The following is a 228,111-nucleotide window of genomic DNA, read 5'->3' on the forward strand; positions in this document are numbered from 1 at the left end:
GAAGGTGGCCGGCGAGTTCGTGACCGGGCTGCGCGCGCCGGCCGGCGACCCGGGCGGCCGTACCGACGAGCGGATCCTCGCCTCGCTGGTCTCGCTGGCGCACGCCCTGGACCTCACGGTCACCGCCGAGGGGGTGGAGACGGCCGGCCAGGCGGACCGGTTGCGCGCCATCGGCTGCGACGCCGGTCAGGGCTGGCACTTCGGCCGCCCCGGCTCGGCGCGGCAACACCTCACCCGCGCGCCCGCGGCGTAAGGAGGGGCCCCTTCCTAACGCTTCAGGTATAGGAGGGGGCCCCGCCCAACAACGTGGCCGAACCTTTTCCCGACCCCGGAGGCACCCATGACCGGTCAGCGCGTTCTTGCCCTCGTGCTCTTCGTCGTCGCGTTCCTGGCGCTGGCAGCCTCCCGCGCCTTCCCCTTCCTGGACGACGTCCCCGGTGCGGCAAAGGTTGGCATCGCGGTGGCTGGAGCCGCCTGCGTACTGGTGGGTGTCTGGCTGTGGCGGCGAGCCAGCCCCGAATCCGAGGGCATCGATGGATGAGCTGGGTGAACGCACCCCGGTCGCCGCACGCGGTCAACCTGCCTGGCGGCGGGTGTCCGCCCCGTCCAGATAGGCCAGCACGGCCAGCACCCGCCGGTTGTCGTCACCGGACGGCGGCATCCGCAGCTTGCTGAAGATGCTGTTGATGTGCTTGTCGACGGCCTTCTCGGTGACGAACAGCCGGGCCGCCACCGCGGCGTTCGACCGGCCCTCGGCCATCAGGCCGAGCACCTCGCGTTCCCGCGCGGTCAGCTCGGCGAGCGGCCCGGCGCCGTCGCGGCGGGCCAGCAACTGGGCCACCACCTCCGGGTCCATCACGGTGCCGCCGGCGGCGACCCGGCGCACCGCGTCGACGAACTGGTCCACGTGCGACACCCGGTCCTTGAGCAGGTAGCCGACGCCGCCGCGCCGGTCGGCGAGCAGCTCACGAGCGTAGAGCTGCTCGACGTGCTGGGACAGCACGAGCACCGGCAGCCCGGGCAGCTCGGCGCGGGCCCGGACGGCCGCCTGCAACCCCTCGTCGCTGAACGTCGGCGGCAGCCGTACGTCGATCACCGCGACGTCCGGCCGGTGCGCGGCCAGCGCGGGCAGCACTGACGGTCCGTTGTCGACGGCGGCCACCACCTGGCAGCCGAACGCCTCCAGGATCCTGGTCAGCCCGTCCCGGAGGAGGGCGAGGTCCTCGGCGATGACAACGCGCACGGCAGCTCCATGCTGATGACGGTGGGTCCACCGACCGGACTGGTCACTGCCATCGTCCCATCGAACGCGGCCAGCCGGCGTCCGGTCCCGGCCAGACCGCCGCCGGCCGCCGGCGCCGCCCCGCCCCGGCCGTCGTCACCGACCACGGCGGTCAGCCGCCCGTCGGCGTGCCGCAGCTCCACCCAGGCCCGGGTCGCCCCGCTGTGCTTGCCCACGTTGGCCAGCGCCTCGGCGACCGCGAAGTAGACAGCCGACTCGACCGGGGCGGCGGCCCGGCCGGGCAGGTCGACGGTGACCTCCACCGGCAGCGGCACGGCCAGCGCCAGCGCCCGTACCGCGCCGGGCAGGCCGCGCTCGGCGAGCACCGGCGGGTGGATGCCGCGAACCAGCCCGCGCAGCTCGGCCAGGGCCTGGCCGCTGGTCTCCCGGGCCTCGGCGAGCAGCCGGCGGACCGCCTCCGGGTCGTCACGGACCAGTTGCTCGGCCAGCCCGATGCTCATGCTCAGCGCGACCAGCCGGGCCTGCGCCCCGTCGTGCAGGTCCCGTTCGATCCGGCGCAGCTCGGCGGCCTGCGCGTCCACCGCCTCGGCCCGGGTGACGGTGAGCTGACGCACCCGCAGCGCCAACGCGGCGCCGCGGGTCGGGGTCAGGAAGAACCCGGCGAACGTCACGTGCAGCCAGACCAGCCAGCGCCCGGCGGCCACCCCGGCGGCCAGCAGCAGCGCGCCCAACGGGACGCAGAGCACCGCCTCGACGAGGTTGTCGAGCGGCCAGAACGGGCCGTAGCCGTACCAGACGCCGGCGGCACGCAGCACCAGCGGCACGCCGATCAACCCCTCCAGCCCGTACAGCGGGAGGACGAACGCGGCCAGGCACACCGCGCCGGTGACCGCGCCGGGCAGCAGCCAGGCCAGATCCCGCCAGGTCGCCGGGTCGCCCACCACCCACCGGAACCGCCGCCAGGTGCCGAACTGGGCACCGGCCGGCGCGGGCAGGTAGGGCGTGGGCATCTCGACGCCGCTCCACCGGGCCAGCCGGCGGTGCAGCCCGGCGCAGATCCGGACCGCGCCGGTGACCACCGGGAAGAGGGCGAAGCCGACGCCGAACGCCGGGATCAGCAGCAGCGCGACCAGCGACAGCACGAACAGGGCCACGTGCGTGGTCAACGACAGCAGCGCGGTCAGCAGCCCCTGGGCGGCGGTCACCGCGGCGGGCCGCAGCCGGGTCCGGAGCAGTACCCGTACCGATGCGTCCACGAGTTCCATTCTCCGGTATCACCGCCGGTCCGCCGGTGGTGCTGGCACCACCCGTGGAGTCGGGGCGGCACCCCTGACCGGCGGGCCGCCGGCCCGAAGGATCGAGTCAGGGCCCGCGGTCCACGCCGGGCGACGAGTGAGAGGAACCCTGATGTCCCCGCACCGAACGGCCCGGCTGCCCGCCGGCCGCCGCGGCAAGTACGCCGTCCTCGTCCTCTGGCTGGCGCTGCTCGCGGTCGCCGGGCCGCTCGCGTTGAAGCTGGGCGAGACGCAGGACAACTCGACGCTCGGCGCGTTGCCGCCCGGCGTCGAGAGCAGCCGCGCCGCACAGCGGGCCGAAGCCGCCTTCCCCGAGTCCCGCCGGCAGTTGGCCGTCGCCGTGTACGTCCGCGACACCGGCCTCACCGCCGCCGACCGGGCCCGGGTCGACGCCGACCGGGCGGCCTTCACCGGGTACGCCGACGGCGGCGCGGTCTCCGCGCCGGCGCCGAGCGCGGACGGCCGGGCGCTGCTGTTCTCGCTCCCGGTCACCCTCGACGAGGAGCGACGCGCCGACGCGGTGCGCGCCATGAAGGACCGGCTCGTCGACGCGGCGCCCGGCCTGCGGACCGCGCTGACCGGCGACGCGGTCGCCGAGAGCGACGTCTGGGACGCGTTCGACGGGATGGACGGCGCGTTACTGCTGGCCACCGCCGTCACCGTCGCCCTGCTCCTGCTCGTCACCTACCGCAGCCCGGTGCTGTGGCTGGTGCCGCTGCTCGCGGTCGGCGTCGCCAACCAGCTCGCCGGCGCCACCGTCTACCTGCTGGCCCGGCACGCCGGCCTGGCGGTGGACTTCCAGAGCCAGACCATCCTCACCGTGCTGGTCTTCGGCGTCGGCGTGGACTACGCCCTGCTGCTCATCGCCCGCTACCGCGAGGAGCTGCGCCGGCACGCCGACCGGCACGCCGCGATGGCGGTGGCGCTGCGCCGGTCGTACGGCGCGGTCTGCGCCTCCGCGGCGACTGTCGCGCTCGGGCTGCTCTGCCTCGTCGCGGCGGACCTGCCCGCCACCCGCGGCCTGGGACCGGTCGGCGCGGTCGGCATCGTGGCCGCGTTGCTGGCGATGACCACGCTGCTGCCGGCGGTGCTCGTGGTGTGCGGGCGGTGGCTGTTCTGGCCGTTCGTGCCGCGCCACACGCCCGGCGCGGACGAGCGCGACCTCGGCGCCGACCACGGGGTGTGGCGGCGGATCGCCGGCCTGGTCGGTCGCCGGCCGCGCCCGGTCTGGGTGGGCACCGCCGTCGCCCTGGTCGCGTTGACCCTCGGGATCGGCAATCTCACCCTGGGCCTGCCCGACGACGAGTCGTTCACCACCGAGGTCGGCTCGGTCGCCGGTCAGCGGCTGGTCGCCGCCCACTACCCGGGCGGGTCGGTCGCGCCGGTCGAGGTGCTGGCCGCCGCCGGCACGGCCGACCTGGTCACGGGCGCGGTCCGCGCGGTGCCGGGCGTCGCGGAGGTGGGCGGTCCGCAGCGGTCCGCCGACGGTCGTTGGGTACGCGTCACCGCGGTGCTCGCCGCCGCCCCGGACAGCGCCGCGGCCCGGGACACGGTGGGCCGGCTGCGCACCGCCGTGCACGCGGTGCCCGGGTCGCAGGCGCTCGTCGGCGGGCGCACCGCGACGCTGCTCGACGAGCGACGCACCGTGGACCGGGACAACCGGGTGGTCATCCCGCTGGTGCTCGCCGTGGTCCTGGTGATCCTGATGCTCCTGCTGCGCGCGCTCGTCGCGCCGCTGCTGCTGATGGCGAGCGTGGTGCTGTCGTACGCGGCGGCGATGGGCGGCGCCGGGCTGCTGCTCGACGCGTTGGGCCACCCGCGGCTGTTCGTCGGCGTGCCGTTGCAGGCGTTCCTGTTCCTGGTCGCCCTCGGCGTGGACTACACGATCTTCCTGATGACCCGGGCCCGGGAGGAGACCGCGTCGATCGGGCACCGGCCCGGGACGCTGCGGGCGCTCACTGTCACCGGCGGCGTGATCACCAGCGCCGGGGTGGTGCTGGCGGCCACCTTCGGCGCCCTGCTGGTGCTGCCGCTGGTGCCGTCGGTGCAGATGGGGGTGATCGTGGCGGTCGGGATCCTGCTCGACACGTTCCTGGTTCGCAGCCTGCTGATCCCGGCGCTGACCCTGGACCTGGGCGTGCGTGTCTGGTGGCCGGGACGGCTGTCGCGTCGCACGGCCGAGCGTCAGGAGGAGGCCCCGCCCACCGCGTCGAGGAGAGAAGCGGCCCCCGCCTGACACGTCGCCGCCGACGAGCCCGCGCCGTCCGCCCGGAGTGCCACGACCTCGCCCTCGGGGCGGGACGCGGTTCGGGGGCGGGCGGGCGGCGCGCTCGACGTGTCCGGGCGGGAAGCGGCGCACGGGTGAGGCGGAGACGGGACGGCGGTGGCCGGTGAACCGCTCGGGCGCCGGTCAGCCGGCGAGCAGCGTGGCCATCCGCTCGGCCTGGGTCTCCCAGCGCCACTCCCGCTCGACCCAGGCCCGGCCGGCCGCGCCGAGCTGACGGGCGAGGTCGCGGTCGGCGAGCAGGGTCGCCACCCGGTCGGCGAGCTGGGCGACGTCCCGTCCCCGGACCACGTAGCCGGTCTCCCCCTCGCGGACCGCGTCCGGCGCGCCACCGGAGTCGCCCGCCACCACCGGCAGCCCGGTCGCGCTCGCCTCCAGGTAGACGATGCCCAGGCCCTCCACGTCCAGGCCACGGTTGCGGGTGCGGCAGGGCATCGCGTAGACGTCGCCGGCGGCGTAGTGCGCGGGCAGTTCGGCGCTGGGCACCGAGCCGGTGAAGACCACGTCCCGCTCCACCCCGGCCTGCCGGGCCAGCTTCTCCAGGGTGGCCCGGTAGGGCCCGCCGCCGACCACCAGCAGCGCGGCGTCCGGCACCCGGCGGCGGATCTCCGGCAGCGCCCGGATCAGCGCGTCCTGCCCCTTGCGCGGCACCAGTCGCGACACGCACACCACCACCGGCCGGTCGGCGAGGCCGAGTCGCGCCCGGACCGGCTCGCCGTCGACGCCGGGATGGTAGGTCTCCACGTCGACGCCGGGCGCGAGGCGGCGCAGCTCGGTCAGCCCGTCCAACGCCCGGGCCAGCCGCACCCGGGTGTACTCGCCGAGGTAGGTGGTCACGTCCACGCCCCGGCCGATGCGTCGCAGCGCGGACCGGGCGCCGGGCAACGCGGCCCACCCGACCTCGTGCCCGTGCGTCAGCGCCACCGCCCGGCGGATCCCGGCCCGGCGGCGCAGCCCCGACGCGAGCAACCCCAGCGGCGCCGCCGCGCCGAACCACACCGTGTCGCAGTCGTACGCCCGGGCCAGCCGGGCCGCCCGACGGGCGATCAGCGGCGTGGGCAGCAGCACCCGGGTGCGTTCCCGGACCACCTCGAACGGCTGGTCGGCGTCGAACTTCTCCGCGTCCCGCCAGCTCGACGCGTAGACCACCACCGAGCCGGGCGGCTGGCGCACCGCGAGGTTGTGCACGAAGGACTGGATGCCGCCGGGGCGGGGCGGGAAGTCGTTGGTGATCAGCAAGGTGCGGCTCATCGGCCGTGCTCCCTGGCGTAGGCGCGGGCGGCGGCCATCCGCTCCACGGTGGACGGATGGGACGCCGACCACAGGTACTCCCAGCGCGGCGGGTCGGGGTCGGCCAGGTTCACCCCGGCCAGCCGGCGCTGCATCGCCTCGAACGTCGCCGGGTCGCCGGTGAGCGCCAGCGCGTGCGCGTCGGCCCGGGCCTCCACCCGTCGGGAGACCAGCGCCTGCACCGGGGTGGCCACCAGCCCGACCACCGTGACCAGCGCGACGAGCAGCGGGAACGCCCGCGGCTGGGCGATGGAGTCGACGCCGGCCAGCCGCAGCAGCGGGGCCCAGGAGCCGACCAGGTACAGCGCCACCACCGCGGCGGCGGCGCCGAACGCGCCGATCAGCGTGCCGGTCCAGACGTCGCGGTCCTTGGCGTGCCCCAGCTCGTGGGCGACCACGCTTGTCACCTCCGCCGGTTCCGCCTCGCGCAGCAGCGTGTCGTAGACCACCACCCGCCGGGTCGGCCCGAGCCCGGAGACGTAGGCGTTCACCGCCCGGGTCCGCCGGGACGCGTCGGCGACCAGCACGTCGCGGACCGGGACGCCGTCCCGGGCGGCCATGGTGGTCAGCTCCGTGCGCAGCGGGCCAGGCTCCATCGGGGTGAACCTGTTGAACACCGGTTCGACGAGCACCGGCAGCACGAACGACAGGATCACCACCAGGGCGGCGGCGCCGGCCGCGCCGTACGCCCACCACCACCGGGGGGCGAGCCGGACCACCGAGTAGAAGGCGAGCAGGACGAGCGCGCCGATGACCGCGCTGACCGCGTACGACTTGAGCAGGTCGACCGTCCAGCCGCCCCAGCCCTGGGTGCTCAGCCCGTAGCGGACCAGCACGGTGCGCCGCCAGGCCGCGAACGGCAGGGTGAGCAGGTCGGCGAGGAACATGACGCCCAACCCGCCGAGCACGGCCTGGGCCACCCAGTGCCCGCCGAAGGGCCGGCCGGCCAGCTCGACCAGACGCCCGCCCAGCGGGGTGAGCCCGAGCAGCAGCGCCACCACCAGACCGACCACGAGCGCCGACCAGCCGGCCGGGCGCAACGCGCCGCTGAACGCCCGGCCTCGGGCCACCTGCTCGACCGGGAGCGCCCGCAACGCGGCGAGCTGGTCGGCGCGGGGCGCCGGCGGCCGGCTCCACGGCACCAGCAGCGCCACGGTGACGACGAGCGCCACCGCCAGCCCGGCCAGGGTCAGCAGCGCCCAGCCGCGCGGGCTCACCGCCCCACCCCGCCGTCGCCACCCGTCCGCGTCATGCCGCTCCCTCCCGCTGTGACCGCCCATCCTATGGCCCGGGCGCGGCGGGACGGCCCGGTGCCCGGGCGCCGCCGCCTGGGTGGGGCTGTGGACGACGGCCGGCGGGGTCAGGCCACCCGGCGGCGGGTGGCGCGGTGGGGTGCGGGTGCGGATGCGGGGGTGGCCGCCGGTGGCAGCACCTCCACGTCGAAGCCGGCCCGGGCGAACACCTCGATCGCCCGGTGCTCGGCCGGGCCCAGGTCGGCCGCCGGGGAGTCGGCGTCGAGCAGCGCGGTCACCAGGCACCCGGCGCAGCCGGCGCCGCGGATGCCGCAGCCGTCGCAGTCGATGAGCATGAACGCCTCCTGACGCGGTCGCCGGTGGCGGTCGGGGAAGGGTCCACCACCGTCGGTCACCGGAAGGCTATGCGTCGGGTACGACAGAACCGGACAACGAGGCAGCACCCACCCCGAAAACGATCATCCAGTCACCAGTCCGCCGAAGCGGCGCGAGCGGGTCAGGAGCGGGCGAGCCGGCGCAGCAGCGAGTCGGCGCCCAGCGGGTACGCGCCGTGCCGGCGTACCCCGTCGGCGACCTCGCGGTCCGACGAGACGACCACCACCGGCCGGCCGGCCGGCTCGGCGCGGACCAGCCGCCGGATCAGCTCGTCCGCCGTCTCGCCCTTGCGGGAGAAGAGCACCCGCACGCCGCGCGGCGCCGGCGGCAGCCCGTGGATCCGCTCGGCGCCGTCGAAGACCACCGTGACCTCGTCCCCGGTCTGCGCCGCGATCCCGCCCAACCCGGTGATCAGCCGCTTGCGCTGCTGCTCCAGCGACATCTCCCCGAAGCCGCGCTTGGTGACGTTGTAGCCGTCCACCACCAGGTGCGCCCGGGGCAGCGCGAGGAGCTGGTCGAGCCGGGCCGGGTCGTCGGTGTCGCGGGCCCGGGTCGCCGGTCCGACCTGGGCGGCGCCCGGCTGGTCGGCGAACGCGTCGGCGACGAAGTCCGCCGGCAGCGTGTCCACCGGGTCGAGTGCCAGCTCCCGGCGTAACCCGACCGCGGCCTGCCCGATCGTCTCCAGCAGCAGCCACAGCCGGGCGTCGTCGACGGAGCGGGCCTCCTTGGCGCTGGCCCGGGCCACCCCGGCGGCGGCCTCCGCCTCGGCCAGCCGGGCCCGGGCGCGGCGCAGCTCGGCGTCCGCGTCGGCCGCCGCGCGGGCCGCCCGGCCCCGTTCGGTGGCCAGCAGCTCGGTGGCCCGGCGCTCCCGGGCCTGGGTCTCCCGCAGGGTACGGGCCAACTGCCGGGCCTCCTCGCGGAGCTGGCCCAGCTCCTCGCGGACCCGGGCCAGCTCGTCGCGGAGCTTCTCGGCCTCGACCCGGGCCACCGCCCGGTCGTGCTCGGCGCGGGTGGCCCGCTGCTCGGCCTCCCGGACCAGCTCGGCCACGACCGCGCTGTCCGCCTCGGCGCGCACCGCCTCGCCGCTGGCCTCGATCAGCTCGCGCCAGCCCCGGGGCCGGGCCAGGTAGGCCAGCGCGGCCACCTCGACCGGGTCGGCGGCGGCCGGCGCGGTGCCCTCCACCACCGCCGCGCCGAGGTCACCGGCGTCGGCCAGCACCCGGGCGGTGACCCGCTGCCGGAACAGCGGGTCGGCGGTGAGCTGGGCGGCGATCACCGGAGCGCCGAGCCGGGCACGGCGGTTGGGGGCGAACTTGGCGACCCGGCGCAGCGGCACCGGCACCTCGTCGGCGGGCAGGCCGGGCAGGACCGCGGCGGTCAGCGTGACGATCCGCTGGCGGACCGGCTCGGGGAGCGTGGGCTCGGGCTCGGGCGGCGACGGGTCCTCACCGGGCTCGGGCGCGCCGACCACCGGCTCCTCCGCGGAGGAGCGGTCGTCGTGCGGCTCGGTGAGGGGCATGTGGCAAGTCTCCCACCCCGAACGGGCCCACCGCCCGGTGAGTGAGCCGATCTCTCATCGTACCCCCGTGGTATCAGCGGGGCCGGAGTGACGCGAGTGTCGGACCGTGCCGTTACCGTCCCGCTGGTGACGGGAACGGAGTACGTCCAGGAGTCGCTGGCCGGTCTGGACCGGGCGGCGGGCGGCGGCGTCGACCCCGCGCTGCCGCTCTACGCGACCACCTTCGTGGTGGTCGACCTGGAGACCACCGGCGGCGCGCCGGACGGCGGCGGGATCACCGAGATCGGCGCGGTGAAGGTCCGCGGCGGCGAGGAGCTGGGCGTGCTCGCCACGCTCGTCAACCCGGGCGTGCCGATCCCGCCGTTCATCACCGTGCTGACCGGGATCACCCAGGCGATGCTGGTGCCCGCCCCGCCGATCGAGCAGGTGCTGCCGAGCTTCCTGGAGTTCCTCACCGACGCCGTGCTGGTCGCCCACAACGCCCCGTACGACGTGGGCTTCCTCAAGGCCGCCTGCGCGAAGCACGGCTACCGCTGGCCCAACCCGCGGGTGCTGGACACCGCCGCGCTGGCCCGGCGGGTGCTCACCCGCGACGAGGTGCCCAACCGCAAGCTGGGCACGCTGGCCGGCTACTTCCGCACCGCCACCCAGCCCACCCACCGGGCGCTCGACGACGCCAAGGCCACCGTCGACGTGCTGCACGGGCTGATCGGCCGCCTGGGCGGGCACCGGGTCGACACGATCGGCGAGGCGATCGAGTTCGCGCGGGCGGTCACCCCGACCCAGCGCCGCAAGCGGCACCTCGCCGAAGGGCTGCCGAAGGTGCCCGGCGTCTACATCTTCCGGGCCGCCGACGACCGACCGCTCTACGTCGGCACGTCCGTCGACATCGCCACCCGGGTGCGCAGCTACTTCACCGCCGGCGAGAAACGGGCCCGGATCTCCGAGATGCTGGCCGCCGCCGAGCGGGTGGAGGCGGTCGAGTGCGCCCACTCGCTGGAGGCCGAGGTCCGCGAGCTGCGGCTGATCGCCGCGCACGCCCCGCCGTACAATCGCCGGTCGAAATACCCGGAGCGCCAGGTCTGGCTGAAGCTCACCGACGAGGCGTACCCCCGGTTGTCGGTCGTCCGCGACCTCGGCCCCACCGACACCGCCTACCTCGGCCCGTTCCGGTCCAAACAGGCCGCGGAGCTGGCCGCCGCCGGCTTCCACGACGCGGTGCCGCTGCGTCAGTGCACCCACCGGCTCTCCCGACGCACCACCATGCCGGCCTGCGCGCTGGCCGAGCTGGGTCGCTGCCCGGCGCCCTGCGAGCACCGGATCACCCCGGAGGAGTACGAACACGCCGCCGCCACCCCGTTCCGCACCGCCACCCGCGACGATCCCGCCGTGGTGGTCGACGCCCTGCTCGCCCGGATCGAGGTGCTGTCCGCCGCCCAGCGCTACGAGGAGGCGGCGGTGGCACGGGGCCGGCTGGTCGCGGTGCTGCGCGCGGCGGTCCGGATGCAGCGCCTGGCGGCGTTGACCGGCATCACCGAGCTGGCCGCCGCCCGGCCCGCCGCCCGGGGCGGCTGGGAGCTGGCGCTGGTCCGACACGGGCGGCTCGCCGGGGCCGGCGTGTCGCCACCCGGTGTCCACCCACGACCGACCATCGCGGCGATCCGGGCCACCGCCGAGACGGTGCTGCCCGGGCACGGTCCGGTGCCGGCGGCCACCGCCGAGGAGACCGAGCGGATCCTGTCCTGGTTGGAGCGGCCGGAGACGCGACTGGTCGAGAGCACCGCCGGATGGGCCTCGCCGGTGGCCGGCGCGGGGCGCTTCCGCGACCTTCTGGCGAAGGCCGAGAACGGCGGATCCCACCAACTCTCGACCGAACGCTCATGACCAAGTGTCCGATCGGACGACGCCGACTCCCTTAGGCTGTTGAAGAAGTGCAGCACTGCCCGATTCGCGGGTCTGCTCCCGGTCACCGGCCCCGGTGACCGCGGGCCGGGTGAGGAGGTGTCCCAGGTGGACGTCGACGCCGGACACGGCGCCGCCCTGGGCGGCGCCCTTCCGAACCAGGGCGAGCTACCGCTCACCCGCCGGCTGCGTTCACTGCTCACCTGGCCCACCGCCGACGGCGACCCGGTCACCGCGCTGGTCCGCGCCCATCGCGGCATCCACGCCAGCGCCGACGTCTCGGTGCTGCGCCGGGCGTACACGATCGCCGAGAACATGCACCGCGGCCAGTTCCGCAAGAGCGGCGAGCCCTACATCACCCATCCGTTCGCGGTGGCGCAGATCTGCGCCGACCTCGGCATGGACACCACCACGCTGGTCGCCGCGCTGCTGCACGACACGGTGGAGGACACCCGCTACACGCTCCAGGCGCTCCAGGAGGACTTCGGCCGCGAGGTGGCCCACCTGGTCGACGGCGTGACCAAGTTCGACAAGGCGTTCTACGGCAAGGCCGCCGAGGCGGAGACCGTCCGCAAGATGATCGTGGCGGCCGGCAAGGACGTCCGGGTGCTGGTCATCAAGCTGGCCGACCGGCTGCACAACATGCGGACGCTCGGCGTCCGCTCCGCCGCCTCGCGGGAGCGGATCGCCCGCAAGACCCTCGACGTGCTGGTCCCGCTCTGCGACCGGCTGGGCATCCAGACGCTCAAACGCGAGCTGGACGACGTGGTGCTGTTGCACCTGCGGCCCGAGGAGCACGCGCGGATCGCCCGGTTCGTGCACGACCGGCCCGGCTGGGACGCCTACCTCGCCGACGTGGTGGCCCGCACCCGGGCGGCGCTGCGCCGCAGCCGGGTGGACGCCGACGTCTCCCCCCGCCCGCGGCACCTCTACTCGATCTGGAAGGACACCGTCGCCGGCGGCCACGCCGCCCCGTACGACCTGCCCCGCATCGCCATCGTGGTGGACGGCCCGGCGACCGACTGCTATGCCGCGCTGGGCGCCGTGCACGGGCTCTGGCGACCGGTTCCGGGCCGCTTCAAGGACTTCATCGCCTCACCGAAGAACAACCTCTACCGGTCGCTGCACACCAGCGTCTGCGGCCCGCAGGACCGCACGGTCGAGGTGCTGATCCGCACCACCGAGATGCACCGCTCCGCGGAGTACGGCGTGGCCGCCCACTACCGTTTCCCGCGCGCCGCCGGCCGGGCCGCCGACCGGGCGGACGAGCTGGCCTGGCTGCGCCGGGTGCTCGACTGGGAGCAGGACACGGTCGACCCGACCCAGTTCATGGCGTCACTGCGCTGTGACCTGGCGGAGGCGCAGATCCAGGTGGTCGCCGACGGTCGCCAGCTGGTGCTGCCGGCCGGGGCCACCCCGGTCGACCTCGCGTACGAGCTGGGCACCGAACGCGGCGACCACTGCCTCGCCGCCCGGATCAACGGCCGGCTGGCCCCGCTCTCCTCCGAGCTGGAGGAGGGCGACGTGGTGGAGATCTTCACCGAGAGCGACGCGGAGAGCGGCTTCGAGGCCGACGTCGCGCCCCGCGGTCCGCGCCGGGAGTGGCTGGGCTTCGTCAAGTCCCCGCACGCCCAGATGCAGATCAACAGGTGGTTCGCCGAGCACACCGAGCCGGGCATCTCGATCGCCGACAAGGTCCGGCTCGGCCGCGCCTCGATCGGCCTGGCGCTGCGCAAGCACAACCGGGGCCTGGCCAGCGACCTGCCCCTGCTGCGGCTCTCCGAGGAACTGGGCTATCCCGACCTGGAGACGCTGCTGGTCGCGGTCTTCGACCGCTCGGTCGAGCCGGACGCGGTGGTCCAGCAGCTCATCGACCTGGTCGACCACCGGCAGTAAGGTGAAGGGCCTTCGCCCCCGCCGACCCGCCGGCCACTAGCCTGAACGCATGATCCCCCGCGCACGTGCCACCGGACGGGCCTTCGGCTACCGCCTCTTCTACCGGTTGCCGGTCCCGCTGCGGCGGCGGCTGGTCCGGCTGGCCGTGCCGAAGTACATCGTCGGCGCGGTCACGCTGGTCAGGGACGCGGAGGCCGCCGGCGCGGGACGGATCCTGCTGCTGCGCCAACCCCCCGGCCACAGTTGGAGCCTCCCCGCCGGCCTGCTGCAACGCGGTGAGCCCCCGGTGGTCGGCGCCGCCCGGGAGCTGCACGAGGAGTCCGGCGTCCGGCTCTCCCCCGACCGGCTCCGGCCCGCGGTGCCGAACGCGGTGGTGCACGCCAAGGGCTGGGTGGACGTGGTCTTCGAGGTGACGGTGCCGGCGTCGAGCACCACGCTGAAGGTGGACGGGGCCGAGGTGTTGGAGGCCGCCTGGCACCCGCTCGACGATCTGCCCCGGCTCAGCCGCGCCACCGCCAACCTGCTGGCCTACTACGGCATCGGCCCGCGCGCCGGCGAGGTCCCGCCGGCGACGCCACCGAGCGCGTGAACGCACCGGTCCCCGACTCGTCCGGTCCGGCACGCGGGGTCGAGGTGTGCGCGGTGGTGCTGGCGGCCGGCGCCGGCACCCGGTTGCGCCCGCTCACCGAGCGGGTGCCCAAGGCGCTCTGCCCGGTCGGCAACGTGCCGCTGCTCGACCGGGCCCTGGCCCGGCTCGCCGGCCTCGGCCTGACCGGCCCCGAACTGGTCGCGGTGAACGCCTGTTACCTGGGCGACCAGGTGACCGCGTGGGTCGGCGACCGGGCCCACCTCTCCGTCGAACCGGGCGAACCGCTTGGCACCGCCGGCGGCGTCGGCCGGCTGCGCGACTGGATCGCCGGGCGGGGCGTGCTGGTCGCCAACGCCGACGCGTACCTGGCCGACCCGGCGGCGCCACCCGGCCCCGACGTGGCCGCGCTGTGCGACGGCTGGGACGGGCGGAGCGTACGCCTGCTCGGTCGGCCGGCGGACGATCCGGCCGCCCCCGGCACCTTCGCCGGCCACCGCTTCGCCGGTCTGTCGCTGCTGCCCTGGCGGCTGGTCCGGGACCTGCCGGCCACGTTCGACGAGCTGGTCCGGGCGGTGTGGCGGCCGGCCGAGGCGGCCGGGGCGCTGACCGTGGTCCGCTACCGGGGGACGTTCTACGACACCGGCACACCGGCCGACTACCTGGCCGCCAACCTGCACGCCGCCGGTCCGGCCGGGCTGGTCGACCCGTCCGCGACGGTGGACGGGCCGGTCACCCGCTCGGTGGTCGGCGCCGGCGCGCGGGTCCACGGCGCGGTCGACCGGTCGGTGATCTGGCCGGGCGCGACGGTCGCCGCCGGGGAACGCCTCGACGGCGTGATCCGGGCCGGCGCCGACCTGACCGTCCCGGCCGCGCGGTGACCAGCGTGGGCTCTAGCATGGGGCTCGTCGCCGACGAACGGAGAAACGTCCCGTGATCACCGCGATCGTGCTGATCGACTGCGCCACCGACTCCATCCCCGAGGTGGCCGAGAACCTGGCCGCCCTGCCCGGCGTCAGCGAGGTCTACTCGGTGGCCGGGCACGTCGACCTGATCGCCATGGTCCGGGTCCGCGAGTTCGAGCAGATCGCCCAGGTCATCGCCGGGAGCATCTCCAAGGTGCCCGGTGTGCTCAACACCGAGTCGCACATCGCGTTCCGGGCCTACTCGCAGCACGACCTGGAGGAGGCGTTCGCGATCGGGCTGGCCAGCGCCGACTGACACGCCGGTGGCCGGCCCACCCCGGCGAGGGGCGGACCGGCCACCGTCGGTCGTGCGGTCGGGTCAGCTCTGCGCGGGCGCCGGGGTCTCCGTGGTGCCCGGAGCGGGCTCCTCGGTTCCGGTGCCGCCCGGCGCGGACGACTCGGTGCCGCCCGGTGCCGGCGACGTGGTGCCGCCCGGGCTGGCCGTACCGCTGGCACTGGTCTGCGGCACCGGGACGCCCAGCGTCTGGGCCAGCGCCACCAACGCGTCGTAGTGCGCCTGCAGGACCGGCAGCGCGTCCTGGGCGAGCTGCACCACCGACTGCTCGGAGCCCTGCGAGATCTCCGTCTGGGTGGCCTGGATGGCCTGGACGTGGCCGGCGAGCTGGGCGGTCACCCACGCCTTGTCGAACTGGGCGCCGTTGAGCCCGTTCAGCTTGTCGAGGACCTTCTGCTGGTCGGCGGTCGGGTCGGCCGGCAACTGCACGTTGAGCTGCTGCGCGGTCGACTTGACCGTCTGGTCCAGTTGGGTGTGGTCCGTGACGAACATCTTGCCCAGGTCCTTGACCTGCTGGTTCTGGCCCTTCTGCTGGGCCAGGTTACCGGCGGTGATCTCGAACAGGTTGACCTGGTGCACCGCCTGCAGATACTGGGTGTCCTGCGTCGACGGCTGCGCCGCGGCCTGAGCCGCGGTGGCGGGCGCCAGCCCCACGACCACCAGCGCAGCCAGCAGACCCAGGCGTTTGATTCCCCACATGCGTTCCTCCCCCATGAGACGTCGGACCGCACGGATACCCGGCTGACCGGGGTTATTCCTGCGATTCCACCCGTCCGGGGCGCACCGATCCGCCGATCGGGCGGAGAAACGGACGTGGCGCCCGCCGGAGGAATCCGGCGGGCGCCACGGTCAGTCGTACCCGGAAGGGTCAGCGTCGGCTCTCGCCGCTGCCGACCTCCTTCCGCTCTCCTCGGGGCTCGACCGGCGGGTGGCCCGGGGAGACCGGCGCCTCGGCCGGCTTCTCGATCGGGTAGAAGAAGCCCCGGATGGCGGGCCCGAGGGCACCGAGCCGGTTCATCTTCTTCGGCACCACCCAGCCGACGTAGTCCAGCGCCGGCACGTGGCCGTCGTGCCCGTCCGCCGACGTGAGCGGCTGGTGGACCTCGACGAACCGACCGTCGGGCAGCCGCTTGATGATGCCGGTCTCCACGCCGTGGGCCAGCACCTCCCGGTCGTGCTGCTGGAGACCCAGGCAGATCCGGTAGGTGACGTAGTAGGCCAGCGGCGGGATGACCAGCAGACCGACCCGGCCGGCCCACGTCATCGCGTTCAAACTGATGTGGAACTTGTCGGCGATCACGTCGTTGCCGCCGGAGAGCGTCAGCACGACGTAGAAGGCGACCGCCATCGCGCCCACCGCGGTCCGGGCCGGCACGTCCCGGGGCCGCTGGAGCAGGTTGTGGTGCTTGTAGTCCTTGAGGCGGCGGGCCTCCAGGAACGGGTACATCGTCGACAGGCCCACCAGGATGCCGGGGAGCACGACCGTCGGCCAGAACAGCGGCGGGATGACGTACCCGTTGCCGATCGGGATGTGGATCTCCCAGCCCGGCATGAGTCGGGTCGAGCCGTCGAGGAACATGACGTACCAGTCGGGCTGGCTGGCCGCCGAGACCACCCACGCCTCGTACGGGCCGAAATACCAGATCGGGTTGATCTGGAAGAGGCCACCCATCAGCGCGATCACGCCGAAGACGACCATGAAGAAGCCGCCCTGCTTGAGCGCGTAGCGCGGGAACATCCGCTCGCCGACCACGTTCTCGTTGGTCCGGCCGGGGCCGGGCCACTGGGTGTGCTTCTGCTTGAACACCAGGCCCAGGTGCACGCTGATCAGCGCCACCAGCAGGCCCGGGATGAGCAGCACGTGGGCGATGAAGAAGCGGCTGATGATGATCATGCCGGGGAACTCGCCGCCGAAGATCGACGAGCTGACCCAGGAACCGACCACCGGGATCGACAGGATGATGCCGGAGGCGATCCGCAGGCCGGTGCCGGAGAGGCCGTCGTCGGGCAGCGAGTAGCCGGTGAAGCCGGCCAGGAAGCCGACCCAGAACAGCAGCGAGCCGATGATCCAGTTGGTCTCACGCGGCTTGCGGAACGCGCCGGTGAAGAAGACCCGGAGCATGTGCACCACGATCGCGGCCATGAACAGCAGGGCCGCCCAGTGGTGCATCTGCCGCATGATCAGACCGCCCCGGACGTCGAACGAGATGTCCAGGCTGGAGGCGTACGCGGCCGACATCGGGGTGCCCCGCAGCGGCGCGTAGCTGCCGTCGTAGGTCACCTCGGTCATCGCCGGCTCGTAGAAGAAGGTCAGGAACACACCGGTCAGCAACAGCACCACGAACGAGAACAACGCGATCTCGCCGAGCAGGAAGGACCAGTGGTCGGGGAAGACCTTGTTCAGCAGCTTGCGCAGCGGCGTGGCGACCTGGAAACGGTCGTCCACCGCCCCGGCGGTCTTGGCCGGCAGCGCGGCCGCATCGAACTTTCGGCGCTTCATGGCCGCTCCCAGAAGTCGGGACCGATGGTCTCGGTGTAGTCGGACCTCGCCACGAAGAAGCCTTCCTCGTCCACCTCGATCGGCAGCTGCGGCAGCGGCCGGTTCGCCGGGCCGAAGATCGGCTTGGCGTTGTCGGTGATGAGGAACTGGGACTGGTGGCAGGGGCAGAGCAGCCGGTTGGTCTGCTGCTCGTAGAGGCTGGCCGGGCAACCGGCGTGCGTGCAGATCTTGGAGAACGCGACGTAGTTGCCCCACATGTAGTCGCCGCGGCCCTTGCGCTCGTTGGCCGCGCGCGACTTCTGCGCGTCGTCCTCGCGCAGGTGGATCAGCAGGGTCGGGGAGTCGGCGTGCCGGTTGCTGACGCCGCCCTCGATGCCCGGGAACACGGTGAGCTGGCCGCCGACGCTGACGTCCGCCGGGCGGATGGGCCGGCCGTCCTCGCGGATCAGCCGGATCTTCTCACCACCCTCGGCCGGCGCGAAGCCGGTGGTGAACATCTGGTTGTTCTTGTGCGGCTGCTCGATCAGACCACCGATCAGCGGCGCCGCGGCGACCGCGCCGACCGGCGCCAGGCCGGCCAGCAGCGAGATGCCGAGCAGCGGACGCCGCTTCACACCCAGCTCGTCGGCCAGGTAGAGCATGGTCTCGCCGGTGATCTTGCGATCCTCCGGGTTGCCGCCCTGGTCGTGCCGGTCCTGGATCGAGACCTCCTTGGGCAGCAGCTTCTTGCCCCAGGTCAGGATGCCGAAGCCGATGCCGAGCAGGGCCACGCCCAGGGTCAGGCCGAGCAGCGGCGTGTAGAGCTTGTCGCCGCCGCGACCGGCCTCCCACTGCCACGGCCACCAGATGTAGATCACCAGGAAGGCGGTGGCGGCGACGCCGGTCAGCAGGAACATCAGCGCGACCGTGCGGGTCAGCCGGCGCTCCGCCTTGCTGCCCGGGACGACCTGCTCCTCGTAGTGGACGATCTCGATGTCGTCCCGCCGGGCGCCCTCCTGGACGATGTCGAACCGGGAGAGCCGGGGGTCGTACACGTCGACCGGCTCCGGACCCTGCGGGGCCTGGTGCTCGGTGTGGGTGCTCATGCCGTCACCTCGCTACGCGTGGCGCCGGTGGCCGGCACCAGGGCAATGATACAGATGTTCGCCTCGGTCACGACTTGCCCGCGATCCACAGGCTCGCGAAGACCAGCGCGACGATGCCGACCAGGAAGATCGCCAGACCCTCGGTCGACGGGCCGTACCGGCCCAGGTTGAAACCACCCTGGTCCTGGTCGCTCTTCAGCGTCTCCTGGATGTAGGCGATGATGTCCGCCTTCTCCTGCGGAGTGATCTGGTTGTCGCCGAACACCGGCATGTTCTGCGGGCCGCTCAGCATGGCGGCGTAGATCTGCCGGTCGCTGGCCGGCTTGAGGCTCGGGGCGTACTTGCCGGAGGAGAGCGCCCCACCGCCGCCGCCGAACGCGTGGCACTGCGAGCAGTTGATCCGGAACAGCTCGCCACCGGTGGCCATGTTGGCGCCGTCGCGCAGGTTGCCCGACGGCACCTGCGGGCCGCCGCCGAGCTCCTGGATGTACTGCCCGAGCTGGCGCACCTGCTCGTCGGTGAACTGCGGAGGCTTGCGCATGGCCTGCGCCTCCTGCCGGGCCATCGGCATGCGGCCGCTGCCGACCTGGAACTCGACCGAGGCCGACCCGACGCCGATCAGGCTCGGGCCCCGACCCTCGACGCCCTGGGCGTTGCGACCGTGACAGGTCACGCAGCTCACATCGAACAGCGCCTTGCCCTCGTTACCGGCGGCGGTCAGCGGCGGGTTGTCCTGCGCCTGCACCCCCGGGGCGAAGACGGTGTAGGCGCCGCCGGCCAGCATCAGCGCGGCGGCCAGCCGGACCGCGGCACCCAGCCGGCGGCGGCCCCTGCTGCGCGCCACGGGCCGCCCGCGCAGCCGCGCGAGCAGACCGCGTCGGCGGTCGTTGTCAGAAGTCATGACCTGTGTCCTTAACCGGTTGGACCTTGTCTCAGGGGACGGAGCAGCGGCGCGGTTCGGAACGCGCCAAGATCACTGAAGCCAGTAGATCATGGCGTACAGCCCGATCCACACGACGTCGACGAAGTGCCAGTAGTAGGACACCACGATCGCCGAGGTCGCCTGGGCCGGCGTGAACCGACCCATGGTGGTGCGGACCATGAAGATGATGAAGGCGATCAGCCCGCCGGTCACGTGCAGACCGTGGAAGCCGGTGGTCAGGTAGAACATCGACCCGAAACCGTCTTCGTTGATCTTGACGCCCTCGTGCACCAGGGTCCGGTACTCGTTCGCCTGACCGAGCACGAAGATCAGACCCATCACGAAGGTGATCGTGAACCACCGACGCAGGGCGTGGACGTCACCCTTCTCGGCCGCGAAGACACCGAGCTGGCAGGTCACCGAGGAGAGCACGAGGATCACCGTGAAGGTGGTCGCGTACGGGATGTTGAGGACCTCGGTGTGCTTCTCCCACTGCTCCGGCGCCGCCGCGCGGATCGAGAAGTACATCGCGAACAGCGCCGCGAAGAACATGAGTTCGCTGGAGAGCCACACGATCGTCCCGACGCTGACCATGTTCGGCCGCGTCAGGGAGTGGATCCGGCTCTTGTCAATGGCTGGGGCCGCAGTCACGCGGTCATTATTGCCCTTGACCGGGACCGACGATCAGCGGGGTGGCAAACCGGTGCCCGCAGTGGCCCGATCGTGGTCGTCCGCTTCGCCTGACCTACCCTGAAAAGCGTGCTGCACGTCGATCAGATCCTCGCCGTCACCTCGGCCGCCGCCCCGGCGACCCTGGCGGCGGGAGGCGAGGCCGCCCCACCGCCGTTCACCGTGGCCCGGGTGCTCACCGAGACCCGGCTGGAGAGCTGGCTCACGCTGGGCCTGGTGCTCGCCGCCGGGCTCTACCTCTACGGGGTGCACCGGTTGCGGCTGCGCGGCGACCGGTGGCCGGTGCTGCGTACCGTCGCGTTCCTCGGCCCCGGGCTCGGCGGCATCGCCGCGGTCACGGTCAGCGGGCTCGGCGCGTACGACACCGCGCTGCTCTCGGTGCACATGGTGCAGCACATGGTGCTGTCGATGATCGCGCCGATCTTCCTGGCGCTGGGCGCCCCGGTGACGCTGGCGCTGCGCACGCTGCCGGTGCGGCCCCGCAAGCGGCTGCTCGCGGTCGTGCACAGCCGGGTGGCCCGGGTCTACACCTTCCCGCTGGTGGCGTTCGCCATCTTCGTGGCGAACCCGTTCGTGCTCTACTTCACCAACCTCTACGAGTTCACGCTGCGCCACGAGTGGGCGCACGAGCTGGTGCACGCGCACTTCATCATGACCGGCTGCGTCTTCTTCTGGCCGCTGCTCGGCCTGGACCCACTGCCCGGGCGCTGGCCGTACCCGGCCCGTGCGCTGCTCATGCTGCTCTCGGTGCCGTTCCACACCGTGCTCGGGCTCACCATCATGCAGAGCACCACGCTGCTCGGCGGCGACTGGTACCCGTCGCTGAACCTGGCCTGGTCCGATCCGCGCAACGACCAGGTGGTCGCCGGCGGCGTCCTCTGGGCCGGCGGCGAGTTCGTCAGCGTCACCATGCTGGCCGTGCTGGTGGTGCAGTGGATCAAACAGTCGGAGCGTGAGGCCCGCCGGCTGGACCGCGAGCTGGACCGCCAGGAGGCCCGCCAGCGCGCGGCCGAGGCGAACGCCGGGGCCGGGACCGGGCCCACCGGCGGAATGTGACGACCGCTACGATCAGCGGGCAGCTACGAGGTGGGAGCCACGTCACGATGAGCGATCGTCTTTGCACCGTCCTGCTCTACAGCGACGACCCGAAGGTCCGGGACCGGATGCGGCTCGCCGTCGGCACCCGGCCGGCGCCCGGCATCGAGATCGAGTTCGTCGAGGCGTCCGACTACGCCGGCTGCGTCCGGCTGGTCGACGACTACGAGATCGACCTGCTCCTGCTCGACGGCGAGGCGAGCCCGGGCGGCGGCATCGGCATCGCCCGGCAGATCAAGGACGACCGGGACGACGCGCCGCCGACCTGCGTGGTGCTGGCCCGCGCCGCGGACCGCTGGCTCGCCGCGTACGCCGAGGTCGACGCCACGCTGACCCACCCGCTGGACCCGGTGCTCGCCGGCAGCACCGTGGCGGAGCTGCTGCGCCGCACCCACGCCGCCGCCTGATCCACCCTGCGGCGCCACGGCGACGCGGCCGTGGCGCGCCCCCAACCGCTTCACTTCACGCCGCTCGGGAGGCCCGCCATGGGCGAACGGACCTGGCCGCTTCTGCTCAACGCGCTGCTGCGCGGCGAGGAGCTCTCCGCCGCCGACACCGCCTGGGCGATGGGCGAGATCATGGCCGGCTCGGCCACGCCGGCGCAGATCGCCGGCTTCGCCGTGGCGCTGCGCACCAAGGGTGAGACCCCGGCCGAGCTGGGCGGCCTGGTCGAGACGATGCTGACCCGCGCCGTGCCGGTCGAGCTGCCCGAGGAGGTGCGCGCCACCGCGCTCGACGTGGTGGGCACCGGCGGCGACCTCGCGCACACGGTCAACATCTCCACCATGGCGGCGCTTGTGGTCGCCGGCGCGGGTGTCCGGGTGGTCAAGCACGGCAACCGGGCCGCCTCCTCCTCCTGCGGCACCGCGGACGTGCTGGAGCAGCTCGGCGTGCCGCTCGACCTGGCTCCGGAGCAGGTGGCCCGCTGCGTCACCGAGGCCGGGATCGGCTTCTGCTTCGCCGCCCGCTTCCACCCCGGCATGCGGCACACCGGCCCGGTCCGGCGCGAGATCGGCGTGCCCACGGCGTTCAACTTCCTCGGCCCGCTGACCAACCCGGCCCGGCCCCGCGCGGGTGCGGTGGGCTGCTTCGACCGGCGGATGGCGCCGGTGATGGCCGCCGTCTTCGCGGCCCGCGGCGACTCGGCGATCGTGCTGCGCGGCGAGGACGGGCTGGACGAGTTCAGCACCGCCGCGCCGACCCGGGTCTGGGTGGCGCAGCAGGGCACCGTCAGGGAGTCGGTGCTGGACGCGGCGGAGCTCGGGGTGCCCCGGGCCACCCTCGCCGACCTGCGGGGCGGAGACGCCGTCCACAACGCCGAGGTGGTCCGCCGGCTACTGGCCGGCGAGACCGGCCCGGTGCGCGACAGCGTGCTGGTGAACGCCGCCGTCGCCCTGGCCACCCAGGGCCCGCTCGACGGCGACCTGCACGAGGCGCTGCGGGTCAACCTGGAGCGGGCCGCCGAGGCGGTCGACTCGGGCGCCGCCGCAGCGGTGCTGGACCGCTGGCTGGAGGTCGCGCGCTCCGCCTGAACGGTGGCTGTCGGACTCCCATGCCAAACTACAGGGGAGTAATTTTCCGTTTTCGGTTGATAGCTCTGTCGGTCGGTGGCGTCCGCCCCGGCCGGCACCGGAGCGAGAGGAGACGCCCGTGTCGGACCGCGAGCTCTACTGCGACCTCTGTGAGGGCGTCGTGCTGTTCGAGACGCCGCACTGCGGCGACGGGCACGGCGCCGACTGCCCGGAGCTGGCCTGCACCGGCTGCGGCGCGGCGGTGCTGATCGCCGCCGGCACGCTCCGCCCCGCGACGCGGTCCCGCCGGCGCGTGCCGCGCCCCGCCCACCGCCACGCCGCCTGACCTCACCCCCGCGCCGCCCCGCAGCCGGCCCGCAGTTGGTGATCATGAGGTTGGCGGCGACAGTTCGGACAGTCGACGCCGCCATCTTGATGATCGACGAGTTGGGGGGCCGGAGCGTGGGAAGCAGCAGGCCCGCACCCCCGGAGGGGGCGCGGGCCTGCGGCGGAGCTGGTGCGGGTCAGTGCTCGGCGGTGCGGCGGGTGCCCGAGTAGTACTCGAAGAGCAGCCCGCAGGCGGCGAAGACCACCGCCACCAGGCCCAGGCCCAGCAGCCAGAACTGCCAGAACACGAGCCCCAGGCCGGCGATCGCGGCGGCCAGCGCCAGGCCGAACGGCCAGTAGCTGCCCGGGCTGAAGAAGCCGATCTCACCGGCGCCGTCGGCGATCTCGCCGTCCGCCCGGTCCTCCGGGCGCAGGTCGATCCGCCGGGAGACGAACCAGAAGAAGCCACCGCACATCGCGCAGAGCAGGAAGGAGAGCAGCAGCGCCACGGTGCCGACCCACTCGACGTGACCGCCGCTGTCGCCGTACGTCCAGGCGCCGTAGAGCACGGTCGCGCCGAGAAGGAACGTGGCGATGGTGAGGAAGATCTTCCACTCGGTCTTCATGCCGAACCCCTCAGCTTCCCGCGCCGGCCGACGCGTCGGACGGGTTGAAGTTCGCGGTGTTGCGCCGCGTGTCGAACGGCTTGGTCTCGGTGGCGTACTCGGGCTCACCGATCGCCTTGAGCGCGTCCTGGGTCGAGTTGCCGGACTTCTTGGCGGCCAGGAACTGGTCGAACTTCTCCGGCGAGACGACCCGCAGCTCGAAGTTCATGAACGCGTGGTAGCTGCCGCACAGCTCGGCGCAGCGGCCGACGAACGCGCCCTCCTGGTCGATGCTGGAGACCTCGAACGTGTTGCGGACGTTGCCCGGCATGACGTCACGCTTGAACAGCAGCTCCGGCACCCAGAACGAGTGGATGACGTCGCGGCTCTGCTCCTCGAACCGGATGGACCGGCCGCTCGGCAGCACCAGCACCGGGATGACCTCGCTGGTGCCCAGCGTCGAGGCGACCGTGTTCGCGTCCCGGCCCTGGCCGTCGCGGTAGTTGAACTGCCAGTTCCACTTGAACGCGACGACCTCGACGGTGACGTCGGGGTTCTTCGTCTCCTTGTTCACGTCGGTCTGCACGACCGCGGTGTAGTAGAAGAGCACGGAGACCACGAGGATCGGCGCGATGGTGTAGAGGAACTCCATCGGCAGGTTGTAGCGGGTCTGCACCGGCAGCTCGCTGCCGCGCTTGCGGTAGCGGACCACGCACCAGAAGATCAGGCCCCAGACGAACACGCCGACCGCCAGCGCCGCGATGCAGGACGCGATCCACAGGTCGTACATCCGGTGCGACTCGGGCGTGATGCCACCCTGCGGCCAGCCGAAGCCGCCGAACGTCTTGCCGACGTCACAGCCGGTGAGCGCGACCAGCAGCGCCGCTCCACCGAGACCGAGCCCGGCGAGTCGACCAGCACCACGCCGCCGGCGCCCACCGGCCCCCGGGGAGGCGCTGTGCCGTACGGCCGACGGCCGTACCTCCGAACTCCTTGCGACCACCTGGTCCTGCCTCCCTAGCGCGCCGCGGCGGTTGTTTTCCTGACACCGACGGCAAAGGCGTCACCGACGGTCGCAGATTACTCGACCATGGCGGGCCAGGCGGTCTTGGGGTCACTGTCCGCCCCCTTCGGGGAGATCGTGGGCGGACCCGGGCGATAGCGTTGAGGACCATGAGCGCCTCCCCCGTCTACCTGGACGCCGCCTCCGCCGTCCCGCTCCATCCGGTCGCGCGGCAGGCGCTGCTGGCCGCCCTGGACGACGGCTGGGCCGACCCGGCCCGGCTCTACGCGCCGGCCCGCCGGGCCCGCCAACTCCTCGACGCCGCCCGGGAGGCCGCCGCGCAGACACTCGGCGTCCGCGCCGACGAACTCTCCTTCACCCCCAGCGGTACGGCCGCCGCGCACGCCGCCGTGCTGGGCGGACTGACCGGGCGACGCCGGGCCGGTACGACGCTGGCGCACTCGGCGATCGAACACTCGGCGGTGCTGCACGCGGCCCAACGGCACACCGCCGGCGGGGGCGACGCGGTCTCCGTACCCGTGGACCGGCTCGGCCGGCTGGACCTGGACGCCTGGGCGACGGCGGTGACCGCCCCCGGTGTGGCGCTGGCCGCGCTGATCGGGGCCAGTCACGAGGTCGGCACCGTGCAGCCGGTGCCGGCCGCGGCCGAGGTGTGCGCCGAGGCGGGCGTCCCGCTGTACGTGGACGCGGCCCAACTGGTCGGCCGGGCGCCGCTGCCGGCGGGCTGGTCCGTGCTGACCGCCAGCGCGCACAAGTGGGGCGGCCCACCCGGCGTCGGCCTGCTGGTGGTGCGCAAGGGCACCCGGTGGGAGTCGCCGTACCCGGCCGACGAGCGGGAGTCGGGGCGTACCCCGGGGGTGGTGAACCTGCCGGCGGTGGTGGCCGCGGCGGCGAGCCTGCGCGCGGCGGTGGCCGACGCGGCGGCCGAGGCGGCCCGACTGGCGCCGCTGGTGGACCGGGTCCGGGCCCGGGTGGCGGCGGAGGTGCCGGACGTGGAGGTGGTCGGCGACCCGGTGGACCGACTCCCCCACCTGGTGACGTTCTCCTGCCTGTACGTGGACGGCGAGGCGCTGCTGCACGCGCTGGACCGGCGCGGCTTCGCGGTCTCCTCCGGCTCGTCCTGCACCGCGTCGACGCTGCGCCCGTCGCACGTGCTGGAGGCGATGGGGGTGCTGTCGCACGGCAACGTGCGGGTGTCGCTGCACCGGGAGACCACCGAGGCGGACGTGGAGCGGTTCCTGGCCGAACTGCCCGGCATCGTCGCCGACCTGCGCGCCGAGGCGGGGGTGACCGGCCTGTGAACTCCGCGGACGAGCCCGGTCCGGCGAGCCCCGCAGCCGCGGACGAAGGCGAGCCGGTGAGCGCGGGGAGCGAGCCGGACGAGGTGCTCGACTGTCGGGGCCAGCGCTGCCCCCTGCCGGTGATCAACCTGGCCCGCCGGCTGCCCGACCTGCCGGCGGGGGCGGTGGTCCGGGTGCTGGCCGACGACCCGGCGGCGGCCGTGGACATCCCGGCCTTCTGCCGCATGCGCGGCCACGAGTTCGTCGCCGCCCACCCCGACGCCGGCCCCGCCTACGACGTGCGGGCGCAAGGAGGGGCCCCCGCTTAACGCCTGCGGTAGAGGAGTGCGCCCCGGTTAACCGGGATGGTCAGGTGAGGTAGGCGAGGATGCCGGGGAGGGGGTCGGTCGCCACGGCGGTGTCGACCACCAGGCGGGGGCCGATCAGCGGCTCGTACTCGGCGCGGCGTACCAGCGTCTGCTCCCAGGTCGCGGGCGCCTGCCCGCCGGCTGGCCGGGCCTCGACGCGACGCCGGTGCTCCGCCTCGTCACCGCAGTGCACCTCGATCACCCGCAGCGGGACGCCGGCCCGTTCGGCCAGGTCGTGCCAGAGGCCGCGGGCGGACGCGACCGGGTTCACCGCGTCGATCACCACGCTCAGCCCGAGGCCGAGCTGCACCTCGGCGAGCCCGGCGACCGCGCCGTACGCGGCCATCCCGGGCACGTCGCCGACCAGTCCGTAGTGGCCCAGGGCCCGCTCGACCGGGTCGACCGGCAGGACCGGGACGCGCAGCGCGGCGCCGACCCGCACGGCGAGCGTGCTCTTGCCCACGCCGGGCAGCCCGGCGAAGGCGACAAGCAGCGGCCCTCCGCCCGAGCCGGGGCGGGCCGCCGCCGGGCCCACCCCGCCGGTCGGGCCGGCCGGGACGCTCACAGCAGGTGCGGCCGGACGTCCTCGGCGGCCGCGTCCCCGTACGACTCGGCGAGCCGCTTCACGAACAGGTCCCGCCGGACCTCGTACTCCTGGCCGCCGAAGTTCTCCAGCACCAGGGTGGCCAGCAGGCAGCCGACCTGGGCGGCGCGCTCCAGCCCGACGCCCCAGTCGAGCGCGGCGAAGAAGCCGGCCCGGAAGCCGTCGCCGACGCCTGTCGGGTCGACCGCCTGGATCTCCCGCGCGATCGGCACCCGGATGGTGCCGATCTCCCGGCCGGCGATCTCCACCCCGTGCTTGCCCAACGTGGTGACCCGCACCTTGACCCGGTCCAGCAGCTGCTCGTCGGTCAGGCCGGCCTTGCTCTGCAGCAGCGACTTCTCGTACTCGTTGGTCATCAGGTACTCGGCGCCCTCGACCAGGCCGAGCACGTCCGCGCCGTCCATGCGGGCGAGCTGCTGGGACGGGTCGGCGACGAAGGCGTAGCCGCGCTCCCGGCACTCGGCGGAGTGCCGGATCATGGCGGCCGGGTCGTTGGCGCTGACCAGCACCAGGTCGAGGCCGCCGAGGCGCTGCGCCACCGGGGCCAGCTCGATGTTGCGGGCCTCGCTCATCGCGCCGGCGTAGAAGGACGCGATCTGGCACATGTCGGTGTCGGTGGTGCAGACGAAGCGGGCGGTGTGCGCCACGTCGCTGACGTGCACCGAGTCGCAGTCGACGCCGTGCCGCTCCAGCCAGGACCGGTAGTCGGCGAAGTCCGCCCCGACGGCGCCGAGCAGCACCGGACGCAGCCCGAGCTGGGCCATGCCGAACGCGATGTTGGCCGCGGTGCCGCCGCGCCGGAGCACCAGCTCGTCGACGAGGAAGGAGAGCGAGACCTTGTCGAGCTGGTCCGCGATGAGCTGGTCGGCGAAGCGGCCGGGAAAGCTCATCAGGTGGTCGGTCGCGATCGAGCCGGTCACGGCGATCTTCATGTCAACCCTCGTGGTCGGGAGCACGGCGCGGTCAGACTACCGGGCGTCCCGGCACTCCGGCCGATGTCGGTCGTGAACCGGCCGTTCACCGCACGTTCGCGTAGTAACGAAAACGGCGGAACCACCCCGGAAGGGATGGTTCCGCCGTTCGGCAGGCGTTTCGGCCCGGCGACTCAGCTGAACGAGTCGCCGCAGGCGCAGGAGCTGCCGGCGTTCGGGTTGTCGATGGTGAAGCCCTGGGCGTCGATCCGGTCGGCGAAGTCGATCGTGGCGCCGGTCAGGTAGGGGGCGCTCATCCGGTCGACGACGACCTCGACACCACCGAAGTCGGTGACGACGTCACCGTCGAGCGACCGCTCGTCGAAGAAGAGCTGGTACCGCAGGCCGGAGCAGCCACCCGGCTGCACGGCGACGCGGAGCCGCAGGTCGTCGCGGCCTTCCTGCTCGATCAGGGCCTTGACCTTCTGCGCCGCGACGTCGGTGAGGACGACGGTGCTGGGGGCCTCCTTGGCCTCGGTCGACTCGGTCTGCGCTGGCGTGGTCACGTGGAAGTCTCCCTGCGCGGTATGAGGTCCGGACGTACTGGCCAACGCCGCACGTCCGCCAGTATTCCCGGTGGTCCGCCTCCGATCGTACGCCGCTGTCGGCGTGATCACCCGGCGGCGTGACCAGCGGAACGCCTCAGCGGCTCCACTGGCCGGCCAGCCGGGCGCCGAGCGCGCGCAGCCCCTCGGCCGGCCGCTCCATCGCCGCCGCCACTCCCCCACGATCCTCACCGCCGAAGTGCTCGACCAGGCTGTGCGCCTCGGTCACGCCGGCCGCGGCGGCCTCCCGCCGCCCGGTGCTCACCCGTCCCGCCAGCACCACGCACGGCACACCGCGGTCGCGGGCCGCCCCGGCCACGCCGGCGACCACCTTGCCGCGCAGCGACTGGTGGTCGAAGGAACCCTCGCCGGTGATCACCAGGTCGGCGGCGTCCAGCGCGGCGTCCAGCCCGACCGCGCGGGTGACCAGGCCGATGCCCGACTCGCGCCGGCCGCCGAGGGCCAGCACCGCCGCGCCGAGGCCGCCGGCCGCGCCGCCGCCGGGCAGCGCGCCGAGGTCGGGTGGGCACCCGGGCAGCGTCTCGACCAGCACGGCCGCCCAGCGCTCCAGCGCGGCGTCCAGCAGCAGCACGTCCGCCCGGTCGGCGCCCTTCTGCGGCCCGAAGACGCTGCTCGCGCCGTGCAGCCCGAGCAGCGGGTTGTCCACGTCGGTGGCGGCGACCAGCGTCGCGCCCCGCAACCGGGGTACGCCGTCGAGCGCGGCGACCCCGGCCAGCGCCGCCCCGCCGTACGGCAGCGCCCGGCCGTCCGCGTCGAGCGGGGTGACGCCGAGCGGGACGAGCATCCCGGCGCCGCCGTCGTTGGTGGCCGAGCCGCCCAGCCCCAGCACCACGGTCCGCGCGCCCGCCTCGACCGCGGCGGCGACCAGCAGTCCCAGCCCGTACGACGTGGTGGCCTTCGGGTCCCGTTCGGCGGCGGACAGCAGGTGCAGGCCGCACGCCTGCGCGCTCTCCAGGTACGCCACGCCGTCGTCGGTGAGCAGGATCTCACCGGCCGCGGGACGGCCGAGCGGGTCGACCGTGGGCACCGCCAACCGCCGCCCGGGCAGCGCCCCGGCGAGCACCTCGACGAACCCGGGCCCACCGTCGGCGAGGGGCCGGAGCAGCAGGTCGTCGTCGGGGGCGACGGTCCGCCAGCCCTCGGCCACCGCGGCGGCCACCTCCGGGGCCGACAGGGTGCCGGCGAACTTGTCCGGGCAGAGCAGCATCCGCATGCCGAGCAGTGTGGCAGGCCACATCCGTGGCGGCTGCGCGGTGGCCGGGCTGTGGGACCATGGGGACGTGACTTCGACCTGGGTTGAGCCCTCCAACACGGCCACTGCGCTGCTGCTCCTCGGCCGCGGCAGCGATCCTGCCACCGAGCGTGGCGTGGAGTGTCCGGGTGACCTCCCCGCGCCGAGCGATCCCGACCTGGTGGCCCGCGCGACCGCCGCGAAGGCCGCGCTCGGCACCAGAGTCTTCGTGCTGGGCCACCACTACCAGCGCGACGAGGTGATCCAGTTCGCCGACGTGACCGGCGACTCGTTCAAGCTGGCCCGGGAGGCGGCGGCCCGCCCGGACGCGGAGTACGTCGTCTTCTGCGGCGTGCACTTCATGGCCGAGAGCGCGGACATCCTGACCTCGGACGCGCAGAAGGTGATCCTGCCCGACCTCGCCGCCGGTTGCTCGATGGCCGACATGGCCGTGTTGTCGCAGGTCGAGACCGCCTGGGAGACGCTGACCGACCTGGGTGTGGCGGCGGACACCGTCCCGGTGACGTACATGAACTCCTCGGCCGACATCAAGGGTTTCGTCGGCCGGCACGGCGGCGTGGTCTGCACCTCGTCGAACGCCAAGCGGGCGCTGGACTGGGCGTTCGAGCAGGGCCGCAAGGTGCTGTTCCTGCCCGACCAGCACCTGGGCCGCAACACGGCGGTGCTGGAGATGGGCTTCTCGCTCGACGACTGCGTGCTCTACGACCCGCACAAGCCGGGCGGTGGGCTCACCGCGGAGCAGGTACGCGACGCGAAGATGATCCTGTGGCGCGGGCACTGCTCGGTGCACGGCCGGTTCACCCTCGACAGCGTGCACGACGTGCGGGCGCGGGTGCCCGGCGTGAACGTGCTGGTGCACCCGGAGTGCCGCCACGAGGTGGTCACCGCCGCCGACCTGGTGGGCTCCACCGAGTTCATCATCAAGGCCATCGAGGCGGCCCCGGCCGGCTCGGCGTGGGCGGTGGGCACCGAGCTGAACCTGGTCCGGCGGCTCGCGCTGGCCCACCCGGACAAGCAGATCATGTTCCTCGACCGGGCGGTCTGCTACTGCTCGACGATGAACCGGATCGACCTGCCGCACCTGGTGTGGGCGCTGGAGGAGCTGGTCGCCGGCCGCGTGGTCAACCAGATCACGGTGGACCCGGAGACCGCCGGGCACGCCCGCGCGGCGCTGGACCAGATGCTGGCACTGCCCGGCACCTGATCACCCTCGGTGAGATCGCTGGCACGGAAACGTACCGGACACCCCGGTTCGTGCCCCCGCTGGCGATGTGACCGATTCCATTCTCGTCACGGAGGGCTATGCTGCCGGGGCGACGACATACGCGTGCCGGTTTTCCCATGGCCGCGATCCGGGTAGCGATGACCAATCGCGAGCCCTCACCTACACGGCAACACCCAACGCGCTGGAGGTTGCGTTGACCGACGACGTCCTGGTCGTACACGGAGGCACTCCGCTCGAAGGGCGGATCCGCGTGCGCGGCGCGAAGAACCTCGTGTCCAAGGCGATGGTGGCCGCCCTGCTCGGCGACACACCCAGCCGGCTGTTCGACGTGCCGCGGATCCGTGACGTCGAGGTGGTCCGCGGGCTGCTCGGCCTGCACGGGGTGAAGGTGACCGACGGCACCGAGGACGGCGAGCTGGTCTTCGACCCGTCCAACGTCGAGAGCGCCAGCACCGACCAGATCAACGTGCACGCCGGGTCCAGTCGGATCCCGATCCTGTTCTGCGGCCCGCTGCTGCACCGGCTCGGCCACGCGTTCATCCCCGACCTGGGCGGCTGCCACATCGGCCCGCGCCCGATCGACTTCCACCTGCAGGCGCTGCGCGAGTTCGGCGCGACCGTCGACAAGACCCCCGAGGGTCTGCACCTGTCGGCGCCGAACGGGCTGCACGGCACCAAGTTCGCGCTGCCGTACCCGAGCGTCGGCGCCACCGAGCAGGTGCTGCTGACCGCCGTGATGGCCGAGGGCGTCACCGAGCTGCGCAACGCCGCCGTCGAGCCGGAGATCATCGACCTGATCTGCATCCTGCAGAAGATGGGCGCGATCATCAAGGTCCACACCGACCGGGTGATCGAGATCCAGGGCGTCAAGAAGCTGCACGGCTACACGCACCGGCCGATCCCCGACCGCATCGAGGCCGCGAGCTGGGCGGCGGCGGCGCTGGCCACCCGCGGCCACGTCGAGGTGCTCGGCGCGCAGCAGGCCGACATGATGACGTTCCTGAACATCTTCCGCTCCGTCGGCGGCGAGTACGAGGTCACCGACAGCCGGCCGCCGAAGCTCGGCGACCCGGGCCAGGAGGGCGGCATCCGGTTCTGGCACCCGGGCGGCGAGCTGAACGCGGTGGCCCTGGAGACCGACGTGCACCCCGGCTTCATGACCGACTGGCAGCAGCCGCTGGTGGTCGCGCTCACCCAGGCCCGGGGCCTGTCGATCGTCCACGAGACGGTCTACGAGCAGCGGCTCGGCTACACGGAGGCGCTGAACACGATGGGCGCCAACATCCAGGTCTACCGGGACTGCCTCGGCGGCACGCCGTGCCGTTTCGGCCGGCGCAACTTCAAGCACTCGGCGGTGATCGCCGGCCCGAGCAAGCTGCACGCGGCCGACCTGGTCATTCCGGACCTGCGGGCCGGGTTCAGCCACCTCATCGCGGCACTCGCCGCCGAGGGCACCTCCCGGGTGTACGGCGTCGACCTGATCAACCGGGGCTACGAGGACTTCGAGGCCAAGCTGGCTGACCTGGGCGCCCACGTCGAGCGTCCCTGATCCACCCGGTCACCGGCCCGGCGCACCGCGATGTGCGCCGGGCCGCACCGGTTGGCTACCCTTGCCGGCGTGCCGTCGCTGTTTCGCCGCAAGTCCGCCGACCCCGTCGAGGAGTCCGTCACCACGGTGACGACCGACGAGGAGTCCGCCGCCGCCCGCCCCCGGGGCTACACGCCCAGCAAGAAGGAGTTGGGGCGGACCACTCCGAAACGTCCGGCCGCCGGTCGCCGGGCCGCCGCGCCGGTCCGGCCGCTGACCAAGGAGGAGGCCCGGGAGCAGCGCCGCGCCACGCGCGCCGAGGCCACCGCCGAGTTCCGCCGCGAGGGCGGTCCGCGGGACCGGGGGCCGGAGCGCCTGCTGGCCCGCAACGTGGTCGACTCCCGGCGTACGGTCGGCACCTGGTTCTTCGGCGGCGCGCTGATCGTGCTGGTCGGTTCCAACCAGGCCATGCCGCCGATCGTGCGGTTGCTTTCCAACCTGCTCTGGGGCGCGCTGGCCCTGGGCGTCCTGATCGACTCGGTGCTGATCTCCCGGAAGATCAAGAAGCTGGTCCGCCAGCGCTTCCCGAAGAGCACCGAGAAGCTCGGCTCGCTCTACTTCTACGCGATCATGCGGTCGATCACGTTCCGCAAGATGCGCGCGCCCGCCCCCCGGGTCAACATCGGCGACAAGGTCTGAGCGACGCGTCAAGAAGGGCCCCCTGCTATACGCCAGGCGTTAACAGGGGGCCCTTCCTTTCGCTCTGGTAGAGGCGGGCGACGACCTCCTCGATGTCCGGCTCCACGATCGAGATGTCGCGCAGCGTGGCCAGGCCGGCCAGCCCGGCCACCACCTCGGCGACGCTCGCCCGTTCCAGCGCGAACACCAGCCGCCGCCCGTCCGCCTCCACCCGCTGCACCGGCGCGCCCGGCAGCACCGGCGGCTCGGGCAGCGCGGTGCCCAGCTCGGCGACCACCATCCGGCGTGAGCCGTACCTGTGGTGCAGCTCCGCGATCGACCCGTCGTGCACCACCCGGCCGTGGTCGATGACCACGAGCCGCCGGCAGAGCCGTTCGATGTCGGCCAGGTCGTGCGTGGTGAGCACCAGTGTGGTGTCACCGGCCCGGCCCAGCTCGGCCAGGAAGCCGCGGACCGCCTGCTTGCTGACCACGTCCAGCCCGATGGTCGGCTCGTCCAGGAAGAGCACCTCCGGGCCGTGCAGCAGCGCCGCGGTCAGCTCGCCGCGCATCCGCTGTCCCAGGGAGAGCTGCCGGACCGGGGTGTCCAGGAACGCGTCCAGGTCGAGCAGGTCCCGGCAGCGGGTCAGCCGCGCCGCGTGCGCGCCGGCCGGCACCCGGTAGACGTGCCGCAGCAGGTCGAACGAGTCCCGCAGCGGCAGGTCCCACCAGAGCTGCGACCGCTGCCCGAACACCACCCCGATGCGCAGCGCCAGCCGGGTCCGGTCGGCCACCGGCCGCAGCCCGCAGACCCGCGCGCGGCCCGCCGACGGCATGAGCACACCGGTGAGCATCTTCAGCGTGGTCGACTTCCCGGCGCCGTTCGGCCCGATGTAGCCGAGCATCTCGCCGCGCTCCACCCGCAGGTCGACGCCGTCGACCGCGGTCACCGTCCGTTTCTCGCGGCGCAGCGTCCCGGTCCTGACCCGCACCGTGAACTCCTTGCGCAGCCCGTCCATCTCGATGACGTTCATGACCCCGTACTCCGGTAGTGACGGACCCCGACGCGCCAGGCCACGACCGCGACCGTCGCCGCGACCAGCGCGACGGCCGGCGACGCCCAGCCCACCCAGGCCGGCAGGCCCAGCGGGTCGGCGCGGCCGAGCAGCGCCAGCGCCGGGTGGTAACTGACGAACGCGAACCCCATCCCGTACGCGAACAGCGCGCGGAACCACCCGCCGTAGACGGTGACCGGGTACGAGGTGAAGTCGCGCCCGCCGTAGGTGACCGAGTTGGCCAGCTCGCCGGAGTCGACCCAGTAGAACGACACGGTGGCGGTGGTGACGAAGACCGAGGCGAAGAAGACCACCGCGGCCGGCGGGGCGACCACGGCCAGCGCGACCCGGCCCGGGGTCCAGTCGATCCCGGCCGAGGCGAGCGCGAACCCGAGCACCGCCAGGCCGAACACCGCGCGGGACACCTTGCGCAGCGGCAGGTCCATCAGCAGCAGTTGGGGCAGCGCGGCGAGCGGGCGGACCAGCACCGCGTCGAAGAGGCCGGCGCGCACGTACCGGGGCAGCCGTTCGACGTTGCCGACCAGCAGGTCGGCGGCGGCGAACCCGCACGACGACAGCCCGACCACGACAAGCGTCTCGCGCAGCGTGAAGCCGCCCAGCTCACGCGTCACCCCGAAGATCACCAGGACGGTGACCACGTCGAACACGGTCGCGCCGAGGTTGCCGACCAGGTCGACCACGAACGACGTGCGGTAGGCCGCCTGCGAACGCGCCTGCGCCCCGAGCAGCGCCCGGTACGCCCGCAGCGCCCCGCCGCCGACCTCGGCCACCCCGGGCGCACTATCGTGCTCAGCCACCCTGGGCGCACTGCCGTGCTCGGCCACCCTGGGCGCACTATCGTGCTCAGCCACCCTGCACCACCAGGCGGCGCTCGGCCCGGCGCTGCACCAGCCGGCAGAGCGCCAGCAGCAGCACCGCCCAGCCGAGTTGGAGCCCGACCAGGTCGAGACCCGTCGACATCGGCTCCCGCTCGACAAGCACGTCCAGCGGCACCTGCAGGAGGCTCGGGAACGGGGTGGCGTAGCGCAGGGTCGCCTCCAGCCAGCCGGGCAGGAAGCCGAGCGGGAAGTAGAGCCCGGCCAGCACGCCCGAGCCGAGCGTCCAGAGGATCATCGGACCACGGACGTCCTGCAACCAGTAGGCGGTGGCGTTGACCAGGTAGCGGCAGCCGAAACAGACCACCACCGCGAGCAGCGCGGAGAGCAGGAACAGCGGCACGGTGGCCCAGTGCCGGGGCAGGTACACCGCGAAGAAGAACGGGCCGACCACCAGTGGGGGCACCAGCCGGGCGAGCGCGGCGAACCCGGCCCGGCCCACGTCGACGGCGAGATAGTTGGTCACCGGGTGCACCGGTCGCAGCAGGTCGGCGGCCACCTCGCCGGAGCGGATCCGGTCGGCCAGCTCGGTCCAGCCCCAGATCGCGATGACCGCCAGCAGCCCCTGCCCGGCCCAGACGAACGTGGCGAGCTGCGCCCGGTCGTAGCCGGCGACGGTGCCGGCCGCGTCGGTGGCGGCGAGGAAGATGTAGCAGCGCAGGAAGCCGAAAACGGTGTTGGTCACCACGCCGGCCACGGCCGCCTGGCGGTAGGTGGCGTGTCGCCGGAACCCGGCCGCCACTATCGCGCCGAATGTCCGAAACCATGGGGTAACGTGTCCGTCGGTGGGTGACGCCACAGTGGCGGTGACCGAGCCCACGCCGTTACCCTCCTTCCGCAGCCAAGACCTGCTGGCCGGGCGACTCTACCGGCACGTCCGCCGCCCCAGCGCGACAATTTCCGACGAGGTGACACCGCCGTGAGCGAGCGACGCGAGCCGGTTCCGGGGCCGCGCCGCGCGAGCCACGGAAGGGGCTGCCGATGAGTGGCTGGGGCAGCTGGCGTGAGCCGGCCGAACCGGCCTGGGCGCTGGAGCCCACCCACGAGTGGCAGCCGCAGTTCCCCGGGCAGCGCTACCCGGGTGACATCGGCCTCGAACACCTGACGCCGCCGCCGCGTCGCCGGGCCGTGGTCGGACGCGCCGAGGTACGCCCGGTCAGCCCCGGGCCCGAGGACGCGCACCCGACCAGCCCGGCGCCGACCGACGCGTACCCGGCCGGCCCGGCCGACCCGCGCGGGACGTACCCGGTCAGCCCCGCTGGACGGCGTGAGACGTACCCGGTGAGCCCGGCGGGGCCGCGCGGGACGTACCCGGTCAGCCCGGCCGGGCCGCGCGGGACGTACCCGGTCAGCCCGGCCGGGCCGGACGAGCGACGCGGGCAGCGGCCGGTCGGTGCGGCGGGCGAGTGGCGCGGCCGTCCGGACCGCCCCGGCGCGGACGGCCGACCGCCTCGGCCGGCGGACCGGACCCCGCCCGGCCCGCCCCCGACACCCGAACGCTTCGACCAGCGCTGGACCCACCCCGGGGCGCCGTCGCACCGGTCGACCCCACCGGCGCCGGGCTGGATGCCGGAGCCGAGCGAGGCCCCGCAACCCGCCGCGAGCTGGTCCGAACGCCGCCGGCCGGCGGACGACCGCCGCGCCCCGGTGGACGGTCGCGAGGCCGGACCCGACCGTCGCGAGGCCGGACCCGACGGTCGCTGGGCTCCGGCGGCCGACGCGGGACGGAATGCCGTACCGGGCCGGCCCACGGAACGCCACGGCCAGGCCGGCCCCGCGCGCGAGCGTGGCACCGCGGCACGCGGCGAGCCGGGTCGTGACGGTTGGCGCGAACCGGGACCGCCTCCGACGGACCGGCGCGAGCCGACCGGTGGACGGTGGGCCGACGGCACGCCGCGCCGGGACGCCGCCGGCCCCACCGGGACCGACCGGTACGGCGACCCGCGCCCCGCGCTCGACCAGCGGTGGGACGGTCAGCGCCCGCCGCTCGACCGGACCCACGCGCCGCAGGGCGAGTGGCCGGTGATCGAGCGGCGGTCGCGTACCGAGCCGGCCGCGTACCAGCCCGACGAGCGGTCCCGCCCGCACGCGGAGCGGCCGGCGCGGGACGGGTACCCGGGCGGCCCGACCGACGACCGGCGCCGCGACGGCCACCGTCCGGAGCAGGACGGCCCGGCCCGCCCCCACCCCGAGTCCCGGGATGCCCGACCGCCCGCAGCGCGCCCCGACCACCGGCCTCGGCCGGCCCAGTGGCCGGTACGCCCCGACGAGCACCCACCGGTCCGTGCCGGTGAGGCCCCGACGCGGCCGGTACCGCCGAGCCGACCCGACGAGCCACGGCGGTCCGCTCCCCCGGCGCCTGGTCGCTACGACGAGGTCCGCCGGCCGGCTGCCGAACAGGATCGCCGGGTCCCCACCGGACCGGCCGCCACCGCTCCGGTTTCCGGCGTGCCCGGAACCGGCGTGCCCGGAACCGGCGTGCCCGGAACCGGCGTGCCCGGAACCGGCGTGCCCGGAACCGGCCGGTCGGCGGCACCCGCGGCACGGGCGTCCGCGCCCGGGGTGGCGGCCGACGCGCCGGCCCCGACCGCTCCCGCTCGCCCGGCTCCGCCTGCCTATGCCGGCCCCACATCCGGGCAGACATCCGAAAGTGGCACGGCCCGATCCGGCTCCTCCGGTCCGGCCGAGGTTCGAACGCCCCACACCGGGCCGGCCACTTCGGCCGGGAATGAACGCCCGACAACCGGCGCGACAACCGGCGGCACGGCTGCCGACCCGGATCAGGACCGGCGGGAGCCTGTCCGGTACCGCCCGCCGGTACCCGAGGCGGATCCGGCACCGCAGCCGAAGGACTCCGGTTCGGAGGCATGGTTCCGGCCGAGCAAGCCGACGACGACCGGCGGGCGTGACGGCCAGCCCAGCGACACGGACCGTGCCGAAGCACAGGCTGCGCCGTCCGTTTCCGCCGGGGCGACCTTGCCGGCAGAGCCTGTCCCCGCCACTTCCCCGACCGGCCACGCGCCGACGGACCGGCTTCAGACTGCCGTACCGACCGACCAGGCCCGGACTGCCGCACCGGCGGATCAGGACCCGGGTGTCGTGCCGGCGGACGAGAACCCGGCTGCCGCGCAGGCCGGACCGGAGCGGCGGGTCGCTTCGATCGCGCCCGCCGAACCGACGGGTGTGACCGGCGACCGCTATCGACCTGAGAGCGTGAACGACTCGGCGGTCGTGTCCGGAATCGGCACCGCGTCCCGGACCACCGAACGAGCCGAAGACACCGGGCCCACCTCCACCTCCGTCGACCATGTCGACCCGCCGGCCGAACCGGTCGCCGCCGCGGCAACCGAGGTGACGCTTCCCGACGCGCGTCCGTCGGCGTCCCCGGCGTCGATGCCTGCTGAATCCCCGACGCCGACACCGCCCACTCCGTCTGCCAACCCTCGAACCCCCACGCCGGCTGTCCCGACCACCGGCTCCGTACCCTCCGCCGGTCACGACCGGCCGGCACCGGCCGGAGAGCCGACCGCGGACCACACCGTCAGGCCCGGCCAGGTCGACGCGTTGACCGACGACCAGGACGCCCGCACCGCCACCCGTAGCGACGCGTTCACCGACGACCGGGACGCCCGCACGACCAGCCATGCCGCGGCGACCCGCACCGGGGCCGACGCCGCGCCGGTCACGGTGGCCGACGACGCGCCGCTCACGGGCACGGGCACGGGCACCGATGACACGCCGAACGCGGTGGCCGACGATGCGCCGGGCGCGCTGGTCGGCGACACGCCACACACGGGCACCTACGACGCGCCGGTCACGGTGGTCGACGACGCGCTGGTCAGGGTGGCCGACGATGCGCCGCACGCGAGCCCGGGCACCGACCTCGGGTCAGACGCGGTGACCGACGACCCACCGCACGCGATCGTCGCCGACGAACCGCGCACCGAGACCGACGCCACGGCATACGCGGTCGCCCACGTCCAGCCGGGTACCGGGACCGACGCCGTGGCGTACCCGGATGCCACGGCGCAGGTCACGGCGGTCGCCGGCATGACCGTCCCTTCGGGAGCGACAGCGGACCCGGCCACGCCGTCGTCGGGGACCGGGAGCACCGGTGCGGACGGCGACGGGCGCGGGCGGGTGGGGCCGGGCGACCTGCCCGCTGACGCCGCCGCACCCGGCTCCGCGCCGATCATGGACGCCCCGACCGGTGACGAGCGGGCCGCCGACGGCCCGACCCTCGACGAGCGGGCCGCCGACAACGCGACCGACGACACCCTGCCCGACGACGTCCCGACCGACGACAGCTTGACCGGCGACGCCCCGAGCGACGACAGGGCGGTCGAGGACGGCGCGCGCGGCAGTGAGCCGGGAGACGGCTTCCGACCGGTACCGGACCGACGTGTCACGAGGGCCGGCGAGGAGCGACCCGTCGGGGCAACCCGCGCTGAGGAAGAGCCGCGTCGTCCAGCCGCTGCCGCAGAAGATTCGGCTCCTCTGCTGTCGACCGCCGTGGATTCCAGCGGCGCCGCCCCGGCCGGAGAAAATTCGGTTGGGGCGTCCGCGAGTTCGCCCGACGCCGCCCGGAGCGTCGCCGCGACCGACCCGGAGCCCGCTGGCCCGACCCGGATGGACGGCGCTACCACCGGCTCGCGTGCCCCCGGCACGACCCTGGCCGGCAGCCCGACCCCGACCGCCACGAGCCCCACCGGCACGCCCCGGACCGGCGACATCGACATCGGCACCGGCACCGAAGTCTCCGGCACGGCCCAGGCCCACGCCACGCCCGCCGGCTTCCCTCTCCCCCGCACGACCCGAGCCGACGACACGACCAGCACCACCGACACGACCCGAGCCGACGACACGACCAGCACGGCCAGCACCGGCAGCACCGGCACGACCGGCGGAGGGCGGGGCGCACCCGAGCCGACCGGTCCGGCGTCGACACGTGCCGACGCCGGACCGGTACGTGTGGACGAGGCCGACGGGCCGGCTGGCGCGCGTACCCCGGAATCGGGGCCGGCGGGCGACGAACCGGCGCCGGCGCGTCCGGTGGACCCGGAGCGGGCCCTGGCCGCGGTCGGCTGGCGGCTGCACCCGGAGACGCTGCGCGAGGAGGCGCCCGATCCGGCGGAGCTGCGGCGGATCCGGGACGGGCTCACCGGCAAGCTCGACACCGCGCTGGACAACCGCAGCCGGGCCCGGCTGCTCAGCCTGCGTGCGGTGGCGTCCCGGGTCCTCGGTGACGCCGACGACGCGGTCGCCGACGCGCGGCTGGCCCTCACGTACGCGGAGGCCACCGGCGAGTTGCGGCGGACCGCGCTGGCCCGCGCCCGGCTGGCCGAGGTGCTGCGTTGGCGGGGCGAGTACGCGGAGGCCGACCGGCTCTTCGCCGAGGCCAACTCGGCGGAACTGCCGGACCGGTTGCGTGCGCTGCTGCACGAGCACGCCGGTCGCTGCTGTTACGACCAGGGTCGGTTGACCGAGGCGTGCCTGCACTTCGAGCGGGCGCTGGACCTGCGCCGGGGCGAGGACGCGGCGCTGAACGCCCGGACCCTGGTCGCACTGGACGCGGTCGCGGCGCGGGCGGCGCGCGACGGGTTCGGGCCGGCGCCGCGCGGGCGGTCGGAGGTGCTCGGCACGCCGCGGTACCCGGTGGCGACGTTCGACGAGGAGCAGGAGCTCTGGGGGTACGCGGACGCCGACGGTGAGCTGGTGATCCGGCACCGGTACGCCGAGGTGCAGCCGTTCCACGAGGGACTGGCCTGGGTACGACGGCCGGAGGCGTCCCGCTGGGCGTTGATCGACACGTCGGGGGCGGCGCTGATCGAGGCGAACAACGGCTACCGCTCGGTGGGCGCGTTCGCCGAGGGCCTGTCGTGGGTGAGCATGGACGGCAAGGGCCGGTGGATGGCCGTCGACCGGACGAACATCGTGCAGATCCCGCCCGGTTACGAGGAGGTCCGGCCGTTCCGCAACGGTCTGGCCGCGGTGCGGCAGAACGGCGGCTGGGGGGCGGTGGACCACGCCGGCGAGGTGGTGGTGCCGACCCGCTACCACGGTCTCGGCACGCTTCTGGCCGACGGCCGGCACCTGGACGGCTTCACCGAGGAGGGGCTGGCGGTGGTCGAGCTGGCCGGCCGGCGGGGCGTGGTGGACCGGCACGGCCGGGTCCGGGTGGCGCCCGCGTACCCGACGCTGGTGATCCACCCGGTGGCGTTCCTGGTCACCACCGAGGCAGGTCGCTGGGGCGCGCTGGACCGGCACGGCGAGCCGCTGATCGACCCGGTGCACCCGGGCCGGGCCGCGGTGGCCGCCGAGATCGACCGACTGCTCGCCGACGCGAACCCGGTGCTCTGACCCGGGGAGCCACAACGGGTGCCCGCCGCCGGGCGGAGTTAGGGTCGGACCATGGAATTCCGACACCTGGGCCGCTCCGGCCTGATGGTCAGCGAGATCTCGTACGGCAACTGGATCACCCACGGCTCGCAGGTCGAGGAGGACGCGGCGGTCGCCTGCGTGCGGGCCGCCCTCGACAACGGCATCACCACGTTCGACACCGCCGACGTCTACGCCGGCACCCGCGCCGAGTCGGTGCTCGGCCGCGCGCTGGCCGGCGAGCGCCGCGAGGGGCTGGAGATCTTCACCAAGGTTTACTGGCCGACCGGGCCGGGCCGTAACGACCGTGGCCTGTCCCGCAAGCACATCATGGAGTCGATCGACGGCTCGCTGCGCCGCCTGCAGACCGACCACGTCGACCTCTACCAGGCCCACCGCTTCGACGTCAGCACCCCGCTGGAAGAGACGATGGAGGCGTTCGCCGACGTCGTGCACGCCGGCAAGGCGCACTACATCGGCGTCTCGGAGTGGACGGCGGCGCAGTTGCGCGAGGCGCACGCGCTCGCCCGTGAGCTGCGCATCCCGCTGGTCTCCAGCCAACCGCAGTATTCGATGCTGTGGCGGGTCATCGAGGCCGAGGTGATCCCGGCCAGCGAGGAGCTGGGCATCGGCCAGATCGTCTGGTCGCCGATGGCGCAGGGCGTGCTCTCCGGCAAGTACCTGCCCGGCCAGCCGCCGCCGGCCGGCTCCCGCGCCACCGACGAGAAGTCCGGCGCGAACTTCATCGCCCGGTGGATGTCCGACGAGGTGCTGACCCGGGTGCAGCAGCTCAAGCCGCTCGCCGAGCAGGCCGGGCTGACCATGGCGCAGCTCGCGGTCGCCTGGGTGCTGCAGAACCCGAACGTGTCCTCGGCCATCATCGGCGCGTCCCGGCCCGAGCAGGTGCACGACAACGTGAAGGCGGCGGGCGTGAAGCTCGACGCCGGCCTGCTCAAGGCGATCGACGACATCGTCGAGCCGGTCGTCGAGCGGGACCCGGCGAAGACGGACAGCCCGGCGCGGCGTCCGTGACGTCAGTCGTCCCCGGGCCGGCGTCGCCGTCGGCCCGGGGACGACCGGCGCACACCCCGCCGGGCCGGTCGCCCGGACGGCGGGCCCGTCAGCCCTGCCAGAACCGGATCAGGTAGAGGCCCAGCCGGTAGAGGTCCGGTGGGAGGCCGAGCGCGTCACCGACCGCGAAGACCCCGCCGAAGAACGCGCCGCCGATGCGCGGGCTCCACAGCAACGCGAAGAGCAGGATGAACCCGTACGGGGCGAACAGGTCGTACATCCGCCGGTAGGCGGGGCTGAGCCAGGGCTGGATCATGTTGCCGCCGTCCAGGCCCGGCACCGGCAGCAGGTTGAGCACGCTGGCCATGAGCTGGAGGAACGCGAGCAGCCCGACGCCGGCCCAGAACTCCAGCGGCCCGCCCAGCGCCGGCCCCCACGTCACGGCCGCCACCAGCACCAGCGTGAACACCACGTTGGTGGCCGGCCCGGCGAGGCTGACCAGGGTGTGCCGCAGCCGCCCGGGAATGGCGTGCCGGTCCACCCAGACCGCGCCGCCGGGCAGACCGATGCCGCCGAGCAGCACCACGACCACCGGCAACACGATCGACAGCAGCGGGCTGGTGTACTTCAGCGGGTTGAGCGTCAGGTAGCCCCGGTGGGCGATGTCCCGGTCGCCGGCCCGGTACGCGACCACGGCGTGCGCGTACTCGTGCAGGCAGAGCGAGACCAGCCAGCCGGCGACCACGAAGAGGAACACGTCGAACCGGACGTTGCCGTACCGGTTCCAGGTCATCACCCCGCCGGCCGCGAAGAGCGCGACCAGGGCCAGGAAGATGGGGCTGGGCCGGAACGCCGCCCGGGGCACGCCGAGGATCAGCGGGTCGCCCGGGCGGTCGTAGCCCGTCATTCGGCCGGGGGTTGCAGGCTCATCCGGTAGTCCACCCGGTCGTCCTCGACCAGCACGACGGAGGTGACGCCGGATGTCGCGAGCTCCCGCCAGGTCTGGCCGATCCAGGACTCGGCGTCCGCCTGGCTCGGGAACGACTCGCCCGGCCCGTCGACCGGGTCGCCGTTCGCGCCCTCGTACCGCCAGCTCCACGCCATGCCGCGTCTCCCCTCGCCGCCCGTCGCCCCGCAGGACCGGAAACCCCCGCAAGCCTAGTCGGCCCGTCGCGCCACAGCCCTCACCGCTCCCGCGATCTTGCGGTTACTGCCCCGACAGAACGGGGCATTTGCCGCGTCCGGCGGGCAGCAACCGCAAGATCGGCGCTGGGAGGGGGTGGGGCGGGACGGGGGCGGGAGAACTAAGGTACGGGCATGTCCGTTGACGGGTGGCACACCCTCCTGGTGCTCGGCGGTATCCGCTCCGGCAAGTCCGAGTTCGCCGAGTCCCTGGTCGCCGACGCGCCCATGGTCCGCTACGTGGCCACCGCCCCGGCCGGGGATCCTGATGACACCGAGTGGGCGACCCGCCTCGCGGCGCACCGCGCCCGGCGGCCGGGAAGCTGGACCACCGAGGAGACCGCGACGGATCCGGGCCGGCTGGCCGAGGTGATCACCGCCGCCGGCCCGAACGACACACTGCTCGTGGACGACCTGGGCGGCTGGGTCACCGTGCTGCTCGACCCGGCCCACCAGCCGGCCGACGACACCGCCACCGTCGCCGAGCTGGCCGCCGCGGTGCGGGCGAGCGAGGCCCGGCTGGTGCTGGTCAGCCCGGAGGTGGGCCTGTCCCTGGTGCCCACCACGCCGTTGGGCCGGGCGTTCACCGACGCGCTGGGCGCCACCAACCGGGCGGTGGCCGACGCCTGCGACGCGGTCGCGCTCGTGGTGGCCGGGCAGACCGCCTGGCTCAAGCCGCCCGCCGCGTCGCTCCCGACCGTGCCGGCGGCCCACGCCCCGGCTGACGCCACCGCCCCGGCCGGGGCCGCGACCGACGCCGCCACGGGCGGAGCCGGAGCCGTAACCGCCGCCACGGGCGGAATCCACCCGGCCGGCACGGTCGGCGCGCCGCCCGAGCCACGGCACGCGGCCGTCGGTCGGGGCGTCGACGACGTGGCGCTGCCCGAGGTGCTCACCCCGGCCGCGACGCCGCCACCGGCCGGCGTGCCGGCCGGCCCGGCCGGCGCCGGCGACTGGGCGGCACCCACGATGGCGCTGCCGATGATCGCCACCGGCCTGGTCATCCAGCCGGGCATGGAACTGCCGATGCCGGACGACTACACCGGCCCGCAGGCGGTCGACCGGCTCGCCACGCTCGACGTTCCCGGCGCCGGCCTGGGCGTGCTGGAACAGGTGGTCGGCTTCGCCGCCGCCACCCAGGGCAGCGCGAACCCGCGTCCCTGGGCCGCCGTCCGGGTGCTGCTGCTGCACGGCGACCACGAAGGCGGCGCGTCGGCCGGCGCGGTGGCCGGCGAGTCGGCGCGGCGCGCCCGCCAGGCGCGCGCCGGCCGGGGCGCGCTGGCCCGGCTGGCCGCCGAGAACGGCGCCAGCCTCCAGGTCGTCGAGGCACCCGCCTCGGCGCCGTTCGAGGACGGCCCGGCGCTCACCGGCGAGCAGGTGGAGGCCGCGCTGCGCTACGGGTGGCGGTTGGCCGAGCAGGCCGCCGACGCGGGCGTACAGCTGCTGGTGCTGGCGGCGTGCGGGGCCGGCGCCGAGGCGGCCGCCGCGGCGGTGCTGGCGGCCACCGCCGGCGCGGAACCACCGGCGGTGCTCGGTCGGGTGGTGAACGACCAGGGCGAGATCGACGACAACGCCTGGATGGTCCGCTGCGCGGCGGTCCGGGACGCGCTGCACCGCACCCGACGCTCCCCCCGGGAGGCCAAGGACATCCTGGCGGAGCTGGGCGGCGGCGACATCGCGACAGCCACCGGCGTGCTGCTCGGGGCCACCGCCCGGCGCGTCCCGGTGCTGCTCGACGGGCCGGTCGGCACCGCCGCCGGCATGGTCAGCCGCGACCTGGCCGGGCAGGCCCGACACTGGTGCCTGCTGCCCGACCACGGCGGCCGGCCCGGGGTGCGGCTCGCCGCCGACGTGCTCGGCCTGACTCCGCTGCTGGATCTGCGCCTCGACCTGGGCGAGGGGGCGACCGCGCTGGCCGCGCTGCCGCTGCTGCGCTCGGCGCTGACGCTCGCCGCCTCGCTGCCGGTGCACCCGTCGCTGGGCGGCGCCGACTCCGACGCGCCGGCCGGCCCGGCCTTCGCCGAGCCGACGCCCGCCGGACCGGGCCCGACCACGACCGGGTCCGACGAGCCGGACTTCGCCGAGCCGGAGCCGGCCGGACCGGGTCCGACCACGGTCGGGTACGACCAGCCGGTCTCGCCCGGCCGACGTGCCGACTGAGCGCCGGCTCGCCGACGGCGTCCGGCTGGCGCTGACCACGTTCACCACCGCGCCGGTACGCGCCGGCCGGGTCGACCGGGCCACCGCCGGCACCGCGATGGCGCTGGCCCCGGCGGTCGGCGCGCTGCTCGGCGCGGTGCTCGGCGGAGCGCTGCTGCTGGCCGGGGCGCTCGCCCCGCCGCTGGTCGCCGCCGGGGTGACGGTCGGGCTGGGCGCGCTGCTCACCCGGGGTCTGCACCTGGACGGGCTGGCCGACACCGTGGACGCGCTCGGGTCGTACCGGCGCGGGCCGGCCGCGCTGGCGATCATGAAGCAGCCGGACGTCGGCCCGTTCGGGGTGGTCGCGTTGGTGGTCGTCCTCCTGCTCCAGACAACGGTGCTGGCGGAGCTGGTCGGGCGGGACGCGGTCGCGGCACTCGCCGCGGTGGTCGCGGCCACCGCGGCCGGACGGCTGGCAGTCGCCCTGGCCTGCCGCCGTGGCGTGCCGGCGGCCCGGCCGGACGGGCTGGGCGCGCTGGTCGCCGGCACGGTGGGGTGGGGCGTCGTGGCGCTCGGCGCGGTCGCCGTGGCGCTGCTGGCCGTGCCGGCGGCGCCGGGCCGCCCGTGGCAGGGGCCACTCGCCGTGCTCGGCGCGCTCGCCGTCGCGGCCGGGCTGCTCCGGCACCTGGTACGCCGCTTCGGCGGCATCACCGGCGACGTCCTCGGGGCCCTGGTGGAGGTCGTCACCACGCTGTCCTACCTGGGACTGGTGCTGACCGGCTGATCGTCGCCCGGTCGGCCGGGTAGCGTTCGGGTGAGTGCACCGGCGTGGTCGAGGGAGACGGCATGCTCATCACGGACGACTTCCTGCCCGTACCGGTGCCGGAGTCGCTCGACGCGACCTACCTGGTGCCGATCGACGGGCTGCCCCGGGTGAGCCCGAAGACCGCGGTGGAGGGGCTGACCGGCCGGCTGGCCGGGCCGGTGCACGGGCTGGCCAAGCAGATGCTGGACAGCCCGCTGATGAGCGTGGACACGCGATCGATAAGCGAGTTCCCGGAGCTTCCGCCGGACCTGCTGGCCGCGTTCGGCGCCACCGACGAGCAGCTCGCCCGGCTGGCCGCCGCCACCCACCTGGTGGTGGTGCAGGCGGAGTACCGGCCCGGCTGGCCGCCGGCGCACGAGTGGGCGGCCCGGGCGGTGGCCGCGGCCATCGCCGAGACGGTCGGCGGGGACGTGGTCGACGTGTTCGGCCTCCAGTTCCTCGACCCGGCGGCGGCGCTGCGCTCGCTGCCGGACGAGCAGGGCCGGATCCGGCTGGTCGACTGGGTGCTGGTGCCCTACTCGTCCGACGCCGACGGGCTCTGGTTCACCACCAAGGGGCTGCGCCGGTTCGGGCTGCTGGAGTTGCAGGCCCAGGGCGTGCCGGACCACCTCACCCGGGCCTGGGGCGCGGTGATGACCGGCGCGGCCCGGCGGCTGCTGCGGGACTGGACCGACGGGCTGGCCGGCGAGGAGGTGCCGGCGTTCGTGCAGCTCCCGGTGCTGGCCACGGTGACCGGGCACGACATCGCGGTCGCGTACGGCAATCCGGAGCAGCACGGCGCGACCGCGCCGGTGCTGCTCCGGCTGGAACTGGACCCGGCCACCGACCCGGACGCCGACTCGTTCCTCAGCCTGAACCCGCCGCCGGGGCATCCCGGGCCGCCGGGCCGCTACTTCGCCGCCGCCTGCGCGACGCTGTTCAACGGCATCCAGCCCGACGTCCGCTACACCCGCACGGACGACGCGATGAGCCGGGCGGTGGCGACCGCCCGGTCCGCGCTCGGCGACATCCGGGCCCGGTTCCTGGCCGGCGGGCTGCCGGCGGAGAGCCAACTCGTGGTCAAGTACGGCCTGCCCGGCGACGACGGCCCGGAGTACGTCTGGGCCGGGGTGACCTCGTGGGACGCCCCGGAACGGATCGTCGGCGCGAGCGCCACCGACGCCACCACCGACCCGAGCGTGCGGATCGGCTCGCCGGTCGTGGTCGAGGCGTCCGACGTGGTCGACTGGGCCGTGCTGGACGGCACCGGTGTGCTGGAGGGCGGCTGGACCCAGGCCGTCCTCGACGCCGGCGAGCGCGGCGAGGGCTGACCCGGGTCGGTCAGCGCACCGAGGGCTGGACGAACGGCGGCCTGCTCAGGCGCATCCGAGCCCGCCGGCCACGGATGTCCACCGTCAACTCCTCGCCGTCGGGCGACTTCGGGTCGGTGTCGACAAGCGCGAGCGCGATGCCGTGCTTGAGCGTCGGGCTGAACGTGCCGCTGGTGACGGTGCCGACCCGGCGGTCCCCGGCGTAGACGGCCATGCCGGGGCGCGGGATGGCCCGGTCGACCGCGGCGAGCCCGCGCAGCGTACGGGCCGGTCCGGCGGCCTTCTCGGCGCGCAGCACGGCCCGGCCCCAGAAGGCCGGCTTGTCCCAGCCCACCGCCCAGCCGGAGCGGCCCTGCACCGGGGTGATCTCCAGGGACAGGTCCTGCCCGTGCAGCGGGTACCCCATCTCGGTGCGCAGCGTGTCCCGGGCGGCCAGCCCGCACGCCCGCACGTCGTCGCCCGCGGCGAACAGCGCGTCCCAGACGGCGACCGCGTGCTCGGCGGGCACGACCAGCTCGTAGCCCAGTTCACCGGTGTAGCCGGTGCGGCAGACGGTCAGCTCGACGCCGGCCGACGTGGCGGTGGAGAAGCTCATGTAGTCGTGGGCGGTGGGCAGCCCGAGCGCGTCGAGCAGCGCCGCCGAGCCCGGTCCCTGGACCGCGAGCACCGCGTACGCCTCGTGCTCGTCGGTGACTGTCACGTCGGCCGGCGCGGCGGCGTGCAGCCGGCGGGCCACCTCGGCCGTGTTGGCCGCGTTGGGCACCAGGAAGACGTGGTCGTCGGCGTGCAGGTAGGCGATGATGTCGTCCACCACGCCGCCGGTGGCGTCGTCGCAGCAGAGCGTGTACTGCGCCTGGCCGGGCGCGATCCGGCCGAGGTCGTTGCTGAGGCAGGCGTTGACGAAGTCGGCCGCGCCGGGCCCGGTGACCCGGACCTTGCCCAGGTGCGAGACGTCGAAGACGCCCACAGCGGTCCGTACGGCGGTGTGTTCCCTGAGCACGCCGCCGCCGGCGTACTCGAGCGGCATCTGCCAGCCGCCGAAGGGGGCGAACTTCGCGCCGAGCGCGGTGTGTCGCTCGTGCAGCGGGGAACGGCGCAGCCGGGTCTCGGCAGCGTCGGAGGTCACCTCGGTCATGGTGGCAACTTACCGGCCGGGACCCCTGTGGTTAGCATCGGCGGGATCCCGTCGGTACGCATCGGCGGGACAGCCACGCCTCCGGCGGGTAGGTTGCCGCCGGAGAGACCTTCATCGCCGGTACGCGACGACGCGGCCGGCCCGGCCCGCCCGGAGTAGCTTTCGTGACATCGCCCCGCACCACCCTCAGCCTGGTCGACACCGACCCCGCCGAACTTCCCGTCGACGCGATCGTGATCGGCGTGCACAGCCAGCCGAACGGACCGGGCGACGGCGCACCCGCCGGCGCCCTGTTGCTGGCCAGCGGCGCGGAGAGCATCGCCGCCGCGTTCGACGGAAAGCTGACCGAGACGCTGGCCCTGCTCGGCGCGACCGGTGGCCCCGGCGAGGTGATCAAGCTGGCCACGCTCGGCACGGTGACCGCCCCGGTGGTCGCCGCCGTCGGGCTGGGTCCGGAGCCCGCCGGCGCCGCGCCCGCCCCCGAGTCCCTGCGCCGGGCCGCCGGCGCGGCGGTCCGGGCGCTGGCCGGCGCGGCCCGCGTCGCCCTCGCCCTGCCGCTGCCGGACGACGCCGACGCGCCGGCCGCGCTGCGCGCGGTCGCCGAGGGCGCGCTGCTCGGCGGCTACCGGTTCGCCGGCTACAAGACGAAGCCGCAGCCGGCCCGGCGCGAGCCGGTGTCCGAGCTGCTGGTCGCGGTGCCGGACGCGTCCGACGCGACCGCCCTGGCCGAGGTCGAGCGCGCGCAGACGGTGGCCGGCGCGGTGCGGACCAGCCGGGACTGGGTCAACACCGCCCCGAACGAGCTGCGCCCGCCGGCGTTCGCCGACGCCGTGGCGACCGCCGCCCGGGAGGCCGGGCTGGAGGTCGAGGTGCTCGACGAGGCGGCGCTGGCGGCCGGCGGGTACGGCGGCATCCTCGCCGTCGGCCAGGGCTCCGAGGCGCCGCCGCGGCTGGTGAAGCTCACCTGGACGCCGCCCGGCGGCGGCAACGGCAAGCGGGTCGCGCTGGTCGGCAAGGGCATCACGTTCGACACCGGCGGCATCTCGATCAAGCCGGCGCAGGGCATGTGGGAGATGAAGTCGGACATGGCCGGCGCGGCGGCGGTCGGCGCGGCCATGCTGGCGGTGGCGGCGCTCAAGCCGAACGTGACGGTCACCGGCTACCTGCCGATGGCGGAGAACATGCCGTCGGGCGCCAGCTACCGGCCGGGCGACGTGATCAGCATGTTCAACGGCAAGAAGGTGGAGGTGCTCAACACCGACGCCGAGGGCCGGATGATCCTGGCCGACGCGATGGCCCGGGCCTGCTCCGACGGCGCCGACTACCTGTTCGAGACCTCGACGCTGACCGGTGGCCAGGTGATCGCGCTGGGCAAGCGGATCGCCGGCGTGATGGGCAGCCCGGAGCTGTGCGAGCGGGTCCGGGTGGCCGGTGACGCGACCGGCGAGCCGGCCTGGCCGATGCCGCTGCCGGACGACGTGCGCAAGGGCATGGAGTCCGACGTCGCGGACATCTCCCAGGTCAACGCCGGGATGGACCGCGCCGGTCACATGCTCCAGGGCGGCGTGTTCCTGCGGGAGTTCGTCACCGACGACGTGGCCTGGGCGCACATCGACATCGCCGGTCCCAGCTACCACTCCGGCGAGGCCACCGGCTACTGGGCCAAGGGCGGCACCGGCGTGCCGGTCCGCACCCTGCTCCACCTGGTCGACGACGTAGCCGCCAACGGCTGAGGTGCAAGGAGGGGCCCCCTGTTGACGCATTCCGCATAACAGGGGGCCCCTTTTGACACCTGCGGCCCGAGGCGTTCAGAACAGCTCGGGACGGCGCTTGCGGCGCTCGTTGTAGTCGCGCATGCGCTGGGGGTAGCCCATCAGCCGCACGTCGTAGATCGGGATGGCGGTCCGGTGCGCCCAACGCCGGGCGTCCTCCGGGCTGCCGACCCGCCGCCGGGTCCACTCGCCGTCGTCGGCGATCAGCATGACGGTGGTCTCGGTGACCGTCGTCCGTGGCTCCAGGAACGCCTCGACGCCCCGTCGGGTGCGGACGAAGTTCTCGAGATGGTCCAGATCGGCGCGCTCGGCGGCACGGTCACGGCTCACCGCGGCCACCCGCTTGCGTCGTCGGAACAGCGCCACCGGACCCACTCCTCCCCCGGACGTCATCGAAGACGATGCCAAGGGTACGTGCCGCCGACGTGTCGTTGGGCACCTCGGTACGCGCTCGGGCCGGGGTGGTGACAAGATGACCGAGGTGGGGTGTGCCTGTTACTCCGCCGTAACCCCCGATGCAGCGACGCGACCTGGGAGTTGGATGTGAGCGAGCCGAACGACACGACCTTCGACATCGTCATCCTCGGAGGTGGTAGCGGCGGCTACGCGGCGGCGCTGCGTGCCGCCCAGCTGGATCTCTCCGTCGCGCTCATCGAGAAGGGCAAGCTCGGCGGCACCTGCCTGCACAACGGCTGCATCCCGACCAAGGCGCTGCTGCACGCCGCCGAGATCGCCGACCAGACCCGTGAGTCCGAGCAGTTCGGCGTGAAGGCCGAGCTGGTCGGCATCGACATGGCGGCGGTCAACTCGTACAAGGACGGCGTGATCTCCCGCCTCTACAAGGGCCTCCAGGGCCTGGTGGGCAGCGCCAAGAAGATCACCTTCGTGGCCGGCGCCGGCAAGCTGGTCGGCAAGAACGTGGTCGAGGTGGACGGCAAGCGCTACACCGGCCGCAACGTGATCCTGGCCTCCGGCTCGTACGCGAAGAGCCTGCCCGGCCTGGAGGTCGACGGCGAGCGGATCATCACCAGCGACCACGCGCTCACCCTGGACCGCGTCCCGTCGTCGGCGATCGTGCTCGGCGGCGGTGTGATCGGCGTCGAGTTCGCCAGCGTCTGGAAGTCCTTCGGCGTGGACGTGACCATCGTCGAGGCGCTGCCCCGGCTGGTCGCCGCCGAGGACGAGGAGTCGTCGAAGGCGCTGGAGCGCGCGTTCCGCAAGCGGAAGATCAACTTCAAGGTCGGCAAGCCGTTCGAGAAGGTCGAGAAGACCGACAACGGCGTCAAGCTGACCATCCAGGGCGGCGACACGGTCGAGGCCGAGCTGCTGCTGGTCGCCGTGGGCCGCGGCCCGACCACCGCCAACCTCGGCTACGAGGAGCAGGGCGTCAAGATGGACCGCGGCTACGTGCTGACCGACGAGCGGCTGCGCACCAGCGTGCCGAACGTCTACGCGGTCGGCGACATCGTGCCCGGCCTCCAGCTCGCGCACCGCGGTTTCCAGCAGGGCATCTTCGTCGCCGAGGAGATCGCCGGGAAGAACCCCGCCGTGATCGACGAGGCCGGCATCCCGCGCGTCACCTACTGCGACCCGGAGCTGGCGTCGGTCGGCCTGACCGAGGCGAAGGCCAAGGAGCAGTACGGCGCCGACAAGATCAAGACCTACAACTACAACCTGGGCGGCAACGGCAAGAGCCAGATCCTCAAGACCGCCGGCCACGTGAAGCTGGTCCGGGTGGACGACGGCCCGGTGGTCGGCGTGCACATGGTCGGCGCCCGGGTCGGCGAGCTGATCGGCGAGGCGCAGCTCATCTACAACTGGGAGGCCTACCCGGCCGAGGTGGCGCAGTTGGTGCACGCCCACCCGACCCAGAACGAGGCCCTGGGCGAGGCGCACCTGGCCCTGGCCGGCAAGCCGCTGCACGCGCACGCCTGACACGACAACCGCGGCGTCCGGCGACGGGCGATGATCCCACCAGGGGAATGAAGGAGTCTGGAGAACATGCCGGTATCGGTCACCATGCCCCGGCTCGGCGAGAGCGTCACCGAGGGCACCGTCACGCGCTGGCTCAAGCAGGAGGGTGACACCGTCGAGGTCGACGAGCCCCTGCTCGAGGTGTCGACCGACAAGGTCGACACCGAGATCCCGTCCCCCGCGGCGGGCGTGCTGAGCCGGATCGTCGTCGGCGAGGACGAGACCGCCGAGGTCGGCAGCGAGCTGGCGGTCATCGCCGGCGAGGGCGAGGACGCGGGCAGCGCCCCGAAGGAGGAGGTCGAGCCGGACACCGAGCCGACCGCCGCCGCCGAGGGCACCGGCCCCGAGCCGGAGCAGGCCGCACAGGCCGCCGCGGAGCCCGGGGCCGAGGCCGAGCAGCCGGCCGTCGAGGAGCCGGCCCAGCCCGCCGCGTCGTCCGGCGAGGGCACCCCGGTGACCATGCCGGCCCTGGGCGAGAGCGTCACCGAGGGTACGGTGACGCGCTGGCTCAAGCAGGTCGGCGAGACCGTCGAGGTGGACGAGCCTCTGCTGGAGGTCTCCACCGACAAGGTGGACACCGAGATCCCGTCGCCGGTCGCCGGCACCGTGCTGGAGATCAAGGTCGCCGAGGACGAGACCGCCGAGGTCGGCGGCGTGCTCGCGATCGTCGGGGCGGCCGGCGCCGCGCCGGCCGAGCCGAAGGCCGAGCCGAAGGCGGAGGCGAAGGCGGAGGCGAAGCCCGAGCCGAAGCCGGAGCCCAAGGCCGAGCCGAAGCCCGAGCCCAAGGTCGAGGAGCCCACCCCGGGCATGTCCTACAACGAGCCGTCCGCCGAGGCGGAGCAGGCCGCCGAGCCGGCCAAGGCGGAGCGGGCCGCCCAGCCGGCCGCGCCGACCGCCACGCCGCAGCGCCCGACCGCCCCGGCCCAGGGCGGCGGCGAGGAGGCCGCCGGCTACGTGACGCCGCTGGTCCGCAAGCTCGCCGCCGAGCACGGCGTCGACCTGGGCTCGGTCAACGGCACCGGCGTGGGCGGCCGGATCCGCAAGCAGGACGTGCTGGAGGCGGCCGAGAAGGCGAAGGCCGCCAAGGCTCAGCCGGCCGCCGCCGAGCAGCAGCCCGCCGCGAAGGCACCGGCCCAGCCGGCCGCCAAGCCGCAGCCGAGCGCCAAGCGGGGCACCACGGAGAAGCTGCCGCGGATCCGGGCGACCATCGCCAAGCGGATGCAGCAGTCGCTGCACGAGACGGCGCAGCTGACCACGGTCGTCGAGGTCGACGTCACCAAGGTCGCCAAGCTGCGGGCCCGGGCCAAGGAGTCGTTCCAGGCCCGGCACGGCGTGAAGCTGTCCTTCCTGCCGTTCTTCGCGCTCGCCGCCATCGAGGCGCTCCAGACCTACCCGATCATCCAGGCCAGCATGGACCTGGACGGCGGCACCATCACCTACCCCGCCGCCGAGCACCTCGGCATCGCCGTGGACACCGAGCGCGGGCTGCTCGTGCCGGTCATCCACAACGCCGGTGACCTCAACATGGGCGGCATCGCCAAGCGGATCGCCGACCTGGCCGAGCGCACCCGGTCCAACAAGATCACTCCGGACGAGATGGCCGGGGCGACCTTCACGCTGACCAACACCGGCAGCCGGGGCGCGCTCTTCGACACCCCGATCGTGCCGTCGCCGCAGTCGGCGATGCTCGGCACGGGCGCCGTGGTGAAGCGCCCGGTCGTGGTCAACGACCCGGAGCTGGGCGAGGTCATCGCGGTCCGGTCGATGGTCTACCTGGCCATGTCGTACGACCACCGGCTGATCGACGGCGCGGACGCCGCCCGCTTCCTGACCGCGGTCAAGGAGCGGCTGGAGGCCGGCAACTTCGAGGCCGAACTCGGTCTCTGACGCCCGAGGCGACAGGGGGTACGCGGCACCGGCCGCGTACCCCCTTCGTCGTTTCCGCCACGGCGCGGACCGCGCGCTGACAGACTCGGCCGGTGGGCGGGTACGGGTGGCGGGGGCGCCTCGGGCCGGCGGTGCCGGTGGCCCCGGGCGCCCGGGTGGACCGGTTCGAGATCTTCTTCGACCTGGTCTTCGTCTTCTCGTTCTTCATCATCACCCGGGCCACCGCGCTCCAGGTGACCGGCGGCGCGCTGCTGCACGCGCTGCTGGTGCTCGCCGTGCTGTGGTGGTCGTGGGTGGTGCACAGCGTGGTCGCCACCCGGGTCCGGCTCGGCGAGGGCTTCGTCCCGGTGCTCATGACCGTCGGCATGGCGGCGCTGTTCACGTTCGCGTTGTCGCTGCCGAACGCGTTCCGCGACCCGCGCGGCAACGCGGCCGGGCCGATCGTCGCGGCGGTCAGCTACACCGTGCTACGCGTGGTGCACCTGCTGCTCTACCGGCACGTGGTGCGGGACAGCCCGAACGAGCGCCGGCAGTTGATGCGGTTCGCCCCGGAGGCGATCGGCAGCACCGCGCTGCTGCTGGTCGCCGCGCTGGTGCCGCCGAAGATCGACGGGCTCGCCTCGGCGGCGGTGGTCCGGGACGGGCTGTGGGCCACTGTCGTCCTGCTCCAGTACGGCACCGGCATGCTCGTCGGCACCTGGGGCTGGGGCGTCGCCTCGGCCGAGCACTGGACCGAGCGGTACGACCTCATCCTGATCATCGCGCTGGGCGAGTCGGTCATCTCGGTGGGCGTGGGCAGCAACCTGCTCGGGCAGCCGCCCACCTGGCCGGCCGTGGTGGCGGCGGTGCTCGGTATCTTCTTCACCGCGGCGCTCTGGTGGGCGCACTACGACATGATCGGGCCGGCCGCGCGGATCGCCCTGCACGCCGCCCGGGACGGGCCGCGGGTGGCGATGGCCCGGGACGCGTACGCGTACCTGTTCCTGCCGATGATCGCGGGCATCATCCTGTTCGCGCTCGGCGCCGAGATGATCGTGCACGACATCGCCGACCCGCGGGTGCCGCCGACCGCGTCCGCGCACTGGCCGGCCGTGCCGCTGCTCTTCGGCGGGGTGGCCTGCTACCTCTGCGGCAACATGCTGTTCCAGGCGCGGACGTTGCGCACGGTGAGCTGGACCCGGGTCGCGACGGTGCTGCTGCTCGGCGCGGCGATCCCGGTCGCGCAGCGGGTGCCGGGCCTGATCGCGATGGCGCTGTTGACCGCCGTCACGGTGGGCATGGTGGCGGCCGAGGTGATCGTCTTCGGCGAGAGCCGACAGGCGCTGCGGAAGCTCGTCTTCGAGGAGCGGACCAGCCATGAGGCGCACGAGGCGGCCTGGCGGGCCCGCTGGCACGAGCAGCCGGACGAGGGTGGGCGGCCCGGCGGTTGAACCGTTTCCGGACGGCCCGCGTGTCACCGCTCGGGCCCACCATGGGGCCTTGACACGAGGAACGGGGACCCGCATGACCATCGACACCGTCCACGCCGACGCGGCCGGCACCTGGCAGCTCGGCGACCTGACCGTCAACCGGATCGGCCTCGGCGCGATGCGGCTGACCGCGAACGCCGACGGCAGCCCGAGCGACCGGGACCGGGCCGTCGCCGTGCTGCGCCGCGCGGTCGAGTTGGGCGTCAACCACATCGACACGGCCGCGTTCTACTTCTCGCCGTTGCGCTCGGCCAACGAGCTGATCAACCGGGCGCTGTCGCCGTACCCGGAGGATCTGGTCATCGTGACCAAGGTCGGGCCGGGCAAGGACCCGTCCGGCGAGTGGCTGCCGGCGGCCCGGCCGGAGCAGCTTCGCGGGCAGGTCGAGGAGAACCTGCGCCAGCTCGGCCGGGACCACCTGGACGTGGTGAACCTGCGGGTGCACGGGCCGGAACCGCTGGCCGAGCACTTCGGCGCGCTCACCGAGCTGGTCGACGCCGGGCTGATCCGGCACCTCGGCGTCTCGGCGGTGCGCCGGCACCAGGTCGCCGAGGCTCGCACGATCGCCCCGGTGGTCTGCGTGCAGAACTCGTACGGCCTCGGCTACCGCCGGATCCACGACGAGCTGATCCGGGACTGCGCCGCGCACGGCACCGCGTTCGTGCCGTTCTTCTCGCTCGCCACCAGCGGGCGGGAGGCCGGGGTCACCGGCGAGGAGCACCCGGAGGTGCTCGCGGTGGCGCGCGAGCACGGCGTCACCGCCGCCCAGGTCCGGCTGGCCTGGACGCTGGCCCGGGGACCGAACGTGCTCGCCATCCCGGGCACCGGCGACCCGGCGCACCTGGCGCAGAACGTCGCGGCCGGCGCGCTCCGCCTCTCCGCCGCCGACCTGGCGCGGCTCGACGCGGTCTGAGGTTGGTTGTAAGGAGGGGCCCCCTGTTATGCACCAGGCGTTAAGCAGGGGCCCCTCCTTACATCTTCGGCCGTGGGCAGAAGGGTGCGGTGGGAAGCGGGGTGGGGCCGGAGACTGGGCCGATGGCGATCTTCTCCGTGCAGGCCCGGCCCACCGACGCGACAAGCTGGGTGGAGTTGGCCCGCACCGTCGAGGCCGCCGGCTTCGACGCGCTGCTGGCCGCCGACCATCCGGGTTTCGGCCCGGCCCCGTTCGTGGCGCTGGCCGCCGCCGCGGCGGTGACCGGCACGCTGGGCCTCGGCTCGTACGTGTCGAACGCCGGGGTCCGGGAGCCGATGCTGCTCGCGGCCGATGTGGCCACCCTGGACGTGGTCTCCGGCGGCCGGGCGCGGCTCGGCCTGGGCGCCGGGCACACGCCGGGTGAGTGGCGGGCGGTCGGGCGCGAGCGCCCCGACGTCGCCGGGCGGGTCCGCCGCTGCCTGGCGGTGGCCGGGGCGGTCCGGGCGCTGCTGGCCGGCGAGGAGGTCACCGTCGACACGCCGGAGCTGGCCGCGCACGCCGCCCGCCTCGACGATCCGCGGCCGGTCCAGGACCGGATCCCGCTCACCCTCGGCACGGCCAACTCCACGCTGCTGCGGTGGGCCGGCGCGCACGCCGACGTGGTCGGCCTGACCGGCTTCGGACGCACGCTGGCGGACGGGCACGCGCACGAGGTGCGGTGGCGGGCCGACCAGCTCGAGGCGCAGCTCGCCCACGTGGCGGCCGGCGCCGCCGGTCGGCACACGCCGCCGGCCCTGGAGGCGCTGGTCCAGCACGTCGCGATCACCGACGACGCCGAGGCGGTCGCCGCCGAGACGGCCGCCGAGACCGGCCTCACCCCGGCGGAGGTGCTGGCCACCCCGTTCGTGCTGATCGGGACCGCCGACGAGGTCGTGGCGGCGGTGGCCGGGCACCGGCGCCGCTGGGGCGTCACCCGCTTCGTGGTACGCGCCGGCGCCGTCGACGCGCTCGCGCCGCTCCTGCCCCGGCTGGCCGAAAACGGGTCGACTTCGAGCGCACTCGAGACAGGACACTGATTCCACGACGACGACACGACGGTTGGGCCGCAGTGGCATCGAGGTCAGCGCGATCGGCATGGGCTGCTGGGCGATCGGCGGCCCGCTCTGGGCGGGCACCCAGCCCCTGGGCTGGGGCGAGGTGGACGACGACGAGTCGATCCGCACCATCCACCGGGCGCTGGAGCTGGGCGCGACCCTCTTCGACACCTCCAGCAACTACGGGGCCGGGCACAGCGAGCGGGTGCTCGGCCGGGCGCTCGCCGGCCGCCGGGACCTTGCGGTGATCGCCACCAAGTTCGGTTATCCCACGGACGAGGCGACCCGACAGGCGACCGGCGAGGACGGCAGCCCGGGGTACGCGCGGCGCAGCCTGGAGGGCTCGCTGCGCCGGCTCGGCACCGACCACGTCGACCTCTACCAGCTGCACCTGGGCGGCCTGCCGGTGCCGCAGGCGCTGGATCTGGTCGAGACGCTGGAGGAACTGGTCGGCGAGGGGAAGATCCGGGCGTACGGCTGGAGCACCGACGACCCCGCCTCGGCGCGCGCGTTCGCCGAGGCCGGCCCGCACTGCGCGGCGATCCAGCACGACCAGTCGGTGCTGCGGGACAACGCCGCGATGCTCGCGGTCTGCGCGGAGTTCGACCTGGCCAGCCTGAACCGCGGCCCGCTGGCGATGGGCCTGCTCACCGCCAAGTACCAGGACGCGCCGACCGCCCGCGGCGGTGACGACGTGCGCGGGGTGGCGCCCGAGTGGCTGGACTGGTTCAGCGACGGCGTCCCGCGCGCCGAGTGGGCCGACCGGGTGGCCCGGGTCCGGGAGGCGCTCACCGCCGACGGTCGTACGCTCGCCCAGGGCGCGCTGGGCTGGCTGCTCGCCCGCAGCCCGCAGACGCTGCCGATCCCCGGCTGCCGGACCGTCGACCAGGCCGGGGAGAACCTCGGCGCGCTGGCGCACGGGCCGCTGCCGGAGGCCGCGTTCGCCGAGGTGGAGCGCCTCCTCGCCGACCTGCGCAGCACCCCGGCGACCGCGTGAGTGCGGCAGGGTGACGAGTGCGCGCGACCGCTGCGGGGCCGGGCGTGTCGCGGACGGGAGGCATGTCTCGGCGAATGCGGTATGCCTCAGCGTCATAATTATGACGCTGAGGCATACCGCTGCCGAGGCGTCCCGGCTGCGGGCGCGACACGCCCGTGCGACGCCGCGCCGCGCGGCAGGCATGACGCGTGAGTGATTTCGCTCCACGCATCCGGATCGCGTCGCGTACCCGAAGATGTGAGTATGCGGATCCTCATGGCCGGCGTGTCCGGCTTCCTCGGCACCCGACTGGTCGACCGGCTCACCGCCGACGGGCACCAGGTCATCCGCCTGGTCCGCCGCCCACCGCGCACCGCGGACGAGCGGCAGTGGAATCCGTCCGCCGCGCAGCTCGACCCGCAACTGGTCGCGGACGCCGACGCGGTGGTGAACCTGGCCGGCGCGGGGGTGGGTGACAAGCGCTGGAACGACGACTACAAGAAGCTGATCCGGACCAGCCGGGTGGACAGCACCTCCACGCTCGCCATCACGATCGCCGGCCTGCCCGCCGCGGACCGGCCGGCGGCGCTGCTGAACTCCTCCGCGGTCGGCTGGTACGGCAACACCGGGGACCGCACGGTGGAGGAGGACGCGCCGGCCGGCGAGGGGTTCCTCGCCGACGTCTGCCGCGTCTGGGAGGCGGCGACCCGGCCGGCCGAGGACGCCGGCGTACGCGTGGTGCGGTTGCGGACCGGGCTGCCGCTGCACCGCGACGGCGGCCTGCTCAAGCCGCAGCTCCTGCCGTTCCGGCTGGGTCTCGGCGGCAAGCTGGGCAACGGCCGGCAGTGGGTGCCGTGGATCTCGATGCCGGACTGGCTGGACGCGACCGCGTTCCTGCTGGCCCGCGACGACGTGGCCGGCCCGGTGAACGTGGTCGGTCCGGCGCCGGTCACCAACGCCGAGTTCACCCGGGAGCTGGCCCGTCAGTTGCACCGGCCGGCGATCATGCCGATCCCGGCGCTGGCGTTGCAGGTCGTGCTCGGCGGGTTCGCGCACGAGGCGCTCACCAGCACCCGGGTGCTGCCGGGCGTGCTCGGCAAGGCGGGCTTCACCTGGACCCACCCGGATCTGCCGGGCGCGCTGCGCGCCGCCCTCGCCGGGTGAGCCGGCGGGGACGGCGCGGCGCGGGCGGGCGGGTCAGCAGCCGATGACCCAGTAGCCGGGCCCGGTCTGCTTCAGCACCGTGGTGTAGAACGTGTTGTAGAGGCCCATCCGCTGGCCGCTGCCGAGCGCGTAGGCGTACCCGCCGGACTGGTAGGCCCGGCCGGCGGTGACGTGCGCGTAGTTGCTGGCGGTGACGCAGACCGGCGCGGTGGTCGGCGTCGGCGAGGGCGACGCGGTCGGGGTGGGCGAGGCGGTCGCGGTCGCCGTCGGGGTCGGGCTCGGCGTGCCGCCGCCGCCGAGACCGAAGAAGAGCGCGTCACGGTACGTCGAGCAGATGGTGTCCAGGAAGTACGCCCCGGCGGTGCCGCACTGGTCCGCCGCCGAGCCCGGGTCGACCGGGGTGCCGTGGCCCATGCCGGAGACCCGGTAGACGCGGACCTGGTCGCTGCCGTAGACCTCCAGGCTGGTGCCGCCCGGAAGCGACGAGGTGCTGGTCGGGGTCGTCGACACGCCGAGCACGTTGGTCCACTGGTCCCGCGACTCGGTCGCGTTGGCCACGTTGACCGTGTAGTCGCTGGTGCCGTGCCAGACGGCCACCCGGGGCCGCTTGCCGGAATAGCCCGGGTACGCGTTGCGGACCAGGTCGCCCCACTGCGCCGGGCTCTTGTCCACGCCCGGGTTCATGCAGCTGAACGCGCTTGTGGTGCTGGTCGCGCAGCGGTACGGGATGCCGGCGATGATCGAACCGGCGGCGAACACGTCGGGGTAGGTGGCGAGCATGACGGCGCTCATCGCCGCGCCGGCGGAGAGGCCGCTGACGTAGACGCGGCCGGCGTCGGTGCCGTAGTTGGTCCTCGCGTAGTCGACCATCTGCTTGACCGACAGCGCCTCGCCCTGGCCCCGGGCGGTGTCGCCGGTCTCGAACCAGTTGAAGCAGGAGTTGGCGTTGTTGCCGGAGGGCTGCTGCGGCACGATCAGCGTGAACTTCCACTGGTCGGCGTACTTCTGCCAGCCGGAGTTGGTGAAGTAGGTCGAGGCGTTCTGGGTGCAGCCGTGCAGCAGCACCACGGCCGGCGCGTTGCCGGGCAGGCCGTCCGGGCGGTAGGCGTACATGGCCAGGTTGCCGGGGTTGGAGCCGAAGCCGGTGACCTGGGTCAGCGAGGCGGCCTGCGCGGGCAGCGCGGCGGTCAGGACGCCGGCCGCGGCCAGCACGACCCCGGCCGCCGCCCCGGCGAGACGGGTGATGAGGGATGAGGAGCGGGACACGGGGACCTCCCGATCATGGAATGTGAACTGGGTCACTCTCCGAGTTGCCGGAACGTTACGTCCGTGTTTCATCGACGGTAATGGCTGTCGGTCACACATTCACCGTCCGGGCGGTGTGCCCGGGTCCGGTTGGTAACGTCCGCTGCGTGCCGTCCTCCCCGGTCGCCGACCCGCCGCCCGCCACCGCCGCCCGCGACCGGCGCGCCGACCTGCTGGTGACACTCGCCGCGGTCGCGCTGGCGCTCTGGGTGACCAGCGGCATGTGGCGGGACCCGAACACCCGCACGATCACCGTCAACTCCAGCGACCAGGCGCTGTTCGAGTGGCTGCTGGCGTTCGGCGGGCACGCGCTTACCCATGGCGAGAACCCGCTCTTCACCCACCTGATCAACGTGCCGGACGGGGTGAACCTCGCGGTCAACACCTCGATCACCGTGTACGCGGCGGTCTTCGCGCCGCTGACGTACCTGGTCGGGCCACCCGCGACGTTCCTGGTGATCCTCACGCTCAACCTGGCCGCCACGGCGGTGGCCTGGTACTGGCTGCTCAGCCGGCACCTGGTCGGCAGCCGGACGGCCGCCGGGGTGGGAGCGTTGTTCATCGCCTACTGCCCGGCGATGGTGTCGCACGCCAACGCGCACCTGAACTGGACCGCCGGCTGGCTGGTGCCGTTGCTGATCTGGGGCGTGTTCCGGCTGCGCCGGCCCGGCCGCGCGGTCACCGGCGGGATCGTGCTCGGCCTGCTGGTGGCCGTCGCGTTCTCGATCGCCGCCGAGGGGCTGTTCTTCACCGCGCTGGCGCTCGCCGTGTTCCTGCTGGTCTGGGCGCTGCACCCGGCCCGGCGCGCGGAGGCCCGGACCGCGCTGCCCCGGATGGCGGCCGGGCTGGGGGTGACCGCGCTGGTGGCCGGCGTGCTGCTGGCGTACCCGCTCTGGCTGCACTTCGCCGGGCCGCAGCGCTTCCACGGCACCGGCTTCGACCCGCTGATCCACTCCGAGGACATCGCCGCGTACCTGTCGTACCCGCGCCGGTCGCTCGCCGGCTGGGCCGGATTCGGCACGTCGCTGGCGCCCAACCCGACCGAGGAGAACTCGTTCTTCGGCGTGCCGCTGCTGCTGCTCGCGGTCGCCTGCTTCGCCCTGCTCTGGCGACGCGCCGACCGGGCGTTCCGGGCCACGCTGCTCGCGCTCGGCGTGACCGCGGTGGTCTTCGCGGTGCTCTCCTGGGGGCCGACGGCGAAGTGGAACGGCCGGCGCACCGACCAACTGCTGCCGTTCGGTGTGCTGGACAACCTGCCGGTGGTCAACGCGGCGCTGCCGTCACGGCTGGCGCTCGTCGTCGCGCCGGTGATCGGGCTGCTGCTGGCGTACGCGATCGACGCGCTGCGCGCCCGGCCGCCCCGGCGGCGGGTGACCGCCGCGGCCTGGGTCGTCGGGTTCGTCGCCGCGCTGCTGCCGCTGCTGCCCACCCCGCTGCTGACCAGCGTCCGCGAGCCGGTCCCGGCGTTCGTCACCACCGGGGCCTGGCAGCGCTACGTCCCGCCCGACGGGGTGCTCACGCCGCTGCCGCTGACCGTCGACGTCTATCCGGACGGGCAGCGCTGGCAGGCGTACGCGCTGGCCCACCGGCAGGGCGAGTTCCGCATCCCGGCCGGCTTCTTCCTCGGCCCGGGCGGCCCGGACGGCCGGGGCCGGATCGGCCCGGTGCCGCGCACCTTCGACACGCTGATGGACCAGGCCGGGCGGACCGGGCTGGTGCCGATCATCACCGAGGGCAGCATCGAGGAGTCCCGGGCCGACCTGCGGTACTGGGGGGTGCGGGTGGTGGTGCTGGCCGACCGGGTGCACGGCGCCAAGTACGACGTCGACGAGGAGGCGCTGCGCCGCACCGCCACCGCGCTGCTCGGCCCGCCGGAGCGGGTCGAGGACGTCTGGCTGTGGCGGGTGCCCGGCGCGTGACGCGACGAGCGTCACGGGTGGGCGGCCGGGCCGACGGGACTAGGCTGGACGGGTGAGCGTGACGACTTCCGGACTGACCGCCATCCTCGCCGGCCGGCTCGACTACCAGGCCGCCTGGGACGAGCAGCGCCGGCTGCACGAGGCCGTGGTGGCCGGTGAGCGGGGCGACACGGTGCTGCTGCTGGAGCACCCGAGCGTCTACACCGCCGGCAAGCGCACCGAGCCGTGGGACCGCCCGATGGACGGCACCCCGGTGGTGGACGTGGACCGCGGCGGCAAGATCACCTGGCACGGTCCGGGGCAGCTCGTCGGCTATCCGATCGTCCGTCTGCCCGACCCGGTCGACGTGGTGGCGTACGTCCGGCGCACCGAGCAGCTCCTGATCGACGTCTGCGCCGAGGTCGGGCTGACCGCCGGCCGGGTCGAGGGGCGCAGCGGCGTGTGGGTGCCGGCGGACGACCGGGGCCCGGCCCGCAAGGTGGCCGCCATCGGCATCCGGGTGGCCCGGGGCGTGACGCTGCACGGCTTCTCCATCAACTGCGACTGCGACCTGGGTTTCTTCGACCGGATCGTGCCGTGCGGCATCCGCGACGCCGGGGTCACCTCGCTCACCGCCGAGCTGGGACGACCGGTCACGGTCGCCGACGTGCTGCCGGTGGTGGAGCGGCACCTGCCCACGCTGACCCAGGTCTGACCGCTGTCACCTGCGCAGACTCCATCAATGCGGACAAAGATATAGATGACCATTGATATCTAGAGTCATAAATGCGACGCTGGGCATGGAAGCGCTCCCACTCCCATCCTATGCGCCGAAGGAGGACGTAACCGTGCGTTCCCACCACCAATCCGGACGACCACGATCAGCCGTCCGCGCGCTCGTCGTGGCGCTCGCCCTGATCGCCGGCGTCCTGGCCGTGCCCGGTGCCGCCCAGGCCCACGGCACGATCGTCAGCCCGGCCACCCGCGCCTACAAGTGCTGGCAGACCTGGGGCAGCCAGCACACCAACCCGGCCATGCAGCAGCAGGACCCCATGTGTTGGCAGGCGTTCCAGGCCAACGCCGACACCATGTGGAACTGGATGAGCGCGCTGCGCGACGGCCTCGGCGGGCAGTTCCAGGCCCGCACGCCCGACGGGCAGCTGTGCAGCAACGCGCTGTCCCGCAACGACAGCCTGAACCGGCCCGGGGCGTGGAAGACCACGAACATCAGCCGCAACTTCACCGTGCAGCTCTACGACCAGGCGAGCCACGGCGCCGACTACTTCAAGGTCTACGTCAGCAAGCAGGGGTTCAACCCGACCACCCAGACGCTCGGTTGGGGCAACCTCGACTACATCACGCAGACCGGCCGGTACGCGCCGTCGCAGAACATCAGCTTCAACGTCTCGACCTCCGGATACACCGGACACCACATCCTGTTCGTCATCTGGCAGGCATCCCACCTCGACCAGGCGTACATGTGGTGCAGTGACGTCAACTTCACCTGATCGCGTACCGCACGTCGCTCCGGCCCAGGACCCCGTGTTCCTGGGCCGGAGCCGTGCCTCACGGGGTGAGGCGGTGCAGGTCGCGCGGGAAGGCGGTCACCTCCCGGACGTTCGCCGCGCCGGTCAGCCGGGCGACGAACCGCTCCAGACCGATCGCGAACCCGCCGTGCGGCGGCATGCCGTGCCGGAACGCGTCCAGATAACCGGCGTACGGCTCGACCGGCTCGCCGCGGGCCGCCAGCGCGGCCCGGTAGTCGGCGTACCGGTGCAGCCGCTGCCCGCCGGTGACCAGCTCGATTCCCCGGAACAGCAGGTCGAACCCGTTCGAGTACGCCGGCCGGGCCGGGTCCGGGTGGGTGTAGAAGGGGCGCTTCGCCATCGGGTAGCCGGTGACGAACAGGAAGTCGCTGCCGTGCTCGGCCCGGGCCCACTCCCCCAGCGCCCGCTCGTGCGCGGGGGCCAGGTCCGGCTCGTCGGCCGGCGCCCCGGCGATCGCCAGCGCGTCGGTGAAGTGCACCGCGGGGATCTCGGCGGGCACCTGCGGCACCGTCACACCGAGCGTGTCGAGCGCGCCGCCGGCCCGGTCCGCGACGCCCGCCAGCATCCCGGCGAGGGTGTCCCGCAGCACGGCCATCACGTCCCGGTGGTCGGTCACGAAGCCCAGCTCCACGTCGAGCGAGGTGTACTGGGCGAGGTGGCGCACCGTGTCGTGCGGCTCGGCGCGGAACACCGGCCCCACCTCGTACACCCGCTCGAAGACGCCCACCATGAGCTGCTTGTAGAACTGCGGCGACTGGGCCAGGTAGGCGGGCCGGCCGAACCAGTCCAGCGTGAAGACGTTCGCGCCGCTCTCGGTGGCCGAGCCGACCACCTTGGGCGTGTGCACCTCGACGAAACGCCGCCGGTCGAGCGTGGCCCGGAAGCCGGCCACCGCCGCCGCCGAGATCCGCAGCGCGGCGGACCGGGTCGGATGACGCAACGCGGTCGGCGCGTGGTCGAGCTGGGTGGGCAGGCTCGCGGTCAGCACCGGCCGGTACAGGTCGAACGGGGGCGGCACGGCGGGCGGGCCGAGCGGACGTACCGTCGGCTCGACGACCTCGACCCCGGCGGGCGCGGCGGGGTTCGCGACCACCGTGCCGACCACCTCGACGACGGTCTCCTCGCCGAGCGCCTCGACCTGCGCGCGCACGGCGGGCGCGGCGACCACCACCTGGGCGAGCCCGGTGGCGTCGCGGACGATCAGAAAGGCCACCGACTTGAGCAGCCGGCGGCGGTGGACCCAGCCGGCGAGCCGGACGGTCGCGCCGACCTGGGCGGGGAGTTCGGTGGACAGGATGCGTTGCACGGCGGTTACCTCCTCGATCAATCGCAACGCGATCCCCGGGAGGTGTGGGCGAGCGGGAAACCTCGCGGTGCCACCACACCTTCGCCCCCGCCGGAGCGGGGGCCTCGTTCGTCGCCTTTTCACCGGGGCCAGCCGGGCGGGGTCTACTGGGCGCGGACGCCGTTCTTCCCGCAGCTCGGGAGGGTCTTCGCGGGGCCGGCGCCAGACCGCCTCGCAGCAGGTGGCGGCTCTCTGGGCTGGCGGTCGGTCCGCTACTCGGCTCCGTCGCAGCTCTGCCCGGCACGCTAGCACCGCGACCGCCCCGGTGTGACGGGGATTTTTTCGGCATCCGTGTCCGGCGTCACAACGTTTCCGGCGTGACGGCCGTCGCCTGACGTTCATCGACCGTCGCCGACCGGCGTAGGCTCGGTTTTGTGACGATCGAGCATTCTGCGCCGACGACTCAGCAGCCCGCGTCCACCGCGACGGTCGCGCCCGAGGGGCGCCGCATGCTGCGGATCGAGGCGCGCAACGCCGAGACGCCGATCGAGCGCAAACCGCCGTGGATCAAGGTCAAGGCCAAGATGGGCCCGGAGTACACCGAGCTGCGCGGGCTCGTCTCCCGCGAAGGGCTGCACACGGTGTGCCAGGAGGCCGGCTGCCCCAACATCTACGAGTGCTGGGAGGACCGGGAAGCCACCTTCCTCATCGGTGGCGACCAGTGCACCCGGCGCTGCGACTTCTGCCAGATCGACACCGGCAAGCCGGCCGAGTTCGACGCCGACGAGCCGCGCCGGGTCGCCGAGTCGGTCGCCGCGATGGGTCTGCGCTACGCGACCATCACCGGCGTGGCCCGCGACGACCTGCCCGACGGCGGCGCCTGGCTCTACGCCGAGACGGTCCGGCAGATCCACGCCCTGCGGTCCGGCTGCGGCGTCGAGCTGCTGATCCCCGACTTCAACGCGGCGCCCGAGCAGCTCGCCGAGGTCTTCGGCTCGCGCCCCGAGGTGCTCGCGCACAACGTGGAGACCGTGCCGCGCATCTTCAAGCGGATCCGTCCGGCGTTCCGCTACGAGCGGTCGCTCGACGTGATCCGGCAGGCCCGGGCCGATGGCCTGGTCACCAAGAGCAACCTCATCCTCGGCATGGGCGAGGAGCGCGCCGAGGTCTCCCAGGCGCTGCGTGACCTGCACGAGGCCGGCTGCGAGCTGATCACGATCACGCAGTACCTGCGCCCCACCCCCCGGCACCACCCGGTCACCCGCTGGGTCAAGCCGGAGGAGTTCGTCGAGCTGCGCGAGGAGGCCGAGGAGATCGGCTTCGCCGGCGTGATGAGCGGCCCGCTGGTCCGCTCGTCGTACCGGGCCGGCCGCCTCTACCAGCAGGCGCTCGCCGCCCGCGAGGGGATCGCCGTCGCCGGCTGAGGCCGGCCGTCGACCGCGTCACCCACCGCCGGCCACCCGCCGGATGCCATGATCGCAGGCATGACCGCCGGGGTACGCCAGGAGCCACGCGAGGCCGACCCGGCGCGTACGCCCCGGCGGCTCCGACTGCCGACGCTGCTCGCCCTGCTGATCGGCGGGATCGGTGTCGGCTACCGGTTGGCGCTGCTGCTCGCCGACGCGCCGCCCACCAACAGCGACGAGGCGACCATGGGGCTGGCCGCCCTGCACATCGCGCGGGGCGACGCGTTCCCGGTCTGGTTCTACGGCCAGGCGTACATGGGCACGCTGGAGGCGTACCTGGCCGCGCCGCTGGTCGCGGTCGCCGGGCCGTCCGTGCTGGTGCTGCGGCTGCCCACGCTGGCGTTGTACGCGCTGTTCCTGCTGCTGTCCTGGCGGCTGACCCGCCGGCTCGGCGGCGACCGCTGGTACGCCCTGCTGGTCGTCGCCGTGCTCGCGCTCGGCGCGGACCGGGTGGTGAAGAACCAGCTCATCGCCGGTGGCGGCTACCCGGAGCTGAATCCGGCCGGGGCGGCGCTGGCGCTGCTCACGGTCGGGCTGTGCGTCGGCGGGCCGGGCGCGCGACTGCCCCGCTGGGCGGCCTGGGGGCTGGTCGCCGGGGTGCTGCTCTGGGTCGACCCGCTGATCCTGCCGTACGTGGCGACGCTCGGCGCGCTGCTGCTGGCCTGGCGACGGCGGGAACTGGCCGGCCGGGCCGGGGCGGTGCTCGCCGGCGCGCTGCTGCTGGGCGCCGCGCCGATGGTGCTGGACAGCCTGCGCCACGGTCGCAACCCGCTCACCGCGGTGCTGCGGGCCAGCGGCTCGGACGTGGCGGCGGGCTGGGCCGAGCGGCTGCACGGCGGGCTGGTCCTCGGCCCGTCGCTGGCCATGGGCTTCTGCTCCCCCGGTCACTGCGCACCGTGGCAGCTCTGGTGGGCGGCGGTCTTCCCGGTCCTGCTGCTGATCGCCGCGTGCGCCGCCTGGCGCACGCTCCGCCGCGCGTCCGCCGTCCCGGATCACGGGCCCTCCCCCCGTCCCCGCCCCGGCGACCCGCCGGCCCACCGGGTGTCGGCCGGAGTGCGGCTGGCGCTGCTGGCCGGCGCGGCGGCGGTGCTGGCGGCGTACGCGGTGAGCGACGCGGCCGGGCGGACACCTGTCGAGAGCAGCCGTTACCTGTCCTGCCTCGCGGTGGCCGTACCCGCCCTGCTCTGGCCCCTGTGGCGGGCCGCCCGCCCGCTCGTCGGGCCCCGCCACCGCGCCGGACCGGCTGCGGCCGGAGCCGTGGCGGTAGGGACGGCGGCGGTCGTGGTGCTGGTGGGGGTGCTCGGGACCGGCGGGGTCGCCACCGTGGACACCGTCCGGGCGGCGCCCGCCGTGCACGCCGAGGCCGACCGGCACCGGGCGCTCGTCGACATGCTCGGCGCGCTCGGTGTCCGGCACGTGCGGGGCGGCTACTGGACCTGCAACCGGATCGCGTTCGCCACCGGCGAGGACGTGGTCTGCGCCGTGGTCGACGACCGGCTGCGTCCCGGCTTCGATCGGTTGCCGGCGTACCGGCGGGCCGTCGCCGCGGACCCGGACGCGGGCTGGGTGGCCCCGGACGCCTCGCCACTTGCCGCGCTGCTCGACCGGCGGCTCGGCACCGCACCGGGCACGCTCGACGTGGTCACCGTCGACGGCTGGCGGATCTACCTGCCCCGCCGCTGACCGGGCCGCGCGGTCGCGAGGTGACCGGTCCGCACGGAACGGGTGGCCACGGATCAACCGGCCGAGCGCCGACCACTAGACTCTGCGGCATGGCAAAGCCCCAGGAGAAGGTCTCGTTCGGCCAGCGGCTGAAGCAGATCGGGATGGTGTTCAAGTTCACCGCCAAGCAGGACAAGTGGTTCGCGCCGCTGACCGCGGCGGCGGTGCTGATCCCGCTCGCGCTCACCGTGGTCGCGGTGCTCGCCTGGGGCTGGCTCTTCCTGCCCATCGGCATCCTGCTCACCCTGCTCGCCGTGCTGATCGTGCTCAACCTGCGGTCCAACAAGGCGATGATGAACGCCGCCGAGGGGCAGCCCGGCGCGGCGGCGCAGATCATGGAGAGCATGCGCGGCGACTGGCGGGTCACCCCGGCGGTCAGCTCCACCACGCAGATGGACATGGTCCACCTGGTGGTGGGCCGCCCCGGCGTGATCCTGCTGGCCGAGGGGAACGCGCAGCGCGTCCGGGGCCTGCTCGGCCAGGAGAAGCGCCGGCTGGCCAAGGTGATCGGCTCGGCCCCGCTGCACGACTACGTGATCGGTCAGGGCGAGGGCGAGCTGCCGGTCCGCAAGCTGCGGATGACGCTGATGCGGCTGCCCCGGTCCCTCTCGCCGAAGGACGTCAACGCGCTCGACAAGCGGCTCAAGGCGCTGACCGCCCGGCCGCAGATGCCCAAGGGCGCGGTCCCGAAGAACATGCGGCCGGCGCGCGGCGCGTTCCGGCAGACCCGGGGGCGCTGACTCCCGGCGTACGCGGAGGAAGGAGCCGGCCCCGCGCGGGGCCGGCTCCTTTCTCGTGTGCGGTCAGCGGCGCGGCGCGTCGGTGACGACCGCGCCGGTGAGCCGGTCGTGCAGGCCACGACGGTGCTGGTCCATGATCAGGGCCGGCACGACGAGGGACAGCAGCAGGCCCCGCAGCAGCGCGCGGACCAGCCCGATCCGGCCGCCGTCGGCCCAGGCGACGCAGCGCAGCCGGGTCAGGTACATGCCGGGGGTCTGGGCGAAGAGGCCGAGGAAGAAGCCGTACTCCAGGATCAGCACCAGGACCGGCGGCCACCCGTCGCGGACCGGGTCGGCGAAGGACCGGGCGACCATCAGGCAGAGCACCCAGTCGATGATCAGCGCGCCGAACCGGCGGCCGAGGCTCGGGGGCGTGAAGGCGGGATCGGTGGCGGGTGGCACCGGTGCGGCGGCGGTATCGGTCACGCGGCCAGGGTAGCGCCGTCTCGACGCCCATCGAAAAATCCGACAAGGCGCGCAAGGCTGGGCATAATACGCGGGCGATGACGCTCCGCTAGCGACGTAACACGGCGGAAACAGAGGAGACACGGCCGGGCAACCGCCCGGCCATAGCGTCGCCAACAGTCAGCCACCGGAGTGGACCTGCCAGGAGGACGTGTGTTCGCCAATTCCGAGGAACTCCTGCGATACCTCAGCAACGAGGACGTGAAGTTCGTCGACGTACGTTTCTGTGACCTGCCCGGCGTGATGCAGCACTTCAACCTGCCGGTCGAGTCCTTCGACGACAGCGTCTTCACCGACGGCCTCGCGTTCGACGGCTCGTCGATCCGCGGCTTCCAGTCGATCCACGAGTCGGACATGCTCCTGCTCCCCGACGTCGCCACCGCGTTCATCGACCCGTTCCGCGCCCAGAAGACCCTCGCGCTCAACTTCTTCGTCCACGACCCGTTCACCCGCGAGGCATACTCCCGCGACCCCCGCAACGTCGCCAAGAAGGCCGAGGCCTACCTCGCCGCCAGCGGCATCGCCGACACCGCCTACTTCGGCGCCGAAGCCGAGTTCTACATCTTCGACTCCATCCGCCACGAAACCTCCGCCCACCAGTCGTTCTACTACATCGACTCGATCGAGGGCGCCTGGAACACCGGCCGCATCGAAGAAGGCGGCAACCGCGGCTACAAGACCGCCTACAAGGGCGGCTACTTCCCCGTCCCCCCGGTCGACCACTACGCCGACCTGCGCGACTCGATCGTGCGGCGGCTCGTGGACAGCGGCTTCACCGTGGAACGCTCGCACCACGAGGTCGGCACCGCCGGCCAGTCCGAGATCAACTACCGGTTCTCGACGCTGCTGCACGCCGCCGACCAGCTCCAGCTCTTCAAGTACATCGTGAAGAACGAGGCGTGGGCCGGCGGCAAGACCGCCACGTTCATGCCCAAGCCGCTGTTCGGTGACAACGGCTCCGGCATGCACACCCACCAGAGCCTCTGGCTCAACGGGGAGCCGCTGTTCTACGACGAGACCGGCTACGCCGGCCTGTCCGACACCGCCCGCTGGTACATCGGCGGCCTGCTGCACCACGCCCCCTCGCTGCTGGCCTTCACCAACCCGACCGTCAACTCCTACCGACGCCTCGTGCCCGGCTTCGAGGCCCCGGTCAACCTGGTCTACTCCCAGCGCAACCGCTCCGCCTGCACCCGCATCCCGGTCACCGGCAGCAACCCCAAGGCCAAGCGCGTCGAGTTCCGCGTCCCCGACCCCTCGGCCAACGTCTACCTCGCCTTCTCCGCGATGATGATGGCCGGCCTCGACGGCATCAAGAGCAAGATCGAACCCCCGGCCCCCATCGACAAAGACCTCTACGACCTCCCCCCGGAGGAGTGGGGCGACGTCAAGCAGGTCCCCGGCTCGCTGTCGGCCGTGCTCGACTCGCTGGAGGCCGACCACGACTACCTGCTCGACGGCGGCGTGTTCACGCCGGACCTGATCTCCACCTGGGTCGACTGGAAGCGGGCCAACGAGGTCGACCCGGTGCGCCTGCGCCCGACCCCGCACGAGTTCGCGATGTACTTCGACTGCTGAGCACACTCTCGTCAGCACCGGCCGGGCCGGCTCCGCCTTCCGCGGGGCCGGCCCGGCCGTTCCGCTGGCGGGCCGGTGTCAGCGCGGCAGGTGCCGGCGGCGCAGGCCGGCCCGGACGCCGGCCACCACGACAGCCACCACCAGCACCGTCATCAGCACCGCGCCGGGCGCCTTGGTGAACCGGGCCAGGTTCGTGCCGTCGGGCAGCGTGAGCACCGAGGCCACCGCGCAGGGCGCCACGAACCAGACGGTCCGGGCCGGCGACACCACCGCCACCGCGAGCAGGGCCAGCGGCCAGACCGCGTACCAGGGGTGGAAGACCGGGGCGAGCAGCACGGTGGCGGCCAGCGCCAGCCCGGCCCCGAACAACGTCACCCGGAACCGGACCATCCGCTGCCGGTCGTCGCCGGACCGGCGCAGCGCCGTCCACACCCACCACCAGAGCGCCACCAGCAGCCCGGCCAGCAGCACCAGCCCGACCACCCGGGTCACCGGCACGGCGTGCGGGTCACGCCCGGCCGCCTCACCGGCGTAGTCGATCACGAAACCGACAGCGGTCGGCGGCGAGGTCCACTGCTGCGAGTCGCCGCTGCGGCCGAGCCCGTCCACCCAGCCCAACCCGAGGCCGGTGGCGAGCGACAGGACGACGAGCGTGCCGAGCACCGCCGCGGCCAGCCGGCCACCGTCGCGCAGCAGCGCCCGCCAGGTGTGCCGGCCGGACACCGCGGCGAGCGCCGCGAACGGCAACACCACCACGGCGACCGCCTTCACCGCGACCGCCAGGCCCAACAACACGCCGGCCACCAGCAGCGCGCGCGGCGTGCCCGGCCGGCGGACGAGCGCCAGCAGCCCGAGCAGGAGCAGCCCGAGCGCGAGCACGTCGTTGTGCGCGCCGGCCACCAGGTGCACCCCGACCAGCGGGCAGGCCAGCACCAGCCAGGCCGCGCGGCGGGCCGGCACCCCGGTGGCCCGGGCCAGGCCGGGCAGGGCGGCGGCGACCAGCAGCACCCCGGCCACCGCGACCAGCCGCAGCAGCACGATCGTCCCGACCAGGCCACCGCCGGCGAGCACCGCCAGCCCGGCCAACAACACGAAGAACGGCCCGTACGGCGCGGGCGTGTCCCGCCAGATCGGCGACACCGAACCGGTCCACGGGCAGCCGGCCGCCGCCACCCCCACCCGGTACGGGCTGACCCCCTGCGTCCAGGTCCAGCCCTGGCAGGCGTACGAGTAGACGTCGCGGCTGCCCAGCGGCGGCGCGGCCAGCAGCGGCAACGACCAGAGCCCGGCCGTCAGGTACGCCCACCGGCCCGACGGGGCGCCCCAGCGCAGCGACCACCAGGCGCCGACCAGCAGCACGGTCCCCACCAGCCAGCAGCCCAGCGTCACCGGACCGTGCGGGGCCTGCCAGAGACCGGCGAGCGTGGTACGCGGCGGCGCGTCGGGCAGCGCCCCGCCCAGCCAGCCGGCCGCGGTGAGCAGGACCGCGCCGGCGAGTCCGGCGTACCGGGCGAGCGCGGCGGCCACCGGCCGGACCGGCGCGTCGGGCTCGCTCACCGGCACACTCCTCACTCCACCGGAACCGGCTGCCGCCCCTTCCGAGCCGACCGTACCAACCACACGACCAGCACTATCACGAACAGCGTCATCAGCGGCGCACCCGGCATCTTGGTGTACCGGGGTAAACCGGTCCCGTCCGCCAGCACCAGGAACGACGACAGCAGGGTGACGATCGAGAACCAGCGCGTGCGGCGCGCGGTGGCGGCGAGCACGGCCAGCGGCCAGAGCCAGTACCAGGGGTGGAACAGCGGGGCGAGCGCGACGGTGGCGACCAGCGCCAGCGCCGCGTACCAGAACGGCTCGCCCCGGCGCCACGCCCGGAACCAGAGCCACACCAGCAGCGCGACAAGCACCACCATGCCGATCGCCCGGGTCACCGGCAGCGCGTCGACGTGCACGCCGAACGGCGCCAGCAGGTACCCGACGGTCTGCCCGACCGCGGTCGGCGGTGAGGTCCAGGCCACCACCAGCCCGCCCTGCTCCAGGCCGCTGATGAAGCCGAGCCCGAGACCGGCCACGAGCGTCGCGCCGGCCAGCGCGGCCAGCGCGCCGCCGACCACCCACCCGCCGTCGCGGACCAGCGTCCGGATCCGGTACGGCCCGACGACCGCGGCGAGCGCCGCGAACGGCACCACCACCAGCGCGGTGACCTTGATGCCGGCGGCCAGGCCGAGCAGCAACCCGCCGGCGAGCAACGGCCCGGGGCGGCCCGGCCTGCTCGCCACCACGGCCAGCCCGGCGACGAGCAGGCCGACCATCATCGCGTCGTTGTGCGCCCCGGAGGCCAGGTGCACCGGCACCAGCGGGCTGGCCAGCGCCAGCCAGAGCGCCTGCTTCGGCGGCACCCCGCAGCGGCGGGCCAGCGCCGGCAGCGCCCAGGCCGTCAGCGCCACCCCGGCCACGGCGAGCACCCGGAACAGCGCGACGGCGCCCCACAGCGACCCGGTGGCCTTGACCACCGCGCCGGCGATCAGCACGAACAGCGGCCCGTACGGCGCCGGCGTGTCCCGCCAGATGTACGAGATGGTGTCCAGCCACGGGCAGGGCAGCGCCGACACGCCCTGCTCGTACGGGTTGATCCCGGCCGAGAAGCTGGCACCCTGGCAGGCGTACGCGTAGACGTCCCGGCTGCCCAGCGGTGGGGCGACGAGCATCGGCAGCATCCACAGCGCGACGGTCACCAACGCCCAGCTGGCCGAGGGCACCCGGTTCCGCAACGACCACCACGCCCAGGCCAGCAGCGCGGTGCCGGCCAGCCACAGTCCGATGATCAGCGGCCCGTCCGGGCCCTGCCAGATGCTGACCGGGGTGGGGCGCAGCTCGCCGTCGGGCAGGGCGCCGCCGACGTACGCGGCCACGGCGAGCAGCACCGAGCCCGCCAGGCCGGTCCAGCGCGAGAGGTGGTGAGACACCCTCGTCATGCTGCCAGTACGGTGGTTCGCGATCAGGAGGTGGGCATGCGGGGCGGTCGGGTGGTGGCGGTGTCCGCCGCGTCGGCGCTCGTCCTCGCCGTGCTCCTCCTCGTCCTGCCGGCCACCGGCTCGGACCTGTCCGCCCAGGTGGCGCGCGCCGGCTTCTTCGCCGCGCACGGGCCGGCCCTGGTCGATCTGCGCTGGTACGGCGGCGTGCACCCGTGGGGCTACAGCCTCGTCTCGCCGCCGCTGATGGCGCTGCTCGGGGTACGCCCCACCGGCGCGCTGACGCTGCTCGCCTCGGCCACCGCGTTCGCCGCCCTGCTGGTCCGGCTCCGGGTGCCCCGCCCGCTGCTCGGCAGCCTGGTCGGGGTCGTCACGATCGCCGGCAACCTGGTCTCCGGCCGGGTCACCTATGCGCTCGGCGTCACGTTCGGCCTGGCCGCGCTGCTCGCCCTGACGCTGCCCGCCGACGTGACCGGCCGGGCCAACCGGATGCGCGCCGCAACGGTCGCCGTCGCCGCGCTGCTCGCCTCCGCGGCCAGCCCGGTGGCCGGGCTGTTCGTCGGGCTCGCCGGCGTCACGCTGCTGCTCACCCGCCGGTACGCCGACGGCCTGCTGCTCGCCGTGCCGGCGGCCGGGCCGCTCGCGGTGACCGGGCTGCTGTTCGGGGAGGGCGGCTGGATGAACATCAGCCGGGCGGACACGGTCCACGCGGTGGTGACCAGCCTGCTGGTCGCGGCGCTGGTGGCGTACCGGCCGGTGCGGGTGGGCGCGCTGCTCTCCGCGGCCGGGGTGCTGGCGGCCGCGTTGCTGCCCACCCCGGTCGGGCTGAACGCCACCCGCCTGGTGGTGATGTTCGCGCTGCCGGTGCTGGCCGCCGCCGCGTCCCTGCCGCGCGGCCTGACCGGTCGGCTGTCTCCCGCCGCCGACCGCCGGGACGCGTTCGCCGGGCGCGAGGCGGTCGGGCGCGGGCTGCCCCGGGCCGCCGGGGCGGTCGGGTTGGCCGCGCTGCTGGCGGCGGTCTGCTGGTGGCAGCCGCCGGTGGTCACCGCCGACCTGCGCAGCGCCGACGACCCGACGGCCGATCCGGCGTACTTCGCGCCGCTGCGGGCGGAGCTGGCCCGGCGCGGGCTCACCGGGCGGGTGGAGGTGCCGCCGACCCGCAACTACTGGGAGGCCGCCCGCCTCGGCGAGGTGCCGCTGGCCCGGGGCTGGCTGCGACAGGCCGACATCGGCCGCAACCCGCTGTTCTTCACCACCGTGCCGGGCGCTGCCGGCACCGGCGTCCCGCTGACCGCCGACAGCTACCGGGCCTGGCTGGCCGACAACGCGGTGCAGTACGTCGCCGTGCCGGACGCGGAACTGTCCTGGGTGGGGCGGCCGGAGGCGGAACTGGTGGCCGCCGGGCAGCCGTACCTGACCGAGGTCTGGTCGGACCGGCACTGGCGGCTCTACGCGGTCGCCGACCCCACGCCGCTGGTCGGCGCGCCCGGTGAACTGGTCCGGCAGGACGGCGCCTCGGTCACGTTCCGGGCCCCCGTCGCCGGTCCGGTGCCGGTCCGGGTCCGCCACGACCGCTGGCTGTCCGTCACCGACGGCGCCACGCTCTCCCCCGACGGCGACTGGCTCACCGTCACGGTGCCCCGCCCCGGCACCTACACGCTCACCGGCTGACCGTCACCCGGCCCGGCGGCGCAGGCTCCGCGTCAGGGCCGGGATCATCACCGCCGCCGCCACCAGATGCAGCCCGACCAACGCGGCGACGGTGGCGGTGTCCGCCCCCACCAGAAACGGCGGGACCAGCGAGATCGCGGTCAGCGACCCGACCGTCCACCCGAACCGCTCGGCGGGACGGGCGCTCCACCGCAGCAGGGCGGCGGCAATGATCACGCCCACGACGGAGAAGAAGCCGGTTACCACCGCGAACCCGCCCAGCGGGATGGTCTCGCCGCCGTCGGGGACCGCGAAGTCGACGCCGAGGGCGCGGGCGACGGCGGCGGCGAGGGTGGTGACCACCACCGCCGCGAGCGTGGCGACCAGACCGGTGCCGGCGAGCCGGCGGAAGCGGTGGCCGGTCCGGCCCGGCGCCGGGCCGGCGACCACCGAGGCGTCGTTGGCGCTGGTCATGTCGTTCCTCCAGGATTCGCTTCGGGGGACGCGGATGCGCACAGGACTACTCGGCGTCGTCGGCCGGCAGACGCCCGGGCAGCCCGAGCCGTGGGAACTGGTCGGCGTGGAACGTGACGATCTCGGCGATCGCCCCGCCGCTGACGCGCAGGGCGTCGACCGTCAGCGGCAGGTACGCGCCTGCCCCCTCCTGCCAGAGGTAGAAGGCGACGGCGGGCTGCCGGTTCACCGAGGTGGGAACGGCCCGCAGGCGCCCCAGCTCCGGGAAGCCGTCCGACACCCAGTCCGCGACCACTGCGGCGCGACCGACTTGGAGGCCCGGCGTGGGCGGCATCGAGCAACGCACGTCCTCGCGCAGCAGCGCGGCGAGTCGGCCGACGTCCTTGGCCACGCTGGCGTCGGTGAAGCGGCGGACCAACTCGCGGGTGCCGGCGTCTTCCTCGCCGCCGGTCCAGTCCTGCCGCTCGGCGGGCAGGTGCGCGCGCATTCCGGCACGGGCCCGCTGCAATGCGCTGTTCACCGAGTGGACGGAGTCCCCGAGCAGCTCCGCGACGTCCCGCGCCGGCCAGCCGAGCACATCCCGCAGGATCAGCACGGCGCGCGGGCGCGGCGCGAGGTGCTGGACCGCGACCAGGTACGCCAGCTCGATCGTCTCCCGTGCCACGGCGACCGCCTCCGGTTCGTCCGCGTCGCCTCCGGGCACCTCGTCGAGCAGCCGGTCCGGGTAGGGCTGCAACCACGGCACCTCACCGCCGGTCGCCGGCGCCGGGCGGCGCTTGGCGAGCAGGTCCAGCGAGGCGTTGGTGGCGATCCGGTAGAGCCAGGCCCGGAGCGTCGACCGGCCCGCGTAGGTCTCCCGCCGCCGCCACGCTCGCAGGAAGGTCTCCTGCACCACGTCCTCGGCGTCCTCGAACGACCCGAGCATCCGGTAGCAGTGCACGTGCAGCTCCCGCCGGTGCCGCTCGGTCAGCCCGGCGAACACCGGCCCGTCGATCTCGTCCCGCCCCGCCCGCCACGTCTGCGCGCTCATCTCGTCATCCTCGTGTCTCGTCGTGTCCCGTCGAGGGTGTGACGGACGCGGGCGGGAGAACTCATCACCGGTCGTCTTCGCCGCGCTTCGGCGTCGCCGGAACCCGGCCTCGCAGCCGTCCGCCCCCGACTTCGAGGAGGCATACGAACTGGGGCGGGCCGACGAACGGACGGCGCAGCGCGGCGAGGACCGCCCGGTGTCGCGTATCTACCAGTTCCCGCGCCGCGAAAGCTGAAGGCCCCCGGGCATGATCGCCGAGGGCCTCCAGGTGGTCGAGGTCAGCCGAGCGGGCCGATCTCCTTAGCGAGGTTGACGAAGCCCGCCCATGCTGCGGGCGGGAAGGCGAGCGTCCCGCCGTCGCGGTCCTTGGTGTCCCGCACGAAAACGCGGCCGGGAAGATTGTCCGCGACTTCCACGCACGCCCCGCCGTTGGAGCTGCTGCGGGTGCTCTTACGCCACTGAGCGCCGGTCAGATCATCCATGATCGTGCTTCCAATAGCTCGACGGTCTGGTCTCGCGGCAGCGCGACCGACCTCACGGTATCCCAAACCGCCCACAGCGGAGCAACGTCATTAGTGATCCGCCCGGCCGCCTGGTCGTCGAGGTAGCCGACGTCGTCCCCCTCGGGCGTGCTGGCGATGATGAACGGCCCCGCTTGGCCGGGGTGCAGGCCGGCTCGCAGAGGCAGTACGTGGATCATCACGTTTGGCCGCTGAGCGAGCGCGGCGAGGTGGTCAAGCTGCGGGCCGAGGACATCGGGTGCCCCTCGGCGTAGCGCCCCCTCGTCGATGACGAATACGACCAGCGGCGGGCGAGGGCGGTCCAGCACGGCCGACTGCCGACGTAGCCGAGCCTCGACGAAATGCTCAGCGTCCGCCGCGAGGAGTCCACTGGCGAGAACGGCGCGGGCGTAGTCGGAAGTCTGAAGCAGCCCGGGAATGACTGCGCTTTCGAACCAGCGCAGCCCCAGCGCCTCGCGCTCGATGTCAGCCCATGGACGAAACCACTTCGGGTCGCGCCGCCGCGACGCGTCCGGCCAAAGTTCCTCCGCGTCCCGACGAAGGAGCTCAGCCACCGTCGCGCGATGCCGAGTTTGGGGGATGCGGTCCTGGGTGACCCAACGGGCAACCGTCTTCGGGTCTACGCCTACCTGAGCTGCGACGCTTTCGGCGGTGTGCCCCGCCTCTGACATTGCTCGCTGGACAGCCCGGTTCATCCTTCTGTCCCATCCGATCGTCCCTGATGTCTGAGTTACATACTGCTACGCGGTGTTACCGTCCTGCAACTCTCGGCAGGCTGCTCTTTAGACGGCGCGGCCGGTGGGAGAAGGGGCCCGGCGACCGTGTCAGTCACGGGACCGCCTCGTCCGTCTGTCACTCAGCGCGGGGCGGTCCCTCTCCCAGTCCCCATGAGAGGAGCGCGCCGTGCACAGACAGAAGCCGAGGCTCTACCGGATTGCCGTCCTGTCCTCCCGCTTTCACCGCCCCCGCCTGCGCCTGGTCCCGCCCGGCCTGGCCTGCTCCTGCGGTCTGATGACCTGGCGCTACTGCCTGAGGTTGCGTCGCCGGGCCCAGGTAACCCCGCTCTACCCGCCACCGGCCACCCGCCCCCCGACGAACGGCCACGCGTGGGCGTCCTCCCCCGCGACGACGACCGTCTTCCGGCGCAACGGGGAGCGGCGATGACCGCGCCCCGTGGCCGCACGGTCGGCCCGCCCGCCCTTCCAGCGTTTCGCGCGGGCGACGTGCTTCACCTGACCCGTTCGGCGTCCCCCCAGTTCGCGCACCCGATCACGCTCCGCGTGATTCGCGAACTCGACTGGACGACCTTCGACGGGTGGCGCTGGGTGGACGGCTACCAGCTCGGCCCGGACGGCGGCGCGACCGCCCGCCGGTCGCTGTACGTTCGCGCCGACGGCGTCCGCAGACTCGATGCCCCGCCCCGCCGACCCGCGGCCCTACGCTGTTCGCTGGCTGCGGGGGTGATGGCGTGAATCACCTCACCGACGACCACTCCCCGGTCCGCCCGGGGTGGACGTGCCGCGCGACGGGCGGCCTTTGGCCGTGCACGACCGCCCGCACGGCGCTCCTCGTCATGTTCGACGGCGACCGCCGGGGCCTGATTCTTCACCTCGGCGCACAACTCGCCGACGCGATCGACGACTACGCGGCCCAGAACTCGGGGAGCATCCCACCGGGTCTGGCGGAGCGCATCATGGGTTGGGCGCTGGCGCTGCCCGAATGACCCCGCCCACCCGAGACCCGCTCCGTGTGCCCTTTCCGGACAGCCCAGCGCGGGCCACATTCTTCTTGGGACACTCCTCGGCACGCTGGCGCACAGGCGGTGTGCGTACGCGACGGCACGTTGCAGGGCCGGTATCAGGTCAGAGTGGGGCTTCGAGGATGCGCTGGACGACGGTGCGCGAGTGGCGGCCGGTGCGCAGGTACTCGTCGAGGAACTCGCCCGGGTCCTCGTGGCCGAGCAGGCGCACCACGCCGGCCAGCTCCACCCCGTGCCGGGGCAGTTGGTCGCCGGCCCGGCCGCGTACCAGCATCAGCGCGTCGCGGACCTGCGCGGCGAGCGTCCAGCCGGCGGCCAGCTCGGCCGCGTCGTCGGGGTCGAGCAGGCCGGCCTCGCGGGCCGCCGCGAGAGCGTCGAGGGTACGGGTACCGCGCAGCGCGGGCAGCCGGCCGGCGTGCCGGAGCTGGAGCAGTTGCACGGCCCACTCGACGTCGGCGAGCCCGCCCCGGCCCAGCTTGGTGTGGGTGGCCGGGTCGGCGCCGCGGGGCAGCCGCTCAGTCTCCACCCGCGCCTTGATCCGCCGGATCTCCACCACCTGCTCGCGGCTGAGCCCGTCGGCCGGGTAGCGCACCGGCTCGACCATCGCCTCGAACTCGGCGCCCAGGTCGGCGTCGCCGCAGACGAACCGCGCCCGCAGCAGCGCCTGCGCCTCCCACACCTTCGACCAGCGCGCGTAGTACTGCGCGTACGCGGCCAGGCTGCGGACCAGCGGGCCCTGCCGGCCCTCCGGGCGCAGGTCGGCGTCGACGCCGAGCGGCGGGTCGGGCGCCGGCGCGGAGAGCAGCCGGCGCAGCTCCTCGGCGATCGCGTGCGCGGCGGCGCTGGCGGCTCCGGCCGCGCTCTCGTCCGCCCCGGGCGGCGGGTCGTAGACGAACAGCACGTCGGCGTCGGAGAGGTAGTTGGACTCGTACCCGCCGAGCCGGCCCATGCCGATCACGGCGAAGCGCAGGCCCGGTGGCCCGGGTTGGGCGACCCGGGCGGCGCGCAACGCGGCGGCCAGCGTGGCGTCGGTGACGTGGGAGAGCGCGGTGCCGACCGCGCTGACGTCCACCACCGTGGGACGGCGTGCCCCGCCGCCCGGCGGGCGTGGGGTGAGCGGGGCGAGCGACCCGGCCCGGCTGAGCACGTCGGCGGCGGCGATCCGGACCAGCTCGCGGCGGCGCAGCGCGCGGACCGCGCGGGTGGCCTCGACCGGGTCGTCGTGCCGGACCGCCGCCGCCACGAAACCCTCTACGAGGGTCTCCCGGGGCCGCGGGGTCAGTTCGCTGTCCTCGGCCAGCAGCCGCAACGCCTCCGGCTCCCGGGCCAGCAGGTCGGCCGCGTACTTGGAGGAGGAGAGCACCCGGGCCAGCCGGCGCGCGACCGGGCCGGAGTCGCGCAGCAGGCGGAGATACCACGGGGTGCTGCCGAGCTTGTCGGACACCTGCCGGTAGTTGAGCAGGCCGCGGTCCGGCTCCGGGGCGTCGGCGAACTCGTCGAGCAGCACCGGCAGCAGCGTGCGCTGGATCGCGGCGGTGCGGCTGACGCCGCCGGTGAGCGCCTGGAGGTGCCGCAGCGCGCCGGCCGGGTCGGCGAAGCCGAGCACCTCCAGCCGGTGCCGGGCCGCCTCCGGGGTGAGCCGCAGCCCTTCGGCCGGCACCCGGGCCACCGACTCCAGCAGCGGCCGGTAGAGCAGTTTCGCGTGCAGTCGGCGTACCTCGGTGGCGTGGGTGACCCACTCGGCGCGGAACTCCTCGACGGCGCTGCGGCCCGGGGTGGCCGCGTAGCCGAGCGCGGCGGCGAGCCAGCGCAGCGCGGCCGGCTCGGTCGGCACGGTGTGCGTGCGGCGCAGGCCCTGGAGCTGGAGCCGGTGCTCGACGGCGCGCAGGAAACGGTAGCCGCGCAGCAGCGCCTCGCCGTCGGCGCGGCCGACGTAGCCGCCGGCGACCAGGGCGCGCAGCGCCGGCAGGGTGCCCGGCACGCGCAGCGACTCGTCGCCGCGGCCGTGCACGAGCTGGAGCAGTTGGACGGCGAACTCGATGTCGCGCAGCCCGCCCGGACCGCGCTTGATCTCGCGTTCCAGCTCCTTCGGCGGCACGTTGTCGAGGATCTTGCGGCGCATGGACCGGACGTCGGAGACCGCTTCCGGCCGCTCCGCCGCGGTCCAGACCAGCGGGGCGAGCGCCGCGATCCACTCCCGGGCCAGCGCCAGGTCACCGGCCGCCGGGCGGGCCTTGAGCAGCGCCTGGAACTCCCAGGTGCGGGCCCAACGCTTGTAGTAGGCCAGGTGGCTGGCGAGCGTGCGGACCAGCGGACCCCGGTTGCCCTCCGGGCGCAGCGCGGCGTCGACCGGCCACGCGACCAGCCCGCAGATCCCGATCAGCCGGGTGGCGACCTGGGTGGCGGCGATCAGGTCGTCGTCACCGGCGGCGACGAAGATGACGTCGACGTCGGAGACGTAGTTCAGCTCGTCGCCGCCGCACTTGCCCATCGCGACCACCGCGAGCCGGGGCGGGGTGGTGCCCTCGGGCAGCTCGTCGACCGCGATGTCGTAGGCGGTGGCCAGCGTGGCGTCGGCCAGGCCGGACAGCGCGGCCATGGTCTGCTCCAGGCCGCGCCCGCCGGTCAGGTCGGCCGCCGCGATCCGCAGCAGCGCCAACCGGTACGCCTGCCGCAGCAGCGGGACCGCGCCGGTGAGCGTGGTCAGCTTGGCGGCGGCGGTCAGGTCGAGCCGGCCGTCGGCGGTCGGGGCGAGCCCGTCCGGCTCGGTGGCCAGCACCGCCCACTGTCCGGGGTTGGCGACCAGGTGGTCGCCGAGCGCCGAGGAGGCGCCGAGCACCGCGACCAGCCGGCGGCGCAGGCCGGGGTCGGCGGCGAGCGCGTCGCGGACGGCGACCTCGTCGCCGTGCTGCCGTTCCGCCTCGACGAGCCGGTGGAGCTGGCGCAGCGCCAGGTCCGGGTCGGCGGCCCGGGAGAGCGCGGTGAGCAGCTCGACGGCCTGGTCGTCGGTGGGTTCCTGGGTGTCCGGCCGCCACAGGCCGAGCCCGTCCGGGCCGAGCAGGTCGACGGCGCGTGGACCGGTGTCGCTCTCGGCGAAGCCGTAGCGGGCCAGGCGCCCGCGGGCCGGCCGGGTCACCTCACGCCCCGAGCAGCGGCAGGCTGCGGCGCGGGCTGTCGTCGCCGAGTTCGCCGAGCGCGAGCGCGGCGAACCGGACCGCGAACGGCTGCCAGGCCTCCTCGACGTCGGCCATCGCCCGGTCGCACGCGGCCACCACCAGCTCCGGGTCGTAGCCCAGCTCGGCGAGCGTGGCCGAGTCGCGCGACCACTCGGCGATCATCGCGGTGTCGCACTCGATGTGGAACTGCAACCCCCAGGCCCGGTCGCCGAGGCGGAACGCCTGGTGCGGGTAGCGGGTGGACGCGGCGAGCAGCGTCGCGCCGTGCGGCAGCTCGGTGATCTCGTCGGCGTGCCACTGGAGCACGTCGGGCATCAGCGGCACGAAACGGAACAGCGGGTCGGTCTCGGCGGCGTCGCGCCGGCCGACCACGGTGGGGCCGACCTCCGGCCCGGACGGGCTGCGCTCCACCCGTCCGGCGTGCGCGGTGGCGAGCAGTTGCGCGCCCAGGCAGATCGCCAGCGTGGGCAGCCGGTGGCGAACCGCCTTGCGTAGCAGCCCCTCCAGCGCCGGGAACCAGGGCGCGCCCGGGCTGTCGTCGGCCAGCGGATAGGCCTGCTGGTCGCCGCCGAGCACCACCAGGGCGGCGTACCCGTCGAGGTCGGCGGGGAGCGCGTCGCCCGCGTGCGGGCGCAGGACGCGCAACTCCAGACCCCCCTCGGTGAGCCACTCCCCCAGTCGGCGGAGGTCGTCGGTCGGGTCGTTCTCGATCACCAGCGCGGTCGCCACGACGTCGAGGCTAGCCGGTACGCCCGACACCGGACGGTCCGGCTCGGCCGCACTAGGCTCGCGATCGTGTCCACCGACGACTGCCTGCGCCCACCGGTCCTGCGTCCCGGCGACGCGGTGATGCTGGTGTCGCCGTCCGGCCCGACCCGGCCCGAACGGGTGGCCCGCGGCGTCGAGCTGCTCACCGGCTGGGGGCTGCGGCCGGTGCCCGCGCCGAACGCGTACGCCCGGCGGGGTTACCTGGCCGGCGACGACGCGCTGCGGGCCGCGGACCTGAACGCCGCGTTCGCCGACCCGGGGATCCGTGGCGTGCTCTGCACCCGGGGCGGGTACGGCGCGCAGCGGGTGGTGGACCTGATCGACATGGCGGCGGTACGCCGCGACCCGAAGGTGGTGGCCGGCTTCTCCGACATCACCGCGTTGCAGTTCGCGCTCTGGCGGGGCGCCCGGCTGGCCGGGGTGCACGGTCCGGGCGCCGCCTGGCGGGACGAGCGCACCCCGATCCGCTCGGCGGAGTCGCTGCACGCCGCGCTGATGACCACGGAACCGGTGACGGTCGCGGCGGTCGGGACGGAGGAGACGTACCCGGTGCGGGTGCCCGGGCGGGCCGAGGGCCGGCTGCTGGGCGGCAACCTGTGCCTGCTCACCGCGTCGATCGGCACGCCGGACATGCCGGACCTGACCGGTGCGATCCTGCTGGTCGAGGAGGTGCAGGAGCCTCCGTACAAGATCGACCGGATGCTGACCCACCTGCGCCGCTGCGGTGCCCTGGCCGGGCTCGCCGGCGTGGCGGTCGGCCAGTTCACCGAGTGCGCGGACGGCTGGGACACCACCGTCGTCGACGTGCTGACCGACCGGCTGGGCGACCTGGGCGTCCCGGTCCTCGGCGGCCTCCCGATCGGCCACGGCCCCGGCCAGCTCACCGTCCCGGTCGGCACCCCCGCCGTCCTGGACACCGCCACCGACACCCTCACGGTCACCCCCGCCGTCCGCTGACCCTCTTCACCTCGTCAGGCCGGCGGGGTCAGGTGGGCGACCGCGCCGGTTTCCAGGGCGACCCAGACCGAGCCGTCGGGGGTGACCGTGAGGCCGTGCGGCTCGGAGTTCGGGGTGGGCAGGTCGTGGTGGGTGAACGTGCCGTCGGGGGCGAGGTGGCCGAGGCGGTTCGCGGCCCACTCGGTGAACCAGCAGCCGCCGGCGGGGTCGGCGACGATCGCGTGCGGCCGGGCCGCCCGGTCCGGCAGCGGGAACTCGTCGATCCGCCCGTCCGGCGTGATCCGACCGAGCTGCCCGGCGAGGATCTCGACGAACCAGAGCGCGCCGTCGCCACCCCGGGTGATGCCGACCGGCCCGGCCGCGTCGGTGGGCAGCGGATGCACCGTCACCGAGCCGTCGAGGTCGACGCGGGCGATGGCGTTCGCCTGGTTGAGCGTCAGCCAGAGCGCCTCGTCCGGCCCGACGGCCAGCATTGACGGGAAGCCCTTGGCGACCGGCAACGGGAACGTGCTGACCTCCCCGTCGGCGGTGACCCGGCCGACCGTGTCGTCGCCCATGCCGGCGTACCAGAGCGCGCCGTCCGGCCCGGTGACCAGGCCGCACGGGGCGCAGCCCGAGGGCAGCGCAAGCGAGCCGCCCGTGCCGTCGACGGTGAGCCGACCGAGCCGGTGGTCGCCGGAGCGGGTGTACCAGAGCGCGCCGTCCGGGCCGGTGGTGACGATCAGCGGCCGGCTCTCCGGCGGGTCGTTGCGGTAGGTCCGCACCGCGCCGTCCGGGCCGAGCCGGGCGACGCCGCCGGAGCCGGCCAGCGTCAGCCAGAGCGCGCCGTCCGGCCCGACCGTGATCGCGTACGGGCCGGAGCCCGGCCCGGTGAGCGCGACCTCGCGGATGACGGACTGTGTCATGAGGGGTGTCCTTCCGTCGGGATCTCCGCCAAGCGTCGCGGCCGTCCCGACGGCGCGGCAACCACATTTGTCCGGATGCTCGCCCGATTCCCAGCTCGCTGACAGGGTCGCCACGGGTTGCCCCCAGCTCCGACCGTCACTGTCGGTGACGTCATCGCACCACCACCGAGAAGGAGAACCGCATGATCCGCACGACGAGGAAGCGCCTGCTGGTCGGTCTCGCCGCCGCCGGCGTGCTCACCGTCGGGATCGCCGCCCCGACGGTGGCGCTCGCCGACGACAACAAACCGAGCGCCAGCACGAGCAGCGACCAGGGCGGCGACCGCCAGCAGCGGCACGCCGACCGGCAGGCCGAGTTCGCCGAGGCGCTCGCCAAGGAGCTGGGTGTCCCGGCCGACAAGGTCACCGCGGCGCTGGAGAAGCTGCGCGAGCAGCGGCAGGCGGACCGGCCGGAGCGGCCGACGCCACCGTCGGCGCAGGATCGGCAGGCCGCCCTGAAGGAGCGGCTGAACCAGGCCGTCGAGGACGGCAAGCTGACCCAGGAGCAGGCCGACGCGGTGCTCAAGGCCGCCGAGGCGGGCGTCTTCCCCGGTCCGGGCGGCCCCGGCATGGACCACCGCGGCTGGCACGGTCAGGGCGGCAAGTGACCCGGTGGCCCCGCCACCCCTCGCCGGCCGCACCTCCCTCCCGGCCGGCCCGGCGGGGCCACCCAGATGAAAGGCGGGGCCCCCTCCTAACGCATTTCGCATAGGAGGGGGCCCCGCTTAACACCTCCCGCTCAGCGCAGGTACGGCCCGTCCGCGCCGATCTTGCCGGGCGCCGGGTTGCCGGGCAGGTCGAGCACGTAGACGCGCAGGTTGCCCTGGCCGCTGACCGAGGCGGTCAGCGTGCCGTCGGTGACCGTGCGCACGTCGCCGCTGACCGCGTCCACGTACCGGCCGTTCGGCACGCCCCGGAACGTGGCCGAGCCGGAGACGGTGACCAGCGCGAAGCTGTCCACCGCGCCCTGCGTGAACCGCCGCTTGTACGCCATCGCGCCGCTCACGCCCTCGGTCGAGTACTGCCCCTTCTGCAACGCCGGCACGGCCCGCCGGATCAGGTTGAGCCGCTGCACGTGCTTGACCAGCGGCTGGGCGAGCGTGGTGGCCACCGCCCCGCTGGCCGACCCGACCACCCCGAAGTCGGCGGCGGTGACGCTGCCGGCCAGGTGGTCGCCGTAGTAGGCGCGGCCGGTGGTGGCCAGCGGGCAGGTCGGCCCGCAGTCGATCCGGGCGCCCTTCTGGAACTCGATCTCCGAGCCGTAGTAGAGCGTCGGGATGCCGCGGAACGTCCACATCAGGCTCATGTTCTCCGCCCAGGCGTCGGTGCCGCCGGTGTAGCGGGTGGCGGACTTGTTCGGCCCGTAGTCGTGGCTGTCGACGTAGACGACGTTGTAGGTGGCGTCGTTGTAGCTGTCGTCGGAGTCCTTCCCGTTGCCGAACGCGTTGCCGGCGTCGGAGAAGTTCATGTGCATCCGCATGTCGATGACGTTCATGCCGGAGAACTTCGAGTGGTCCGGCGCGTGGTACGCGTTGCCGCGCAGGAACGCGTTGTCGGTGGTGGGCTGCCCGGCCGGGCCGAGGAGCTGCTCGTAGTCGTACTGCTCGATCGCGGCCCGCACGTCGTCCGGGCTGTACTCCTTGCGCTCCTGCCAGGTGAAGAACTGCGCGGAGTGGTTGACCGAGCCACGGTTCCACTTGTCGTTGACGAACGCGGCGACCTCGCCGAAGACGTAGAAGTCCTTGCCCTTCGCGCCGAACTTCGACACCGCGTGCTGCTGGATGGCGGGCAGGAAGCGCCGGTTCCAGGTGACCCGGGGGATGTGCACGGCGGTGTCGATCCGGAAGCCGTCCACGCCCATGTCGATGTACCTGTTGTACGCGTTGATCAGGTATTCCTGCACGGCCGCGTTCTCGGTGTTGAAGTCCGCCAGGTCCTCGTGCAGCCAGCAGCTCCGCGCGTCCTCGCCCTCCCAGTTGCCGATCCAGCACTGGTGGTACCTGTCGGCGGGGAACAGCTTGCTGGTCGGGGTGGGCCACTGGCACTGGTAGAGCGAGTAGCCCTCGGCGCTGCGCCCGCCGGTCGGCGTACCCCAGTTCAGGCACTGGTTGCCGGCCGGCGCGGCGGACGACCACACGTCGCCGTTGTACGGCCGGCCCTTGGCCTTGGCGTTCTGCGCCGGGGTGAGCGCCGGGTCGTTGCCGGTCGCCTCGACCATCGGGTCGTACTCGCGGCCGGCCTGCTGCTGGTCGTAGTACCACTTCCACTGGTCGTCGCGGGTGCCGTAGACGGTGGGCGTGAACAGCCCCTTGGCGCCCCACCGGGAGCTGTGGTTGTAGACCACGTCCTGGAAGATCTTGATGCCCTTGGCGTGCGCCGCGTTGATCAGGTCCTGGTACGACGCCCCGGCGCTCTCCAGCCGCGGGTCGACGCGGTAGAAGTCCCAGCCGTGGTAGCCGTGGAAGTCGTAGTCGGAGCGGTTGAGCACCACCGGCGTGATCCAGATGGCCGAGAAACCGAGCGCCTTGACGTAGTCGAGCTTGTCGACCAGCCCCTTGAAGTCGCCCCGGAACATCGGGTCGTTGTTCGCCGCGTTGCCGGAGGCCACGTGCTGGCTGCCGCCCCGGTTGTTGGCCGGGTCGCCGTCGGCGAACCGGGCGGTCATCACGAAGTAGATGCTGTCCTCGCGCGGGTCGCCGCCGAGCGGGGCGCCGCCGGCCGGCGCGCTGCCGGTGGTCGCGGACGCCGGCGCGCTCGCCGCCGACCGGTTGCCGGCCGCGTCGAGCGCCCGCACCGTCCAGGTGTACGCCGTGCCGGGCCGCAGGTCGTACGCGACGTACCGGGTGGTGGTGCTGGTGACCGTGGTGCTCCCGGCGCCTCCGGTGCGGGTCAGCTCGTACCCGGTGACGGCCCGGTCGTCGGTGGCCGCCGTCCAGGTCAGGGTGACCGCCAGCCCGTCGGCGACGGCGGTCAGGCCGCCCGGCGTGGACGGCGGCGTGGTGTCCGGGACGGCCGGCGCGCAGGGGTCGGCGGCGGAGGCGGTGACCCGGCCGTTGTCGACGACGCTGCGTCCGGTGCCGAGGGTGTAGTCCGCGCCGCCGTTGTTGTCCCAGGTGCCGGTCGTGTTGTTGAACGCGGCGGTCAGCCCGGTGGCCGCGCCGAGGTCCACGATCCGGCGGGCCCAGCCGGCGCAGCGCGTCTCCATGGCGACGCCCGGCGCGGTGGTCCAGGTGCCGCCGGTGGGCCGGTAGTGCAGATTCGCGGCGCTCCATCCGCGCGGGGTGAGGTGGTACCAGACCTCGGCGGTGTTGCCGGCGGTGCCGGACGGCGTCGGTGTGGGCGGGGCGGACGGCGTCGGCGTGGCACCCGCGCACGGGTCACCGGTGCCGATCCGGCCGGCGGCGACGGTCACGGTGCCGGCGCCGAGGCGGTAGTTGGCGCCGTTGTTGTTGTCCCAGACGCCACTGCCGTTGGTGAAGACGACCTGGGCGCCGGTGGCCGCGCCCAGGTCGACGACCTTGCGACGCCAGCCGGCGCAGGCGGCGTCCATCGGCACGCCGGGCACCGGCGTCCAGGCCTGCCCGTCCACGCCGTAGTGGATGTTGACCGCGGCGCCCCAGGCGGCCGGCGGTTGGTAGTAGACGGTGACGGTGTTGGCCGCCGCGGCGGCGGTGAACGGCAGCAGCGCGGCGAGCACGCCGGCGGCGAGCGCGAGCGCTCCCCACCGGCGGCGGGTGGTGGTCCTGCCTCTCATGGCGGCTCTCCTGACACCCCGGCCCAACTCAGCGGACGCAAGGGGATGAAGGCGTTGCAAGAACTTGCGACGCGTGGTGCCAGGAAGTTACCAGCTTCGATCAGATGAAACCAGATGTTCACCGTCGACGATGTGTGCAACCCCTTGCACCGACCGCCCACCTCTTTCATCCGGACCGCGCTCAGCCTCCGGCGGGCGGGGTGAAGACGCCGAGCAGGTTGCCGGACGGGTCGCACAGCCGCGCGTGCACCAGGCCGCTCGGCGCGGTCACCGGCGCCGCCAGCACCGTGCCGCCGGCCGCCTCCGCCCGCCGGCACGCCTCCGCCACATCCGTCACCTGGGCGTAGAAGATCGCGTAGTTGTCGGCGGCGGCGTCGGTGCCCCGGATCGCGCCGCCGATCCCCCGCTCGCCGCCGGCCGCCGTCTGCCGGTACGAGTTACCCGGGCCGCCCTGCTCCTCGAAGCTCCAGCCGAACAGGTCGGCGTAGAACCGCTGCGCCTCGTCCGGCCGGTCGGAGCCGATCTCGAACCAGGTCACCGGCGTGCTGGACATGCTGCCTCCTCACCGCACCGGCCGGTCGGCCGACGCCGTCAGGATCCAGCGTCAGGGGTGCCCCCGACAGCGTCCTGTCGGTGTTTCGGCGACAGATTCTCTGGATCGTCCACCAGCGGAACCAGCCGGTGCGGCAGGTCGGGCCGCCGCCCGCCGTACCGCCGATCGAATTTGTCGAGAAGCGATGCCGCAATCGGCATGGTCATCACGCCGATTTCGTGCAACCGCACCATCACGTCGACCAAGGCCTCTTCGGAGAACAGATCGGGCAGCGGCACGTGCTTTTCCACCACCGCGTCGACGAGTGCGGCGAGTCGCTGGTCCACCTCCCGATCCATGCCGAGGACCCGCTGCACGCAGCGCATCATCGCCGACAGATGAGCCCTGGAGGCCAGCAGGTTCAGCCGCCACACGGCCTCCGACACGTCGGCCACCACCTCGGCGGACGCCTCGTCATCGCCGGCCACGCGATCGAGCAGCAGGCGCAGGAAGGTGACCCGATCCCAGTCGGGTACCCTCTCCGCGCCGCGCTCGGCCAGGACCACACAGCGCAGGTACACCCGCCGACGCTCATGCTGCGAGGCCGGACGCATCGGCAGCAGCCACGCATCGAGCAACGCGTGGGCAGCGGACGACGCGCCGTCCTGGTCCGGCCCGACAACCACGGCGAGCGCCGTGGCGAGCTTGTCGAACACCGGCTCCAGCGCGCCGACCAGCACCGCTCCGTCGACGTCACAGGCGAGGTGGGCGGCGCGGCGGACCCGGATCAGCATCTCGGCCGACAGGCCGATGCTCGCCTCCTGCGGCGCACCGAGCGCCCACAGGGGGTCGGCGTCCGGTGGCACCGCGAGGCGGTCACCCAGTCGCAGCCGGACGTCCCGGTCCGGTCCCGCCCCGAGCCGATCCAGGGCCAGCACGTCGCTGAGGCTCTGCCACTCCTCCGCTGGGAGCTGGGAACGCCACAACCCCACCTGGGCCCGCCACTCGGCCACCGGATCCTCCGGAAACAGCGTCCGTCCGGACGTCTCCCACACCGCCACCAGGATCAGCAGCAGCAGGTTGGCGGTGTAGGCGGCGCATCGAGCGGGCTCCCGCAGGCGACGGGGACGGTAGTCGTCGAAGCGGCGGCCACCGGTCGCGAAGAGCGCGGCCCGGAACAACCGCACCAGGAGGTCGGCCCAGGCGTCCCGGACGGGAATCTGCCGCCCGCGCAGGTTCTCCTCGATGAAGACGAGCACCGTGCTCCGGCTGCTGAGCACCGCGTACGAGAGCAGGGCGTGCAAGAGGTCGTCCTCGACCGGTTCGACGGTCAGCGTGAGGCTGGCCGCCCCACGCCGCGTGACCAGATCGTCGACCACCTGCGCGGTTAGCCGGGCCACCAGGTACTCGCCGAATGTGGCGTGCAGGAACTCGTACGTCTCGCGGCGCTGTGCCTCATCCTCGACGCGGGCGCGATGGATGAAGAAGAACCGGCCCAGCACGACCTCAGCCGCCGCCAGCGGGGCGCGCAGCCCGTCCCGCCGGCCAGCCGCCGACCCGCCGAAGGGCAACGCGGCCAGGTCGGCGTCCAGCTCGACGGCGCTCACCCACTGCACGCCCCGGTTGAACATCGCAAAGGCGACCACCGCCAGCCGGCACAGCTCCTCCTCGACCGCCCGGTCCAGCTCCGGCTCGGGCAGGCCGGCGCGTTGCTTGACCACCTCCCGCCGGGCGAAGCGGCGCAGCAGCCGCTCGTACAGCTCGCCACGGCGCAGCTCGCCGGCCTGGCGCAGGTCGTGCCCCTCGGCGTCGTAGAGGGCCAGCATCAACAGCAACAGCGGCTGCTCGGCGAGTTCCCGGTGTGACAGCACCGTGGCCGGGTCGAGCGGCCGGGCACCCGGCACCCGGAACGCCGTGGCGTTGACCCGGTTCCAGGTGCGCACCCAGGCGTCGATCCGGGGCTCATCGAACGGTTCCAGCCGCACCGCGAACGTGCCGGGCGGCGGCTGGGCGCGGTCGGCCACGCTGGTGCGGCTGGTCACCACGACCGCCACCGGCCGCCCCTGGTCGGCCTCCCGCCGCTGGAACTCGGCCACCCGGCGCAGATAATCGGTCTGGCTGACGCCGGTGGCCTGCAACAGCTCGTCGAAGCCGTCGAGCAGCACCATCGGCAGCGCGTCGCCGGCCGAGCGGGACAGCGCCGGCCACTCGACGCGCTCGCCGGTGTCCTGCCGCACCGCCTGTTCGATCTGCTCCTGAATGTCGCCGGCCGCGTACACGTCGCGGAGCGCCACCCGGACCACCAGGAAGTCGGCGGCGGGCAGGCGGGCGGCGATGATCCGGGTGAGCACTGACTTGCCCGAGCCGGGTTGCCCGAGCACCAGCAGCGGGGCCCGGACGGCCCCGGGCGAGGTGAAGTGGACGACCAGCGCCTGCCAGAGGTCGTCGCGGTCCGGTTGGTCGTGCCACCAGTTCTCGTCGCTGGGCCGCGCAGTCCGGTCCAGCTCGGCGATCCGGCACAGCGGCGGCACGTACGCCTCGCCCAGCGTCGGCACGGTCAGCCCGGCCGGCACGTCGCCGGAGGTGATGATCGGTCGGGTCAGTTCGGCGGCGTACGCGGCGGCGAGGCCGGCCCGCCGCCCGTCCGGAGCCGAACCGGTGGACAGCTCGGCCAGGGCCCGGTGCAGATCCGCCAGGCCCAGCGACAGCCGACGGACCTCGACCCGGGTGGCCTCGTGCTCGTGCAGGTCGATCCAGAAGGACACCTCGGGGAAGTCCACGGCGAGCCGGTGCAGCAGGGCGGCGTACCGGTCGACGGCGGCTTCGGGCAGATCGTTTAGGGCCTGCTCAGCGACCCGCCAACTCAGGTCGGAGAGCGCATCTCCGGCGGCCAGCCCGCCGAGGAACCTGACGAACCCGTGGGCCTGTTGCGCATACCAGGCGGCGAGCGCTGCCCGCAGCGCCGGCTGGGGCAGGTGCGGGCCGGGCACCGGCGCGGCGGTTTCGAACAGTGCGGCGATGAGGTCGTCCGCGGCGTATGGGGCGCCGGCCAGGAGCAGTTGGTCGGACCGGTCAATCGCCAGCTCTCCGACGTCGAACGGCAGGCCCAAGCCGTCGAGCGCCTCGAAGAACGCGGTCACCGCGATCACCGCGTGCGCCGCCTCCAGCCGCTGCGTCCGCCCGTACCGGGACAGCCCGGAGCGCTTCTCGGACACGCCACGCACCAGCTCGTGACCGAGCCGCACGAACTCGGCCTTGGCGTCGAAGATGCCGAGTAACGCCGGCACCGGCACCGACGCGGCCAGCAGAACGCCCCCGGTCAGCTTGTCGAACCAGTCGACGACCTTGCTCTTCTCCCCGCCGAGCAGGCGTACCGCGTCGGCGTAGCTGAGCGTGTCGGGCACCGGCGTTCCTCCCCAGGGACGGCAGACCCGCCAGCGTCCCCCATCCGAACCGGAGACGCTGTCGGTTTTCAGACCAGGGTCAGCGGGCGCAGCCGGTCGACCGGGAGGTCGAGGTCGTCGAGGTGCAGCTCCCGGGTCACCGGCTCGGCCAGCGGGCGCACCGAGCGGATCCGGTCGGTGCGGAAGCAACGCAGCCCGTCGCGAAGCCGGCACCAGGCCACCAGGTACCAGTGCGTGGCGTTGCCCAGGTAGGCCAGCGGCTCCACGTCGCGCGCCGAATCCGCGCCGTCGCGGTCGGCGTACCGCAGGCGCAGCACCCGCCCGGCGGCGACCGCGTCGGCGACGGCGGCCGGGACCGGCGTGCCCGGCCCGTCGCCGACCAGGTGGACCCGGCCGGCGAGCCGGTGCGCTTCGGCCACCGCGGCCGGCGGCATCACCGCGACCAGTTTGCGCAGCGCGGCGCCGGCGGCCGGGGCGAACGGGGAGCCGCCCAGCCGGTGCAGCGCCACGGCCATCGCCACCGCCTCGGCCGGGGTCAGGTTGACCGGCGGCAGCGTGCGGGCGCGGTCGACCACGTAGCCGCCGGTGCGGCCCGGCTCGGCCCAGATCGGCACCCCGGCACCCTGGAGCGCGGAGATGTCGCGCTCGACGGTGCGGGTGCTGATCTCGAAGCGGCGGGCCAGCCAGCCCGCGCTGCGCGGGCGCGGCGACACCGCCCGCAGCTCCTCGACCAGGGCGTAGAGACGGTCGGTGCGGTTCACGTCCCGGACGCTATGCCCCGGGTCCGACAATCGGTCAGGCGATGCAGGCGCAGACGATCAGCGCGGCGCCGAAGTGGGTGGCGGCGCTGACCCGGGCCGCCGGGTGCGGCTCGTCGGCGGCGATGACGTCACCGAGGCGGCCCGGAGTGAGCAGGTCCAGCACCAGGAAGGCCAGCGCCATCACCAGCAGGCCGACCAGCCCGAAGATGACCGTGGAGGCCAGCCCCTTGGCGAACGAGCTGTAGCTGGTCAGCACCGCGGTGAAGACGATGCCGGCGATGCCGAGCTGGTTGGCGGCGAGCAGCAGCGCAGCGTTGCCGTTGCGGCGCGTCCAGATCAGCTCGCGCAGCTTGCCCGGGGTGAGCAGGTCGACAAGCAGGAAGCCGGCGGCCATCAGCGCCACCCCCACCACCCCGAACACGATGCTCTGCCACGCCCCGTTGAGCAGGTCTTCCAGCACCGAACGCCTCCCCGGCTCCACCCGCCCGGGCGCGGGTGCGCGGGCGGTGCCGCAGACGATAGCGGCACCGCGCAAATTCGATCTAGAGGGAGAGGTAGCGCTGCCGCTCGTAGGGGGTGACCTCGCGGCGGTACTGCTCCCACTCGGCCCGCTTGTTGCGCAGGAAGAAGTCGAAGACGTGCTCGCCGAGCACCTCGGCGACCAGCTCGGAGCCGGCCATCACGTCGATCGCCTCGGACAGGTTCTCCGGCAGCGCCTCGTAGCCCATGGCGCGGCGTTCGGCGCTGCTCAGCGACCAGACGTCGTCCTCGGCGCCCGGGGGCAGCTCGTAGCCCTCCTCGATGCCCTTCAGACCGGCGCCGAGCATGACCGCGAAGGCCAGGTAGGGGTTGGTCGCGGAGTCCAGCGAGCGGACCTCGACCCGGGCCGAGTTCGGCTTGCCGTACGCCGGCACGCGGACCAGCGCGGACCGGTTCAGGTGCCCCCAGCAGACGTACGCCGGGCTCTCGGTGATCCGGTCCGGCAGCGCCTGCGGGAACAGCCGCTTGTACGAGTTGACCCACTGGTTGGTGACCGCGGTGTACTCCCGGGCGTGGGTGAGCAGCCCGGCGATGAACGACTTGGCGACCTTGGACAGCTTCATCGGGTCGCCGGCGTCGTGGAACGCGTTGCGCTCGCCCTCGAACAGCGACAGGTGGGTGTGCATGCCGTTGCCCGGCTGGTCGGTGAACGGCTTCGGCATGAAACTGGCCTGCACGCCGGTGGAGAGCGCCACCTCCTTCACCACGTGCCGGAACGTCATGATGTTGTCGGCGGTGGTGAGCGCGTCGGCGTACCGCAGGTCGATCTCCTGCTGGCCGGGGGCGACCTCGTGGTGGCTGAACTCCACCGAGATGCCGATCCGTTCCAGCGCCAGCACCGCCTGGCGGCGGAAGTCGCGCGCCACGGCGTGCGTGGTGTGCTCGAAGTAGCCGCCGGTGTCCACCGGGATCGGCACCGAGCCGTCCTGCGGGCCGTTCTCCAGCAGGAAGAACTCGATCTCGGGGTGGGTGTAGAAGGTGAAGCCCTTGTCGGCCGCCCGGGACAGCATCCGGCGCAGCACGTGCCGCGGGTCGGCCCAGGAGGGGCTGCCGTCGGGCAGCAGGATGTCGCAGAACATCCGGGCGCTCTCGCCGCTGACCCCGCCCTCGAACGGGAACACCTGGAACGTGGTCGGGTCGGGCATGGCGACCATGTCCGACTCGAAGACCCGGGCGAACCCCTCGATGGCGGAGCCGTCGAAGCCGATGCCCTCCTCGAAGGCCGCCTCCAGCTCCGCCGGGGCCACCGAGACGCTCTTGAGCGTGCCGAGCACGTCGGTGAACCACAGCCGGACGAAACGGATGTCCCGCTCCTCCAGCGTACGGAGGACGAACTCCTGCTGACGGTCCACATCCACCCCTCGTGACACGTACGTTCTCCACCGATCGGGTCGGACCGGCTGACCGCTCAGTCTCCACCGACCCCGTTACGCCGACGTTACGCCCTTCCCCGGCGCGCCGCCCTACCGTGTCCCGGCCCGGGAGACGGTTGCCGGGTCCGGAGCATCCGGCCGGATTCGGGCCGGACGACTGGGGCAAGATGGGGAACATGCCCACCCTGCGTCTCGCCCTGTGCCAGGTCAACCCGACGGTCGGCGACCTCACCGGCAACGCCGACCGGGTCCGCGCGTGGACCCGCAAGGCCGCCGACTCCGGCGCCCAGCTCGCGCTCTTCCCCGAGCTGATGCTGACCGGCTACCCGGTCGAGGACCTGGTCTTCCGCCGGTCCTTCGTCGCCGCGTCCCGGGCCGCGCTGCACCGGCTCGCCGCCGACCTGGCCGACGACGGCCTCGGCGAGCTGCCGGTGCTGGTCGGGTACCTGGACGCGGACGGGCCGCCGCAGGTCAGCGCCGACGCCGAGCCGGGCCGGGGGGCCCGCAACGCGGCGGCGCTGCTGCACCGCGGCGAGGTGGTGGCCACCTACTTCAAGCACCACCTGCCCAACTACGGGGTGTTCGACGAGGACCGCTACTTCGTGCCCGGCGACACGCTGACCGTGGTGCGGGTGGGCGGCGTCGACGTGGCGCTGACCATCTGCGAGGACCTGTGGCAGGCCGGTGGGCCGTTCGCGGTGGCCCGGCAGGCCGACGTCGGGCTGGTGCTCAGCATCAACGGCTCGCCGTACGAGCTGAACAAGGACGACGCGCGGCTGCCGCTGGTGCGCCAGCGTGCCGCCGAGGCGGGCGCCGCCATCGCGTACGTGAACATGGTCGGCGCCCAGGACGAGCTGGTCTACGACGGCGACTCGCTGATCGTGGCCGCCGACGGCACGCTGCTGGCCCGGGCGCCGCAGTTCGTCGAGCACCTGCTGGTGCACGACGTGGAGCTGCCGGCGGCGCCGGCGACGAGCGGCGGCGCCACCGACCTGGCCGACGGGATGCGGCTGGTCCGGCACGAGGTGCCGGCGGTGCCGGCCGCGCCGACCGGGCCGGCGGCGACCGGCGGGATCATCGAGCCGGTCGCCGACGAGGCCGAGGTGTGGCAGGCGCTGGTGCTGGGCCTGCGCGACTACGCCGACAAGAACCGGTTCCCCTCGGTGGTGCTCGGGCTCTCCGGCGGCATCGACTCGGCGGTGGCCGCGGCGCTCGCGGTGGACGCGCTCGGCCCGCGCCGGGTGGTCGGCGTCTCGATGCCCAGCCAGCACTCCTCCGAGCACTCCCGCGCCGATGCCGAGGAGCTGGCCAAGCGCACCGGCCTGGACTACCGCATCGAGCCGATCCAGCCGATGGTCGACACGTTCCTGGCCAACATGTCGCTGTCCGGCGTGGCGGTGGAGAACCTCCAGGCCCGGGTCCGCGGCGTGATCCTGATGGCGCTGTCGAACCAGGAGGGCCACCTGGTGCTGACCACCGGCAACAAGAGCGAGCTGGCGGTGGGCTACTCGACGCTCTACGGCGACTCGGTGGGCGGCTACAACCCGATCAAGGACGTGTGGAAGACGCTGGTCTGGCGGCTGGCGAAGTGGCGCAACGCGGACGCGGAACGGCTCGGCGAGACGCCGCCGATCCCGGAGAACTCGATCGGCAAGCCGCCGTCGGCCGAGTTGAGCCCCGGCCAGCTCGACAGCGACACGCTGCCCGACTACGACGTGCTCGACCCGATCCTGATCGGGTACGTCGACGGCGACCTGGGCCGCGACGGCCTGGTCGAGTCCGGTCACGACCCGGCGGTGGTCGACAAGGTGCTGCGGATGGTGGATACCGCCGAGTACAAGCGGCGGCAGTCCGCGCCCGGCACCAAGATTTCCATGAAGGCGTTCGGGCGGGACCGGCGGCTGCCGATCACCAACCGCTGGCGCGAGGACGGCTGAGCGCGCCCGCGCCGGGAGTGAATTCCTCCACTCCGGCCTGCCCCCGACCGGCCGCCCGGTGCGACGATCGCGGGGAACCCGGGGACCGCGTGCGCGGCCTCGAGGAAGGAGATTGTCATGGTGGAGTCCACCCCGACCGAGGTGACCGCCCTGTACGGCGGGCCGGCCACCCGGCGGATCCGCACCCGCGACCTGATCGCCGCCAAGGAGCGCGGCGAGCGGTGGGCCATGCTCACCTCGTACGACCAGTACACCGCCTCGATCTTCGACCGGGCGGGGATTCCGGTGCTGCTGGTCGGCGACTCGGCCGCGAACAACGTGTTCGGCTACGAGACCACCCTGCCGGTGACCGCCGAGGAGCTGTTGCCGCTGGTCCGCGCCGTGGTACGCGCCACGACGCACTCGCTCGTCGTCGGCGACCTGCCGTTCGGCTCGTACGAGGAAGGGCCGGCGCAGGCGCTGCGCACCGCGGTGCGGTTCATGAAGGAGGGCGGCTGTCACGCGGTGAAGCTGGAGGGCGGCCGGCGCTGCGCGGCGCAGATCGAGGCGATCGTCGGCGCCGGCATCCCGGTGATGGCGCACATCGGGTTCACCCCGCAGAGCGAGCACACGCTCGGCGGGTACCGGGTGCAGGGCCGGGGCGACACGGCCGAGGAGGTGCTCGCGGACGCGCGGGCGGTGGCCGAGGCGGGCGCGTTCGCGGTGGTGCTGGAGATGGTGCCGGGCGAGGTGGCCAAGCGGGTGACCGGTGAGCTGTCCATCCCCACGGTCGGCATCGGGGCCGGCCCGGACACCGACGGTCAGGTGCTGGTCTGGCAGGACATGGCCGGGTTGCGCACCGGCCGCGCGCCGCGGTTCGTCAAGCGCTACGCCGACCTGGCCGACGCGCTGACCGAGGCCACCCGCCGGTTCGCCGACGAGGTGCGCAACAGCGAGTTCCCCGCCGCCGAGCACACCTTCTGACGGCGTAAGGAGGGGCCCCTTCTCAACGCCTGGCGTATAGCAGGGGCCCCTTCTCAACCAGCGCGCGCCAGCGCGCTCAGAGGTCCGTCACCCGGATGCCGGCGTGCGCCTTGTAGCGCTTGTTGATCGCGATCAGGTTCGCGGTGAACGCCTCGATCTGGTGGGCGTTGCGCAGGCGGCCGGCGTAGATGCCGCGCATGCCGGGGATCCGGGCGGCCAACGCGGCGACCACGCCGACCAGGTCCCGGTCCTCGGTGCAGATCAGCACGTCGAGATCGATCCGGTCGACCTCCGGGTCGGCCAGCAACGGCGCGCTGACGTGGTTGAACGCGGCGCAGACCCGGGAGGCGGGCAGCAGCGCGGCGGCCTGCTGCACGGCGCTGCCCTCGGCCACGGTGAGCGCGTACGGGCCCTGCTTGTCGAAGCCGAGCGGGTTGACGCAGTCCACCACGATCTTGCCGGCCAGCGGCTCGGCGAGCGCGGTGAGGGTGGCGGCGTGCCCGTCCCACGGCACCGCGACGATCACCACGTCGCTGCGCCGGGCGACCTCGTCGTTGCCGGCGCCGGTGACCGTGGCGTCGGCCGGCACGCCGGGCAGCGCGGCGATCTCGGCCGCGGCCTCGGCGGCCCGGTCGGCCGTGCGGGAACCGATCAGCACGGTCTGCCCGGCCCGCGCGAACCGGTAGGCGAGCCCTCGGCCCTGGTCACCGGTGCCCCCGATGATGCCGACGGTGAGCCCGGAGATGTCGGGCAGCGTGGTCGCGTCGTAAGCCATGCGGCCATCCTCGCAAAGAGCGGCGGCGCGCCGCGCGCCGAGACGCTGTGACAATGCCCGCGCGCGGGGGCGACAACGGTCGGGGCGGGCGCGCGAGCGACCCCGGCCAGGCGCCAGGGCCGGGGCGGACGCGAAGGCGGCCGGTCTGGCCCGGTCGAAGGCGACCCGGGTCGGCGCGAGGACGGTCCCGGTCAGGCGCGCTCGAAGGCGACCTTCCGCTCGGCCGGGTCGGCGACGGTCAGCCGGACCCGGACGCGCTCGCCGAGCGGCAGTTCCCCGGTGCAGCGGGCCCGTACCGGCGGCTCGTCCAGCGCGACCGTGCCGCCCGGCGGGCGGCCGGGCCGGCCGTTGCCCGCCGGTCGCGGCTCGTCCACGTCCAGCACCGCCGCCTCGAACGTCTCCCCCACCCGGGGCGCCAGCAGCACCGCCTCGGCCAGCTCGATCGCGCCGCGGGTGGCCGCGCCGGCCGTCCGGTCGGTCGCCGCCATCACCTCGGGCAGCTTCGGCAGCGCGGCACGGACGTGCGCGGGCACCTCCCGGCCGTCGTGCAGGGCCAGGCAGACCTCGGTGGCGTACCGGTCGGCGAGCCGGCGCAGCGGCGCCGTGACGTGCGCGTACGCGGCGGCCACCCCGCCGTGCTCCGGCTGCTCGGGCACCGCGCCGTCGAAGGCGGTGTACGCGGCCCCGCGCATCAACTCGGCGGCCTGGTCGACGAACGCGGCGGCCCGGGGCTGCGACGCGTCCAGCCCGGCGAGCACCCGACCGACCGACGTGCCGTCCGGCCAGGGCACGCCGAGCGGGCCGGCGGCCAGCCGCAGCCGGTCGACCGCCTCCGACCGGGGGCGGGGCATGGTCCGCAGCAGCCCGATCCGGCCGGCGAGCATGATGTCGGCGGCGGCCATGCCGGTCAGCAGCGAGATCTGGGCGTTGTGCTCCTCCATCGGGCCGGGGCCGCGCAGCACCAGACGCCACCCGTCGCCGTCGGGCTCGACGTCCTGCTCGGGCAGCGGCAGGTTGATCGCGCCACGGCGCAGCCCGCGCTCGGTGAGCAGCGCGCCGATCTCGGGCAGCAGCGCGATGGGCTCGGGCAGCCGGCCGGCGTCGGCGTCGCGCTGCACGCCGCCGTAGTCGAGTTTGGCGCGGCTGCGGACCCGGGCCCGTTCGAGCGTGACCGCGACGGTGCCGCCGTCGGCGTCGAGGTCGATGGTCCAGAGCACGGCGGCCCGGTCGACGTCGGGCAGCAGGCTGGCCGCGCCCTCGCTGAGCGTGTGCGGGTGCAACGGCACGTTGCCGTCCGGCAGGTAGACGGTCTGGCCGCGACGCCAGGTCTCCGCCTCCAGCTCACCGCCGGGGCGGACGTGGGTGAGGACGTCGGCTATCGCGTACCGGACGCGGTAGCCGCCGCCGGTGCGGCGGGCGAGGTGCATCGCCTGGTCGAGGTCGCGCGAGGTCGCCGGGTCGACGGTGACGAACGGGACGTCGGTCCGGTCGGCGACGGCCGGCAGCGGCGCGGCGGCGGCGTCGTCGGCTTCGCGCTGCGCCGCGGGCGGGAAGCTCTCGGGCAGTCCCAGCTCGCGGCGCAGCGCGCCGAAGTCGATGCGGGGCGCCAGTACGCGTCGGATGACCACGCGGTCAATCCTGACAGCGCCCCGCCCGTTCCGCTCACCGAGCCCGGCGGGTCGGCGCGCGGCCCCTCCCCGCCGGCGGCGGCAGCCGTCAGGCGGAGGCCCGGCGGGCCGGCGCCTTCCGGGCCGTGGTCTTGCGCGCGGTGGTGGTCTTGCGGGCCGGCGCCTTCTTGGCCGCCGTGGTCTTCTTCGCGGCGGTGGTGGTCTTGCGCGCGGTGGTGGTCTTGCGCGCGGGCGCCTTCTTGGCCGCCGCCTTCCGGGCCGTCGGCCGGGTGGAGGCGGTGGTCTTCTTCGCCGCCGTCTTCTTCGCGGCCGTGGTCTTGCTGGCGGTGGTCTTCTTGGCCGCCGTGGTGACCTTCCGGGCTCCGGCCGTCTTCTGCGCCGCCGTGGTCTTCTTCGCCGCGGTGGTCTTCCTGGCGGCGGCGGTGGTGGTCTTCCTGGCCGGCGCCTTCTTCGCGGCGGTGGTCTTCTTCGCCGCTGCCGTCGTGGTCTTCTTCGCGGGGGCCTTCTTCGCCGCCGTCTTCTTCGCGGTGGCCTTCCTGGCGGGCGCGCTCTTGGCGGTGGTCCTGGTGGCCGGCGCCTTGCGCGCCGCCGACACGACCTTCTTGGCCGCCGCCTTCTTCGCGACCGCCTTCCTGGCCGGGGTCCGTCCGGCGCCGGCGCCCGAGGCGTTCGGCGACGCCTTGGTGACCGTCGTCGTCCTGCCCGCGGTGGTCCTCTTCGCGGTCGTCCGTTTCGCGGCCGGGCGGGTGGTGGCCTGCTGTGCTACGGCCATCTCGGTTCCCTTTCCTGGGGACGTGCTCTCGCCCTCGCGGAGCACGGATCACCTCGACGCGGTCCGTCCCGCGCCGTCTATCGGCCCTCCCCGGCCCAACGGGCGTCCTCGGCGTCCCACGCGTCGTTCCGCTCCCGCACCTGTTGCAGGGCGTTCTCCGCGTCGGCGGCTGAAGCGTACGGTCCGAGAACGTGCTTCGCGGGGCACACGTCGGCATCGGTCTCGACCCGGTGGTGTCGCGTGCACCAGTAGTAGTGCCCACCACTTCCGTCGTCGCTCATGCGATCACTGTGCACCGGGAACCGCCCGGCCGCCACCGGAACGCCACAAATAGTCGTCGCCTTCTCCACATTAGACCTGATCGGGGCCGTTCCGAGGGGGAACGGCGGAAGACCCCCGCGGGATCCCGCCGGGCGTCAGACGGGTGCCGCGACGGGCTCCGGAGAACATGGGCTCGACCACCACCCGGTCGGTGATGAGGAACCGTTCCCACGCCGTCGGGCGGGGCAGTCCGAACGACGAGTCGGTCCAGCAGGTGAACAGCCAGAGCGGCGCGGACACCCGGTCCACCGCGTCCGGCGGCAGGTCGGCGACGGCGGGTGCGGTCGCCGGAATCGCGGCGACCACCGTGCGGGCCACCGGCGCGTCGGCCGCGACCAGCGCGCCCAGGACTCCGACCAGCCAGGCCGTCCGCGTCCGTCCCCGCCGGGCCAGCGCGACCAGGCCGGCCGGCGGCGCGAGCAGCAACACCCCGGCGGTACGCCACAGGCGCCCGCGCGGCACGGCCCGGTCGACGGGCGACGTGGCCGCCCGGCTGGCGGCGAAGCGGAGCATCGCCCACCGCCGCCCCGACCGGGCCAGCTCGTGCAGCTCGGGGCCCACTCCCGGCCCAGCTCGGCGCGGGGTGGTGGCACCCGCCGCTCGACGGCGCCTAGCAGGTAGGTCCACGATCGACCATCGGCCGCCGAGTCCCATATACGGGACCAGCGGCCGGCCGGGGCGGACCGGACAGGTGGATCACCGGCCGCTCGGGTGCAGGCCGGACCTCCTTGTGGAAGCCTTCGACGAAGCATATTCACGGGAGGCGCCGGCTGTCAGCCCGCACGACACCCCGAGCGGAGACCGGCCCACCCGGCCAACACCCTGGGGAGAACACCGTGGGCAACCTCGACGTCGCGTTGAAGAACGCGATGAGCATCGACGGCGCGATCGGAGCCGCGCTCGTCGACTACACCAGCGGCATGACACTCGGCGTGGCCGGCGGCACCGGTGAGATCGACCTGACGGTTGCCGCCGCCGGCAACACCGACGTGGTCCGCGCCAAGCTGCGCACCATCGAGATGTTGAAGCTCGACGACGAGATCGAGGACATCCTCATCACGCTCGGCAGCCAGTACCACCTCATCCGGCCGCTGAGCAACCGCACCGGCAAGGGCCTGTTCCTGTACCTCATGGTGAGCAAGAGCCGGGCCAACCTGGCGATGGCCCGGCACCAGCTGCGCGCGATCGAGGAGAGCCTGGAACTGTGAGCCGGGTGGACGATCTCCCCCGCCGTACGCCGGCCGCGGCCGGCACGCTGCCACCGGCGCGGAGGTTGCCGCCGTCGCTGGCGGGCAACCCGACGCTGCCGTACCCGGCCATCGGCCAGGAACTGTCCGAACTGCGGCTGCAGATCCCCGGTGTGCACGGCTGCGTCCTCGGCGGCGTCGACGGCCTGCTGATCACGCACAACCTGCAGAACGAGGCCAACCCGGACGACCTGGCGGCGCTCGCGGCGACCATGTTCGGGCTGGGCCGGCAGGTCGGCTTCCGGCTGGGCCAGGGCGACTTCCAGCAGTCCACCGTGCGCAACGAGAACGGCTACCTCAGCGTGTACGCGGTCAGCCGGCAGGCGTTGCTCGCCGTGGTCGGCACGGACAGCATCAACGTGGCGCGCCTGCACCTGCACGCCCCGACCACCGCGGCCCGGCTCGCCGACCTGCTCGACGGCGTCACCCCGGCCACGCCCTGACCCGAGCCGGTCGCGGCGTCCGCGAGGGTCGCCGCGACCGGCTCGTGGTGGTGGTCTCCGGCTTCAGGAGCCGACCTGGCTCAGCGGGCCGGCCAGACTCGGGTAGTTGCGGGTGCTCATGGCCTGCACACCCGCGGTGTGGTCCCCGTTGAACGGGGTGGTCGCGCCCGGGCAGCCGGCCGCCACCGCCTCCTGCGGCGAGTTGAACCAGAGGCCCAGGTGGTACGTGTGGATCGGGCCGAACGCCGGGTTGAGCGTCGCGTCGCGGCCCGGGTGGGTGTTCGGCGCGGGCCCGGCGCCGGGCGCGAGCGCGAACGTCTCGATGTTGAACCGTCCGACCACCGTCACCCGGGCGACGCCGTACTGGCTGGTCCGCATGTCGCTCTGGTACCACGACACCCCGAACGGCGCGTCCGGCAGTTGCAGGACGAACAGATCGAAGTTGGTTCGTGGCGGCAGGCCGGCGGCCCGGATGGTCATGATCTCGTTGAGCCCCTCCGGATGGACCCGCACCTCGGCGCGAGCGTTCGGCAGGCAGCCGGCAGCCTCGGCGCCCTGGGAACGGACCATGGTGAACGAGAAGGTGCGCCCGTCCGCGCTGGCGGAATTCCGCACGACACCCGAAGCGACGAGCGTGCTGGCGGCGGCCACGGCGAGAAACGCCCCGACGGTCCTGATACGGAACCTCATGATGTCCTCCCTTCGCCGGGGCGATGGATGCCCGGCTGTGGAGAGGTTATGACCGTCGATTACCATCAGTGCCGCAAAGACCGAGATCCGGCAATATGAGCGCTTTTCGCCGGACGTCCGTGTCGATCTCGTGGCACCGCCGCTCAGCCGGCGAACCGCCCGGCCCACGACACCACGTCGGCGACGGTGGTGTTGCCGCCGCAGACCACCAGGCCCAACCGGGCGTCCGCACCCACCCGGTCGCGGACCCGACGGGCCGCCGGCAGCAGGCATCCGGCGGCCGGCTCGGCCCAGACCTTCGCGTGCTCCGCCAGCTCCACCGTGCCGCGCACCGCCTCCGCGTCGGAGACCACGAGCACGTCGGTGACCAGCGCCGTCACGTGGTCGTAGGTGAGCTGCGAGACGGTCGGCGCGCTGAGCGTGGTGACGATCGACGACAGCGGCACCTCGACCGGCCCGCCCTTGGCCAGGGCCTGCGACATCGCCTGCGCGCCTTCGGTCTCCACGCCCCAGACCCGTACCCCCGGCCGGCGGGCTCGCAGCGCCGCGGCCACCCCGGAGATCAGCGCCCCGCCGCCGACGCTGACCAGCACGTCGGTCAGCTCACCGGCGTCCTCGGCGAACTCCAGCCCGACGGTGCCCTGCCCGGCGAGCACCACCGGGTCGTCGAACGGGTGCAGCAGCGTGCGACCGTCCTCCCGCAACCGGGACATGAGCGCGAACGCGGCGGCCATGTCGTCGGTCAGGCGGACGTCCGCGCCGGCCGCGCGGGAGACCTCGACGGCCCGCGCGGGCGCGGTCCGCGGCATCACCACGGTCGCCGCCACGCCCAGCGTCCCCGCCATCACCGCCACCGCGATGCCGTGGTTGCCGCCACTGACCGCCACCACGCCGGCGGCCCGCTCGGCGTCGTCCAGCGCGAGCAGCTTCGCCGCCGCGCCCCGGGCCTTGAACGACCCGGTACGTTGCAGCAGCTCCAGCTTGGCGGTGACCGGCACGCCGAGCAGCTCGGACAGGCCGGGGCTGGGCACGGTGGGCGTGTGGACCACGTGACCGGCGATCCGGTCCGCGGCGGCCTCGATGTCCGCGAGCGCGATCATCACCGCAGCGTGCCACAACCCCTCGCGCCAGGACCGGCGAGGGACCGCCGGCCCGACCGAGGTGGCCCCCCGCGCCGGTCGGTCGCGTCGGCGGAGGGGCAGGTGGGCCGGCGCTGACCGGCGGTGCCGTCGCCCCGGCGTACGGAAGATGACGGGGTGATCGCCCGACGGCGATCCGAGCGCCGGAGGCCGGTGGCCGACGGTGCGGTGCGTCCCGGTGGCCCTGGGCGGCGGGACGCCGGTCGGTCGCCTAGGCTGCGCGCATGTCGATGCCGGCGGCCGGTGGTGCCGTGGCGCGGTGCGGGGCGGTCGCGCTCGCCGTCCACCCGACGGAACGGTGAGCACGATGACCGCACCCGGGTCCGCACTGCCGTGGGGGATGCTGCACACGATCGGCGTGGTGAGCACCACGCCCAGCATGACCCGGGCCGCCGAGCTGCTGCGGGTCTCGCAGCCGGCGCTGAGCCGACGGGTGAACGCCGCCGAACAACTCGCCGGCACCGACCTGTTCGACCGCACCGGCAGCGGGGTGCAGGTCACCGCCGCCGGTCGGGCGCTGGCCGACGCCGCGCGACGCATGTCAGGCCCGCTGCGCGCCGCCACCGCTCCCCCGGTCGCCGGCCCGCCGGAGTGCGCCTTCGCCACCTATGTGACCTCGCTCGGCGAGCTGGTGCGGTGGTTCTCGCAACGTTGGCCGGCGAGCCGGTGGCACGGGGCCGAACTCCGGCCGGAACTCGCGATGGTCGACCTGGCGCAGGGCGCCCTCGACATCTTCCTCGGGGTGCACACGCTGCACCACGCGCCGGTCACGGCATCGGTACGGCGGCACGTGGCCGTCCGCGATCCGCTGCGGCTGGCGATGAGCACCCGGCATCCACTCGCCGCGAACCCGGTGCTGACGCTCGCCGAACTCCGGCACGAGCCCTGGCTGACCAGCAACGATCCAGCGGTCGAGCAACTTCTGGTCGAGGCGTGCCGGGGCCACGGCTTCCACCCGCGGATCGCGTACCGGACCGACCGCACCCGCAGCATCCGGGATCTGGTGGCGGGCGGGCACGCGGTGACGCTCTGCGTGCCGGTCGCCCGCACCGACGACGAGGTGGTGGTCCGCCCGGTGATCGGCCTGCCCAGCCTGGACCTGGTGGTGGCCTGGAATCCCGAGCGGCTTTCCGCCGCACTCGCCGACCGGTTCTGCGGCGTCCTCATCGGCTGGTATCTCTCCCGTGCGTGGTCCGTGCCGGCGTTCCGGTCCTGGTTGGACGCGCACCACGCCGAGGTGATCAGCGCCGTGACGATCGGCGTCGACGAGGCCGGCGACCCCGACCCGGCTCGCGACGTCATCGACTGGAACGACCTCCAGGCCGCCTTCGAGGTGCTGCGCACCGGCTCCGCCCCGCAGGCCGCCTCCCGGCTGGGCTGCTCGCCGAGCACCGTGCAGCGACGCCTTCACCGGCTGGAGCGCCAGGTGGGCGACGCGCTGCTGGAGCGGTCCGCCGAGGGCCGGCCGGAGCCGACCGTACGGGGCTTCCTGCTGCTGCACCACCTCTACCGGGCGCAGGCGGCCCGCGATGCGCAACTGACCGCCGAGACACCGTCGATCTCCAACAACACATAGCCGCAGCTTGAATTGTCTTAGCATTGACGGAATGGCTTTTCCGGAGCAGAGAAACCGGATCGTCGCTTCGCGTAATTCACCTCTGGTTGCTAACGTCCGATCTCGTCGAGCGTCCTTCGTCAATGCGACGGGGAGCAATTACTGACGCCCCGAGAGTGGCCCGCGAACTGGAGGTAAGACGTATGCGGAAACGCGTTCCCCGCCGGATGGGAGCAATGCTGCGGCACGGACTCGCCGCCCTGGCCGTGCTCGGCCTGACCGTCGTCGGCACCGTCGCCGGCAGCACCGAACCCGCCCGAGCCGACTCGACTGTCGTCTGCGCCAACGCCGGGGTGCCGGCCGGCTACGTGGTCACCGGCGTCGGGATCAACCAGTGTGCCGGTTACCACCGACTGGCCATCACCAACGACCTCTACGAGGGCATCCCCGTCTGCAGCCTGTGGGGAATCCCCGGGGGCTGGTACGCCACCGGCGGCGCCGCCAACGACGCCACCTGCGGATACAGCAACCGTTTCCAGATCAGGGCCGGCCTCTACGACGGCATCTCCGTCTGCGCGGCGACCGGCATCCCCGGCGGCTGGATCGCCACCGGCGCCCGCTCCAACGACCCGAACTGCGCGAACCTCAACCGCTACCAGATCACCTCCAGCCTCTACGACGGCATCTCCATGTGCGCGGCGTCCGACGTCCCGGGCGGCTGGGTCGTCACGCAGGTGCTGGCCAACGACCCGAACTGCGCATACCTCAACCGGTACGTCATCCGACGACTCTGAGCGCAGTTCAACCCTCGACGTAATCCCATTCCGCACAGCTCGCATCCCGCACCCGAGAAGGGCAGCAGACAATGGACAGAAGACACGTCAGAACGTGGGCGACGACGGCCCGGAACGGCGCGATCGCCCTGGCCGTCACGGTGGCCGGAGTGGGCGCGTCCCTGGCGATCGGCAGCCCGGCCCAGGCCGCGACGACCTCCATCTGCGCGGTCGGCTCGATTCCCGCCGGGTGGGTCGCGACCCTGGGCCGCTCCAACGACCCGAGCTGCGGCTACCTCAACCGGTGGCAGATCACGAACGAGATCTACCCCGGCATGAGCATGTGCGCGGCGAGCAACGTGCCGGACGGCTGGTACGTGTCCCAGGTCCTGGCCAACGACCCCAACTGCGCCTACCTGAACAGGTTCACCATCTACCCGTACTGACCGGTGCGGCGGGGACGGGCGCGGCGGACGGCCGCGCCCGTCCCCGGGTGGGGCAGCTGATGGCTGCTGGCTCCTCCGGCGCCTATGCGCGGTATGGCAGGCGGAGGCTGAAGACCGCTCCCCCCTCCGCCTGATTGGCGGCCTCGATGTCACCGCCCATCAGTCGCGCATTTTCCCGGGCGATCGACAGCCCCAGCCCGCTGCCGTGGGAGCGGGGACGGCGACTGTCCGCCTTGAAGAAGCGATTGAAGACGTAGGACAGCGCCTCCTCGGGGACGCCGCCGCCGCTGTCCCGCACCTCGACGAGGAAGTCCGTCGGGCGTGGCAGGACGTCCACCGTCACGGGGGTCGCTCCGTGCCCGAGCGCGTTGCCGATCAGGTTGCCGAGGATGACGTCCAGACGCCTCGGGTCGAGGCGTGCGCGGAGGGTGCGCGGCGCGTCCAACCTGACGGACGACCTCCATTCGTGGACATCGAGACATGCGGCCACCTGCTCGACGACATCCACCTCTTCCGCGGCGGGTGCTGCGACGCCCGCGTCGATCCGCGACAACTCCAGCAGGGTGTCGACCAGATCGTTCAGCCGTCGCGTCTCGGTGACGACCAGCCGCACCGGCCGCGCGATCCGTGGTTCGAGTCGGTCGATCTCCTCGTCCAGCAGGTCGGCCACGGCGCTGAGTGCGGTCAGCGGCGTACGCATCTCATGGGACAGATCCGCGGTGAACCGCCTCATGACCGACTCCGGCGAGTGCCGGACCGGATCCGCACGTGGCTGGTAGGCCGGATTCGGCACGAACGGCGCCGTGCCCAGGGAATTGCGGTCCCGACACTGCGGCTCCGGTCGCTCGGCCGCGCGCAGCGACGAGCGCATTCCTTCGTAGATCTCGTTCAGGGTGAGCGACCTGTCCGCCCCCGGGACACCCCGATGCAGGATGCCGACGAGTTCTCCGGTGAAGGCCGTGTGGAGCTCGCCGGGCGGGGCCAGGGCGAGCGCGTTCTCCGCGGCCGCCGCGAGCAGATAGGTCCCGTCGATCTCGGCGAGGCCGAGCCCTTCGGACATCGCACCGAGGACCCGCCCGCTGTAGCAGCAGTCCAGGACCACGATGCGTCGCGCCGCCCGGCTCGCCTCGAACGGGCGTCTGATCCACTGGTAGGGCACCGCCGAGTCGTAGACCTCGTGCGCGTGGCTGTCGTACAGAGCGAGGTACAGCTCACCGGTGCCCGGGTCGATCAATCCGTGGCCGGCGTAGTAGAAGACCAGCGTGTCGGTCGCCTCCCGGGCGGCCCGCTTGAGCGCCTGCGAGACCAGGCGGGGCTCCCGCGGGTCGGACACGACGGTGCAGTGGGTCGGGGGCAGGGCCCACACGTCCTCGGACGTGAACTTGTCCCGCAGCGCCGCCACATTCGCGGAGACGGCCGGCAGGTCGGCCAACTGCGCGAAGCGGCTGGCACCCACCAGCACCACTCGGGACCGGTCCGGATCGGGCAGCCCGGTCACGAACGGCCGCGCTCGTCCGACGGTGCGTCAAGAAGGCCGCGGAGCAGCCGCTCGGCCTGGTCCGGCGCCACGTCGGTGATCGTCACACGCCTGCCGTCGGGATGCTCCACGGTCACCGACCGGGTGCCCGCCCCGCGGGTGGCGCGCCACTGCACGATGGACAGCGCCAGTGAGGCGACGCTGAAGCCGGAGCCGACGATGAGCGAGACGACGTCGAGCCCCGAACCCATCCCGCCAACCGGCGGGTGCGCTGCCGCTTCCCATCGCACATCGGCACACCGCCGCGCCTGCGGATCGGCGAGCAGCCAGGCATGGATCGAGCGAAGCTCCGCCTCCGCCGTCGTGGCCGGCTCGACCGAAAGACTCAACCGCACCCGAGTCCCCCTTCGGCATCGATCCTGATGCTGCCGATGCCAATCTACGACCTCCGTGCACGCCCGGTGTGGCCGGCGCATTCCCCTTCCCGGAGGGCCAGCCGGCCTGGTCTGGGCCGGCTGTCGGGAACCGAATGCGGTGGTTCCGGCGAGGCGTGCACCGGTACTGTCCGAGCCCATCATGAGGCGAACAGGAAGCTGGACGTGAGCAGCGACGACGGCACGACGGTGCTCTGGCGCCCGACCGGGCCGGCAGAGCTGGATCTCGTCCGCGAGTCCGGATGGCGGGCGTGGCCGCCGCGCCTGCCGGACCAGCCGATCTTCTACCCGGTCCTGAACGAGGACTACGCGGTCAGGATCGCCCGGGACTGGAACGTGCCCGCCTCCGGCGTCGGCTACGTGACCCGCTTCCACGTGGAGTCGGAGTTCCTGAAGCGCTACCCGGTACGGCAGGCCGGCGGGCAGACCATCCTGGAGCTGTGGGTGCCCGCCGAGGAACTCGCCGAGTTCAACGCGCACATCGTGGGTCCGATCGAGGTCGTGCACGAGTTCCGGTAGCCACACGAGTTCCGGTAGTCGCCGAGGCGCGGCGACCGACAACCAGCCACCGCTACCAGCTGATCCAGGTTCCCGCGCTTGGCGGCGATCCACGCCTCGACGTCCTCGGCGAGTCAGACGTTGCCCATCCGGAGCGTGGCCACAGGTTCGGGGAGCCCGGAATCCGTTTGCATGCAGACCGGTGGGGGTGAGTAGTGTTTGCGCCATGTCGAGCCCTGAGGCATCCAAGGTGGGGGCTTTCGGTCACGCCGTCAGCCCCCTGAACCGCTGAGTTCATAGTCCGCTTCCCCGCAGTCTTCGCTGCACCGGACAATCGCGCGCACGCCTTGGGGCGCTGGCCGCGGTGACGAGACGTCTCCTTCTCCTTCTCGCTCACCTCGGAGTTCTTGATGCCTCTCCCGCTCCACCTGCTTGCCGTGGCGGTCTTCGCCATGGGCACCTCGGAATTCATGCTCGCCGGCCTTGCGCCGGCCATTGCCGTAAGCCTCAACGTGTCGGTCGGAACCGCCGGTCTCCTGACCTCGGCGTTCGCCACTGGGATGATCGTCGGCGCGCCGCTGATGGCGGCGCTTGCGCGCCGATGGCCGGCCCAGGCCAGTCTGTTGAGCTTCGTGCTGGTCTTCGCCGGGGCCCACGTCCTGGGCGCACTCACGACGAGTTTCACGGTTCTGCTCATCACCCGCGTGCTCGCCGCCCTGGCCAACGCGGGCTTCCTGGCTGTGGCACTGAGCACGGCCGCCACGCTCGTCGCACCTGATCAGAGAGGGCGGGCACTGGCGGTGCTGCTTTCGGGTATGACGGTGGCCATCATCGCTGGAGTCCCTGGCGGTGCGCTGCTCGGCACGTTACTCAGCTGGCGTTCAACCTTCTGGGCGATCGCACTGCTCTGCCTTCCCGCCGCCCTGGGCGTCGTGAAAAGCATCCCGGCCTGTGCCGGAGAGACCCCTCAGGGCACTCCGGCCGGCTCGTCCCTCCGGAACGAGCTGGCCCAGCTCGCGATGCCCAGGCTGCTCCTGGTGATGCTGCTCGGTGCCCTGGTCAACGCTGCCACCTTCGCCACGTTCACCTTCCTGGCACCGATCGTGACGGACACCGCCGGCCTAGGCGACCTGTGGGTTTCGATCGTACTGGTGCTCTTCGGGGTCGGGTCCTTCGTCGGCGTCAACCTCGCGGGACGGCTCTCCGACAAGCATCCCGGCATCGTGATCGCAGTCGGTGGCCCGATGCTGATGCTCGGCTGGGTCGCACTGGCGGTCCTGGCTGCCCAACCCGCAGCGCTTCTGCTCCTCGTGTTCGCGCAGGGCGCGCTCTCGTTCGCGTTGGGCAGCACCCTCATCGCCCGGGTGCTTCACGAGACAGCAGGCGCCCCCACCATGGGAGGATCGTATGCAACCGCGGCGCTCAACATCGGTGCTGCTGGCGGGCCCATCGTTGCCGCGGCGACCCTCAGGGCCGATGCGGGTGACCTCGGCCCGGTGTGGGTCAGCGCCCTCTTGGTCGCGGTCGCACTGCTCATCGCCCTGCCGCTCCGGCGATTCATCGCACCCCGCCTCGGCCAGACGATCCGATGACCCACGCGAACGCTCCGCTGAGCAGCGCGGGACGTCCGCGTCCCATCGAGCGCTGCCGAACCCGCCTAAGTGGCCCGCTTGATCACACCCGTCGGGTGGTGATGAACATCAGCGGCACGGTCACCCGCTCCTCGCTGAACGGGTCCTCCCACGGCAGACTGATCGAGAGCGGTTCGTCCCGGGCTATGCAGCGCGGGCCAGAACCGGCCACCCTCGGCTGTCAGTCGTCGAACTCAAACCCGCGCGCTTCGGCGTCAGCGACCAGACGCCGCATGCGTTCGCCGTTGGTCGCGACCGCGTTCATCAGAGCTTCCAGCTCTTGCAGCGCGCCCCGATCAGTGCCGTAGGCGCAGAACATGCCACCTTCCGGGTCGTAGGCGAACCGGCCTTCGAGCGTCGGGGCCTCGGTGCTGACGAGAACTTCCGCGACGCCTTCCCAGAAGTACCCGTTGGGCTCGTGACCGAGTTCCTCGACCAGGGCGTCAACCGGCGTGGTCCCCGCGTCCAGCAGCAGCGAATACTGTCCTGGAGTCGTCTCGATCAGCCTGAGCAAGGTCATCTTCGAAGCCTGGCATCGGTCGGTGATCGGCGCAAGATCCGGAAGAGGCAGCAGCCAGCCCACCGCCCGACGCCACACTTCGCGATGGGCCGTAGCGCATCTACTCGACGGTGACCCGGTCACTCGGCTGGCAGACGGGTTCGCCGTCGACACCGCGACCGCCTGGCGCTACATCCGCGAAGCGATCACTCTGCTCACCGCCCCAGCAGACGACCTCACCACAGGTGAAGCGCTCACTAGACCGGGACGAAGGTGGCGGCCAGCACCCGCCAGTTGCCGTCCTCACGCACCCACAGCCGGGTGTAGCGCAACCGCGCGGACACAACGGCACCGCCCTGAACGGCATCCACCGCAGCGACCATGCGGGTCACCCCCGTCTCGCCGTCTTCCTGGACATCGAGCGACTCCTCCACCAGGTTAGTGATGCGCAGGGCCCCCGAGCGGTAGCTCTTTAGGTCATCTTCCTTCGTAAAGACCGTGCCATCTGGTCCTGCGCCCACGACACGGGAATGCAGAAGCCCGTCGAGGGACTCGACATCGCCGGCGCGCTGCGCGGCTTGGAGCTGCCGTTCCGCAGTATGGAGATCCATCCCGCGATCCTCTACAGCGCCCCGCAACAAGACAAGCGGGTTCGCTCGCGGCAGAATGCCAGCCCAGCACGGCGGTAGCGGCACAACCGGGGTCCTAAGCCTTACTCCGAGACGGGGAGGTGATCACTTCCATTTCTCGGGCCACCCAGCCGCCCACGTCGCTGCAACGATTCACAACAGCATTAGACAACTGAACCCCCCGCAGAGCAGATCGCGGCCACTCTCCGCGCAGAGATCAAGACCGGGAAGTTCGCTCCCGGTGAGAAGCTGCCGTCGCAACACGACCTCGTCGAACGGTTCAGCGTCGCCCGCGAGACCATCAAAGCCGCCCTGCGGAAGCTGCAAGACGAGCGCCTGATCGTGACCCGTCAGGGCAGCGGCACCTTCGTCCGCGCCAACACCGAACGCCCGGTGGGACTACGGCCCCACATCGAGCGAGCGTTCGAGGCCACGAACGTCACAATCGACTTCGCCGGCTTCTCCGGAGAGACGCTGTACAACGCGATCCAAGAGACCTTGGACAAGGTCCGCATCGGTCGCCTTACGCCGGAGTCCATCCGGGTACGCGTGCTGATCTCCGACATGACCGCCCCGATGGCGATCCCCTGCCGCGCCGAGGACCAGGCCGACGACCCCGGCATCCGTGCCCGAGCCCGCCGGATCACCGACCGGTCCATCCACGCCGTCACCGACGCTGTCCAGGAGCTTGCCGACCTCGGGTTGGTCAAGACCGCCACCACCGAGGTACGCGTCCACAACGCCGCACCGCTGTTCAAGCTGTTCATCATCAACGAGCAGGAAGCCTTCTTCGGCTTCTATCCCGTCGTCGAGCACACCGTCTCCGTGGACGGCAAGCCGATGGCGATCTACGACGCGATGGGCAAGGACGCGATCCTCTTCCCGTTCACGCCCAGCGACGAGGACACCAGCAATGACGCCCTCTACGTCGAACAGGCCCGCGCCTGGTTCGACAGCCTGTGGGGCACCATCGCCCGCGAGTACGCCTCGTGACCGCCGCCGACCTGGCCAAGGTGATCGACCGCGCCCGAGTGATCCTGCTCGACTTCGACGGCCCCGTGTGCAGCATCTTCGCCCAGCGTCCCGCGCCGACCGTCGCCCACGAACTGCGCCGGCTGCTCGTCGACCAGGGCGTGACCCTGCCGCCCGAGATCCTGGCCGAACGTGATCCGCTCGCCGTGCTCCGCTTCACCGCCACGCTCGGGCGCCCGGCCGTCGTCCGCCTGATCGACCAGGCGATGACCCGCGAGGAAGTCACCGCGGCCCGCACCGCCACGCCCACGCCGTACGGCCGAGAGGTCATCGTCGCCGCCCAGCAGACCGGCCGCCGCGTCGCCGTCGTCTCAAACAACTCGGCCGAGTCCGTTCACGCCTTCCTGAGCGCCCGCCGGCTGAGCGGCTACGTACACCCGGTCATCGGCCGGCCGTATGCGGCACCGGAGCGCATGAAGCCGGACCCGTTCCCGGTGCGGGAAGCCGTCCGCGAGTTGGGCGCCGAGCCGGCGGAATGCGTCCTCGCCGGGGACTCCGAGACCGACATCGAGGCCGCCCACGCCGCCGGGGTCCCCGCCATCGGGTACGCCAACAAGCCCGGCAAGCGCGAGCGGTTCGCCGCCGCAGACGCCGTCATCGACAGCATGGCCGAGCTGGTATCGGCGTTCGCCGTCGACGAGCTGTAGCACCCTCCGCACACGAGCGCCCCGGGGATCATCACCGGGGCGTTTCTCGTTGCCTCGGATTGGAGTACCAACGCGAGGGACGGCTACGAGCTAGTCCAGGTCCCCGCGCCTGGCAGCGATCCAAGCCTCAACATCCTCAGCAAGCCAGACGTTGCCCATCTGGAGCGTGGCCACAGGCTCAGGGAAGTCGCGCCGGTTGGTGATCTGGTAGACGCGCTGCCGGGAGACGCCGCCGAGCATGGTTCGGATCTCGCCCGAGCCCACCAACCGCAGCTTCTTGCCCATGACACTGACGCTAGGCAAGCGTCGCCTAGGCATGTATCAACTTGATGCAGACCTAGTTCACGCCTGCTCTAGTCGTCTACTCTTTACGCATGACTAGGTTCAAGTGGTTCCAGCGCCCTGATCATCCGGTTGACTACGTAGCCGGCGAGCCGGTCTCCTCCACACGCACCCCGCAGGCAGAGAAGTGGGTCGGCAAAGTAGCCGCTCCCGGCCCAGAGAAGCCGTTAATGACCAAAGCCGGCGCGCTTCGTCCGTCAGTCGTCCTCAAGCGCCTCAACCAGAGGTGAACCGTGCTGCTCCCTGAACAACAGCCAGAACCCCCCTTCCCCATCCTGATGGCGGGCTACGTCGTCGACTTCCACCACCGATCCGTCTGCTCGAAGTGCGCTGACGACGGATGCCCCCGTTTAGCAGCAGCTGGCGCAACCCTACGTGCCTGGCGGGACAGGAAGAGCCGACGTGAAAGCCGGTGACGTGCTGCACCTAACCCGGACAGCCAGTCCACAATTCGTACAACCGATCGTCTTCCGCCTAATAAAGATCCGCACAGACCTACAGACCTACGACGGCTGGACATGGCTGGATGGCTATCAGCTTAATCAAAAAGGCGAGGCCGAAGCTCGCAGAGAATTGTTCGTACTTAAAGCCGGCATACGGCTACTGAATGCCCCAATCAAGGAGAGCCTCCACGGCGTGCCGTACAGCGGACACTCCCAGAGTAAGCAACAGCAATATCGACCGTTAAACCGTTAGACGGAACCCCGCTAGGCCGATATGGTGGTTTTACCAGATTGGTCAGCCCAGGATGCGCGCATCGGCGAGGGCACGAGCCAGACGAGCCCTTGAGGCACCGGCGGCGAAAGGTGCTGGCGCTGACAACTATGGGCTCAATTCTGACTCCGACAGCCTCAAAAGCTGTTATCTACTCAAAAGCCTCGCAGGCATCGAAGTCGTCGAATAAAACGCCGAATTTGGCTCATCCCATGTTCGGGCGCCGACTTCACGGGTACCGCTTTCATTGAATTTCTTCGCAGTTTCGCCTGAATGCTGTCCAGCCGGCGCAGAACCTGGTTGGCTTCCATTTCGAGGCGACTTCCAAAGTGCCTACATCTTAACTGATAGTTCAGCCAGCCCAGTATAGGACTGAGCAGCCCGCTGCATCCCCCCGCAACGAGGAAAGCCATCAAAGAGTAGACAAAGAATGAATTCTTCGGAGTCTCTCTGTCGAGAACATTTAGACTTACGAAAAGCAACGAGAATGCCGGCATTACATAAAGCGTGATGGTGATTGCACGATTACTTGTATCACTCAACCTTCCACGTAGCCACGGCCTGAATTTTACGTTACTCCGATAGCTATGCAGTCGCTTCCCCGTCGCTCGAAGTCGGCGAACTTCGGGTATAAGCAGCACTAATCTTTCATCCGACCTTAAGGGATCCTCCAAGGCGGTCGAGATGCGAGCTAGGCGAATCAGCGCCCTGCGGGCTCGGCCAACCTGACCGTCCGAGGTCGTAATCATTACGAAGCCAAGCCACCATGCTATAGGCAGACTAACAACCATGAGAGTCAGTCCGGCAGCGAATGTCCTACCATCTCCACCGTCACCAGTCGCTAGATTGATCCCAACGCCCGCTAAAATGGCGACAAATACTGAGGCTCCCGGCAGAGTTATCACAGATCTGACGTAGTCAGGGTGATGAGCATGGAGGTCGTAAACCTCTTTTGCCATGTTTCGAAGGACGAAATACTCAGCCGTTTTGTAAATGAGCGTAACGCAGGCATACGCAAGCGCCATAAATCCAATAATCGCGGGAATCGCAAGCAAGGAATTAAGATAGGCCAGCACCGCTTACCCTTGAGGCAGTAGCGCAAAAATTCGCTAGCAGGACCCTAGCATCACTCTTCATACTCTAGAACTTTCTTATCCATTTGCTTCTGAGCGAGCTTAAAAAAGCGGTCGGATACGGTCTCATTCGTAGCAACTATCGCTCCATACTCTTCACGGAGCCCACGGACCACCCTCTCAAGCATCTCACTATCACGATCGGGCGAGAGCGCCATTTCCAAGCGAACCTTGTGGCGCAGCACCGTTAACTTCTTAGCAGATTCCTTTAGTGAGTCTGCCCTCTTACCGGCACCTAAGAATGTCGCAGTTGCTACCACTGCACTCGCTAGCGCGCTCACGGCACTCCACTCACGAGGCTGGTTGAGCGCCACCAACAATGACGCCAAAGCACTGATAACAGCAGGCCAAAAGACAATTGCTTTAGCCGAAAATTCTGCTGACTTAGCAGCGTTGAAGTATGTTAGAGAAGAATAGTTGCAGTCCTCGTAAAGACGTGCATACTCTTTCGCAAGTCGGTCATGTGAGTCGGAGACGGTCATAGGGAAACCTGCCTGCCATAGGAACTGGGATCTTCTTCGGGCCACTCCTGAGGTATTCCGCAGTTAGGCGAAGCGCTGCGGAAGACTTCGAGACAACAGCAAGGGCATCTTGCTCATAATTACCGGATTCATAACACGCCACGAGGAGGGCGCGGCGAATCTTGGAGTCTCGCTCCTCTTTAAACTGGTCTCGCAGTAAAGTCCTGTACTGCCCACCATGCAATCCGAGATAACGAGCCGCGAACTCCCTCACGAACCCAGCCGCATTTCTGTCTACCAGAATCTGCCATGCCGCCTTTGCCGCCGACTCTTCGAAAACCCGATTCCTAATCAAGTACAAAAACACGTTCTGCTGCGCAAAAGGGTAACATGCAAGCTTACTATTTGAAATAAAGTCAGCTACCTGACCACCATATGTTGAACTTTTATGGAATATGCCAAGATAGTTAAGCGCTTCACGACTGGCATGAGGAACAGATCCGATATTCTCTAGGACCCAGGCTACGGCGTAATCATCTTTAATATCACCTAGCTTTGTCAGGCTGAAAGTAAAATCTCGCTTATCAACAGGGCTGCCGGCTACGGCGTCGTCAAAGAACCTTCGAAGTTCATGAGGGGTCCTTGAGTCCCCTGTGGCGATGCCATAATTTATGGCATTCTTTCTTGCATCTGAGAGCAAGTCGAGTACACCGTCGCTCGGGACAATCTCCGTTTTGGAGCCCGCAAGCACTAGTCGACGACTACGGAGAGTCCTAGTAATTTCAAGAAGTACAGCGCGGAGAGACAACCAGTCCTCGCCGAAAATGAACATGTCGTCTGAGTACCGGAAGTGCGTTAGACCCTCGCGCTCAAGTAGTTGATCCACCGGAAGAAGGTAGTAGTTTGCCAAAACCCCCGTGACGTCGAATCCTTGCGGAAGCCCCCACACATTGTTGAACGCGTTGAAGGCCTTCAAGAATATTTCTATCGTCTCGTAGGCCCACTTCGGCGGATCTAACGCTGCCAGCTCGCGCAAAAGTATAGATGGATCCACATTCTCGTAGAATGCCGATATGTCAGCGCGAATCATATGCAAATGGGGGTTCGCTCGATGAAATGCTACAGCTTCATCGAACATCTTTATCCAGCGGCCTACCGGTGCGTAAAGTCTCTTCTGCCAAGCTAGCCACCTGTGACTGAACACCGCTTTCGGAGTTTCACCGTCGATCTTCTCGATCATCGACAGCACCGCAGCCTCATACATCAAACGGCTTTCAAGGCTGACGCGCGCGAGGGGGCGAACTAGAAGCTCATTCTTGGGCAGGTCTATGACCTCAAGGTCTGCTGGCTGGGTGTCACCGGCGAGGATGCGCTTGATTAAAACCTCTCGCTGCATCTGCCACGCATGCCTCATGTCAGCAAACGCGATGGGATCAGGCAAATCGAGATCCCCGGAACAGGCACCGACGTGCGACCAGGCCAGGTCTAAGTACTCAGCAGGGCCTGCAGCGTCCCCCGTTGCCATGACGTGAGACTCTACATTGCCTCCCACAACACCAAGCTCGCCATTCGTGAGCAGCATAGTCGCCTTTATGCGATTCGTTTGGATATGCCCGTACTGAGCCTAGGTGCACCCTGCTTGAAGCCAGTGCCGCAGTCAGTAATCCGACTGCCGAATAGATCTTTTGCTAATCAAGGCACCGCGCTCCGCGCGGTGCGGGGCGGCAAGCCCGGCCGGCGGCAAGCCGCCCCGGCCGCCTACGGCGCCGGGGCGGTGAGCCACCGACAGCCGCCGGGACACCGCCCCACGGTAGGGACCTCAGCTCAGCGCGGGCTCGTCCGGGAAGCGCTTGTGAAGCGCGGCGACCGCATGCTTCAGGCAGTAGTCGAGGCTCTGCCCGTCGACCCTGATCGCCGCACCGTCGAGCCGCTGCCCTGAGATCACCACGGTCCAGGGCTTGCGCTCCCACTCCCCGTCAATCTTGACCAGCCCGACGAGACCCATCTCTCCCAGGTGCTCCAGCAGCTCCGGCACGCACTCATCCCACCGCATCCATGAATGGGGTCACCGAGGCCGCTACGGAAGCCAGCGGGTCGGCCTGGTCGTGCGTCGGGGCTTCCGGCTGCCGCGCCAGTCCAACCCCGGGACTGGCTTGCCACTGGGTCACCGGGTCGCGGCACCAGCTCCACCGCCAGGACGTGCCCGGCCCTCCCCCACAGCCGCCGGCCCCGCTCCGGAACCATCAAGCGCCGACCCCTCAGACGGCCGACAGCGGCACAGCGAGCCTGGCCCGAGATGAGGTCAACTGAGCCACCGCTCAGGGCGTCTCCAGGGCGTCAGGGCGTCGTCAGGGCGTCAAACGCCGCCCAATGTTGACCATGAACGACCATCGACGCCTGAACATAGAACCAGCTCAGAGCCTTGATCAGGTCTCTGAGCTGGTGGGCGACGGACGAGTCGACCTGTACGCCGGATTCTGTGCCCGGCACGCCCGTAGGCGCACCGGCGGCGGCCATCCATCTAGGCCTGCCGTCGCCGGCAGGCTCCAGCGGCCTACCCGCAGACATCGGGCGGGCAGCCCTCAAGCGTCTGCGCGGGTCGTCATCTTGCGGTGACGGCCCTTTCTTGGCCTTGCTCCGGGTGGGGTTTACCGAGCCACCCCGGTCACCCGGGGTGCTGGTGGGCTCTTACCCCACCGTTTCACCCTTACCGTCCCTTGACGGGCCGGCGGTCTGTTTTCTGTGGCACTGTCCCGCGGGTCACCCCGGGTTGCCGTTAGCAACCACCCTGCCCTGTGGAGTCCGGACGTTCCTCGGCGACGGGCCAAGGCCCGCCGACGCGACCGCCCGGTCGACTCGTCCGTCGCGCCCCCATCCTAACGACGCGACCGCCGCGCCCATTTCCGCCCCGACGCCTCCCGGCGCGTCACCCGCCCTCGGCGAGGATGACCTGCTCCAGCAACGCGAGCGGGGTCCGCCACTGCTCGGGGTCGTCGTAGTTGCCGGCGGTGACGGCCACGCTGAGGTCCAGGTCAGGCAGGACGTAGAGGCGCTGACCGCCGTTGCCCATCGCCGCCACCAGCTCGTGGCCCGCGACGGAGTCGAGGTACCAGTGGTAGCCGTACCGCGCGCCCCATTCGGTCTCAAGGCGCGGCTGGAGCATCGTGCGGAGCCAGTCGGCCGGGACGAGCGGGCGGCCGTGCCACACTCCCTCGCGCAGCACCAGCTCGCCCAGCCGGGCCAGGTCGCGGGGCGTGAGCCGCAGCCCGGACGCGGCGGAGGCCACTCCGTCCGGGCCGACAAGCCACTCGTGGCGGTTGATGCCCAGCGGGCCGAACAGCGTCGCCTGCGCGTACTCCGGCAAGGGCTGCCCGGTGCCGTCGGCGATCAGTCGGCCGAGCAGGGCGGTGGCGCCGCCGCAGTAGGCCCACCGGGTGCCGGGCGGCTCGACGACAGGCCGCTCCAGGATGTAGCGGTACCGGTCCGGGGCCAGCTCCATCGCGATCTCGGCGTTGGCCGGGCTGTCGTACGGAAGGTCCTCGCGCCATTCCAGCCCCAGCGACATGGTCAGCGCGTGCTCGACGGTGAGCCGGGCACGCGCGGGATCGGCCGCCAGGTCGGGATAGCGCGGAAGGTGCGGCAGCAGCGGCTCCCCCGGCGCCGGGACCAGCCCGTCGCCCAGCGCGATGCCGTACAGCAGCGCGGTCACGCTCTTGGTGACCGAGCGGATGTCGTGCAGGGTCCCGGGCCCGAACTCCACGACGCCCAGCGAACGCCCCCAGGTGAAGTCCTCGCCGACGCCGTAGTGTTCCAACACGGTCTCGTCGCCGCGAACCGCCACGACGGCGTGCAGGCCGTCGAGTTGGCCGGCGCGCAGCGCGTCATCCAGTCTGTCCCGCATCGATGCCTCCCCCGGGCCCTCGTCACGCCTGGTTATACCGGAACCCGGGCCGCACAGTGGTCCCCCCGACTCGTACCCGGACAGCCGGACCGGGGCGTACTAGCCTCGGGGATCATGGACCTCTCCGACGTCGCGCTGCTGCTGGTCGCCGGTCTGGCCGCGGGCACGGTGAACGCGGTCGCCGGCGGCGGCTCGCTGATCACGTTCCCGGCGCTGATCGCGACCGGGCTGCCGCCGGTGGCGGCCAACGTGTCGAACTCGGTGGCGGTCTTCCCGGGGTACGCGGCGAGCGTGGTGGGCAGCCGGGCGGATCTGCCGCGCGGTCGGGCGTTGTGGGCGCTGCTGCCCACCGCGGCGGTCGGCACGGCGTTGGGCTGCGTGCTGCTGCTGGCCACGCCGGCGCGCGCGTTCGAGGTGGTGGTGCCGTTCCTGGTGCTCGGCGCGACCGCGATCCTCGCGTTCCAGGATCCGCTGCGCCGGCTGGTGGGCCATCCGTCGCGGTTGAGCCCGCGCCGCCGTACCGTCACCGTGCAGACCATGGTCCTGGTCGGCACGGTGTACGGCGGCTACTTCGGTGCGGCGCTCGGGGTGATGCTGGTGGCCGGGCTGGCCCTGGTGCTGGACGCGACGCTGGCCCGGGTGACAGCGGTGAAGAACCTGCTCTCGGCCGTGGTGGGGCTGACCACGCTGGTGGTCTTCGCGTTGTTCGGTCCGGTGCAGTGGGTGGCCGTCGCGGTGGTCGCGCCGGCCACCGTCGTCGGGGGGTACGCGGGCGCCCGGCTGGCCCGCCGGCTCCCGGCGGTGGTGTTGAAGACGGTCATCGTGCTGTTCGGCACCACGATCGGCCTCTACCTGCTGTGGCGCGCGCTGACCTGACGATCGGTCAGTACGCCTCCCCGACCGGCTCCTCCGGGGCGTGTTCGGCGGCGCGGGCGGCCCGGTTCCAGATCACCCGTTCGCCGTAGCCGGCGGCCATCAGGTGACCGAACGCGAGGTAGACCAGCACGCCGACGGCGAGCACCCCGAAGCCGACCCAGAACGGCAGTGCCAGGCCGTGTTCGGCGAGCTTGCCGGAGATGATCGGCGCGGGCGCGGCGGCGCCCCAGCGGACCAGGTTGAACGCGCCGGTGGCGACGCGCCGGTCGGCGGAACCGAGGCCGAGCGCCAGGTCGGTCAGGTTGGCGTTGGCCAGGCCCATGAACAGGCCGGCGACGACCAGCACGACGAGCGACATGGCGGTGCCGGTGGAGGTGGCGAACAGCACCATGCAGACCAGCAGGCCGAGGATGGCCACGCCGACGGTCTGCACCGCGCCGATGCGGTGGGCGAGCCGGTGGCCGATCAGCAGGATGCCGGCGGCCAGGCCGAAGCCCCAGCCGGTGAACGCGAGGCCCAGCGGGATGACGTCGAGGCGCAGGAACAGCGGTGTGTAGCCGAGCACCACGAAGAACACGAAGTTGTACGCGGCGGTGACCACGCAGAGCGTGACGAACGCCGGCCGGCGGTAGGTGGCGAAGATCTGGCCGACGCGTACCGGAGGCTGTTTGTTCGTGGGTTCGCGGAGCTTGCGGGCGGCGACGCCGAGCGCGAGCACCATGAAGATGCCGCAGACGAAGAACGGCAGCCGCCAGCTCACCTCGCCGAGCAGGCCGCCGATGAGCGGGCCGACGGCGAAGCCGAGGCCGAGCGCGGTCTCGAAGAGGCCGACCACCCATTCCCGGTCGTTGGCGAGGTTGACCAGCACCACCATGGCGGTGGCGAAGAACATCGCGTTGCCCAGCCCCCAGACGCCGCGCAGCACCGAGAGCTGGACGATGTCGTTGCTGAACGAGGCTCCGATGGCGGCCAGGCCGACTACCGAGACGCCGGTGATGAGCACCGGTTTGAAGCCGAAGCGCCCGCTGGCCAGCGTGGCCGGGATCATGCCGACGGCCATCACCGCGATGTACGCGGTGAAGAGCAGTTCGACCTGCCAGGCGGTGACGCCGATGGCTTCGCCGATGGCGGGCAGGATGGGGTCCACCACCGCGATGCCGGCGATGGCGAGGAACGCCACGAGCGTGGTGGCGTAGATGGCACTGCGGTTGGGTTCGGATCGCCGATCCACTCCGCAACCTCCCAGATAGCTGTATCGTACAGGTAATTTCCTTGTATCATACAGCTATGAGCGACGACGACCACGCGAAGGAAGTCACACTCGGCCGCATCGAGACCGAGGTCGCCCTGCTGATGCGGCTGGGCGAGGCCACCCGGCGCGGCACCGGCACCATGGAGCACCGGCTGCTCGACCGCGCGGCGTACGTGATCCTGCGGCACCTCGACGACGCCGGCCCGCAGAACGTCTCGGCGCTCGCCGCCCGGCTGAACCTGGACGGCTCCACGGTCACCCGGCAGGTCTCCGCGCTCCAGCGCGACGGCCTGATCGCGCGTACCCCCGACCCGGCCGACGGTCGCGGCACGGTGATCACCGCGACGCCGGCCGGGCTCCAGCGGATGGCGGCCGTGCGGGCCGCGCGGACCCGGCTCTACGGCGAGATGCTGTCGGCCTGGTCCGACGACGACCGGGACACGCTCGCGGAACTGCTGCACCGCCTCAACGAGGCGCTCGACGCACGCAACCGTCGCCGCTGACGGTGGCTGGTTAGGAGGGGCCCCCTGTTATGCAGAATGCGTTAACAGGGGGCCCCTCCTTTCACGCGACGGGTTCGGGTGCGGGGTCGGCGCGGTCGGCGGAGACGCGGGGCGTGTCCTCGTCGGCGAAGTAGTCGTCCGGCGTGGTGCCGTCCGGGCCGTCGGCCACCTTCGCGGCCCGCAGCACCAGCGTGCCCAGCGCGGCCACCACCAGGTTCACCAGCACCGCCACGATCCCCACGTAGATCGTCTTCTTGGTGTCGAAGCCGAACTCGGAGAGCGGGAACGCCGAGCCGGCGAAGTGCTTCTTCCCGGTCGCCGGGTTGCCGATCTGGTAGAGCATCCACATGCCCAGGCCCATGCCGGCCACCCAGCCGGCGATCAGCGCGCCCCGGTGGAACCAGCGGGTGTAGAGGCCCAGCGCCACCGCCGGCAGCGTCTGGAGGATGATCACGCCGCCGATGAGCTGGAGGTCGATGGAGAACTGCGGGTCGAGGAAGACGATGCAGGCCACCGCGCCGACCTTCACCACCAGCGAGGTGATCTTCGAGACGTTGGCCTCCTGCGCCGGCGTCGCGTCCCGCTTCAGGTACTCCTTGTAGATGTTGCGGGTGAACAGGTTCGCCGCCGCGATCGACATGATCGCCGCCGGCACCAGCGCGCCGATGCCGATGGCCGCGTACGCGACGCCGGCGAACCAGTCCGGGAACTGCTGGTCGAACAGCAGCGGCACCACCGTGTTGCCGTCGACGCTGCCCTCCTTCGCGCCGGGCAGCGGCTTCACGTTGGCCGCGATGGCCATGTAGCCGAGCAGCGCGATCAACCCGAGCAGCAGGCTGTACGCCGGCAGCGCGGACATGTTCCGCTTGATCACGTCCCGGTTCCGGCTGGCCAGTACGCCGGTGATGCTGTGCGGGTAGAGGAACAGCGCCAGCGCCGAGCCGAACGCCAGCGTCACGTACTGGAGTTGGTTGTTGGCGTTGAGCAGGATGCCGTCGTTCGGGTTGTTGGCCGTCGCCTGGAACTTCGCGTCGGCGGCGTCGAAGATGCTGCCCCAGCCGCCCAGCTTGTACGGCAGGTAGACCACCGTCACCAGGATCACGACGTAGATCAGCGAGTCCTTCACGAACGCGATGAGCGCCGGCGCGCGCAGCCCGGACTGGTAGGTGTAGGCGGCCAGGATCGCGAACGCGATGATGATCGGCAGGTGCCGGGCCACCGCGCTGTCCCCGGTGACACCCATGGTCTTGAGCACCGCCTCGATGCCGACGAGCTGCAACGCGATGTACGGCATGGTGGCGACGATGCCGGTGATGGCGACCAGCAGCGCCAGGATCGGCGAGCCGAACCGGTTGCGGACGAAGTCGGCCGGGGTGACGAAGCCGTGCCGGTGCGAGACCGACCAGAGCCGGCACAGCACCAGGAACACCATCGGGTAGATGACGATCGTGTACGGCACGGCGAAGAACCCGGCCGCGCCGGCCCCGAAGATCAGCGCCGGCACCGCCACGAACGTGTACGCGGTGTAGAGGTCACCGCCGACCAGGAACCAGGTGATCCAGCCGCCGAAGCTGCGCCCGCCCAGCCCCCACTCGTCGAGGTGGGCCATGTCCTGGGGCCGGCGCCACCGGGCGGCCACGAAGCCCATGGCGCTGACCAGCAGGAACAGCACGGAGAAGACGATGATCTCGGTGAGGTGGTCACGCCACATCAGTGGTCACCCCGCTTCTTCTTGGTCATCTGGTAGACCAGCGTGGTGGTGCCGACGCCCAGCAGGATCCAGGCCAGTTGCAGCCAGTAGAAGCGCGGGAACCCGAACAGCCGGGGCGAGTCGGCGTTGAAGAAGGCCGGGATCAGCGGCACCACGATCGGGATGAAGAGCAGCCAGTTCCAGGGGCTCTTGTCCTTCGCCCGGGAACGCGCCGTGTCCAGCGCCTCCGGTTCCGGTGTGGCCATTGACAACCTCCGGGAAGTCGTAGCGGGCCAGGTGACGGCCGGAGGCTACGACCCCGTGAGCGCGGTCACATTCGACAGGCGGACGTCGATGCGCCGAACGGCCGCCCGGCTGCGCCGAACGGCCGACTCCCGGTCAGAGGTCGCCGAGGTGGGCGGTGTCGTTGACCGAGCGGACCGCGACGCCGCCGTCCGGGTACAGGTCGAGCACCGAGACGCCCGCGGTGTCCAGGTAGAGCCGGTGCAGGAACGCGTCGCCGGCGGCCAGCGCGTCGCGCAGCACCAGCTTGATCGGCGAGACGTGCGAGACCACCACCACGGTCTCCCCCGGGTACGCCGACCGCAGCCGGTCCACCGCCCGGCCGGTACGCTCGGCGACCTCGGCGAACGACTCCCCCTCCGGCGGCGCGACCCGGGTGGAGGCGAGCCAGGCGTCCAACTCGCCCGCCCAGCCGTCCCGCACCTCGGCGAACGTACGCCCCTCCCAGACCCCGAAGTCGCACTCGATCAGGTCGTCGTCGGTGCGTACCGGCGGGTTGCCGACCAGCGCGGCGACCGCCCTGGCGGTGGCCGTACACCGGGACAGCGGTGAGCTGACCACGGCCGCGACGGACGGCGCCAGCGCGGCCACCCGGGCGGCGGTGGCCCGGGCCTGGGCCCGGCCCCGCGCGGTCAGCGGCACGTCGCCGCGACCGGAGTACTGCTTCTGCACGGTGCGGTCGGTCTCCCCGTGCCGCACCAGGATCAACCGGGTGCCCTCCTCGGTCGGGCGCGGTTCCCAGGAGGCCGGCGTGGTGGCCGGGTCGGTGCCGGTGGCCTTCGCGGTGGCGGCGCGGGCGGCCACCTCGCGGGCGGCGGCCCGGGCCGCCGAGTCGGGGCCGGCGACCTCGCGCGGCGGCTGCGCGGCACGCGGCGCCGCCGCCGTCGGGGCGCGGCCGGCGGCGGCGTCCATGGCGGCGTTGGCCAGCGCGTCGGCGTGCTTGTTGCGCTCCCGGGGGATCCAGGTGAACCGGACGGCGGTGAACCGGCCGACCAGCCCGGCGGCCTGGGCGGCCAGCGGGCGCAGCCCGGGGTGCTTGATCTGCCAGCGGCCGCACATCTGCTCGACCACCAGCTTGGAGTCCATCCGCGCCTCGACCTCGGCCGCGCCCAGCTCGGCGGCGGCCTCCAGCCCGGCGATCAGGCCCCGGTACTCGGCCACGTTGTTCGTCGCCGTGCCGATCCCCGCCGAGCGTTCGGCCAGCACCTCACCGGTCTCCGGGTCCCGGACCACCGCGCCGTAGCCGGCCGGGCCCGGGTTGCCCCGGGAGCCGCCGTCGGCCTCGATCACGACCGCGCGTACCGCCACGGCGGCTACAGCCCCGACTCGTTGGTCCGGACCATGATCCGGCGGCACTCCTCGCAGCGGACCACGTCGTCCGGGTCCGACTTGCGGATGCGGGCCAGGTCGGCGCCGGAGAGCTCCAGCCGGCAGCCGCCACAGCGACCACCGGTGAGCAGCGCGGCGCCCATTCCGGTGTCCTCGCGGATCTTGTCGTAGAGCGTGACCAGGTCCGCCGGCAGGTCACCGGCGAGCGGCTGGCGGGAGGTGCGCTTGAACTCCTCCTCCTTGGCGATCTCGGCGAGCGCGTCGTCGCGGCGCTGCTCGGTCGCGGCCCGCCGCTCCCGGGCCTCGGCGATGCGGCTCTCGATGCCGTCGAGCACGCCCTGCGCGGTCTCCCGCTGCTCCATCAGCTCCAGCTCGGCGTCCTCCAGGTCGCTCTGCCGGCGGTTCAGCGAGACCAGCTCGTGCTGGAGCGCCTCCAGCTCCCGGGCCGGGCCGCTGCCCGAGGCCAGCCGGGCCTCGTCCTTGCTCTTGCGCGCCCGCACCTGGTCGACGTCCTTCTCCAACCGGGCGATGTCCCGGTCCAGGTCGTCGACGGCCACCTGGGCACGGACCCGCTCGTCCTCCAGCGCCGACAGCTCGCGCGCGAGCGCCTCCAGCTCGGCCCGTTCCGGCAGGCTCCGGCGGCGGTGCGCCAACTGGGCGAGCGTGGTGTCGATCGCCTGGAGGTCGAGCAGGCGACGCTGCACCTTCGGGTCAGCCTTCACGGTCGGGGCTCCTTGTCGTCCGGTCGGGGCGCGGCGGCGTGCACGGTCCAGGGGTCGGTGTCCAGGTCGGACACCACGGTCTCGACGCCGAGGTCGTCGGCCAGGTGGGCGGCCAGGTCGTCCAGCCAGGGCCGTTCGGTCGCCCAGTGGGCGGCGTCCAGCAGGGCCGGGCCCCCGGCGGCGAGGTGCTCGCCGGCCGGATGGTGGCGCAGGTCCGCGGTGAGGAACGCGTCCACCCCGGCCGCCGTCGCCTCGGCCAGGAAGCCGTCCCCCGAGCCGCCGCTGACGGCGAGGGTACGAACCATACGCCCGGGATCCCCGGCGGCGCGAACGCCCCAGGCGGTGACCGGGAGCACGTCGGCGGCCAGCCGGGTCAGCTCGGCCAGCGTGACCGGCGTGGGCAGCTCGCCGATGCGGCCGATGCCCCGACCGGGCGCGTCGGCCGGTGAGCCGGGGCGGGGCCGGTGCAGCGGACGCAGCCCGGTCAGCCCGAACCGGGCGGCGAGCGCGTCGGACACGCCGGGGTCGGCCACGTCGGCGTTGGTGTGCGCCACGTACAGGGCGACGTCGGCCTTGATCAGCCGGTGCACGATCCGGCCCTTGAACGTGGTGGCGGCCACCGACGAGACGCCGCGCAGCAGCAGCGGATGGTGCGCGACGATCATGTCGGCGCCGGCGGCGAGCGCCTCGTCCACCGTCTCCGGGACCACGTCGACCACGCAGGCGACCCGGCGGACCGGCTGGTCGGGCTCGCCCACCACCAGGCCGACCCGGTCCCACTCCTCCGCCCAGGCGGGCGGGTAGCGGCGGTCCAGGGCGGCCACCACGTCGGCGACCGTGGGCGGCGATCCGGTTGTGCTCACGGCCGGCCAGCTTACCGGCCGTCCGGCGGTTTCCACGCCCACGGCGTTAAGCGGGGCCCCCTGCACCACCGAATGCGTTGACAAGGGGCCCGTGCTTACACCTCAGGCGGCCAACGGCCGGGCCGCGCCGCGCAGGGCGGCCAGGCCGGCCTCCCAGGGGAACGCGTCCAGGTGCTGCTCGCCGGTCCCGGGCGGGTGCAGGCGTACGACGTGGTCGCCGAAGACCACCCGGACACCCCACTCGGCGAGCCGGTTCAGGCTGGCCCGGAACGCCGGGTGCCCGGCCATCGCCACGTTGGTGAACGGGACCGCCGCGATCGGCACACCGAGCCCCTGCGCCTCGATCAGCAGGCCGAGCGCGAGCGTGTCGGTGATGCCGGCCGCCCACTTGTTGACCGTGTTGACCGTCGCCGGGCAGACCAGCATGGCGTCCGCCGCGGGCAGCACGTCCTGGTCACCCGGGTTCTTGTAGTGCGTACGGACCGGGTGGCCGGTCTGCCGGGCCAACGCCGCCCGGTCGACGAACTTCGCGCCGTCCGGCGTGGTGACCACGCAGACCGTCCAGCCGTCGGATCGGGCGAGGTCGACCAGCCGGCCGACGTGACGGGCCAGCGGCGAACCGCAGGCGATGACGTAGAGCACCCGAGGGTGCCCGTCGCTGGTGTGCGGACCGCTCATCGGGCCCGGCCCGCGCTCATACTCCGACTCCCATGTGCTCAGCCAACTCCGCAATCGGCGGCGGCGGCGCACCACGTGTGCGACGGAGCACGTCCGACATCAGTTCGTGGGCGATGGGTCGGCACCGGATCTCGGAGGGCGCGAGCCGGTCGCCCTGCAACAGCATGTCGCCGGCGTTGGCGACGTCGCCGATCTGGGCGTACCCCCGGGCCAGGTCGAGCAGGTGGTGCGCGCGCCGCTCCGGCAGGAGCGCGTTGAACGCCGCGGTGGGCAGCCGCTGGTGGGTCTCCACCGCCCGGCCGCCGTCCCCCAGCTCGACCGCCGCGGCGGCGCGGTGCAGCTCCAGGTTGGTCGGGCCGAACGACGTCCAGTAGTGGTTGTGGTCGCCGCCGAGCAGGACGGCCGCCTCGGCGGCACCGCTGATCAGGTCGTCCACGGTCGCCGAGTCGCCGATCCGGGCGGCGGCCATGGCGCCCTGGAGCAGCAGCGAGCCGTAGACCGAGAGGCGCTCGGGCCGGGCGTCGGTGTCGTTGCCGGGGGCGAGCCGGTCGGCGATCCGCACGTTGAGTTCGAGCGCGGGGCGGGGGCGGCCCATCGCGACGAGCGCGTTGCAGACCCGGGTGGTGGCGATGCCGGCGAGCAGCGGGTCGTCGGCCCGCTGGGCCACCGCCATCGACCGGTCGGCGGCCAGCCAGGCCAGGTTGCACTCGCCCAGCTTGCGCAGCACCGAGGAGGCGATCTGGTAGACCTGCCCGAGCAGGTGGGCGGCCTCCCGGCCCTGGTCGTCGCCGCCGTAGACGGCGTCCGCCGCCTGGGCGTCGCGCAGCAGCTTGGGCAGCGCCCGGGTGAGCATGCCGTAGCGGCCGTACTGGTAGGTGAGCCAGGCGTGGTTGACCGCCTTGCGCATGTCGGCGAGCGGTGGCGGGTACGGCGCCGCGTCGAAGTAGGCGCTCATCGAGTCGTAGCGCTCCAGGGCGGAGCGGATCTCCTCCACCTCGACCTGGTCGATGCAGTTGAGCGCGTCGCTGCGGCGCTCCGGGTCCTTGCCGTGCAGCAGTTGCACGTCGATCTGGAGGATGTCGGCGATCTCGTAGAGCACGGAGAACTTGTCCAACCGGCGGACCCCGCGCTCCACCTTGTCCACCCAGCTCTTGGACTTGCCGAGCCGGTCGGCGAAGACCTGCTGGGACATCTTGCGACGACTCCGCCAGTACGCCACCCGCCGGCCTATGGGTAGTTCGTCCATCCCCACTCCTCCCCCTGTCGGCGCCGGCCGGTCACCGCACGTTCACCAGATTTGCCCTGGTCGCACAGGTTGTACGTCAGCCGACCAGCCAGTTCTCATAGTCTTTTTGCAAGTTGCACCGGCCATTCGTCAGGTCAACGATCCCGGGTTACGGCAGTGACGGTCCTCGACGTGTGGCGGTGGACGATTCGGTGGGGCGAGAGGGGATGGCACACATGTGGGGGAACGTCCGACCGCGCGTCGCTCACCTGTCGCCGCTGGAGCGGGTGCGGCTGCGACGGGTCGCGATCCGGTACGCGCTGCACGGCTGGCCGGTCACGCCCGGCGCCTGCCTCGCCAACAGTCGCTTCGTCTGCGGCCGGGCCGGCTGCCCCACGGTGGGCTGCCACCCCGCGCTGGAGGAGTGGGACCACGCGGCCAGCGCCGACCCGGCCCGGGTGGCCACCTGGTGGCGCAGCCGCCCGCACGGGGTGCTGCTGCCCACCGGGCGCGCGTTCGACGTGCTGGAGGTCGCCGCCCACCTGGGCCGGCAGGTGCTGGAGACGGTCGCCGCCCACCCCGCCGGCTTCGGCGTACGCGGGCCGGTGCTGGTCACCCCGACCGGCCGCTGGATGTTCCTGGTCCGCCCCGGCGACCCGCTGCGACCGGAGCTGGAGCACTGCTTCCACGTGGTGCGGCACGGCCCCGGCTCGTGGATCCCGGCCCCGCCCACCCGACTGCCCGAGGGCGCGGTGCGCTGGGCGGTCGCCCCGGAACAGGCCCGCTGGCAGCTCCCCGACTCCTACCTGGTGCAGAACGCGCTGATCGCGGCGTTGCGGGCAGCCGGCGTCACGCTCACCCCGGAGCTGTTCCCCGGTCACCTCCCGCTGCCCCGCCGGGGTCGCTGACCCGACTGTCGCCGAGAGCGACTCCCCGGCACCGGGCTCGTTGAGCCTGGCGAGGGCGCGGACGCGCCAGAGCGGGGGTTGAGGATGTCCAGGGACGACGCGGCCCGCCACACCGGCGGCACGGAACCAGCACGGCACCGCCGGCACCCGCACCCGTGGGGCTTCACCCGCCCACGCGGCGCCCGCCCCGGGCGACCTCGCCCCACCGGCTCCCGCCCCGCCATCCTGCACCGCCCGCTCCGCTGACCCCGGCCCCTTCAGGGGGCGACCGGGAGGGCGTGGGAGCGGAGGAGGCGGGCGTCGTCCGTCACCACGGCGTGCCGCCAGGGCGCGGGAAGGCGGTCCAGCCAGGCGATGCCGGGCTCGCCCATGGCCACCGCTGCCGTCGCGTACGCGTCCGCCACGCCCAGGTCCGGGCCGACCACGGTGACCGAACGCAGGCCGGCCGCCGGCGTGCCCCGGCGCGGGTCGACCACGTGGTGGCCGCGCTCGTAGACACCGCTGGTGGCGACCGCCAGGTCGGTGCCGGTCAGCACCAGGCAGGTGGCCGCCGGGTCCCACGGATGCCGCACCCCGATCCGCCACGGCTCGCCGGTCGGGCTGTGCCCCCGGACCCGGACGTCGCCGCCCGCGTTCACGCAGTGGTTCGGGGCGCCGGCCGCCGCCAGCCGGTCCGAGGCGACCTGCGCCGCCCACCCCTTCACGTAGCCGGACGGGTCCAGCCGCCCGGTGGCGTACGCGTCGAAGAAGCCGTCCGTGGCCGTCCACAGGTCGGCGCAGCGCGCCAGCACCGCCCGCAGGTCGCCGGAGGCGTCGACCGCCCGCAGCTCACCCCGGTCCAGCCGGCACACCTCGCTGTCGTCCCGGTACGTGCTGAACCGGGCGTCCACCTCGCGCAGCCAGTCGAAGGTGCGCTCGGCCAGCTCGTGCGACGTGGCGGCGGGCAGGTCGTCGGCCAGGTCGAGGCTGATCGCCGTACCCATGATCTGCTCGACCCGACGCAGGCCGGGACGGCCGGCGGCGGCCAACCGCGTCACGCCCTGTCGAGGGCGGACTGCAACGACTGCTTGTACGCGGTGCTGGTGTACGTGGCGCCGGAGACGGTGTTCAGGTTGGCGCTCTGCTTCGCCACCACCTCGCCGGAGCTGCCGCTGTAGCGGGCCTGCACGTCGTCGGCGCGCTGCCCCTCCTGGCCGCCGACCGGCATGTCCAGCCCGGTCGCGTCGACGATGCGGCTGCCGCTCAGCGTGATCTGCACCCGCAGCGACCCGTACCGGTAGGTGACGGTCGGCCCGGTGACCGTCCGCGTGGTGGGCTTCGGCGCCTTCGTGGTGGTCTTCGGCGCGGCCGGGGCGGTCCGGGTCCGGGTGCTGTTCCGGGTCGCCGGGGTCCGGTCGGCGGAGGGCTTCGCGCTCGGCTTCGCCGAGGTGCTGGGCGCCGCCGACGGCGTCACGCCGGCCGCGGCGGGCGGCAGGGCGTCGGGCGCGGGTGAGCCGCCCGGCGCGACCGGAGCCGACGCGGCCGGCACGTCACCGGCGGTGGCCTGCCCGGCGCCGGGACCGCCCTTGAGGACCACAAGCGCGGTGGTGCCGGCGGCCAGTCCGGTGATCGCGATCAGCGCGCGACGCATGGTGGATGCCTTCCTACAGCTCGAACGCGGTGAGGTGGATCTGGCGGCGGGGCACGCCGGCCGCCCGCAGCGCCCGCACGGTCTCGTCGACCAGGCCGCCCGGCCCGCACAGGTAGACGTCGCGGCGGGTCAGGTCCGGCACCAGGTGGCGCAGCCCCTCCGGGTTCATCACCTGGCGCGGCCCGGGGTCGTCGCGGCGGCCGATGACGTACCAGACCGAGGTCTGCCGGGCCTGGGCGAGCCAGTCCAGCTCCTGGTGCAGCAGCACGTCGGCCGGGGTACGCGCGCGGTAGATCAGCGCCGCGCCGGGCGGCAGCTCCTCCAGCATGGCCCGCAGCGGCGCGATGCCACTGCCGCCGGCGATGAGCAGCGCCCGCTCCCGGGTGCGGTGCGCGGCGGTGAACGTGCCGGACGGGCCCTCCGCCCACACCCGGGTGCCCGGGGTGAGGTCGCGCAGGTCGGCGGTGTGCCCGCCGACCACCTTCACGGTGAGCCGCAGCCAGCGGCCGTTGGCCGCCGCCGAGACCGAGAACGGGTGCGACTGCCACCAGCCGCCGGGGTTGAGGAACCGCCAGCGGAAGTACTGGCCGCCGAGCATGTCGATCTGGTTGAGCCGCTGCCCGGTCAGATAGACCGAGACGGTGTCCGGGCTCTCCGCCACCACGTCGGCCACCCGCAGCTTGTGCCGCAGGTTGAACACCAGCGGCGCGATGAGCCGGCCCCACAGCAGCGCGGCCACCACCAGCAGGTACGCGGCGATCCAGCCGGTGCGCACCGGCCCCGGCTCGTAGAGCTGGGCGCCGTTGCTGAACTGGTGCGCGTAGCCGAGCAGCAGGGTGAGATAGCTGGTCAGGTGCAGCGCGTACCAGAGTTCGTAGGGCAGCCGGCGGCGGATGCCGCGGACCGCGGTGAACCCGACCACCACCATGATCCCGGCGGCCACGAACGCGGAGAGCATGTCCTCGTAGTCGGTGAGCAGCGCGCCGACCTCGCCGAACACGGAGTTGCGCTCCTGCCGGGCGTAGCCGACCACCAGCAGCGCCATGTGGGTGAGCACCGCCACCAGCAGCGTCGCGCCGAGGTCCCGGTGCAGGCGGGAGATCCGCTCGCCGCCCAGCGCCCGTTCCAGCACGCCGAGCCGGCTCATCGCCAGCACCTGCACCAGCAGCAGGTAACCGGCGATCAGGCCGGTGATCCGGCCACCGGCGGTGAGCAGGTCGGCGGTGTCGGCCAGCGAGCCGGCCGGGGTGGCCAGCCACCACGGCAGGACCGCGACGACCAGACCGAGCCAGAACGCCGCCGCGAGCGCCCGCCGGCCGCCGGGCCCGCGACGCGGCCGGCCCGGTGGTACGGGAGCAGCCGGACGGCCGCCGTACGGGGCGGAGTGCCCGGTACGACGGCCGGCGGCGTCGGTGTGCTGATACGTCACGCGTACATCTTGATCGGGGTGAACTTCTGCCGGGGGAAGACCTTGTCCACCTGGGCGGCGGTCAGGCCGAAGCGGCCCTGCGCCACCGACCCGTAGACGTTGAACATGTTGTTGTACTCCGGCACGTCGCCGCTGTCCAACTTGTCCAGGCCGTTCCAGGTGCCCAGCAGCGAGCCGGCGAGCTTGCGCCCGGACAGCACGGTGACCACGCCGCCGTGCCCGTGGTCGGTGCCGCCGCTGTTCGAGGCGACCCGCCGGCCGAACTCGCTGGACACCATGACCGTCACGTCCGCGGCCTTGTCACCCAGGTCGGTGAAGAACGCGGCCATGGCGTTGGCCAGCTCGTTGAGCCGCCGCCAGAGCTGGCCGCCCTCGCTGGTGCCCTGGTTCTCGTGGGTGTCGTAGCCGCCCATGCCGACGGTCGCCACCCGCACGTTCGCCCCGCCCTTGATGAGCTGGGCGAGCTGCTGGAACGCGTTCCCGACGCCCTCGTACTTGACGCCGGCCGCGGCGGCGTACGGCTTGGCGGCGAGCTTCTGGGCGGTGGACAGCGCGCCCATGCCCTCGATGACGGCCTCCTCCACCGGGTGGTTGATGCCGGTGAACAGGCCACGGATCGCCTTCTCGGTGGCCGCGCGGTACTTGTCGTCGCCGTTGAGCCGCAGCTCACCGACGTTGTTGAGGGAGATCGCGCCGTTCACGCCGACAAGCGAGCGGGGCAGCGTGCTGCCGATCCCGACGCTGCGGAACGCGGTGCCCTTGCCGAGCGTGTCGACCAGGCTGTCCAGCCAGCCTCGGCCGCCGGTCTCGCCGGGCAGGCCACCCAGGTTGCAGGCGTCGGCGGCCTGGAAGTGGCTGCGGGACAGCCGCGGGTCCGACACGGCCGGCACGAAGCCGAGCTGGCCGGCCTTGAGCCACTTCTCCAGCGGGGCGAACGCGCTGGTCAGCTTGAAGCCGCGGGCCAGGGCCAGCGAGTCGTTGCCGAGCAGCAGGTCGGGGCGGGACTTGCCGAGCACCGGGTCGTTCGCCGGGGCGACCAGGCTCAGGCCGTCCAGCCCGCCGTAGAGGAAGACGTGGATCAGCGTGCCGGTCTTGGTCGCCGCGAACGACGCCGAGGTGGTCACGAACTGCGCGGTCGCCAGCGCGGTCGCGGTGGCCGCAGCGCCGGCCACGAAGGTACGCCGGGTGATGCCCCGGCCGTCCTGCTGGGCCTCCTCGACCTCCTCCAGCCGGCGGTACCGGTCGGCCTCGGCCGCGTTCTCGGCCGCGACGATGTCCGCCTCCGCGCGCAGCAGCGCCTCGGTCGGGTTGTCGGCCAGTCGCCGCACGTCGGGGCATTCGGGGTGCAGGGGGTACGGGTTCACGGTCATCTCCATCGAATGCCTCACCGGAGGTGGTGCTGGGGGGACGCGAGGATCGTCCGCGCGACCGCGGCGATGGCCCCGTTGAAGGTGGCGTCGACCTTGGCGCCCTCGGACACCCCGGCCACGGCGAGCACGAGCTTCTTCTCCTTGGCGCTCAGCTTCTGGTGCACGAGCTTCTGCGCCAACGCGTCCACGTACGCCCCGGCGGTCGTCGGCGGCTTCGCCACCAGCTTCTCCGGCTTCACGTAGGTGAACTGCTTGCGCCAGCCGCCGAGCAGGTCGCCGGCCTCGTTCCAGCCGTCGACCATGGTGCCGGCCGAGGTCCAGGCCAGGTAGACGTCGGCGTAGCCGTCCGGGGTGGGCTTGCCCATCGGGTACTGGCCCAGCTCGCGCATCTTGTCCTGGATCTGCCGCAGGCCCTGCGCGAACGGCGTACGCCGCTGGTCGCCCTCGAACCCGGCGGTCGCGTCCGGGCCCACGCCCAGCGACCGGTACGTGGCGACCAGGTACTCCATCGGGCGGCGGACCTTCTGGCCGACCGCGGCCCAGAACTCCGAGGAGCTGAACAGCGTCGCCAGCACCGGCCGGATGTTGCCCTTGTTGGTGGTGTACGCCTTCGCCAGCCGGTCCACGATCGACTTCGGCGGCGTGTCGGAGACGAACCGGGTGGCCAGGTTCTGGGCCACGTACTTCGCGGTCGACGGGTGCAGCGCGATGTACCTGATGTACGAGTCGATCACCTTGTCGGCGACCTTCGGGTCGTTCGAGTTGTTCGCGTGGCTGAACCCGAGGATCTTCACCTTGCCGACGTAGTGCCGGTCGCCGAAGAACATGTACTTGCCGTCCGCGACGCCCCGGCCGGTCTGGAGCATGGCGGCCTGCCGCACGTCCTTCTCGGTGTAGCCGCCGTCGACGCCGACCGAGTACAGCTCCAGGTTCTCCCGGGCCAGGTTCTCGTTGATCGCGTCCTTGCGCGAGTCGACCTGGTTCAGGTAGAGCAGCAGCGCCGGGTGCTTGTTCGCGGCGACCAGCATGTCCGGGTAGCTGCCCAGCGCGTACTTGCGGATGACGTCCTTGTCGAACGAGTTGCGGTACGTCTCGCCGCCGTCGAAGTCGGCCGCCACGTGCAGGAAGTCGTTCCAGAAGTCGACCATCACCTCGAAGAGCTGGCGGTCGGACCAGATCTGCCGGGCGATGGTGGCGTCCACCGTCTCCCGGGCCGGGTCGACGCCGCGCTCGTTGAGCTGGTCGCGCTGCTCGCGGAGCTGGGTCGGGCTGAGCTTCAACGAGGGCAGCTCGGCCAGCTTCAGCTCACCCTTGGTCGGGGCGATCTTCTCCGGCTCCAACTGCTGGCGCAGCCAGTTGTCGATGCCGAGCTTCTTGATGTCGGCGATCACCTTGGGCGTCGGGCCGAACGTGGTCCGGCTGGCCAGGTGGCGGATCGGGTCCTTGGCGAGCACCGTCTTCACGGTCACCTCGGTCGCCGCCGCGGCCGCCGCCGGGCTGCCGAAGAGCCGGCCGCCGGCCGGGGCGTTGCGCTTGAGCGCCGCGCCCGCCCGCGAGCCCATGTAGCTCTCGTTCTGCTCGGTGTAGGTCCGCACCGTGCTGGGCTGCTGGCCGCTGGGCCGCGCCTGGGTGCCGTCGGTGGTCACCGTGCCGGTGGCGTCACCGGCCGCCACGTCGTCCGAGAACAGGCCGCGAAGCTGCGGGGAGAGCGCGAAGGCCGCGCCGCCGGCGACCACCGCCGCGCCGCCGAGCGTGGCGAGGGCACGACGCCGGCCACGACTCGGGGCGTCGTCGGAGTCGTCGTCCAGGTTGGGCAGTCCCGGGCCGGCCGGCGGCGGGTACCCACCGGCGGGCTGGGCGTAGCCGGGGTGCGGCTGGGGGTGACCCGCGCCGGGCGCGTGGCCGGCCGGGGCGAAGCCGTTCGGTCCGACCCACTGGGGGCCCGGGGCGGGCTGCGGCGCCGGGGCGGGGTGACCGCCGGCGTACGGGGCGGTGGCGCCCAGGTCGCGGTACCCGTCCGGATGGGGGTGCTGGTATCCGTCCCAGCCGCGGTCGTCCCGAGGTCGACGCGGTGGCACGTTCAGGTCGGCCATGTAGCTATCCCGTTTTCTTCGAGCGCCGGCACGCCTGCCACCCGGGGGTTGGGTGGGAGGGGCGGCGACGGTTGCCGGAGAGTTGCTACGGGAAAGTAGCCAGGCCGGACCGGCTGCTCAAGGCGGCCCGGAGCGGCTCCTGGGCACACTTAAGACGGTGCTCAGGCCCGGCGCGGGCCACCCGACGTCGACCCCTTCCCCCGGCACCCCCCGGAGCAGGGCCGACTCACCCGCCAACCGCCCGGACGCGAGGTTTCGCCCGCCATCGGGCCCTCACCCCCCGTTCACCCCCACAGGCAAACTTAAGGCACCGCTAAGCCTCCCCTACCCCTCTCCCCCGCCCGCCCTCCCCGGGCAGATTCACGGGAAGAGTGGCCATTCCGCCTCGGATGGCCACTCTTTCCGGGAAACCGGGCGCTCGTTGTCGAGGGGCGGGGAAACGAGCAGGGGCAGGGGGGCGTGACGGGCGGGGAATCCGGGTAAGCCGCCGAACCGCTGAAGCCGTGAGGGGAAGGCATCGCCATGCTCAGCCAAGAGGATCAGCGCAGGTTCGAACAGATCACCCGCCAGCTGCGGGAAAGCGATCCGCGGTTCTTCGCCCGGTTGGACAACCGGATCAGGGGTCGCCGGGGCCGGTACCTGATGCTGTTGACGATCACGCTGTGGGCCTCGCTGCCGGCGATGACCGTGCTGGCCGGGAGGTTGGCCGGGGCGATCTGCGCCACGGTGCTGGTCGCCAACGCCGCCCTGATGTGGCGCTTCCGCCATCGTCTGCGGTGAGCGCAAGGACGGGCCCCGCTCAACGCCTCCGGTAGAGGTGGGGCACCCGCTCAACCGGCCGGTCCGCGCAACTCCCGGTACGCGCGGCGCAGCCGCTCGACCAGGCCCGGCCCACCGATCTCGGCGCCGGGTGGGCCGAGCTGCCGCAGCAGCAGCTCCGGGCCGGTGTCCAGGGTGGGCGGACGGTCGGGCAGCGCCACCGGTGAGAGCCAGAACCGGTCCAGCTCCGCCGCCGGCTCGATCGGCGTCAACCCGGCCAGCACCCGCCCGGCGCCGGTCACCGACAACGCCGCCGCCCCGGCCGGCGGGTCCACCGAGCCCGCCGACGACGCCGCTGCCGTCCCGCCCGGGTGGTCCACCGACCCGGCCGACGACGCTGCCGTCCCGGCCGGCGGGTCCGCCGATCCGGCCGACGCCGCCGCCGACCCGTCGGGCCGGACCCCGCGTAGCGTCCGCAGCCGGTCCAGCAGGTCGGCCCGGGATCGGCCGCGCCAGTGCAGCAGCCGGAACGGGTCCGCGTCGAACGCCTCGGCGAGCAGGTAGAACGTGGCCGCCAGGTGCTTGCACGGCACCGCGAAGTCGGGGCAGCCGCAGCGCTGCGCCAGCTCGCCCACGTCGGCCGGGAACAGCGGCGCGCCCGCCGCGGCGAACAACTCCTCCAGCTCCGCCGGCAGGTCACCGGCGAGCAGCCGGGCGCTGAAGAACGCCTGCCCGGCCAGCTCCGCCTCGATCCGACGCCAAACCTCCTCCGGGTACGCGGACAGCCCGATCCGCACCGGGTACGGAGTCGGCCGCGACCCCTGCACCTCGGCGGTGACGAGTCCGGGCGCGACGTCCAGCCGGAGCACCTGCCCCCGGCGCGCGTACGCCCGACCCCGGGTGAGCCGGGTGCCGAGCGCGAACGACTCCAACACCTCCAGGAACCGCCGCGACCACCAGGACCGCCCGATCGCGCCCCGGGTGCTGCGCGCCCGCAGCCCACCCTCGACCCGCAGCGGCGGCCCGTACTCGTCGAAGCGGGGACCCGTGCTCACTCGACCACCGCCCCGGCCTCCAGCGTGAACAGCTCCCGCAGCGTCTCGGTGGACAGCTCGGTGACCCACTGCTCGCCGCTGCCCACCACCGACCGGGCCAGGTTCCGCTTGTCGGCGATCATCGCGGCCACCTTCTCCTCCACCGTGCCGGCGCAGACGAACTTGCGCACCTGCACGCGGCGGCGCTGGCCGATGCGGAACGCCCGGTCGGTGGCCTGGTCCTCCACCGCCGGGTTCCACCAGCGGTCCACGTGCACCACGTGGTTGGCGGCGGTCAGCGTGAGCCCGGTGCCGCCGGCCTTGAGCGAGAGCACGAACAGCGGCGGGCCGTCCGGCGACTGGAACCGGGTGACCATGGCGTCCCGCTCGGCCTTGCCGACACCGCCGTGCAGGAACAGCACCTCCCGGCCGGTACGCGCCGACAGGTGCCCGCGCAGCATCCCGCCGAACTCGGCGTACTGGGTGAAGAGCAGCGCCCTCTCCTCCGCCGCGAGCACCTCGTCGACGATCTCGTCGAGCCGTTCCAGCTTGCCGGACCGGCCGGCCAGCGCGGAGCCGTCGTGCAGCAACTGGGCGGGATGGTTGCAGACCTGCTTGAGCCGGGTCATGGTGGCCAGCACCAGCCCCCGGCGCTCGATCCCGTCACTGGACTCGATCTTCGCCATCATGTCGTCGACCACGGCCCGGTAGAGCGCGGCCTGCTCGGCGGTGAGGTTGCAGAGCACCTCCATCTCCAGCTTCTCCGGCAGGTCGGTGATGATCGACGGATCGGTCTTGAGCCGCCGCAGCACGAACGGGCCGGTGACGCGGCGCAGCCGCTCGGCCACCTCGGCGTCGCCGTGCCGCTCGATCGGCTCGGCGAACCGCTTGCGGAACGTCGCGGCCGGGCCGAGCAGCCCCGGATTGGCGAACTGCATGATCGACCAGAGGTCGGCGAGCCGGTTCTCGACAGGCGTACCGGTGACTGCGACCCGGTGCCGCGCGGGCAGCGCGCGGACCGCCTCGGCCTGCCGGGTCGCGGCGTTCTTGATCGCCTGTGCCTCGTCCACCACCACCCGGTGCCAGTCCACGCCGGCGAGGTCGACGGCGTCCCGGGCGGCCACCGAGTAGGTGGTGAGCACCAGGTCCACCTCCTGCACGGCGACGCCGAACTCCTCGCCCCGGGTCCGCTCCGCGCCGTGGTGCACGTGCACGCGCAGGTCGGGCGCGAACGTCGCGGCCTCCCGCTGCCAGTTGCCGACCAGCGACATCGGGCAGACCAGCAGCGTCGGGCCGGCCTGCGGCGGGTCACCGGCGAGCAACGCGAGCAGCTGCACCGTCTTGCCCAGCCCCATGTCGTCGGCGAGGATCCCGCCCAGCCCCAGCGACTGGAGGAAGGTCAGCCAGGCCAGGCCGCGCCGTTGGTACGGCCGCAGCGTCCCGACGAAGCCCGGCGGCGGGTCGGCCGGCGTGAGCCGCCGCTCCGCCTCGCCGGCCAGCAGCTCGCCGAGCGCCCCGTCGGCGACCACGTCCAGCACCGGCAGCTCGCCACCGCCCTCCTCGCCGGACAGCCCCATCCGCAGCAGGTCCGCCACGGTCAGCTCGCCGGAGGACCGCAGCAGGCGCAGCCCGGCCTCCAGCCGCTGCGGGTCCAGCTCGACCCAGCGACCGCGCAGCCGGACCAGCGGCGACTTCAGGTCGGCCAGCGAGGCCAACTCCTCGGCGGTCAGCGGCTGGTCGCCGAGCGCCACCTCCCAGCGGTAGTCGACGAGCGCGTCCATCCCCAGCGTGCCGGCGGCGGTGGCGACCGCGCCCGGCGCGGTGCGGCTGCGCGCCCGCAGCCGGGCGCCGAGACGGGACGAGGAACGCCGCCACCAGGACGGCAGCAGGACCCCGAAACCGGCCGCGTGCAGCACCGGCGCTCCCTCGCGCAGGAACCGGTGCGCGCCCTCGGCGTCCAGCTCCATCCCCTCCGGCGCGGCGGTACGCAGCGCCGCGTCCACCTCCGGCCAGAGCCGGCTGGCCCGGCCCAGCTCCGCCAGCAGCGTCTCCTGCGGGTCGATGCCGCGCGCGGCGAGCGCGGGCGCGGGCCGCTGCCAGATGTGCCCGGCGTCGACCACCAGCCCCGGCTCGTCGGTCGGGTGCAGGCCGAACTCCACCCGCCACGCGCCGCCCTCGACCAGTTCGGCGACCGGGTCGACGGCCGGCTCGACCAGGCGGAACGTGGCCCGTACCGCGCCGCCGGCGGCGTCGCGCTGCCAGGCGTCCAGCTCGCGCCGCAGCGTCGCCAACGCGGCCGGCTCGGTGGTGAAGGCGCGCTCCGGGCCGGTGAGCGCGGCCAGCCAGCGCGGCACCGGACCGCCGGGTCGCATGCCCCGGTGCAGCCGGGTGTCGGCCAGGGCCGCCCGGGCGGCGGCGTCGACGAGCGCGTCCAGCGCATCCGCCACCAGTTCGCCCGGCCCCACGCCCTCGCGGGCGGCGCGGGCCGCCGGGGGCAGGGCCAGCGCCAGGTCGCGGGCCCAGCCCGCGTCCGTGCCGGTGAGCAGTGGCCGCCAGAGCGCCAGAGCGGTCGCCACGTCGGCCTCCGCCACCGACCGGAGCCGGCGCCGGGCTCGCGCCGGGTGGTGAGAGGGGGCCCCTTCTCTACCGGAGGCGTTAAGCGGGGGCCCCTCCTTGAGGGCGAGCACGGTGGGGAGCAGGCGGCCACGGGTGACCAGGTCGGCGGCGAAGTCGGCCAGCTCGGCCAGGTGGCGCAGGCTCGCCCCGACCGGGTCCGGCCGGGGCGCGCGCAGCAGCGCGTACGCGTCGTCCGGGGCGTACGCCAGCGCGGGGACCCGCCAACCGGCGCGGGTGACCGGGCCGCGGACCGGGTCCCCGACGGCGGCCCGGACCAGCTCCGGCGAGTCCACCGGCGAGCCGGCGCGGGTGGGCAGGCCGAGCCGCACGGAGATCGGCTCACCCGGCAGCGGATCGAGCGCGGCGGCCAGCGTGGCGTGGTCGGCGGCGAACGGGTGCGGCCGTTCCCGGGGCGCACGGCCGGGCCGGCGCGGCGCGGCGGCCGGCAGCGCGCCGTCCTCGGCCCACAGGGCGAGCCCCGCGCCGGGCAGCCACAGCCCGTGGATGACCAGCACGCTCTCCCCCTCGCGACGTCCGGGGCCAGGATAGGCGGCTCGGCGCGGATATCGTCGGCGCCATGGCCGACCTCCTCGTGATCGGTGGGCTGGGCGTGGACGTACGCGCCCGGGTGCCCGCGCTGCCGCTGCCCGCCGCCGACTCGCTGACCGTGCCCCCGGTCGAGCTGCGGATCGGCAACACCGGGGCCGGGGTGGCGCTGGCCGCGCACGCGCTCGGCCTGCGGGTGACGCTCGTCGACGTGCTGGGCGCCGATCCGGCCGGCGACGTGGTGCGGGCGGCGCTGGCGCGTACCTCGGTGCGGACCGTGCTGGTGGACGCGCCGGCCGGTACCCGCCGGTCGGTGAACCTGGTCGACCCGGCCGGCCGACGGATGTCGTTGTACGACCCGCGCCCGTGGTCCGGCCCGGCGGCGCCGTTCGCCGAGGCGGAGCTGGCCGCGCTGGTCGCCGGGGCCGCCCACACGCACGTGTCGATCATGGATTGGGCGCGGGACGCGCTGCCGACGCTGCGTGGTGCCGTGTCCCTCTCCACCGATCTGCACGACTGGGACGGCGAGAACGGCTACCACCGGCCGTTCGCCGAGGCCGCCGGGCTGGTGTTCGTCAGCGACGTGAAGCTGGGCGAGCGGGCCGGCAAGGCGGCGGCCGGGCTGGCGCCGCGCACGGTGCTGGTCACCGGCGGGGCGGCCGGCGCGACCCTGCACACCCCGGACGCGCCGCCGGCGCACGTGCCGGCCGCCACCCCACCGGCGCCGGTGGTGGACACCAACGGCGCCGGGGACGCCTTCGCCGCGGGCCTGATCGCGGCCCGGCTGCGGGGTGCCGACCCGCTCGACGCGGCCCGCTACGCCGCCCGGGTCGCCGCCGCCGCGTGCACCCACGACGGGATGGAGTATCCGGACGGGCTGCTGCCCCGCGAGTGACACCCGCGGGCGGTTCGACGGGTGCCGCCGCGCCCGGAGCGTGCCCGCTGGACCGGGACGAGGCCGCTCCGACGCTCAGATCGCGCCGGTCTCGCCGTCGGTCAGCTCGCGCAGGATGTCGGCGTGCCCGGCGTGCCGGGCGGTCTCCTCGATCAGGTGCACCAGCACCCACCGCAGCGACACCTCGCCGAGCTGGGGATGCGGCACCACGTGGTCGAGGTCGAAGCGGGCGGCGACGGCGCGGGACCGGGCGCAGGCCGCCTCGTAGGCAGCGGCGAGCGCCTCGACCGTGTCGTCGGGGCCGAGCGTGAAGCTGGCGTCGGCGTCGGCCTGGGAGGTGAGGTAGACGTCGCCCGGCTCCGGCGCGAACAGCCGGGCGAACCAGTTTCCCTCGACCAGGGCGAGGTGCTTGAGCAGCCCGGCCAGCGTGGTCAGCGAGGGCACCAGCCGTCGACAGGCGTCGGCGTCGGCGAGGCCGCGCGCCTTGCGCAGCACGGTGGCGCGGTGGAAGTCGAGGAACGCGTCGAGGATCGCCCGTTCGTCGCCCGTGCGGGCGAGGACCGGACCGAGTGTCGGGTCGATCGTCGGGGTCGCCATGTCCGGACCCTAGTCGCCGGACCGACCGCACGCTGCCCCGCTATCCGCTGCGCGTGCCCTTCGGCCGGGGCAGGATGGGCGCATGGCTTCCACGGTGCACATTCCCCTGGTCGGCGGCGCGGCCGACGGCGAGACCGTCACGGTCGAGCTGGACAGCAACGGCCGTCCGCCGCTGACCCACCACCACCTCGGGGCGGGTGGGCTGGCGGAGGCGCAGATCTACGAGCTGGAGTCGGACGACCGGCCGGAGCACGACTGGGTCTACACCTGGCGCGGCCCGGCGGTCTGAGCGCGCCGGCTCAGGCCACCGGGGTCAGCGTGCGGGTCCGGATGCTGTCCAGCACGCTGCGGGTCACCTGCGAGGTGCCGCGCGCCTGCTCGCAGACCTCGGCCACCCGGCGGGCGGTCTCGTCGGCGCGGGCCGCCCGCTCGTCCCACAACCGGTCCACCTCGGCCAGCAGCGGGCCCTCCACCTCCCGCTCCATGCCGCGCAGCGCCGGCACGCCGAGCCGCTGGGCCAGGTCGAAGACCTTGCCGGCGTACGGCAGCGGCAGGAACGGCGTGTTCATCATGGCAGCGAAGATCAGGAAGTGCAGCCGCATGCCGACCGCCAGGTCGAAGTGGCGCATCAGGCCGAGGATCTGCGCCGGGCGGTAGTCGCCGTGCAGGATCCGGCCCCGGTCCGCGGCGATCATGTGCGACAGCACGCCGTGCGAGTGCCGGATGTCGTCGCGTTCCATCGGGACGAAGAGCACGTGCGCGTCGATCCGGTGCACCAGGAAGTCACCGATCTGGGCGAGCAGCCGGTGGTAGCCGTCCACGTCGAGGCGTTCCGCGGCCCGGCCCGGCTCGCGCACGCTCAACCCGACCAGTCGCGAACCGGCCGGCACGCCCTCCTCACGCAGCCACTGCGCGGGGAACTCCTCGGGCGTGAGCAGGAACGCCGGGTCGCCGGTGACGGTGATCGGGTTGACCAGGCCGGCCTCCTCCAGCACCATCCGCGACTCCTGGTCCCGGACGGTCACCTCGACGGCCTGTGCCAGCGTCTCGCGGACCATGCCGGTGTCCACCCCGTCGGTGAGCGGGCCGACGCCGACCGCGTACGTGAGCAGCGGCAGGCCCCGCTCCTGGGCGACCCGGACCACCCGTAGGTAGCGCCGGGCCTCCTTGTCGTAGAGGATCCCGCCGCCGCCCAGGACGAGCAGGTCGAGCTGGTTGAGCACCTGGGACGAGTCGACCCGGCTGACGCCCTCCCACGGCACCGCCTCGACGTCGGGGTGGGCCAGCGCGGTGTGCGCCGGGTTGCGGGAGAACACGATGATCCGCGCGTTCGGCTCGTGCTGACGCAGGTCGGTCAGGAGACCCGTGAGGATCGCCTCGTCGCCGAGGTTGCGTCCGCCGTACGAGCCGAGCACGCCGATGGTCAGTCCGGCGCCTCCGGTCATCCGATGCTCCTTTCCGTGGCGTCCGGGCCAGCGTTCCCGCTGCGCACGCCGGGGTAACCCGGTCGGGTGCCGGTCTCAGGGGGCGAGGTCCGCGCCACCGACCAGACGGGAGACCAGGGTGGAGACCACCTGGTCGGGGTCGAACCCGGCGTCGATCGAGGTGGTGAGCAGGTCGAGCAGGAGCCCGTCGACCGCGTAGTGCAGCAGCGCGATCTCGTACGCCCCGCCGGGCAGGCCGGCGGCGACGTGGAAGGCGACGTCGTCGGCGTACCCCCGGCGGAGCACGTCGCCGAGCGCGGCCCGCAGTTCGGGACGGCGGCCGGCCTCCAGCCGCAGCTCCCACAGCGCCCGGGTGAGGTCGGGCTCGCGGGTGGTGCGGGCGACGACGTCGCGCAGGTAGTCGGTGAACAGCGCGAGCGACGGCTCCCGGCGGCCCAGGTCGGCCACCACCGCCGGGTCGGGCGCCATCCGGTCGAAGATCCGTTCGGCCAGGCCGGCGAGCAGCGCCGACCGGGACGGGAAGTAGTTGGAGGTCGTGCCGGTGGGCACGCCCGCCTCGGCGTCGACCGCCCGGTGGGTCAGCCCCCGCGCGCCGGCGGCGGCGAGGATCCGCAGGCCGGCGTCGGCGAGCAGGGTACGGCGTTCCGGGTTCCTGGCCACGCCGGACACCCTAGCAACAACCACGACAGGTGTTGTACATTCGTCGCCGAACCACGACGGCCGTCGTGGTTACCTTGGACATCGGAGTCGGTTTGCGCACGCTCGTCTACTTCGTCGCCAGCACGCTCGACGGCTTCATCGCCGCCCCCGACGGGTCGTTCGACTTCCTCCCGCTGGAGCCGGACGTGGCCCCCTACCTGGTGTCCGACTGGCCGCAGACGCTGCCCACGTTCGCCCACGCCCAGCTCGGCGTCCCGTCGCCACCCACCGGCCGCTTCGACGCCGTGCTGATGGGTCGCGCCACCTACGAGCCGGCCCTGAAGGTCGGCGTCACCAGCCCCTACGCCCACCTGGAGCAGTACGTCTTCAGCCGCTCCCTGGACCCGGCGGACCATCCGGACGTCTCGGTGGTGACCGGCGAGCCGGCGGCGTTCGTCCGCGAGCTGAAGACGCGTCCCGGCGGCGACATCTGGCTCTGCGGCGGCGGCAACCTCGCCGGCCAGCTCCTCGACGAGATCGACGAGCTGGTGGTCAAGCTCAACCCGGTGGTGGCCGGCAGCGGCATCCCGCTGGTCGACCGCGGCTTCGACCCGAGCCGGTTCACCCTCACCGCCACCCGCCCGTTCAACAGCGGCGTCGTGGTGCTGCGCTACGCGCGGTGAAAGGCCGGGCCCCCTGTTAACGCATCCGGTAGAGGCAGGGGCCCCGCTTGACGCCTCGATGTCGAGCGGGGCCCCGGCTAACTCGGTTGCCCGGCGAGGGGACGGCGCGCACGGTGGACCGGGTGAGCAGCCTGACGAAGACCCGACTCCACTGGCACGAGCTGCCGGCCCACGTACGCGCCGCGGTCGAGACCATCCTCGACGACCGGGTGGTGACGGCGGAGTCGCAGCCGGGCGGCTTCTCCCCCGGCACCGCCGACCGGGTCCGCACCGCGCGTGGCGAGCGGGCCTTCGTCAAGGCGGTCAGCCCCGCGCAGAACCAGCACACGCCGGCCATGCACCGCGCGGAGGCCCGGATCGCCGCCGCGCTGCCGCCGACCGCGCCGACGCCCCGGCTGCTCGGCAGCCACGACGACGGCGAGTGGATCGCGTTGGTCTACGCCGACGTCGAGGGCCGGCACCCGGTCACCCCGTGGGACGCCGGCGAGCTGGCCGCCGTGCTGTCCACGCTGGAGACGATGGCCGCGACGCTCACCCCGGCCCCCACGGTCGCGACCACCACCGCGACCGAGGCGCTCGTCCACGACTTCGCCGGCTGGCGACGCCTCGCCGACGATCCGCCCGCCGATCTCGACCCGTGGGCCCGCGACCACCTGCCCGAGCTGCGCGCCGCCGCCGACCGCGGCCTCGCCGCGCTGGCCGGCGACACGCTCTGCCACCTCGACGTCCGCGCCGACAACCTGCTGCTCGGCCCGGACGGACGGATCACCGTGGTCGACTGGCCCTGGGCCTGTCGTGGGCCGGCCTGGCTGGACACCTTGCTCACCGTCATCAACGTGCAGGTGTACGGCGGCCACGACCCGGACGCCCTGCTGGCCTCCCGGCCGCTCACCGCGCACGTCGACCCGGCCGATCTGACCGGGGTGCTGGCCGGCCTCACCGGCTTCTTCCTCGACGGCGCCCGTCAACCGCCGCCGCCCGGCATCCCGACCGTGCGGACGTTCCAGCGACTCCAGGCCGACGCCCTGCTCCCCTGGCTGACCCGCCGCCTGAGCCCCTGACCTCTGCCCCCCACCCTCCCCACCCTCCCCACCTCGTTGATCTTGCAGTTGTGGCCCCTCGAAAGCCCGATACGCCCCTTCCACCCGGGCCACTTCTGCAAGATCGACGCACGGGTGGGGTGGGGTGGGGTGGGTTAGGGACGGAGGGCGAGGGGGTTGGTCAGTAACGGGGTGAAGGCCAGTTCGGCGGCGCCGATCAGGGTGGCGTCGTAGCCCAGCGCGGAGACGCGCAGGTGGGCCTTGTCGCGCGAGACGGGGAGCACGTTGGCGGCGATCCGGTTGCGGACCTGCTGGGCTGCGGTGCCCGGGAACACCTCGCGCAGCGTCCCGCCGAAGATCACCACGCCGGGGTTGAACAGGTTGATCAGGTTCGCCACGCCGATGCCCAGCCAGTCACCGATGCGTCGCAGCGCCTCGCACGCGGCGGCATCCCCCTGCTCGGCGGCGGCGACCACGGCGCGCACCGCCTCCCGCCCCCGGTGGTCGGCCGGGCGGCCGGCCTCGTCGAGCAGCGCCCGCTCACCCACCTCGGCCTCCAGGCACCCGCGCGAGCCGCAGCCACAGGGCCGCCCCTGGTACGGGTTGACCAGCATGTGCCCGACCTCGGAACCGTACCCGCCGTCACCGTCGAGCAGGTCCCCGCCGACGATGATCCCGCCACCCACTCCGACGTCACCGTGCAGGTAGATCAGGTTCTGCGCGCCGACGCCGGCGCCGCGTCGGTGCTCGGCAATCGCGCCCAGGTGGGCCTCGTTGCCGACCAGCACCGGCAGGCCGAGATCCAGCCGGCGGGCCAGTTCGACGCCGAACGCCTGGTCCACCCAACCCAGGTCCGGCCCGAACCGCACCATCCCGTCCCCGGGCCGGATCATCCCGCAGTAGGACGCGCCGATGCCCACGCACACCGACGTCGGCGGCGCGTCGTGGTGCAGCGCCCGCCCGAAGTCGGCGAGCACGGACACCACCGCGTCGAGGTCGGCCCCGGCGCGGGCCCGGGTCGCCTCGAGCCGGGCCGAGACCGTCCCGCCCAGGTCGACCCGGGCGGCCACGAGCCGGTCCACCGCGATGTCGAAGGCGAGGACGTGAACGGCTTCCGATTCCGGGCGGACCACGAAAGACGGACGTCCCGCCCGTCCGCTCGTCGTGGCGGGCACCTCCCGAACCAGGCCGGCAGCCGCGAGGTCCGCCGTGAGCGCCATGACCGTGCTGCGGTTGACGCCCAGCCAGTCGGCCAGCTCGACGCGGGAGACCGCGCCCCCCAGGTGGACCCGGCGGAGTAGCGCACCCAGGTTGCGGCGACGGGTGTCCACCTGCGCATGCCGATCCGCAGCCAGATCCTTCAGCATCGACCACCCCGTCAGCTGACACACGGCCTGTCCTCCGAGGATAGACCTCAACCATCAGCCGGTCGGCCGGCGTTCATTCCAGCGCGGGGTCGTTGCGGATGGCCGATCGCGATGCCGGCCGACGGTTTCGGCAGAAGTGGCGTCCGGCGACGGGCCGGTCCACGCCGCAGTCGACGTGGTGCGCTCAGCCGGGCGCGCGCGCCACGTGCGTGAGGAACGGCAGCACCGCCGCCGGCAGCGCGGGCGACGCCACCACCTCGTCGTGGGTCAGGCCGGGCAGCACGGCCAACCGGGACGTGGGCCGGTCCGATCCGTCGTCGCCCGGGTCCCGGTGGCCGCCGCCGAGCAGGCCGAAGAACTCGGTCACGTGACTCATCGGGATCGCGTCGGCGTCCGCGAAGACCAGCAGCACCGGCATCGGCAGCGCGGCCACCTCGGCCGACCAGTCGTAGTCGCGGCGCAGCAGCTCACCGCTGCGCGCCCAGAGCGCCGGCCAGTCCTGCGGCCGGGGCGCGGCCTCCGCGTACCGCTCGTACGGCGGGGTGCCACGCATCCGCTCGGCGGCGCGTTCGTCGTGCGTGGACATCGCGGCCAGCACCCGCGGGTGCCAGCCGCCGCGCCGGAACGGCGTGGAGACCAGGACCAGGCGGCGGACCAGCGCGGGATGCTGGATCGCGGTACGCAGGGCCACGCCGCCGCCGAGCGAGTAGCCGAGCAGGTCGACCTCGGGCAGGTCGAGGTGCCGCAGCAGCGCGGCCACGTCGTCGGCCATCGACTCGTACCGCAGCGGCCGGTCCACGCCGCCGGTGCGGCCGTGGCCTCGCAGGTCGACCGCGATCAGTCGCCGGCGGGCGGCCAGCGCGGACCGGACCGGGGCGAACGTCCCGGTCGAGCCGTAGGAGCCGTGCAGCAGGACCAGCGGCTTGCCGGCGCCCTGCACCTCGTACCAGATCCGTAGCCCGCGCACGTCCGCATAACTCACCCGCTGATCGTGCCGCCCCGGCCGGCGTTTCGGGGCGGGATCAGTCCCGAGCGCGTGGGCGGGCGCGCAGGTGGGCCCGCTCGCCCTGGCTGCCGAAGAGGCTGAGGAACTCCACGCCGTCGGCGTCGGCGCGGCCGAACCAGTGCGGGACGCGGGTGTCGAACTCGGCCGCCTCACCGGGGACGAGCACCAGGTCGTGCTCGCCGAGCACCAGGCGCAGCCGCCCGTTGAGCACGTAGACCCACTCGTACCCCTCGTGGGTCTTCGGCTCGGGCTCGGCCCGGCCGCCGGCCGGGATGATCAGCTTGTACGCCTGGATGCCGCCGGGCCGCCGGGTGAGCGGCAGCATGGTCATCCCGTGCGCGGCGACCGGCCGCAGGTGGATCCGCGGGTCACCGGTGGGTGGCGCGCCGACCAGTTCGTCCAGGGCGACGCCGTACGCCTTGGCCAGCGGGAGCAGCAGCTCCAACGTGGGCCGCCGGCCGCCGGACTCCAGCCGGGACAGCGTGCTCACCGAGATGCCGGTCGTGGCGGAGAGGTCGGCGAGCGTGGTCTCCCGTTCGCGGCGCAGCGCGCGCAGGCGGGGGCCGACCGCGTCGAGCGCCTGGTCGAGGTCGTCATCCATCCCGCCAGCTTGCCACGTTGGCAACAAGGTTTGCTCCCGAGCGCAGGGTCGTCGCACGCTGGGCGCGGAGGTGGTCACGATGACCGAGGTACGGCAGGACGACTACGAGGTGTTGGTGATCGGCGGCGGTGCGGCCGGTCTGAGCGGCGCGCTGATGCTGGCCCGGGCGCGCCGGTCGGTGCTGGTGGTCGACGGGGGCAGCCCGCGCAACGCGCCGGCCGACGGGGTGCACGCGCTGCTGGGCCTCGACGGCGTGCCGCCGGCCGAGCTGCTGGCACGCGGGCGCGACGAGGTCCGCCGTTACGGCGGTCACCTGCTCACCGGCGAGGTCGAGGCGGTGACCCGCGACGGCGAGGGGTTCGACGTGGCGCTGGCCGACGGTCGTCGGGTGCGGGCCGGCCAGGTGCTGGTGGCCACCGGCCTGGTCGACGAGCTGCCGGCGGTGGCCGGGTTGCGCGAGCGCTGGGGCCGGGACCTGGTGCACTGCCCGTACTGCCACGGGTGGGAGGTGCGCGACCGGCCGATCGGGGTGATCGGCAGCGGCCCGCTGTCGGTGCACCAGGCGCTGCTGTTCCGGCAGTGGAGCGACGACGTGGTCTATCTCCGCCATACCGCGCCGTCGCTCACCGACGAGCAGGCGGAGCAGCTCGCCGCGCGCGGCGTGCCGGTGGTGGAGGGCGAGGTCGCGGCCGTCGAGGTGGTCGGGGACCGGTTGACCGGGGTACGCCTGGGCGACGGCCGCACGGTCAGCCGGGAGGTGCTGACCGTCGCGCCCCGGATGGTGGCGCGGGCCGGGTTCCTGGCGACACTGGGGCTGCGCGTGGCGCCGCACGAGAGCGGTTCGGGCGAGTACGTGCCGGCCGACCCGGCGGGGCGTACCGGGGTCCCCGGGGTGTGGGTGGCGGGGAACGTGACCGACCTGTCCGCGCAGGTCGGAGCCGCGGCGGCGGCCGGCGCCCGGACAGCCGCGATGATCAACGCGGATCTGGTGGCCGCGGAGACGCGCGCGGCGGTCGAGGCGCGTCGGCGGACGACGGACCGCGAAACGGCCCTAACCTGACAATTCTTCCCCTAGGTTGAAAGCGCAGGAGGCAGTCGACACCGGGGGGCGACGTGGAGAGCTATCCGGCGATCGAGGATCACGGGCTCATCGGCGACCTGCAGACCGCCGCGCTGGTGACCTGCGACGGGACGATCGACTGGTTCTGCGCGCCGCGCTTCGACTCGCCGAGCGTCTTCGCCGCGCTGCTGGACCGGGAGAAGGGCGGCTACTTCCGGATCGCCCCGCACGACGTCCGGTACGTCACCAAGCAGCTCTACCTGCCCGGCACACCGATCCTGATCACGCGCTTCATCAGCGCGGACGGCGTCGCCGAGGTGATGGACTTCATGCCGGTCACCGGCGAGCGGGCCACCGACGCCCACCGCCTGGTCCGCATGGTCAACATGGTCCGGGGCAGCATGCGCTTCCGGGTCGAGTGCCGGCCCCGGTTCGACTACGCCCGGCAGAAGCACCGGCTCGAACGCCACCGGAACGGGTACGTCTTCCGCAGCCCGTCGGCGTCGCTCACGTTCAACCCGGTCGACCCGGTGCGCCAGCTGATCTCCCAGAGCGGCGACCTCCACCTGGACGACGGTGACCTGGTCGCGCACGGCACGTTGAACGAGGGCGACACCGGCGGGGTGGTCCTGGAGACGGGCGGCGCGGAACCGCGGATCATCTCCCCGGAAGAGGTCCAGGGGATGTTCGAGTGGACCCGCGACTACTGGCGGCGCTGGGTCGAGCGGTCCCGCTACACCGGCCGCTGGCGGGAGATGGTCGAACGGTCCGCCATCACGCTCAAGCTCATGACGTACGCGCCGACCGGCGCGATGATCGCCGCGCCCACCGCCGCGCTGCCCGAGCTGGTCGGCGGCTCCCGCAACTGGGACTACCGCTACACCTGGGTACGCGACACGTCGTTCTCCGTGCACGCGCTGCTCGGCCTCGGGTTCACCGAGGAGGTCAGCCGCTACATGGACTGGCTGGACGAACGGATCCGCGAGGCCGGCGACCACCAGGACCCACTGAAGATCATGTATCGGGTGGACGGCTCCTCCGACCTGCACGAGGAGGTGCTCAACCACCTGGAGGGCTACCGCGGCTCCAGCCCGGTGCGGATCGGCAACGGCGCCGCCGACCAACTCCAGCTCGACATCCACGGCGAGGCGCTCTACGCCATGCACCTCGCCGACGAGCAGGGCATCCGGGTGTCGCACCAGGTCTGGAAGAGCACCGTCCGGCTCGTCGACTGGCTCTGCCACAACTGGGACCAGCGCGACGCCGGTATCTGGGAGAGCCGCCACCACCCCCGCAACTACACGTTCGGGCGGGTGATGTCCTGGGTGGCGCTGGACCGGGCCATCCGGCTGGCCACCCGTACCGGCCGCCCCGGGGACATGTCCTGCTGGACCGAGCAGCGCAACCGGATCTACAACCAGGTCATGGCCCGCGGTTACCACCGGGAACGCGGCAGCTTCGTGCAGGCGTACGACGAGAACGTGCTGGACGCCGCGCTGCTGGCCATGCCGGCGGTCGGCTTCATCACGCCGAGCGACCCGCTCTGGAAGTCCACGCTGGCGTCGATCGAACGGGACCTGGTCTCCGACAGCCTGGTCCACCGGTACGACCCGGAGCACTCCCCCGACGGCCTCCCCGGCCACGAGGGCACGTTCAACATGTGCACGTTCTGGTACGTCGAGGCGCTGGCCCGCACCGGCCGACTGGACGACGCGAGACTCACGTTCGAGAAGATGTTCACGTTCAGCAACCACCTCGGCCTGTACGCCGAGGAGATCGCCGCGACCGGTGAGCAGATCGGCAACTACCCGCAGGCCTTCAGCCACCTCTCCCTGATCAACTCGGCGTTGGCGCTGAACGACCTGCTCGACGCCGAGGCGGACGCCCGCCGCCGCCAGTAGGACGACTCACGCCGGCACGGTGCCGACCCGGATCCGGTTGCCGTCCGGGTCGGTGACCACGAAGTCCCGCCCCCAGTCCTGGCTGCCGACCTCGACCCCGCCGCACGCCGCCGCCAGCGCGTCCACGTCGTCGACGTAGAGGTAGACCAGCGTCCCGGGCCGGGCGTCGCCGGCGTGCTCGGACAGGTGGATCTCCATGCCGGGTCGGGCGATGCTGACGTAGCGCGGCAGGTCGGGCGCGAACCGGTGCTCCCACTGCCGGACGAACCCGAGGCGGGCGTACCAGGCGACGGCGGCGTCGGTGTCCCGAACCCGCAGGACGGGGGCCAGTCGTTCGGTCATGCCGCGATTGTGACCGCCGCCTACGACACGCGGTTCGAACGCCGCCGATCCGGACAGCAGCGAGGGATGGCTGAGGAACGGGGACCCGGCTCGGAACCCACTGTGTTGCTCGCGTCGCGGTGGTGGCCAGCGGTGCTCGCACCGCTCGGGGTGCTGGCGCTGATCGTCGTCGCCGTCGTCGGGGGACGCGCCGGATTCCTGATCACGCCGGCCGGGCTGGTGGGCGCCACTGTCGTCGCGGCGTGGATCCAGCGCGACGGCGCGCTGCTCGCCGGCGAGACCGGCCTGCTCGTCCGGCACCGGGGTACGGTCACCCGAAGCTACCGCTGGGCCGAGATCAGCCAGGCCAACCTGACCCGCCCCGGCTTCGGCCGGCTCGCGCTCGCCGTGTTCCCGGACGGTGGCCCGTGGGACGTCCCGGGGCCGAACAACGCGGTCCTGGTCGGGCGCGTCTGGCAGTGGTCCCGGCCGGACCGGGGGACCCGGGATCGGGTGGAGGCGGCGCTACGCGCCCACGGCGTCCGCATCACCGAGCCATTCCCCTAAACGTGACTTCCAGATCCTCATAATCCAGGAGTCCGTTTTCTAACACGTGCCGACGGAAGCCGCCCGGCCCGAAAGGCAGAAAGTACTTACTCTCCAGGAGGTTGTCCACCAGTTCCTCAACCATCACCGTCGTGAGCTTCTGAGCACGAATAGCCGCGCACAGCAACGGGACAGTTGCCGTCACACGAACACCTCTCTCCTCGGCGATGCCACGCGGGACGGCGTCGTCTATCACCACCTCACATTTGAAAAGCTGGCCCATCGTGAGGACCCCGCACTCGCCTAGATTCTTACTGTCGGCGACCAGCCGATCAGCGTAATAGGACAAGGTTTCCATAAAATCCGGGTCAGTCGACCGGTAAACAGAAATCCAATCAGCGTCGAGGACCATCCGAGTAGCCGGTACATAATCGGCAGCCTGATTCAGTTCACGTTCGACGGTGTCGGGAATGTAGATCGGGCGATCACCAGCAAGGAAGCGCAGAACCCCCAGCCACCCCTGTTCTGCGAAATGCCGCAGCGGCCCAGTGTCGAAGATCCAGGCGTTATCCGGCACTGTCACGACACGAAGTTCCAGATTTCATCAGCCCGCCGCTCCCGAGCCTGCGGTAGATCCATCTCTTCGAACGTACCCTGAAGGAGATCCAAGGCTCGCTCGCGGCTGATCCGCTCATCGCGAACGAGCCGCAGAACCGCGAGCGCAAACGGTCGGGGAATCGTTTTCCCCTCCAACTCCTGAAGGGGGACGTGCAAGTTTAACTCGATAATGTCAGTTTGCGTAGTACGCCATTTGCGCACCGAGGCCACCGCCTCAGCATCTGCCAGTCTCAATTCCTTCAAGCGAGTCGCGAGAGTAGCCATGTCGACCCGGAACTGGCTTGCCAAAATAATTGCCGCAGTGCGCTCTCCTGACTGGGCAACCATTTCGGGCCATTTCCGTTCGACCGCCACTTTGGGGAGCAACAACGCACGCGCGAAACGATCGAGGCGTGCCTCCATCGGGACGACCTGATCGGAGTGGTCATCCACTCGCCAGTCGATGGTGTAGGCATCGGCAATGAGATAGTGACCGAGCTCGTGCGCCAACGCAAGCCGCCTCCGGCCAACCTTCATGTAACTGTTGACCAAAGTAACGCCCCCCCGAGGCAAGAGGATCGTCCCCGCATCAGCGGTGTCCTTGCCGACATCGCGGGAGAACGCCAAGAGCCCAAGGCTGGCGGCGCAGTCCAGGAGTCGCCGAATGGGCTCATCGGCCGACAGGCCCATCAAATCGCGCGCCTTCGCCGCGAGCGCCTCGGCCTCAGCGTTGGTCGACGGCTTCGCGATGCCGGCCTGAATAACCATGTCGGCAGCGTCGAGACCTAACTCGTCAACACCCAATGAGGCGACGAACTCGACTTCACCGGCAAATTTCGCCAGCAGTGCATCGATCTGCGAGTCTGCCGTATCCAGCCCTTGGCTGGAGCGGTGCGCAACGAGCGCGGGGACAGGTTCGGCAAAGAACGTAGACATACGAACGCCGATCGCCGCGGCGATGTCCGACAGTTCAAGCGCCGTGACCTTACGAACGCCCCCCTCAATCTTGTTCATCGCCGTACGCTCAAGACCAACCGCTTGTCCGAGATCATCTTGGCTAAGGCCAGCTCGCTTGCGCGCATCTCGGATGCGCTCCCCCAGCGTCCGCGCGTCGATGTCAGCCACCGTGCGATTATCGCACACCCATGGGCTGAGAAGAAGCGAAGCTTCTCCTTAGGGTGGTGGGCGCGGCAGGTTTCGAACCTGCGACCCCTCGCTTGTAAGGCGAGTGCTCTCCCACTGAGCTACGCGCCCGGAACGCCCGTACGGCGGGCCGGAGCGGCAAGCTTACCTGCCGCCTCCGGCCCGGTCGAACGACGTGCTCGGGTGGCTCAGGCGGCGACTGCCTCGGCCAGCGCCTTGCGCCAACCCTGCTGGTCGCGCGCCTCGCCGGGCATGTTCATCTCGGCGAAGCGGACCACGCCGGCCTTGTCGATGACGAAGGTGCCCCGGTTGGCGATGCCGGCGACCTCGTTGAAGACGCCGTACGCCTGGGCCACCGCGCCGTGCGGCCAGAAGTCGGCCAGCAGCGGGAACTGGTAGCCCTCCCGGTCGGCCCAGATCTTGTGGGCGTAGACCGAGTCGACGCTGACGGTCAGCACCTGGACGTCGTCGTTGACGTACTCGTTGAGGTTGTCCCGCACCTCGCACAACTCACCCTGGCAGATGCCGGTGAAGGCGAGCGGGTAGAAGACCAGCAGCACGGTCTTGCGACCGCGCAGGTCGGAGAGTCGAACCTCCTGGTTGTTCTGGTCCTTGAGCAGGAAATCCGGCGCCTCGGCGCCAACCGCGATGGGCATGTGTGCTCCTACTTCTTGCTCTTGGACCCGCGCCGGAGCACGAGGCGGGCGCCGCTCCAGTCGCGGCCCGCGTTGATGGTGGAGGTCTGCTGGAGCCCGGCGGTCTGGGCGCTCTCCGCGACCTCGCTCGGCTCGACGTGGCCGTCCCGGCCGGCCTTGGGGGTCAGGAGCCACACCACGCCGTTGTCCGCCAGCGGGCCGAGGGCGTCGACGAGGAGCTCGAAGAGGTCACCGTCGCCGTCCCGGTGCCAGACCAGAACCGCGTCGACCACCTCGTCGGTGTCCTCGTCGACCAGTTCTCCACAGCGGTCGGTCAGGGCGTCCCGGAGATCGGAGTCGACGTCGTCGTCGTAGCCCATCTCCATGACGACCATGCCCGGCTCGATCCCGAACCGGTCCGCCAGGCTGCGTACCCCGTCGGCGGCCTGACCAGCGGTCGCGCTCACTGTCGCGTGCCTCCTCATCTCATCCCTGCCGGCGGCGTCGTGCGACACCGCCGCGCCCAGTCCACACAGTTGCGGCTCGCTGCGCAAGTGGCGCACCGGGTGGAACGGAATTTACCGTGCCAGCAGCGTACGGGCACCCTCGGTAATGGCTTCCTCGGACACCAGAACCTGATGAGCAGCCGGACCTAATGGTACAAACGAGTCAAGAGCGGCCACCCGTCGCGCCGCGCCGACATAACCGGTGTCGACAAGCGTCGCCAACACCCCCTCGCCCACCCCGCCGGAGCGCCGCGTCTCGTCCACCACCAGCACTCGGCCGGTCGCCGACGCCTCCCGGATGATGTCGGCCACCGGCAGCGGGGCGAGCCAGCGCAGGTCCACCACCCGGGTGCCGACGCCCTCCCCGGCCAGCGTGGCCGCGGCCCGCAGCGACATCCGCACCCCGTTACCGAAGGTGATGATGGTGAGATCGTCGGTGGAGCCGATGCCGTACACCCGGGCGCGGCCGATCGGCACGTGCCGGTCCGCCCAGGCGCCCGGCTCGGCGTACTCGGCCAGCCACTCGCCGTCGCCGTCCGCGTGGAGGTCGCGGGTGTGGTAGAGCGCGATCGGCTCCAGGAAGACGCAGACGGCGCCGTCCACCCGGGCCGCCGCCAGGCAGGTACGCAGCATCGGCGCGGCGTCGTCCGGCCGGGCCGGCACGGCGATCACCAGCCCCGGCACGTCCCGCAGCACCGCCACCGAGTTGTCGTTGTGGAAGTGCCCGCCGAAGCCCTCCTGATACGCCAGGCCGGCCACCCGCACCACCATCGGGTTCCGGAACGCACCCCGGGAGAAGAACCGCATGCTGGCCGCCTCGCCGCGGAGCTGGTCCTCGGCGTTGTGCAGGTACGCCAGGTACTGGATCTCCGGCACCGGCAGCATGCCGGCCAGGCCGGCGCCGAGCCCGAGCCCGAGGATCGAGGTCTCGTCGAGCAGCGTGTCGAACACCCGGGCCACCCCGAACCGGTCCCGCAGTCCCTTGGTCACCCCGTACACCCCGCCCTTGGCGGCCACGTCCTCACCGAACACGGCCATCTGCGGGTGGTCGAGCATGCCGTCGGCCAGCGCCGCGTTGATGCTCTGCGCCAACGTCAGCGGCCCGGTCAGCTCCGGCGGCTTCCCGCCGAACGCCTCCGCCCGCGCCCCGGCGCCCGGACCGGCCGCGTGTGCCGCCGCGTCGGCGACCGTCCGGGACACCCGTACCGGCCGGCGCGGCGCCAGCTCCGCCACCACCTCGACCGGGGTGGCCAGTTTCGGCTCGTCCAGCACCTCCTCGGCGATCCGCCGGAGCTGCCAGCCCCGCTCGTCGTACCGGGCGAGCAGTTCCTCGCCACTCGCGTAGCCGCCCGCCACCAGCCGCCGCGCGGTGACCAGCAGCGGGTCCCGTGCCACGTCCGCGGCGATCTCCGCCCGGCTCCGGTACGCGGTCTCCGCGTCCGCGCCGGCATGCCCCATCAACCGGACCGTGCGCAGGTGCAGCACGGCGGGCCGGCGGTGCCGGCGCACCCAGGCGGTCGCCTCCGCCGCCACCCGGTGGCTCGCCACCACGTCAGTGCCGTCGGCGTCGAAGTAGCGGATGCCGGGCCGGGACCGCAGCATGGCGGCCACCCAGCCCTCGGGCGAGCGCACGCTGATGCCCAGCCCGTTGTCCTCGCAGACGAACAGCACCGGGATCCGCAGGCCGGTGTGGTCGTACCAGCCGGCGGTGTTGAACGCGGCGGTGGCCGTGGCGTGGTTGACCGAGGCGTCGCCGAAGGAGCAGACCACCACGGCGTCCAGCGGCCAGGACGCCACCTCCGGTTCGCCGTCGACGTGTCGTCCGCCCCGCCGGAGCCGTTCCAGGGCCAGCCCCAGGCCGACCGCGCGGGGCAGGTGCGAGGCGATGGTCGAGGTGGTCGGCACGACCGCGAGGTCGACCCGGCCGAAGACCTTGTGCCGGCCGCCGGCGATCGGCTCCTCGGCGGAGGCGACCATGCCGCGCAGCATGTCCCGCGCCGCGCCCGCGAACGCGTCGTCGAGCGACGGCGACGGCAGACCGGGTACGCCGACCGTCGCGTCGCCGTCCGCGTCCACGGTCACCCCGGCCCCGTCCGGCAGCAGCACCGCGTCGAGGTCGCCGGAGTCCGCCGGCGCGGCCGGCCCGGCCGCGCCGCCGGCGGGGTCACCCGGAGCGGGATCCTGGTGGGAGACGACCCCGGTGGGGTCGCTGCCGGCCCTCGCTTCGCTCGGTGCGGTCACCCATGCGCTGTCGGGCCAGGATCCGTCCGTGTCCCGTGGATCGGAATCCTGCTCCCGGCCGGCGGGCGCGGGTGGCGCGTCGGGTGGGAACTCGCCGGCCGCCTGGGCGGCGCGCAGGCAGTAGAACGCGCCGGACCGGTAGTGCAGCAGCGCCGGGTCGGTCGGCCGCAGCGCGGCGGCCACCGCCGCGTTGCCCTCGTGGCCGGCCGAACCGATCGTGTAGTACCCCTCACCGAAGCCGCGCAGCCAGCGCCCGGCCAGGTCGACCAGCCGGCTGGTGAGCTGCGCGTCGAACAGGGCCAGCGCCTGCGCCCCGGTGAGCGACCCACCGTCGGGCAACGGTTCACGCAGGTCACGCCGCTGGCCGGGCGCGTCGAGCGCGGCCAGGTCGGCTCGGAGCCGGTCGTCGAGATCGTGCGGGGAGGTCACGTCGGACAGCATTACCGACTCAGGCCCGCCTCGCCCAGTCGGACACGTTCCGCCCGGCGCGGCTCAGACCTCGCCGCGCTCCTCCGGGCAGCCGCCGTCGGACACCTTCCAGACCAGGTCACGCAGCGTGGCCAGCTCCGCCGTGCTCAACCCGTCGAGCAGCCGTGAGTCCGACATCACCTGGCGTACCCGCTCCCGGACCTGCCGGCCCCGCGCGGTGACGACGAGCGCCCGCTGCCGCCGGTCGGTCGGGTCGGCCCGGCGCTCGACCAGCCCGGCCTGCTCCAGCTTGTCGGCCAGCCCGGTCACGTTGGAGCGGTCGCAGCCGAGTCGCACGGCCAGGTCGCGGGCCGGCGACGGGTGGTCCGGGTCCAGCTCGTGCAGCGCCCGGGCCGCGGCCGGGGTCAGGCCCAGCGCGGCGATCTCCTCGTCCTGGTGGTGCCGCAGCGCGGCGGCGACGTGCTGGATCCGGCGCACGGCGTCCCCGGCCAGGCCGAGCCGGTCGTCGGCCGGGGACGACGTGCGGGGGACCGGGCGTTGCGCCATGCCGACCATCATACGTGACAGATCAACAATTGACTTCCTCCACTATTGCGGAGCGCACCAGACCCGTACCGTCCGCGCCTGCTCGGCTGACGTCGCCACCTTTCATCCGCCGACCGTTGTTCGGCGGAAAGCGCCCCTGCCCGTCACCTGACGGCCATCGACGATCGCCAGGCTGCCCGGAGTCGACGAACCGGACTCCGGGGAGGAAACCGTGGCACTGTCCCGACGTACCATCCTGCTCAGCGGCGCGGCGCTCGGCGCCGCCGGCGCGGCAGCCGGCCTGCCGGTCGCGGCGGCCGCGGCGCCCGGCCCGCTGCGCCGCGACCCGTTCACGCTCGGGGTGGCCTCCGGCGACCCCGACCACGACGGTGTCGTGTTGTGGACGCGGCTCGCGCCGGAGCCGCTGGCCGAGGACGGCCTGGGTGGCATGCCGTCCCGGGTGGTGCCGGTGTCCTGGGAGGTGGCCGCCGACGAACGGTTCCGGCACGTGGTGCGCCGAGGGGTACGGCTGGCCCGGCCGGAGTCGGCGCACAGCGTGCACGTCGAACTGGACGGCCTGCTCCCCGGTCGGGAGTACTTCTACCGGTTCCGGGTCGAGCGCTGGCTCTCCCCGGTCGGCCGCACCCGCACCGCGCCGCCGCCCTGGCTGCTGCCGTCCGCGCTGGCCATGGGCTTCGTCTCCTGCTCGCAGTACGAGCACGGCTACTTCACCGCGTACCGGCGGCTGGCCGAGACCGAGCCGGAGCTGATCCTGCATCTCGGCGACTACCAGTACGAGTACGCCAAGGACACGTACACGGTGCCGGGCGGCAACCCGCGCGACCACGAGGGTCCGGAGACCCGGACGCTCGCCAACTACCGGCAGCGGCACGCCCAGTACAAGACCGACACCGACCTCCAGACGGCGCACGCGGTCGCGCCCTGGGTGGTGGTCTTCGACGACCACGAGGTGGAGAACAACTGGGCCGACGAGGTGCCCGAGGCCCCGGACCCGGACTTCCTCGCCCGGCGGGCGGCGGCGTTCCAGGCGTACTACGAGAACATGCCGCTGCGCCGCACCTCGATCCCGCGCGGCATCGACATGCAGCTCTACCGGCGGGTGCGCTGGGGCCGGCTGGCCACGTTCCACATGCTCGACACCCGGCAGTACCGGGACGACCAGGCGTGCGGTGACGGCTACCGGGACTGCGCGGACGCGTCCGACCCGGCCCGGTCGATCACCGGCGCCGCGCAGGAGGCGTGGCTGCTGGACGGCTTCCGCCGCTCGGACGCCCGGTGGGACCTCCTCGGCCAGCAGGTCTTCTTCGCCCAGCGGGACAACAACGCCGGGCCGCTCACGGTCACCAGCATGGACGCCTGGGACGGGTACGTCGCCTCGCGGGACCGGATCACCCGGGGCTGGGTGGCCGCCGGGGTGCGCAACCCGGTCGTGCTCACCGGCGACGTGCACGCGCACTGGGCCAGCGACCTGAAGCTGGACTACGCGGACCCGACGTCGCGCACGGTCGGCAGTGAGCTGGTCTGCTCCTCGATCACCTCGACCGGGGACGGCGCGGACTCGCCGACGGGGTCGCACCCGTGGCTGGCGTTCAACCCGCACCTGCGCTTCCAGAACAATCTGCGCGGCTACGTGCGCACCACGATCACGCCGAAGGAGTTGACCGCGAACTTCGACGTGCTGCCGTACGTGAGCCGGCCGGACGCGCCGGCGTACACCCGGGCCACGTTCGTGGTCGAGGACCGGGTGCCCGGCCTGAACCTGACGTACGACCGGCCGCCGGCCGCCGCGCGGACCGTCGCGCCCGAGGTGGACCAGGGCCGCCAGACCGTAGAGACGGAAACCGCCCGCCCCTGATCCGACCCCTCCCCCCGCCGCTGGACGCTGATACACGGAAAGAGTGGCTGTTCCGCGTCGGATGGCCACTCTTTCCGTGCATCTGGGGCCCCTCTTCGGGGTGGGGTGTAGTCAGGCGGGGAGGAAGGAGAAGCGGATCTGGCGGTCCGGGTTGTCGCCGTTCGGGTCGACCAGGCAGATGGACTGCCAGGTGCCGAGCTGGAGCCGCCCGCCGAGCACCGGCAGCGTCGCGTACGGCGGCACGAACGCCGGCAGCACGTGATCGCGGCCGTGTCCGGGTGACCCGTGCCGGTGCCGCCACCGGTCGTCGGTGGGCAGCAGATCGTCGAGCGCGCGGAGCAGATCGTCGTCCGACCCGGCGCCGGTCTCGATGATCGCCAACCCGGCGGTGGCGTGCGGCACGAAGACGTGCAGCAGCCCGTCGCCGGACCCGGCGACGAACCGTTCGGCCTCGGCCGTGATGTCCCGGACGGTCGGCCGGGCCCCGGTCCGGACGCTGATCACCTCGCTACGCATACGGCGCATTCTGCCGCAGCGGTTCGCTCTCCCGCCCGGCCGGCCGGCACGTCCGTGATCGCACAAAGTTACCGGCGGGTACCTGTGTTCAGCATCGCGTCTGGGGGAGCCGGAGGTGACGACGAGCGCCACGAGGGGGCAGGATGGCGCTAGAGACCTATCCCACACAGAACCGAGGGAACGCCTGTGGCTACGGAACGCAAGCGCCCGGTGATCACCGCTGGTCTGCCGAGCCAGCTTCCGGACATCGACCCTGAAGAGACCAGCGAATGGGTCGAGTCACTCGACGGTGTCATCGACGAGCGCGGAACCAAGCGCGCCCGGTACGTCATGCTGCGCCTGCTGGAGCGGGCCCGCGAGCGCCAGGTCGGGGTGCCGTCGCTGACCACCACCGACTACATCAACACCATCCCGCCGGAGCGGGAACCGTGGTTCCCCGGTGACGAGCACATCGAGCGACGGCTGCGGGCTTACATCAGGTGGAACGCCGCCATGCTGGTGCACCGGGCCCAGCGCCCGGAGATCGGCGTGGGCGGTCACATCTCCACGTTCGCCAGCTCGGCGTCGCTCTACGAGGTGGGCTTCAACCACTTCTTCCGTGGCAAGGAGCACCCGGGCGGCGGCGACCAGATCTACTACCAGGGTCACGCCTCCCCCGGCATGTACGCGCGGGCGTTCCTGGAGGGTCGGCTGAGCGCCGACCAGCTCGACGGCTTCCGGCAGGAGCTGTCGCACCGCGCCGGCTCGCTGCCCTCGTACCCGCACCCGCGGTTGATGCCGGACTTCTGGGAGTTCCCCACCGTCTCCATGGGCCTCGGCCCGCTGAACGCCATCTACCAGGCGCGATTCAACCGCTACCTGCACCACCGCGGCATCAAGGACACCTCCCAGCAGCACGTCTGGGCGTTCCTGGGCGACGGCGAGATGGACGAGGTCGAGTCGCTCGGCGCGATCGGCGTGGCCGCGCGCGAGGAGCTGGACAACCTCACCTTCGTGATCAACTGCAACCTCCAGCGCCTGGACGGTCCGGTCCGCGGCAACGGCAAGGTCATGCAGGAGCTGGAGGCGTTCTTCCGGGGCGCCGGCTGGAACGTGATCAAGGTGGTCTGGGGTCGGGAGTGGGACCCGCTGCTCGCGGCGGACACCGACGGCGCGCTGGTCAACCTGATGAACACCACGCCCGACGGTGACTACCAGACCTACAAGGCGGAGTCCGGGGCGTACGTCCGGGAGCACTTCTTCGGCCGCGACGCGCGGACCCGCAAGATGGTCGAGCACCTGAGCGACGACGAGATCTGGAACCTCAAGCGGGGTGGCCACGACTACCGCAAGCTCTACGCGGCCTACAAGGCGGCGATGGAGCACACCGGCCAGCCGACGGTGATCCTCGCCAAGACCATCAAGGGCTGGACGCTGGGCTCGCACTTCGAGGGCCGCAACGCCACGCACCAGATGAAGAAGCTGACGCTCGACGACCTGAAGCTGTTCCGCGACCGGCTCTACCTCGACATTCCGGACAAGCAGCTGGAGGAGAACCCCTACCTCCCGCCGTACTACACGCCGGACGAGAAGTCGGACGAGATGGAGTACCTGCGGGAGCGGCGTCGCCAGCTCGGCGGCTTCCTCCCGTCACGCACCACCGAGCGCAGGACGCTGGCGATCCCGGGCAGCGAGCGGTTCGCCGACGTCAAGCGCGGGTCGGGCAAGCAGAAGGTGGCCACCACGATGGCCTTCGTCCGCCTGCTCAAGGACGTGATGAAGGACAAGGAGTTCGGCAAGCGCTGGGTGCCGATCATCCCGGACGAGGCCCGCACGTTCGGCATGGACTCACTCTTCCCGACCCAGAAGATCTACTCGCCGCACGGCCAGCGCTACACCTCGGTCGACCGGGAGCTGTTCCTGTCGTACAAGGAGTCGACGACCGGGCAGATCCTGCACGAGGGGATCAACGAGGCCGGTTCGGTCGCCTCGTTCACCGCCGCCGGCACGTCGTACGCCACGCACGGCGAGCCGATGATCCCGATGTACATCTTCTACTCGATGTTCGGCTTCCAGCGCACCGGCGACGGGTTCTGGGCGGCGGCCGACCAGATGGCCCGGGGTTTCGTGCTCGGCGCGACCGCCGGCCGGACCACGCTCAACGGCGAGGGTCTCCAGCACGAGGACGGGCACTCGCTGCTGCTCGCCGCCACCAACCCGGCGGTGGTCGCGTACGACGCGGCGTTCGCGTTCGAGCTGGCGCACATCCTGGAGAACGGCCTGCACCGGATGTACGGCGAGGCGCAGGAGAACGTCTTCTACTACCTCACCGTCTACAACGAGCCGATCTTCCAGCCGGCCGAGCCGGAGGGCGTGGACACCGAGGGCATCGTCAGGGGCATCTACCGCTACTCGCCCGCGCCGCAGGTGGGCGCGGACGCGCCGAAGGCGAACGTGCTGGCCTCCGGCACCGGCATGCAGTGGGCGCTCAAGGCCCAGCAACTGCTCGCCGAGGACTGGGGCGTGGCCGCCGACGTGTGGTCGGTGACGTCCTGGACCGAGCTGCGCCGCGACGCGGTGGAGTGCGAGGAGCACAACCTGCTCAACCCGGGCGAGGAGCAGCGGGTGCCGTACATCCAGCGCAAGCTGGCCGACGCCGAGGGCCCGAAGGTCGCGGTCAGCGACTGGATGCGCGCGGTACCGGACCTGATCGCGCGCTGGGTACCGGGCGACTACACCTCGCTCGGCACCGACGGCTTCGGCATGTCGGACACCCGGCACGCGTTGCGTCGCCACTTCCACGTGGACGCCGAGTCGGTCGCGGTCGCCACGCTGCGGCAGCTCGCGCTGCGGGGCGCGGTCCCGGCCCACGTGCCGGCCGACGCCGCCCGCAAGTACGCCCTGGACGACGTCACCGCCGCCCCGGTCGGCGAGACCGGCGGCGACAGCTAGCAGTTGAAAGGAAGGGCCCCTTCTTAACGCCTCCGGCAGAGAGGGGCCCCTTCTCACCGCCGACGGCGTGCGAGCACGACGATGGTCCGGCGTCCCTGGTTGGGATGCCGGACCATCGTCGTTGCGGGCGACGCCGGGACTGGACCCGGTCAGCCGACGGCGGCCAGGTCGGTCAGCCGGGCCAGCGAGTCCTCCAGGTCGGCGCCCACCCGGCGCAGGCCGAGCCGCAGCAGTGCGGCCTTGACCGGCCCGGCGGGCCACCGGACGACGATCAGCCGGACCACGGTGCCGCCGGCGTCCTCGTCCGCGGTGAGCTGGACGTAGATCTCGGTACGCGCCTCGGCCCGGGCGCCGGCGCCCTTGGCCCGTTCGCGCCAGCCGATCAACGTCGGTTCCTGATAGGCGATCACTTCGGCCTCGTGCGCGGCGCCGCGTCCGGCCTGGACGAGTTGCCGCCGACCGAACCCCTCCCCGGAGAGGACCTCGGCCGCACGGACCCCCGCCAGCCAGGCCGGCAGCTGCTCGGCGCGCTGCACGACGTCCCAGACCACTTCCACCGGCGCCGCCACGTGTGCGCTGCGTTCCACGAGGATCATGAGCGTCTTTCCCCCACTTAAAACTACATCCGCGATATTCGGCACTCTATGTGTAAATCGGACTTAAGCGGACGGGATCGGCGAAGACACGCCGAAACGCCCCGGCGTCACCCACCGTCCCGGCCTATGGCGTGGCGTTCTCCCGAGCCCTAGAGTCGCGAACACGCTTCACGTATTGGGAGGGCGAATTGACGACTGTGCCGATGCCCGACTTCCCCGCCGGCTTCCGCTGGGGGGTGTCCACCTCCGCGTACCAGATCGAGGGCGCGACCACGGTCGACGGCCGGGGACCGTCCATCTGGGACACGTTCGCCCACGAGCCGGGCCGGATCGTCGACGGCAGCACCGGCGACGAGGCGTGCGACCACTACCACCGGCACGCCGAGGACACCGCGCTGCTGGCCGGGCTGGGCGTGTCCGCGTACCGGTTCTCGGTCGCCTGGCCCCGCGTCCAGCCCACCGGCGCCGGCCCGGCGCACGCGGCCGGGCTGGACTTCTACGACCGGCTGGTGGACGGCCTGCTCGCCGCCGGCGTCGACCCGGTCGCCACGCTCTTCCACTGGGACCTGCCGCAGGCGCTGGAGGACGCGGGCGGCTGGCTGAACCGGGACACCGCCGCCCGCTTCGCCGAGTACGCCGACCTGACCGCGGCCCGCCTCGGCGACCGGGTGAAACTCTGGATCACGCTCAACGAGCCGTTCATCCACATGAGCCTCGGGCACGGCATCGGCACCCACGCGCCCGGCCGGATGCTGCTCTTCGACGCCTTCCCGGTGGCCCACCACCAGCTCCTCGGGCACGGCCTGGCGGTCGCCGCGCTGCGCGCCCGCACCGCGAGCCCGGTGGCGATCGCCAACAACTACTCGCCGGTGCGGCAGGTCGGGGACACCGACGCCGACCGGGCCGCCGCGCAGGCGTACGACGCGCTGCACAACCTGCTCTTCACCGACCCGCTGCTCGGCCGCGGCTACCCCGACGCGCCCGGCCTCGACCCGGCCGTGATCCACGACGGCGACCTGGACGTGCTGGCCGCCCCGATCGACGTGCTCGGCGTGAACTACTACAACCCGACCGGCATCCGGGCCCCCGAGGAGGGCTCGCCGCTGCCGTTCGAGATGGTGCCGCTGGACGGGTACCCGCGCACCGCGTTCGACTGGCCGGTGGCCCCGGACGGGCTGCGCGAGCTGTTGCTCCAACTCCACGACCGGTACGGCGACGCGTTGCCGCCGGTCCAGGTCACCGAGAGCGGCTGCGCGTACGACGACGTGCCGGACGCGCAGGGCCGGGTGGACGACCCGGACCGGATCGCCTACCTGGACGGGCACGTGCGCGCGGTGCACGAGGCGATCACCGCGGGGGTGCCGGTGACCGGGTACTTCGTCTGGTCGCTGCTGGACAACTGGGAGTGGGCCGAGGGGTTCACCAAACGGTTCGGCCTGGTGCACGTCGACTACCCCACGCAGCGGCGTACCCCGAAGTCGTCGTACGCCTGGTTCCGGGACCTGGTCCGGCGATGACCACGGTGAACCCGACGCCGGCCTCGCTGCCGGCGGCGCTCGCCGAGCCGACCGTGCCGGTCCGGCGGAGCTGGATCGCGCTGATCTTCGCCGCCAACCTGGGCGTCTGGATGGCGTTCTTCACGCCGATCCAGGTGCTGCTGCCGCAGCAGGTGGAACGCATCGCGCCGGGCGACAAGGAGGCCATGCTGGCGGTGGTCACCGGCCTCGGCGCGCTCGCCGCGGTGCTGGCCAACCCGCTGGCCGGGGCGTTGTCCGACCGGACCTCGCTGCGGCTGGCGAACCGGCACTTCGGCCGCCGGCACGTCTGGACCGCGACCGGCGCGGTGGTCGGCGCGTTCGCGCTGGTGCTGCTGGCGCGGCAGGACAGCATCGCCGGCGTGGCGGTGGCCTGGGTGGCCGCGCAGGTCTGCTTCAACGCCATGCTGGCCAGCCTCACCGCCGCGATCCCGGACCGGGTGCCGGTGGCGCAGCGTGGCGGCGTCTCCGGCTGGGTGGGCATCCCGCAGGCGCTGGGCCTGGTGCTCGGCGCGGTGCTGGTCACCGCCGTGGTCACCGGCAACGCCGCCGGGTACGCCGCGATCGCGCTGGCCGTGCTGCTGCTGTCGCTACCGTTCGCGCTGCTCACCCAGGACGACCCACTGCCCCGGGAGCACCGGACGCCGCTGCGGGCGCGCGCCCTGCTCGCCTCGATGTGGATCAGCCCGCGTCGTCACCCCGACTTCGCCTGGGCCTGGTTCACCCGGTTCCTGGTGCAGTTGGGCAACGCGCTCGGCACGCTCTACCTGCTGTATTTCCTCACCGACGGGGTACGGGTGGCCGACCCCGAGGGCTCGCTGCTGGTGCTGATCCTGCTCTACACGGTCGGCATGATGCTCACCGCCGTGGTGGCCGGGCGGCTCTCCGACCGCTCCGGCCGGCGCAAGGTCTTCGTGATCGTGTCCGGGCTGATCATGGCGGTGGCGGCGACGCTGCTCGCGGTGGCGCCGGTCTGGTCGATGGCGATCGTCGCCGCGCTGCTGCTCGGCGCCGGTTACGGCGTCTACCTGGCGGTGGACGCCGCGTTGATCACCCAGGTGCTGCCGGCCGCCACCGACCGGGCCAAGGACCTCGGCGTGATCAACATCGCCAACTCCGCGCCGCAGGTGCTGGGGCCGGCGGTCTCCGCCCCGATCGTGGTGCACCTGGGCGGCTACCCGACGCTCTACGCGGTGACCGCGGCCGTCACGCTGCTCGGCAGCGCGCTCGTCGTGAAGATCAGGGCGGTGCCCTGACCGGGCCCCCTGCCGGAAAGCGGTCGCGGCCCGCCGTAGGCTGGGGGACGTGACGGTACGTGTACGCTTCGCCCCCTCCCCGACCGGAATGTTCCACGTCGGCGGCGCCCGCTCGGCGTTGCAGAACTGGATCTTCGCCAAGCAGCAGGGCGGGGTGTTCGTGCTCCGCGTCGAGGACACCGACGCGGCCCGCAACCGGCCCGAGTGGACCGAGGGCATCCTCTCCGCGCTCGACTGGATCGGCATCACCCGCGGCAGCTACGAGGGCCCCTACTTCCAGTCCTCGTACGCGGGCGAGCACCGCGCCGCCGCGCAGCGGCTGTACGAGGCCGGCCGGGCGTACTACTGCGACTGCACCCGCGACGACGTGCAGGCGCGTACCGGCTCGCAGCACCGGGGCTACGACGGCTTCTGCCGCGACCGGGGCCTGTCCGCCGGCGAGGGCCGGGCGCTGCGCTTCCGCACCCCGGACGAGGGCGAGACCGTGGTGGTCGACCTGATCCGGGGCGAGCCGACGTTCGAGAACAAGCTGATCGAGGACTTCGTCATCGCCCGGGGCGACGGCTCGCCGGTCTTCCTGCTGGCCAACGTGGTCGACGACATGACCATGGGGATCACCCACGTGATCCGGGCCGAGGAGCACCTGCCGAACACCCCGAAGCAGCAGTTGCTCTGGGACGCGCTCGGCGTCAAGCCGCCGGTCTGGGCGCACGTGCCGGTGGTGGTCAACGAGAAGCGGCAGAAGCTGTCCAAGCGGCGGGACAAGGTCGCCCTGGAGGCGTACCGGGACGAGGGCTACCTCGCCGACGCGATGCGTAACTACCTGATGCTGCTCGGCTGGGCGCCGTCGGGTGACCGGGAGATCGTGCCCTGGTCGGTGATCGAGGACGAGTTCCGGCTCGACGAGGTCAACCCCTCCCCCGCCTTCTTCGACGAGAAGAAGCTGCGCGCCTTCAACGGGGAGTACATTCGCGCCCTGCCGGTGGAGGAGTTCGTCGCCGCGTGCCAGCCGTGGCTCACCGGCACCGACACGATCGCCCCGCCGCCGTGGCAGCCGGCCGAGTTCGACCCGGCCGCGTTCGCGGCGGTGGCCCCGCTGGCGCAGACCCGGATCGCGGTGCTCAGCGAGATCGTGCCGAACGTCGACTTCCTCTTCCTGGCCGACCCGCTGATCGACGAGGCGGCCTGGGCGAAGGCGATGAAGGAGGGCGCCGCCGAGCTGCTGGACGCCGCGATCGCCGCGTTCGACACGCTGGCGACCTGGGACGCCGAGTCGCTGAAGGCCACGCTGGAGGCGGTCGGCGCGGAGCGCGGGTTGAAGCTGGGCAAGGCGCAGGCGCCGGTCCGGGTGGCGGTCACCGGCCGCACCGTCGGGCTGCCGCTGTTCGAGTCGCTCGAGGTGCTCGGCCGCGACCGTACGCTGACCCGGCTGCGCGCCGCCCGGGTACGCCTGGTCTGAGCCCGGGGGTGACGCCCCCGGCGTGTCGTCCGGGCGTGTCGCGCGCCGGAAACGTTGCCCTTTCGGGCGTCATGCCTCCTGGTCATATTTATGACCAGGAGGCATGACGAGATGCGGTAGAGGTCTCTCCCGTCCCGTCACGCACGGTGACCGGGCGAGCGGACGCCCGCCGCGGATCCGGCCTGCCGCCGGGTGCCCGACCCGGTCAGCCGCGGGCAGCGCGGCGACGCAGCAGCAGGCCACCGCCCAACGCGGCCAGCACCACGACCGCGCCGGCCGCCCAGAGCCAACCCGAACCCCCGTCGTCGTCCCCGGCGGCGGCCGCGGGCGTCGGGCTCGCCGGCGACGGCGCGGCGCTCGTGGGCACCGTCGCGGTCGTCGGTGGGGCGCTCGCGGACGTCGCCGGCGTCTCGGCCGGGGTGCCGGTGGTCAGCGTGAACCGGATCTCGCCCTTGATCGGATGCCCGTCGTCGGACGCGAGCCGGTAGGCCACGATGTAGAGCCCGGCCGCGGCGGGCTTGAACGGCACGCTCACCCGCTTCCCGGAGAAGGTCGGCGGTCCGCCCGCGGCGACCACGTTGTCCGGCCCGGTGACGGTGACCGTCGTGCCGGCCTCCTTCGGTGTGGCCAGGAACCGCAACTCGATGCGCTTCGGCGCGGCGGCCACGCGGGCCCCGTTGGCCGGGTCGCTGCCGGTCAACGAGTTGTGCGCGGCGGCCGGCGCGGCCGGCAACAGCAGCGACACCCCCGCCGCCAGCCCGAGCACCGCCAGCCAGGTACGTGTCGTACGGGCAACCCTGCCCCCCATGAGCCCCTCCGTCCGGGTAAGATCCGGCCGCTGATCTTCGACCGTTCATTGGTCGGTCTCAGCTCGCAGATAGTTCCAAATACTCTTCCACCTACTGCAACCACGCGACGTTCTGCGGAGTCTTTTGGGTGGGCGGGTCCAGTGTGACCGGCAGCGGAAGCCAGCCATCGAACGGGGCGAGGAGGCGGCGATGGTCCGGAAGGTGAGGCGGCTGCTGACCGTCGTGGCCGGGGCGGCGGTGCTGGCGTGCACGCTGGCCCTCACCGGCACGACGGCGGCCCAGGCCGCGCCGAAGCCGAAGCTCGCCCCGGCCGGGGTGGACATCACCGGCGACCAGCTCGACCAGCCGTTGCAGTTGCGGGCCGACACCAAACCGGCCGAGGTCACCATGATCGTCGACCAGGTCAAGTGGCTGGGGACGACCGGTCAGCTCCGCGGCCCGGCGGCCAAGGACCTCGGTCCGAAGTACACGGTGGTGGTGCTCGCCGCCGGCAGCCCGCAGCACACCTACGACCTCTTCCCGCTGGCCAAGGGCGGTCCCCGGGTCTACCGGCCGGCCAAGCAGCCCGACCTGAGCCACCCCCGGGCCGGCTGGTTCTTCGGGCGCCTCAACATGTCCGAGACGCTGCGCGCCGTCGGGGTGCCGCTGGCGCCCCGGTTCGACACGCTCTCCGGCGGCATCGGCGGCGGCGAGCGCGTCCTGCCGGAGGAGGCGCTCGACCCGGCGGAGGGCCTCGACACCGCGCTCGGCGAGTTGCAGCGCCTGCTGCTGCTCAACATCGGCGTGGTGTTGGTCATCACCGTCGGGCTGGCCGGCATCGCGCTCCTGGTGCGCCGCCGCACCCGCTGAGCCCGGCTCAAACGGTCAGCACGACCTTGCCCCGGACGTGCCCCGCCTCCACCAACCGCTGCGCCTCGGCGGCCTCGGTGAGCGGGAACGCCCGGGCCACGTGCACGGTGAGCCGGCCGGCGTCGACCAGCCCGGCGAGCACCCCCAGGTCGGCCGACGACGGCTTGACGAAGACGTACGCGCCGCCGAGGCGGGTCACGTGCTCCGGGTCGGCGGTGGAGACCAGCCGCCCCGGCCGGCCGATCAGCTCGGCGGAGGCGTCCAGCGCGTCGCCCCCGAACAGGTCCAGCACCACGTCGACGCCGTCCGGCGCGACCGCGCGGACCCGGTCCGGCAGGCCGTCGCCGTAGCTGACCGGCTCCGCGCCCAGCGACCGGACGAAGTCGTGGTTCGCCTCGCTCGCCGTGCCGATCACCCGGTCGGCGCCGAGCGCGCGGGCCACCTGCACCGCGAGGTGTCCCACCCCGCCGGCCGCACCGTGCACCAGCACGGTGTCACCGGCGCCGGTGCGGGCCAGTTGCAACGCCTGGTAGGCGGTGAGCCCGGCCAGCGGCAGGCCGGCCGCCTCCGGCCAGGACGCCCGCACCGGCTTGTCGGCCAGGCACCGCTCCGGGGCCGGGACCAGTTCCGCGTACGTGCCGTGCTGCACGTCGTCGCGACGGACGTAGCCGATCACCTCGTCACCGACGGCGAACCCGGACACCGCCGGACCGACCGCCTCCACCACGCCTGCGGCGTCCCACCCCGGCACCAGCGGGAAGTGGGTCGGGAACGCGCCGGCCAGGTGCCCCGCCCGGACCTTCCAGTCGACCGGGTTGACCCCGGCGGCCCGCACCCGCACCAGGACCGTGTCCGGACCGACCGGCGGGGTGGGCAGCTCACGAACGGTGAGCAGGTCGGCCGGGCCGTACTCGTCGATCGCCATCGCCTTCACCCACCCACGCTAACCGCCGGACGGGCCCCGCGTGGTCAGCACCAGCGGCGCGGCGGCCGTTCCCGGCGGCTCGTGCGGTTGCCGGGGCGCACCGCGCCGTGCCGGTGGCCACCCGCCCAGCCGGCCTGGTCGCTGCGGCAGCCCTGGGTCGGCACCGGGTCGACCGTGGGACCGGCCGGCTCGACGACCCGCTGACGCGGCGCCGCCGACTCGTCGTCGGCGCGCTCCGGCGACCGCCCGGCGGCCGGCTCACCCGGATGGGTCAGACCCGCCCGGCGCGGCTGGTCGTGGCCCGGCCGGCAGTGCTCGTGCTGGGCGCAGCCGTGTTCGGCCTCCCCGTGCGCCATCCCGGTCCCCCTCACCCTTCGCCCTCGCCCGTCGGACGGAACGCCCCGACGCGCTCTGACACCGTACTGGCCCGGCCCGACGAGATCGTCAGCGCGTACCGGTGCGGACCGCCCGTCCGCGGCGCCGCCGCGGACTCGGAGTGGATCCGCTGGTCAGGCCGTGTCAGGCTGGTGCGGTGAGTGAACCGGGCGGTACCGAGACGTCGGCCACGCTGCGCCGCATCGAGCGGGCCGCGGGGAGCCTGGCCACCGCCAGCGTGGCCCGGATGGACGAGAGTCTGCTGTGGTTCCGCGAGCTGCCGGCCGACCAGCGTTCCTGGGTGATGCTGGTGGCCCAGGCCGGCGTGCGGTCACTGGTGCAGTGGCTGCGCCAGGGCGGCGGCGCGACCGACCGCACCCAGGAGGTGTCGGACGAGGTCTTCGCCGCCGCACCGGTGGCGCTCGCCCGCTCGATCAGCCTCCAGCAGACCGTGGCGCTGATCAAGGTGACCATCGAGGTCGTCGAGGAGCAGGTGTCCGAGCTGGCCGTGCCGGGCGAGGAACAGTCGCTGCGGGAGGCGGTGCTGCGGTTCTCCCGCGAGATCGCGTTCGCCGCCGCCCGGGTGTACGCCCGGGCCGCCGAGACCCGGGGCTCCTGGGACGCCCGGTTGCAGGCGTTGCTGGTGGACGCGCTGCTGCGCGGCGACTCGCCGGACGTGCTGGCCAGCCGCGCCGCCGCGCTGGGCTGGTCGGACGCGCCGCCGGTGGCGGTGGCGGTGGGCCGCTCCCCCGGCGGTGAGGTGTCGGCCGTCCTGCACACCGTCTACCGGCAGGCCCGCCGGATCGGCGTCGAGGTGATCGGTGGCGTGCACGGCGACCGCCTGGTGATCGTGCTGGGCGGGGCGGCCGATCCGCTGGCGGCCACCGGGAAGCTGCGTACCGCGTTCGGCGACGGGCCGGTGGTGGTCGGTCCGGCGGTGCCCAGCCTCGACGAGGCGACCGAGTCCGCGCGGGCGGCGCTCGCCGGGTTCCGGGCCGCGCCGGCCTGGCCGACCGCGCCGTGCCCGGTCGCCGCCGGCGAACTGCTGCCCGAACGGGCGCTGGCCGGCGACGCCGAGGCGCGCCGCCGGCTGCGCCACGACGTGTACGCGGCGCTGGCCCGCGCCGGCGGCGGCGAACTGCTGGAGACGCTCGACGCGTTCTTCGCCGCCGGCGGCACGCTGGAGAGCGCGGCGCGGGCGCTGTTCGTGCACCCGAACACGGTGCGTTACCGGCTGAAGCGGATCGCCGAGGTGACCGGGTTCTCGCCGCTCGCCCCGCGGGACGCCTTCGCGCTCCAGGTCGCGTTGACCGTCGGTCGGCTCGACCCGGTGGTCCCGGCCGTCACGCCGGTCCCGAACCAGACAGCGAGCCCAGCCGGTCGGAAAGTGGCCCAGAGCGGCGACGACCGGCGCCGATCTTTGTAGGTTTCCTCTAAAGCTTCTAGTGCGGTTTGGTGCCGTGCGTTACAGCGCGACCCGCGAGTATCCGTCAGAGTCGTACACGTGCTCGCCGTACTCTCCCCCGGACAGGGTTCACAGAAGCCCGGTTTCCTGAACCCATGGCTCGACCTCGCCGGCGCCGAGGCGCGCCTGCGCTGGTGGTCGGCGCTGGCCGGGGTCGACCTGATCCACCTCGGCACCGAGGCGGACGCGGACGAGATCAAGGACACCGCCCGCACCCAGCCGCTGCTGGTCGCCGCCGCGCTGCTCGCCGCCGAGCACCTGCCGATGCACGACGTCCGGGTCGTCGCCGGGCACAGCGTCGGCGAGCTGGGCGCCGCCGCGCTGGCCGGGGTGCTGCCCGCCGAGGCGGCCGTGACGCTCGCCGGCGTACGCGGCCGGGAGATGGCCGCCGCCTGCGCGCTGGAGCCGACCGGGATGGCCGCCGTGCTCGGCGGCGACCCGGACGAGGTGCTCGCCGCACTGGAGACGCACGGCCTGCACCCGGCCAACCGCAACGGCGCCGGCCAGATCGTCGCCGCCGGCGCGATCGCCGGGCTGGAGAAGCTCGCCGTCGAACCGCCGACCCGGGCACGGGTCATCCGGCTCAAGGTGGCCGGCGCGTTCCACACCCCGTACATGGCCCCGGCCGAGACCGCGCTGGCCGGCGTGGCCGGCGGCGTCACCGTCGCCGACCCGGCCCGCGTCCTGCTGTCCAACCTCGACGGCGCCCCGGTCGGGTACGGCCGGGAGGCGGTGCAGCGGCTGGTCCGGCAGGTGACCGCCCCGGTCCGCTGGGACCTGTGCATGCGCACCCTGGTCGACCTCGGCGTCACCGGCGTGGTCGAACTGCCGCCGGCCGGCACGCTGGCCGGTCTGGTCAAGCGGGAGCTGAAGGGGGACGGGGCACCGGAGATCGTCACCCTGAACACGCCCGACGACCTGCCCGCCGCGCGGAGCCTGATCGCCCGGCACGGCGGTGGCGGCGTCGCCCGCCCGCCGGCGTCCGGTTTCCGGGTGGTGGTCTCCCCCGCCGCCGGCGTCTTCACGCCGGTGGCCGAGCTGACCGAGGGCGCCGGTGTGCACGCCGGCCAGGTCGTCGGCCACGTCGCCGCCCGGCAGGGGCGGGTCGAGGTGACCGCGCACGACAGCGGGCTGCTCACCGAGTGGCTCGCGCACCACGACGACCCGGTCGCCCCGGGCCAGCCCCTCGTCCGCATCGGAGGATCGCACTAAATGGCCGGCAGCCGGATCGCCGCGATGGGGCACTACCAGCCCTCCCGCGTGGTCACCAACGACGAGCTCGCACAGTTCGTCGACACCAACGACGAGTGGATCCGGGACCGGGTCGGCATCGCCACCCGGCGGATCGCCGGCGAGGAGACCGTGGCCGACATGGCCACCGCCGCCGCCGGCAAGGCGCTGGCCAGCTCCGGCCTCACCGCCGCCGACATCGACCTCGTCGTGGTGGCGACCTGCACGTCGGTGGACCGCAGCCCGAACGTGGCCTGCCGGGTCGCCGCGAAGCTGGGCATCAACGCGCCGGCGGCGTACGACCTCAACACCGCCTGCTCCGGTTTCGCGTACGCGCTCGGCACGGTGGACCACGCGATCCGGGCCGGCGCGGCGCGCAACGCGCTGGTGATCGGCGCGGAGAAGCTCTCCGACGTGACCGACTGGACCGACCGGTCGACCTGCATCATCTTCGGCGACGGCGCCGGCGCGGCGGTGGTCACCGCGACCGCCGACGACGAGCCGACCGGGATCGGGCCGGTGGTGTGGGGCTCCGCGCCGGAGAAGGGCGACGCGGTGCGGATCGAGGGCTGGCGTCCGTACATCGCGCAGGAGGGGCAGTCGGTGTTCCGCTGGGCCACCACCGCGCTGGCCCCGCTGGCGCTCCAGGCCTGCGAGCGGGCCGGGGTGGCCCCGTCGGAGCTGGCCGCGTTCGTGCCGCACCAGGCCAACGCGCGGATCATCGACGGCATCGCCAAGCGGCTGAACATCCCGGACGCGATCATCGCCAAGGACATCGTCGAGTCCGGCAACACGTCGGCGGCGAGCATTCCGCTGGCCCTGTCGAAGATGGTCGAGCGACGCGAGGTGCCCGCGGGCGCCCCGGTGCTGCTGTTCGGCTTCGGCGGCGGCCTGACCTACGCCGGTCAGGTCGTGCGCTGCCCCTGATGACCCCCTCGGGCGCGAACGCGCTCCAGGTGCGGTGACCGGCGTCGCCGGCCGCCGAGAAACCCCGATGAGAGGAACCAACCGCAATGACCCGTGACGAGATCACCGCCGGCCTCGCCGAGATCCTCGAAGAGGTTGCCGGGGTGAGCCCGGACGACGTGGCCGAGGGGAAGTCCTTCACCGACGACCTCGACGTCGACTCGCTCTCCATGGTGGAGGTCGTGGTGGCGGCCGAGGAGAAGTTCGGCGTCAAGATCCCGGACAACGAGGTGCAGAACCTGAAGACCGTCGGGGACGCGGTCAGCTACATCGAGGCGCAGTCCTGATCATGAGTCGCCCCGACGTCGTCGTCACCGGGCTCGGCGCGACGACCCCGCTCGGCGGGGACGTCGCGTCGACCTGGGACGCCATGCTGACCGGCCGCTCCGGGGTGAGTGCGCTCACCCAGGAGTGGGCCGGGCAACTGCCCGTCCGGATCGCTGCCCAACTGGCGGTGGACCCGGCCGAGGTGCTGGACCGCGTGAAGCTGCGCCGGCTGGACCGCTCCCAGGCGATCGCCCTCATCGCCGCGCGGGAGGCCTGGGCGGACGCCGGGCTGGCCGACGCCGGGCCGGACCCGGAACGGCTGGCCGTCAGCGTCGGCTCGGGCATCGGCGGCGCCACCACCCTGCTCGCCCAGGACGACATCCTGGAGGCGTCCGGACCGCGACGGGTCTCCCCGCACACGGTGCCGATGCTGATGCCGAACGGCCCGGCCGCCTGGGTCGGGCTGGAACTGGGCGCCAAGGCCGGGGTGCACTCGTTGGCCAGCGCCTGCGCGACCGGCGCGGAGGCGATCTCGCTGGGGCTGGACATCATCCGCGCCGGCCGCGCCGACGTGGTGGTGGTCGGCGGCACCGAGGCGGTCATCCACCCGCTGCCGATCGCCGGCTTCGCCTCGATGCGGGCCATGTCGACCCGCAACGACGAGCCGGAGAAGGCGTCCCGACCGTGGGACAAGGCCCGGGACGGCTTCGTGCTCGGCGAGGGCGCGGGCGTGCTGGTGCTGGAGCGCGCCGACCACGCCGCCGCCCGCGGTGCCCGCGTCTACGCGCGCCTGGCCGGCGCCGGGGTCACCTCCGACGCGTACGACATGGTGCAGCCGCACCCGGAGGGCGAGGGCGCGATCCGGGCCATCACCCGGGCGCTCGCCGACGCGGACATGGCCGGACGGGACATCGTGCACGTCAACGCGCACGCCACCTCCACGCCGGTCGGCGACATGCTGGAGATCGGCGCGCTGCGCGAGGCGATCGGCGACCACCCGCTGCTCACCGCCACCAAGTCGATGACCGGGCACCTGCTCGGCGCGGCCGGCGCGTTGGAGTCGATCGCCACCATCCTGGCCATCCGGGACGGGGTCGTGCCGCCCACGGTCAACCTGGACGACCCGGACGACGGGCTCAGCCTGGAGGTGGCCGCGCACAAGGCCCGGCACCTGGAGATCCCGGCCGCGCTGAACAACGCGTTCGGCTTCGGCGGGCACAACGTGGCGCTGGTCTTCACCCGCCCCTGAACCGCCCTGAAGCAAGGAAGGGCCCCTTCTTAACACGTGAGTGTGAGAGGGGGCCCCTTCTGTACCGGAGGCGTTAACAGGGGGCCCGTCCTTACACCTTGCAGGTGGTGGGGGGCAGGCCGGGGACCGGGACGGGGGCGCGGCCGGTGGGGCGGGCCTTGCCGGCGAGCACCGCGGCCAACGCGGTCATCGAGGCCCGGGTGGACGAGTAGGTCGCCAGCACCGTCGGCGACTTCGCCCCGGACAGCACGTACGGCGTGTCCATCGCCACCGTCACCGCCGCGTCGGCGTTCAGGTCCTTCGTGCCGTCGCCGTACCCGACGAGGTGCACGACGGTGCCGCCGGAGGACACCACCTTGACACCGGCGGCGGTGAGCGCCTCGGTCAGCAGGGCCCGGGTGCGGTCCCGCCCGCCGGAGGAGGTGACCCGGACCGGTCCGGTCACCGCACCGCCGCACGTGCCGCGCAGCACGGTCACCGCGGCGGCGGCCAGGTCGGCGGCGGCCTTGCGGTGCTCGGGGCCGTCAAGCGTCGACAGCGCCGGCTGCGGGTGCCCGGCCAGCCGGAACTTCATGGTGAGCACCCGGGTGACCGCCTCGACCAGGCGGGTGCGGGGCAGCGAGCCGTCCGTCAGCGCGGCGCGCAGCCCGTCGTACGCCTGGCCCACGTTCGGCGTCATCAGGATGAGGTCGTTGCCGGCGTTGAGCGCGCGGACCGCCGCCTCGCCGGGCGACCACTTCTTCGCCGGCGCCATGTTCATCCCGTCGGTGATCACCACCCCCTGGAAGCCGAGCTGACCGCGGAGCACGTCGGTGAGCAGCTTGCGGGAGAACGTGGCCGGGGTGCCCGGGTCGACCGCCGTGACGTTCAGGTGGGCGGACATCACCGCCATGGCGCCGGCGTCGATCCCGGCGCGGAACGGCGGGAACGCGGTGCGCTCCAGCACGGCCCGGGACTGCCCGACCACCGGCAGTTCGGTGTGCGAGTCGGCGGCGCTCAGGCCGTGCCCGGGGAAGTGCTTGACCGCCGCGCCGACGCCCTCGGCCTGGAGGCCGCGGACCGCACCGGCCACCTGGGGTGACGCGGTGGCCGGGGTGGCGCCGAAGGACCGGGAGCCGATCACCGTGCTGCGGGTGGCCAGCACGTCGGCGACCGGGGCGAAGTCCAGGTTGATCCCCATCGCGGCCAACTCGGCGCCGGCGGCCCGCCAGGCGGCCTCGGTCAGCGCCGGGTTGCCGGCCGCGCCGGCGGCGAGTGGGCTGGGCAGTTGGGTCACTCCGTCGGTGATCCGGGTGACCACGCCGTACTCCTGGTCGGTGCCGACCAGGAACGGCGCGGCGCCGGCGGGCAACTTGCCGGCGGCGGCGCGCAGCCCGTCGGTCAGCGCCCGGACCTGCTTCGGGTTGTCGACGTTGGTGGTCTCCTGGTTGCCCGAGGTCGGGTCGTCGGCGCTGAAGCCGACCAGGATCACGCCGCCGAGGCGGTACTTCGCCACCATCTCGGCGGGGGTGTCGACACCGGCCAGCGCCCGGTTGCCGGCGGCCGAGCCGGCGGAGACCTGGGTGGCCGAGCTGCCGTACGCGTACGGCATCAGCACCTGGCCGACCAGGTCCTCGTCGGAGAGCGTGGCGACGAGCGCGGCGGCCCGGGCGGCGGGATCGGCGGCGGCCGGGTCGGTGGACCCCGACGCGCTCGCGCCCGCCGACGGCGTCGCTGTCGACGGCGTCGGCCGGGGCCGGTCCGGCCCGTCCGAGCAGCCGGTGAGGACCAGCGCGGTCAGTGCGGCGAGCGCGACGGCGGAGCGTCGCGAGGGAATCGACACGGGCCCCACCGTATCGGGGCAACTCGCCCGGCGTCACCCCACCCGGGTGAGCAGCGTCACCGGCGCGCCGTCGCCGGCGTACCGGTAGGGCTCCAGCTCGGCGTCCCAGGCGGTGCCGAGCGCCTTGTCGAGGGCGTGCGCGAGCGCCTCCGGGGCGCGGGCGGCGGCCATCAGGGTACGCAGCCGGTCCTCGCCGAGCTGGATGTCGCCGGCCGCGCCGACGGTGGCCCGGAACAGGCCCCGGCCGGGGACGTACATGAAGCGCTCGCCGTCGGCGCCGGGACTGGGCTCCTCGGTCACCTCGAAACGGATCATGGGCCACTGCCGGAGGGCAGCGGCCAGCTCGGCGCCCGTCCCCGGGCTGCCGGTCCAGCCGCACTCGGCGCGCCGCGCGCCGGGGTCGACGGGCTGCCCCGTCCAGTGCAGGTTGACCGGCGCGGCGAGGACGCGCGCGATCGCCCACTCGACGTGCGAGCACACGGCGAGCGGGGTCGAGTGGACGTATACGACGCCACGCGTTGGCACGGTGACCTCCCGGTGAGCCGAGGTGCGTCTTCCCCTACGACCTCGTCACCCGAGTGGCCCCTGGCACACATGATGACCGCTGTGACAGGTGGTGCGCCAGCGAATCGGAAAATTCGCCGCGGTCGGTCGGCCGGAAATACCCGGGTGGGCGACCCGGTTGTGTCCCGGTGACGGCGCGACCACCAGCCAGGCGTCGCGTTCGTGTACAGTTCTCTGGGCGGTTCTGTGCCGCCGCACGTCTTCGCGGGCCGGCGCTCAAACCCGGGCGTCACTCGCACAGCCCCCGGACGGTTCCCGTCCCCACCGTACGTCTGCAAGGAGTACCTCCGTGGCGAGCAACACCTCTAAGACCGCGCGCGCGTCAGTCCGGGCCGGCCAGGCTGGCCAGGGTGGCGCCCTCAGCGTGCTGGGCGAGTTCAAGTACCTGATCCCGCTCAACGGCGGCAAGCACGCCTACGTGCGCAACCTGACCAACGGCAAGACCGCGCACCTGCGCACCGACTCCGACGCCTTCGTCGAGGAGATCCGGACGCTGGCCGCCGCCGGCCACGCCGCCAAGATCCGCGCCGAGATCAACGGCCTGGCCGCGTCCTACCCGGACCACGGCTGGGACGCGACCGAGAAGCGTCTCGTCGAGGCCGGTGTCTTCGAGGGCTGAGCCGCCCTCACCCGCACCACCGCGACCGCCCGTCGGGGATCACCCCGGCGGGCGGTTCCGTGTCTCCTCCGCCGGCAGCAGCGTGACCTCACCGGTGGCCAGGTCGTAGAGCGCGCCCACCACGGCCAGTTCGCCGGTGGCGACCCGGTCGGCGAGCAGGTCGTCGGCGCGCAGCGCGGCCACCGTGCGCCGCACGTGCCGGCGGATCGCCAGCGGGTGGACAGCCGGGTCCGCCACGCCGACCTCCCGCACCGCCGGGGTGATCCGGTCCACCACGTACCCCAGCGCGCCACCGGGCCGCCGCCCGGTGCGCACCGCGTCGACGGTCGAACCCACCGCGCCGCAGCGCTCGTGGCCGAGCACCATCACCAGGCGTACGCCGAGCTGGCCCACCACGTACTCGATCGAGCCGCAGACCGCGCGGTCGAGCACGTGCGCGCCGGTGCGGATCACGCAGATCGAGCCGAACGTCTGGTCGAAGATCGCCTCCAGCGGCACCCGGGAGTCGATGCAGCCCAGCACCACCGCGTAGGGCTGCTGGTCGCCGGAGGCGACCGCCGCGGCGGCGGTCACGTCGTGCCCGTGCAGTGGTTGGCCGCTGACGAAGCGGCGGTTGCCGGTGAGCAGCTCGGCCAGGGCGGCCCGGGGGGTCCGGGCGGCGGGCGGGGACGGCATGCCTCCAGCCTGGTCACCGATCGGACCGCACGGGGGCGGACGGCGAATCTTCTCACCGGCCCGGTTGCCGTGGTGTCATGACGGGTAACGCCGGTGTCACCACCGGGTAACGCCCCGGTGACCGGACACCGGGCGGCCCGGGGAGGTGGACCATGTCGGAGCACCAGGAGCTGCGGCTTTCCGACGACGTACGCCTGCACGTCACGGTGACGGGGCCGGTCGACGCCGACGTCACCGTGGTCATGCTGCACGGCTGGACGCTGGACGGGCGGAGCTGGCACCGGCAGCTCACCGACCTGCGGGACCGCTTCGGCGAGCGGGTCCGGGTGGTCGCCTACGACGCGCGCGGTCACGGCCGGTCGAGCTGCCTGACGCTGCGCGACGCGACGCTGGCCCAGCTCGGGGACGACCTGGCCGCGGTGGTCGACGAGTTCGCCGTGTCCGGCCCGGTGGTGCTGGTCGGGCACTCGATGGGCGGCATGACGGTGATGGAGTACGCGCACCGCCACCCCGACCGGTTCGCCGAGCGCACCGCCGGCCTGGTCTTCGTCTCGACCACCGCCGAGGGGCACACGCACACCGTCTACGGGCTCTCGCCCCGGATCGCCCGGCTGATCCGGCTGGCCGAGACCACCGGCGCCGGGGTGCTGGCCCGCTGCGGCGGCTGGCGTCCGCCGTACGCGTTGCTGCGCGCGCTGCGGCCGAGCATCCGCTGGATGCTGTTCGGCGACCGCTGCGACCCGGCGGACATCCGGCTGGTCACCTCCGCGGTGGCGCGCGCCACGCTGCGCTCGATCGGTGGGTTCCGCGCCTCGATCGGCGCCCAGCACCGGCTGGAGACGTTGGCCGCGTTGGGCGGATTGCCGGCCGCCGCGCTGGTCGGCGACCGGGACCGGCTCACGCCGCCGCCCTGCGCCGAGTCGATCGCGGCGGCGCTGCCCACCGCGGAGCTGACCGTCTGCCCCGGCGCCGGTCACATGCTGATGATGGAACGGCCCGACGTGGTGAACGCCGCCGTGGCCGGGGTGCTGCGCCGGGTGCTGGCCGGCATCGCGGTTCCAGGCCCGGCCGCGGCCTGACGGACGGTCCCGGCACCGGTCCGGGCCGGCGTGGAGGCAGGCCCCGACGTGCGGCTTGCCGGCGGCCCGTACCCTCATTCAGCCCGTCGTGCCGTCCGACCACAGGAGCACCGCGTTGACCGACCAGACCACGCTGGACCGGGAGATCGCCGCCGAGCAGCGGCATCTCGACCGGGTGTACGCCCGGCTGGCCGAACTGCGCCGGTCGGCGGCCGACGCCGAGCGGGAGGGCTACCGGCTGGCCCGGGTCGGCACGTTCGGCGCGCTGGTCGAGCGGGACGCGATGGTCTTCCACGCCGCGCAGCGCCGGCACGTGCTGGACGCCGAGCACGAGGGGCTGGTCTTCGGGCGGCTGGACCTGCGCACCGGGCAGGTGCTGCACGTGGGCCGGCTCGGGGTGCGCGCCGACGACGCGGAGACGCTGGTGGTGGACTGGCGGGCACCCGCCGCCGCCGCGTTCTACCAGGCCACGCCCGCCGAGCCGCGCGGCGTGGTGCGCCGGCGCACGATCCAGTCCGCCGCCGAGCGGGTCACCCGGATCGAGGACGACCTGCTGGACCCGGAGGCCGCGCCGGCGGACATGGCGGTGGTCGGGGACGGCGCGCTGCTGGCCACGTTGTCCCGGGCCACCGGTCGCGGGATGCGGGACATCGTCGCCACCATCCAGCGGGAGCAGGACGAGGCGATCCGGTCCCCGGGCAGCGGCGTCACGATCGTCTCCGGCGGCCCGGGCACCGGCAAGACGGCGGTGGCGCTGCACCGGGCCGCGTACCTGCTCTACTCCGACCGGGCCCGGTACGCCGGCGGCGGCATCCTGGTGGTCGGCCCGTCCGGCGTGTTCGTCGAGTACATCGCCTCGGTGCTGCCCTCGCTCGGCGAGGAGACCGCCACGCTGCACTCGCTCGGGTCGCTGTTCCCGGGCCTGTCGGCGACCCGGACCGACCCGCCGGAGGTGGCGGCCGTGAAGGGTTCGCTGCGGATGCGCCGGGTGCTGGAACGCGCCGCGCGGGACGCGGTGCCGGACTCGCCGGCCGAGCTGCGCCTGCTCTACCGCGGTGAGCTGCTGCGGCTGGACCGGCCGGCGCTGGACGCGGTGCGGGACCGCACGCTGACCCGGGGCGCGCGTCGCAACGAGGTGCGTCGGGCCGCGTTCGACGCCGTGCTCGCCGCGCTCTACGCGCAGGCCCGGACGCTGCGGGTGGGCCGGCTGCCGGAACAGCCCGCGTTCGAGGACGAGATCATCGAGCGGCCGGAGTTCCGCGAGTTCCTCAAGGCCTGGTGGCCCCGGCTGCACCCGCGTCACGTGCTGGGCTGGCTGGCCCGGCCGGAGCGGCTGCGCCGGTACGCCGGCGGGGTCCTCTCCGCGGCCGAGATCCGGCTGCTCACCGACGCGTACCGGACGCTGGACACCGACGGGTTGACCGTCGCCGACATCGCGCTGCTGGACGAGCTGGACGCGCTGCTCGGCAAGCCGGTGCGGCGGGCCCGACCGAAGCGGGACCCGTACCAGTTGGCCGGCGGCGTGCGCGAGCTGAGCACGTACGCCGATCGGCAGCGTGCGGCCCGGGCCGCCGCCCGGGAGCGCCCGGTGGACTACCGCGACTTCGCCCACGTGGTGGTGGACGAGTCGCAGGACGTCTCGCCGATGCAGTGGCGGATGGTCGGTCGGCGCGGCCGGCTGGCCTCCTGGACCGTGGTCGGCGATCCGGCGCAGACCGCCTGGACCGGCGATCCGCAGGAGCTGGACCGGGCGCGTGACCAGGCGCTGGGGCGGCGGCCCCGGCGTCGCTTCGAGCTGACCACCAACTACCGCAACTCGGCGGAGATCTTCGCGGTGGCGGCGGCGGAGATCCGCCGGCGGTATCCGGATCTGGCGCTGCCCGTCGCGGTGCGCTCCACCGGCGTGCCACCGGTGGAGCGGACGGTGGCCGCGGCCGAGCTGCCGGCGGCCACGGTCGAGGCGGTCCGGGCGCTGCTGGCCGAGGTGGAGGGCACGGTCGGCGTGATCACGCCGGTGCCGCGCCGGGACGAGGTGGCCGGTTGGCTGGGCGACCTCGACGCGGGCCGGCTCCAGGTGGTCACCAGCCTCCAGGCCAAGGGCATGGAGTACGACGGGGTGGTGCTGGTCGCGCCGAGCGAGATCCGGGCCGACCCGGGTTCGGGTGTCCGCACGCTCTACGTCGCGCTGTCCCGGGCCACCCAGCGCCTGACCACGCTCGATCCGGTGGGCTGACGCCACAGTTACTTGCACACATAGCGATGTGAGCATAGATTGGGCCCGTCCGGGATCCGGGGCGGGAGGGTGTGTGCGTGGGCGCAGGTCATGACCACAGCGCTGCGGTGGCCAACGCGGCGCACCGGCACTCCGGTCGGCTCTGGGCGGCGTTCGCGCTGCTCGCCGTGCTGATGGTGGTCGAGGCGGTGGCCGCCGTCACGACCGGTTCGCTCGCGCTGCTCTCCGACGCCGGCCACATGTTCACCGACGTGCTCGGCATCGGCATGGCGCTCGCGGCGATCACCGCCACCCGGCGCGCCCGGACCGACCCGCAACGCACGTTCGGGCTCTACCGGCTGGAGGTGCTCGCCGCGCTGGCCAACGCGGTGCTGCTCGGCGCCGTCGCGGTCTACGTCCTGATCGAGGCGGTACGCCGGTTCGGCGAGCCGCCGGAGGTGCTCGCCGGACCGATGCTGGTGGTGGCCGTGCTCGGCCTGCTCGCCAACATCGCCGCGTTCGCGCTGCTGCGCTCCGGCGCCCAGGAGAGCATCAACCTGCGCGGCGCGTACCTGGAGGTGCTGGGCGACCTGCTCGGCTCGCTCGGCGTGATCGGCGCCGCGCTGGTCATCGCGGTCACCGACTGGTGGTGGGCCGACCCGCTGGTCGCGGTGGCGATCGGTCTGTTCATCCTGCCGCGCACCTGGCGGCTCGGCCGGGCCGCGGTGCGCATCCTGGTGCAGGCCGCGCCGGAACACCTCCAGGTGACCGCCGTGCACGACCGGCTGACCGCCGTGCCCGGCGTGGCGGAGGTGCACGACCTGCACGTCTGGACGCTCACCTCCGGCATGGACGTGGCCTCGGCGCACCTGACCACCGATCCGGGCGCGGAGGTCGCCACCGTGCTGGCCGCCGCCCGGGCCGCGCTGCACGAGGACTTCTCGATCGATCACGCCACGTTGCAGATCGAACCCGGAGCGTCCGCCGGCGCCTGCGGCCCGACCGGCTGGTAGTTAGGACAGACTTAAATTCGAGTGGCTATTGTTAGCTTATGCCGGTTTTGCCCGGTATCCGGTTCCGGGTGACGGAGCCGGCTCCGGGCAACGCCGGTAGGCTCGGTCGCGGCCGACCCGCAGGCGTCATCCGGCGCCGACGGAGCGGCCGTCGCCTAATCGCCCGCGGGGCGAGCCGGGGAACCACGTACGTGGGGTGCATCCGCGTCAGCGGTAGGGATCTTCCGTCCCGAACCCGTCAGCTAACCCGGTCGGCGGTTGACGGAAGGACACGTGAATGCCCCCAGTGGCACCTGTACGACGGACGGCCGCCCGGATGGCGGCCCTGCTCGTCGCGATGCTGACCCTCGGCCTCGTGACGGCGCCGGTCTCCCCCGCCTCGGCGGCGCCCCCGACCGGCCGGCTCGCCGCCGCGCCCGGTGACGACGACGAGGGCGGCACGCCGGCGCTGCGCGCCAAGCTCGATGCCGCCAGCAAGGGCTGGCTGGAGGCCAAGGCCGCGCTGAGCCGGTCGGTGACCCGGCAGAAGCAGCTCAACGAACGACTCGTGACGATCGACGCGGAGCTGGTCGAGCGCGACGCCAAGGTCGGTGAGATCGCCGAGGTGGCGTACCGTACCGGCCGGATGGGCACCGCCGCGGCGCTGCTCGGCAGCACCAGCCCGGAAGGCTTCATGGACCGGGCCGCCGCCCTGGAGACGGTCGCCGCGCACGAGGACCGGACGCTGCGCGAGCTGATCACCACCCGCGACGAGGCGATCCGCACCCGTACCGCGCTCGACGGCGAGGTCCGCGAGCAACGCAAGCAGGTCACGGTGATGGCCAAGCGCAAGGAGCAGGCCGAGCAGGCGCTGGAGGAGGCCAACAACCGGCCGTCCGCCAGCAGCGGCGGCGGCAGCAGCGGCAGCGGGATCCGGGGCACCTCCACCGCGAACGCGAAGCCGGCCAAGCGCAACTCCGACGGCTCCTGGCCGGCCGAGTCGTGCAGCGTCAACGACCCGACGCCGGCCAGCGGCTGCATCACCCCACGTACGCTGCACGCGCTGCAACAGGCCAAGGCCGCCGGCTTCACCCGGTACGTCTCCTGCCACCGGCCCAGTGGCTCCGGCGAGCACCCGAAGGGTCGGGCCTGCGACTTCGCGGCCCAGAAGAGCGGCTTCGGCGGCGTGGCCAGCGGCGGCGACCGGACGTACGGCAACAACCTGGCCGCGTACTTCGTGCGCAACGCCGACCCGCTCGCCGTGCTCTACGTGATCTGGTTCAAGCAGATCTGGCTGCCCAGCAGCGGCTGGAAGTCGTACAGCGGGGGCAACGGCGACCCGTCCAGCGACCACACCAACCACGTGCACCTGTCGGTCTACTGAGCACTACGCCCCACGACGTACACCGGGTGTCGTCGCGCGGACCACGACGTGGGCCGCGCGACGGGGCGACGATCGGGACATGAGACGACTCTCCCCCGCCGGCCGCAAGGCGCTGCTCACCGCGCACCTGGCCACCTCGCTGGGCTGGCTCGGCACCGACCTGACGCTGCTCGCGCTCGGCGTCGCCGGGCTGCGGGGCGCCGATCCCGACGTGGTCTACCCGGCGGCGGCGCTGCTGGTCACCTGGCTGTTCGCACCGCTGAGCGTGGCGGTCTGGCTGATCGGGACCGCCAGCGCGCTGCTCACTCCGTGGGGCCTGCTGCGCTGGCGATGGGTGCTGGTGAAGTTCGCGCTCACCACCGTCATGCTCGGCCTGGTGCTGCTCCTGCTGACCCCCCGGATCCGGCACCTCGGCGCGCTCGCCGGGGCAGCCGACGCGCACCTGCGGGTCGACCTGGTGGTGCCGCCGGCCGTCTCCACCACGCTGCTGCTGATCGCCACCGTGCTGTCCGTCTGGAAGCCGTGGGGGCGGATCAGGCGGGCCGGCCCTCCAGCGTCGCGCCGAGGCGGGCGGCGAGGCCCAGGTGAGCGGCCCGCGCCTGGCGGAACGCGTAACCGAACAGCGGCGCCGGCGCGGTGAGCGTGATCTCCACGTCGATCCGCACCACGCCGTCGGGCTCGTCGCGCAGCCGGGTGTGGTTACGCACCGTCGTGGCCGGCTGCTGCCGGGCGACGGTGACCACCTCGTCCTCGGTGGCGACCAGCACGTCCGCCTGGTAGGTGACCGGGAAGTGCAGCGGACCGAGCTCCAGCCGGTCGGTGATCGCGAAGCTGGCCAGCGCGCCCGGTCGGGGCGGCAACTGCCGGACCCGCACGATCAGCGGATGCAGCTCGCCCTGCCGGCTCAGGTCGCCGAGCAGGGCCACCGCGTCCGCCCGGCTGCACCGGGCCTGCACGGTGTAGCTGAAGCTGTCGCTGCTCTGCAACCGGTCCCCCTCGCCGTCGTGGGTCCGGACGATCGTCCCGTACCGGGGCCGGCCTGGCAACGGGTCGAAGGTCCCCCGGCCGGCGAGGGGCCGGACGCAGGATCGGTGCGCGGGCGGGTGGCGCTCAGGCGCCGGGGAGCACCTCGGGAGCCTCGTCGGCGAACCAGGGCTCCGGCGCGCCGAAGAGACCGAGCAGGCCGGTCACCCAGAGCTGCCGGTGCACGAACCGGCTCGGCTCGGTGACCACGAGCTTGACGCCGCTGACCTCGCAGGTCTGGAAGCCGGCGACCATGGCGCTGATGCCGACCGAGTCGATGAACGTGACGAGCCGCATGTTCAGCTCGATCCGGACGGGACGCGCCTTGGCCAGCACCTCGGCGATCGCTTCCCGCACCTCGTACGCGGTGTCGACGTCGATCTCCCCACGGGGCGCGATCTGGACGACACCACCCGGACGCACCGATTTCACGATCGACAGGCTCACGCGAGCACCTCCACTCGCCCCAACGGGCGCCTCATCAGTACGCGGGCCGCGACCGAGAGTATTCCTCCAACGGCCCCGGTCGCCACCCCCCGGGATGAGCAATTCGCGGACTGGGCACACCTGGGTGAGCCCAAACCGCACCTCCGGGTTCCGATTTCCCCTTCGACGCGGACCAGCGACCGGCCGAACGACCGGACCGGGTCGGCCGATCCGCCGACCCAGGGTAGCGGGCCCGCGCATCCCGCGGGCACACCCGGTCCCCGGCGCGTACGGGTGATTCCGCCCACCCCGTCCGTTTCCCCGCCGCTCGACTGACGGAGCGGGCGGGGTTTGGCGCGGGAGCGGGCGGGGCACTGCCCCGGGAAGTGAACCGTGACGCGCCGGATGACCACCGGAGTCCGACGTGGCCGCCGGGCTTCGGCACCCGAGGAGGTAGAACGATGTTCGGATCCAGCCTGTTGGACCGCCGCAGCAAGCCCGAGCGGGTCGCGGACCAGGCCTGGCAGCACCTGCTCGACGCGGTCGGCACCGCCGGTGACAGCGTGCGGGACGCCACCCGCGTCGCGCGCCGCAGCTCCTCCGGCCTGGCCGACGAGGCCACCGACCTGGTCGGCTCCGCCGCCGACGAGGCGCGCCGCCGGGCCGGCCTCGCCTTCGACGCGCTCGCCGGCCGGCGGCCCGCGCTGCCGTGGACGCTGCTGATCGCGGCGGCCCTGGCCGGCGCGGCGATCGGCTGGGCCGCCGGCACCGCCGCCCGCGCCGCCGGCAGCCGGGAGCGTGCCGCCGACGAGATCGAGTTCGTCGACGTCGACCGCCCCAACTCCCCCGCCGGCCTGGACGGCTGACCGCACCCCGCACACGACCAACGGTGGCCGCCCCCTCGTCGGGGACGGCCACCGTTGCGTCAGCGGGCTTCAATGATCATGAGGTTGACGGGCGGATGAGCGCTTTTCAGTTCGGTCAACCTCATGGTCATCTCGTGGTGCCGCCCGCGGAACCCGTCAGCGCGCGACGCAGGAGACGGTCGGTGTCCGGTTGCCGTTGGTGGCGGTGGCGGTGAAGCCGACAGTGGTCGACGCGCCGACGCCGAGGTTGCCGTTCCAGCCGGCGTCGGTCACCGTGACCGCCGAGCCGGTCTGGGTGTACGTCCCGCTCCAGAGCTGGGCGATCCGCTGACCGTCCGGATAGGTCCAGGTCAGCGTCCAGCCGGCGATCGGCGTGGTGCCGGAGTTGCGCACCGTCACCTCGCCCTGGAAGCCGCCGGGCCAGGAGTTCGTCACCGCGTAGGTGGCGGCGCAGCCGCGTCCGGTCGGCGTCGGGGTCGGTGACGTCGGCGTCGGTGACGGGCCGGTCGGCGTCGGGGTCGGACTGGTCGGCGACGGCGACGGGCTCGTCGGGGTGGGCGACGGGCCGGTCGGGGTGGGGCTCGCCGACGTCGGCGTGGGCGTGGGCGTGCCGCCGAGGCGGTCCGCGACCAGGATGCCCCGGCCGTTGGTGCCCAGGTAGACCCGGCCCCAGACGCGCGGGTCGCCGGTGAGCGCCTCGCCCGCGTTGCCGTACTGGTGCTGGTCGTCGTTGATCCGGACCCAGGTCGCGCCCGCGTCGTCGGAGCGGTGGACCCCGTGCGTGCCGTCCACCGTGCCGACGGTGAACAACGCCGGGTACGTCTTCCCGGGCGCCGCCTTGCCGAAGCCGACGTTCACCGCCGTGGACACGCCGGTGACCTTGGTGAAGCTCGCGCCGGAGTTGGTGGAGTGCCAGAGGCCACCCTCGCCGGCCAGCCAGACGTCGCCCTCGACGCCTGGTAGCGCCTTGAACTTGACGCCGGTGGTGGGCAGGCCGGTCGCCGCGGTGGCGGTGTACGCCGCCCCGCCGTTGGTGCTGACGTAGAACTTTCCGGCGCTGACCCCGTAGAACTTGTTCGGGTTGACCCGGTCGGACTCGACGACGGCGTTGGCCGGGATGCCGGTGGCGGCGGTCCACGAGTTGCCGAAGCCGACCGAACGGACCACCTGCTGGCCGGCGTCGCCGGGCGACCAGACGAACTGGCTGCCGTCGGCGGACGCGGCCACCGTGCCACCGTTGTTGATCCCGCCGGGCTCGGTGCCCTGGAACCAGTTCGCGCCGCCGTCGGTGGAGAACGCCACGTGGCTGTCGTTGGGGCGGTCGGCGTCGGTGAAGTTGCCGGCCCGAACCATGACCGCCGGCTTGGTCTCCGCGTAGTCGAGGCTGGTGGTGCTGGTGAAGCCCGGCTGGGTGAACATCATCGGCGGCACCGCCGCGAGGTCGGTGTGACGGAAACCGCCGATGTCGCCGAGGCCGCTGATCAGCGGCGCGCCCGACGGCGGGCTGACCAGGTCGAGCACGGCGGTCTCCTCCAGCCCCTTCACCATCGGCGTGATGGTGAACGTGCCGCCGGTGTCCCACTTCGTCAGGCCGGTGGTGCCGTAGATCGTCGCGCCGGTGCCGTACATCATCCGGTCGCTGTCGAACGGGTCGATCTCCAGCGACTCGTTCATCCAGCCCAGTTTCGGGGTCTCCTCCGGCGGCGCCGGATTGGTGCCGAACGTCAGCCACGGCACCGAGTTGACGTCCATCGTGTACTTCTTGGTGCGGTTCGGGTAACTGGCCCAGTCCCAGATCCGGGTCCAGGTCGCGCCGCCGTCGGTGCTGCGCCAGAAGATCGCGTCCGGCCACCAGGAGACCTGGGTGGCGACCATCAGCGTGTTCGGGTGCTGGCGGTCGATGGTCAGGCCGGAGTAGCCGAAGTACGCGTCGCCGCTGGACGACGGCACCGGGCTGATCTGCGTCCACGCGCCGGTGGCCCGGTTGAACTTCCACACGTCGCCCTTGCCGCCGTCGTACGGGCCGCCGGTGTCGCTGGTGGCGAGGTAGAGGAAGCCGCCGACCGGGTCGACCACGCCCTTGTGCGCGAGGTAGCCGGTGGGCTGGCCGGGGATCCGTTCCCAGGTCGCGCCGGCGTCGGTGCTGCGGTAGACCGGGTTCTGCTTGTCCGCCACCCCGACGTAGATGGTCTTCGTGGCGGTGCCGGCCGTGCCGGTGCCCTTGTCGAAGCTGACCCAGGTGAGGCCCTGGTTCTGGCTCTGGTAGCCGCTGCTGTCGTTCGGGTCGGCCCGGTAGTTGCCCACGTTCGGGAAGTTGGCGACCTTGGCCCAGGTCGCGCCGTAGTCGGTGCTGCGCCACAGGCCGTTGCCGCCCTCGGCGCCGTAGTAGAGCACGCTGTTGCGGTTCGGGTCGACCGCCAGCCGCTCCCCCATGCCCCGGCCGGGCATGTTGCCGCCGTTCTTGAACGGCAGCTCGGTGGCCTGCCAGGTGGCGCCCTTGTCGGTCGAGCGCAGGATCGCCCCGTGGTTCGGGTCCCAGTCGTTTGTGTACATGCCGACCGCCGCGTACACCCGGTTGGTCTGCACCGGGTCGGTGGCGAGGCTGACCACCCCGTTCCAGCCCCACCGGTCCGCGCCGACCCAGTCCAGCAGCGGCGTCCACGACCGGGTGGCCTGCTCCCAGCGGTACGCGCCGCCGATGTCGGTCCGCGCGTAGATCAGGTTCTTCTCGGTCGGGTTGAAGACGATGCCGGGGACGAAGCCACCGCCGTCGATCCGGACGTTCTTCCAGGTGTACGGCTCGGCGGCCGCGGCGGCGGCCGGGGGTACGCCGGTGGCGACGAGCGGCACGGCGACGGTCGCCACGGTGGCGGCCAGCGCGACGGCCGCCAGGCCGGCGAGTTTTCTGCGCATGGGGCGGATCCTCTCGGTTGCCCTTGGGGGCGGGGAACGGGAGCAGGGGGTGGCGCTTCGAGGAGGGGAGCTGCCCGGGCTCCCCGTCGGCGTACTGGCTCCCGCAGCCGAGGGACCCTCAGCGTACGCCGATCAACCGCGCCATGGAAGCGCTCCCATGTCACCCGTTCCGGGTGCGGTGGGATCACCCGGTCGCGCGCAGGATCGCAGGGTGCGGGGACCGCCCCGCGCGTCGACCACCCACCGGAAGGAGAACCGGATGACCACCGGGACGATGACGCGTACCGACCGGGAGATCCGGTCCGCGGTACGCGACGAACTGGCCCGGGCGGGCCTCGACGGCATCGGGGTGAGAGTCGACGGCGGCGTGGTGACGCTGACCGGCCCGGCGGCCGATCCCGCCGCGCGGTGGGCCGCCGAACGGGCCACGCACCGGGTGGCCCGGGTCCGCGCGGTCGCCGACGACCTCGCCGTCCCGACCGTCCCGACCGGCGCCGGCCGGGACGACGCGGGGCTCGCGCTCGCGGCCGTCCGGGCGTTGGAGTGGGACGCGTTCCTGCCGGTCGGGGCGCTGCGGGTGACCGTCGCCGACGGCTGGGTCACGCTGCACGGCGAGGTCGAGTGGGAGTACCAGCGGCGGGCCGCCGAGCGGTCGGTCGCCCGGCTCACCGGCGTACGCGGACTGAGCAACGGGATCGCGGTGCGGCCGTGAACCGAACCACCCGGCCCGGGTGAGCCCGGCTCACCCGGACGCCCGGCAGGGTGGACGGTATGAGTGATCCGAACGGGCTGATCACGCCCGGGCAGACCGCGCCCGGGTTCACGCTGCCGGCGTCGCCCGACGCGCGGGAGGTGGGCCCCGGGCAGTTCCGTGGCCGGCCGGTCGTGCTGGCCTTCTACCCGGCCGACTGGACGCCGGTGTGCGGCGACCAGATGGCGCTCTACCAGGCGGCGCTGCCCGAGCTGGAACGGTACGACGCGGTGCTGCTGGGCATCTCGGTGGACAGCGTCGACTCGCACCGGGCGTTCGCGCAGAGCCGGGGCATCCGGTTCCCGCTGCTCGCCGACTTCGAACCGAAGGGCGAGGTGTCCCGCCGCTACGGCGCGTACGCCCCGCGCGGGCAGTCGGACCGGGCGCTCGTGGTGATCGACCCGGACGGCCGGGTGGCCTGGAGCCACCTCTCCCCGCCCGAGGTGAACCCGGGGGTGGACGGCATCCTCGACGCCCTGGAGCAGCTCGGCACCGATCGGCGGGTGAGCACGCGATGACCACCCCGTTGCAGGTCACCACCGCCCGGCTGCGGGTCCCGGTCAGCGACCGGGACCATGTCCGTGGTCCGGCCGACGCCCCGGTCACCGTCGTCGAGTACGGCGACTTCCAGTGCCGGTTCTGCGGCGCCGCATACCCGAACCTGGCCGAGGTGCTGCGCCAGCGGGCCGACGTGGTGCGGTTGGTGTACCGCCACTTCCCCATCACCAACGTCCACCCGTACGCGGAGCACGCGGCGGAGACCGCCGAGGCGGCCGGCGCGCGGGGCCGGTTCTGGGAGCTGCACGACTGGCTCTACGAGCACCAGGACCAGCTCGACCCGGTGCACCTGTCGCTCGGCGTCGAGCAGGTCGGGCTCTCACCCGACGAGATCGACGCGGAGGTGGGGCGGCAGGCGTACGCCGACCGGGTCCGGCAGGACTTCGTGGGCGGCATCCGCAGCGGCGTCAACGGCACGCCGACGCTCTTCGTCAACGACATCCGCCACGACGGCGGCTACGACCTGGCCGAGCTGCTGGCCGTGGTGGATGCCGTCGCGCCTGCCTGACCGGGCCGGGCCCGCCCGCGACCGGTCAGATCAGCCGCAGCTCGCGCGCCCGCCGGACCGCCTCCCGCCGGCGGGTCGCGTCGAGTTTGCGGTAGACGTTGCGCACGTGCGTCTTCACCGTGTTGACCGAGAGCGACAGCTCGGCGGCGATCTCCACATTGGTCAGGATGCTCTGGAGATACCGCAGGATGGTCAGCTCCCGTTCGGTGAGCGGCTCGTCCAACGCCCGCGCCGGCCCGTCCGGTGCCCCGTCGGCCCCGGACGCGTCGACGCCCCGGACCAGGTCGCTGACGGTCGCCCAGTACGCGGTGCCGGAGTCCAGGTGGGCGGCGAGCAGGTCGCGTACCCCCGGCTCGGCCCGGGTGAACACGCGCCGGCAGCCGTCCGGCTCGGCCAACGCCAGCGTCTCCTCCAGCAGCCGCCCGGCCCGCCGACCGTCGCCGGCCGCCCCGGCCAGCGCCGCCTCCAGCAGCCCCGCGCCCAGCCGGACCGGCAGCGGCCAGCCCTCCGCGCCCGGCCCGGTCCAGTCCGGCAGCGCCCGCTCGGCCGCCCGGGCGTCGCCGGCCCGCAGCCACAGCCGGGCCGAGACCAGGGCGAGCGCCGGATCGGTGGGATCGTCACCGGCCGCGTCCAGCAGCGCGCGGGCCCCGCCCGGGTCGCCCACCGCGGCGCGGAGCTGGGCCTCGCCGGCGGTCAACCACGCGCCCAGCTCGGGCCCCGGCGCGACCGACCGGGCCGCGGCGAGCGTGTGCAGCCCGGCGGCCGGTTCCCCGCCGTCGGCCAGCAGCCCGGCCCGGCAGAGCGCCGCCAGCGCCGCCCCGCCCGGCTCCGCGCCGGCCGGACCGGCGAGCGCGAGCTGCGCCGCCGCCTCCGCCGGCCGGTCCCGGTGCCAGGCCACCAACGCCAACGCCAGGTACGCGTAGCCGCAGTCCCGCCGCGACGACCAACCCTGGCAGGGCGGCATCGACAGGGCCGCCCGGGCGCGCTCCTCGGCGGTACGCAGCGCGCCCCGGGCCGCCTCCAGCAGCGCCGACCGGCTGGCGCAGAGCAGCTCGACGCGGGACCGGCCGGCCCGACGCGCCGCGACGAGCGCCGCGGAGAATTGTCCGCCCGCCTCCCGCAGGTCCCCCTCGGCGAGCGCGACCAGCCCGTGCGCGGCCCCGGCCACCGCCCGCACGTCGTCGGCGTCGACGGCTCGGGCACCGGGATCGGCGCCGGCGTCGGCGACGTCCGGGCCGGTGGGGTCGTCGTGCGGGGCGGTGGCGAGCAGCCGGTCGGCGGCGCGGCGTACCTCCGCGTGGTCCCCGGCGAGCCGGGCCAGGCTCAGCTCGACCGCGGTGGCCAACCGGCGGAACCGGTCGCGGCGCGGTGCCGGCAGGTCCGTCGCGTGCCCGACCGCGCGCCGCAGCAGCGCTTCGGCGGCGGCCGGATCCCCGGCGTACGCCCGTTCGGCCGCCGCGGCCAACGCCAGCTCCGGGTCCCGGCGTACCGCCTCGGCCGGAGGCTCGGGCGGCGCCGGCGGGACGGGCCGGGCCGGCTCGTCCGGGGCCAGTTCCGGCCAGCGGGTGACCAGCAGCTCGGTGGCGTCCGCCCACTCGCCGGCCACCAGCGCGTGCCGCAGCGCCTCCGCCGGCCGGTCGTGCGCGGCGAACCAGCCGGCCGCCCGCCGGTGCAGTTCGCCCAGCTCGCCGACGGGCAGCCGGGCCAACTCGTCGCGGAGCAGGTCGGCCAGCAGCGGGTGCGGCCGGTACCAGGGCGGGCTGCCCCCGTCCTGCTGGACGAAGCCGCCCTCCCGGGCCGCCTCGGCCAGCAGGCGCCCGGCGTCGGCCCGCCCGGTCACCGCGGCGGCCAGGTCGGCGCGGACCGCGACCGCCACCGCGCTCCGGCGCAGGACGTCACACACCGCCGGGTCCAGCGGCGCGAGCACCTCGTCCCGCAGGTACGCGGCGATGTCCGGCTGGTCGCCGGCGACGTGCGCCACGGCCCGCGCCGGGTCGGCGCCCAACGCCAGGGTGGCCAGGCGCAGCCCGGCCGGCCAGCCGGCGGTCCGCTCGGCGAGCCGGGGCACCGCCTCGGCCGGCACCGGCACGCCGTACGCGACCAGCAGGTCGGCCACCTCGTCGGCGGTGAACGCCAGCTCGTCCGGGCCGAGCACGGTCAGCTCACCGGCCAACCGCCACCGGTGCAGGGCCAGCGGCGGTTCCCGGCGCGCGCCGGCCACCAGCCGGAGCCGCCCGTCGCCGTGCCGGAGCAGGAACTCCAGCCCGGCCAACGCCTGCGCGTCGGTCACCCGGTGCAGGTCGTCCAGGACCAGCAGCACCGGGTGCTCTCGGGCGGCCAGCGCGGCGGCGAGCGCTTCGAGCTGCGCCGGCCGGGGCGGGTCCACCGGGACCGGCGGGTCCGCCCCCGGGTCACCGGCGACGGCGGTGCGCAGCGCCGCGGCCAGGTACGTCCACAGCCGCTCGGTGGTGTCGCCCTCCGCCACGGAGACCCAGACCGGCGCCGGACCCGCCCGTTCCGCCCGCGCCCAACCGGACAGCAGCGTCGTCTTGCCCCACCCGGCCGGGGCGAGAAGCAACGTGACAGGTCCCGCCACGCCCCGCTCCAGCCGGTCCAGCAGCCGGGGACGCCGCAGCAGCGGCTCGGGCGACGCGGGCGGCGCCAGCCGGGACGCCAGCAACGGCGGCCCCGGCCGCTGCGGCGGACCGGCGTCGGCGGTGAGCGGTTCCGGCGTCCCGACGGCCGTCGGCGCGTCCGCGTCGGTCGGCGCGGCGGCGAAGCGGACCCGGTCGACCTGCTCCGGCATGCGTCCCTCCCCCCCGTCGGTGCGGGGGGCGGTTACCCGGACCGCGCCGGTTCACCCCTTCCGGGCGAACCCGCGTCACCCGGACCGCCGCCACGCTGGGGACACGCGGACGGCCGGCCGCGCACCGCCGGCCGCCCGGGTGACCCGCGACCTCGGGGAGGGCCTGTGACCCGGACCGGACGGCTGGCCGTCGGCGTACGCGCCCTGGCGGCCGGCGCACTGGCACTGGTCCACCGACGGCGGGCCGCAACCGGGGCCCGGCCCGCGCGCTGGCAGGTGGTGACCGTCTCCGGGCGGCCCGAACAGGTGCTGCCGGGCGGGCGGTGGCCCGAGCCGCTGCGCCGGCTCGACGGCGCGGTGGAGGTCTGGGCCCGCCCGGCGCCCGGCGGGCGCGGCACCGAGCTGGCGGTACGCCCGCTGGGCGGGACACCGGCGCTGGCCGGGTTCGCCGCGCACCTGGTCGGCGACGACCCCGGCCGGTACCTGCGGCAGGTGCTGCGGCAGACCCGGCAGCTCCTGGAGACCGGTGAGGTGCTGCGGGCGGACCGCTCGCCGCTGGACCGCCCGGCGGCGCGGCGGACCCGCCGACCCGGATCGGAGGCGACCGGGTGAGGGCCCTGTGCTGGGAGGGCACGGACGCGCTCGCCGTGCGCCAGGTCCCCGACCCGGAGCTGCGCAACGCCCAGGACATGATCGTCCGGGTGCGACGCAGCGCCACCTGCGGCGGAGACCTGCCACTGCTGGCCGGCCGGGTGCCCGAGGCGGCCACCGGTGAGGTGCTCGGGCACGAGTTCGTCGGCGAGGTGGTCGAGGTCGGTCCGGAGGTACGCCGGCACCGGGTCGCGGACCGGGTGGTGGTCGGCGCGGCGATCGCCTGCGGGGCCTGCTGGTTCTGCCGGCAGGGGCTGCTGGCCTGCTGCGACAACGGGACCAGCGACGCGGCCACCGAGCCGGATTGGGGAGCGCCCGCCGCCGGGTGCTACGGCCGGCCGGCCCGCCTCGGTGGTTTCGCCGGCGGCCACGCCGAGTTCGTCCGGGTGCCCTACGCCGACGTGGGCGCGTTCGCCGTACCGGACGGGGTCGACGACGACCGGGCGGTCTTCGCCGCGGACGCCGCGCCGGCCGGCTGGCACGGCGTCGAGCTGGCCGGTGTCGCCCCCGGAGACGTGGTGGCGGTCTGGGGCGCGGGCGCGGTGGGACAGCTCACCGCGGCGGCGGCCGTGGCGCGCGGCGCGGCCCGGGTGATCGTGGTGGACGAGCACGCCGACCGGCTGCGGATGGCGGCCCGGCACGCCGGCGCCGAGCCACTCGACCACCGGTCCGTCGACGTCCTCGCCGAGCTGCGGGAACGCAGCGGCGGCCGGGGGCCGGACGTGTGCGTGGACGCGGCCGGCCCGCCGACCGGTCCGATCCGCTGGCCGGCCGCCGGACCGGACGCCGGGGTGGCGCTGCGCGAGGCGGTGCACGCCTGCCGCAAGGGCGGCACGGTGGTGGTGCTCGCCGGCGGGGCGACGTTCGTGGACCGGTTCCCGCTCGGCGCGGTCACCGAGAAGGGGCTGGCGGTACGCGGCGGCGCCCGGGTCGGCCCGGACGCCATCCCGGCGCTGCTGGACCGGATGGCCCGGGACGAGCTGGTCACCGAGCACCTCGCCACCCACCGGCTGCCGCTGGACCGGGCCGCCGAGGGGTACGCGTTGTTCCGGGACCGGGCGGACGGCTGCGTCCGGGCGGTCTTCACGCCGTGAGTCCGGCCGGCGGGTGGCACACTCGGCGGATGCCCGCAGACCGCGCGTACGACCTCGTCCTGTTCGGCGCCACCGGCTTCACCGGCGGCCTCACCGCCGAGTACCTGGCCCGGCACGCGCCGGACCGGCTGCGCTGGGCGCTCGCCGGCCGCAACCCGGCCAAGCTGGCGGCCGTCCGCGACCGGCTGGCCGCCATCGATCCCGGCCTGGCCGAGCTGCCCCTGCTCACCGCCGACGTCACCGACGCGGCGTCGCTGCGGGCCGTGGCGGACAGCGCCCGGGTGGTCGCCTCCACCGTCGGCCCGTACGTGCACCACGGCGAGCCGCTGGTGGCCGCGTGCGCCGCCGCCGGCACCGACTACCTGGACATCACCGGCGAGCCGGAGTTCGTCGACCTGATGTACGTGCGGCACCACGCCGAGGCGGTGCGCACCGGGGCACGTCTGGTGCACGCGTGCGGCTTCGACTCGATCCCGCACGACCTCGGCGTCTGGTACACCGTCAAGCAGCTCCCCACGGACGGGCCGGTCACGGTGGACGGCTACGTGCGGGCCGGCGGCCGGTTCTCCGCCGGGACGTACCACTCGGCGCTGACCGCGTTCTCCCGCACCGGTGAGACGAGCCGGGCGGCGAAGGCCCGGCGGGCGGTCGAGCCCCGGCCGGACGGGCGGCGGGTGCGGGCGGTGCCCGGCCGGGTCGGGCGGGTCCGCGAGTTCGGCCAGTGGGCGGTGCCGCTGCCCACCATCGACCCGCAGATCGTGCGCCGGTCGGCGGCGGCCCGCCCCGAGTACGGCCCGGACTTCCGGTACCGGCACTTCGCCGCGCTGAAGCGGCTGCCCACCGTGCTGGTCGCCGGCGTGGGCCTGGCCGGCGTGGTCGGGCTGGTGAAGGTGCCGCCGACCCGGCGCTGGCTGCTCGGCCGGCTCGCCTCCGGTCAGGGGCCGAGTGCCGCGCAGCGGGCGAAGTCCTGGTTCCGGGTGCGGTTCGTGGGCGCCGGTGGCGGCCGGCGGGTGGTGACCGAGGTGGCCGGCGGCGACCCCGGCTACGACGAGACCGCCAAGATGCTCGCCGAGTCGGCGCTCTGCCTGGCCTTCGACGAGCTGCCGGAGACCGCCGGCCAGCTCACCCCGGTCGCCGCGATGGGCGACGCGCTGCTGGACCGCCTGATCCGCGCCGGCATCACGTTCCGCACGCTGAAGGCGTAAGGCGGGGCCCCTTCTTAACGCTTTCGGTAGAGGCGGGGCCCCCGCTTAACACTCGGACGTTGACCCTCGACCTGGTGCAGGGCACAGGATGGCGGCCGTGGAGAGCGAGCTTCGCAGCATCGGTGAGCTGGCCCGGGCCAGCGGGTTGACGGTCAGCGCGTTGCGGTTCTACGACCGCACCGGCGTGCTGACGCCGGCCCGGGTGGACCCGGTGACCGGCTACCGCTGGTACGCCGACGACCAGGTGGGCCCGGCCCGCCTGGTCGCCGGCCTGCGCCGGGTGGGCATGCCGCTGGCCGGCATCGCCGAGGCGCTGCGGCACCGGCGTCACCCGGCCGAGGTGCACCGCCTGCTGGACGCGCACCTGCGCCGGCTGGAGGACGGCCTCGCCGACGCGCGTCGCGAACTCTCCCGGATCCGTAGCCTGATCGACCCGGAGGAGACCACCGTGACCACCCGACTCGTGCTGTCCCGCACCGACCTCGCCGCCGCCGTGGACGCCGTACGCTTCGCCGTCGGCACCGACCCGGACCTGCCGGTCCTGTCCGGCGTGCTGCTGGAGGTCGAGGCGGCCGGCGTACACCTGGTCGCCACCGACCGGCACCGGCTGGCGGTGGCCCGGGTCGACGCCACCGTCGACGGCCCGCCGGTGCGCGCGCTGGTGCCGGTGGCGGCGGTCGACGAGCTGCGCGCGCTGCTCGACGGCGACGGGGCGGGCGCGGAGGTGGTCGTCGCCGCGGACCGGGTCACGGTCACGGTGGCCGGGCGCACGCTGACCACCGCCCCGCTGCCGTACGACTTCCCGGACCACCGCCGGCTGCTGGGCGCGCGGCTCGGGGTCGCGCCCGCGTACCGGATCCCGGTGGACGGCGCGGCGCTGCGCGCGGCGCTCACCGCCGACGACGTGCGGGTGTGCCACCAGACGCACGAGGGCGTCGCGCACCCGGTGGTCGCGCTCGGCCTGGACCAGGGGGGCGAGCTGCGGCTGGTCGACCCGGCTGCCGTCGGGGACCCGGACGGTGGGCTGCGGGTCGGGTTGAACCGGGAGTACCTGCTCGACGCGCTGGACGCCGGCGGCAGCCAGCTCGTGCTGGAGCTGGACGGCCCGATCACCCCGCTGGCGGTGCGCCGGGCGGACGACGCGCACGCGTTCTCGGTCCTCATGCCGGTGCGCCTCTGACCGCTTCGTCGCGCACGGCGGGCCGGTCCGGGCGGGAGAGCCCGGGCCGGGCCGGCGGGGCCGCGACGGTAGCATCTGTGGGTTCCACCTGACGGCCCGGACGAAAGGCGTACGAGCAGCATGCTCGACATGGAGTTGATCCGGAAGGATCGCGAGGCGGTGGCGACCGCGCTGGCGAAGCGTCTGGATCCCGCCGAGGTCACCCGGGCGCTGGACGACATCCAGCGACTCGACCAGGAGCGGCGCGCCCTGATCACGGAGATCGATGCCGAGCGGCAGCGCCGCAAGGCCGAGGCGCGCGCGTACGCGGAGGCGAAGCGCTCCGGCGCCACGCCGCAGCCCGCCGCGCCGGAGGCCGAGCGCAAGCAGCTCGCGGAGCTGGAGTCCCAGCTCGACGACGTGCAGTCCCGGCTGCGCTCGGCGATGAGCGAGCTGCCCAACCTGCCCGCCGACGACGTGGTCGCCGGTGGCAAGGAGGCCAACCGGGTGGTGCGGACGTTCGGCGAGGCGCCGGCCATCGAGCAGGTCCGCGACCACGTGGAGCTGAGCCGCGCGCTGGGTCTGGTCGACCACGAGCGGGGCGTGAAGCTGGGCGGCTCCGGCTTCTGGATGTACACCGGCGTGGGCGCCCGGTTGGAGTGGGCGCTTGTCAACTGGCTGATCGAGCGCAACATCGAGGCCGGCTACGAGTTCCTGCTGCCGCCGCACCTGCTGCTGGACACCGCCGGCTTCGCGTCCGGGCAGTTCCCGAAGTTCTACGACGACGTCTACCGCATGGACAAGCAGTCCGCCCCGCGCGGCCAGTTCCTGCTGCCCACCGCGGAGACGGCGATCCTCGGCGCCTACCAGGACGAGATCCTGGAGACGCCGAAGCTGCCGCTGAAGGCGTTCGCCTACACGCCGTGCTACCGGCGCGAGGCGGCCGGCTCGCACTCCGACGAGCGCGGCACGGTGCGCGGCCACCAGTTCAACAAGGTGGAGATCTTCCAGTTCACGCTGCCGGAGCAGGCCGACGCCGCGCTCCAGGCGATGGTGGGTCACGTCGAGGGGCTGGTCGAGCAGCTCGGCCTGCACTTCCAGACCAGCCTGCTCGCCGCCGGCGACGCCAGCGCCTCGATGAAGAAGACGCTCGACATCGAGGTGTGGATGCCGAGCACCGGGAAGTACAAGGAGGTGTCGTCGGTCTCCTGGGCGGGCGACTACCAGGCCCGCCGCGCGGCCATCCGCTACCGGGAGCCGGGCGGCAAGCAGACCCGCTTCGTGCACACGCTCAACGGCTCGGCGCTGGCCACCAGCCGGCTGTTCCCGGCCATCCTGGAGCAGTGCCAGCAGCCCGACGGCTCGGTGGTGGTCCCCGAGGTGCTGCGCGACAAGCTCGGCACCGACCGCCTCACCCCGACTCGCTGACGGCCTTCCGCGCGGGGGTCGCGCCGCTCGCGGGGGTCTCGCTGTCAAGCGGGGCCCCCGCCTCTACCGGAGGCGTTAACAGGGGGCCCCGCCTTACCAGCAACCCGAGCGCGAGCAGGGTGAGGGAGAGGGCCGCCAGGGGGGCGGGGCCGGCGGTGTTCAACGCGCTCACCAGCGCCTGCTGGACGGCGGCGGCAGCGCGTACCACCGGGTCGCCGAACGCGTCGTGGCGGCCCAGGGCCAGCCGCACCTCGTACCAGCCGTACCAGGCGACGTAGCCGCCGGCGACCAGCAGCACCAGGCCGCTCAGCCGGGACACCCACGCGCCGGCGCCGCGCAGCCCGGCCACCACCCGCCCGCGCAGCAGCGCCACGGCGAGCGCGGCCACGCCGACCACCAACGCCATTCCGAGCGCGTACGCGCCGAACAGCGCCAGCCCGCGCAGCGGCGAACCGGCCCGCAGGCTGGTCACCACGATCGCCAGGAACGGCGCGATCGCGCAGGTCAACGACGTGAGCGCGTACGCCGCGCCGAACAGCGCCATGGACGGCCAGGTGCGGATGAGCCGGGGCGCGGTGCGCCACGGGCCGGGTGTGGGCAGCCGCCGGCCGGCGAGCAGCCACAGGCCGGCCAGCGCCAGCAGCACGCCGAGCGTCACGGTCAGCCAGGGCAGCCGGGGGCGCAGCCAGTCCGCCGCCGGCGCCACGGCCAGCCCGAACGCACCGAAGACGGCCGCGTACCCGAGCGTCAGCCCGGCCGTCGCGGTGAGCGCGCGACCGACCGCGCCGCGCCCGTCGCCGGGGCCGGCCACCAGCACCGACAGGTACGCGGGCAGCATCGCGAAGCCGCACGGGTTGACCGCGCCGAGCATGCCGGCGGTCAGCGCGAGCAGCAGCGCGCCGGTCATCCCCGGGCCAGCGTCTCGACCCGCCGGGTCAGTGCCTCGCCGTCGAGGAAGCCCTGGTGGACCACCGTGCCGTCCCGGTCGACGATGACGAACGTGCTCTGCTCGGTCACCTTGAACCGGCGCCACAGCGTGCCGGCGCGGTCGTCGAGCTGCGGCGTGCCGGCCAGGTCGAACTCGGTGACGAAGTCCGTCATGGCCCGTTGCTGGCCGAGGCCGGCGACGCCGACGATCGGCACGGTGTCCCGGTAGGTCGGGGCGATCTCGGCGACCGTCCACGCCTGGCTGGCGCAGGTGGCGCACCAGGGCGCCCAGAACCACAGCACGACCGGTCGCCCGGCGAGGGCGGCGGCGGAGAACGCCGTACCGTCGAGCGTCTTCGCGGTGAACGCCAGGGTCTGCGGCACCCGGGCCGGCGGCGTCGACGGCGCACCGGTGGACGTGGTCGGGGCGGACGTGGTCGGGGCGGCGGTGGACCCGGCGGGCGCCGCGCCGGCCGGGGTGGCCCGCTCGGGGCCGACCGCGCAGGCGGCCGTGCCGGCGAGCGTGGCGGCCAGCACGGCGGCGACGCCGAGACGGCGGGCGGTACGGGGTGGCATCGGCGCCTCCTGGGCGGGACGGCTACTCGGCCTTGACCAGCCGGAGCGCGAGTTCGGGGCAGACCTTGACCGCCTTGAGCGCACCCTCGCGCAGCCAGGTCGGCACCGGGGTGGGCGGGAAGGCCGGGTAGCCGTTGCCGTCGAGCCGGATGAAGTCCGGCACCACGTGCGCGCAGAGCCCGTGCCCGTCGCAGCGGGACCAGTCCAGGGTGAGTTTCTGCGGGTTGCCGTCGGGCGCGCCGGGCAGGCCCATGGTGCCCTTGACGCGTTTGCCGCAGCCCTCCCCGGTGGCGTGCAGCCGCAGGTCGTCGGCGAACACCTCCATGGCGGACAGCGCGAACCGGGCGGTGCCGTCCGGGTGGCTGCACGCGCCGCGTCCCTTCACGTCGCCGGCCGCGGCCCGGACCAGCTCGATCGGCGCGCTGCCGGAGACCGCGAGGTCGACGGAGCGGGCCAGGTCGGGCAGGCCCATCTTGCACGGGCCGCACTGGCCGGCGGACTCCCCGGCCAGGTAGCGGACCACCTGGGCGGCCTCGCCGAGCGGGCAGGTGTCGGTGCCGAGCGGCACGATGATGCCGGCGCCGAGCGTGCCGCCGATCGCGGCCAGCCCCTTGCGGGAGACCTCGGCCCGCTCCGCCGCCTCGGCGGTGATCCACTTGCCGTGGTAGCCGCCCATCAGGATGCCCGGCCCGGGGGGCACCTCGCACAGGTCGAGGATCTCGCGCAGCGGGGTGCCGGCGGCGCACTCCACCACGGCCGGTCGCTTCGCCGACCCGGTGACGGTGAGCAGCACGGTGCCCGGCTCGTCGTCGGTGCCGAGCGCCGCGTACTCGTACGGGCCGATCCGGGCGGCGACCGCGAGCTGGGCGTACGTCTCGGCGTTGGAGAGCAGGGTGGGCAGCCCGCTGACGCCGGAGTCGCTTGACCGCTTCTTGGTGCCGGGTGGGATGTGCGGCAGCCCGTTGATGCCGTTGACGAGCGCGCCGCCCTCGCCGGAGATGAACCGGTGCGGCACGGTCACGATGGTGGTCGGCACCGGCATCCGCCGTTCCTGCAACGCCTCGGTCAGTGAGGGCCGGCCCACGTCGTCGTCGGCCACCCCGATCACGATCTCCTCGGCGTCCAGCGCGAACGCGGCGAGCGCGGCGCCGTCCAGGACGAGGTGCGGGGCCCGGGTGAGCAGCACCTTGTCCTTCCAGCTCGCCGGCTCGCCCTCGGTGGCGTTGACCACCACGACGGTGGCGAGGTCCTGCCGTTCGGCGGACTCCAGCACGGCGCGCATCTTGCGGGCGAACGGGAAGCCCGCCCCGCCCTTGCCCTTGAGGTCGATCGCCTCGGCGAGCCGGAGCAGCGCGGCCGGCTCCATCGGGCCGATCGGGCCGTGCACCTCCTCGTGGGCGAGCAGGTCGAGCCGGCCGAACTCGGCGAACCCGGCGGTGAGCCGGGGCTCTCCGACGCAGGCGACCGGGGGGACAGCCGTCCGCTTCACCGGGCCTCGCCCCGCAACCCGGCCCAGTACGCCCCGTCGACCGCGTCCGCGTCGGCCTTGCGCCGGCGGCTGGGGCGGCTGTCCTTGGTGGCCCGCAGCGCCCGGCGGGACGCGAGGTCGACAAGCGTGGGCGTGTCGTCGACGAACGCGTCGTCCTCGGCGGTGTAACGGGCCGGCGGACGCCAGTAGTCGGGCTCCTCCGGCACGTCCTCCTCGTCCCGGTAGCGTCGCCCGGTCCCGCTGCGCGGCTCCGCCGAGAGCGGGGTGCCGGAGATCGGCTCACCGGAGACCGGCCGGTTCTCCCAGCGGCGCGGGCTGTCCCACGGCTCCTCGGCCTCGTCGGTCGGGCGCGGCGGGGCCGAGTAGCGGGCCACCTCGGCGGGGGTGGCGTAGCGGCCGCTGTCCGGCGGCGCGGAGTGCCGGCCCCCGGTGTCCGGCGGCGCGGAGTGCCGGCCGCCGTTCTCCGGAAGCGCGGAGTACTGGGCGGCGACCTCCTCGTCGACCCGGGACCGGCGGCTGACCCGCTCCTCGGTGTCCCGGCGGCGCCGACGGGACCGTTCCCCCTCGCGCCGGCCGGCGACCGGCTCCATCTCCTCGTCCCGGCTCCGGCGCACCGGTTCGCCTTCGGAGTCGCGGACCCGGGTGGAGGTGCTCACCCGCTCGGTGTCCCGGCTCCGGGTGGACCGCCGGGCGGCCGGGACCTCCTGCGTGCGGGCGCGCCGCGCCGGCTCGGCCGGCTCCTCGGCGCGCCGCCGGGCGGCGGCGGCGCGGACCGGCTCCCGCAGCGATCCGGGCTCCGGCACCACCGGTACGGCGAACCGCTCGGGGTCCCGCTGCCGGGCGGTGCCGGCGGGCGCGGTCCAGGTGGCGGTGGTCTCGGCCCAGCGCCCGCCCCGACCCCGGCCGGCGGCGCTCTCGTCCTTGTCCGCGGTCTTCTTGCGGGCCAGCGCCGCGAACACGCCGGTACGTTCCTCCCCCTTGCCGGCCATCGCCTTGTTCAGGGCGGCGGCCTGGTGCTGCTCGCGGCTGCGCTTGCCGAGATGGACGGAGAGGCGCACCAGCAGCGCCATCACCACGAGCAGCACGCAGGCGAGGTAGCTGAGCACCACCCAGCTCTTCGCGGTCCGGCCGGCGTTGAGGCCGTGGAACAGCGCGAACGGCCAGGACACGTACGCCATCGAGTGCAGCGCGCGCCAGAACCACTTGGGACCGACGCCGGCGAACCGGACCCGGATCAGCCCGGTCCAGAGCACGCCCACCATGAGCAGCGCGGCGACGGTGCCCAGCCCGACGTAGAGGCCGCTGCCGCCGAGGAACGGCACCACCGCGTCGGTCGGTCCGGCCCGGCCGATCGCGATCTTGGTGATGACGTGGAAGACCAGCCCGACCACGCCGAGCACGCCGGTGGCGCGGTGCGCGGACTGGAGCAGCACCCGGTGCCGGATGAGCAGCACCAGCCGGTCGGTGGCGAGCAGCCCCAGCATCACGGTGAGGCTGAGCGAGACCAGGGTGACCACCCCGGCGAAGAACTCGGTGAAGAAGAATCCGTACGCGTACACGGCGCCGCCGGCGCCGGCCAGCTCCACACCCGCCCACGCGAGGCCGAGTGCGGAGGCGGTGAGTGCCACCATCGCGGACTTCGACACGGTCCGGACACCACGGCTGCTGGTGGTGGTCCGGACGGTCGTCGCCTTCTCGTTCTGCTGTGCCCGGGCCATCTGCTCCTCGATCGTCTCGCGGCGGCGCCCCCACCGGCCGACCCTGCTCCCACCTCAGGTACGGAGCGACGGCTCGGACGGATCACCTCCGGTGGCGAATTTCTCGACCGGTTCCTCGAACCATCCGGGCCCGACGCGCGTTATAGCGCCCCACACAACGACGGATGCCCATGCGTTGACATTTCTTGCAACATGCTCGTAACCTTGCGGAAAATTTCAGTGCCAGCTGCAAGAAGCCGGCACTGAAGCCCTCCCAGGCTCCACTCCCCCACATCCCCCGTCCCGTAGGAGTCCTGATGCAACGACGTCGACGCCGCGCCGCGGCGCTCGTCCTCGGCCTCGCCGCCAGCCTGCTCGTCCCGACCACGGTGGCGGCACCCCCGGCCGCCGCCGCCACGCCCGGCGGCAAGAAGGTCATCGTCCAGCTCTTCGAGTGGAACTGGACGTCGGTGGCGAGCGAGTGCACCAGCACGCTCGGCCCGAAGGGCTACGGCTACGTCCAGGTGTCCCCGCCGCAGGAGCACGTCAACAGCAGCCCCTGGTGGGTGTCCTACCAGCCGGTCAGCTACCGGATCGAGTCCCGCAAGGGCACCCGCGCCCAGTTCCAGTCCATGGTGAACACCTGTCACAACGCCGGCGTCAAGGTGATCGTCGACGCCGTGGTCAACCACATGTCCGGCCAGGAGAACGGCGGCACCGGCTGGGCCGGCACGTCGTACGGCCACTACAACTACCCGGGCACCTACTCGGCGCAGGACTTCCACTACTGCGGTCGCAACGGCAACAACGACATCGCCAACTACAACGACCGGTACGAGGTGCAGAACTGCGAGCTGGTCAACCTGGCCGACCTCAAGACCGAGTCGGACTACGTCCGCACCCGGCTCGCGACGTACCTCAACGACCTGCTCTCGCTCGGCGTGGACGGGTTCCGGCTGGACGGCAGCAAGCACATGCCGGCCGCCGACATCGCCGCGATCAAGGCCAAGCTGTCCCGGCCGGCGTACCTCGTGCAGGAGGTCATCTACGGCGCGGGTGAGCCGGTCCAGCCGACCGAGTACACCGGCAACGGCGACGTGCACGAGTTCCGGTACGGCAAGGACCTGGCCCGGATGTTCAACAACGAGCGGCTGGCGTACCTGAAGAACTTCGGCGAGTCCTGGGGCTACCTGCCGGGCGGCTCGGCGGTGGTCTTCACCGACAACCACGACACCCAGCGCGACGGCGGCGTGCTCACCTACCGCGACCGCGGCGAGTACGCGCTTGCCAACGCGTTCATGCTGGCCTGGCCGTACGGCACCCCGGCGGTGATGTCGAGCTTCACGTTCAGCAACAAGGACCAGGCCCCGCCCTCGGACGGCAGCAACAAGATCACCAACACCACCTGCTACTCGGGCTGGGAGTGCGAGCACCGCTGGCCGGTCATCGCCAACATGGTCGGCTTCCGCAACGCCACCGAGGGCGCCGCGGTCGCCAACTGGTACGACAACGGCTACCAGCACATCGCGTTCAGCCGGGCCGGCAAGGGCTACCTGACGATCAACGACGAGGACTCCGCGGTGGGCGGCCGGTCCTACTACACCGGGCTGCCCGCCGGCCGCTACTGCGACGTCATCCACGGCACGTTCAGCAACGGGTCGTGCAGCGGTCCGGTGCTCACCGTGGACTCGTCGGGTTGGTTCGCCGCGACCGTCAACGCGCACGACGCCATCGCCATCCACGTCGGAGCGAAGGTGAGCTGACCTCGCCCGTACCCCGTGAAGCCCCCGTGCCGGCAGTTCCCGGCGCGGGGGCTTCGTCTCGGTTAGAGTCGCTTTCGTGCATTATGACCACGTCACCGGGCGGCGGATTCCCGGCTGGCTGTTCGCCGCGCTCGGCGTACCGCTGCTGTTGGCCACCGCGCTGCTGGTCGGTCACGCGCTCACCGGCACGCCGGCGCCCACATTGGTCGGCGCCGGACCGGCCCCGACCGGGCCGGCGTCACCGCGGCCGTCGCCTGTGGAGTCCGTGCCGCCCGCCGCGCCCGCGCCCGCCGACCTGCCGGTGGTCACCTACGACCCGGCACCGCGCGGCTTCCCCGCCGACCCGACGCCGACCGACACCCGGCAGCTCCGCGAGGGGGCGCGGCCGGACCGGAAGATCCCCGCGTACGACGCGCCCGGCGGCCGTCCCCGGGCCTTCCTCGCGCCGACGATCAACGACGTCCCGCTGACCGTGCCGATCGTCGAGCGCCGCGCCGGGTGGACCGCGGTGCTGCTCCCCTCCGCGAACCGCACCGTCGCCTGGCTGCCGGAAGGCGGCTGGACCACGGTCGCGCTGCGCGACCAGATCGTGGTGGAACGCCGCACGCACCGGCTCACCTGGCTGCGGGACGGGCGCGCGGTGCACACCTGGCCGGTCAGCCTCGGCATGCCCGGACAGCTCACCCCGCTCGGCCGCACGTTCATCCTGGGCCGCACCCCGCCGCCGCAGGACGTCTACGGCGGCGTCGACATCTTCGCGCTCGGCGCGATCCCCGACGACCCGGACGCGGTGCCGACCGGCCTGCGGGGCGCGCACATCGGGCTGCACACCTGGTACAACGACGACACGCTCGGCAAGAACGTCACCAACGGCTGCATCCGGCTGACCCGCGCCGCCCAACGCCAACTCCTCGCCGAACTGTCCCCCGGCACCGCCCTCGTCATCGTCGACCGCCGGTAAGGAGGGGCCCCCTGTTAACGCCTCCGGTAGAGAAGGGTTCCCCTCTCACACCGTGCGTTGACAGGGGGCCCTCCTTCAACCCAGCAACCAGCCGTTGGCCTCCGCGACCCGGACCGCGTCGGCGCGGTTGCGGGCGCCGGTCTTGCCGATGGCCGACGAGAGATGGTTGCGGACGGTGCCCTCGGAGAGGTGCAGCGTCGCCGCCAGTTCGGCCACCGTGCCGCCGCCCCGGGCCGTGCGCAGCACCTCGGTCTCCCGCTCGGTGAGCGGACTCGCGCCGGTGGCCAGCGTCTCGGCGGCCAGCGTCGGGTCGACCACCCGCAGGCCGGCGTGCACCCGGCGGACCGCGTCGGCGAGCTGGCGGGCCGGGGTGTCCTTGACCACGAAGCCGTTCGCGCCCGCCTCCATCGCCCGGCGCAGGTAGCCGGGGCGGCCGAACGTGGTCACCACCAGCACCCGGCATCCGGGCAGCGCCGCCCGCAGCGCCGCCGCGGCGGCCACCCCGTCCAGGCCGGGCATCTCCACGTCGAGCAGCGCCACGTCCGGGTGGGTACGCAGCGCCTCCGGCACCACCTCGTCACCGCGGCTCACCTCCGCCACCACGGTCAGATCCGGTTCCAGCGACAGCAGCGCGGCCAGCGCGCCCCGGACCAACGCCTGGTCGTCGGCGAGCAGCAGTCTGATCGGCGTGGTCATCCGGGTGTCCTTCCGTCGGGGTGCGGCACCGTGACCCGGAGCAGGAAACCGCGCCCGCCGGACGCCCGGGCCACCGTCACGGTGGCGTCCAACCGGGCCGCCCGCTCCCGCAGCCCGACCAGCCCGTGCCCGGCGCCCGCCGACTCGCCGGCCGGTCCCCGGCCGTCGTCGCGGACCTCCACCCCCGCCGGGTCCACCCGGATCACGCAGCGCCGCGCGCCGCTGTGTCGCACCACGTTCGTCACCCCTTCGCGGACCGCCCAGCCGAACAGCTCGTCCCGGTCCGCCGGCAGCTCCGGCACCGACCTCGGCAGTTCCGCGACGATGCCCGCGGCGGCCAGCGCCGACCGGGCGCCGGCCACCTCGGACGCCAGATCCACCCCGCGGTACGCCCCGACGGTGCCCCGCACGTCGGCCAGCGCCTCCCGGGCCAGCCGCTCCACGTCGGCGATCTCGACGGCCGCCCGCGCCGGGTCCAGCTCCAGCAGCCGGCCGGCCAGCTCGGCCTTCACCGCCACCACGGTCAGCGAGTGCCCGAGGATGTCGTGCAGGTCGCGGGCGGTGCGGGCGCGCTCCTCGGCCACCGCGAGCCGGCGGATCTCGGCCTGCGCGGCCTGGAGTTCGCCGTTGCGCTGGGCCAGCCGACTCACCCCGAACATGGCGAACGAGGCGAGCAGCACCGCGAAGACGACAGTGCTCTCCGACTCCCAGCCGGGCACCAGGCGCGAGGTGACCGGCGGGGTCGCCGCGGCCAGCACCACCACGACCAGCGCCTCCACCGACGGCAGCAGGAACACCGCGGCGGCGGCCACGAAGACCAGTGTGGTCAGCCAGTCGCCGCCGGTGCCCGGGATGCCGGCCAGACCGAGCGCGAGCAGCACCGCGATCAGCAGCCGGGCCCGGTCGGCCGGGATCGGGCGGTGCTGCTGCCGGCGGGCCCGACCCCACTCGAAGATCAGCACGTACGCCACGGCGAACGCGATCACCGAGGCGAGCCCGAGCAGCCGCCGCCACAGCTCCGGCTGGTGCAGGGCGGTGACGAACGGAATGTTGAGGAAGAACAGCCAGACCGCCGCCAGCAGCCAGCCGGTGAACCGCCAGTGGCGGCGGTTCACCGGCCGGGCCGGGACGGTCGGCAACGTCACGCCCACCACGCTAGTGCTCGCCGCCCCGGTCAGACCCGGGTGGTGTCGCGGCGGAACAGGCGGGCCGCGCCGAGACCGAAGAACGCGGTCCAGGCGGCCACGTTGCCGACCGCCGCCCAGTCCACCCCGGTGCCGGTCAGCGGCGCGCGAGCGAGCTGACCGACCCCGTACACCGGGGTGAACGTGGCGATCTGCCGCATCACGTCGGGCAGCAGATCGAGCGGAACGAACAGACCGCCCAGCATGGCCAGGATGGCCAGTGCCGGGCCCATGAACTGCATGACGTTCTCGGCCGGGGCGAGGTAGCCGACGAACAGGCCGAACGCGGCGAAGACCAGCGAGCCGATCCACGCGGTCAGGCCGGACTCCAGCCACACGTGGGCCGGCAACCGCACCCCGGAGGCGGCGCCGACGCCGAACTCGACGAGCACGCCGAGCAGCCCGAGCACCATCGCGGTGGCCACCTTCGTCGCCACGTACGCGGCCGGGCGCAGCGGGGTCAGCCGCAACTGCCGGCTCCAGCCCAGCGCACGCTCGGTGGCGACGGCCGCGCCGGCGCTGGTGGTGGCCACCATGGCTGCGTACACGGCCAGGCTGATCATGATCCAGCCGGTGACCGGCAGGCCGTTGTCGAGCTTCTCGCCGCGCGACGGCAGGCCGAACAGGAGGAAGAAGACCGCCGGCATGACCAGGATGAACATCAGCGTGCGACGGTTGCGCAGGACCCGGCGGATCTCGATGGCGAGCACGGCGGTGGAGAAGCCCCCCAGGGCGGGCGGCCGGCGGTCGGGCCGGCGCGGGCCGGTGGTGGTGTCGGGTGAGGTGGTGGCGGTCATGCGAGGCTCCCGGGCAGGTCGGTCAGGCGGCGGTCAGGGCGAGGAACGCGTCCTCGAGGTTGCGTGAGGTGATCTCCAGGTCCCGGGCGTCGGTGCGGGTCAGCAGGTGCCGGGCGACGACGTCGGAGTCCTCGCTGTGCACGAGGATCGCGTCGCCGCGTACCTCGACGGAGCGGACGCCGGGCAGCGCGGCGAGCGCGGCCTGGTCGGCGCCGGGCAGCGTGGCCCGGACCACCCGGCCGGCGGCCAGGTTCTTGATCTCGGCGGTGGTGCCGTCGGCGACCACCCGGCCGGACCGGACCAGCACGATCCGGTCCGCGTACGCGTCGGCCTCGTCCAGGTAGTGGGTGGCGAACAGGACGGTCCGGCCGGAGCGGGCGTCGGCCCGGATCGCCTGCCAGAAGTCGCGCCGCCCCTCGACGTCCATGCCGGTGGTCGGCTCGTCCAGCACCATCAGGTCCGGGTCGGGCAGCAACGCCAGGGCGAACCGCAGCCGCTGCTGCTGGCCGCCGGAGCACTTGCCGACCGGCCGGTCGGCGATCTCGGCGATGCCGGCGCGCTCCAGCACCTCGGCCACCGGCCGGGTGTGGCCGTAGAAGTGCGCGGTCATCCGTACCGTCTCGGTGACGGTGAGGTCCTTGAGCAGCCCGCCGGTCTGCATCACGGCGGCGACCCGGCCGTGCCGGACGGCGTCGGTCGGGCTGCCGCCGAAGAGCCGGACCGTGCCGGCGTCCGGTCGGGCCAGCCCGAGCAGCATGTCCACGGTGGTGGTCTTGCCGGCGCCGTTGGGGCCGAGGAAGGCCACCACCTCACCGGGGGTGATCCGCAGGCTGAGCCCGTCCACGGCGGTCACCGGGCCGTAGGTCTTGGTGAGTCCGGCCAGTTCCACGGCCGGTGCGGTGTCGGTCATGCCAACGATGCTCCGGCCCGCGACGTCCGGGTCCCGGGAACAGGCGTCACCTTCCGCCCGTGACATTTGTCAGGCAGCCGCAGCCTCGTCCACTTACCGCGATCTTGGAGTTGCGGCGCCAAAGAATGTCGGTTTAGTGCCGTTATCGGAGGTGCCACAACTCCAAGATCGATGTGGGCTGGCCGGCCCGGGGGCGCCGGGTGGGAGTGAGGGCGGGCGGGTTGGGTAAGCCGCGGCATGGGGGTACCTACCGGACGCGTCGACACGATCGTGCTCATCCACGGGCTCTGGATGACGTCGCGAAGCTGGGAGCGCTGGGCCGACCGCTACACGGCGCGCGGCTTCCGGGTGCTCACCCCGGCCTGGCCCGGCATGGACCGCGAGGTAGCCGACCTGCGGGCCGACCCCACGCCGATCGCCGGCCAGCGGATCGCCACCATCGTCGACCACTACGCGACGATCATCCGGGAGCTGCCCCGACCACCGATCATCATGGGGCACTCGTTCGGCGGTCTGATCGCCCAACTGCTGCTGGACCGCCGGCTCGGCGCCGCCGTCGTCGGCGTGCACCCCGCGCCGGTCAAGGGCGTGCTCAAGCTGCCGCTGAGCACGTTGCGCTCCGGGTTCTCCATCCTGCACAACCCGGCCAACCGGCACCGCGCGGTCCCGTTCACCGCCGAGGACTTCCGGTACGCCTTCGGCAACACGCTCACCCGGGCGGAGTCCGACGCCGCCTGGCAGCGGTACGCCGTACCCGGCGCCGGGCACGTGCTGTTCGAGGGCTCGTTCGCCAACCTGGACCCGGACTCGGCCACCGAGATCGACAAGAAGCGCAGCGACCGGGCACCGCTGCTGATCACCGCCGGTGGCGAGGACCATGTGATCCCGCCGTCGCTGGCCAGCAGTCTCGCCAACCTCTACCGCGGTTCCACCGCGATCACCGGCTACCGGGAGTTCCCCGGCCGGTCGCACTTCGTCGGCGGCGAGCCGGGCTGGGAGGAGGAGGCCGACCACGCGCTGGAGTGGGCGGTCGAGGCGGCCAACGAGTTCTCCCCGACCGTGGTCAGTGAGGCGCCCCGACGCAACCGGGCCGGGTAGCGGTCACCGGGGATCACCAAGATGCTCCAGATCCCGCCGAACGCCACCCCGAACCAGCCGACGGCCATGACCGGCTTCGGACTGGCCGGGGTGAAGCCCTACTTCTGGCTGATCGACGGCGGCACGGTCGGCACGAACATGCACCTGGCCCTCACCGTCGACACCCGCGAGGATGTCGCCACCTTTACCAGGCCGCGCTCGACGCCGGTGCCACGTCACTGCTGACGCCCGCCGTGCATCCCGAATACCACGACGACTACCACGGCACCTTCGTGCGGGACCCGCACGTTCGACGTCCTCGTCGGTCACCCGGTAACCGCGCTCGGCCCACCGGGCCCGCAGCCCGTCCGCCCGCATCTTCCGTCGCAGGGCGTCCGCGATGAAGCCAGACATCCTGCCGGCTGAGCGCTCGACGTAATCGGCGACGTCGTCGGGCAGGCTGATCGTGATCCGCCGCGTCATGCTCCCGGCATCGTGGGTGCCTACCTCGTGGCGAGCGCGGCGCGCTGGGCCGTTCGGGACTGGTGTGGGCGCGGGTGGGGCGGGTATGACGGAGCGATGAGGGCGAGTTTCCGGCTCGGCCGGGTCGCGGGCGTACCCGTCGGCGTCAACTGGAGTGTCCTGGTCATCTTCGTGCTGATCGCCTGGACGCTGTCGGCCAGCCTGTTCCCGCGCTCGTACCCCGGCCACTCCACGATCGCCTACGTCGCGGCCGGCCTGGCCGCCGCGGTGGTCTTCTTCCTCGGGCTGCTCGCCCACGAGGTGTCGCACGCGGTGGTGGCCAAGCGCAACGGCATCGAGGTCGAGGGCATCACGCTCTGGCTCTTCGGCGGCGTCGCCGAGCTGAAGGGCGAGGCGAGGGATCCCGGCGCCGAGCTGCGGATCGCCGGCGTCGGACCGCTGGTCAGCCTGATCATCGGTGTGGTGTTCGGCGCGATCGCGGTGGCCGTCGCGGTGGCCGGCGGGCACGGTCTGCTGCTCGGCGCGCTCTCCTGGCTGGCCGGCATCAACGTGCTGCTGGCGCTCTTCAACGTGCTGCCGGCCGCGCCGCTGGACGGTGGCCGGTTGCTGCGGGCGGCGGTGTGGAAGGCCACCGGCGACCGGACCCGGGCCTCGGTGGTGGCCGCCGGCGCCGGCCGGGTGCTGGGCATCGTGCTGATCGGGCTCGGGCTGTGGCGGTTCCTCAGCGGCGCCGGGTTCGGCGGACTCTGGCTGGCGCTGATCGGTTGGTTCCTGATCGGCGCGGCCGGGCAGGAGGAGCGGCAGGCGCGCGTCGGCGACGCGCTGCGCGGCGTCCGGGTCGGCGACGTCATGACGCCGCAGCCGCAGACCGCGTCCGGCGACCTGACCGTGGCCGACTTCGTCGACCACTATCTGTTCGCGTACCGGCACTCGGCGCTGCCGCTGACCGCCGACGGCCGGCCGGTCGGTCTGGTCACCCTCGACCGGGTACGCGGCACCGCGCCGGACCGCCGCGCCTCCACCACGCTGGCCGAGGTGTCCTGCCGGGCCGACGAGCTGGTGCTCGCCCGCCCGGAGGAACAGCTCACCGACCTGCTCCCCCGGCTCAACGAGTGCACCGACGGCCGGGCGCTGGTGGTGATCGACGACCAGTTGGTCGGGATCGTCTCGCCCAGCGACATCAGCCGCGCGGTGCAGCGCGGCAGCCTGCGCCAGCAGACCTCCACCGGTCGCTGACCGCGCGCCGTGGGCCGTCAGTCGCGGGGGAAGTAGCGGTCCAGCTCCGCGGTGCGGAACTTCCCGGCCGGGTCGAACTCGCGCAGCAGCGCGACGAAGTCGGCGTGCCGGGGGTACGCGGCGGCCGGGTCCCGGTCGAACAGCTTGCCCCAGTGCGGGCGCGGCGCGAACGGGGCGAGCCGCTGCTCCACCTCGGCCAGCACCGGCGCGACCGCCGCCGGGTCGCCGATCCAGGTGAAGTGCAGCGCCAGCGTGTCCCGGCGGAAGTTCGGGCTCAGCCACATCTCGTCGGCGGCCACCGTACGCAGCTCGCAGATCTGGAGCACGGCGGCGATCCGCTCGGCGACCGGGTCGAGCGCGGCGAGCGCCGCCGCCGCGTCGGCGCGGGCCACGTGCCACTCGGACTGCAACTCGTCGCCGCTGCTCGGGGTGAAGCCGAGCCGGAAGTGCGGCAGCCGCTCGTGCCACGGCCCGGGCTCGCCGAACTGGGCGGTGCAGTGCTCGGGTGACATGCCCGGCACCGGGTGCTGCGGCGTCTCGGCCGCCTCGGTGTCCAGCCAGTCGGCCGGCGGCGGCGCCTGGTCGGCACGCTGCTTGACCCACACCTGGTCGAAGCGCGCCGACCGCCAGCCGGTGAAGACGCTGACGCTGTACGCGGCGTCCAGCGCCTCGTCGAGCGCGGCGCGGGGCAGGCCGAGCCGGACGTACTGCCGGACCGTGAACGTGGGGACCATGTCGAGCGTGAGCCGGGTGACCACGCCCAGCGCGCCGAGGTTGACCACCAGGCCGGCGAACCGGCTGTCGGTCCGGTCGACGGTGAGCAGGTCACCGTCGGCGGTGACCAGTTCCAGCGCGGCGACGGCGGCGGCCAGGTTGCGGTTGGCGACGCCGGAGCCGTGGGTGGCGGTGGCGACCGAGCCGGCCACCGAGATGTGCGGCAGCGAGGCGAGGTTCGCCAGCGCGTACCCCTGGGCGTGCAGTGTGGTGGCCAGGTCGCCGTGGCGCAGGCCGGCGGCGACCGTGACCGTGCCGCGGTCGGGGTCGAGCGCGACGGTGGGCGGCAACCCGTCCAGCGCGACCTGGACGCCCGTGGTGTCGCCGAGCCGGTTGAACGAGTGGCCGGTGCCGACGGCCCGGACCCGGTCCGCCCCGGCGACCAGCCGGCGCAGTTCGTCGAGGGAGGTCGGCCGGTGCCGGGTCCGGGCCGACCAGCGGACGTTGCCGGCCCAGTTGGTGTCGGTCATGCGCTGCATCATCCGCCATCCGGCGCGGGCAGGGTTGCTTCGGGGTCGCAGCGGGAATCCTGGACGGATGAGCAGCTACCGCGACCCGAGCCTCCGCGGCGACGTGTACCCGTCGGAGGAGGAGATCGACCCGACCGGCGTCGGCCCCGACCTGGCCGGGGCCGGTCCGGACCTGACCGCGCCGGCGCCGACGCCGGAACCCGAGCCGGACCCGGTGCCCCACCCGGGGCCGCCGCCACGCGAGGGGCCGGGCCGGTCGATCGTGACCCGGCATCTGGACGGCTCCGTCGAGGTGGTCACCGACCTGGACGGCGACGGCGTGGCCGACGTGGTGCAGGTCGACCTGGACGGCGACGGTGTCCCGGACCTGACGTACCTGGACAGCGACCGCGACGGCCGGCTCGACACGATCCGGCGGGCGACGGCGGGCTGACCGCCCCCGGCCCTGGTCGCGGGTCCGCGCTCAGAGCTGCGGCATCACCTCGGCGGCGACCAGTTCCAGGTGGTCCAGGTCGGCCAGGTCGAGCACCTGGAGGTAGATCCGGCTGCTGCCCGCCTCGGCGTACCGGCCGAGCGTGTCGACCACCTCGGCGGGCGTGCCGGCGGCGCCGTTCGCGCGCAGTTCGGCGGGCTCCCGGCCGATCGCCCCGGCGCGCCGGGCCACCTCGGCGTCGTTCCGGCCGCAGCAGAGCACCAGCGCGTTGGACCAGGTCATCGTGGCCGGGTCCCGGTCGATCTCGGCGCAGGCGTCCCGCACCCGCCGGAACTGGGTCGTCGTGTCGTCGACCGAGGCGAACGGCATGTTGAACTCGTCGGCGTACCGGGCGGCCAGGCCGGGCGTGCGCTTCGGGCCGCGACCGCCGAGCAGGACCGGTGGGCGGGGCCGCTGCACCGGCTTGGGCAGCGCCGGCGAGTCGGTGACCGGGTAGTACGTGCCGGGGAAGTCGAACGTGGCACCGGCCGGGGTGGACCAGAGTCCGGTGATGACCGCGAGTTGCTCCTCCAGTCGGTCGAACCGCTCGCCCACCGGCGGGAACGGGATGCCGTACGCGGCGTGCTCCTCGGCGTACCAGCCGGCGCCGATGCCCAGCTCGACCCGGCCGCCGCTCATCTGGTCGACCTGCGCCACGGTGACGGCGAGCGGCCCGGGCAGCCGGAACGTGGCGGCGCTCATCAGCGTGCCGAGCCGGATCCGGGTGGTGTCCCGGGCCAGGCCGGCGAGCGTGGTCCAGGCGTCGGTCGGTCCGGGATCGCCGCTCACCGAGCCCATTTTCAGGTAGTGGTCGGAGCGGAAGAACGCGGCGAAGCCGGTCTCCTCCGCGCGGCGCGCCACGGCGAGCAACTGGTCGTAGCTGGCCCCCTGCTGGGGTTCGGTGAAGATCCGCAGTTCCATGCCCCGAGCATAGGGACACTCTCTATGCCCACACAGACATATAACCCGTGTGGCATATTGGGTGGGTGCCCGTGGACACCTTCGCCGTACTGGCCGAGCCCGCCCGCCGCCGCATCCTCGACCGGCTGCGCCGGGCGGAGAGCAGCGTCGGCGACCTGGTGGACGCGCTGGGCATGAGCCAGCCGACCGTGTCCAAACACCTCCGGGTGCTGCGCGAGGCGGGCCTGGTCACCTGCCGCAGCGCGGCCCAACGGCGGATCTACCGGGTCGACACCGGGCCGCTGCGGGCGGTGGACGACTGGCTCGGGCCGTACCGGCTGATGTGGACCGAACACCTCGACGCCCTGGAGCGCCATCTCGACCGTCAGGAGTGACGATGCAGCGTGACAGTTTCCGCCCCGGCCCGCTCGCCGACGTCGACCGGGTTCCGGTCGACGACCGGTGGGACCTGGTCCTCGTCCGCGGCCTGCGGCACCCGCCCGAGCGGGTCTGGACCGCGCTGACCGACCCGGCACAGCTCGCCGAGTGGGCCCCGTTCCTGGCCGACCGCGACCTGGGCAGCCCCGGCGAGACCACACTCCGCACGGTCGACGGCGACCGGGCGCACCCGGCGCCGGCCACGATCCTGCGCGCGGACCGCCCGCGCGTGCTGGAGTACACCTGGGGCACCGCCCTGCTCCGCTGGGAACTGACCCCGACCGACGCCGGCACCACGCTCACGCTGCGGCACCGGATCGACCGGCCCGACCTGGCCCCGATGGTGGCCGCCGGCTGGCACCTCTGCCTGGACGTCGCCGGGCACCTGCTCGACGGCGACCCGGTCGGCCCGATCCGTGGGGCGGAGGCGAAGGAATTCGACTGGGCGGCGCTGCGCGACGCGTACGCCGAACGCCTGGACCGCCCCTGAACCTCAGGCCACGCGAGCGGCGTCGCCCACGACGGCGAAGGTCCGCCGGGCCGCCTCGGCGGCGTCCCGCAACTCCGCTTCCGACCACTCCCGCCCGGCCAGCGCGCGCCGGAAGTCCCGCCAGTCGCGCCCCGGCGAGCCCCCGCTGCGGCGGAAGAACCGGGTCGCCTCCCCCTCGGCCAGCCCCAGCCGGCGCTCCACCTCCGGCGCGATGACGCTGCCACCCAGGGCGCTGCCGAGCAGGACGTACCGGCCGCCGACCGCCCGGGCGAGGGTGTCGAAGCGGAGGCCCGACGAGCCGGCGACCGGCCGGTCGGGCGCGACACCGAGGGCAGCCAGGTCGGCGCGGAGCAACGCGGTGGCCCCGCCCAGCCGGGGGTCGAGCGGGAGCCCGGACCAGTCGGCGGCGGCGAGGTCCCGCTCCAACGGTGACCAGGCCGCGAGCAGCCCGACCAGCGCGGCGGCCAGATCACCTCGGGAGCGGATCCGGTCGGGCAGGCCGAGTCGCCGTTCCACGGCGGCGTGGTGGTCGCGGGTGCCGTCGCGCAGCGCGGCCAGCATCGGCGACGCCGCCGGGCGCCGGGACTGATCGGACATCCGGCGAGTATGCCCAGTCGGGCCTCGCGGCGCACATCGCCACCGCCATCCGGGTCGGCCGTTCACCGGTCCAGGTGGTCGGCGGGCGCGGCGAGCGAGCACCTCCTGTCGGTCGGCGGCGCGGTGTGCGTACCGGTGTCAGCGTCGTGTGCGGGCGCTACCAGCGGCGCCCGCCATGGTCGGTGCCATGAGCTACGCATTCGAGGCGGAGGGCCTGGTCAAGCGGTTCGGTTCGACGACCGCGCTGGCCGGGATCGACCTCGCCGCACGACGGGGGACCGTGCTGGGGGTGCTGGGGCCGAACGGCGCCGGCAAGACCACCGCGGTACGCATCCTCGCCACCCTGCTGCGCCCGGACTCCGGGCGGGCCACCGTCGGCGGTCACGACGTGGTCGCCGACGCCGCCCGGGTCCGCCGGCTGATCGGCCTGACCGGGCAGTACGCGTCGGTCGACGAGGACCTGACCGGTACGCAGAACCTGGTGCTGATCGGCCGGCTGCTGGACCTGAGCCGGCGCGACGCCCGGGCGCGGGCGGCCGAACTGCTCGCCTGGTTCGACCTGACCGCCGCCGCCGGACGGCCGGCGAAGACGTACTCCGGTGGCATGCGCCGCCGGCTGGACCTGGCCGCGAGCCTGGTCGGCCGGCCGGAGGTGATCTACCTGGACGAGCCGACGACCGGTCTGGACCCGGCCAAGCGCGAGGAGATGTGGGGGGTGGTCCGCTCGCTCGTCGACGACGGCTCGACGGTGCTGCTCACCACGCAGTACCTGGACGAGGCGGACGCGCTGGCCGACGAGATCTCGGTGATCGACCACGGCCGGGTGATCGCCCACGGCACGCCGGCCGAGCTGAAGCGCATCGCCGGCAGCCAGACCATCGTGGTCCGGCCGACCGAGCCGGAGCGGATCGGCGAGGTCGCCGACATCCTGCGCGCCGGCGCCGGCGCCGAACCCGAACTCCCCCGGCCCGGCCTGCTCACCGTGCCGGTGGAGGGCGACGCGGCGTTCACCGCTGTGGTGCGCCGGCTCGACGACGCCGGCATCGGGGTGGTCGAGCTGGCGCTACGGCTGCCCAGCCTGGACGAGGTGTTCTTCACGTTGACCGGCCACGGCGCCGAGCAGCCCACGGAGGTGGCGGCATGACCACGACCACGCACCCGGCGGCGACGCCGCCCCGGACCCGTGCGCCCCGGCCCGGCGCCCGCCCGTTCGGGCTGGTCCGGCACAGCCTCGCGCTCGCCGGCCGCAGCCTGATCAAGACGCTCCGCACCCCGGAGCAGCTCCTCGACGTGACGCTCCAACCGATCGTCTTCGTGCTGATCTTCGTCTACCTGCTGGGCGGCGCGATCTCCGGCTCGCAGCACGAGTACCTGGAGTTCCTGCTCCCGGCGATCATGGTGCAGACCGTGCTGTTCGCGTCCGTCGCGACCGGCGTCAGCCTCAACACCGACATCGAGAAGGGCGTCTTCGACAGGTTCCGCAGCCTGCCCATCGCCCGGTCCGCGCCGCTTGTCGGCTCGGTGGTCGGCGACCTGGTGCGGTTCGTGGTCTCGATCGTGGTGCTGTTCACGTTCGGCTACGCCATCGGTTTCCGGATCGGCACCGATCCGCTGTCCACGCTGGCGGCGTGCCTGCTGACCATCGCGTTCGCGTTCGCGGTGAGCTGGGTCGGGGTGCTGCTCGGCGTGCTGATGCGCAGCCCGAGCGCGGTGCAGGGGACCGCGTTCCTGGTGATGTTCCCGCTGACGTTCGGCACCACCATGATGGCGCCGGCCGACACGATGCCCGGCTGGTTGCAGTGGTGGGTCGGCGTGAACCCGGTGGCCGACGTGATGACCGCGGCGCGGGGCCTGATCCTCGGCGGTCCGGTCGCCGGGCCGGTGACCCGGTCACTGATCTGGACCGTGGCGATCATCGCGGTCTGCGCGCCGCTGGCCGTACGGGCCTACCGGCGCCGCGCCTGACCGGCCGCATCGGGCCGCCGCTCGCGAACGCCGGGGCGGCGGCCGGCTCAGGCCGTCCGGACCGGGTCGCCGCTCACGGACGCCAGGGCGGCGGCCCGGCTCAGGCCGTGCCCCCGGGCGTACGCGGCGGCATACCCGTCGTCGCCCAGCTCGGCGCGCAGCCGCTCGGCGAGCCGCTGCGCGTCCGGGTTGGACCGGTCCGGCCAGCCGCGCAGCGAGTCGGACGTGCCGAGCAGCTCGGCGGCCCGCTCGTACCGGCCCTCCGCCGCGGCGACCGCCACCCAGCCGACCGCGATGATCGCGATCACCGGCATGTCCCGGGCGGCGAGCCCTCGGGCGGCGGCCTCGGACAGGCAGCGACGCGCGCCCGGCACGTCGCCCCGGGCGAGCGCGAGGTTCGCCATCGCGGCCAACAGCAGCCCGCGGAACTGCGGCGCGACGAGCGGCGCCTCGTCCTGGCGGCGCATCGCCTCCGCGAAACACTCCGCCGCCTCGTCGAGCGAACCCTCGATCCGGGCGATGTCGCCGAGCATCATCAGCGCGAACGCGGCATCCCGACCCTCCCGGTCGGCCACCCGTTCGGCCACGAACCGGCGCAGTTCCGCCTTGGCGCCGGCCACGTCCCCGGACCGGGCCCGGATGGCCGCCAGCCAGATCAACTGGAAGCCCGGCTCGGCGCTCGGGTTCAGTTCGCGGACCAGCCGCGCCGACTCCTCCAGCGCGGCCGTGGCCGCCGGGAAGTCACCGCGCTTGGTGAGCGCGTCGGCGTACTGGCTCAGCACCATCGACAGGCTCCACCGTTCGCCGACCACCCGCAGCTCCGCGACCGCCCCGGTCAGGTCGCGCAGCATGCCCTCGGCGTCGCCGTCGTTCTCCCGGATCTGGCCGCGCATGGTGAGCAGCGTGCCGTCGGTCCACGGGTCGGGGTGCCCACGGGCGCGGTCCACCGCCGCGATCCCGGCGGCGGTGTCGTCGGTGAACATCGACAGGGCCGGTTCGAGCAACGCCACCAGCGGGTGCCCGGTCCCCCGCGCCGCGCGGACCGCGTCGGTCAGCTCCGCGATCCGCTCCGGCGTGGGCTCACGGGCGCTGTGGAACATCTCGGTGATCATGCGGATGGCGAGCACCACGGCCCGCTCCGCCGCCGGCGCCGGGCCGGGCAGCGCGAGCGCGCGGGCCAGCACGTCGCCGCCGATCCCGCCGTCGTCACCCCAGATGATCAGCGGCAGCGCCAGCCCGGCACCGATCCGCAGCGCGGTGTCGGCGTCCCCGGCGTCGCAGGCGAAGTGCAGCGCGCCGACGATGTTCTCCCGTTCCGCCGCCAGCAGCCGCAGCCAGGGGAGCTGGCCGGCGGTGCGCAGGTGCGGCTCCGCGGTCACCACCAGGTCCCGGAAGTACGCGGCGTGCGCGGCCCGCGCCTCGGCGGCGCCGCCGGCCGCGACGAGCCGCTCCAGGCCGTACTCCCGGATGGTCTCCAGCATCCGGAACCGCCCGTCGCCGACCACCTGGAGCAGCGACTTGTCGACGAGCGCGTCGAGCAGCGCGGCGGCGGCCGGGCCGGCGACGCCGGTCGCCGAGTCGGCGGTGACCGAGGCCGGGAACACGGCGAGCCGCTCGGCGAGCCGGCGCTCGTCGCCGGTGAGCAACCCCCAGCTCCAGTCCACCACCGCGCGCAGCGTCCGGTGCCGGGGCAGCGCGGTCCGGCTGCCGCCGGTCAGCAGCCGGAACCGGTCGTCCAGGCCGGCCGTGACCTGCCGCGGCGACAGCGTCCGCAGCCGCGCCGCGGCCAGTTCGATGGCGAGCGGCAGGCCGTCCAGGCGGCGGCAGATCTCCACCACGTCGGCGACGTTGTCGTCGGTCACCGTGAACCCGGCCCGCACGGCCCCGGCCCGGTCACGCAGCAACTGCACCGAGGGGTACGCGACCGCGTCGGCCGGCGACACGTCCGCCGGCGGCAGGCGCAGCGGCGGTACGGGATCCAGCGCCTCGCCGACGATGCCGAGCGGCTCGCGGGACGTGGCCAGCACACGCAGCCCCGGGCAGCGGCCGAGCAGTTCCTCGGCGAGCCGGGCGGCGGCCTCGACGACGTGCTCGCAGTTG

At 73.3% G+C, this 228,111-nt stretch carries 210 protein-coding genes, 1 tRNA gene, 1 other RNA gene, 2 pseudogenes and 1 riboswitch (2 of these 215 cut by a window edge); of the genes and pseudogenes, 102 read left to right on the forward strand and 112 right to left on the reverse strand.

Annotated elements, in window-relative coordinates; all coding sequences use genetic code 11:
* A protein-coding gene (locus tag TPA0908_RS09685; protein WP_281938505.1) for a putative bifunctional diguanylate cyclase/phosphodiesterase crosses the window boundary here: on the forward strand, positions 1-253 show its 3' end. It extends 1,421 nt beyond the left edge of the window; 253 of the gene's 1,674 nt are visible here — the last part of the coding sequence; its start codon lies off the left edge, out of view; its stop codon occupies positions 251-253.
* Positions 254-340: 87 nt separating this feature from the next.
* Positions 341-541 carry a hypothetical protein gene (locus TPA0908_RS09690; protein WP_281936708.1) on the forward strand — a complete coding sequence of 67 codons (201 nt, stop codon included), beginning with the start codon at positions 341-343 and terminating at the stop codon, positions 539-541.
* A 33-nt stretch (positions 542-574) separates the two neighbouring features.
* Here TPA0908_RS09690 and TPA0908_RS09695 read toward each other — a convergent pair whose 3' ends face one another.
* Both TPA0908_RS09695 and TPA0908_RS09700 read right to left on the reverse strand, forming a co-directional pair.
* Positions 575-1,243 carry a response regulator transcription factor gene (locus TPA0908_RS09695; RefSeq protein ID WP_281936710.1) on the reverse strand — a complete coding sequence of 223 codons (669 nt, stop codon included), beginning with the start codon at positions 1,241-1,243 and terminating at the stop codon, positions 575-577.
* The gene (locus TPA0908_RS09700; RefSeq protein WP_374709192.1) at positions 1,195-2,508 is read right to left on the reverse strand and encodes a sensor histidine kinase; all 1,314 of its coding nucleotides are present in this window, start codon (positions 2,506-2,508) and stop codon (positions 1,195-1,197) included. Before TPA0908_RS09700 ends, TPA0908_RS09695 begins: the two co-directional genes overlap by 49 nt.
* 142 nt (positions 2,509-2,650) lie before the next feature.
* Here TPA0908_RS09700 and TPA0908_RS09705 point away from each other — a divergent pair, with 142 nt between their 5' ends.
* Positions 2,651-4,774, forward strand: a complete 2,124-nt coding sequence (locus TPA0908_RS09705; RefSeq protein ID WP_281936716.1) for an MMPL family transporter — start codon at positions 2,651-2,653, stop codon at positions 4,772-4,774.
* A gap of 174 nt (positions 4,775-4,948) precedes the next feature.
* Here TPA0908_RS09705 and TPA0908_RS09710 read toward each other — a convergent pair whose 3' ends face one another.
* From TPA0908_RS09710 to TPA0908_RS09725, 4 genes are all read right to left on the reverse strand, one after another.
* Positions 4,949-6,073: a glycosyltransferase family 4 protein gene (locus TPA0908_RS09710; RefSeq protein WP_281936718.1), complete on the reverse strand. Its 1,125-nt coding sequence runs from the start codon at positions 6,071-6,073 to the stop codon at positions 4,949-4,951.
* The gene (locus TPA0908_RS09715; RefSeq protein WP_281936719.1) at positions 6,070-7,329 is read right to left on the reverse strand and encodes a M48 family metallopeptidase; all 1,260 of its coding nucleotides are present in this window, start codon (positions 7,327-7,329) and stop codon (positions 6,070-6,072) included. The genes TPA0908_RS09710 and TPA0908_RS09715 overlap by 4 nt, the downstream gene beginning before the upstream one ends.
* 143 nt (positions 7,330-7,472) lie before the next feature.
* Positions 7,473-7,700: a hypothetical protein gene (locus tag TPA0908_RS09720; protein ID WP_281936721.1), complete on the reverse strand. Its 228-nt coding sequence runs from the start codon at positions 7,698-7,700 to the stop codon at positions 7,473-7,475.
* A 161-nt stretch (positions 7,701-7,861) separates the two neighbouring features.
* Positions 7,862-9,259: an NYN domain-containing protein gene (locus tag TPA0908_RS09725; RefSeq protein ID WP_281936723.1), complete on the reverse strand. Its 1,398-nt coding sequence runs from the start codon at positions 9,257-9,259 to the stop codon at positions 7,862-7,864.
* 126 nt (positions 9,260-9,385) lie between these two features.
* Between TPA0908_RS09725 and TPA0908_RS09730 the strand changes: the two genes are divergently transcribed.
* The 5 genes from TPA0908_RS09730 (at position 9,386) to TPA0908_RS09750 (ending at position 14,864) form a co-directional block, all read left to right on the forward strand.
* Positions 9,386-11,143 (forward strand): DEDD exonuclease domain-containing protein, encoded by a 1,758-nt coding sequence (locus tag TPA0908_RS09730; RefSeq protein WP_281936725.1) that lies wholly within the window; start codon positions 9,386-9,388, stop codon positions 11,141-11,143.
* A 126-nt stretch (positions 11,144-11,269) separates the two neighbouring features.
* Positions 11,270-13,057 carry a RelA/SpoT family protein gene (locus tag TPA0908_RS09735; RefSeq protein ID WP_281936727.1) on the forward strand — a complete coding sequence of 596 codons (1,788 nt, stop codon included), beginning with the start codon at positions 11,270-11,272 and terminating at the stop codon, positions 13,055-13,057.
* 49 nt (positions 13,058-13,106) lie between these two features.
* Positions 13,107-13,646 carry an NUDIX hydrolase gene (locus TPA0908_RS09740; protein ID WP_281936729.1) on the forward strand — a complete coding sequence of 180 codons (540 nt, stop codon included), beginning with the start codon at positions 13,107-13,109 and terminating at the stop codon, positions 13,644-13,646.
* The gene (locus TPA0908_RS09745; RefSeq protein ID WP_281936730.1) at positions 13,643-14,524 is read left to right on the forward strand and encodes a sugar phosphate nucleotidyltransferase; all 882 of its coding nucleotides are present in this window, start codon (positions 13,643-13,645) and stop codon (positions 14,522-14,524) included. Before TPA0908_RS09740 ends, TPA0908_RS09745 begins: the two co-directional genes overlap by 4 nt.
* A gap of 52 nt (positions 14,525-14,576) precedes the next feature.
* Positions 14,577-14,864 carry an Lrp/AsnC family transcriptional regulator gene (locus TPA0908_RS09750; RefSeq protein WP_107159942.1) on the forward strand — a complete coding sequence of 96 codons (288 nt, stop codon included), beginning with the start codon at positions 14,577-14,579 and terminating at the stop codon, positions 14,862-14,864.
* Between the two features lie 63 nt (positions 14,865-14,927).
* Here the strand turns inward: TPA0908_RS09750 and TPA0908_RS09755 are convergent, their stop codons facing one another.
* The 5 genes from TPA0908_RS09755 to ctaE all read right to left on the reverse strand — a co-directional run bounded on the left by TPA0908_RS09755 (position 14,928) and on the right by ctaE (position 20,061).
* A complete protein-coding gene (locus tag TPA0908_RS09755) occupies positions 14,928-15,602 on the reverse strand; it encodes a DUF4142 domain-containing protein (RefSeq protein WP_281936731.1) in 675 nt (224 codons plus the stop codon).
* A gap of 169 nt (positions 15,603-15,771) precedes the next feature.
* Positions 15,772-17,403, reverse strand: coding sequence for a cytochrome bc1 complex cytochrome b subunit (qcrB, locus tag TPA0908_RS09760; protein ID WP_281936732.1), 1,632 nt, complete (start codon positions 17,401-17,403; stop codon positions 15,772-15,774).
* Positions 17,400-18,488 carry a cytochrome bc1 complex Rieske iron-sulfur subunit gene (qcrA, locus tag TPA0908_RS09765; protein WP_281936734.1) on the reverse strand — a complete coding sequence of 363 codons (1,089 nt, stop codon included), beginning with the start codon at positions 18,486-18,488 and terminating at the stop codon, positions 17,400-17,402. Before qcrA ends, qcrB begins: the two co-directional genes overlap by 4 nt.
* A 67-nt stretch (positions 18,489-18,555) precedes the next feature.
* The gene (qcrC, locus tag TPA0908_RS09770; RefSeq protein ID WP_107159950.1) at positions 18,556-19,389 is read right to left on the reverse strand and encodes a cytochrome bc1 complex diheme cytochrome c subunit; all 834 of its coding nucleotides are present in this window, start codon (positions 19,387-19,389) and stop codon (positions 18,556-18,558) included.
* A gap of 72 nt (positions 19,390-19,461) precedes the next feature.
* Entirely contained in the window at positions 19,462-20,061 is a 600-nt protein-coding gene (gene ctaE / locus TPA0908_RS09775; protein WP_281936738.1) for an aa3-type cytochrome oxidase subunit III, read from the reverse strand.
* Positions 20,062-20,169: 108 nt separating this feature from the next.
* On the opposite strand from ctaE, the gene TPA0908_RS09780 reads away from it, so the two are divergent.
* From TPA0908_RS09780 to TPA0908_RS09795, 4 genes are all read left to right on the forward strand, one after another.
* Positions 20,170-21,156, forward strand: a complete 987-nt coding sequence (locus TPA0908_RS09780) for a cytochrome c oxidase assembly protein (RefSeq protein ID WP_374709193.1) — start codon at positions 20,170-20,172, stop codon at positions 21,154-21,156.
* A 47-nt stretch (positions 21,157-21,203) separates the two neighbouring features.
* On the forward strand, positions 21,204-21,602 hold the full coding sequence (locus TPA0908_RS09785; protein ID WP_281936740.1) for a hypothetical protein: 399 nt from the start codon (positions 21,204-21,206) through the stop codon (positions 21,600-21,602).
* A gap of 78 nt (positions 21,603-21,680) precedes the next feature.
* Positions 21,681-22,727, forward strand: coding sequence for an anthranilate phosphoribosyltransferase (trpD, locus tag TPA0908_RS09790; protein ID WP_281936742.1), 1,047 nt, complete (start codon positions 21,681-21,683; stop codon positions 22,725-22,727).
* Between the two features lie 118 nt (positions 22,728-22,845).
* Positions 22,846-23,052: a hypothetical protein gene (locus TPA0908_RS09795; protein WP_281936744.1), complete on the forward strand. Its 207-nt coding sequence runs from the start codon at positions 22,846-22,848 to the stop codon at positions 23,050-23,052.
* Between the two features lie 178 nt (positions 23,053-23,230).
* On the opposite strand, the gene TPA0908_RS09800 is transcribed toward TPA0908_RS09795, so the two are convergent.
* Both TPA0908_RS09800 and ctaC read right to left on the reverse strand, forming a co-directional pair.
* Positions 23,231-23,659 (reverse strand): cytochrome c oxidase subunit 4, encoded by a 429-nt coding sequence (locus tag TPA0908_RS09800; protein ID WP_281936746.1) that lies wholly within the window; start codon positions 23,657-23,659, stop codon positions 23,231-23,233.
* Between the two features lie 10 nt (positions 23,660-23,669).
* Positions 23,670-24,641 (reverse strand): aa3-type cytochrome oxidase subunit II, encoded by a 972-nt coding sequence (gene ctaC / locus TPA0908_RS09805; RefSeq protein WP_281936748.1) that lies wholly within the window; start codon positions 24,639-24,641, stop codon positions 23,670-23,672.
* 170 nt (positions 24,642-24,811) lie between these two features.
* Between ctaC and TPA0908_RS09810 the strand changes: the two genes are divergently transcribed.
* A complete protein-coding gene (locus TPA0908_RS09810) occupies positions 24,812-25,963 on the forward strand; it encodes a cysteine desulfurase family protein (protein ID WP_281936750.1) in 1,152 nt (383 codons plus the stop codon).
* Positions 25,964-26,019: 56 nt separating this feature from the next.
* Positions 26,020-26,271 (forward strand): sulfurtransferase TusA family protein, encoded by a 252-nt coding sequence (locus tag TPA0908_RS09815; RefSeq protein ID WP_281936752.1) that lies wholly within the window; start codon positions 26,020-26,022, stop codon positions 26,269-26,271.
* Between the two features lie 40 nt (positions 26,272-26,311).
* Here the strand turns inward: TPA0908_RS09815 and TPA0908_RS09820 are convergent, their stop codons facing one another.
* The 4 genes from TPA0908_RS09820 to TPA0908_RS09835 form a co-directional block, all read right to left on the reverse strand.
* A complete protein-coding gene (locus TPA0908_RS09820; protein WP_281936754.1) occupies positions 26,312-26,875 on the reverse strand; it encodes an AAA family ATPase in 564 nt (187 codons plus the stop codon).
* Positions 26,872-27,846 carry a carbohydrate kinase family protein gene (locus TPA0908_RS09825; protein ID WP_281936756.1) on the reverse strand — a complete coding sequence of 325 codons (975 nt, stop codon included), beginning with the start codon at positions 27,844-27,846 and terminating at the stop codon, positions 26,872-26,874. The genes TPA0908_RS09820 and TPA0908_RS09825 overlap by 4 nt, the downstream gene beginning before the upstream one ends.
* Before the next feature lie 173 nt (positions 27,847-28,019).
* Positions 28,020-28,391 carry an iron-sulfur cluster insertion protein ErpA gene (gene erpA / locus TPA0908_RS09830; RefSeq protein ID WP_107159973.1) on the reverse strand — a complete coding sequence of 124 codons (372 nt, stop codon included), beginning with the start codon at positions 28,389-28,391 and terminating at the stop codon, positions 28,020-28,022.
* A gap of 136 nt (positions 28,392-28,527) precedes the next feature.
* Entirely contained in the window at positions 28,528-29,688 is a 1,161-nt protein-coding gene (locus tag TPA0908_RS09835; RefSeq protein WP_281936759.1) for a glycerate kinase family protein, read from the reverse strand.
* Between the two features lie 43 nt (positions 29,689-29,731).
* Between TPA0908_RS09835 and nadA the strand changes: the two genes are divergently transcribed.
* The 3 genes from nadA to TPA0908_RS09850 all read left to right on the forward strand — a co-directional run bounded on the left by nadA (position 29,732) and on the right by TPA0908_RS09850 (position 33,155).
* A complete protein-coding gene (gene nadA, locus TPA0908_RS09840) occupies positions 29,732-30,907 on the forward strand; it encodes a quinolinate synthase NadA (RefSeq protein ID WP_281936761.1) in 1,176 nt (391 codons plus the stop codon).
* Positions 30,908-31,121: 214 nt separating this feature from the next.
* Positions 31,122-32,477 (forward strand): UDP-N-acetylglucosamine 1-carboxyvinyltransferase, encoded by a 1,356-nt coding sequence (gene murA, locus TPA0908_RS09845; protein ID WP_308447822.1) that lies wholly within the window; start codon positions 31,122-31,124, stop codon positions 32,475-32,477.
* 30 nt (positions 32,478-32,507) lie between these two features.
* Positions 32,508-33,155 carry a DUF3043 domain-containing protein gene (locus TPA0908_RS09850; RefSeq protein ID WP_281936763.1) on the forward strand — a complete coding sequence of 216 codons (648 nt, stop codon included), beginning with the start codon at positions 32,508-32,510 and terminating at the stop codon, positions 33,153-33,155.
* 25 nt (positions 33,156-33,180) lie between these two features.
* Here the strand turns inward: TPA0908_RS09850 and TPA0908_RS09855 are convergent, their stop codons facing one another.
* The 3 genes from TPA0908_RS09855 to TPA0908_RS09865 are packed head-to-tail and all read right to left on the reverse strand — an operon-like array spanning position 33,181 to position 35,904.
* Positions 33,181-34,167 carry an ABC transporter ATP-binding protein gene (locus TPA0908_RS09855; RefSeq protein WP_281936765.1) on the reverse strand — a complete coding sequence of 329 codons (987 nt, stop codon included), beginning with the start codon at positions 34,165-34,167 and terminating at the stop codon, positions 33,181-33,183.
* Positions 34,164-35,006, reverse strand: a complete 843-nt coding sequence (locus TPA0908_RS09860; protein WP_281936767.1) for an ABC transporter permease — start codon at positions 35,004-35,006, stop codon at positions 34,164-34,166. Before TPA0908_RS09860 ends, TPA0908_RS09855 begins: the two co-directional genes overlap by 4 nt.
* A gap of 46 nt (positions 35,007-35,052) precedes the next feature.
* Positions 35,053-35,904, reverse strand: a complete 852-nt coding sequence (locus TPA0908_RS09865; protein WP_308447823.1) for an ABC transporter permease — start codon at positions 35,902-35,904, stop codon at positions 35,053-35,055.
* Between the two features lie 2,744 nt (positions 35,905-38,648).
* On the opposite strand from TPA0908_RS09865, the gene TPA0908_RS09870 reads away from it, so the two are divergent.
* Positions 38,649-41,444, forward strand: coding sequence for a WG repeat-containing protein (locus tag TPA0908_RS09870; protein WP_281936771.1), 2,796 nt, complete (start codon positions 38,649-38,651; stop codon positions 41,442-41,444).
* A gap of 51 nt (positions 41,445-41,495) precedes the next feature.
* Entirely contained in the window at positions 41,496-42,494 is a 999-nt protein-coding gene (locus TPA0908_RS09875) for an aldo/keto reductase family protein (protein ID WP_281936773.1), read from the forward strand.
* A gap of 88 nt (positions 42,495-42,582) precedes the next feature.
* On the opposite strand, the gene TPA0908_RS09880 is transcribed toward TPA0908_RS09875, so the two are convergent.
* On the reverse strand, positions 42,583-43,380 hold the full coding sequence (locus TPA0908_RS09880) for a site-2 protease family protein (protein ID WP_281936775.1): 798 nt from the start codon (positions 43,378-43,380) through the stop codon (positions 42,583-42,585).
* Positions 43,377-43,577 carry a hypothetical protein gene (locus TPA0908_RS09885; protein ID WP_107159991.1) on the reverse strand — a complete coding sequence of 67 codons (201 nt, stop codon included), beginning with the start codon at positions 43,575-43,577 and terminating at the stop codon, positions 43,377-43,379. Before TPA0908_RS09885 ends, TPA0908_RS09880 begins: the two co-directional genes overlap by 4 nt.
* Positions 43,578-43,790: 213 nt before the next feature.
* Between TPA0908_RS09885 and TPA0908_RS09890 the strand changes: the two genes are divergently transcribed.
* The 3 genes from TPA0908_RS09890 (at position 43,791) to TPA0908_RS09900 (ending at position 47,930) form a co-directional block, all read left to right on the forward strand.
* Positions 43,791-45,815, forward strand: coding sequence for a bifunctional adenosylcobinamide kinase/adenosylcobinamide-phosphate guanylyltransferase (locus TPA0908_RS09890; protein WP_281936778.1), 2,025 nt, complete (start codon positions 43,791-43,793; stop codon positions 45,813-45,815).
* The gene (locus tag TPA0908_RS09895) at positions 45,805-46,578 is read left to right on the forward strand and encodes an adenosylcobinamide-GDP ribazoletransferase (protein ID WP_281936780.1); all 774 of its coding nucleotides are present in this window, start codon (positions 45,805-45,807) and stop codon (positions 46,576-46,578) included. The genes TPA0908_RS09890 and TPA0908_RS09895 overlap by 11 nt, the downstream gene beginning before the upstream one ends.
* 62 nt (positions 46,579-46,640) lie before the next feature.
* Positions 46,641-47,930, forward strand: a complete 1,290-nt coding sequence (locus tag TPA0908_RS09900; RefSeq protein ID WP_281936782.1) for a DUF2314 domain-containing protein — start codon at positions 46,641-46,643, stop codon at positions 47,928-47,930.
* Between the two features lie 10 nt (positions 47,931-47,940).
* On the opposite strand, the gene gcvT is transcribed toward TPA0908_RS09900, so the two are convergent.
* The gene (gene gcvT, locus TPA0908_RS09905) at positions 47,941-49,065 is read right to left on the reverse strand and encodes a glycine cleavage system aminomethyltransferase GcvT (RefSeq protein ID WP_281936784.1); all 1,125 of its coding nucleotides are present in this window, start codon (positions 49,063-49,065) and stop codon (positions 47,941-47,943) included.
* A gap of 164 nt (positions 49,066-49,229) precedes the next feature.
* On the opposite strand from gcvT, the gene TPA0908_RS09910 reads away from it, so the two are divergent.
* Positions 49,230-50,798 carry a leucyl aminopeptidase gene (locus TPA0908_RS09910; RefSeq protein ID WP_281936786.1) on the forward strand — a complete coding sequence of 523 codons (1,569 nt, stop codon included), beginning with the start codon at positions 49,230-49,232 and terminating at the stop codon, positions 50,796-50,798.
* A gap of 75 nt (positions 50,799-50,873) precedes the next feature.
* Here TPA0908_RS09910 and TPA0908_RS09915 read toward each other — a convergent pair whose 3' ends face one another.
* Complete coding sequence (locus TPA0908_RS09915; RefSeq protein WP_107161658.1) at positions 50,874-51,203, reverse strand: hypothetical protein; 330 nt, start codon at positions 51,201-51,203, stop codon at positions 50,874-50,876.
* Between the two features lie 177 nt (positions 51,204-51,380).
* Between TPA0908_RS09915 and lpdA the strand changes: the two genes are divergently transcribed.
* From lpdA to TPA0908_RS09950, 7 genes are all read left to right on the forward strand, one after another.
* Positions 51,381-52,772, forward strand: coding sequence for a dihydrolipoyl dehydrogenase (gene lpdA, locus TPA0908_RS09920; protein WP_281936789.1), 1,392 nt, complete (start codon positions 51,381-51,383; stop codon positions 52,770-52,772).
* 66 nt (positions 52,773-52,838) lie between these two features.
* Positions 52,839-54,698 (forward strand): 2-oxoglutarate dehydrogenase, E2 component, dihydrolipoamide succinyltransferase, encoded by a 1,860-nt coding sequence (gene sucB, locus TPA0908_RS09925; RefSeq protein ID WP_281936791.1) that lies wholly within the window; start codon positions 52,839-52,841, stop codon positions 54,696-54,698.
* Positions 54,699-54,790: 92 nt separating this feature from the next.
* Positions 54,791-56,128, forward strand: a complete 1,338-nt coding sequence (locus tag TPA0908_RS09930; protein WP_281936792.1) for a low temperature requirement protein A — start codon at positions 54,791-54,793, stop codon at positions 56,126-56,128.
* Between the two features lie 73 nt (positions 56,129-56,201).
* Positions 56,202-57,080, forward strand: coding sequence for an oxidoreductase (locus tag TPA0908_RS09935; RefSeq protein ID WP_281936794.1), 879 nt, complete (start codon positions 56,202-56,204; stop codon positions 57,078-57,080).
* A 122-nt stretch (positions 57,081-57,202) separates the two neighbouring features.
* Positions 57,203-58,156, forward strand: a complete 954-nt coding sequence (locus TPA0908_RS09940; protein WP_281936797.1) for an LLM class flavin-dependent oxidoreductase — start codon at positions 57,203-57,205, stop codon at positions 58,154-58,156.
* 58 nt (positions 58,157-58,214) lie between these two features.
* Positions 58,215-59,171: an aldo/keto reductase gene (locus tag TPA0908_RS09945; RefSeq protein WP_281938511.1), complete on the forward strand. Its 957-nt coding sequence runs from the start codon at positions 58,215-58,217 to the stop codon at positions 59,169-59,171.
* A 243-nt stretch (positions 59,172-59,414) separates the two neighbouring features.
* On the forward strand, positions 59,415-60,314 hold the full coding sequence (locus TPA0908_RS09950; RefSeq protein ID WP_281936799.1) for a TIGR01777 family oxidoreductase: 900 nt from the start codon (positions 59,415-59,417) through the stop codon (positions 60,312-60,314).
* 33 nt (positions 60,315-60,347) lie between these two features.
* Here the strand turns inward: TPA0908_RS09950 and TPA0908_RS09955 are convergent, their stop codons facing one another.
* Positions 60,348-61,580: an extracellular catalytic domain type 1 short-chain-length polyhydroxyalkanoate depolymerase gene (locus TPA0908_RS09955; protein ID WP_281936801.1), complete on the reverse strand. Its 1,233-nt coding sequence runs from the start codon at positions 61,578-61,580 to the stop codon at positions 60,348-60,350.
* Positions 61,581-61,726: 146 nt separating this feature from the next.
* Between TPA0908_RS09955 and TPA0908_RS09960 the strand changes: the two genes are divergently transcribed.
* From TPA0908_RS09960 to TPA0908_RS09970, 3 genes are all read left to right on the forward strand, one after another.
* Positions 61,727-63,538, forward strand: a complete 1,812-nt coding sequence (locus TPA0908_RS09960; protein WP_281936803.1) for a DUF2079 domain-containing protein — start codon at positions 61,727-61,729, stop codon at positions 63,536-63,538.
* Between the two features lie 52 nt (positions 63,539-63,590).
* Entirely contained in the window at positions 63,591-64,232 is a 642-nt protein-coding gene (lipB, locus tag TPA0908_RS09965; RefSeq protein WP_281936805.1) for a lipoyl(octanoyl) transferase LipB, read from the forward strand.
* Between the two features lie 133 nt (positions 64,233-64,365).
* Positions 64,366-65,025, forward strand: coding sequence for a lytic polysaccharide monooxygenase auxiliary activity family 9 protein (locus TPA0908_RS09970; protein ID WP_281936807.1), 660 nt, complete (start codon positions 64,366-64,368; stop codon positions 65,023-65,025).
* Between the two features lie 58 nt (positions 65,026-65,083).
* On the opposite strand, the gene aspS is transcribed toward TPA0908_RS09970, so the two are convergent.
* Positions 65,084-66,370 (reverse strand): aspartate--tRNA(Asn) ligase, encoded by a 1,287-nt coding sequence (gene aspS, locus TPA0908_RS09975; protein ID WP_281936810.1) that lies wholly within the window; start codon positions 66,368-66,370, stop codon positions 65,084-65,086.
* Between the two features lie 413 nt (positions 66,371-66,783).
* Here aspS and lipA point away from each other — a divergent pair, with 413 nt between their 5' ends.
* The 3 genes from lipA to TPA0908_RS09990 all read left to right on the forward strand — a co-directional run bounded on the left by lipA (position 66,784) and on the right by TPA0908_RS09990 (position 70,277).
* Positions 66,784-67,773 (forward strand): lipoyl synthase, encoded by a 990-nt coding sequence (gene lipA, locus TPA0908_RS09980; RefSeq protein ID WP_281936815.1) that lies wholly within the window; start codon positions 66,784-66,786, stop codon positions 67,771-67,773.
* A gap of 60 nt (positions 67,774-67,833) precedes the next feature.
* Positions 67,834-69,498 carry a DUF423 domain-containing protein gene (locus TPA0908_RS09985; protein ID WP_281936817.1) on the forward strand — a complete coding sequence of 555 codons (1,665 nt, stop codon included), beginning with the start codon at positions 67,834-67,836 and terminating at the stop codon, positions 69,496-69,498.
* 89 nt (positions 69,499-69,587) lie between these two features.
* Positions 69,588-70,277 carry a DUF4191 domain-containing protein gene (locus TPA0908_RS09990; RefSeq protein WP_281936818.1) on the forward strand — a complete coding sequence of 230 codons (690 nt, stop codon included), beginning with the start codon at positions 69,588-69,590 and terminating at the stop codon, positions 70,275-70,277.
* Positions 70,278-70,340: 63 nt separating this feature from the next.
* Here the strand turns inward: TPA0908_RS09990 and TPA0908_RS09995 are convergent, their stop codons facing one another.
* Complete coding sequence (locus tag TPA0908_RS09995) at positions 70,341-70,742, reverse strand: RDD family protein (protein ID WP_374709194.1); 402 nt, start codon at positions 70,740-70,742, stop codon at positions 70,341-70,343.
* Between the two features lie 192 nt (positions 70,743-70,934).
* Here TPA0908_RS09995 and glnA (TPA0908_RS10000) point away from each other — a divergent pair, with 192 nt between their 5' ends.
* The gene (gene glnA / locus TPA0908_RS10000; RefSeq protein WP_107161602.1) at positions 70,935-72,359 is read left to right on the forward strand and encodes a type I glutamate--ammonia ligase; all 1,425 of its coding nucleotides are present in this window, start codon (positions 70,935-70,937) and stop codon (positions 72,357-72,359) included.
* 78 nt (positions 72,360-72,437) lie between these two features.
* On the opposite strand, the gene mptB (TPA0908_RS10005) is transcribed toward glnA (TPA0908_RS10000), so the two are convergent.
* A complete protein-coding gene (gene mptB, locus TPA0908_RS10005; protein ID WP_281936821.1) occupies positions 72,438-73,916 on the reverse strand; it encodes a polyprenol phosphomannose-dependent alpha 1,6 mannosyltransferase MptB in 1,479 nt (492 codons plus the stop codon).
* 11 nt (positions 73,917-73,927) lie between these two features.
* A complete protein-coding gene (gene mptB, locus TPA0908_RS10010) occupies positions 73,928-75,331 on the reverse strand; it encodes a polyprenol phosphomannose-dependent alpha 1,6 mannosyltransferase MptB (protein ID WP_281938515.1) in 1,404 nt (467 codons plus the stop codon).
* Between the two features lie 45 nt (positions 75,332-75,376).
* Here mptB (TPA0908_RS10010) and TPA0908_RS10015 point away from each other — a divergent pair, with 45 nt between their 5' ends.
* Complete coding sequence (locus TPA0908_RS10015) at positions 75,377-77,008, forward strand: hypothetical protein (protein WP_281936823.1); 1,632 nt, start codon at positions 75,377-75,379, stop codon at positions 77,006-77,008.
* 3 nt (positions 77,009-77,011) lie between these two features.
* Here TPA0908_RS10015 and TPA0908_RS10020 read toward each other — a convergent pair whose 3' ends face one another.
* The 4 genes from TPA0908_RS10020 to TPA0908_RS10035 form a co-directional block, all read right to left on the reverse strand.
* On the reverse strand, positions 77,012-77,461 hold the full coding sequence (locus TPA0908_RS10020; RefSeq protein WP_281936825.1) for a DUF6069 family protein: 450 nt from the start codon (positions 77,459-77,461) through the stop codon (positions 77,012-77,014).
* Between the two features lie 46 nt (positions 77,462-77,507).
* Positions 77,508-78,491, reverse strand: a complete 984-nt coding sequence (locus tag TPA0908_RS10025) for an RNA polymerase subunit sigma-70 (protein WP_281936827.1) — start codon at positions 78,489-78,491, stop codon at positions 77,508-77,510.
* 278 nt (positions 78,492-78,769) lie between these two features.
* Positions 78,770-78,973 carry a DUF397 domain-containing protein gene (locus tag TPA0908_RS10030; protein WP_281936829.1) on the reverse strand — a complete coding sequence of 68 codons (204 nt, stop codon included), beginning with the start codon at positions 78,971-78,973 and terminating at the stop codon, positions 78,770-78,772.
* Positions 78,961-79,707, reverse strand: a complete 747-nt coding sequence (locus tag TPA0908_RS10035; RefSeq protein WP_281936831.1) for a Scr1 family TA system antitoxin-like transcriptional regulator — start codon at positions 79,705-79,707, stop codon at positions 78,961-78,963. Before TPA0908_RS10035 ends, TPA0908_RS10030 begins: the two co-directional genes overlap by 13 nt.
* A gap of 208 nt (positions 79,708-79,915) precedes the next feature.
* On the opposite strand from TPA0908_RS10035, the gene TPA0908_RS10040 reads away from it, so the two are divergent.
* From TPA0908_RS10040 to TPA0908_RS10050, 3 genes are read left to right on the forward strand one after another with little or no spacing between them, the layout of a single operon-like run.
* Entirely contained in the window at positions 79,916-80,176 is a 261-nt protein-coding gene (locus TPA0908_RS10040; protein ID WP_281936833.1) for a hypothetical protein, read from the forward strand.
* Positions 80,173-80,484, forward strand: coding sequence for a hypothetical protein (locus TPA0908_RS10045; protein ID WP_281936835.1), 312 nt, complete (start codon positions 80,173-80,175; stop codon positions 80,482-80,484). The genes TPA0908_RS10040 and TPA0908_RS10045 overlap by 4 nt, the downstream gene beginning before the upstream one ends.
* Positions 80,481-80,735: a flavin reductase gene (locus TPA0908_RS10050; RefSeq protein WP_281936836.1), complete on the forward strand. Its 255-nt coding sequence runs from the start codon at positions 80,481-80,483 to the stop codon at positions 80,733-80,735. The genes TPA0908_RS10045 and TPA0908_RS10050 overlap by 4 nt, the downstream gene beginning before the upstream one ends.
* A gap of 139 nt (positions 80,736-80,874) precedes the next feature.
* On the opposite strand, the gene TPA0908_RS10055 is transcribed toward TPA0908_RS10050, so the two are convergent.
* The gene (locus TPA0908_RS10055) at positions 80,875-83,907 is read right to left on the reverse strand and encodes a bifunctional [glutamine synthetase] adenylyltransferase/[glutamine synthetase]-adenylyl-L-tyrosine phosphorylase (RefSeq protein ID WP_281936837.1); all 3,033 of its coding nucleotides are present in this window, start codon (positions 83,905-83,907) and stop codon (positions 80,875-80,877) included.
* A gap of 1 nt (position 83,908) precedes the next feature.
* Complete coding sequence (locus tag TPA0908_RS10060; RefSeq protein WP_281936838.1) at positions 83,909-84,676, reverse strand: type 1 glutamine amidotransferase; 768 nt, start codon at positions 84,674-84,676, stop codon at positions 83,909-83,911.
* 66 nt (positions 84,677-84,742) lie between these two features.
* On the opposite strand from TPA0908_RS10060, the gene TPA0908_RS10065 reads away from it, so the two are divergent.
* Positions 84,743-85,672, forward strand: coding sequence for a S66 peptidase family protein (locus TPA0908_RS10065; RefSeq protein WP_281936839.1), 930 nt, complete (start codon positions 84,743-84,745; stop codon positions 85,670-85,672).
* A gap of 14 nt (positions 85,673-85,686) precedes the next feature.
* Here TPA0908_RS10065 and TPA0908_RS10070 read toward each other — a convergent pair whose 3' ends face one another.
* On the reverse strand, positions 85,687-86,577 hold the full coding sequence (locus tag TPA0908_RS10070) for a Vgb family protein (RefSeq protein ID WP_281936841.1): 891 nt from the start codon (positions 86,575-86,577) through the stop codon (positions 85,687-85,689).
* Positions 86,578-86,759: 182 nt separating this feature from the next.
* Here TPA0908_RS10070 and TPA0908_RS10075 point away from each other — a divergent pair, with 182 nt between their 5' ends.
* The gene (locus TPA0908_RS10075; protein WP_281936843.1) at positions 86,760-87,224 is read left to right on the forward strand and encodes a hypothetical protein; all 465 of its coding nucleotides are present in this window, start codon (positions 86,760-86,762) and stop codon (positions 87,222-87,224) included.
* A 131-nt stretch (positions 87,225-87,355) separates the two neighbouring features.
* Here TPA0908_RS10075 and TPA0908_RS10080 read toward each other — a convergent pair whose 3' ends face one another.
* The 6 genes from TPA0908_RS10080 to glnA (TPA0908_RS10105) all read right to left on the reverse strand — a co-directional run bounded on the left by TPA0908_RS10080 (position 87,356) and on the right by glnA (TPA0908_RS10105) (position 96,959).
* Complete coding sequence (locus TPA0908_RS10080; RefSeq protein ID WP_281936844.1) at positions 87,356-90,370, reverse strand: carbohydrate binding domain-containing protein; 3,015 nt, start codon at positions 90,368-90,370, stop codon at positions 87,356-87,358.
* Positions 90,371-90,551: 181 nt separating this feature from the next.
* Positions 90,552-90,923, reverse strand: coding sequence for a VOC family protein (locus TPA0908_RS10085; RefSeq protein ID WP_281936845.1), 372 nt, complete (start codon positions 90,921-90,923; stop codon positions 90,552-90,554).
* 38 nt (positions 90,924-90,961) lie between these two features.
* Entirely contained in the window at positions 90,962-94,306 is a 3,345-nt protein-coding gene (locus TPA0908_RS10090; RefSeq protein ID WP_281936846.1) for an NACHT domain-containing protein, read from the reverse strand.
* A 68-nt stretch (positions 94,307-94,374) separates the two neighbouring features.
* Positions 94,375-95,067 (reverse strand): helix-turn-helix transcriptional regulator, encoded by a 693-nt coding sequence (locus TPA0908_RS10095; protein WP_281936848.1) that lies wholly within the window; start codon positions 95,065-95,067, stop codon positions 94,375-94,377.
* 34 nt (positions 95,068-95,101) lie between these two features.
* Positions 95,102-95,527, reverse strand: coding sequence for a DUF350 domain-containing protein (locus tag TPA0908_RS10100; RefSeq protein WP_107161579.1), 426 nt, complete (start codon positions 95,525-95,527; stop codon positions 95,102-95,104).
* An 82-nt stretch (positions 95,528-95,609) separates the two neighbouring features.
* Positions 95,610-96,959 carry a type I glutamate--ammonia ligase gene (gene glnA / locus TPA0908_RS10105; RefSeq protein ID WP_107161577.1) on the reverse strand — a complete coding sequence of 450 codons (1,350 nt, stop codon included), beginning with the start codon at positions 96,957-96,959 and terminating at the stop codon, positions 95,610-95,612.
* Between the two features lie 197 nt (positions 96,960-97,156).
* Between glnA (TPA0908_RS10105) and TPA0908_RS10110 the strand changes: the two genes are divergently transcribed.
* The gene (locus tag TPA0908_RS10110) at positions 97,157-98,917 is read left to right on the forward strand and encodes an NAD+ synthase (RefSeq protein WP_281936851.1); all 1,761 of its coding nucleotides are present in this window, start codon (positions 97,157-97,159) and stop codon (positions 98,915-98,917) included.
* Positions 98,918-99,034: 117 nt separating this feature from the next.
* A complete protein-coding gene (gene panB / locus TPA0908_RS10115) occupies positions 99,035-99,880 on the forward strand; it encodes a 3-methyl-2-oxobutanoate hydroxymethyltransferase (protein ID WP_281936853.1) in 846 nt (281 codons plus the stop codon).
* 76 nt (positions 99,881-99,956) lie between these two features.
* Here the strand turns inward: panB and npdG are convergent, their stop codons facing one another.
* The 5 genes from npdG to TPA0908_RS10140 form a co-directional block, all read right to left on the reverse strand.
* Positions 99,957-100,655: an NADPH-dependent F420 reductase gene (gene npdG, locus TPA0908_RS10120; RefSeq protein ID WP_281936855.1), complete on the reverse strand. Its 699-nt coding sequence runs from the start codon at positions 100,653-100,655 to the stop codon at positions 99,957-99,959.
* 191 nt (positions 100,656-100,846) lie between these two features.
* Positions 100,847-102,283 carry an RNB domain-containing ribonuclease gene (locus tag TPA0908_RS10125; protein WP_281936857.1) on the reverse strand — a complete coding sequence of 479 codons (1,437 nt, stop codon included), beginning with the start codon at positions 102,281-102,283 and terminating at the stop codon, positions 100,847-100,849.
* Between the two features lie 88 nt (positions 102,284-102,371).
* Positions 102,372-103,055, reverse strand: coding sequence for a histone (locus TPA0908_RS10130; protein ID WP_281936859.1), 684 nt, complete (start codon positions 103,053-103,055; stop codon positions 102,372-102,374).
* A gap of 77 nt (positions 103,056-103,132) precedes the next feature.
* Positions 103,133-103,336 (reverse strand): hypothetical protein, encoded by a 204-nt coding sequence (locus TPA0908_RS10135; RefSeq protein ID WP_107161651.1) that lies wholly within the window; start codon positions 103,334-103,336, stop codon positions 103,133-103,135.
* Between the two features lie 70 nt (positions 103,337-103,406).
* Complete coding sequence (locus TPA0908_RS10140) at positions 103,407-103,937, reverse strand: hypothetical protein (RefSeq protein ID WP_281936861.1); 531 nt, start codon at positions 103,935-103,937, stop codon at positions 103,407-103,409.
* Between the two features lie 275 nt (positions 103,938-104,212).
* Between TPA0908_RS10140 and TPA0908_RS10145 the strand changes: the two genes are divergently transcribed.
* Complete coding sequence (locus tag TPA0908_RS10145; protein WP_107161564.1) at positions 104,213-104,584, forward strand: hypothetical protein; 372 nt, start codon at positions 104,213-104,215, stop codon at positions 104,582-104,584.
* Positions 104,585-104,589: 5 nt separating this feature from the next.
* Positions 104,590-105,066, forward strand: a complete 477-nt coding sequence (locus TPA0908_RS10150) for a roadblock/LC7 domain-containing protein (protein WP_281936864.1) — start codon at positions 104,590-104,592, stop codon at positions 105,064-105,066.
* A gap of 63 nt (positions 105,067-105,129) precedes the next feature.
* Here TPA0908_RS10150 and TPA0908_RS10155 read toward each other — a convergent pair whose 3' ends face one another.
* Positions 105,130-105,756: a hypothetical protein gene (locus TPA0908_RS10155; RefSeq protein ID WP_281936866.1), complete on the reverse strand. Its 627-nt coding sequence runs from the start codon at positions 105,754-105,756 to the stop codon at positions 105,130-105,132.
* Between the two features lie 143 nt (positions 105,757-105,899).
* Positions 105,900-106,856, reverse strand: a complete 957-nt coding sequence (locus tag TPA0908_RS10160) for a threonine/serine dehydratase (protein ID WP_281936868.1) — start codon at positions 106,854-106,856, stop codon at positions 105,900-105,902.
* A 346-nt stretch (positions 106,857-107,202) separates the two neighbouring features.
* Between TPA0908_RS10160 and TPA0908_RS10165 the strand changes: the two genes are divergently transcribed.
* From TPA0908_RS10165 to TPA0908_RS10175, 3 genes are all read left to right on the forward strand, one after another.
* The gene (locus tag TPA0908_RS10165) at positions 107,203-108,471 is read left to right on the forward strand and encodes a LysR family transcriptional regulator (protein ID WP_281936870.1); all 1,269 of its coding nucleotides are present in this window, start codon (positions 107,203-107,205) and stop codon (positions 108,469-108,471) included.
* A 215-nt stretch (positions 108,472-108,686) separates the two neighbouring features.
* Positions 108,687-109,244 carry a hypothetical protein gene (locus tag TPA0908_RS10170; RefSeq protein WP_281936872.1) on the forward strand — a complete coding sequence of 186 codons (558 nt, stop codon included), beginning with the start codon at positions 108,687-108,689 and terminating at the stop codon, positions 109,242-109,244.
* Positions 109,245-109,315: 71 nt separating this feature from the next.
* Positions 109,316-109,669: a hypothetical protein gene (locus TPA0908_RS10175; RefSeq protein WP_281936874.1), complete on the forward strand. Its 354-nt coding sequence runs from the start codon at positions 109,316-109,318 to the stop codon at positions 109,667-109,669.
* 82 nt (positions 109,670-109,751) lie between these two features.
* On the opposite strand, the gene TPA0908_RS10180 is transcribed toward TPA0908_RS10175, so the two are convergent.
* Positions 109,752-111,167, reverse strand: a complete 1,416-nt coding sequence (locus TPA0908_RS10180; RefSeq protein WP_281936875.1) for a sensor histidine kinase — start codon at positions 111,165-111,167, stop codon at positions 109,752-109,754.
* Positions 111,164-111,541, reverse strand: a complete 378-nt coding sequence (locus TPA0908_RS10185; protein WP_281936878.1) for an effector-associated constant component EACC1 — start codon at positions 111,539-111,541, stop codon at positions 111,164-111,166. Before TPA0908_RS10185 ends, TPA0908_RS10180 begins: the two co-directional genes overlap by 4 nt.
* 204 nt (positions 111,542-111,745) lie before the next feature.
* Here TPA0908_RS10185 and TPA0908_RS10190 point away from each other — a divergent pair, with 204 nt between their 5' ends.
* Both TPA0908_RS10190 and TPA0908_RS10195 read left to right on the forward strand, forming a co-directional pair.
* On the forward strand, positions 111,746-112,099 hold the full coding sequence (locus tag TPA0908_RS10190) for a hypothetical protein (protein ID WP_281936880.1): 354 nt from the start codon (positions 111,746-111,748) through the stop codon (positions 112,097-112,099).
* Positions 112,100-112,488: 389 nt separating this feature from the next.
* Positions 112,489-113,670 (forward strand): Cmx/CmrA family chloramphenicol efflux MFS transporter, encoded by a 1,182-nt coding sequence (locus TPA0908_RS10195; RefSeq protein ID WP_281936882.1) that lies wholly within the window; start codon positions 112,489-112,491, stop codon positions 113,668-113,670.
* 220 nt (positions 113,671-113,890) lie between these two features.
* Here TPA0908_RS10195 and TPA0908_RS10200 read toward each other — a convergent pair whose 3' ends face one another.
* Complete coding sequence (locus TPA0908_RS10200; RefSeq protein WP_281936884.1) at positions 113,891-114,292, reverse strand: immunity 51 family protein; 402 nt, start codon at positions 114,290-114,292, stop codon at positions 113,891-113,893.
* A gap of 28 nt (positions 114,293-114,320) precedes the next feature.
* Between TPA0908_RS10200 and TPA0908_RS10205 the strand changes: the two are divergent.
* Positions 114,321-114,446, forward strand: a pseudogene (locus TPA0908_RS10205) (helix-turn-helix domain-containing protein); the annotation flags it as partial.
* A gap of 19 nt (positions 114,447-114,465) precedes the next feature.
* On the opposite strand, the gene TPA0908_RS10210 reads toward TPA0908_RS10205, so the two are convergent.
* On the reverse strand, positions 114,466-114,819 hold the full coding sequence (locus TPA0908_RS10210) for a nuclear transport factor 2 family protein (protein ID WP_281936886.1): 354 nt from the start codon (positions 114,817-114,819) through the stop codon (positions 114,466-114,468).
* A gap of 210 nt (positions 114,820-115,029) precedes the next feature.
* Between TPA0908_RS10210 and TPA0908_RS10215 the strand changes: the two genes are divergently transcribed.
* Both TPA0908_RS10215 and TPA0908_RS10220 read left to right on the forward strand, forming a co-directional pair.
* Positions 115,030-115,830 (forward strand): GntR family transcriptional regulator, encoded by an 801-nt coding sequence (locus TPA0908_RS10215; RefSeq protein ID WP_281938517.1) that lies wholly within the window; start codon positions 115,030-115,032, stop codon positions 115,828-115,830.
* Positions 115,827-116,516 (forward strand): HAD family hydrolase, encoded by a 690-nt coding sequence (locus tag TPA0908_RS10220; RefSeq protein ID WP_281936888.1) that lies wholly within the window; start codon positions 115,827-115,829, stop codon positions 116,514-116,516. The genes TPA0908_RS10215 and TPA0908_RS10220 overlap by 4 nt, the downstream gene beginning before the upstream one ends.
* A 90-nt stretch (positions 116,517-116,606) precedes the next feature.
* On the opposite strand, the gene TPA0908_RS10225 is transcribed toward TPA0908_RS10220, so the two are convergent.
* The 6 genes from TPA0908_RS10225 to TPA0908_RS10255 form a co-directional block, all read right to left on the reverse strand.
* On the reverse strand, positions 116,607-116,801 hold the full coding sequence (locus tag TPA0908_RS10225; protein ID WP_281575159.1) for a helix-turn-helix transcriptional regulator: 195 nt from the start codon (positions 116,799-116,801) through the stop codon (positions 116,607-116,609).
* Positions 116,802-118,698: 1,897 nt separating this feature from the next.
* Positions 118,699-119,187 carry an SLATT domain-containing protein gene (locus TPA0908_RS10235; protein WP_281936893.1) on the reverse strand — a complete coding sequence of 163 codons (489 nt, stop codon included), beginning with the start codon at positions 119,185-119,187 and terminating at the stop codon, positions 118,699-118,701.
* The gene (locus TPA0908_RS10240; RefSeq protein WP_281936895.1) at positions 119,165-120,691 is read right to left on the reverse strand and encodes an RNA-directed DNA polymerase; all 1,527 of its coding nucleotides are present in this window, start codon (positions 120,689-120,691) and stop codon (positions 119,165-119,167) included. Before TPA0908_RS10240 ends, TPA0908_RS10235 begins: the two co-directional genes overlap by 23 nt.
* Positions 120,692-120,985: 294 nt before the next feature.
* Positions 120,986-121,201 (reverse strand): hypothetical protein, encoded by a 216-nt coding sequence (locus TPA0908_RS10245; RefSeq protein ID WP_281936897.1) that lies wholly within the window; start codon positions 121,199-121,201, stop codon positions 120,986-120,988.
* Between the two features lie 415 nt (positions 121,202-121,616).
* Positions 121,617-122,025, reverse strand: an RNA gene (rnpB, locus tag TPA0908_RS10250) — RNase P RNA component class A.
* A gap of 67 nt (positions 122,026-122,092) precedes the next feature.
* Positions 122,093-123,067: a serine hydrolase domain-containing protein gene (locus TPA0908_RS10255; RefSeq protein WP_281936899.1), complete on the reverse strand. Its 975-nt coding sequence runs from the start codon at positions 123,065-123,067 to the stop codon at positions 122,093-122,095.
* Between the two features lie 114 nt (positions 123,068-123,181).
* On the opposite strand from TPA0908_RS10255, the gene TPA0908_RS10260 reads away from it, so the two are divergent.
* A complete protein-coding gene (locus tag TPA0908_RS10260; protein ID WP_281936902.1) occupies positions 123,182-123,943 on the forward strand; it encodes a sulfite exporter TauE/SafE family protein in 762 nt (253 codons plus the stop codon).
* Between the two features lie 7 nt (positions 123,944-123,950).
* Here TPA0908_RS10260 and TPA0908_RS10265 read toward each other — a convergent pair whose 3' ends face one another.
* A complete protein-coding gene (locus TPA0908_RS10265) occupies positions 123,951-125,174 on the reverse strand; it encodes an MFS transporter (RefSeq protein WP_281936904.1) in 1,224 nt (407 codons plus the stop codon).
* A gap of 56 nt (positions 125,175-125,230) precedes the next feature.
* Here TPA0908_RS10265 and TPA0908_RS10270 point away from each other — a divergent pair, with 56 nt between their 5' ends.
* Complete coding sequence (locus TPA0908_RS10270) at positions 125,231-125,698, forward strand: MarR family winged helix-turn-helix transcriptional regulator (RefSeq protein ID WP_281936906.1); 468 nt, start codon at positions 125,231-125,233, stop codon at positions 125,696-125,698.
* 61 nt (positions 125,699-125,759) lie between these two features.
* On the opposite strand, the gene mctP is transcribed toward TPA0908_RS10270, so the two are convergent.
* From mctP to TPA0908_RS10305, 7 genes are all read right to left on the reverse strand, one after another.
* A complete protein-coding gene (mctP, locus tag TPA0908_RS10275; protein WP_281936908.1) occupies positions 125,760-127,409 on the reverse strand; it encodes a monocarboxylate uptake permease MctP in 1,650 nt (549 codons plus the stop codon).
* Positions 127,409-127,654, reverse strand: a complete 246-nt coding sequence (locus TPA0908_RS10280) for a DUF3311 domain-containing protein (RefSeq protein WP_281936910.1) — start codon at positions 127,652-127,654, stop codon at positions 127,409-127,411. Before TPA0908_RS10280 ends, mctP begins: the two co-directional genes overlap by 1 nt.
* 133 nt (positions 127,655-127,787) lie before the next feature.
* Positions 127,788-128,999, reverse strand: coding sequence for a bifunctional RNase H/acid phosphatase (locus tag TPA0908_RS10285; protein ID WP_281936912.1), 1,212 nt, complete (start codon positions 128,997-128,999; stop codon positions 127,788-127,790).
* A gap of 5 nt (positions 129,000-129,004) precedes the next feature.
* Positions 129,005-129,742, reverse strand: coding sequence for a zinc ribbon domain-containing protein (locus TPA0908_RS10290; protein WP_281936913.1), 738 nt, complete (start codon positions 129,740-129,742; stop codon positions 129,005-129,007).
* On the reverse strand, positions 129,739-130,569 hold the full coding sequence (locus TPA0908_RS10295) for a Nif3-like dinuclear metal center hexameric protein (protein ID WP_281938519.1): 831 nt from the start codon (positions 130,567-130,569) through the stop codon (positions 129,739-129,741). Before TPA0908_RS10295 ends, TPA0908_RS10290 begins: the two co-directional genes overlap by 4 nt.
* A gap of 138 nt (positions 130,570-130,707) precedes the next feature.
* The gene (locus tag TPA0908_RS10300; RefSeq protein WP_281936915.1) at positions 130,708-131,283 is read right to left on the reverse strand and encodes a flavoprotein; all 576 of its coding nucleotides are present in this window, start codon (positions 131,281-131,283) and stop codon (positions 130,708-130,710) included.
* A 16-nt stretch (positions 131,284-131,299) separates the two neighbouring features.
* Positions 131,300-132,529 carry a helix-turn-helix domain-containing protein gene (locus TPA0908_RS10305; protein ID WP_281936917.1) on the reverse strand — a complete coding sequence of 410 codons (1,230 nt, stop codon included), beginning with the start codon at positions 132,527-132,529 and terminating at the stop codon, positions 131,300-131,302.
* A gap of 215 nt (positions 132,530-132,744) precedes the next feature.
* On the opposite strand from TPA0908_RS10305, the gene TPA0908_RS10310 reads away from it, so the two are divergent.
* Positions 132,745-133,416: a bifunctional DNA primase/polymerase gene (locus TPA0908_RS10310; protein WP_107155866.1), complete on the forward strand. Its 672-nt coding sequence runs from the start codon at positions 132,745-132,747 to the stop codon at positions 133,414-133,416.
* Between the two features lie 257 nt (positions 133,417-133,673).
* Here TPA0908_RS10310 and TPA0908_RS10315 read toward each other — a convergent pair whose 3' ends face one another.
* Genes TPA0908_RS10315 through TPA0908_RS10335 form a run of 5 tightly spaced genes read right to left on the reverse strand, consistent with a single transcriptional unit; the run spans position 133,674 to position 139,938 of the window.
* Positions 133,674-134,399 carry an FAD:protein FMN transferase gene (locus TPA0908_RS10315; protein WP_281938521.1) on the reverse strand — a complete coding sequence of 242 codons (726 nt, stop codon included), beginning with the start codon at positions 134,397-134,399 and terminating at the stop codon, positions 133,674-133,676.
* A 50-nt stretch (positions 134,400-134,449) separates the two neighbouring features.
* Positions 134,450-135,046 (reverse strand): FMN-binding protein, encoded by a 597-nt coding sequence (locus TPA0908_RS10320; protein WP_281936921.1) that lies wholly within the window; start codon positions 135,044-135,046, stop codon positions 134,450-134,452.
* Positions 135,047-135,059: 13 nt separating this feature from the next.
* A complete protein-coding gene (locus tag TPA0908_RS10325) occupies positions 135,060-136,475 on the reverse strand; it encodes a ferredoxin reductase family protein (protein ID WP_281936923.1) in 1,416 nt (471 codons plus the stop codon).
* Positions 136,472-137,845: a DUF1501 domain-containing protein gene (locus TPA0908_RS10330; protein ID WP_281938523.1), complete on the reverse strand. Its 1,374-nt coding sequence runs from the start codon at positions 137,843-137,845 to the stop codon at positions 136,472-136,474. The genes TPA0908_RS10325 and TPA0908_RS10330 overlap by 4 nt, the downstream gene beginning before the upstream one ends.
* Before the next feature lie 14 nt (positions 137,846-137,859).
* A complete protein-coding gene (locus tag TPA0908_RS10335; protein WP_281936925.1) occupies positions 137,860-139,938 on the reverse strand; it encodes a DUF1800 domain-containing protein in 2,079 nt (692 codons plus the stop codon).
* A 522-nt stretch (positions 139,939-140,460) separates the two neighbouring features.
* Between TPA0908_RS10335 and TPA0908_RS10340 the strand changes: the two genes are divergently transcribed.
* Positions 140,461-140,718: a DUF3040 domain-containing protein gene (locus TPA0908_RS10340; protein WP_281936927.1), complete on the forward strand. Its 258-nt coding sequence runs from the start codon at positions 140,461-140,463 to the stop codon at positions 140,716-140,718.
* A gap of 50 nt (positions 140,719-140,768) precedes the next feature.
* Here the strand turns inward: TPA0908_RS10340 and TPA0908_RS10345 are convergent, their stop codons facing one another.
* On the reverse strand, positions 140,769-141,752 hold the full coding sequence (locus tag TPA0908_RS10345) for an SWIM zinc finger family protein (protein ID WP_281936928.1): 984 nt from the start codon (positions 141,750-141,752) through the stop codon (positions 140,769-140,771).
* Complete coding sequence (locus TPA0908_RS10350) at positions 141,749-144,862, reverse strand: DEAD/DEAH box helicase (RefSeq protein ID WP_281936929.1); 3,114 nt, start codon at positions 144,860-144,862, stop codon at positions 141,749-141,751. Before TPA0908_RS10350 ends, TPA0908_RS10345 begins: the two co-directional genes overlap by 4 nt.
* 62 nt (positions 144,863-144,924) lie before the next feature.
* Here TPA0908_RS10350 and TPA0908_RS10355 point away from each other — a divergent pair, with 62 nt between their 5' ends.
* A complete protein-coding gene (locus TPA0908_RS10355; protein WP_281936930.1) occupies positions 144,925-145,788 on the forward strand; it encodes a carbohydrate kinase family protein in 864 nt (287 codons plus the stop codon).
* A gap of 75 nt (positions 145,789-145,863) precedes the next feature.
* Here TPA0908_RS10355 and TPA0908_RS10360 read toward each other — a convergent pair whose 3' ends face one another.
* A complete protein-coding gene (locus TPA0908_RS10360; RefSeq protein ID WP_281936932.1) occupies positions 145,864-146,385 on the reverse strand; it encodes a DinB family protein in 522 nt (173 codons plus the stop codon).
* Positions 146,386-146,467: 82 nt separating this feature from the next.
* Between TPA0908_RS10360 and TPA0908_RS10365 the strand changes: the two genes are divergently transcribed.
* A complete protein-coding gene (locus TPA0908_RS10365) occupies positions 146,468-146,674 on the forward strand; it encodes a hypothetical protein (protein WP_281936934.1) in 207 nt (68 codons plus the stop codon).
* A gap of 10 nt (positions 146,675-146,684) precedes the next feature.
* Here the strand turns inward: TPA0908_RS10365 and TPA0908_RS10370 are convergent, their stop codons facing one another.
* Positions 146,685-147,830 (reverse strand): polysaccharide pyruvyl transferase family protein, encoded by a 1,146-nt coding sequence (locus TPA0908_RS10370; RefSeq protein ID WP_281936936.1) that lies wholly within the window; start codon positions 147,828-147,830, stop codon positions 146,685-146,687.
* Positions 147,831-147,905: 75 nt separating this feature from the next.
* Positions 147,906-148,490, reverse strand: coding sequence for a TetR/AcrR family transcriptional regulator (locus TPA0908_RS10375; protein WP_281936938.1), 585 nt, complete (start codon positions 148,488-148,490; stop codon positions 147,906-147,908).
* 92 nt (positions 148,491-148,582) lie between these two features.
* On the opposite strand from TPA0908_RS10375, the gene TPA0908_RS10380 reads away from it, so the two are divergent.
* Positions 148,583-149,152 carry a dihydrofolate reductase family protein gene (locus TPA0908_RS10380; RefSeq protein ID WP_374709195.1) on the forward strand — a complete coding sequence of 190 codons (570 nt, stop codon included), beginning with the start codon at positions 148,583-148,585 and terminating at the stop codon, positions 149,150-149,152.
* Positions 149,153-149,274: 122 nt separating this feature from the next.
* Positions 149,275-150,213 (forward strand): phosphotransferase, encoded by a 939-nt coding sequence (locus TPA0908_RS10385; RefSeq protein ID WP_281936942.1) that lies wholly within the window; start codon positions 149,275-149,277, stop codon positions 150,211-150,213.
* A gap of 134 nt (positions 150,214-150,347) precedes the next feature.
* Here TPA0908_RS10385 and TPA0908_RS10390 read toward each other — a convergent pair whose 3' ends face one another.
* The 3 genes from TPA0908_RS10390 to TPA0908_RS10400 form a co-directional block, all read right to left on the reverse strand.
* Entirely contained in the window at positions 150,348-151,559 is a 1,212-nt protein-coding gene (locus tag TPA0908_RS10390; RefSeq protein WP_281936944.1) for an ROK family transcriptional regulator, read from the reverse strand.
* 184 nt (positions 151,560-151,743) lie between these two features.
* Positions 151,744-152,541 (reverse strand): alpha/beta fold hydrolase, encoded by a 798-nt coding sequence (locus TPA0908_RS10395; RefSeq protein WP_281936945.1) that lies wholly within the window; start codon positions 152,539-152,541, stop codon positions 151,744-151,746.
* Between the two features lie 40 nt (positions 152,542-152,581).
* Positions 152,582-153,166, reverse strand: a complete 585-nt coding sequence (locus TPA0908_RS10400; RefSeq protein ID WP_281936946.1) for a helix-turn-helix domain-containing protein — start codon at positions 153,164-153,166, stop codon at positions 152,582-152,584.
* A gap of 79 nt (positions 153,167-153,245) precedes the next feature.
* Between TPA0908_RS10400 and TPA0908_RS10405 the strand changes: the two genes are divergently transcribed.
* Complete coding sequence (locus tag TPA0908_RS10405) at positions 153,246-154,226, forward strand: NAD(P)/FAD-dependent oxidoreductase (RefSeq protein ID WP_281936948.1); 981 nt, start codon at positions 153,246-153,248, stop codon at positions 154,224-154,226.
* A gap of 53 nt (positions 154,227-154,279) precedes the next feature.
* A complete protein-coding gene (locus TPA0908_RS10410; protein WP_281936949.1) occupies positions 154,280-156,127 on the forward strand; it encodes a glycoside hydrolase family 15 protein in 1,848 nt (615 codons plus the stop codon).
* A 6-nt stretch (positions 156,128-156,133) separates the two neighbouring features.
* Here TPA0908_RS10410 and TPA0908_RS10415 read toward each other — a convergent pair whose 3' ends face one another.
* Positions 156,134-156,469, reverse strand: a complete 336-nt coding sequence (locus TPA0908_RS10415) for a glyoxalase superfamily protein (RefSeq protein WP_281936952.1) — start codon at positions 156,467-156,469, stop codon at positions 156,134-156,136.
* A 132-nt stretch (positions 156,470-156,601) separates the two neighbouring features.
* Here TPA0908_RS10415 and TPA0908_RS10420 point away from each other — a divergent pair, with 132 nt between their 5' ends.
* A complete protein-coding gene (locus TPA0908_RS10420; protein WP_281936954.1) occupies positions 156,602-157,015 on the forward strand; it encodes a hypothetical protein in 414 nt (137 codons plus the stop codon).
* Here the strand turns inward: TPA0908_RS10420 and TPA0908_RS10425 are convergent.
* The 7 genes from TPA0908_RS10425 to TPA0908_RS10455 form a co-directional block, all read right to left on the reverse strand.
* Positions 156,996-157,577 carry a nucleotide-binding protein gene (locus TPA0908_RS10425; RefSeq protein ID WP_281936955.1) on the reverse strand — a complete coding sequence of 194 codons (582 nt, stop codon included), beginning with the start codon at positions 157,575-157,577 and terminating at the stop codon, positions 156,996-156,998. The two genes, TPA0908_RS10420 and TPA0908_RS10425, sit on opposite strands and share 20 nt — an antisense overlap.
* Positions 157,574-158,716 (reverse strand): helix-turn-helix domain-containing protein, encoded by a 1,143-nt coding sequence (locus TPA0908_RS10430; RefSeq protein WP_281936957.1) that lies wholly within the window; start codon positions 158,714-158,716, stop codon positions 157,574-157,576. Before TPA0908_RS10430 ends, TPA0908_RS10425 begins: the two co-directional genes overlap by 4 nt.
* Before the next feature lie 54 nt (positions 158,717-158,770).
* Positions 158,771-158,845 (reverse strand) — tRNA-Val (locus tag TPA0908_RS10435).
* Between the two features lie 77 nt (positions 158,846-158,922).
* Positions 158,923-159,390, reverse strand: a complete 468-nt coding sequence (locus TPA0908_RS10440; protein WP_281936959.1) for a peroxiredoxin — start codon at positions 159,388-159,390, stop codon at positions 158,923-158,925.
* An 8-nt stretch (positions 159,391-159,398) separates the two neighbouring features.
* Positions 159,399-159,836, reverse strand: coding sequence for a DUF3052 domain-containing protein (locus TPA0908_RS10445; protein WP_107155847.1), 438 nt, complete (start codon positions 159,834-159,836; stop codon positions 159,399-159,401).
* Positions 159,837-159,947: 111 nt separating this feature from the next.
* Positions 159,948-162,557 (reverse strand): thiamine pyrophosphate-dependent enzyme, encoded by a 2,610-nt coding sequence (locus TPA0908_RS10450; protein WP_281936963.1) that lies wholly within the window; start codon positions 162,555-162,557, stop codon positions 159,948-159,950.
* Between the two features lie 51 nt (positions 162,558-162,608).
* Positions 162,609-163,091, reverse strand: a complete 483-nt coding sequence (locus TPA0908_RS10455) for a MarR family winged helix-turn-helix transcriptional regulator (protein WP_281936965.1) — start codon at positions 163,089-163,091, stop codon at positions 162,609-162,611.
* Between the two features lie 211 nt (positions 163,092-163,302).
* Here TPA0908_RS10455 and TPA0908_RS10460 point away from each other — a divergent pair, with 211 nt between their 5' ends.
* Complete coding sequence (locus TPA0908_RS10460) at positions 163,303-164,946, forward strand: alkaline phosphatase D family protein (protein WP_281936966.1); 1,644 nt, start codon at positions 163,303-163,305, stop codon at positions 164,944-164,946.
* Positions 164,947-165,057: 111 nt separating this feature from the next.
* Here the strand turns inward: TPA0908_RS10460 and TPA0908_RS10465 are convergent, their stop codons facing one another.
* On the reverse strand, positions 165,058-165,462 hold the full coding sequence (locus TPA0908_RS10465) for a YjbQ family protein (protein WP_281936970.1): 405 nt from the start codon (positions 165,460-165,462) through the stop codon (positions 165,058-165,060).
* Positions 165,463-165,648: 186 nt separating this feature from the next.
* On the opposite strand from TPA0908_RS10465, the gene aceE reads away from it, so the two are divergent.
* Complete coding sequence (gene aceE / locus TPA0908_RS10470) at positions 165,649-168,393, forward strand: pyruvate dehydrogenase (acetyl-transferring), homodimeric type (RefSeq protein WP_308447824.1); 2,745 nt, start codon at positions 165,649-165,651, stop codon at positions 168,391-168,393.
* A gap of 149 nt (positions 168,394-168,542) precedes the next feature.
* Here the strand turns inward: aceE and TPA0908_RS10475 are convergent, their stop codons facing one another.
* Complete coding sequence (locus TPA0908_RS10475) at positions 168,543-168,989, reverse strand: SRPBCC family protein (RefSeq protein WP_281936972.1); 447 nt, start codon at positions 168,987-168,989, stop codon at positions 168,543-168,545.
* Between the two features lie 203 nt (positions 168,990-169,192).
* Between TPA0908_RS10475 and TPA0908_RS10480 the strand changes: the two genes are divergently transcribed.
* The 3 genes from TPA0908_RS10480 to gltX are packed head-to-tail and all read left to right on the forward strand — an operon-like array spanning position 169,193 to position 173,239.
* Positions 169,193-170,506: a GH1 family beta-glucosidase gene (locus TPA0908_RS10480; RefSeq protein ID WP_281938527.1), complete on the forward strand. Its 1,314-nt coding sequence runs from the start codon at positions 169,193-169,195 to the stop codon at positions 170,504-170,506.
* A complete protein-coding gene (locus TPA0908_RS10485; RefSeq protein WP_281936973.1) occupies positions 170,503-171,780 on the forward strand; it encodes an MFS transporter in 1,278 nt (425 codons plus the stop codon). The genes TPA0908_RS10480 and TPA0908_RS10485 overlap by 4 nt, the downstream gene beginning before the upstream one ends.
* A gap of 49 nt (positions 171,781-171,829) precedes the next feature.
* Positions 171,830-173,239: a glutamate--tRNA ligase gene (gltX, locus tag TPA0908_RS10490; protein WP_281936974.1), complete on the forward strand. Its 1,410-nt coding sequence runs from the start codon at positions 171,830-171,832 to the stop codon at positions 173,237-173,239.
* Between the two features lie 205 nt (positions 173,240-173,444).
* Here gltX and TPA0908_RS10495 read toward each other — a convergent pair whose 3' ends face one another.
* On the reverse strand, positions 173,445-174,047 hold the full coding sequence (locus TPA0908_RS10495; RefSeq protein ID WP_281936975.1) for a copper resistance CopC family protein: 603 nt from the start codon (positions 174,045-174,047) through the stop codon (positions 173,445-173,447).
* A gap of 190 nt (positions 174,048-174,237) precedes the next feature.
* Between TPA0908_RS10495 and TPA0908_RS10500 the strand changes: the two genes are divergently transcribed.
* Complete coding sequence (locus TPA0908_RS10500; RefSeq protein WP_107155835.1) at positions 174,238-174,897, forward strand: hypothetical protein; 660 nt, start codon at positions 174,238-174,240, stop codon at positions 174,895-174,897.
* Positions 174,898-174,904: 7 nt separating this feature from the next.
* On the opposite strand, the gene TPA0908_RS10505 is transcribed toward TPA0908_RS10500, so the two are convergent.
* Both TPA0908_RS10505 and TPA0908_RS10510 read right to left on the reverse strand, forming a co-directional pair.
* Positions 174,905-175,822, reverse strand: coding sequence for an NADP-dependent oxidoreductase (locus tag TPA0908_RS10505; protein WP_281938529.1), 918 nt, complete (start codon positions 175,820-175,822; stop codon positions 174,905-174,907).
* 44 nt (positions 175,823-175,866) lie between these two features.
* The gene (locus TPA0908_RS10510; protein ID WP_281936977.1) at positions 175,867-176,178 is read right to left on the reverse strand and encodes a hypothetical protein; all 312 of its coding nucleotides are present in this window, start codon (positions 176,176-176,178) and stop codon (positions 175,867-175,869) included.
* Positions 176,179-176,318: 140 nt separating this feature from the next.
* Here TPA0908_RS10510 and TPA0908_RS10515 point away from each other — a divergent pair, with 140 nt between their 5' ends.
* From TPA0908_RS10515 to fabF, 5 genes are all read left to right on the forward strand, one after another.
* Positions 176,319-177,623: a PucR family transcriptional regulator gene (locus TPA0908_RS10515; protein ID WP_308447825.1), complete on the forward strand. Its 1,305-nt coding sequence runs from the start codon at positions 176,319-176,321 to the stop codon at positions 177,621-177,623.
* Positions 177,624-177,701: 78 nt separating this feature from the next.
* The gene (locus tag TPA0908_RS10520; protein ID WP_281936981.1) at positions 177,702-178,874 is read left to right on the forward strand and encodes an acyltransferase domain-containing protein; all 1,173 of its coding nucleotides are present in this window, start codon (positions 177,702-177,704) and stop codon (positions 178,872-178,874) included.
* The gene (locus TPA0908_RS10525; RefSeq protein WP_281936983.1) at positions 178,875-179,819 is read left to right on the forward strand and encodes a beta-ketoacyl-ACP synthase III; all 945 of its coding nucleotides are present in this window, start codon (positions 178,875-178,877) and stop codon (positions 179,817-179,819) included. It begins immediately after the preceding gene.
* 86 nt (positions 179,820-179,905) lie between these two features.
* Positions 179,906-180,145, forward strand: coding sequence for an acyl carrier protein (locus tag TPA0908_RS10530; protein WP_013735281.1), 240 nt, complete (start codon positions 179,906-179,908; stop codon positions 180,143-180,145).
* A gap of 2 nt (positions 180,146-180,147) precedes the next feature.
* Complete coding sequence (gene fabF / locus TPA0908_RS10535; protein WP_281936986.1) at positions 180,148-181,374, forward strand: beta-ketoacyl-ACP synthase II; 1,227 nt, start codon at positions 180,148-180,150, stop codon at positions 181,372-181,374.
* A gap of 91 nt (positions 181,375-181,465) precedes the next feature.
* On the opposite strand, the gene TPA0908_RS10540 is transcribed toward fabF, so the two are convergent.
* Both TPA0908_RS10540 and TPA0908_RS10545 read right to left on the reverse strand, forming a co-directional pair.
* Positions 181,466-183,196, reverse strand: a complete 1,731-nt coding sequence (locus tag TPA0908_RS10540; RefSeq protein WP_374709196.1) for a glycoside hydrolase family 3 protein — start codon at positions 183,194-183,196, stop codon at positions 181,466-181,468.
* A 33-nt stretch (positions 183,197-183,229) separates the two neighbouring features.
* Positions 183,230-183,721: a DUF3145 domain-containing protein gene (locus tag TPA0908_RS10545; RefSeq protein ID WP_107155828.1), complete on the reverse strand. Its 492-nt coding sequence runs from the start codon at positions 183,719-183,721 to the stop codon at positions 183,230-183,232.
* Positions 183,722-184,049: 328 nt separating this feature from the next.
* On the opposite strand from TPA0908_RS10545, the gene TPA0908_RS10550 reads away from it, so the two are divergent.
* On the forward strand, positions 184,050-184,379 hold the full coding sequence (locus TPA0908_RS10550) for a hypothetical protein (protein ID WP_281936990.1): 330 nt from the start codon (positions 184,050-184,052) through the stop codon (positions 184,377-184,379).
* A 39-nt stretch (positions 184,380-184,418) separates the two neighbouring features.
* Here TPA0908_RS10550 and TPA0908_RS10555 read toward each other — a convergent pair whose 3' ends face one another.
* Positions 184,419-185,054 carry a carbonic anhydrase gene (locus TPA0908_RS10555; RefSeq protein WP_281936992.1) on the reverse strand — a complete coding sequence of 212 codons (636 nt, stop codon included), beginning with the start codon at positions 185,052-185,054 and terminating at the stop codon, positions 184,419-184,421.
* Positions 185,055-185,206: 152 nt separating this feature from the next.
* On the opposite strand from TPA0908_RS10555, the gene TPA0908_RS10560 reads away from it, so the two are divergent.
* The 5 genes from TPA0908_RS10560 to TPA0908_RS10580 all read left to right on the forward strand — a co-directional run bounded on the left by TPA0908_RS10560 (position 185,207) and on the right by TPA0908_RS10580 (position 191,361).
* Positions 185,207-186,133, forward strand: a complete 927-nt coding sequence (locus TPA0908_RS10560; protein ID WP_281936994.1) for an alpha/beta fold hydrolase — start codon at positions 185,207-185,209, stop codon at positions 186,131-186,133.
* A 115-nt stretch (positions 186,134-186,248) separates the two neighbouring features.
* Positions 186,249-188,366, forward strand: coding sequence for a HelD family protein (locus TPA0908_RS10565; RefSeq protein WP_281938531.1), 2,118 nt, complete (start codon positions 186,249-186,251; stop codon positions 188,364-188,366).
* Between the two features lie 77 nt (positions 188,367-188,443).
* Positions 188,444-189,358, forward strand: coding sequence for a cation diffusion facilitator family transporter (locus tag TPA0908_RS10570; protein ID WP_281936996.1), 915 nt, complete (start codon positions 188,444-188,446; stop codon positions 189,356-189,358).
* A gap of 142 nt (positions 189,359-189,500) precedes the next feature.
* Positions 189,501-189,630: riboswitch (cyclic di-AMP (ydaO/yuaA leader) on the forward strand.
* A gap of 5 nt (positions 189,631-189,635) precedes the next feature.
* Positions 189,636-190,721, forward strand: a complete 1,086-nt coding sequence (locus TPA0908_RS10575; RefSeq protein WP_281936998.1) for a coiled-coil domain-containing protein — start codon at positions 189,636-189,638, stop codon at positions 190,719-190,721.
* Between the two features lie 79 nt (positions 190,722-190,800).
* Positions 190,801-191,361 carry a hypothetical protein gene (locus TPA0908_RS10580; protein ID WP_281937000.1) on the forward strand — a complete coding sequence of 187 codons (561 nt, stop codon included), beginning with the start codon at positions 190,801-190,803 and terminating at the stop codon, positions 191,359-191,361.
* Here TPA0908_RS10580 and TPA0908_RS10585 read toward each other — a convergent pair.
* The gene (locus tag TPA0908_RS10585; protein WP_281937002.1) at positions 191,255-191,767 is read right to left on the reverse strand and encodes an SRPBCC family protein; all 513 of its coding nucleotides are present in this window, start codon (positions 191,765-191,767) and stop codon (positions 191,255-191,257) included. The genes TPA0908_RS10580 and TPA0908_RS10585 overlap by 107 nt on opposite strands.
* 64 nt (positions 191,768-191,831) lie before the next feature.
* Entirely contained in the window at positions 191,832-192,191 is a 360-nt protein-coding gene (locus TPA0908_RS10590; protein WP_107155819.1) for an STAS domain-containing protein, read from the reverse strand.
* 440 nt (positions 192,192-192,631) lie between these two features.
* Here TPA0908_RS10590 and TPA0908_RS10595 point away from each other — a divergent pair, with 440 nt between their 5' ends.
* Entirely contained in the window at positions 192,632-193,036 is a 405-nt protein-coding gene (locus tag TPA0908_RS10595; RefSeq protein WP_281937005.1) for a hypothetical protein, read from the forward strand.
* 156 nt (positions 193,037-193,192) lie between these two features.
* Here the strand turns inward: TPA0908_RS10595 and TPA0908_RS10600 are convergent, their stop codons facing one another.
* Complete coding sequence (locus tag TPA0908_RS10600; RefSeq protein WP_281937007.1) at positions 193,193-195,949, reverse strand: cellulose binding domain-containing protein; 2,757 nt, start codon at positions 195,947-195,949, stop codon at positions 193,193-193,195.
* Between the two features lie 259 nt (positions 195,950-196,208).
* On the opposite strand from TPA0908_RS10600, the pseudogene TPA0908_RS10605 reads away from it, so the two are divergent.
* The 3 genes and pseudogenes from TPA0908_RS10605 to TPA0908_RS10615 form a co-directional block, all read left to right on the forward strand.
* Positions 196,209-196,658, forward strand: a pseudogene (locus TPA0908_RS10605) (BON domain-containing protein); the annotation flags it as partial.
* 62 nt (positions 196,659-196,720) lie between these two features.
* Entirely contained in the window at positions 196,721-197,218 is a 498-nt protein-coding gene (locus tag TPA0908_RS10610) for a redoxin domain-containing protein (RefSeq protein ID WP_281937011.1), read from the forward strand.
* A complete protein-coding gene (locus TPA0908_RS10615; RefSeq protein ID WP_281937012.1) occupies positions 197,215-197,766 on the forward strand; it encodes a DsbA family protein in 552 nt (183 codons plus the stop codon). The genes TPA0908_RS10610 and TPA0908_RS10615 overlap by 4 nt, the downstream gene beginning before the upstream one ends.
* Before the next feature lie 25 nt (positions 197,767-197,791).
* Here TPA0908_RS10615 and TPA0908_RS10620 read toward each other — a convergent pair whose 3' ends face one another.
* Complete coding sequence (locus TPA0908_RS10620) at positions 197,792-200,572, reverse strand: LuxR C-terminal-related transcriptional regulator (RefSeq protein WP_281937013.1); 2,781 nt, start codon at positions 200,570-200,572, stop codon at positions 197,792-197,794.
* A 165-nt stretch (positions 200,573-200,737) separates the two neighbouring features.
* On the opposite strand from TPA0908_RS10620, the gene TPA0908_RS10625 reads away from it, so the two are divergent.
* The 5 genes from TPA0908_RS10625 (at position 200,738) to serS (ending at position 206,109) form a co-directional block, all read left to right on the forward strand.
* Entirely contained in the window at positions 200,738-201,184 is a 447-nt protein-coding gene (locus tag TPA0908_RS10625; protein ID WP_374709197.1) for a hypothetical protein, read from the forward strand.
* Complete coding sequence (locus TPA0908_RS10630) at positions 201,181-202,317, forward strand: alcohol dehydrogenase catalytic domain-containing protein (protein ID WP_281937015.1); 1,137 nt, start codon at positions 201,181-201,183, stop codon at positions 202,315-202,317. Before TPA0908_RS10625 ends, TPA0908_RS10630 begins: the two co-directional genes overlap by 4 nt.
* 29 nt (positions 202,318-202,346) lie before the next feature.
* Positions 202,347-203,522 carry a saccharopine dehydrogenase family protein gene (locus TPA0908_RS10635; RefSeq protein ID WP_281937017.1) on the forward strand — a complete coding sequence of 392 codons (1,176 nt, stop codon included), beginning with the start codon at positions 202,347-202,349 and terminating at the stop codon, positions 203,520-203,522.
* 88 nt (positions 203,523-203,610) lie between these two features.
* Positions 203,611-204,702, forward strand: coding sequence for a DNA polymerase III subunit beta family protein (locus TPA0908_RS10640; RefSeq protein ID WP_281937019.1), 1,092 nt, complete (start codon positions 203,611-203,613; stop codon positions 204,700-204,702).
* A 120-nt stretch (positions 204,703-204,822) separates the two neighbouring features.
* Positions 204,823-206,109, forward strand: a complete 1,287-nt coding sequence (gene serS / locus TPA0908_RS10645) for a serine--tRNA ligase (protein WP_281937021.1) — start codon at positions 204,823-204,825, stop codon at positions 206,107-206,109.
* On the opposite strand, the gene TPA0908_RS10650 is transcribed toward serS, so the two are convergent.
* From TPA0908_RS10650 to TPA0908_RS10665, 4 genes are read right to left on the reverse strand one after another with little or no spacing between them, the layout of a single operon-like run.
* Positions 206,093-207,016: a cytochrome c biogenesis CcdA family protein gene (locus TPA0908_RS10650; RefSeq protein ID WP_281937023.1), complete on the reverse strand. Its 924-nt coding sequence runs from the start codon at positions 207,014-207,016 to the stop codon at positions 206,093-206,095. The genes serS and TPA0908_RS10650 overlap by 17 nt on opposite strands.
* On the reverse strand, positions 207,013-207,612 hold the full coding sequence (locus tag TPA0908_RS10655) for a redoxin domain-containing protein (protein WP_281937025.1): 600 nt from the start codon (positions 207,610-207,612) through the stop codon (positions 207,013-207,015). The genes TPA0908_RS10650 and TPA0908_RS10655 overlap by 4 nt, the downstream gene beginning before the upstream one ends.
* A 22-nt stretch (positions 207,613-207,634) precedes the next feature.
* A complete protein-coding gene (locus tag TPA0908_RS10660) occupies positions 207,635-209,101 on the reverse strand; it encodes an NADH-quinone oxidoreductase subunit NuoF family protein (protein WP_281937028.1) in 1,467 nt (488 codons plus the stop codon).
* Positions 209,098-210,819, reverse strand: a complete 1,722-nt coding sequence (locus tag TPA0908_RS10665; protein ID WP_281937031.1) for a ferric reductase-like transmembrane domain-containing protein — start codon at positions 210,817-210,819, stop codon at positions 209,098-209,100. The genes TPA0908_RS10660 and TPA0908_RS10665 overlap by 4 nt, the downstream gene beginning before the upstream one ends.
* A 296-nt stretch (positions 210,820-211,115) precedes the next feature.
* Here TPA0908_RS10665 and TPA0908_RS10670 point away from each other — a divergent pair, with 296 nt between their 5' ends.
* Together TPA0908_RS10670 and TPA0908_RS10675 are read left to right on the forward strand one after the other, a co-directional pair.
* The gene (locus tag TPA0908_RS10670; protein ID WP_281937033.1) at positions 211,116-212,561 is read left to right on the forward strand and encodes an alpha-amylase; all 1,446 of its coding nucleotides are present in this window, start codon (positions 211,116-211,118) and stop codon (positions 212,559-212,561) included.
* A 76-nt stretch (positions 212,562-212,637) separates the two neighbouring features.
* A complete protein-coding gene (locus TPA0908_RS10675; RefSeq protein ID WP_281937035.1) occupies positions 212,638-213,522 on the forward strand; it encodes a L,D-transpeptidase in 885 nt (294 codons plus the stop codon).
* A 75-nt stretch (positions 213,523-213,597) separates the two neighbouring features.
* On the opposite strand, the gene TPA0908_RS10680 is transcribed toward TPA0908_RS10675, so the two are convergent.
* Genes TPA0908_RS10680 through TPA0908_RS10695 form a run of 4 tightly spaced genes read right to left on the reverse strand, consistent with a single transcriptional unit; the run spans position 213,598 to position 217,109 of the window.
* Entirely contained in the window at positions 213,598-214,218 is a 621-nt protein-coding gene (locus tag TPA0908_RS10680; protein WP_281937037.1) for a response regulator transcription factor, read from the reverse strand.
* Positions 214,215-215,363, reverse strand: coding sequence for a sensor histidine kinase (locus TPA0908_RS10685; RefSeq protein ID WP_281937039.1), 1,149 nt, complete (start codon positions 215,361-215,363; stop codon positions 214,215-214,217). Before TPA0908_RS10685 ends, TPA0908_RS10680 begins: the two co-directional genes overlap by 4 nt.
* A 29-nt stretch (positions 215,364-215,392) precedes the next feature.
* Positions 215,393-216,199 carry an ABC transporter permease gene (locus TPA0908_RS10690; protein ID WP_281937041.1) on the reverse strand — a complete coding sequence of 269 codons (807 nt, stop codon included), beginning with the start codon at positions 216,197-216,199 and terminating at the stop codon, positions 215,393-215,395.
* 22 nt (positions 216,200-216,221) lie between these two features.
* Positions 216,222-217,109 (reverse strand): ABC transporter ATP-binding protein, encoded by an 888-nt coding sequence (locus TPA0908_RS10695; RefSeq protein ID WP_281937043.1) that lies wholly within the window; start codon positions 217,107-217,109, stop codon positions 216,222-216,224.
* Between the two features lie 237 nt (positions 217,110-217,346).
* On the opposite strand from TPA0908_RS10695, the gene TPA0908_RS10700 reads away from it, so the two are divergent.
* The 3 genes from TPA0908_RS10700 (at position 217,347) to TPA0908_RS10710 (ending at position 219,905) form a co-directional block, all read left to right on the forward strand.
* The gene (locus tag TPA0908_RS10700; RefSeq protein ID WP_281937044.1) at positions 217,347-218,207 is read left to right on the forward strand and encodes an alpha/beta hydrolase; all 861 of its coding nucleotides are present in this window, start codon (positions 217,347-217,349) and stop codon (positions 218,205-218,207) included.
* A 21-nt stretch (positions 218,208-218,228) separates the two neighbouring features.
* On the forward strand, positions 218,229-218,432 hold the full coding sequence (locus TPA0908_RS10705) for a hypothetical protein (protein WP_281937045.1): 204 nt from the start codon (positions 218,229-218,231) through the stop codon (positions 218,430-218,432).
* A 333-nt stretch (positions 218,433-218,765) separates the two neighbouring features.
* Positions 218,766-219,905, forward strand: a complete 1,140-nt coding sequence (locus TPA0908_RS10710) for a site-2 protease family protein (protein WP_107155793.1) — start codon at positions 218,766-218,768, stop codon at positions 219,903-219,905.
* Between the two features lie 17 nt (positions 219,906-219,922).
* Here TPA0908_RS10710 and TPA0908_RS10715 read toward each other — a convergent pair whose 3' ends face one another.
* Positions 219,923-221,149 carry an FAD-binding protein gene (locus TPA0908_RS10715; protein ID WP_281937047.1) on the reverse strand — a complete coding sequence of 409 codons (1,227 nt, stop codon included), beginning with the start codon at positions 221,147-221,149 and terminating at the stop codon, positions 219,923-219,925.
* Between the two features lie 67 nt (positions 221,150-221,216).
* On the opposite strand from TPA0908_RS10715, the gene TPA0908_RS10720 reads away from it, so the two are divergent.
* Positions 221,217-221,582: a hypothetical protein gene (locus TPA0908_RS10720; RefSeq protein ID WP_281937049.1), complete on the forward strand. Its 366-nt coding sequence runs from the start codon at positions 221,217-221,219 to the stop codon at positions 221,580-221,582.
* A 30-nt stretch (positions 221,583-221,612) separates the two neighbouring features.
* On the opposite strand, the gene TPA0908_RS10725 is transcribed toward TPA0908_RS10720, so the two are convergent.
* Complete coding sequence (locus TPA0908_RS10725) at positions 221,613-222,542, reverse strand: LLM class F420-dependent oxidoreductase (RefSeq protein WP_281937051.1); 930 nt, start codon at positions 222,540-222,542, stop codon at positions 221,613-221,615.
* A gap of 65 nt (positions 222,543-222,607) precedes the next feature.
* On the opposite strand from TPA0908_RS10725, the gene TPA0908_RS10730 reads away from it, so the two are divergent.
* Both TPA0908_RS10730 and TPA0908_RS10735 read left to right on the forward strand, forming a co-directional pair.
* Complete coding sequence (locus TPA0908_RS10730; RefSeq protein ID WP_281937052.1) at positions 222,608-222,916, forward strand: ArsR/SmtB family transcription factor; 309 nt, start codon at positions 222,608-222,610, stop codon at positions 222,914-222,916.
* A gap of 2 nt (positions 222,917-222,918) precedes the next feature.
* On the forward strand, positions 222,919-223,449 hold the full coding sequence (locus TPA0908_RS10735; protein WP_281937054.1) for an SRPBCC family protein: 531 nt from the start codon (positions 222,919-222,921) through the stop codon (positions 223,447-223,449).
* A gap of 3 nt (positions 223,450-223,452) precedes the next feature.
* Here TPA0908_RS10735 and TPA0908_RS10740 read toward each other — a convergent pair whose 3' ends face one another.
* Positions 223,453-224,046 (reverse strand): biliverdin-producing heme oxygenase, encoded by a 594-nt coding sequence (locus TPA0908_RS10740; RefSeq protein ID WP_281937055.1) that lies wholly within the window; start codon positions 224,044-224,046, stop codon positions 223,453-223,455.
* 187 nt (positions 224,047-224,233) lie between these two features.
* On the opposite strand from TPA0908_RS10740, the gene TPA0908_RS10745 reads away from it, so the two are divergent.
* Together TPA0908_RS10745 and TPA0908_RS10750 are read left to right on the forward strand one after the other, a co-directional pair.
* Positions 224,234-225,190 (forward strand): ATP-binding cassette domain-containing protein, encoded by a 957-nt coding sequence (locus TPA0908_RS10745; RefSeq protein ID WP_281937056.1) that lies wholly within the window; start codon positions 224,234-224,236, stop codon positions 225,188-225,190.
* Positions 225,187-226,011, forward strand: coding sequence for an ABC transporter permease (locus TPA0908_RS10750; protein WP_281937058.1), 825 nt, complete (start codon positions 225,187-225,189; stop codon positions 226,009-226,011). Before TPA0908_RS10745 ends, TPA0908_RS10750 begins: the two co-directional genes overlap by 4 nt.
* A gap of 47 nt (positions 226,012-226,058) precedes the next feature.
* Here TPA0908_RS10750 and TPA0908_RS10755 read toward each other — a convergent pair whose 3' ends face one another.
* Positions 226,059-228,111: the 3' portion of a BTAD domain-containing putative transcriptional regulator gene (locus tag TPA0908_RS10755; RefSeq protein WP_281937059.1), read on the reverse strand. The gene runs 1,106 nt beyond the window's last position; the window shows 2,053 of its 3,159 coding nt (coding positions 1,107-3,159); its start codon lies off the right edge, out of view; the stop codon is at positions 226,059-226,061.

Origin of the sequence: Micromonospora sp. AKA38 (assembly GCF_027925725.1) — a bacterium.
Taxonomy (GTDB): Bacteria; Actinomycetota; Actinomycetes; order Mycobacteriales; family Micromonosporaceae; genus Micromonospora.

Coding starts and splice junctions, on each gene's coding strand:
- TPA0908_RS09785 (WP_281936740.1), top strand. CDS start 21,204: ATGAGCGATCGTCTTTGCACCGTCCTGCTCTACAGCGACGACCCGAAG.
- TPA0908_RS10315 (WP_281938521.1), bottom strand. CDS start 134,399: ATGGGTACGGCGATCAGCCTCGACCTGGCCGACGACCTGCCCGCCGCC.
- TPA0908_RS10475 (WP_281936972.1), bottom strand. CDS start 168,989: ATGATCCTCGTGGAACGCAGCGCACACGTGGCGGCGCCGGTGGAAGTG.
- fabF (WP_281936986.1), top strand. CDS start 180,148: ATGAGTCGCCCCGACGTCGTCGTCACCGGGCTCGGCGCGACGACCCCG.
- TPA0908_RS10025 (WP_281936827.1), bottom strand. CDS start 78,491: ATGAGCGCGCAGACGTGGCGGGCGGGGCGGGACGAGATCGACGGGCCG.
- TPA0908_RS10740 (WP_281937055.1), bottom strand. CDS start 224,046: ATGTCCGATCAGTCCCGGCGCCCGGCGGCGTCGCCGATGCTGGCCGCG.
- gcvT (WP_281936784.1), bottom strand. CDS start 49,065: ATGACCGAGGTGACCTCCGACGCTGCCGAGACCCGGCTGCGCCGTTCC.
- TPA0908_RS10155 (WP_281936866.1), bottom strand. CDS start 105,756: ATGAGGTTCCGTATCAGGACCGTCGGGGCGTTTCTCGCCGTGGCCGCC.
- TPA0908_RS10340 (WP_281936927.1), top strand. CDS start 140,461: ATGCTCAGCCAAGAGGATCAGCGCAGGTTCGAACAGATCACCCGCCAG.
- TPA0908_RS10070 (WP_281936841.1), bottom strand. CDS start 86,577: ATGACACAGTCCGTCATCCGCGAGGTCGCGCTCACCGGGCCGGGCTCC.
- TPA0908_RS10715 (WP_281937047.1), bottom strand. CDS start 221,149: ATGACCGACACCAACTGGGCCGGCAACGTCCGCTGGTCGGCCCGGACC.
- TPA0908_RS10655 (WP_281937025.1), bottom strand. CDS start 207,612: ATGCCACCCCGTACCGCCCGCCGTCTCGGCGTCGCCGCCGTGCTGGCC.
- TPA0908_RS10400 (WP_281936946.1), bottom strand. CDS start 153,166: ATGGATGACGACCTCGACCAGGCGCTCGACGCGGTCGGCCCCCGCCTG.
- mctP (WP_281936908.1), bottom strand. CDS start 127,409: ATGTGGCGTGACCACCTCACCGAGATCATCGTCTTCTCCGTGCTGTTC.
- TPA0908_RS10030 (WP_281936829.1), bottom strand. CDS start 78,973: ATGGATGATCTGACCGGCGCTCAGTGGCGTAAGAGCACCCGCAGCAGC.
- TPA0908_RS10530 (WP_013735281.1), top strand. CDS start 179,906: ATGACCCGTGACGAGATCACCGCCGGCCTCGCCGAGATCCTCGAAGAG.
- TPA0908_RS09940 (WP_281936797.1), top strand. CDS start 57,203: ATGGCGATCTTCTCCGTGCAGGCCCGGCCCACCGACGCGACAAGCTGG.
- TPA0908_RS10610 (WP_281937011.1), top strand. CDS start 196,721: ATGAGTGATCCGAACGGGCTGATCACGCCCGGGCAGACCGCGCCCGGG.
- qcrC (WP_107159950.1), bottom strand. CDS start 19,389: ATGACTTCTGACAACGACCGCCGACGCGGTCTGCTCGCGCGGCTGCGC.
- TPA0908_RS10710 (WP_107155793.1), top strand. CDS start 218,766: ATGAGGGCGAGTTTCCGGCTCGGCCGGGTCGCGGGCGTACCCGTCGGC.
- TPA0908_RS10510 (WP_281936977.1), bottom strand. CDS start 176,178: ATGGCGCACGGGGAGGCCGAACACGGCTGCGCCCAGCACGAGCACTGC.
- TPA0908_RS09755 (WP_281936731.1), bottom strand. CDS start 15,602: ATGTGGGGAATCAAACGCCTGGGTCTGCTGGCTGCGCTGGTGGTCGTG.
- TPA0908_RS09890 (WP_281936778.1), top strand. CDS start 43,791: ATGTCCGTTGACGGGTGGCACACCCTCCTGGTGCTCGGCGGTATCCGC.
- TPA0908_RS09950 (WP_281936799.1), top strand. CDS start 59,415: ATGCGGATCCTCATGGCCGGCGTGTCCGGCTTCCTCGGCACCCGACTG.
- TPA0908_RS10045 (WP_281936835.1), top strand. CDS start 80,173: ATGACCGCGCCCCGTGGCCGCACGGTCGGCCCGCCCGCCCTTCCAGCG.
- TPA0908_RS10690 (WP_281937041.1), bottom strand. CDS start 216,199: ATGACCGCCACCACCTCACCCGACACCACCACCGGCCCGCGCCGGCCC.
- TPA0908_RS10670 (WP_281937033.1), top strand. CDS start 211,116: ATGCAACGACGTCGACGCCGCGCCGCGGCGCTCGTCCTCGGCCTCGCC.
- sucB (WP_281936791.1), top strand. CDS start 52,839: ATGCCGGTATCGGTCACCATGCCCCGGCTCGGCGAGAGCGTCACCGAG.
- TPA0908_RS10650 (WP_281937023.1), bottom strand. CDS start 207,016: ATGACCGGCGCGCTGCTGCTCGCGCTGACCGCCGGCATGCTCGGCGCG.
- TPA0908_RS10635 (WP_281937017.1), top strand. CDS start 202,347: ATGCCCGCAGACCGCGCGTACGACCTCGTCCTGTTCGGCGCCACCGGC.
- npdG (WP_281936855.1), bottom strand. CDS start 100,655: ATGGCTTACGACGCGACCACGCTGCCCGACATCTCCGGGCTCACCGTC.
- TPA0908_RS10560 (WP_281936994.1), top strand. CDS start 185,207: ATGTCGGAGCACCAGGAGCTGCGGCTTTCCGACGACGTACGCCTGCAC.
- TPA0908_RS09710 (WP_281936718.1), bottom strand. CDS start 6,073: ATGAGCCGCACCTTGCTGATCACCAACGACTTCCCGCCCCGCCCCGGC.
- TPA0908_RS10085 (WP_281936845.1), bottom strand. CDS start 90,923: ATGTCCAGCACGCCGGTGACCTGGTTCGAGATCGGCTCCGACCGGCCG.
- TPA0908_RS10175 (WP_281936874.1), top strand. CDS start 109,316: ATGGACAGAAGACACGTCAGAACGTGGGCGACGACGGCCCGGAACGGC.
- TPA0908_RS10615 (WP_281937012.1), top strand. CDS start 197,215: ATGACCACCCCGTTGCAGGTCACCACCGCCCGGCTGCGGGTCCCGGTC.
- TPA0908_RS09855 (WP_281936765.1), bottom strand. CDS start 34,167: ATGAACGTCATCGAGATGGACGGGCTGCGCAAGGAGTTCACGGTGCGG.
- TPA0908_RS10495 (WP_281936975.1), bottom strand. CDS start 174,047: ATGGGGGGCAGGGTTGCCCGTACGACACGTACCTGGCTGGCGGTGCTC.
- qcrA (WP_281936734.1), bottom strand. CDS start 18,488: ATGAGCACCCACACCGAGCACCAGGCCCCGCAGGGTCCGGAGCCGGTC.
- TPA0908_RS09835 (WP_281936759.1), bottom strand. CDS start 29,688: ATGTGGCCTGCCACACTGCTCGGCATGCGGATGCTGCTCTGCCCGGAC.
- TPA0908_RS10170 (WP_281936872.1), top strand. CDS start 108,687: ATGCTGCGGCACGGACTCGCCGCCCTGGCCGTGCTCGGCCTGACCGTC.
- TPA0908_RS10240 (WP_281936895.1), bottom strand. CDS start 120,691: ATGGCAACGGGGGACGCTGCAGGCCCTGCTGAGTACTTAGACCTGGCC.
- TPA0908_RS10450 (WP_281936963.1), bottom strand. CDS start 162,557: ATGCTGTCCGACGTGACCTCCCCGCACGATCTCGACGACCGGCTCCGA.
- TPA0908_RS10620 (WP_281937013.1), bottom strand. CDS start 200,572: ATGCCGGAGCAGGTCGACCGGGTCCGCTTCGCCGCCGCGCCGACCGAC.
- TPA0908_RS09885 (WP_107159991.1), bottom strand. CDS start 43,577: ATGGCGTGGAGCTGGCGGTACGAGGGCGCGAACGGCGACCCGGTCGAC.
- TPA0908_RS10415 (WP_281936952.1), bottom strand. CDS start 156,469: ATGACCGAACGACTGGCCCCCGTCCTGCGGGTTCGGGACACCGACGCC.
- TPA0908_RS09740 (WP_281936729.1), top strand. CDS start 13,107: ATGATCCCCCGCGCACGTGCCACCGGACGGGCCTTCGGCTACCGCCTC.
- TPA0908_RS10580 (WP_281937000.1), top strand. CDS start 190,801: ATGAGACGACTCTCCCCCGCCGGCCGCAAGGCGCTGCTCACCGCGCAC.
- TPA0908_RS10335 (WP_281936925.1), bottom strand. CDS start 139,938: ATGGCCGACCTGAACGTGCCACCGCGTCGACCTCGGGACGACCGCGGC.
- TPA0908_RS10555 (WP_281936992.1), bottom strand. CDS start 185,054: ATGCCGTCCCCGCCCGCCGCCCGGACCCCCCGGGCCGCCCTGGCCGAG.
- TPA0908_RS10750 (WP_281937058.1), top strand. CDS start 225,187: ATGACCACGACCACGCACCCGGCGGCGACGCCGCCCCGGACCCGTGCG.
- TPA0908_RS09875 (WP_281936773.1), top strand. CDS start 41,496: ATGGAATTCCGACACCTGGGCCGCTCCGGCCTGATGGTCAGCGAGATC.
- TPA0908_RS10355 (WP_281936930.1), top strand. CDS start 144,925: ATGGCCGACCTCCTCGTGATCGGTGGGCTGGGCGTGGACGTACGCGCC.
- TPA0908_RS09700 (WP_374709192.1), bottom strand. CDS start 2,508: ATGGAACTCGTGGACGCATCGGTACGGGTACTGCTCCGGACCCGGCTG.
- TPA0908_RS10600 (WP_281937007.1), bottom strand. CDS start 195,949: ATGCGCAGAAAACTCGCCGGCCTGGCGGCCGTCGCGCTGGCCGCCACC.
- TPA0908_RS10165 (WP_281936870.1), top strand. CDS start 107,203: ATGACCGCACCCGGGTCCGCACTGCCGTGGGGGATGCTGCACACGATC.
- TPA0908_RS10695 (WP_281937043.1), bottom strand. CDS start 217,109: ATGACCGACACCGCACCGGCCGTGGAACTGGCCGGACTCACCAAGACC.
- TPA0908_RS10365 (WP_281936934.1), top strand. CDS start 146,468: ATGGCTTCCACGGTGCACATTCCCCTGGTCGGCGGCGCGGCCGACGGC.
- TPA0908_RS10725 (WP_281937051.1), bottom strand. CDS start 222,542: ATGGAACTGCGGATCTTCACCGAACCCCAGCAGGGGGCCAGCTACGAC.
- TPA0908_RS10305 (WP_281936917.1), bottom strand. CDS start 132,529: ATGGACGAACTACCCATAGGCCGGCGGGTGGCGTACTGGCGGAGTCGT.
- TPA0908_RS10500 (WP_107155835.1), top strand. CDS start 174,238: ATGGTCCGGAAGGTGAGGCGGCTGCTGACCGTCGTGGCCGGGGCGGCG.
- TPA0908_RS10235 (WP_281936893.1), bottom strand. CDS start 119,187: ATGACCGTCTCCGACTCACATGACCGACTTGCGAAAGAGTATGCACGT.
- TPA0908_RS10575 (WP_281936998.1), top strand. CDS start 189,636: ATGCCCCCAGTGGCACCTGTACGACGGACGGCCGCCCGGATGGCGGCC.
- TPA0908_RS10225 (WP_281575159.1), bottom strand. CDS start 116,801: ATGGGCAAGAAGCTGCGGTTGGTGGGCTCGGGCGAGATCCGAACCATG.
- TPA0908_RS10440 (WP_281936959.1), bottom strand. CDS start 159,390: ATGCCCATCGCGGTTGGCGCCGAGGCGCCGGATTTCCTGCTCAAGGAC.
- TPA0908_RS09690 (WP_281936708.1), top strand. CDS start 341: ATGACCGGTCAGCGCGTTCTTGCCCTCGTGCTCTTCGTCGTCGCGTTC.
- serS (WP_281937021.1), top strand. CDS start 204,823: ATGCTCGACATGGAGTTGATCCGGAAGGATCGCGAGGCGGTGGCGACC.
- TPA0908_RS09880 (WP_281936775.1), bottom strand. CDS start 43,380: ATGACGGGCTACGACCGCCCGGGCGACCCGCTGATCCTCGGCGTGCCC.
- TPA0908_RS10465 (WP_281936970.1), bottom strand. CDS start 165,462: ATGCGTAGCGAGGTGATCAGCGTCCGGACCGGGGCCCGGCCGACCGTC.
- TPA0908_RS10300 (WP_281936915.1), bottom strand. CDS start 131,283: ATGAGCGGTCCGCACACCAGCGACGGGCACCCTCGGGTGCTCTACGTC.
- TPA0908_RS10700 (WP_281937044.1), top strand. CDS start 217,347: ATGGGGGTACCTACCGGACGCGTCGACACGATCGTGCTCATCCACGGG.
- qcrB (WP_281936732.1), bottom strand. CDS start 17,403: ATGAAGCGCCGAAAGTTCGATGCGGCCGCGCTGCCGGCCAAGACCGCC.
- TPA0908_RS10735 (WP_281937054.1), top strand. CDS start 222,919: ATGCAGCGTGACAGTTTCCGCCCCGGCCCGCTCGCCGACGTCGACCGG.
- TPA0908_RS10270 (WP_281936906.1), top strand. CDS start 125,231: ATGAGCGACGACGACCACGCGAAGGAAGTCACACTCGGCCGCATCGAG.
- TPA0908_RS10280 (WP_281936910.1), bottom strand. CDS start 127,654: ATGGCCACACCGGAACCGGAGGCGCTGGACACGGCGCGTTCCCGGGCG.
- TPA0908_RS10015 (WP_281936823.1), top strand. CDS start 75,377: ATGCGGGGCGGTCGGGTGGTGGCGGTGTCCGCCGCGTCGGCGCTCGTC.
- TPA0908_RS10370 (WP_281936936.1), bottom strand. CDS start 147,830: ATGACCGGAGGCGCCGGACTGACCATCGGCGTGCTCGGCTCGTACGGC.
- TPA0908_RS09985 (WP_281936817.1), top strand. CDS start 67,834: ATGACCGCCGGGGTACGCCAGGAGCCACGCGAGGCCGACCCGGCGCGT.
- TPA0908_RS09810 (WP_281936750.1), top strand. CDS start 24,812: ATGAGCGCCTCCCCCGTCTACCTGGACGCCGCCTCCGCCGTCCCGCTC.
- trpD (WP_281936742.1), top strand. CDS start 21,681: ATGGGCGAACGGACCTGGCCGCTTCTGCTCAACGCGCTGCTGCGCGGC.
- TPA0908_RS10020 (WP_281936825.1), bottom strand. CDS start 77,461: ATGACCAGCGCCAACGACGCCTCGGTGGTCGCCGGCCCGGCGCCGGGC.
- TPA0908_RS09800 (WP_281936746.1), bottom strand. CDS start 23,659: ATGAAGACCGAGTGGAAGATCTTCCTCACCATCGCCACGTTCCTTCTC.
- TPA0908_RS10210 (WP_281936886.1), bottom strand. CDS start 114,819: ATGGATCTCCATACTGCGGAACGGCAGCTCCAAGCCGCGCAGCGCGCC.
- TPA0908_RS10130 (WP_281936859.1), bottom strand. CDS start 103,055: ATGGCCGTAGCACAGCAGGCCACCACCCGCCCGGCCGCGAAACGGACG.
- TPA0908_RS10390 (WP_281936944.1), bottom strand. CDS start 151,559: ATGCTGAAGGATCTGGCTGCGGATCGGCATGCGCAGGTGGACACCCGT.
- TPA0908_RS09935 (WP_281936794.1), top strand. CDS start 56,202: ATGACCATCGACACCGTCCACGCCGACGCGGCCGGCACCTGGCAGCTC.
- TPA0908_RS10195 (WP_281936882.1), top strand. CDS start 112,489: ATGCCTCTCCCGCTCCACCTGCTTGCCGTGGCGGTCTTCGCCATGGGC.
- TPA0908_RS10665 (WP_281937031.1), bottom strand. CDS start 210,819: ATGGCCCGGGCACAGCAGAACGAGAAGGCGACGACCGTCCGGACCACC.
- TPA0908_RS09725 (WP_281936723.1), bottom strand. CDS start 9,259: ATGCCCCTCACCGAGCCGCACGACGACCGCTCCTCCGCGGAGGAGCCG.
- TPA0908_RS09900 (WP_281936782.1), top strand. CDS start 46,641: ATGCTCATCACGGACGACTTCCTGCCCGTACCGGTGCCGGAGTCGCTC.
- TPA0908_RS10525 (WP_281936983.1), top strand. CDS start 178,875: ATGGCCGGCAGCCGGATCGCCGCGATGGGGCACTACCAGCCCTCCCGC.
- TPA0908_RS10360 (WP_281936932.1), bottom strand. CDS start 146,385: ATGGCGACCCCGACGATCGACCCGACACTCGGTCCGGTCCTCGCCCGC.
- TPA0908_RS10480 (WP_281938527.1), top strand. CDS start 169,193: ATGCCCGACTTCCCCGCCGGCTTCCGCTGGGGGGTGTCCACCTCCGCG.
- TPA0908_RS10260 (WP_281936902.1), top strand. CDS start 123,182: ATGGACCTCTCCGACGTCGCGCTGCTGCTGGTCGCCGGTCTGGCCGCG.
- TPA0908_RS10255 (WP_281936899.1), bottom strand. CDS start 123,067: ATGCGGGACAGACTGGATGACGCGCTGCGCGCCGGCCAACTCGACGGC.
- TPA0908_RS10720 (WP_281937049.1), top strand. CDS start 221,217: ATGAGCAGCTACCGCGACCCGAGCCTCCGCGGCGACGTGTACCCGTCG.
- TPA0908_RS10320 (WP_281936921.1), bottom strand. CDS start 135,046: ATGCGTCGCGCGCTGATCGCGATCACCGGACTGGCCGCCGGCACCACC.
- TPA0908_RS10075 (WP_281936843.1), top strand. CDS start 86,760: ATGATCCGCACGACGAGGAAGCGCCTGCTGGTCGGTCTCGCCGCCGCC.
- TPA0908_RS10595 (WP_281937005.1), top strand. CDS start 192,632: ATGTTCGGATCCAGCCTGTTGGACCGCCGCAGCAAGCCCGAGCGGGTC.
- TPA0908_RS10745 (WP_281937056.1), top strand. CDS start 224,234: ATGAGCTACGCATTCGAGGCGGAGGGCCTGGTCAAGCGGTTCGGTTCG.
- TPA0908_RS10405 (WP_281936948.1), top strand. CDS start 153,246: ATGACCGAGGTACGGCAGGACGACTACGAGGTGTTGGTGATCGGCGGC.
- TPA0908_RS09945 (WP_281938511.1), top strand. CDS start 58,215: ATGGGCTGCTGGGCGATCGGCGGCCCGCTCTGGGCGGGCACCCAGCCC.
- TPA0908_RS10505 (WP_281938529.1), bottom strand. CDS start 175,822: ATGGCGATCGACGAGTACGGCCCGGCCGACCTGCTCACCGTTCGTGAG.
- TPA0908_RS10455 (WP_281936965.1), bottom strand. CDS start 163,091: ATGGCGCAACGCCCGGTCCCCCGCACGTCGTCCCCGGCCGACGACCGG.
- TPA0908_RS10680 (WP_281937037.1), bottom strand. CDS start 214,218: ATGACCACGCCGATCAGACTGCTGCTCGCCGACGACCAGGCGTTGGTC.
- TPA0908_RS10080 (WP_281936844.1), bottom strand. CDS start 90,370: ATGAGAGGCAGGACCACCACCCGCCGCCGGTGGGGAGCGCTCGCGCTC.
- TPA0908_RS10330 (WP_281938523.1), bottom strand. CDS start 137,845: ATGACCGTGAACCCGTACCCCCTGCACCCCGAATGCCCCGACGTGCGG.
- TPA0908_RS10705 (WP_281937045.1), top strand. CDS start 218,229: ATGCTCCAGATCCCGCCGAACGCCACCCCGAACCAGCCGACGGCCATG.
- TPA0908_RS10135 (WP_107161651.1), bottom strand. CDS start 103,336: ATGAGCGACGACGGAAGTGGTGGGCACTACTACTGGTGCACGCGACAC.
- TPA0908_RS10310 (WP_107155866.1), top strand. CDS start 132,745: ATGTGGGGGAACGTCCGACCGCGCGTCGCTCACCTGTCGCCGCTGGAG.
- TPA0908_RS10640 (WP_281937019.1), top strand. CDS start 203,611: ATGGCGGCCGTGGAGAGCGAGCTTCGCAGCATCGGTGAGCTGGCCCGG.
- TPA0908_RS10110 (WP_281936851.1), top strand. CDS start 97,157: ATGCCCACCCTGCGTCTCGCCCTGTGCCAGGTCAACCCGACGGTCGGC.
- TPA0908_RS09990 (WP_281936818.1), top strand. CDS start 69,588: ATGGCAAAGCCCCAGGAGAAGGTCTCGTTCGGCCAGCGGCTGAAGCAG.
- TPA0908_RS10035 (WP_281936831.1), bottom strand. CDS start 79,707: ATGAACCGGGCTGTCCAGCGAGCAATGTCAGAGGCGGGGCACACCGCC.
- TPA0908_RS10160 (WP_281936868.1), bottom strand. CDS start 106,856: ATGATCGCGCTCGCGGACATCGAGGCCGCCGCGGACCGGATCGCCGGT.
- panB (WP_281936853.1), top strand. CDS start 99,035: ATGGTGGAGTCCACCCCGACCGAGGTGACCGCCCTGTACGGCGGGCCG.
- TPA0908_RS10485 (WP_281936973.1), top strand. CDS start 170,503: ATGACCACGGTGAACCCGACGCCGGCCTCGCTGCCGGCGGCGCTCGCC.
- TPA0908_RS09720 (WP_281936721.1), bottom strand. CDS start 7,700: ATGCTCATCGACTGCGACGGCTGCGGCATCCGCGGCGCCGGCTGCGCC.
- TPA0908_RS09850 (WP_281936763.1), top strand. CDS start 32,508: ATGTGCGCCGGGCCGCACCGGTTGGCTACCCTTGCCGGCGTGCCGTCG.
- TPA0908_RS09825 (WP_281936756.1), bottom strand. CDS start 27,846: ATGAAGATCGCCGTGACCGGCTCGATCGCGACCGACCACCTGATGAGC.
- TPA0908_RS09705 (WP_281936716.1), top strand. CDS start 2,651: ATGTCCCCGCACCGAACGGCCCGGCTGCCCGCCGGCCGCCGCGGCAAG.